Below are 228,520 nucleotides of genomic sequence, written 5' to 3'. Positions count from 1 at the left end.
GGATCGCCGGCCTCGCCAGCTCGTGCACGACCACCTTGCACGAAGGGAACATCTGCACCGGTGCCTTCGCGATCTGCACGAGACGAACTGTCTTGTCGGGGTGGATCGGGAGGCGGGTGCCGTGCTCCCGATCCACCCGGCGGACCGGCCGACGGCCCGGTTCGCGGCGGGTCAGCCCCGTCCGATCAGCTCCAGCAGGCGACCGGTGAGGTCGAGGTGCTCGTCCACGCTGCCGGTCAGGTAGCCGAGGTCCACGAAGGTGTGGTCCGGTTCGAGGACCGGGACGATCTTCGCCACCGCCTCGGCGATGGCCTCCGGCTTCGTGCCCGCGGCCACGTTGACCCGCAGCGCCACGCCGAGCGCACCCGGATCGCGACCGGCCTCCTCGGCGCCGGACCGGATCTTGGCCAGCGTCGAGGTGAGCACGTCCGCCGGGACCTGTTCGGGCACCGAATAGACCGGCAGCCAGCCGTCCGCCCGCCGGGCGACCCGCTGCAGGGCCTTCTCGCCGAACCCGGCCAGGTGCACCGGCGGTTTGCGCACCGGCTTGAGCCGGACGTGGCTCTCCGCGATCGTGTAGCCGACGCCGGTGTGGGACACCACGTCGTCGGTCCACCACTGCTCGAGCAGGTCGAGCACGTCGTCCAGCCGCTTGCCGCGCTCGGCCATCGGAACGCCGACGGCCGCGTACTCGTCGGGTGACCAGCCGATGCCGAGGCCGGGCAGCAGCCTGCCGCCGGAGGCCACGTCGAGCGTGGTCAGCATGCGGGCGAAATTCGCGGGCTGGTACTGGGTGGCGTTGATCGTGCTGGACCCGAGGATCGCGGTCTCGGTCACCGCCGCGGCCACGGCCAGTGCGGCGAACGGGTCCTGGGCGAGCGCGAACTCCTCCGGCATCGTGTCGGTGCCCGGATAGGACACCACCGGGTCCACCGGCGACAGCAGCCGGTCACCCACCCAAAGACCGGCCGCCCCTTCCTTCTCGGCCGCGCGCGCGTACCGCGCGATCCCACCAGGCTCGGCCGCCGCTTTGCCGAACAACGGAAGGCTGAAACCTATGCGCATGAAGACTCCCCGGAGCAGTGAACGGGCCGGGCCGACCCTGCTGCCACTAGTACTCGCTTTTGATTGTCCGTTCAACCATCCTGGGACGGTGACACTGCCCGGATCCCCGCCGAAGGCGGACACGTTGCGGCGCACCCGGACCATCGCGGCCCGCTGGTCGCTCGGTCCGAACGCCGCCGGCCCGGGACGGCCGAAGAAACCGAACACCCCGAGCCGGTAGCCGACCGTCACCACGACCACGTCGCCACGCGCCGTATTCGCCGCACCGGGGAGCTGTCGGCTTCGGCCGCTGCCGGACCGGGCCGGAACTCATCCCCAGCTCCGGAACCCGTTCAGTGCGGTGACCAGGTACTGCGCGGCCAGCAAGACCACCGAAGCGACACCGCCCCACCACACCTTGCGGGACACGGGTTCGGCGCGCCGCCACAGGCTGACGCCGAGGGGGACGAACACGGCGGCGAGGAGCACCGCGCCGCTGAAGGTACTGAAGTCCGTGCCCTTCAACACTCCGCTGTAGTGGGTCAGCATGAACGCCACGCCGAGTGCGGGCACCCAGCCGAGCACCCTGGCCCGGTACGCGCCGATCGCGAGCACCGCCCACGCGAGGTTGTCGCTGCCGTCGAGCGTCTGCAGTACGTACCAGGACTGGTAGGTCTTGCTCACCGCCGCCGTCGCGGTCTCCAGCCCTTGCACGTGTACCAGCTGCAGGGACAGGAAGCTGATGCCGTCCTGGAAGATGCGCACCGTACTGCCCACGACGGCGACGGTCGCTCCCCAGAAGGCCCAGCCGGGTCGCTCCCGGCCGATCAGTCCGGTCAGCGCGAGGAAAGCGGGAATCAGCAGGACCAGGCCGGCGGTGTAGAGGGCGTAGGAGGTGAGGATGATTCCCGGCGCGCCGGCCATGGCCGCGAGTTGCGCGGGGTAGAAGTAGTCGTATCCCGACCGGACGGCCTCCCCGGCCAGCAACAGCAGGGGCGCCAGGATGAGCGCGGCCGCACCGAAACGGGATCCCGGCCAGCCGGTGACGGGCCCCGGCGCGTGCACCCTCATCGCCGGACCGGTACCACCCAGCAGCACCCGGCCGGCGACCAGCCCCACCGCCAGCGAGCCGACGGTCGAGGCGATGGCCGAGAGTTCGGTTTCGCCCCAGCGCAGTTCACCGACTCCGAGCAGTTCGGTGAGGGCGAAGCCACCCACTCCGCCCAGCACCACGGCCACGGCGAAGACGGCGACCGCCCGAAGATCGGATGCGGGGTGCCTCGATGGCCTCTCCGGCCCATGCACTGTCGTCATCGCCACACGGTCCCGCGCAGGGGTACCTTCCCGAGTCTGACCGGGGTCGGATCTTCGATGTCTGACCTGAGGAGGACGCGGTGCGCCGGAGCCGGCGGTAGCGTGCCGGTGTGCCGCAGTTCGCCGGCCTGGACCGGCTCCCGGAGCCCCGGCGTCATCGCGCGGTGGTTCTCGACGTCGTGCTGGCGCTGGCGTTGACGTGTCTGGTGCCCTACACCCTGCTCGACCCGCCCGGTCCGGCGTACCCGGGCCCGGTGTGGGTCGCCTGGGCAGTCGGCGCAGCCGTGGGGTTGCCGTTGCTGCTGCGTCGCCGTTGGAGCATCCCGGTGCTGGCCTGGATCGTGCTCGTCGCCGCGTCGGCGACCTTCCTCGGCATCGGCGGCGCAGGGGCGCTGTGGGTGACCTACGCGCCTGTCTCCGTGGCCGCGTACACGGTGGCGAAGCTGACCGACCGGACCACCAGCGCTGTCGCGGCGCTGGTCGTCTGCCTCGGTGCCGCTGCGGTGACCGTACCCAAGTTCTACCGCATCCACGTGCCGGTGGATCCGGGCGCGCCGCGCAGCGAGGTGCCGCTGTGGTGGCAGTTCGAGCTCGGGTTCGTGGCTGTCTCGCTCACCGTGGCCTGGGTCGCCGGGCGAGTGGTGCACTCGCGACGCGCGGCCAGAGCCGAGTTCGCGCGTCGCTCGGCGGTGGAGGCGGTCGCCGACGAGCGGCTCCGGATCGCCCGCGAGTTGCACGACATCCTCGGCCACACGATGAGCCTGATCGCGATCAAGGCGTCCGTGGCCGGCCGCCTGGCCGAGGAGAACCCCGAGCACGCGAAGGCCGCGCTGAGCACCATCGAGCAGACCAGCCGGGCCGCCATGGTCGAGATCCGCCGGCTGCTCGGGGTGCTGCGCCCGGCATCCGACGACGCAGCCGAGCACGCAACCGAGGACGGGCCCGCATTGAGCCCGTTACCCGGTAGCGCGGACCTGCCCGCCCTGGTCGATCGTCTCTGCGGCCCGGAGCTGGAGGCCGACCTCACGCTGACCGGAACGGCGGGGCTCCCGCCGAGTGTCGATCTGGCAGTGTTCCGGATCGTGCAGGAAGCCCTCACCAACGTCGTCGAGCACTCCGAGGCCCGGCGCTGCCGGATCGTCGTGCGCGGGCGGAGCGATGCGGTCCACGTCGAGGTCGCCGACGACGGCCCGGCTCGCACGATCCCGCGCCGCCGTCCGGGCGGTGGGCAGGGCCTGATCGGGATGCGGGAACGGATCGCCGCCTACGGCGGCACCCTGGCGGTCGGCCCGGTCTCCCGCGGCGGATTCCGGGTCGTGGCCGAGATCCCGCACACCGAGCCGGAGACCGCCTCGTGACGGCCCCGGCTCCGGACACCCGTGTGCTGCTCGCCGACGACCACGCGCTCATCCGGGAGAGTTTCTGCGCGCTGCTCGAGGCCGAACCCGGTCTCCGGCCGGTCGGTGCGGTCGGGACCGGCACCGAGGCCGTCCGGCTGGCCCGCCGCCACCGGCCGGACGTCGTGCTGATGGACGTCCGGATGCCGGACATGGACGGGATCGAAGCCACCCGGCACATCTGCACCGACCCCGAGACGGCGTCGGTGCACGTCCTCATCCTCACCACCTTCGACCTCGACGAGTACGTCTACGCCGCACTGCGTGCCGGGGCCAGCGGATTCCTGGTCAAGGACTCGACCGCGGCCGAGCTGATCACCGCGATCCGGGTGGTCGCCGCAGGCGAGGCACTGCTGGCGCCGCGGATCACGCGCCGCCTCATCGCCACGTTCGCCCGCCAGGGACACCCCGCCGGGCCCACCAGCACAGCGTTGCCGGGCCTCACCGAGCGTGAACGAGAAGTCCTCACCTTGATCGCACGCGGCCTGTCCAACACCGAGATCGCCGAGCACCTGTACGTCGCGCTCGGCACGGTGAAGACACATGTCGGGCGCCTGCTGGCCAAGCTGAACGCGCGCGATCGCGCGCAGCTGGTCATCAGCGCCTACGAGGCCGGAGTGGTCACTCCCGGCACATAGCCGCGCCCCGGCCGGCAGTTCACGAACCTTCTCCGCGCCCCTCGTCACCGCGCCAGACCGGCGGCCGCCGGTTCTTCGGCACGCGCAGGCCGTCCAGCACCACGCGGGTCAGGTGGTCGTCGGCGCGGGCGCCGCAGCGGCAGACCGCCACGTTGAGCACCCGCACCGCTTCGGCAGGCGGCACGTCGGCGCGCAGATCGCCTTCCCGCTGCGCATCCGCCACGATCCCGGCGATCAGCGAGGTGACCTCGACCTCCAGCTCGGGCAGCTCAGCGCGTTCCGGTTCGTCGGTGAGCAGGGATTTGGTCAACGACAGCGGCAGGGCCACGCAGTGGTCCACGATCCGCAGCAACGCCTCCCACGCCGGCGCTCGGCCTGCCTCCGCGCGGGTGGCGTCCCGCAGCTCCCGCAGCGCGTCGACGGCGATGTCCTCCAGCAGGGCCCGCCGGTCCGGGAAGTGCCGGTACAGCGTGCCGACGCCCACCCCGGCCTCGCGGGCGATGTCCTCCATCGACACCGCCTCACCCCGCTCGCCTGCCAGCCGCAGCGCCGCATCCGCGATCGCCGACCGGTTGCGCAGTGCGTCCGCTCGCACCCCTGCCTCCCAATAACCGGAACTTCCGATTCAGCTTATGCTACCGTCGCAGAAGCGGAATTCCGAATTCACCTTGGAGGAAGCATGCGGATCGGGCTGTACATCGGAGACCAGTCGGGCCTCCAATCCCAGATCGACCAGGCACGCGCAGCGGCCGAGCACGGGCTGGCCAGCGCGTTCTTCAATCAGGTACTGGCCTGGGATCCGCTCACCGTCGCGGCGCTCGCCGGCGCGGCCGTGCCGGGGATCGAGCTGGGCACGGCCATCGTGCAGACCTACCCGCGCCACCCGATCTCACTGGCCGGACAGGCACTCACGGTCGGGGTCGCCACCGGCAACCGGTTCACCCTCGGCGTCGGGCCGAGCCACAAGCAGTTCATCGAGGACGTGTACGGCCTGTCCTACGACCGGCCCGCACAGCACACCCGCGAATACCTGACCACGCTGCGCACCGAGCTCTCCGGCACCGGACACATCCAGGTGCCCGGCTCGCAGCCACCGCCGGTGCTGCTCTCCGCACTCGGCCCGGCGATGCTGCGCATCGCCGGCGAACTCGCCGACGGCACGGTCACGGTGTGGGCGACCCCGGGAACCATCGCCGAGCACATCCGGCCGAAGATCGACGCGGTGGCCAAGGACCCGCGTGTCGTGACCGCAGTGATGCTGAGCGTGACCTCGAGGCCGGACACGGTGCGCGACGAGGTCGCCGGTGCGCTCGGCTTCGCGTCGGACCTCCCCGCCTACCGGACACTCCTCGACCGGCAGGGACAGCGCAATGTCGCAGAGACGGTCGTCGCCGGGGACGAGGACACTGTCGCATCCGCAGTCCGCGCGTACGCGGACGCCGGCGCGACCGAGGTGGTGGTCAGTCTCGTCGGTGACGACGAGGAGAAGGCCAGGACGCTGAAACTCGCCGGCGAGCTGGCTCGCTCCCTTTAGGACACTCGCACGGACCGGTGCCGCCGGCCGTCCGGGTTGCGGCACCGCGTGCGGTGGGGCCGATCGAGCAGCCGCGCGAGCGACATCGCCGGGCACCCGGTGGTGACTGCGGGCGCAGCCGAATCGCGGCGACGTCCAGCGGGTCACCGCCAGCGTGTGCGGCAGGTTCGGCCACGTCGCAGTCCTCGGTGAGGGCAACGAACGTCCCCGTCACCGGCCGCTCGCGATCGGCCGTCGCCACCGCACCTCGCCGGACGCGCCCGTGGTGAGCAGGCCGGGCTCCCGGAGCCGCCCGCGTGCCGGTGACTTACCGGCGCAGCTTCTCCGGCGCCTCGTCGATGAGGTGCAACAGCCGTACCGCCAGTGCCCGGGACGCGCTGCCGGTCAAGCCGGTGTCCTGCTCGAGCAGGTCCTGCACCTGGGTGACTCGCCGGTCGTAGCGTGACACGTAGCTGATCTCGGTGGTCATGGTCAGACCTCTTTCCTGGTTTCCCGGGTTCCGGAGGCGCAGGCGCATCCCCGGGGCAGTTCGCCCGCCGCGGTCGCCGCGCAGAAGCGGCTCGCGATCGGGTCGTGTGCGTCCCTCGCATGTGGACAGACCGGGCACCCGTCCTCGGCGTGGGTCTCGCCGGTGCTCGACGGTTCGGTGCGCATCGCGATCATCGTGCTCCTCGGTGCTCAGGTGGGCGGCGGGAGCTTCGCGGCCGCGTTCCGCGACCGGCCAACAACGCCAAGGGGTACTGCCGGCTGGGCCGGGCAAGGCCATCCGTCCGGCGGCAATGGCGTTCCGGAGTGGCTCAGCGCCACTCCGGAACGCCGTTGCCGGCCAGGATTTCCGCAACGGTGGCGGTGGTGGCGTCCGCGGCGCCCAGCAGTACCGCGCGGGCAGTGCTCTCGGAGACCTCCGGTGGCACGACCAGCAGGCTGACCCGCCGGGAGTCCGCGCCGAGCACCATGATCGTGTGCGGATCCGTGGCGCGGAAGCCTTCCAGCCGCACCGTCCGGTCTCCTTCACGCACCTTGCGCTCGGCCGGTGCCCAGGTGTCCAGGTGGTAGGTCACGCGGCTCACCGGCCCGAGCCGGTGCTCGAGCGCCGCCGCCAGTGCGGGCAGCTCCGCCACCAGATCGGTCGAATGCGGCCACCAGCCGCCGTCCACGTGCCCGGGTTCGGCACCGGTCCGCTTCATCTCCAGCCGCGCCGCGGAACGGTCTCCCGCTTCCGCCGTGGCGCCCCGCTGCTGCGCGGTCGTCATCCTCCGGCGCCCTTCGGTGCGGTACGCAGCGGAGACCCGACCTCGTGCAGGTGCCGCAGCACGTCTGCATAGGTGCGCACCAGCCCGCCCTGGCTGTAACTGATCCCGCGATCCCGGCAGAAGTCCCGGACCAGCGGCTGGGCCCGGTGCAGGGTCGCCATCGGGATGCTCGGGAACAGGTGGTGCTCGATCTGGTAGTTCAGCCCGCCGAGGGTGAAGGTCATCCAGCGGCCGCCGCTGACGTTGTGCGAGGTCAGCACCTGACGGCGGAGGAAGTCCAGCCGGTGCCCCGGCTCCAGGTGCGGCATCGCCTTGTGGTTGGGCGCGAACGAGCATCCCATGTAGACACCCCACACCGCGTGGTGCACCGCGATGAACGCGACCGCGATCCCGGGTGGCAGCAACAGGAACACCGCGGCCAGGTACCCGACGAGGTGCGCGGTGAGCAGCACCGCCTCCAGCCGCCGGGCCTTCAGCTCGCCGTGCCAGACCGCTTTGATCCCGGACCAGTGCAGGTCGAGACCTTCCAGCAGCAGTAACGGGAAGAACAGGAACGCCTGGTATTTCGCCATCCAGCGCAGGAAACCGACCCGGGTACGGCTCTGCCCGGTGCTGAACGCCAGCGCGGGCATGTCGATGTCCGGATCGGAGTCCTCCAGATTCGGGTTCGCGTGGTGGCGGGTGTGTTTGCCCACCCACCAGCCGTAGCTCATCCCGACCAGCCCGGCCAGCGCGGTGCCGACCGCGTCGTTGGCCTTGCGGCCGCGGAAGATCTGCTTGTGCCCGGCGTCGTGGCCGAGGAACGCCAGCTGGGTGTAGGCGATGGCCAGCAGCACCGCCGTGCCCAGCTGCCACCAGGTTCCGCCGAACAGCGCGAGCAGGACCCACACACCGGCGTAGGCCAGCAAAGCCAGCGCACCGCGCATCGCGTACTGCAGCGGACGGCGCCGGAACAGCCCGGCCTCCTTCACCATCGCGGTGAGTTCGGCGAATTCGCTTCCCCCGGATGTGGCCTGCCCGCGTGGGGCGGTCGACCTCACTGTGTCCATTGTGGATCTCCTCGTCGAATGACTGTGGCGAGTAGCGGGAACGGTGGGGTCAGGCCGGGATGCCGGGAACGGCTCCCGGCTCTGGTCGTGCGGGCGGCACCGGACGGCCGGATCGGTCTTCCGGGGCCGGTATGCACACGGTGCTCGGGCAGGCGGCCCGCCACGTCCGGCGAGCGCGCGCGGCACCAAGTCACGTACTGGATTTTCGCCATGCCCGGGTCCTCTCGGTCGTCGGCAGCCGTGATGCGGCTCGATCGGCACGACCGAGGTCTGGGGTCCTACCGTGCAGGCTACACCAGCCGGGTTCCCCGTGGGCGCGCCCGCGAATCCCCTCCGACCGTCCCGAACGGGGAATGCGCGCCGTCGAGCTGCCCACTTCCGGCGGTCGGGCCAGCGTGTCGCGCTCGTGCGGGTCCCGCCGAGGCCGCCGGGACGGACGCTCGGCTCGCGCAGTGTTCACCGGATGTACACCGGTCCGGCCGACCGGCCCGAAGCGGGTCCGGCGCGCCGGTACACCGGCGGGAACGGTGCGTTGCGGTCCGAGGGTGTATCGTCGGTGGTGTCCGAGAGCATTCCGCGTGGCGGCTGCCGAGCCACCACCGTCCTCGGTTCTCCTTCGCCTCACGCGACCGGAGACAAAGCACGGCATGCAGCCGGGCCCACGACACACCATCGTCACCTCGCGGCATCGAGCCGCTCCGGCACCGACCGTACTCGCGGTACCCGCCGGTAGCGCGCACCCGGCAGCCGACGGTAGCGCGGCGTGACCCGCTCCCCCGCAGGGCACAGACCCGTTGCGGTGAAAGGAAACCTCATCAGTACCGCACCAGAAGCGACGTTCAGCCACCCGATCGAGGAAGAACCACGGCCCGGCGCGCTGATCCGCCCGCAGGACGACCGTTACGGCGGCCTGTTCCGGCCGCCACCCGTCCCGGCCGGCGAAGGGTCGGGCACCCGGCCGGCCCCGCATTCCTCACGCACCGGCCCCAAGCGCCGACGCCGCTGACGTGACACCGGCCGACCCCCGGCGGCGCCACCGTTGCGGTACTCGTGCAGCGGCAGCCAGGGACGACGCCGTCGAACTCGCCGCACCAGTGACGACACCGCTGCGGTCCCGCAGCGGCAACCAGGGCCGCCACCCCGGAATTCACGCAGCAGCGCCAGTAACCACACCGCTGCCACCACAACGCCAACCGGGAACGACGCCATTGAACTCGCCGCACCAGTGACGACACCCTTGCCGCCCCGCAGCGGCAACCCGCAATGCCACCCCGGAACTCACCCAGCAGCACCAGAAACCACACCGCTGCCACCACAACGCCAACCGGGAACGACGCCATTGAACTCGCCGCACCAGTGACGACACCCTTGCCGCCCCGCAGCGGCAACCCGCAATGCCACCCCGGAACTCACCCAGCAGCACCAGTAACCACACCGCTGCCGCCACGCAGCAGCAACCAGCAATGCCACCCTTGATGTTCATCGGTCCGGTATGCCCTCCGGCGTAGGCTGGCCGTATCGGCCCCACTTCTCCGCGGGGCAACCGCCCCGGAAGGATTCCCGCGCCGGCCGGACAGGAGTGCCGCGATGAAACCGCAAGACCGTGCCGCGGGCACCGTGATCGACTCACTCGCCGTCGGCCGCCGGTTGCGATTCAAGGAACCGCATGCGGCGAAAGGCTGTTTCGACGCTGCGTGGTGGCCGCGCTCGCGGGAGCCGGTCACCGAGTTCAGCGCACTCGTCGCCGCGCTCACCGAGCGTTTCGGACGAGTGGACCGGATCGGGTTCAATCCCACCGCGTGGGACCTCGCACCCGACCGGCTGGCACACGGACCGGATCTGGTGCGGCTGGCCGGTTTCTTCGGCCTCCAGCAGCACACCGTCGTGGTGATCGGCCCGCGTATCCAGCACATCACCGTCCTGGTGATCCCGCCCGAAGCCGGTCCGGACGCGGCAGAACGCGCGCTGAGCGCGGCCACTGCCCCGGAGTGCACCGACGCGGCACACGTGATCCTCACCGGCACCGGCGCACTCGAATCGGCGTGATCCCGCGCAGGCGCAAGGAAAACCGGGGCAGGTGCGGGCAACCGGGCTGCGGTCCCGTCCGGCGTTCGCCGTGACCGGCGGTCAGCGGACCGCGGGGCCGGCGGTGAGCGTGCCTGCGTCCGCGTCCAGTTCGGCGACCGGACCCAGCGGCAGGGACAGCGGATCGTCACCGTGGCCGGCGTCGAGGCCGCCGAGCACGGGATGCCCAGCGGTTCCAGCCGGTCGCGCAGTACGTCGAGCACGGTCCAGCCGCGGTCGGTGTATCCCTCGGACCCGGGGAACCGGCCGAGCGCGACCCCGTGCAGCCCACGGAGCGAACCGGCCCGGATGAGCTGCGTCAGCTGCCGGTCGAGCTGTCCCAGCCGATGGCCCGCGGCGACTCGAGAAACAGGATCGCACCGTCCAGACAGGGCAATCCGGCGCCGACGAACCCGGCCACGGCGCCGAGATGGCCGCCGACCAGGTGACCGGCGGCCCGGCCGGAGGTCGCCACGGCCGCGGTGAGCGCTTCCGGATCCCGGTGCAGCGTGGTGGGTTCGCTCTCCTGCACCAGCTTTCGCCTCGACTCCGCGGAGCGCGCCGGACAGGAAACCGTGAATTCCGGCGACCCGGCAGTGCCGCCACAGTGCGAGATGCAGGTTGGTGATGTCGCTGAATCCGATCAACGGCTTGGGATCGGCCCGCACCGCCGCGAAATCGAGGTCGTCGGCGATGTGGTACGCGCCCGCGCCGCCTCGCGTGGCGAACACCGCCCGCACCCCGGGATCACGATAGGCGTCGTCGAGATCGGCCAGCCGGTCCTCGTCCCGTCCGGCCAGATAGCCGCGACGGTCGAGTGCGTGCTCCCCGATCTCGACGATGAGACCCCAGCCTTCCAGCGTCCGCACGGAATCCGCGAGCAGCTCTCCGGCCGGCCGGAGACACGAGGCGGACCCGATCGCCGGCACGGATTCGCGGCGGCAGCAGCACCGTCTGATCGACACCGGACATGCACCCACTCTCGCAGCCGCCGATCTCGTGTGCCCTAGTACTTTCGGCTGATGTCCGCACGGTGTGGACCCGCCGAAAGACGTGGGCCATCCCGGGGGTCTTGTCGTGGCCGGGGTTCGGCACCTGACCATCGTCCTACTGTGACGGTGCCTTGTGATCTTGACTCGCACCGAAGAGGGGAACCACCATGCGCACCGGCACCGGACAACTCGGCAGAGCCCTCGCGGCGGCGGGCGCCCTGGCGGCGCTCGCAGTCGCCACCGCGGTCCCCGCGGCCGCGGCCCCGGCCGATCCGTCGACCGTCGAGCAGGACGTCGCGAAGCTCAACCAGTACGTCACCGACCTCTACAACGGGCTCCCCCCGACCGCGCTGCGCGACGTCGACCCGCTGTTCGAGTCGCCGATCCCGCAGATCGGCCGCCAGAACCGGACCACCAAGGGGCCGATCCCCGGCTGCACCGAGGGTTCGCTGCTGACCTACGCGAACAAGCTGGCCGCGCAGCTCACACCGCTCGAAAGCCAGGCGCTCGGCGCGGTGTCCGGGCTCAGCCAGCTCTACACCCAGGCCGTCGCGACCGACAAGACGCCGCAGGTCTTCGGCACCGACGGGCAGTACACCCCGCGTGCCACCGCGACGATCGACAAGCTGCGCGGTTTCTGGGACATCGAGAGCTGGGACGTCCAGCTGGTGCCGTGGAAGGGCACCGACCTGGGCAGCGTGGAGAAGATGAAGCAGACCTTCGGCCTCGGCCTCGCGCCCGCGCAGGTCGCAGACGCCGCCGCACTCGCCACGAAGGTGCTCTACGAGGTGCCGGTGCTGCAGGGCGGCCGCAACCCGCTGCTCACGCTCAACGCGTTCTCCGCACCTGCCGACAGTCTCGGCGGCAAGCGCGTGATGCTCGGGGACGGCCTGCTCGACACGGTCAACCTCCTCGGCTACGACGACGTCTCGGTGGAGGCCGTGGTCGGCCACGAGTACGGCCACCAGGTTGACTTCGCGCACGACAACCACCCGCTCAACGAGTCGAGCGAGATGGGCCCGGACGCCTACGGCGGCTACTTCGTCGCGCACGCCAAGGGTGACGCGTGGGATGCCCGCCTGCAGCAGGAAACCACCTACCTCGACGCCTCCATCGGCGACTGCCAGCACAGCCACGGCACCCCGGACCAGCGCAAGGCCGCAGGCGCGTGGGGTGAGCAGCAGGCGACCGGCCAGGACAACCCGAACGAGATCGTCCCGTCCGCCACGATGATCAAGAATTTCCAGGAGGAGTACCCGATCCTGGTGCCGCCCGCCGGCGATCCGTCCACGGTCGCCGCAGCTCGCGGCTGAGGCCCCGGTGGGCCGCCTCCCGTCGGGAGACGGCCCACCGCCGCGTTCCGGTCAGTCCGAAGCAGACAGCCGGCGCGTGGCGGACCGGTCGTGGTCCGTGCCGTTCCCGCCGAGCAGCAGCGCCCGCCGGGCGGAGCCGACATGGTGGCGCATGGTGGCGGCCGCCGCCTCCGGATTGCGGGTCGCGATGGCCAGGTAGACCGCTCGGTGTTCGGTCAGAGAACCCGATCGCGGATGGCGGGCCGAGAGATTCCGGTACTGGCGCATCACCAGCGGGTACAGCAGGGTGTCATAGGTGCGCGCCAGCGTGGACTGGTGGGCGGCGTCCTTCACCTGCTGGTGGAACGCCCGGTTGCCCCGGGAGTACGAGGTCTGCGCACCGGCCGCCTGCGCCTGTTCCATCGCCTCCAGCGTCCGGCCCAGCCCGGCGATCTCCGCATCGGTCGCCCGCTCCGCCGCCTTGGCCGCGAGTGCGGCCTCCAGGGTTTCGCGGGCCTCCAGGATGTCCGCCGCTTCCTCGATGGTGAAGCTCCGCGCGCGGACTCCCCGGTTGACCTCGCTGGTCACGTACCCTTCCTGGACGAGCCGGACCAGGACCGAGCGGAGCGTCCCGCGCGAGACGGCGAACCGCTTCGTCAGATCCGCTTCGGTGAGCCGGGTGTTCGGTTCGTAGCCGCCGGAAAGCAGCACCGTGCGCAGTTCCTCGTACACCTGGCCGTAGCGGGTGGTCGTGGCCTTGCCGTCGCTGTCGTCCACGTACTCCCCCGTTCCGGCGGCCAGGGCTTGTCCGGTAAGTGATTGAGCCGTTGTTGCCGCCGCAGCAAGGCGGTGACGGGATGTGCCCGGCCGTCGATGGGCGTGGCTACCGGGCCGAACTCACCATCGTGCTCCGGCTTCGATGACGTACCGGACACTGCCTAACCGGTCAATCCCGGATACAGCCTGCGCGCCGTGCCCGCGAAGATCTCGCGCTGCTCGGCCTCCGGAACCCCGGACAGCACGCCCCGGGCGAGCGCGACCAGTTCGGGCAGCGACTGTTCGGCCGCGGGCAGGTTCGACCCCCAGGCGATCCGGTTCGCGCCGAAGGCGCCCAGCACCGGATCGAGGAAGGCTGCGGCCTCCTTTCCGGCCTCGTGCAACGGTTCCAGGTTGCGGTGGGTCAGCTTCAAGTGCAGACCCGGGTGCACGGCCAGCTTCGCCACCTCGGCGCCGGCCTCGCCGGGCGACTCGGCGATGCCGGGATAGCCGAGGTGGTCGAGCAGCACCCGGACGGACGGGAACCGGGCGAGCAGTTCGACGAGCCGGGCGGTCGCCGGGCCGAGCCGCATCTGCAGGCAGACCGGCACCCCCAGTTCCGCGGCTTTCGCCCAGAACGGATGGGTTTCCGGGGCCGCAAACCACTCTCCCTGGGTGGGCACGGTGCTGCCGCTGGTGAACAGCCGCACGCCGGACAGGCCGCCCGCACCGGTCACCGCCGCCAGGTGTTCGGCCGCGTCGGGGCGCAACGGGTCCACAGTCCCCACCGCGAGGAACCGGCCGGGCCGCTGCGCCCGGCTGTCGAGCACATACGAATTGTCGTAGCCATAGGCGGTGGTCGCCTGGACCAGCACCGCCTGTCCGACGCCCGCCTCGGTCATCCGCTCGGCCATCCCCTCCGCGGTGACCGGCCTGCCGGAGACCCAGCCGGACTGCTTGCCACCCAGCGGCGACCGGGGATACCGGTCGAGGTCGGCGGAGACGACGTGGCAGTGGGTGTCGACGATGTCCATACACTGCACCTTTCGGGAGAAGATCAGGCGTCCGGGTAGTCGCCGTCGGCGAACAGCTGCCGCGGTTCGGCCGGGAAGTCCGCGTCCAGCAGGCCCTGCTCGCGGGAGAACCGCACGAGCGCTCGCACGCTCCGGTCGTTCGCGCCGAGGCCGTAGGGGATCGGGTCGGTGCCGAGCCCACGGGCCTGCCTGCCGAGCCGGGGCAGTGCCGACCACTCCGGATCCGCCTCGACCTGGCGGCGCTTGCTCTCGGCGAACGCGGCGTACAACGCGCCAGGCAGCCCGGGATCGCGCTCGACGAGCTCGCGGCGGATCGCGATCACCGAGTGCAGCGGGTAGATCCCGGTGCGCAGGTACCAGTCGGCGGCGAGCACCTCGTGGTCGGGGAACAGCGGGTAGGGCCCCTCGTCACCGGAGGGCTGCTCTGCGGCCGACCATCCCGCCCGCGGCGCGCCGGCACGTCCGGTGCCGGCGTTGCCGCTCAACGCTGCGTCGAGTTCGCCGGCACGCAGCAGCGCACCGAGCGAGCGGCCGTCGGTGACGCGTTCGACGTTCGCCGGGGCACGGCCCTCGATGTGGTCCTCGTCGTCCACGACCCACTTGACCGTGTCGAGGTCCACGCCGTACTCGTCGTGCAGGATGCCGCGCACCCACACGCCGGTCGTGACCGTGTAGGCACGCACCCCGATCCGCTTGCCCGCGAGGTCGCCGGGGAAGCGGATCCCGGACGACGCACCGCACTGCACGTCGGCGTGGTGGAACCGGCGGTTGAGGAACACCGGGATCGCGGTCAGCGCCACCCCCGCCTGCAACGCCATCAGGTAGGAGGTCGGCGCGAGCTCGCACACGTCGAACTCGAGGTCGCGGATCATCCGCCGGTAGGCGCCGATGACCGGCGAGACCTCCACCGGCTCCACCGCGTGTCCCGCTACTTCGACGTCACCGTTGAGCAGGGCGCGTCCGTGCGCGTACTCCCCCAGTACCACCGTGAGCTTTGCCATGTCATGCCTTTCTTTCCGGGAGGGGTCGCGGGTTCAGCCGCCGAGGCGGGACGCGCGCACCCCGAGCGCGGCGCAGGTGCGGTCGACCAGCTCGTCGAAGGAGACGGCGCGCGGCAGCACCTCCTGCTCCCTGGCGTAGCGGGCGACCTCGGTCACCGGTCCGCGCAGGGCTTCGAATCCGACGGGGTTCAGGTTCACCGGGCCCTGCGTCGGCTCGACGGCCGCGGCCAGTGCGTCGTACACCGCGAGCGCCGCCTTGGCGTCCACCGCCGGGTTGATCGCGACCACGTGGTTGATCGGGGCAAACCCCTTGCCTGCGGCCCATTCCGAGGCGACCGTGAGTGCATCCGGGACGGCCGTGCGGATCCGTTCGTCGGCGGGCAGCTCGTTGCCCATGATCCCGTAGTCGACCCTGCCGTCGAGGAAATCGGCGGGCAGCTTGGCGCCTTCGGGCGCCCGCTTCACCCACGCCGGATCGGCGTACTCCGGCACGTGCCCGTCCTCGTACCCGATCCAGTCCACTTCGGACAGTTCGACGCCGTACTGCTCGGTGAGGAATCCGCGCAGCCACACCCCGGTGGTCTGGCTCCAGGAACGCACGCCGACGGTCCGGCCGCGCACCGCGCCGACCCCGGGTTCGCCGAGGGTCACCAGGGTCTGGTGCTGGTGCCTGCCGAGCGCGGTGATCGGCAGCAGGGCCACCGGCTTGTCGTAGGCGACCGCCTGCAGCAGGGTCACCACAGCGAGTTCGCACACGTCGGCAGTGCCCTCCTGGAGGAAACCGCGGGACGCCTTGTGCACCGGGCGCACGTCCAGTCGCTCCGCTGCGGCCCCGGCGCTCGCGGCCGCTTCGACCGCCGCGGCCGCGAGGTCGTCCCTGCCCAGCACGATCTTCATCCCCTGGTTCCTCTCCTCGCCGGGCGCGCTCACACGTCCTCGCCGTACTGGATCCGCCGGTAGGGCACGCTCAGCACGTCGCGGGTGATCCGGACGTCGATCACGGTCGGACGAGGCGCGCGGACATACTCGGCCAGCGCGGCGCGCAGTTCGTCGGTGGTGCGCACCGTCGCACCGCCACCGCCCAGCGCGCGGGCCACCGCACCCAGCTCCGGTGTCGGGATCACCGCGAGCGCGGGGTCGAGCCCCTTGGCACTCGCCTTGTGGTACTCCGCACCGAGTCCCTCGTCGTTCATGACCACGACCAGCACCGGCAGCCGGTAACGGCAGGCGGTCTCGAACTCGGAAAGGTGCATCAGGAAGCTCGCGTCGCCCTCGACCACGAACATCGGCTCGCCGCCCCTGGCCACCACGGCGCCGATGGTCAGCAACGGGGCCTGTCCGATCGCGCCGAACATCCCGTAGTTCGAAGTGACCTCGCGGGAACGCTGGAACAGCATCGTGCCGAAGTCGGTCTGGTGCCCGCTGCCGAGCACCAGCCCGATCTCGCCGGGCAGTTCGGCGTCGACCACCGCGATCGCCTCGCGCGGGTCGAGCAGCCCCGGTTCGCGGTGGTAGTCGGCCGGGTCGACCAGCGGCGCGGTGAGCCTGCGGTGCACATCTTCGGTGTGGAAGCCCTCGAGCTGCACGCCGCGGCGTTCCAGTGCACCGGTGAGAGCTTCGAGCCCGGTCACCGCGTCCGCCTGCACGTAGGAGTCGGCCACCCGGCCGTTGCCCATCACGACGTGCGGTGCGGTGTCGATCTGCACGAACTTCGCGTCCGGGAAGAGGTAGCCGCTCTCGATGGTGTAGTGGTTGAGGCTCGCCCCCACCGCCACCACGCAATCGGCCTCCTGCAACAGTTCCATCGCGACCTTGCTGCCGAACAGCCCGGCGATCCCGACGTGGTAGTCGGTCTGCCCGTACAGCCAGTTCTTCGCCTGCAGTGTGGTCGCGAGCAGCGCGCCGGTCCGCCGCTGCAGCGCCAGCAGCTGCTCCGCCGCCCCTGCGTTGCGCGCCCCGCGCCCGGCGATGATCACCGGTCGCTTGCTCGCCGCGATCAGCTCGCCCGCCTGCTCGATCCGATCCGGATGCGGCAGCAGGGCCGGGGCGTTGAGCAGTTCGGTGGACGGTGCGTACGGCAGTACGTCCTCGAATTCCTGCAGCTGCACATCGGTCGGCGCGCTGATCAGCACCGGCCGGGATTCGGTGCGGGCGAGGTAGAAGGCGCGCCGCACCACCTCCTCGGCCGAATCCGCCTTGGTCACGCGCAGGAACTCGCATTCGATCGCCGCGGCGAAGCGGCGCTGGTCCAGGTATTGCACCGCGCTCTCGTCGCCGAGCGGGGTCTCGCCGCAGAAGGCGACGAGCGGGATCCGCGCGCGGCTCGCCACGAGCATGGAGGTGGCCAGCTGCGCGGTCCCCGGCCCGCTCGTGGTCGTCACGACCCCCGGCCGGCCCGAGGCACGGGCGAACCCGTGTGCCATGCTCAGCCCCGCGCCCTCGTGGCGCACCTCGTAGAGCCGGGTGCCGTGCCCGGACAGCGCGTTCATCCAGTGCATGTTGGCGTCGCCCATCATGCCGAACACGTCCGTGGTGCCCTCCGCGGCGAACGCCGCGGCCAGTGCTTCGTAGACCTTCACCGCGTGGCCTCCTGCTCTTCGTGGTGGTGGACGCGGCCGGACAGCCGGGGGAACACCCGCAACGCGTTGCCGCCGTAGATGGCGCGCCGGTCCGCCGGGGTCAGGGAATCGAGGGATTCCAGCAGTGCCAAGGTGTCGTCGAAGCGGTTCCCGGTCTCCGGATCGACCGCGCGGACGGCGCCGATCATCTCCGAGGCGAACAGCACATTCGCGGCTGGAAGGACGTCGGTGAGCAGTTCGAGACCCCGCTTGTGGTATACGCAGGTGTCGAAGAAGACGTTGCCCAGCAACGATTCCTCCAGCGGTGGCAGACCGCGGTCGAGGCGCACCCCGCGGTAGCGGCCCCAGTGATACGGCACCGCACCACCGCCGTGCGGCAGGATCAGCCGCAGCGTCGGGAAATCGGTGAACAGATCGGAAAGGCACAACTGCATGAACGCCGTGGTGTCCCCGTTGAGGTAGTGCGCGCAGGTGCCTTGCACGGCCGGGTTGCGCGACATCGCGACGTGCACCATCGCCGGCACGTCCAGCTCCACCATCTTCTCGTAGAGCGGGTAGTAGACCCGGTCGGTCAGCGGCGGCGCCTGCCAGTACCCGTCGGACGGGTCCGGGTTGAGCAGGCATCCGACGAACCCGAGTTCGGTCACGCAGCGTTCCAGCTCGGCGGCCGAGGCGCGGACGGAGGCGGCGAGCGCGTCGCCCGGCGACTGGGGCAGCTGGCACACCCCGGCGAACCGGTCCGGGAACAGGCCGCAGACACGGGCGATCAGGTCGTTGCTCACCCGCGACCAGACCAGGCTGGTCTCCGCGTCGCCGTAGTGGTGCGCCATCTTCCCCGCGCCCGGCGAGAACAACGTCAGGTCGGTGCCGCGTTCGCGCTGCAGCTTCAGCTGGCCGTTTTCGATCGCGGCGCGGATCTCGTCGTCGCCGATGCGCAGCTCGTCGGGCGAGACGCGCGCACCGGAGTCCTCGAAGGCCCTGATCTGACGCTCGCGCCACCGGCCGAGCGCGGCAGGCGCGGTGGTGAAGTGACCGTGACAGTCGATGATCATGGCAGTTCCTCCCGAAGGGTCAGCCGCGGCCGGTCAGCTTGCGGCCCAGCTCCAGGCCGGGGTAGCTGCGCACCGGTGCGGTCATCAGAAAGCGGTAGCCCTCGTCAAGGACCTGTTCGACGTTGGCGGCAGTGACGTGCGGGTGCCCCGCCACGACGCCGCGTTCCCGGCAGATCGCGACGATCCGGCTCCGTGCCTCGACCATCAGCGGGTGCTCCAGCTGCCGCGGCACGCCCAGCTCCTGGCTCAGGTCCCCCTCGCCGATCAGCACCAGCCCGATGCCCGGCACCTCGTCGAGGATGGCGGGCAGGTTCTCGATGCCGAGCCGGTCCTCGATCTGGATCACGGCGAGGATCTCGCCGTCCGGATCGAGCGGCCACACATCGGCCTTCGCGTAGTAGTCCTGAGTGGACAGCCCCCAGTAGCGCGCGGCCGCCGCGGGCGCATCGCCACGCAGTCCGGCGGGTTCGAAGCGGTCGACGCCGGGCAACCGGGGGTACCGGCACGCCGCGACCGCGTTGCGCGCCTCTTCGACGCGGGAGATGTGCGGCCACACGATCCCGTACGCCCCGAGGTCGAGGGCCTGTTTTGCGTGCCACTGGCCGTGTTCGGCACCGTTGACCGGCACCCGGACCAACGGGGTCGGCGACGGGGCGAGAGTGCCTGCTTCGAAGATGCGCCTGCGGTCGAGCAGGTACTGCAGGCAATCGCGCAAGGTCGCGGCGTCCCACGGCTTGTGCTCGGCCTCGAAGACCAGGCCGTCGTAGGCCGCGGCCGCGAAGTCGAGCGCCACCGCAGGCTCGGGCGCGGCGAACGCCGCGAACGCGGGCTGCCCCGATTCCAGGGCACCGATCACGCTATTGAGCCTTGCCACTGCGCACCTCACTCCGCTTGGTCTGTCGGTTGTGGACGATCCGCAGCCACCAGGCCCGCAGCCGGGCCCACCGGGACGGTCGCTCGGGCACCGGGGCGGCACCCTGCTCACCCGCGCACTTGCGCACCAGTTCACCGGAGAACTCCTTGGTCATCCGGGAAACCACTGCACCGGCACCGGCCTCGATCAGCGAGGCCAGCTTGCCCGCGAGGTGCACCTCGCCGGTCACCCGGACCCGGGAGCCGCCGGTGGCCGGGTCCGCGGTCACCAGGAACGTGGCGTGCGCGGAGAACCGGGTGGCGCCCTGGCCGTCCCTGCCCTTCGCCGACAGCCGGCCTTCCCGCCCGGGTTCGTCCAGGTCCAGTGACACGCGGGCACCGAACCGGACCCGCACCGCACCGAACTTCACGACCAGCGTGCCGTCGAACGAACCGTCCTCGTGCGAGTCGCCGAGCTCGGCACCGCTGATGCACGAGACCACCTCGCCAGGGTCGGAAACGACCTCCCACACCCGTTCCGGCGGTGCCGGAACGGGGATCTCCTCATCGATCTCGATCAAAGCTGTGACCTCGCTTGGCGGTTCGCCGGCGGTCTCCGCCCGGCGCGCACCGGGCGGCACGCGGACGGCGAACCCCGGCGGGTGCGGACTGGCCGGAACCCGGACGGTTCAGAGCCGATGGCTGGATTGTTTAACAACTTCGCCGAGCACCGTAGCAGCGGCGGGCAGGATCCGGCAAGAAGCCCCGTATTTATAAAGACTTCCTCGGGCAGCCACACCCTGACCACTTAATTTTGTAGAACAAGAGCGCGCACCACGCACCAAGAGCGTGAATCTCCCCGCCGCCCGCCGTGAGCACCCGGCCACTGTCGGCACACCTCCGCGACGCCGACCGGTGTTCACACGGGTTCTGCGCAAGATTGTTGGACGATGTGCCGCCATAACCCTTGAAAAGCCTACTCTGTCCGCGTACGGTCGCTGATACTGTTCAACACTTTCGGTGTTCGCCTCGCGGTTGCGTGCCCCGCACCAGCGCCGCGGCACCCCGCTCTCGCCTCCAGCGCAACAGAGGAGTTGTCCATGGCCAGGACCCTGTCCGTCGCGGTGAAGTCCTACCCGCACACAGCGTTCCTCACCGACCCCGGGTTCACCGCCGGGGGACATCCGGTCGCCGTCGAAGCGGCCGACCCGATCTACCGGGCATTCGCCCCGATGGTGCGGGAACTCCGTTACGACGCCAGCGAACTCGCACTCGCCACCTTCCTGCAGGCGCGCGAGGCAGGCGTCGCGATCTCCCTGCTGCCGGTGGTGCTCAGCGGCGACTTCCACCATCACTCGCTGACCCGCTGGCCCGGCTCGGCCGAACTCGAACCGGCCGACCTCGCCGGGCGCAAGGTCGGCGTGCGGGCCTACAGCCAGACGTCGGGCCTGTGGGTCCGCGGCATCCTGCACGAGGAGTTCGGCATCGACGCCAAGGACGTCACCTGGGTGACCACCGAGGGCCCGCACGTGGCCGAGTACGTCGAGCCGCCGAACGTCGAGCGCACCCACGGAAAGCTGCTCGAAGTACTGGAGCGCGGCGAGGTCGGCGCCGCCGTGCTCGGCCCGCCCGCACTCGACGGCGCACAGGGACCGCTGGTCCCGATCATCCCGCGGTGGCGGGAGGCCGAGGAGGCCTGGGGCGTCCGGCACGCGACGGTGCCGATCAACCACATGCTCACCGTCCGCCGGGATCTTCTCGAGGCCGAACCGGACACGGTGGCCGAGCTCTACCGGGCGTTCGGCGCCCGGATCGAGCAGCGCACAGCCACTGCGCCCGACCCCGGTCCCCGGGTTCGCGCCCTCCGGTTCGGCATCACCGACGAGCTGGTCGCCGGTCTGCAGGTGGCGATCGACTACGCGCTGCAGCAGAACGTGATCCGCACCCCGGTGACGGTGGCCGAACTCCTCGGTGATTTCACCCGCCACCTCGGCGGCTCCGCCTGATCCCCGCCGACCGCCCGTCCCCCAGCCCGGAGGTGCCCATGTTCAGCGTCGACACGCACACGCACATCATTTCCCCGGACACCACCCGCTATCCCGCCGCCCCGCTCGGCGGGCACCGTTCCGACTGGTCGCGCGAACGCCCGGCCGACCTCGACGGCCTGCTGCGCGCGGCGGACACCGCGGGCGTGGATCACCTCGTGGTGGTCCAGGCCTCGACGGTGTACGGATTCGACAACAGCTACGTCGCCGACCAGCTGGCCCGCCATCCCGACCGGCTCCGCGGTGTCTGCTCGGTCGATTTCCTCTCGCCGAAGGCGGTCGACGATCTGAGCCACTGGATCGACGAACGCGGCTTCTCCGGCGTCCGCATCCGCGCCGCGGACGGGACGACCGCCGTGCCGACCCCCGGCCGCGGCCTCGACGACGAACGCATGGCGCCGGTCTGGCAGTTCCTTTCCGACCGCGGGATCCCGGTCTGCATCCAGATGCACGCCAAGCACGCCCCGCTGCTGGCCGGCATCCTCCGGCAGTACCAGGGACTGACCGTGGTCCTCGACCACGCGGCCCGCCCGCAGCTGGACGGGCCTGCCTACCCGAGCGACGCGGGGCTCCCCCGGCTCAGCGAGACCGGACGGGTGTTCGTGAAGCTCACCCCGCCCGCCGTACTGCGAGCCCAGCGCGAGGCGGGATCGGCCGCGCCGGTCGTCGGTGCGCTGGTCGAGGAATTCGGCGCGGACCACGTGCTGTGGGGTTCGAACTTCCCCGCCTCGGCCGGGTCGCTGTCCGAGCTGGCCGACCTCGTCCTGGCTCAGCTGCCCGCACTCGAGGGCACCGGCCTCGGTCTCGTCACCGGCGCTACCGCCGCCCGGCTGTATGGCATCACGCCGAACGCGGGGGGACAGTGAGGGCCGTGCGCAGAACTCGGGAAGAAGCACGCCGGACCGCCACGGCGAGCCGGGTGCGGCGGCTGGCCGCGATGGCGATCCTGTGCGCGCTCGTCGGCGCCGCCTGCAGCAAACCGCCCCCGGCGCCGGACGCCCGGAACCTGGCCGAGCTCTACCGGGCCGCCAAGGCGGAGGGGCAGGTCATCTGGTTCGCGCCGAAACCGGAGGCACAGATGCGGCCGGCGATCCAGGCGTTCGAGAAGAAGTACCCCGGGATCTCGGTGAAGTACACCAACAAGAAGGCGCCGGACCTGGTCACCCAGCTCAACGTGGAACAGGCCGCCGGCCGCGTCAGCTTCGACGTCTCGAATGCGGGCGGGCTCACCGTGCTGCCTTCGCTGGACATGGCGGCGAAGGTGGACTGGGCGGGCTTCCGGGTACCCGGTGACCAGATCTTCGACGGGAACTTCGTCTACGTCTGGGCGGTGCCGAAGGTCTGGGCGTACAACACCGACGCGGTGCCCGCGTCGGTGGTGCCCCGGAACTGGAACGGCTTGCTGTCCCCGAGGTGGAACGGCGGCAAGCTCACCGTCGAATCACGCGGGTCGTTCATGACGGTGTGGGCACAGGACCGCGCGCTGGGCACCGATGCCGGGCTCGACTTCGCCGCCAGGCTGGGCCGGCTGCACCCGCACTACACCGACAACACCACGCAGGCGCACACCAACATCTCCTCCGGGCAGACCCCGATCGGCACCGACCTGATCAACCTCGTGCTGGAGGACCGTGCCAAGGGCGCGCCGATCGCGGTCGCCCCGGTCGGCCCGACCAACGCCAACAAGGCTTATCTGTTCGTGCCCGAGGGCTCCCCGCATCCGGCGGCGGGCAGGCTGCTGACCGCGTTCCTCGCCTCACCGGAGGGCCAGGCCGCGCTGGTCGGCAGCTACAACTCGATCATCCCGAACGACACCGACTGTTCGCAGGCCGCCACCAACCGCGTCATCGGCGCACTGTGCGACGCGGGCGTCCGGTGGTTCAGCGAGACCGATATCCGGCAGTACCAGCAGTTCGCCGATTTCTTCCCCCAGGTCGAGCAGGCTTTGGGCACCGACGTGAACTGACGCCACCGTGCGCACCGCGGTCGCCCGCCGCGGCAGCCCCTCCGCCCACTTGGAGACTCCAACGATGCAGTCCGGCACCCGGGTCGCCACCGCCGCACCCCCCAGCCCGCCCGACGCCGATCGCCCGCACCGCCGCGACCGCGTCCGCACCGGCGTCAACATCGCCATCGGCGTGCTGCTCGCCTACCTCGTGCTGTTCCCGCTCGGCATGCTGATCTACAGCAGCCTCAAGGACAGCGAGCTGAAACTGCCCTTCCAGATCCCCGGCTTCACCCTCGGCAACTTCACGAAGATCTTCTCCTCCCCGCGGGTGCTCGAGGTCGCCCTCAACTCGCTGATCTTCGTGACCGGCACGGTGGTGGTGGCGCTGGTCATCAGCGTCGGGCTGGCCTACCTGTTCGAACGGACCGACCTGCCCGGCCGCCGGTTCCTCGCGCCGAGCACGCTGGCACCGATGGCGGTGCCGGCCACCGTGATGGCGGTGGCCTGGGTACTGGCGGCCAATCCGGCCAACGGCCCGCTCGCGATCCTCATCCGGCGGGTTTCCGGGCTCTCCGTCGACATCTACTCGCTGCCCGGGATGATCCTGGTGGCGGGCATCTTCGGCGTCCCGAGCATGTACCTCATGCTCGCGCCCACCTTCGCCCGGCTCAACCTCGAATTCGAGGAGGCCGCCGCGACCTCGGGCGCGGGCTGGCTGACCCGTACCCGCAAGGTCGTGCTGCCACTCACCCTGCCGGGGATGAGCGCCGCGGCGATGCTGCTGGCGGTCATCGCGCTGGAGGAATTCGCCATCCCGTCGATCCTCGGCACCCCGGACCAGATCTTCGTGTTCAGCAGCCTCGTCCAGGCCGCGCTGCAGCCGCCGTCGGGCCTGTCGGACTACGGGCGGGCCAGCGCCTACGGCGTGCTGCTGGTCCTGCTGTCGCTGGTGATGATCGCCGTCTACCGGCGCCAGACGCGGGAATCGCACCGGTTCCGCGTCGTCGGCGGCAAGGGGTACCGCTCGAGCCCGGTACGGCTGGGCCGGTGGCGCTACCCGGTGATGACGATCGTGCTGCTGTACGTGCTCGTCGCGATCGTCATCCCGATCCTGACCCTGGTGTGGACCAGCCTGACCCCGTACCTGCAGCCGATCAGCCTGGACAGCCTGAGCGGGCTCAGCTTCGCCAACTACGGTGCGATCTTCGCCAACCCCAGCCTGACCCACGCGATCGTCAACACGCTGGTGATCAGCCTGGTGACCGCGACGCTCACCGCGGGCCTGGGCCTGTGGCTCGCGCTGGCCTCGGCGCGGGGCGGCCGGGCCGGCCGGGCGTTGTTCGACCTGTCCTTCCTGGTCTTCGCCGTGCCCAGCGTCGTGCTCGGGGTGGCGGTGCTGTTCCTGTATCTGTTCCTGCCCATCCCGGTCTACGGCACCATCTGGATCATCGTCATCGCACTCACCACGCGCTACGTGCCCCGTGCGTCGCGGATGATCCAGACCTCCCTGCTGCAGCTCGACGGCGGACTCGAAGAGGTCGGCCGGGTCTCCGGCGCCCGGCGGGGCACCGTGCTCCGCCGGGTGGTCCTCCCGCTCGCCGCGCCCGCGGTGACCCGCACCTGGTTGTGGGTCTTCGCGAACGCGCTCGGCGAACTGCCCATCGCGCTGCTGCTGTCCAGCTCCGACAACCGCACGGTCGTGGTGCTGCTGTGGGACATGATCGGGGAAAGCGCGAACTACCCCGAGGCCAGCGCACTCGCGGTGCTCCTGCTCGCCCTTTCCGCAGGCTCGGTGTGGTGGGTCAACCGTCGTGGCTTCCAACAACACATGTGAGGTGTCGTGATCATGCAGAACCTCGTCGCGCCTGACCACGCGGTGACCATTTCCGGGCTGGAGAAGCGGTTCACCCGGCGGCAGAGCAGTGAAGTCAGCCTCGCCGTCGACGACGTCGGCTTCACCGTGCCGCGCGGGAGCTTCTTCACGCTGCTGGGGCCCAGCGGCTGCGGCAAGACGACCACACTGCGCTGTCTCGCCGGGCTGGAGAGCGCCGACCGCGGCGAGATCTCGATGAACGGCAAGTCGGTCTTCTCCGCGCAGGCCCGCCGGGACGTGGCCCCGGAAGACCGGCCGATCGCGATGGTTCCGCAGTCCTACGGGATCTGGCCGCACATGAAGGTTTACGACAACGCGGCCTTCCCGCTGCGCTACGGGCGCAAGACCTGTTCCCGCGCCGAGGCCAGGACCAGGGTGCACGCGATGCTCGACCAGGTGGGCCTTGCCGAGTACGCGGATCGCTGGTCCACCCAGCTCAGCGGCGGCCAGCAACAGCGGCTCGCGCTGGCGCGCGCCCTGCTGTGCGAGCCCGAAGTGCTGCTGCTGGACGAGCCACTGTCCAATCTGGACGCCAAACTCCGTGCGCAGCTGCGTGCCGAACTGCGGTCCTTCCAGCAGAAGTTCGGCGTCACAACGCTTTACGTGACGCACGACCAGGGGGAGGCACTCGCCATGTCGGACACCATCGTGGTGATGAACCGGGGCCGCATCGAGCAGATCGGCTCGCCCGCGGAGATCTACGATTCGCCGGCGTCCCGGTTCGTCGCCGATTTCGTCGGCAGCGCGAACCTGGTCCCCGGTGTGGTGGACGGGGTGCGCGGCGCGGACAACGTGGTCGAGGTCAAGACCTCCGTCGGGATACTCCGATGTGGACGCAGTGCCACCCCGCCCGCGCCGCCGACGGCAGGCCGGGAGGTGCACGTGTGCATCCGGCCCGAACACGTCCGCGTCGTCACCGAAGTACCGGCCGCAGGCGAGCCCAACCGCTTCCCGGCACGCATCACCTCCACCGAGTACCTCGGCGACCGCCGGGAAGTGGTCGTCGCGGTGGACGACGTGTCGCTGCGCGCACACGCCGACGCGCACCTGCGGGCAGGCCCCGGCGACGAGGTCGGCGTACTGCTGGATCCCGAGTGGACGGTGGCGCTCTGGTCCTAGCTTCCGGCGTCAGGCCCCGGACGAAGCGGAGAACCCCAGCTGGAGCGCGCGCCGGACGGCCGAGAGGTGGTGACGCATCGCGGCCGCGGCGGCTTCCGGGTTGTGTGTGGCGAGGGCGGACAGGATCGCCTCGTGCTCGCGGACCACGGTGGCCCGCGGCCGCGAGCGCTCCATGTCCCGGTACTGCCGCAGCACCAGCGGGTAGAGCAGGCTGTCGACGAACCTGGTGAGCGTGGCCTGCCGCGCCGCCTGGCGGACCTGTTCGTGGAACCGGCGGTTGAGCGCCGAGTACTCGTCGCGCCCGTTCGACTCGCGGCCTGCCCACATGCGCTCGCAGGTCCCGGTCATCGCCGCGATGTCGTCCTCGGTGGCCCGCTCCGCGGCCTTGGCCGCCAGCGCCGCCTCCAGCACCTCGCGGGTCTCCAGGATCTCGATCGCCTCGTCCTCGGAAAACGACCGGGTACGGGCACTGCGGTTCGCCTCCGCGGTGACGTACCCCTCCTGCGCGAGCCGCGCGAGCACCGAACGGATGGTGCCGCGGGAAACCTCCAGCCGTGCGGTGAGCTCCGATTCGGTGAGCCGGGAATCGGGCGCGTAGTGCCCGGACAGGATCAGCCCGCGGAGATCGTGGTAGGCCTGCGACGTGCGGCTGGCGCTCGGATCCGGGCCGCCGTGGCTGGCCGCACCCTCCCCCGTGTCTACCGCCATGACCCGTCTGCCTCCCACACCGTCCCGGTCGCGCACGCACTGCCGTCGGCAAGATCCTACGACCTCGGGAGCCGGCCGTCGTTCCCCCTCGCCCGGACGGCCACGGCGCGGTGCGACCCGGCGGAATCGCCCCCGGACCGGGTACGTTCTCCGCTGTCCGTGCCGCCGAGGAAGGGAACCGACGACGTGTACCGCGTCCTGGCGCTGCTGTCGAAGCATCCGGATCTCACCGCCGAGGAGTTCGCCGACCACTACGAAAACCGGCACGTCCCGCTGGTGCTGAGCCTGCCGCTGCAGCCGGAGCACTACCTCCGGCACTACGTGCAGCCCGGTGATAGCGGCGCGGCCCCCGACTTCGACGTGGTCACCCAGCTCGAATTCGAGGACCGCGCCGCGTACCTGGCCTGGGCACGCATGGCCTACGCGCCCGGCTCCGGAATCGAGGAGGACGAAAAGCGGTTCCTGGACCGGGCCAGTACGCGCTCGTTCACCGTGCGGACCGAGTCCTAGCCGGAGTGCGTCTTCGCCGGTGAACCGAGTTCGGTGGCGAATCCGGCCGGGACGACGAGGTCCTCCCGGCCGAGTTCGTGCACGCTGCGCTTGCCGAGGGCGAGCAGGGCCGAGTCGATACCGCCGCGCAGGACGTCCAGCACGTTCTCCACGCCGGCCTGGCCGTTGGCGCCGAGGCCCCACAGGTAGGCGCGGCCGATCAGCACCGCCCTTGCCCCGAGGGCGAGTGCTTTCACCACGTCGCTGCCGCGGCGGATACCGCCGTCGAGCAGGACCTCCACCTGGTCGCCGACCGCTTCGGCGATCGCGGGCAGCGCACGGATGGTGGCCGGCGTGCCGTCCAGGTTGTTGCCGCCGTGGTTGGACACCGAGAGCGCGCTGACGCCCGCGTCCACCGCCCGGCGTGCCTCGTCGACCCGGATCACGCCCTTGACCAGGAACGGGCCGTCCCACTGCTCGCGCAGCCAGCGCACGTCGTCCCAGGACGGCGGCCGGGTCTGCATCCACTGGCCGTAAGCGCCGAAGAACGTCGGCGCCTCGTCGCCGGGGGAGGCCATGTTCGGCACGCTCAGGTCGGGCAACCGGCCGGTCTTGGCGTATTCGAGCAGCCAGCGCGGTTTGCGCAGGCTTTCCGGTGCGAAGCGGAGCAGTTCCCGGAAGTTCAGCCGCTCCGGGATGTGCGGGCTGCCCCAGTCCCGGCTGTGCGAGAACGACCAGTCCAGGGTGAGGATGATCCCGATCGCGCCTGCCGCCCGCGCCCGTTCGAGCCGGCGCAGGATGTCGTCTCGGCTGCCGGTCCAGTAGACCTGGAAGTAGAGGTTCGGATTCGCGGCGATGACCTCCTCGATCGGCTTGCTGCCGAACGAACTCAGGCCCATCGACGTGCCCCGTGCGGCCGCGGCCCTCGCCACCGCGACCTCGCCCTCGGGATGCACGGCCTGCACCCCGGTCGGGGAGATCAGCACCGGCAGCGCGACGTCGCGGTCGAGGACCCGGGTGCCGAGCTCACGTTCGCCGGACTGGCCCGCGGTGCGCGGCGCGAACCGCAGCTCGTCGAAAGCGGCGACGTTGTCGGCCAGCGTCAGGCCCCGCTCCGAACCGGCGTGCAGTGCGGAAAACACCGAGCCGGGCAGTCGTTTCTTCGCCAGCCGCTGTGCTTCGGCGACGGATTCGAACCAGGAGGTGCTCATCGTTTTCCCTTCGGATCGACCCGCAGCGCCCTGGTGGCGACCGCGGGGCGAATCGGCGTGGTGGTGCGATGTTTCAGGCAGCCGGCCCATACCCCGGCGCCATAGGCGATGTCGTCGGCCACCGCGGCGGCGGTGTACCGGACGGGGTCGAGTTTCGGGCGTCTCCGCGCCCAAGCGACCAGCGGCGGACCGAACAGGAGCGAAGCGAGAGCCACACGACGGCCCCGCCGTCGCGGTCCGCCCGCCACCATCAGCGCGGCGACCAACGGAGCGGCGAATTGGGTGCTGTAGCGCCCACATCCGAGCCAGGTCTGTTCGACCGCGGTCGCCGTCGCGCGCACGACGTTGGCTGTCGGGACGTCGTTCGCCCGAAGCAGCCGGAGTGTGCTCGCCACCGCGCCACCGAACGCCGCGGTGGCGAGCACCGGGCGACGGGCGAGCAGCGCAGCGACGGTCAGGGTGGGCCACGGGTGCAGGACCAGCGGTGCCAGCGCATCCGGATGCCGCCGCGCCAACGGGGCCGCGGATGTGCCGTACCGCGCCCGGCGCCCGAGAAGCCCGCGCCACGTCGCGGGTTCGTGGTGATCGACCTGGACGTCCGGTGCGTAGCGGATCCGGTGACCGGCAGCGTGCAGGCGCCACACGAGGTCGACGTCCTCACCGACCCGCAGCTGCGGGTCGAAGACCGCGCCGTCGACCGCAACACTCGTCAATGCGGCTCGCCGGACGAGCAGCGCCGCGGTCGGCACGTAGGACATCCGGGTGCCCGGTGCGACCCGTGCCGGCCGGTCGCCGAGGTCGAGACTGCCCGCCGCCCGCGTGTACCGGCCGGCCAAGGTGTCCGGAGCCAGCGGGCGCACGCGCGGTGCGATCGCGGCCAGCAACGGGTCGGCGAAGTGCGCCGCGAGCCGATCGACCCAGCCGTCGGTCGGCACGCAGTCGCTGTCCAGGAACGCGACCAGATCCGTGGTGACGTGTGCCAGCGCCGTGTTGCGGGCAGCACCGGGACCGCCGTTGACGTCCCGGCGCACGAGCCGCGCGCCGTATCGGGCGGCCACCGCGGCGACCGCAGCCGCGTCGCCGGAGGCGTCATCGACCACGAGCACCGGATGTTTGCCGTCGAGCGCGGCCAGATGGCGGTTCACCAGGTCGAGCCGGTCGTGGACGGGCACCACCACCGTGACGTCCGGCGGACCGGCCGGGGCAGGCGGCACCGGACGGGCGAATCCGGCGTCGGTCAGCCGCCGGGCGAGCACCCCGGCCGCCGGTGAGGCGACCGGTCCGGCGTGGAGTGCGTCGAACGCGGCCCGTCCGGCCGGGGTCAGCCGCAGCACGCGGGCGGGAGAACCGCCGAACCACAGTTCGCCGGACAGCTGCCGGGCGTCCGGTTCGAGCTCGATGCGGAACCCGGTGGGCAGCGGAATGCCGGTCACAACGCGAGCCCCCCGTCCACCGGTACCACCGCGCCGGTCATCGCGCTGCTTCCGGGCCCGGCGAGGAAAGCCAGCACCGACGCGACTTCCGCCGGTTCGAGCAGACGCCGAACCGGCTGCTGTGCGGCGAACGCGGCCGCTTCGGGCAGGTCGTACAGCCGCGCGCTCTCGGCGAGGATCGGGGTGTCGGTCGAGCCGGGACTGACCGCGTTCGCGGTCACCCCGGACTCCCCCAGCTCGACACCGAGTGCGCGGATCAGCCCGGCGACCCCCGCCTTCGCCGCGCAGTACGCGGCGAGCATCGGCAGCCCCCGGGTGGCCGCGGCCGAGGCGAGCGCCAGGAAACGCCCGGAACGCGGCCGGGGCCGGCGCAGCAGCGCAGGCACCGCGGCGCGGGCAAGGTGCAGGACGCCGTTCAGATTCACCTCGAGCACCGCCTGTTCCTGCTCCGGCGGCACCTCCCACAACGGCACCCCACCGGCGATCACACCCGCGGCCGCGATGGCGACATCCAGGCCACCCCAACGGTTTTCCCCTTCGGCGACCGCACCGGCGACGGCATCGGGATCACGGACGTCGGCGACGTGGGCCTCGACCTCCGCGGAGTGTTCCCGAGCCGCCTTCACCACCGCGGCCAGCTCGTCCGCACCGCCCATCGGGTAAGGGAGGTCGGGATCGTCGGCCGCCCGATCGACCGCGAGCACCGCGTATCCCTCACGAGCCAGCCGCAGCACGGTCGCGGCTCCGATCCCCCGCGCCGCTCCGGTGACCAGCGCGACCCGCCTGCTCATCGGAGCACCGCCGGACACCAGGTGTCCATCAAGGACTCGAGCGCCGAGGTGAGTTCCACCAGCAGCTGCTCGCCTTCCGCCGCGGTCGCACCGGTCGGATCGCCGAGCACACCGTTGTCGCTCACCAGCCGCACGCCCCCCTGACGCAACAGCGGCAGCACCTCACCGAGCGGGCGGCGGTCCCCCGCCGTCGCCCGGTCCATGCGGACGTTTTCCGGCCGCAGCACCAGTTGCAGTGCGGTCTCCGGACGACCCGCGTGCGGATCGCCCGGCCAGCGCGGCTGGAAGACCTCGACGTCCCGCGACTCCGCGCGCAATGTGGCGACCGCGCGGGCGACCGGGCCGGTGTTGCCGCCGTGCGCGGAGACGAACAGCAGCCGCCGGAACGTCTCCCCGGCCGAGCGACCGAGCTCCACCAGCAGCAGCTCGGTCGCGGCCTGCCCGATCGACAACGTGCCCGCGAATCCGGCGTGTTCACCGCTCGAGCCGTAGGGCACGGGCGGCGCCACGAGGACGTCCGGCCGCCGCGCGGCGAGCCGGTCGCAGAGCGCGAGCGCGATGTCGGAGTCCGTGGACAGCGGCAGGTGCGGGCCGTGCTGCTCGGTCGCGCCGACCGGCACGGCCAGCACCGCGCCGGCACTCGCGCGCTCGGCCACCTCCGGCCACGCGAGGTCGGCCAACCTCATCCCGGCCGCCCCGGCGGGGTGAAGCCGGCCAGCGGGTTCTCGTCACACGCCCGGTCCGGCGGACGGCGCATCCCGATGGTGACCGGCACCGGCGCCCGCTTGCGATGCGAGTGGTCCAGCGACGGTTTCGGCGCGCTGCCCGCGGAAACCCCGGCCAGCGCGAGTTCGCCGTGTCCCCGCACGCACTCCGGATCCGGTCCGTCCAGCGGCAGGCCGGTGAAGAACTTGGCGGCCATGCAGCCGCCACGGCAGGCGTCGTAGGCGGAGCAGGACGTGCACGCACCACCGCCCTGCGGGTTGCGCAGCTCGGTGAACAGTGCCGATTCGCGCCACACCCCGGTGAAACCGCCTTCGGCACGGATGTTCCCGGCAAGGAAGGTGTCGTGGATGGCGAACGGGCAGGCGTAGACGTCGCCCACCGGATCGACCAGGCACACCACCCGTCCGGCACCGCACAGGTTGAGGCCGGGCAGCCCGCCGTCGCCGTAGCCGGCGAGGTGGAAGAACGAATCCCCGGTGAGAACCTGCTCCCCGTTGGCCACCAGCCAGTCGTAGAGTTCGCGCTGCTGGCCCGAGGTCGGGTGCAGCTCGTCCCAGACGTCCGCGCCCCGGCCGGACGGGCGCAGCCGGGTGATCCGCAGCTGGGCGCGGTAGCGGTCGGCGATGGCCTTGAACTCGTCGAGCTGGCCCGCGTTCTGCCGCGTGACCACCACGGAGATCTTGAAGTTCTCGAATCCGGCCGCGTACAGCCGTTCCATCGCGCGGATCGCGGTGTCGTAGGAACCGGGACCGCGCACGTGGTCGTTGACCTCGGCGGTGGCCCCGTCGAGGGAGATCTGCACGTCCACGTAGTCGCTGGCAGCCAGCCGCGCCGCCACGTCCTCGGTGATCTTGATGCCGTTGGTGGAGAACTTGACCCCGACGTGGTGCTCGGTGGCGTAGTCGACGAGCTCCCAGAAATCCGGGCGGACGGTCGGCTCGCCCCCGCCGATGTTGACGTAGAAGACCTGCATGCGCTCGAACTCGTCGATCAGCGCCTTGCACTCGGCGGTGCTCAGTTCGCGCGGATCCCGCCTGCCCGAAGAGGAAAGGCAGTGCACGCACGAGAGATTGCAGGCGTAGGTCAGTTCCCAGGTGAGGCAGATCGGCGCGTCGAGCCCGTACTGGAACTCGTCCACAAGGGACATCACACACTCCTTCGCTGGATCATCCGCGACGCCGCGAGCGCGGCCAGTGCAGCCCGGTAGGTCGGCAGCTGCGGGGAGCCGACCCCGGCGCCCGCGCAGGCGGCGCGGGCGCTGGGGTGCTCGGAAAGCGACCGGACGACGGTCAGCAGCTCGGGGCTCTTCAGGAACGAAAGGCGACGCGTCCCGAAGTGGTACAGCAGTGCCCCGAACCGCTCGGGCCGGATGGCGACCCGCTCGTCCAGCCGCCACGGGGCGTCCAGATCGAACGGGCGCGCCTGCGCCTCAGTAGACACCGCACATTCCGTCGATGGAGACCTCTTCGACCAGCAGATCCTCGGCGACCACCGGATCATCGGCGGCGGAAGCGGCGGTGTCGGTACGATCGGACAGCTCGGTGATCTTCTCCGTCATCGTGACTCCTCTGGCACGTGGGAAGGTTTCGACACTGTGTGACGAATTTCGCCGATATTAACGTCACACAGTGCCAGAAGCAACACCCGGAACGGAACGGCACTCGTATGACCGAACGCAGCTCCTCCGCCGGCCGACGCGGGCGCCCGCCCGGTACCAGCGCACGCGAACTCGAAGTCATCGCGCTCCGGCTGTTCACCGAGCGCGGCTTCCACGAGACGACGGTCGACGACATCGCTTCGACGGCCGGGGTCAGCCGCCGGACGTTCTTCCGCTACTACGAGTCCAAAGCGGACGTTCTGTGGAACGAGTTCGACGCGGAGGTCGAGACGATCCGGAAACTGCTCGCGGACGCCTCCGCCGCCCTCCCGGTACTGGCCGCGGTCCGCGAGGCCGTGCTGGCCGCCAACCACTACCGCGCCGAGGACGTGCCGGAGCTCCGGATGCGGATGCACCTGCTCAGCACGGTGACCGAACTCGGCGCGAGTTCGGCAGTGCACTACGACGCGTGGGAACGCGCGATCAGCGCCTACGTCGGCGAGCGAATCGGACAGCCCGCCGACTCGCTCTACCCGCTGGCCGTGGGCCGCGTCGTGCTCGCGGCCTGCCGCGCGGCCTACGAACGCTGGTCCGCCCGCGCCGACGCCGACCTCACCGTCTACCTGGACGCCGCACTGCAGGCGGTGGCCGACGGCTTCGCCGACTCGTCGCTCACGACCGAGCCCGAACCCTCCGGAACCTGATCCCACGGTCGGCCGATCCCGCTGATCTGCGCATGGTAAAATTGATTCGTCCAGATAAAACAGCAGGTGGATGGGCATGGAACGGACTTACACCAATGAGGCTCGGCGGGCGCAGATCGTCCGGGCGGCGATCGAGACGATCGCCGAGATCGGGTACCCCAAGGCGTCCTTCGCCAGGATCACCCGGCATGCGGGGCTGCGCAGCCCGCGGATGATCTCCTACCACTTCGCCGACAAGGACGACCTCATCCACCAGATCCTCGTCGATGTCCTGGCCGAGGCGGCCCGGTTCATCGGTGAGCGCACCGCGGCGGCCGGCACCGCGACCGAGCGGCTGCGCGCGTACCTGGAAGCCAATCTGCACTTCCTGCGCGATCATCCCGCCGAGATCGCGGCGCTCACCGAGATCGGCCCGCACCTGCGGAACACCGACGGCGAGCCCTACACCTCGAGCAGCGCACAGGAAGTCAGCGTGCAGGATCTCGCGACCCTGCTGCGCGGCGGGCAGGCCTCCGGCGAGTTCCGCGACTTCGATGTCCGCTCGATGGCGGTGCTCCTGCGCGGCGCGGTCGAGGCCGCGGCAGTGCGGTTGCGCGACGACGAAAGCTTCGACTTCGAGACCTACGTCCGTGAGGTCGTCACCACGTCCGCCCTCGCCGTACGGCGCGGCTGAATCCGTTTCGAAACAGGGGGTTTCCTCGTGCCTGCAGCACAATCCGGCCGGGTCGTGAGCCGCGCGCTCGCGGTGCACGTGATCGTCCCGCTGGTGCTGTTCTACGGCTTGCGCTGGCTGGACGTGCAGCAGTTCGTCGCGTTGCTGGCCGGCGCGGCCATCCCGGTGGTTGCCGCGGTGCGCGAGATCGCGGTGGATCGGCGGGTCAGCGGGGTCCGCGTGTTCGTGCTCGGCACGATGCTGGCGACCGTGCTGATCTCGTTCGTCACCGGCAGCCCGCGGGTCCTGCTGATCCGCAACGCGTGGGGCACGGCGGCGCTCGGATTGTTCCTGCTGGGCAGCGTGCTCATCCGGAAACCGTTCCTCTACGAGGCGGGTTCGTTCGTCTTCGACGACGAGAAACGGCGGACGTGGACGGGAAACTGGGAGCGGTTTCCGGAGTTTCGCGGGCTGCTGCTGCGGTGCAGCGTGATCTGGGGTGTCGCCTGCCTCGCCGACGCGAGTCTCCGGGTGGTCGCGGCGATGGTGCTGCCGGTCGACGTCGTCCCGGTGCTCGACGACGTGCTGCTGGTGGTCACGCTCGCGGTGCTGTTACTGGTGCAGCGCGTCTACGGCCGGGCTTACCTGCGCGGCAAGGGATTGTGCCTGAACGGCGTCGAGATCCGGCCGCTGGGCGCGGCCCGATGACGGCCGAGGTCGCACTGGTCGTCGGCGGCGCGGGCGGAATCGGCGAGGCGATCGTCCGCAGGCTCGCCGCCGGCGCGGGGAAAGTGGTCGTCGCGGACCGCGACCGCGATCGCGGGGCAGCCGTGGCGGACGCGGCCGGCGGGCTCTTCGTACCGGTGGACGCCGGGATCCCCGAGCACAGCGAGCGCGCAGTTTCGGTGGCACTGCAGGAGTTCGGACGGGTGGACACCCTGGTGTTCGCCGCGGGCGCGGCCGGCCGGTGCGGTCTGGACGGCTTCACCGCGTGGCAGTACCGCGAAACGATGCGCACCAATCTCGACGGGGCCGTCTACGCCATCCAGGCCGTGCTGGCACCGATGCGTCGCCAAGGCGGCGGATCCGTCCTCGTCACCTCGAGCCTGGCCGGCCTGACCGGCTCTCCCGATGTGTTCTACGCCGCCGCCAAACACGCGCTGGTCGGCCTGGTCCGCTCGGCGGCCAGCCTGCTGGCAGCCGACCACATCCGGATCAACGCACTGTGCCCCGGACTGGTCGACACCCCGCTCCTCGCCGGACTGCGCCGGAGCCTCCTCGACCACGGCCTCCGCCTGGCGGACCCGGACGAGATCGCCACCGCCGCCGAGACCGTCCTCGCCGATCCGGGCAGCGGCCGGGCCTGGCTGGTCCAAGCCGGCCGGCCGGCCGAGCCCGTGCCCCCGCCGGACATCCCGCTCGCACCGGAGCCGTGAACGGGATCGCGTGCTGTCCCGGCACGGACTCGCCGGAACCACCGACCGACCCCGGACCACACTGCCGCCGGCACCGGACCCCGCAAAGAGAAACCCTTACGCGGCACCGCAACGACCGGTGCAACCGGCGTCACCGCCGGAACAGACCCGGCACCGGCACCACCAACCGCGCACCCGAACCCCACCCGATCCGCGGTCACACCTCCGGCCACCACGAACCCCAGCACCGCCCCACCGAACCCACCACGGCCCGGTCGCCGGTCGCCGGTCGCCGGTCGCCGGTCGCCGGACCAGCATGCACCATGTCCGTCCCGGACCGGTCTCCTCCCCTGTCAGCCCGCTTTCCGAGCCAAGTCGCCTCCCCCCAGCCCGGGGAACCCTCCCCTCCCAACTCGCCTCCCCCGAGCCAAGTCGCCTCCCCCCAGCCCGGGGAACCCTCCCCTCCCAACTCGCCTCCCCCGAGCCAAGCCGCCTCCCCCCAGCCCGGGGAACCCTCCCCTCCCAACTCGCCTTCCCCGGGCCAGGCGGCCTTCCCTGTCGACTCACCCCGCTCATCTTCCGCGGTCCGGGGTGGCTCAGCCGGTCGCTTCGAATTCCCGGACCGTGTTCAGTGCGGTGCCCATCGCGGCGTTCGCCTCGCGTTCGATCATGATCTCGACCAGTACCGGGCGGCGGGTGCGCTCCGCCTCCTTGCGGGCCCAGTCCAGCGATCCGCGGATTTCCCCCGGTTCGACCACCCTGGTGCCGGAGCAGCCGTAGGCCTGCATGATCTTCACGTTGTCCGTGCCGTGCTCGTCGTAGTGGATGTCGACCTGGTAGTTCATCGCGTAACCGGTCTCCGCCTGGCGGATCAGGCCGAGGTACTCGTTGTTGAGCATCACCAGCACGAAGCCCACGTCGTACTGCGCGGCCACGGCCAGTTCCTCCACCAGGAACTGGAACGAGTAGTCGCCGACCACCCCCACCACCTCGGCGTCCGGGCGGGCCTTCTTCACCCCGATCGCGGCCGGGATTTCCCAGCCGAGCGGACCGGCCTGCCCGCACACCTGGTAGTGCCGCGGCAGGTGCGCACGCTGGAACTGCCCGGACCAGATCTGGTACAGCCCGATCGCGGTGACGAAGTAGGTCTCCGGGCCGAAGCACTCGTTGAGCTCCTTGAACACCCGCGGCGCCTTGATCGGCCGGTCGTCGAAGTCCTCCCGGCGCGGCAGCTCCGCCTTCAGCTCACCGAGACGCTTCACCCACGTGCGGTCCCCGGTGATTTCGCGCCCGTCCAGCGCATCCAGCAGTGCCCCCAGGAACTCCCGGGTACCGGACACCACACCGAGGTCCGGGCCGAACACCTTGCCCAGCTGGGTCGGTTCGATGTCCACCTGGATGAACTTCCGGTCCCCGCGGTACACCGACAGTTCGCCGGTGTGCCGGTCGCCGAACCGCGCACCGAGCGCGAGCACCAGATCGGACTCCAGCAACGCCGCGTTCGCCCACCGCTGCGAGGTCTGGATGCCCGCCATACCGGCGAACAGCTCGTGGTCCTCCGGGAAACTTCCCTTGCCCATCAACGTGATGCCGACCGGGATGCCGAGCCGCTCGGCCACCTCGCGCAACCGGTCACTCGCCTCGCCGAGCACCACGCCGCCGCCGGCGAGGATCAGCGGACGTTCCGCCGCGAGCAGCAGGTCCAGTGCCCGTTCGACCCTGGCCGGGGCCGGTGTCACGGTGGCGACCGGCAGTGCGGAATCGATCGCCGGATCCCATTCGATTTCCTGCTTCTGCACGTCGATCGGCAGGTCGATGAGCACCGGCCCGGGACGGCCGGAGCGGGCCACCCGGAACGCTTCGCGGAAGATCCACGGCAGCTGCGCGGCCTCCTTCACCTGTACCGCCCACTTCGTGACCGGTTTCGCGATCTCCACGATGTCGACCGCCTGGAACGCCTCCTGGTGCAGCTTCGCCGACGCGGCCTGCCCGGTGATGCACAGGATCGGGACGGAGTCGGCGTGCGCGGTGTACAGGCCGGTGATCATGTTGGTACCGGCCGGACCGGACGTGCCGATCGCGACGCCGACGTTGCCGGTGGTGCGGGCCCAGCCGTCGGCCATGTGCGTGGCGCCTTCCTCGTGGCGCACCACCAGGTGTTCGACACCGCTGCCCTGCAGGGCGTCGTACAGCGGCAGGATCGCCGCACCAGGACAGCCGAAGGCGACGTCCACGCCCTCGTCGGCCAGCACGTCGACCACCGCTCGCATCGCCGGGACTCTGGCCATGGTCATGCCTCCTGCAGGGATCGGCCGGACAGTTCTTCGACGACTTTCAGCAGCGCCGAGTGGTCGAGCGAGCCGTGCCCCCTCGCCCGCGCCGCCGCGACGAGCTGCGCCACCAGCCCGGTCATCGGCAGTGCCACGCCGGACTGCCGGGCCGCGGCGAGCGCGATGCCCATGTCCTTGTGGTGCAGGTCGATCCGGAAGCCGGGCCGGAATTCCCGCGCCACCATCGAGGTCCGCTTGAGTTCGAGGATCCGGCTGCCGGCGAGCCCGCCCGCCAGCACGTCGAGCCCGGTTGCTGCGTCCACTCCGGACGCCTCCAGCAGTACGATCGCCTCCGCGACCAGCCCGTAGATCCCGCCGACCACCAGCTGGTTCGCCGCCTTCACGACCTGGCCCGCGCCGTGCGGGCCGACGTGCACGACCGTCGTGCCCAGTACGTCGAAGACCGGTTTCGCGGCCAGGAAATCCGCCGCGTCCCCACCGGCCATGATGGACAGTGCCGCCTGCTCGGCACCGGCCTGGCCACCGGAGACCGGCGCGTCCAGCACCCGGATCCCCTTGTCCGCACCGGCTTTCGCGACCTCGATGGAGGTCTCCGGCCGGATGGTGCTCATGTCCACGAGCAGCGTGGCGGGCCGGACGTGGTCGAGGATGCCGCCAGGGGCGAGCACCACCTGCGCCACCTGCGGGTGGTCCGGCAGCATGGTGATCACCACTTCTGCGTCGCCGACCGCGTCGGCCACGTCCGCGGCCGCCTGCCCGCCTGCCGCGGTCAGCTTCGCGAGCGCTTCGGCGTTCAGGTCGAACCCGCTCACCTCGTGTCCCGCGCCTGCCAGGTGCGCGGCCATCGGCGTGCCCATCACGCCAAGGCCGATGAAGCCGATCCTGCTCATCAGTTTCCCCTTCGCTCGAACGGAAGCCAGCCCAATGAGTCCACTGTGGAACCGTCCGGCCGGTATTCGATGCCCACGTGTCCGCGGTAGCCTGCCGCCTGCAGCTTCTCCAGATATCCGGTCAGCTCCAGCTTTCCGGTACCCGGCTGGTGCCTGCCCGGTGCGTCGGCGATCTGCACGTGCCCGATGCGCGGGGTGTGCCCGGCGATCACGGCATCGAGGTCGTCGCCGTTGACCGCGAGGTGGTAGAGGTCGGCAAGCAGCAGCACGTTGTCCAGCCCGAGCTCGTCCAGCACGGCCAGCGCGTCGGCGGCCGTCTTGAGCGGGTAGTCCGGCGTGCCGGACAGCGGTTCGAGCACCAGCTGCGCACCGATCCCCGCGGCCGCCTCCGCCGCGGTACGCAGCTGCGCTCTCGCGAGTTCGTCCTGTTCGGACGGTTCCACCCCGTCGATCCGGTTGCCGTACAACGCGTTGAAGCTGCGGCACCCGAGCTTCTCCGCGATGTCAAGTGCAATGGTGAGGCTCACCGCGAATTCTTCCTCCCGGCCGACCCAGGAGACCAGGCCACGCTCCCCTGCCGCCATGTCTCCGGCGTAGAAGTTGAGCCCGGTCAGCTGCACGCCGGCCTGTTCGATCGACCGGACGAACTGGCCGACCTCGTCCCGCCCCGGATCCGCGACCGCGAACGGCCACCAGTACTCGACAGCGGTGAAACCCGCCGCCCGAGCGGCCTGCGCACGCTCGAGCAGCGGGAGCTCGGTGAACAGGATCGACAGGTTGGCGGTGTAGCGCAGCTCGCGGCGCGCCCCGGCGGGATCGGTCATCGGATACCTCGGCTCCTCGGATCTCTGACCTAAAATTTCGTAGTGCGGAATTTTTCTTCCGTATATCGAGAATAGCTGGACAGCGGGTGCTCAGTCAACGGCGAGCTGCCGGCACGAGTCCACTGTGGACTTCTAGGGCTGCGGGGTGACGGGCTGTGCGCACAGTGCGGCGTGACGTGACCGCGGCAGCCGAGCCGGCCGACGGCGGTGCCCTGCCGCGGCGCCGGCTGCCGGTGTGTGAGCTGTCCCACTTGGTCCGGGCCGGAGGTTTGAGGGGCTGCGTCCGCGGCGGGCGCATGGCATCGTCGCGGGATGACCTTCGATCAGGCGCTGTACGAGCAGATCGTCCGGAGGAATCCGGCCGAACCGGAGTTCCACCAGGCGGTGGCCGAGGTGCTCGAAGCGATCCAGCCCGCCCTGCACCGTGATCCCGGCCTGCGCGATGCGGCCATGCTGGAACGGCTGTGCGAGCCGGAACGGCACCTGATGTTCCGGGTCGTCTGGACCGGGGACGACGGCCGCGTGCACGTGAACCGCGGTTACCGGGTCGAGTTCAGCTCCGCACTCGGGCCGTACAAGGGCGGTCTGCGGTTCCACCGCGACGTCACCCTCGGCACGGTGAAGTTCCTCGCCTTCGAGCAGATCTTCAAGAACGCGCTGACCGGGCTCGGGCTCGGGGCGGGGAAGGGCGGGTCCGATTTCGATCCGGCCGGCCGCAGCGACGCCGAGATCATGCGGTTCTGCCAGTCGTTCATGACCGAACTGCACCGGCACATCGGCCCGGAAACCGATGTACCGGCAGGCGACATCGGCGTCGGCTCGCGCGAGATCGGCTACCTGTTCGGGCAGTACAAGCGGCTCACCAACCGCTACGCGGCCGGCACGCTCACCGGCAAGGACCCGTTGCTCGGCGGGATTCCCGCGCGGCCGGAGGCGACCGGCTACGGCACGGTGTACTTCCTCGACGCGATGCTCACCGCCGGTGGGAAGGACCTCGACGGGCGCACCGCGATCGTCTCCGGCTCGGGCAACGTCGCCTTCCACGCGATCGCGAAACTCCGCGCACTGGGCGCGAATCCCGTGACCTGCTCGGATTCCGGCGGCTTCCTGCACGATCCGCGCGGCATCGACCTCGACGTGCTGCACGAGCTGAAGGTCGCCCGTCGTGGCCGGCTCTCCGAGTACCCGGACCACGTGCCCTCGGCCCGGTACGTGCCCGGCGGAACGCCGTGGGAAGTACCCGGAACCGTCGCGCTGCCCTGTGCCACCCAGAACGAGCTCGGCGAACAGGACGCGCGCACGCTCGTGAAGAACGACCTGCTCGCGGTCGCCGAAGGGGCCAATATGCCCTGCACGCCCGCGGCGCTGCAGGTGTTCCGCGAGGCGGGCGTGGCGCTCGGCCCCGGCAAAGCCGCCAATGCCGGCGGAGTGGCCACCTCGGGGTTGGAAATGCGCCAGAACGCGGCGCGTGAGCGGTGGAGCTTCGAGCGCACGGACCAGGCTTTGCAGGAGATCATGGCGGACATCCACACCACCTGCCTGGCCACCGCCGAGGACCACGGCGCACCCGGCGACTACGTCACCGGCGCCGCGATCGCCGGCTTCCGCACCGTGGTGGCCGCAATGGACGCCGGCGGCTACATCTGACCGGCCGGGCGGTCGGTGCCGGGTCCGGGCCACACCGGGTGGCCGCGCCGGTCCGCACGTCGACCAGGGGTCCGGACCGTGCGGATTGCGCGAGGCGGACGCCGGGCGCCGGCCCTGCGGCAGCCCGTACCGCGATCAGCCGGACGGAGAGTCGCAGGAGTCCCGCATCGGGATCCCGCAGCCCAGCCGCGCCCACACCGTCTTCCCTTCGGGGTTCTCGTGCACGCCCCAGATGTCGGCGAGCCGGTCGACGAGCTGCATTCCGCGGCCGCGCAGGCTCGTCACGTCCGGTTGGCGGACCACCGGACGGGCACGCTGCGGGTCGTCCACCTCGATCACCACCAGGCACGGTCGCGCGAGCGCGGTCAGTCGCGCGCAATGGGGGCCGTCGGTGTGCTCATAGGCGTTCGCGGTGAGTTCCTCGACGACCATCAGGACGTCCGAGAGGTGCTCGGGGGCCAGGCTGACCAGCAAACCCCTGGCCCAGCCGCGGACCTGGGCGAGAGCCGAGGGACCGGTTCCCCGCAAGTCCATCACCCAGGGCGCCTCTTCCGCCCCGGGGCCGGGATCTGGCACCTTCGCCCCTTTCCGCACTCGCCCCTCCACCGAGCCCACATACCCACCGCCACACGACCTCACACCTCACGAGTCCGACGAATGCGAACTGGGGCTACCGTCAGCCCATGACGCACCCGGCGCCGGAGCCCGAATCCCGCACCCTGCTCAACGAGATCACCGGAGCCGGGGCGGGCGACGGCGGGCTGGACGAGCAGCTCACCGAGGCGCTCGCGCGGGCCTGCACCGTCCTCGAGGTCGACACGGCCACGGTGCTGCGGCACGAACCCCGCTGGCAGCACCTCGTCGCGGTCGCCGCGGTGGGCATCGAAGAGGAGGTCTACCAGGGGGTGCGGGTGCCGGTCGGCGAGGGCTTCGCCGGCACGGTGGCCGCGCGCCGCGAACCGTTCGTGATCGACCGGGTCGACGAGACCACGGTACGCAACTCCTTGCTGTGGCAGCGCGGCCTGCACACCATGCTCGGCGTGCCGATGCTCGACGGCCCCGACCTGATCGGGGTGCTGCACGTCGGATCCGTGCGGCCGCGCCGGTTCACCACCACCGACATCGAGACACTCCGGCTGCTCGCCGACCGCCTGGCGGCCACCATCCGGTCCGAGGTGCTGCGGCAGGACCAAGCGGCCACCATCGCACTGCAGCGCAGCCTGCTGCCCGGCACACTGCCGGAGTTCGAGGGGCTCGGCCTGGCGGCGCGTTACGTACCGGGCGCGGACGCGCGGCTCGGCGGGGACTGGTACGACCTCTTCCAGCTGCCGGGAAACCGGATCGGGATCGTCATGGGCGACGTGTCCGGGCACGGACTGGACGCGGCCGTGGTGATGGGCAGGCTGCGCAGCGCACTGCGCGCCTACGCGCTCGACTGCGACGATCCGGCCGAGGTCCTCGGCAAACTGAACCGCAAGGCCAACCATTTCGAACACGGCGTAATGGCGACGGTCGCCTACGGTGTGCTCGACGCCGGGTACGAGCGCCTCTCGCTGTCACTCGCCGGGCACCTGCCACCGGTCGTGGTCTCGCCCGGCGGGCCTGCGCAGCTCGTGCCCGCTCCGCCCGACCCGCCGATCGGCCTGACCACCGAGGCTGCTCGGCGGCGCAGCACCGTGGTGGAGCTGCCGCCGGGCACCGTCGCCGTCTTCTACACCGACGGACTGGTCGAGCGCCGCGACCGGCCGGTCGACGACGGGATGCGGCAGCTCGCCGGACTCGTCCGGGCCGAGGACCCCGAACGCGCCTGTGCCCGCATCATGGCCGAGATGGTGGGTTTCCGGCCCGCGCAGGACGACGTCGCGCTGGTGGTGCTCCATCGCAGGGCCGCGGCGGACCCGCGGTGATCACGGCCCGGCCAGTGCCGCCCCGAGCGTCGGATACAGCGGCAGGCTCTGCTGCAGCCCGGTGAGCTGAATCGGCCGCAACGTCGCCCGCCCGGCGGCGACGATGCGCAACGCAGTCCCGGCAGGCAGGTCCCGGCGGATGATCAGCAACGCGGTCAGCCCAGGAGACGCCAGGAACTCCACCTCGGTCAGGTCGAGCACCAGCACCGGCGGTCCGTCGGCCGCGGCGTCGGCAACCGCCGCGGTCACCTGGGGAGCGGTGACCGTGTCGATGTCGCCGCGCACGGTCAGCACCACTGCCGGGGGCCGGTCGTCCCGGCCGATGCGAAGCATCCCCGGCGGATCCGCCCCGGGCCTGGTCAGCTCGCTCATCGCAGTGTTCCCCTCATCAGCCACCCCGGCACGCGCCGGAGGGCACCGAACGATCGAGGGCTGGCTGCTCAACCCGGACCATCATCCATGCCGGAGGACGAAAGCGCACGAGGACCTGCCGGAACCACCGGGCCCGATCCGCTCCGCCGGGGAAGCTCCGCTCACGAAGCCTCCTCCGGCCAGGCCCGATCGAGGCGCTGCCGGAACTCCCCGGCGGTGGTGACCGCGATCTGCGGGCGGTCGACCAGCGCCTCGTCGATCACCTGCGCCAGCCGGCGCGGAACGGCCCGGTTGCGCCGCCGCAGGGATACCGCGGATTTGTTCAGCAGGACCACGATCGGGTCCACGCCTGCCGGGAAGTTCCGCGGTGTGGTGCCGGTCAGCATCCGGTACAGGGTGGCCGCCGCGGCCCACACGTCCACCTCCGGCTTGGCGTACTTGTAGTCGACCAGCTGGCTGCGCGGCATGTAGGCGAGCGTCCCCGCCACGTCCCCGGTCCGCGTCAGGCCCGAAAGGCCCGCGTTGTCGAACGCCTTCGCCAGTCCGAAATCGCTGATCCGCACCACCGGAGCACGACCGGGACCGGGAAGCCCGGCGAGCAGGATGTTGGCCGGTTTGACGTCCCGGTGCACCAGTCCCCCGCCGGAGCCGCCGTGCTCGTGCGCATGATCCAGCCCGTCCAGGATCTGCCGGGTCACCGCGACCGCCTCGTCCGGCGGCAGCGTGCCGCCCCTGCGCTCGAGCAGGTGGTCGAGACTGCCGTGCCGGCAGTAGTCGCACACGAGGTAGAAGGCCGCGCCGCACTCCCCGGTCTCCCGGAACCGCACGATGTTCGGATGCCGCAGATCCCGGATCGCGGTGATCTCCCGCAGGAACTGCTCGCGCGCACGGGCGGTGGCGGCCACGACCGGATGCAGGATCTTGAGCGCGACCAGGTCACCGGTCGCATGTTCCCGGGCCAGGTGGACCACGCCCTGGCCACCCCTGCCCAGCTCGCTCAGCACCTCGTACCCGGGCACCCCGGCCACCGGATCCACCGACCGGGCCGGGGCGGGCCGCATCCGCGGTACCGCGGGGACGATGGTGACCCGCACCGTCGTGCGCCCGATCCGGAGTTCGTCGCCGTCGTGCAGGTCCCGCTCCGGGAACGCCGTCCGGGCCGCCTGCTCCGGGGTCTGTCCCGGCGCGCGCCTGCCGATCTCCGCACCGTTGACGAAGGTCCCGTTGAGGCTGCCGAAATCCCGCACCCGCACGTCCGGCGGGTTGATGTCGAGCAGGCAGTGGTGCCGCGACACCCGATCGTCCTCGGCAGGCAGCCGCGGATCGCAGTCACGGGAACGCCCGAGCAGGCAGGTCGCGCGGCCGCCGAACTCGTGCACGGTGCCCTGTGCCGGACCGTCCGACACGGTCAGCCGGACCACCCCGCCCGCGTACTCCGGCACCTCGCCCCCAGTCCCCGAATGGTCGGTCCACCGGCTGCGCCAGCCTATCCCCGCCCGCCCGGGACAGGTCCCGGAACCCGGCTTGACCTCCACCGAGGTAGAGGTGCTTTGGTGGATACATGATCACGAAAGCACAGCGGAGCGAAAACCGCCGACGACGGGCCGGACGGGCACTGATCGGCCTGGTCGGCGCGGTGACCGCCGGCAGCGCACTGGCCGCGGACTTCCTCATCCCGGCGAGCGCCCGCCAGCACCTGCGCAACCCCCGGTGGCCGGAACACGCCAAGTTCCACGACGCCCAGTACATCGTCATGAGCGGCCTGCTCGGCGGCATCGGGATCGCGCTGCTCAGGTCCCGCCGAGGTGACGCGGACCGCAACCTGCGCGTCGCCGCCGCACTCCTGTCGACACCGTGGCTCGGCATGTACGGCGCCACGCTGTTCCCCGGTACCGCAGTCGTCGACGAGGAATTCGCCGACCAGTCGCCAAAGGTGCTCGGCATGCACGCCAACGTTTTCGTCGGCACCGCCTGCCTCGCGCTGCTGGCCGCGGGAACCGGCCTGGCCAAGCGTCCCGCGGCCTGAGGCGCACGACGGCGGCCGGGTCACTTCGTGAAGTACCACTCCTCCGGGGCGCGCGCGGTCTGGACCGCCGGGAAGGAAACGCCGCCGAGATCCTTCGCCACGACCTCGATCGCCGAGCGCATCGGCATGTTGATCTGGCCGGGCAGGGTGCGGACGGCGTAGTCCTCGTACTCCGCGAACGCGTTCTTGTCGTCGCTGTGCAGGGTGGCGTCGATCAGCTTGTTCAGCTGCGGATCGTTGTAGTTGCCGACGTTGCCCGTCGAGCCGGGGAGCAACAGCTGGTCACCGGTGGGCACGGCGTTGTACTCCTGGTACCCGAAGTCCGCCATCTGCCAGTCGCACGCCGGACCGGAGCCGTGGCAGTCGCTGATGTCGCCGAGCAGTGCGTTGAACTCTTCGCCCTTGAGGTTCAGCACAATGCCCGCCTCGGCGGCGTCGGTCTTCCACTGCTGCACGATCCGGCCGTACGCCGGGTTGCCCGTCGAATACAGCAGCGTGAACTCCAGCCGGGTGCCCGCCGCGACGCCGGGGCCGCACTGGTTCGGCTCGGTGCCCGGCCGGGTGCACGTCATGGCGCCGTTCTGCAGTGCCCAGCCGTGCGCGGTCAGCAGGGACCGGGCCTTGGCCTTGTCGAACGGGTACGGGCCGTCACCGCGCTCGGTGGCGGTCACGTACGCGTTGTCCGGATGGGTCGGGACCGGGCCGGTCGTCTGGGTGGCGTAGCCGCGGTAGGCGACATCCACGTCCGTCTTCTGGTCCAGGGTCTGCTGCAGCGCCTGGCGCACGGAGAGCTGGTTGAACGCGCCGCCTGCTGCCGGATTGGCCATGTTCAGCAACGTCGAAGCCCAGCCCCAGCCGTAGGCGGGCACCAGGTTGTAGTTGGCCTGCAACGGGTTCGTGGACGGCAGGTTCTCGTTGGCCTGCTTCTGCGGCAGGTTCGCACCCTGCACCGAGCCCACCGAGATGGTCTTGCCCGCGCGCAGTGCGTTGAACTCCGCGGTGGTGCTGGTGAACGGCTGCATCTTGTAGTGCGCCAGGTGCGGCTTGTCCGGACCGCTGTACTTCGGGTTCGGGTCGAAGCTGATGTTGCCCTCGGCGTCGAAGCTCGTCAGATGCCACGGCCCGTCCACGACCTGCCACAGCGGATCGGTGGCGTAGGTCGAGAGGTTCTTGCTCTTGGCGTACAAGTACTTGTACACCGCGTCGCACTTGGCACGATCGGTCGTGCAGCCGCCGCTGCCGGGGGCACCGGCGTCGGAGGTCTTGTCCCACGCCTGCGGGATCGGCGCGATCTGCGCCAGCTCCTGCCCGGTGAACCAGGTCGGCGAGTACGAACCGTTGAGCCGGAAGGTGACCTGCTGCGGGCCGGTCTGGGTGACCGACTTGACGTTGTCCGGGAACTGCCCCGGCACGTACTGGTACCAGTTGGCCTTTTCCGCGAACATCAGGTTCATCCAGAACACGACGTCCTTGGCCGACACGGTGGAACCGTCGGACCACCGGTAGGGCTTGATGTTCACGACGACCTCGCTGTTGGCCTCGCGGTACACCGGCGGATCGGCGAGGCTCTTGCGGGTGTTCACGCCGGTGCTGCCGTTGGCATCGCCGAACCAGTACAGCTGGCGGTACATCAGCTGCTGCAGATCGGCGGTGGCGTAACCGCTGTTGTGCGCGGAATCCTGGAACGGGAAGATCCAGTTCGGCTGGGCTCCGGGCGATTCGGCGAAGACCGCCGTGCCGCCCTCGACGGGTTTCCCGCCGCTGTCGCCGCTGCCTCCGCCGCACGCCGTGGCCAGTGCCGCGATCAGCACCGCCGGGATCGCCAGCGCCCTGCGCAGTCTCATCGGGTTCCTCCTTGGTGGATCTTCGCCGGCGGCACGGCCGCTGCGGCGTCGAGCGGGAAGTGGCAGGCGGCCTCGTGACCGTCGCCGAAGGAGCGGGGCAGCGGTTCCTCGACCGCGCAGATCTCCTGCGCGAACGGGCATCGCGTGCGGAAACGGCAGCCGGAAGGCGGGTCCAGCGCGGACGGCAGCTCCCCCGCCACACCGCGCGACGGCGTGCGGGCGGCCCACGGATCGGCCACCGGCACGGTGTCGACCAGACCACGCGTGTACGGATGCCGCGGCGAGCGCCAGACCCGCTCGGCCGGACCGGATTCGACCAGCTTGCCCAGGTACATCACGCCGATCCGCTGCGCGAGGTAGCGCACCACGGAAAGGTCGTGCGAGATCAGTACATAGGTGAGGCCGTGCCGTTCGCGCAGTTCGTTCATCAGGTTCAGGATCTGCGCCTGTACCGAAACGTCCAATGCGGACACCGGTTCGTCCGCCACGATCAGCTTCGGTTCCAGCGCCAGCGCACGGGCAAGACCGACACGTTGCCGTTGACCGCCGGAGAACTCGTGCGGGTACCGCTGCGCCGCGCCGGCCGGCAGGCCCACCTCGGCCAGCAGCTCACGCGCGCGCTCGCGACGCTGCACCCGGCTGCCGGAACCGTGGATCGCCAGCGGTTCGGCCACCACCTCACCGACCCGCATCCGCGGATCGAGTGCGGCGTACGGGTCCTGGAACACCAGATGCGTGTCCCGGCCCGGCCGCGGCGCACCATCGCCGTCGAAGCGGATCTGCCCCGAGGTCGGCGTGTCGAGCCCGACCACAGCGCGGCCCACTGTCGTCTTCCCGCACCCGGATTCGCCGACCAGACCGAAGGTCTCCCCCGCCGCGACGGTGAAACTCACGCCCGCGACCGCCGACACCGTGCCTGCCCGCCGCCGCAGTACCGCACCCGAGGTGACCGGGAAATCCTTGACCAGGTCTTGCACCTGCAGCAGCGGCCGCGTGCCCGCCTCGGCGGTGCCGGGGACCGGACCCGGCTCGGACACCCGGGTCACCGCGGTCGGCGTCACCTCGCCCGGCTCGCCGACCGGGTGGAAGCACGCGAACTCGTGTCCCGGTGCTTCGGCGGCCAGTTCCGGTTCGGTGGCCCGGCATTCGTCGGTCGCGTACCGGCAGCGCGGCGCGAACCGGCAGCCGGACAACGGTTCCCGCAGATCCGGCGGAAGGCCGGGAATGCTGTAGAGCCTGCCGGTCGCGTTTTCCGGCAGTGCCTCGAACAGCGCCTCGGTGTACGGGTGGCGCGGGTTGCCGAACAACGCCCTGGTGCCGGTCAGCTCGGCGATCTTCCCGGCGTACAGCACGGCCACCCGGTCCGCCCTGCCCGCGACCACGCCGAGGTCGTGCGTCACCAGGATCACCGCCATGCCCAGCCGGGCCCGCAGCTCGTCGATCAGTTCGAGGATCTGGTGCTGCACGGTCACGTCGAGTGCGGTCGTCGGCTCGTCCGCGATCAGCAGCTCCGGCTCGCAGATCAGTGCGCGGGCGATCATCACGCGCTGCCGCATGCCACCGGAAAGCTGGTGCGGATAGGCCTTCACCCGCCGGGCCGCGTCCGGCAGGCCCACCAGCTCCAGCATCTCCACCGCGCGCCGGGCCAGCTCACCCGGCGAAAGCCCGGAGTGCAGTGCCAGTGGCTCGCTCACCTGGCGGCCGATCGGAACAGCCGGGTTGAGCGAGGTCATCGGGTCCTGGAACACCGTCCCGATCCGGCCGCCGCGGACCTGGCGAAGCTGCGGTTCCGGCAGCGTCGCGAGGTCGAGGTCCCCGCCGAGCAGCACCCGGCCGGAGGCGATGCGCCCGCCGGGCGGCAGCAGCCGCAGGATCGACAGTGCGGTCATCGTCTTGCCGGAGCCGGACTCGCCGACGAGGCCGAGCAGCTCTCCACGGCCGACCTCCAGCGTCACGCCGTCGACCGGCCGCACCACGCCGTCCCGTACGTCGATCGTGGTGCGCAGGTCGGAGATCCGGAGCACCGGAGCCGGTCCGGCAACCGTTTCAGCCGTCCTGTCGACAGTCATGTCAGCGCCTCCGCAGCCGCACTTCGAGCGCGTCGCGCAGGGCGTCGCCGAGCAGGTTGAACGCGACGACCACGAGCATGATCGCGAATCCCGGCGGCAGGATGAGCCACCAGTAGCCGTTCTGCACGGCGTCCGCGCCGCCGGCGAGCATGTTGCCCCAGTCCGCGTGCGGTGGCGCGATGCCCAGTCCGAGGTAGCTGAGCGAGGCCACCAGCAGGATCGCGTCGGCGACCTGGAACGTCGCGTTCACCACGATCGTGCCGACCGCGTTGGGCAGCACGTGCCGCAGCACCGCACGGCGGCCGCCACCACCCATCATCCGCACCGCCTGCACGTACTCGCGGGTGCGCAGCGACAACGTCTCGCCACGCACCAGCCGGGCCGGGCTCAGCCACGCACCGAACGACACCACCACGATGAGCAGGCTGACCGTCGGGGTGAAGATGGCGGCGAGGATCAGCAGGAAGAACAGCGTCGGGATGGCCAGGAAGGTGTCCACGATCCGCATCATCACCGCGTCCGCGAAACCGCCGACGTAGCCCGCGATCGCGCCCCACAGCGTACCGAAGACGGTGGCCAGCAGCGCGGCGGCGACGCCGATCTCCAGCGAAGTCCGCCCGCCCGCCATGAGCCTGCCCAGCTCGTCGTAACCCACGTCGTCGGTGCCGAGCGGATGTCCTGGGCCCGGCGGCAGATCGGCACCCGCGAGATTCGTGGCCACCTGCTCGGTGTGGTACACGAGCGGGCCGAGGAAGCAGAAGGCGACGAACAACAGCAGCAGCACCGCACCGCCGACGGCGAGCCGGTGCTCCAGGAAAATCCGCGCGGCAGCGCGGAAACCGGGACGGCGGGCGGGAAGCGCGGCAGTTGTCATGCGGATCAGTACTTCACTCTCGGGTCGAGCACTGCGTAGCCGAGATCGGCGAGCAGCGAACCGGCGACCGTGGCCACTGCGACGACGAGACCGATCCCCAGCAGCAGCGGATAGTCGTGCACCTGTGCCCCCTGGATGAACGTGAAACCCATGCCCGGGTAGTTGAAGACCGATTCGGTGATCAGGGCACCGGCGAACAGCGACGGCAGCGAAAGGCCGAGCAACGTGACGATCGGGACCAGCGAATTGCGCAGGACGTGCCGGGTCAATACCTGCCGTCCGCTCGCGCCGCCCGCGAGCGCCGTGCGGACGTAGTCCTGGCTCAGGTTCTCCATCACCGAGGACCGGGCGTAGCGGCTGAACGACGCGACCGTCACCAGTGCCAGGGTGAGCACCGGCAGCACGAGTGAGGGCGCCTGCGCGAGGATCTCGCCGATCGAGTCGCCGTTCGGCGCGACCGGCGGCAGCCACTGCAGCTGCACGGCGAACACCAGCACGAGCACTTCGCCGAGGAAGAAACTCGGCATCGCGTAGAACGCGAACGAGACGCCGGTGGCGAGGTGGTCACCGGCCCGGCCGCGGTTGCGCGCCTGGTACACGCCCAGCGGCAACGCGACCAGCAGCGCAACTGCTGTCGAAAGCGCCATCAGCAGGATAGTTTTCGGCAGGTGCTCCGCGATCACTTCGGTCACCGGCTGGTTGAGCTTGTAGGAGTAGCCGAGATCGCCGTGCAGCACCCGGCCCGCCCAAGCGAGAAACCGGGCAGGCAACGGCCGGTCGTACCCGTTGTCGTGCAGGTATGTCCGGATCTGCAGCGCGGTCGCCTTCGGCCCGAGGATCGCCCGTGCCGGCCCGCCGGGCAGCAGTTGCAGGAGCACGAAGGTGAGCACGGCGACGAGCACCACGACGACGAGTGCCTGCATGGCCCGCCGTACCAGGAAACCCGTCATCCACTACCCCAGACCCGCTCCCGAAATCCGCCGGAGCCAGAAGTACACCGGTGTCGCCCACCTGTCTACGCGATCCGGGAGAATGCCGGGCCGCTGTCCCGCCATCTGAGGAACCGACGTTCGGAGGTTGCGGCACAACGGTTTCCGTGAATCGACGCGAAGAGGTCCAAACCAGTTAATTCGGGCACCCCCACGATCCGGGGAGGAATGCGGGCCGGTTCAGGAGGCGAGACCGGTCGGATGCGGATCGGACGTGATCGAGAGTTCGGCCACCGCCCGGCCGACCGCGGGCAGCAGCGCGAACTGGTCCCCGGAGAAACCGGCCGCGGCCACCACCGGACCCGAGCGGGCGAACACCGGCTTGCGCGCGAAGGTGTAACCACGGCCGGCGGACGGCTCCGGGGCCGCGTCGAGCCCCGGCAGATGGTCCCGGACGTAGCGGCACAGCGCGCGGTCCCGCGCCGACCGGCCCGCGTCGTCCGGATCGGCCGTCTCGAACCGCGCCGCCACCCCGCCACGCGCCGCCGGTGCGCCACGAACGGCCGCCGGGAATCCTCCGATGGCACATTCGGTCTCGCCGAGCACGTGCCGGACGACCGGCCACGGCAGGCCCTCCCGCACCGGGGCGAAAAACACCGATTCCTCGCGTGCCGAGAACAACGGCGGCAGCGACAGGAACCCGTCGGCAAGGCGGGCGGACGCCACGCCTGCCGCGACCACGACCCGGCGCGCGCAATAGCCGCGGCTCTCGCTGCGGACCTCGACCCCGTCTTCGCCCCGTGCGCTGATCGCAGTCACCTGTTCCCCGGCTCGCAGCACCACCCCGTCCGCACGGCGGCTCAGCCGCTGCAGCGCCGCCGCCGCGGCCGCGGTGTCCAGCCGTCCGCCCAGCGGGTGGAAGAAGATCCGCGAGCCGTACCGGATTCCCGGCCACCGCTCGACGGCCTCCTCCGGCGGGAGCCACCGACCCGGGCTGCCCGCGGCGTCCGCGACCCAGGCCAGCAGGTCCAGCTCGGCGGAATCGCCGTGGACGATCCCGCCGGTGCGGGTGAGCACCTCGATGCCGGCGGTGGCCTCCAGCTCCCGCCAGAGCCGCAGCGAGCGCAGTGCGCCCCGGTGCGGGGCCAGGTCGCCGTCGGCCACGAGGAACCCGATCGTGCCCTGCTCTGCCTCCGGTTCCGGCTGCCGGTCGAGTACCAGTACCTCGACCCCGCGAGCCGCGAGGTGCCAGGCGACGGACAGACCCGTGCAGCCCGCTCCCACCACAATCACATCGGCGTCCCGCCGCACCTCTCCGCCTCCCATCCACAGTGGACACGAACACCGCCCCGGCCGGGACCGCCGAACCAGCATGAATCCGGCCACCGATCCGGCACCAGGGATTCCACGGAGTGGGCCGGCACAGCGGCCACCGAGTAACAACCCGCGGAATCCCCGGGCCGCGCGGCCCGGGGATTCCGCCCGGGATTCCGCGGCAGGACGTTGCCGTGGATCGTCCGCTGTGGACCCCGGATCCGTCTTCGGCACATGCGCGCCGCCCCGCTCAGCGCTTGAGCGTCCAGGTGAAATCGCCGGAGAGCTTGCCCTCCAGCCGTTCGGCCGAAACGAGATTCCCTTCGGCGAGCAGCCTTTCGACCTCGGCCCGCGAAAGACCGCACCCTTCGGCGATCAGCCGCACCGGCCGGACCGGAATCCGCGCCGCGAAGCGGACCGACACGTCGAGCACCTCGCAGTCGCGCTGCTCGGATCCGCCGGTGTCGAGGCGCCAGGCGCCGGTCCAGTCGAGGCCGACGCGATTCCGGCGCTGTACGACCGGATCCTGGAGCACCTCCGCGATCAGGCCGAGATCGTTGGCGTGCAGCCGGTCCAGCAGCTCGGGCCGGACGGCGCGCACCTTCTTCCGTTCCAGGACGGTGAGCTTCGCGGTGTCCCCGCACCCGGTACAGAGCGCGAGCAGCCAGGCGTCGACGAGCTTGTGGTGTGCGTTGACCCGGAATTTGCCGCTGGCCCGGAAACGTCCGGACCCGCACGCAGGGCAACGACGGCGAACGAGCGGCAGGCAGAGGGGTACGACCACCCAGTTTTCGAACACAGAAATACACCCGTTTCAGTGAAAAGTCCGCAGCAGGAAACAGCGCGGCGCAGTTGCGCGACGCGCGGCGAATCAGCGCTCGGGAAATCTCACCGGATGTACAACGGCACGTCCTCAAGCCGACGACTTGGTTCAGCAGCACAGTAACGGCAGGCAGCGGCGCCGCTCCACCGATTTTTCGAGCACGGCACCGCCGGCGGATCCGGGCCGGCACACCGGGGCGGACGTGCGGGCAGCTGCGGCAAGGAGGTGGTGCCCGGCCACGACCCCGTCCGTCATCGGGGCGGGGCGACCGGTGGCGGGCACACCAAGGAAGCGGAGCACGACGATGTCGAGCAGGCCGTCGAACCAGGAGCAGCCGTCCGCGGTGGTACGACGGTCCCGGACGTTCCTGACACCGGCGTTGTTGATCAGCAGGTTGATTGTCGCCGTCCCCGCGAGCCCCGCGCTCACCTGCGTGATCGAGGCCGGCGAGCCGAGGTCCGGCAGTGCGCCGGGTTCCCCGGACCGCAGACCGCGCGGTCGAGCTGGTCCTGACCACGGCCGGCCGGCAGGACCCGGGTGCCGTGGCCGGCCGGCAGGACCCGGGTGCCGTGGCCGGCCGGCAGGACCCGGGAGGTTTCCCGGCCGATGCCACTGCTGCCGCCGGTGGCGAGCGCGGTCCGATCGTGCAGGTCGCCGATCCGGGCAGGGGTCCAGTGCGCTGGGGCGGTGGTGCGGGTCAGCGACCACCCGACGGGTCGGTCGATGCCCCCACCACCGCACAGTCGTTCAGCCCGCGGGCGCCGCCGGTCGACGTCGTCCCGGTGCTCCACTGACCGGGCGTGCCACCCAGGTTGCGGATGAGCCAGCTCCCAGCGACTGACGCGCGGCGAGGCTCCGCAGGACGTGGAGCATGCGTCGCGGACAAGGGCAGGACGTGGAGCAGGCTGAGCACCGCGCCCGGCCCGGTCGTCACAGCTTCTGGATCGCCTCGCTGATCTTTGCTGTGGTGGACAGTGCCTGTTTTCCGTACACCGCGGCGTTTTCGCGGGCGAAGCGGCTCGACGGGACGGAAATCGCCACCGCGGCCACCGGCCGTCCGGAGGACGCGGTGACCGCGGCGGCGACCGCGCTGACATCGGGCCGCCACCAGGACGACTCGTTCACGGCGTAGCCCTGTTCGCGGGTGCGGGTCACCTCGGCCAGCACCTCCGGCCGCTGCACCATCGTGGTGGCGGTGTGCCGGTCGAGGTCGGTTCCCAGCACCCGGTCCAGTTCCTCCTCGCCGAGGTGCGCGAGGATCGCGATGCCGGACGCGGTCGCGTGGATCGGGGCACGGGTACCGATCTCCACGAAGGTCCGCACCGCCTGCGGACTGTCCCGGCGGGCGATGATGACCAGCGAACCGCCGTCGCACACGCTCAGGTGGACGGTTTCGGTGGTCAGATCGCGCAGTTCTTCCAGATAGGGCTGCGCCACCTCGCGCAGCCCCTCCTCGCCCGCCGCGCGCAGGCCGATGCCCAGCGGTTTCGTGGTCACGCCCCAGCGGGCGCGGTCCGCGTCGACCATCCGCAGCCAGCCGGCGTGCTGCAGCGTGACCAGGCACCGCTGGACGCTGCTCTTCGGCATCCCGGTGGCCCTCGCCAGTTCCGAGACGCCGACCGGCTGGCGCCTTGCCACCTCCTCGAGGACCCGGAACGTGCTCAGCACGGCGGCCACCGGCTTGTTCGACTCCGACTGGGTCACGCGATCCCCTCCTGCGACGACACGACCGCAGCCATTGTTCCACACCGCGAAACGACGTCCCGCGGGATCAGCCCCCGATCGACAGCACGACCTTGCCGAACCGTTCCGGAGCGTCGAGCCGTAGCTGGGCGTCGGCGGCCTTTTCGAGCGGGAACACCGAATCGACGACCGGATGCAGTGCACCGGAGGCGAGCAGCGGCAGGAACTCGGCGATCTCGCCCCGGTTCGAGGTGTGGCAGCCGATCAGCGTGATCTCCCGCCGGTAGATGCTCCACAGGTCCACTTCGGCCACCGATCCGGTGTGCGAACCCATGCCGACCAGCCTGCCGCCGTGCCGGGCGGATCGGATGGACTGCTGCACGGTGGCACGCCCGACCGTCTCGTGCACGACATCCACGCCGGTTCCGCCGGTCAGCCGCCGGACCGCCTCGGAGAAGTCCGGTTCGGCGCGGTAGTTGATCACCTCGTCGGCACCGAGCGCGCGGACCTGCTCCTCCTTCCGCTCGGTGCCGGTCGTGGCGAGCACGGTCGCACCCAGCGCTTTCGCCACCTGTACGGCGGCGCTCGCGACACCACTGCCCGCGCCGACCACCAGCACCGTTTCGCCGGCTTGCAGCTGTGCCTTGGTCTTCAGCATGTGCCAGGCGGTCATGTACGCGACGATCCCCGCGGCGAGTACGTCGTGGCCGAGTCCTTCGGGCGCCGCAATGATGTTGCGTGCCGGGAGGGCGATGTACTCGGCGTACGTGCCGTCGAAGTGTTCGCCGACCACCTGCAGCCGCGGGCATTCGCTGTCCCGGCCCGAGGTACAGGCTTCGCATTCGTCGCAGACCACCATCGGGTTGATGACCACCCGGTCCCCCACCGTGAACCCGCTCACGCCGTCGCCGAGCGCCGCGACCTCACCGGCACCTTCCACGCCCAGCACGATCGGCGTCGGCGCCTCCGCGAACCGGCCCTCGCGGATGGTGATGTCCGCCCGGTTGAGACCTGCGGCGCGCAGCCGCACCAGTACCTCACCAACACGCGGTTCGGGCGTGCGCACCTCGACGATCTCGACCCGCTCGGGCCCGCCGTGCACGCTTACTCGTCCTGCCTTCATCGTTCTGCTCCGTTCCGCCCGGCCCACGCGAATGCGCCGGATTCGGTCAGCCGCCGACGGATCTGCGTGTCCCGCGCCGCGTCGGCGGTGGTCAAGGCGAGCGCCAGACCGCCGTCCCGCACCGCCCGGTCGCCCTCCGGCCCGCACGCGGCGGCGGCGAATCCGGCGGTGTGGTTGCCCTCCTCCGGCGGACGGTCGAACGACAGCACCGGGTGGATCGCGGGCAGCTGCACCGAAACCTCGGCCATGTCGGTCGAGCCGAGGGAACGGTCCGGGTAGTCCGGGAAGACCCGCCCCAGATCTTGCGCGTTGGACCGGAAGAGCCCGGCGAGCACGTGATCGTGCCGGAACCCGTTGACGGACATGAGTGGTTCGCCGATCTCCAGCCGCACCCCGGCCCCGAGTGCACCCGCCTCGAAGCAGGCCCGCACCCGCGTCCACAGTGCATCGACCTCGTCGAGCGTGTCGGCACGCACCATGCACTCCACCACCGCGTGCCCGGGGATCACGTTGACCGCGGAACCCGCTTGCCTGATCACGGTGTGGATCCGGTCGGAATCGCGGATCTGCTGACGCAGCAACCCGATCGCGACCTGGGCGATGGTGACCGCGTCACCGGCGTTGAGTGCGTCGAACGGCCGCGAAGCGTGTCCGGTGCGCCCGTGGTAGGTGATCGGCCAATGCCGCATCGCACGGATGTGCGGGGCGGCCATGTCCTTCAGCGTCGGGTGCATCATCATCGCCGCGTGGAGCCCGTCGAACGCGCCTTCCCGCAGCATGATCGCCTTCCCGGCACCCCGTTCCTCGGCAGGCGTGCCCAGGAGCCGCACGGTCAGGTCGAGTTCGTCGGCGACCGGCGCGAGCGCGAGTGCGGCACCGACCGAGGAAGCGGCGATCACGTTGTGCCCGCAGCCGTGCCCGATCTCCGGCAAGGCATCGAGTTCCGCGCACAATCCGACCGCCAGCGAGCCGTTGCCCACGGTGGCACTGAACGCAGTCGCCAGACCGGCGATGCCCTCCTCGACGGTGAAGCCGCCGTGTGTGCGCAGGAGATCGACGATCGCCGCCGCGGTCCGGTGCTCCTCGAAAGCCAGCTCGGGATCCGCACCGATCCGGTGCGACAGGTCGAGGACGTCAGCCTCGTGCTTGCGGAACTCGGCCGCGATCCGGTCCTTCACGGTGTCCGGCATGCCAGGTTTCCTCCTTGTGCGGATCGTCCGACGAGTGTCGGGTCTCCGGCAACGCGAAGATCACGACGATCAGCGCGAGCGCGGCGACGACGGTGAGGTACGTGCCGGGTGCGAGCCGGCCGAACTGCGCGGTCAGCAAGGCACCGACCAGCGGTGCGGTCCCGCCGAACACCGCGTAGCCGAGGTTGTAGGTCAGCGCGGTGCTGGTGGCCCTGATCCGCGGCGGCACCAGTTCCACCGCGATGACGGTCGCGGTCATGCCGACCAGCGCCGCCGGCAGGACCAGCAGGACCTCCGCGAGCACGGTGGTCACCAGCGAACCACCGGTGGCGATGACGTAGGCAGGCACCGAGCCCAGCACCGCCACCACCACCCCGGCCACCAGCACCGGTTTGCGGCCGAACCGGTCGGCGAGCACCCCGGTCAGCAGGGACAGGCCGGTGCACAGGACCAGCGCGATACCGCTCGCGACGAGCACCGTGACCGGGGTAAGCCCGGCGGTGACGGTGAGGTAGGTCGGCAGGTACCCGAGGAAGTTCTGCACGACGACCGCCAGCAGCGAGAAAACCGCGAGCAGCAGCAGGAAGACACGCCAGTTCCGGACCGAGTCCCGCACCGGCGTGGTGGTGGTCTCCCCGCGTTCGGCGAGCGCGGTGAAGGTGCGGCTCTCCTCGAGGCGCAGCCGCAGGTAGAGGCCGATCAGCGCCATCACCCCGCCGACCAGGAAAGGCACCCGCCAGGTCCAGCTCTCATACGCCGCCGAGGAGGACAGCTGGAGACCGAGCAGGAGGAAAACCGCGAGCGCCGACCCGATGAAGGTCGCACTGCCGACCGCGCTGATCCACCGGGCCCGGCGCTGCGGCGGGGCCTGTTCCATGACGTAGGAGGCCGCGCTGGTGTATTCCGCCCCGATCGACATCCCCTGCGCCAGCCGGCACAGCAACAGCAGCACCGGCGCGGCGATGCCGAGGGAACCGTAGGTGGGCAGGATGCCGATCGCCGCGGTCGACACGGCCATGATCAGCACGACGGTGCAGAGCGCGGCCCGGCGGCCGGCCCGATCGCCCATGCTGCCGAACACCGCGGCACCCAGCGGGCGCACGACGAACGCGATGCCGTAGATCGCCAGGGTGGAGAGGATTCCGACGGCGGGATCCGCGCCGGGAAAGAAGTTCCTGGCGAGGATGGTCGCCGAATAACCGTAGATGACGAAGTCGAAGGACTCCACGATGTGCCCGGCCATGGCCGCGCCGAGAACTTTCTTCTGCATGACGACACTCCGTTGTGGACAGCAGGGAACGCGGCTCGTTACCAGATCTTTTCCAGCACGCGCAGGGCATTGCCGCCGAGCACGGCGGCGATGTCGGTGTCCCGGTAGCCGTGGGCGACCAGCCACCTGGTGATGTTCGGGAAGCATTCGCCCGGGTTTTCCAGTCCGGCCACGTGCTCGACCGGCTCGTAGGCAGGCCCGGACGTGATCGCGTCGGCCACGCCGAGCTTCTCGCTCATCGCGTGGTGCAGTCCCAGGTGGTCACCGAAGAAGGTGTCCGGCCCGAAGCCGACGTGCTCGATCCCGACGAGGTCAACGCAGTAGCGGAAGTGGTCCATCACCGATTCGATGGTGTGCCTGCGGTGCTCGGGACTGACCGTGGTGAGCGGGGCGGCTTCGATCCCGATCATCCCGCCCGACTCGGCACAGGCGCGGATGACCTCGTCCGGCTTCATCCGGGGCGTGTCCCACAGCCCGCGCGCACCGGCATGCGTGATGAGCACCGGTTTGTCACTCGCCTCGAGCACGTCCAGCGCGGTGCGGTCCCCGGCGTGGGACAGGTCGATGGCCATCCCGAGCCGGTTCATCCGCCGGACCGCGCGACGGCCGAACGCGGTCAGCCCGCCGTCGCGCTTCTCCCGCAGCCCGCTGCCGAGCGAGTTCGCGTCACTGTAGGCGATGCCCATCTGCCGCACCCCGAGTCCATAAAGGACGTCGATGCGGTCGACCTCGTTCTCGATCAGCGCGGCACCTTCCAGCCCCGCGACCACGGCGAGCCGGCCTTCCGTGTGCGCACGCCGGATGTCCTCGACCGACTCGGCGCGCAGCACGTAGTCCTGGTGCGCGAAATCGCAGAACCGCATGCCGAGGTCGGTGATCACGTCGTCCCACTTCCAGCCGGAGCGGGATTCGCAGGCACCCCAGCCGAGGTTGTCGAAGACGGCGTCCATTCCGGACCGGCTCAAACCTTCGTATCCGTAGGCGAGCCGGGCTTCCCGGTTCCACGCGAGCAGCTCGGCGTCCGCCTTCTCCGGCAGCCGGACCGGATGATCGTGCAGGGACACCACGACGTTCTCGGCCAGCAGCCGGCTCGCCCGCTCCTCCTGCTCGGCGGTGAGCCGCAGATCGTGCTCCGGCAGCCGTCCGACGTCCGCGGCCAGCCGGAACTCCCGGAAGTCCGTTCCCGGTTCCAGGTACGCGAAGGACTGATATCCCGAGTAACGGGTCACCGGCATGGCCTTTCCTCACTCTTCGGGGGTTCGTCCGCGGGATAGGCCGCGGCCAGGATGCGGGCCGCGTCCGGCCATCCGGCGGACGAGATCTCCGCCGCTCGCCCGGTTCCCACACAGCCGGCGACCTTTGCGGCCAGTTCGCCCGTTCCGGCCGGGATGTCGGTGCGCGTGCGGCGTTCGCTTGTCCCGTCCGCGAACCGGACCTCGACGGTGGTTTCTCCGGCGAGTACGCCGGATCCACCGGGCAGGGCGTGGACCGTCGTCCGGTCCAGCAGCTTCGCGACTTCGGGCCGTGCGACGGCCTCGTCGGTGAAGCTCGCGACGGTCGGGAAACCGTCGACGAGCGCCGCCACTACCGCGTAAGGCAGGGAGAACTTGGCCTCCAGACCGGTCCGCGGGCGCCCGTCCACCAGCGGCTGCAGAACCGGCTCCGCGACGGTGATCTGGACGGAAGCCACCTTCTCCGGCGGAACCGTCCCGAACAACCGCGCGGTCGCGATCGGCCGCTGGAGTGCGTAGCAGCAGGGAAACAGCTTGATGGCCAGTCCGCCGGGCACTACCGGCCCGGACAGCTCGACCTCGCGCTCGCCACCGACCAGCTCGAACCACTCCGCGAGCGCATCCGGATCCGCCGTGGCGCCCGCCGCGGCCAGCCGGGCCGCCCGGACCCCGGCGTCCACCGCGAATCCGACCTGCAACGGTTTGGCCTCGGTGCCGAACGCGCGCTGTCCGCCGCCCGCCGAAGGCACGGCCAGCGCCATCGCCCGGGTGACCCCGGCGGCGTCGAGACCGAGACTCAACGCGGCCGCCACCGCGGCCGCGGGCGCCCCGGCGGTGCACGACGCGTGCCAGCCGCGACGGTAGTGCGCCCACCCCAGCGCGGTGCCGAGGCGGGCCATCACGCCCGCGGCCGCCAGGAATTCCCGGTCCCCGCCGCCTGCCGCCAGCGTCGCGCTCGCGCAGACGACGCTGACGTGCGAGGTGGACGGCAGGTGGACGTCGTCGAAATCCAGTGCGTGGCCGATCGCGGCCCAGCGCAGCGCGGGCGGCAGTCCCGCGGTGCGGGCCACGATGGGCTCCCCCGCCGCGGCAAGGGTGACCGCGAGAGTGTCCACAAGGGACCGCCGGGCCAGTTCGCGGTCGGCTTCGACCGGCGTGAAGTCCACCGCCCATGCGGGCAGGTCTTCGAGGGTGCTTCCCATGATCGTCTCCCGTGCGGCGTCAGAACGAGCGGGGCATGCCGAGGACGTGTTCGCCGATGTAGGACAGGATCAGGTTCGACGAGATCGGCGCGATCCGGTAGAGCCGCGTCTCGCGGAACTTCCGCTCGATGTCGTACTCGGCCGCCATTCCGTAGCCGCCGTGGGTCTGCAACGCGACATCGGCCGCTTCCCAGGACGCGTTGGAGGCCAGCAGTTTCGCCATGTTCGCCTCGGCGCCGCAGTGCTTTCCGGCGTCGAACAGGTCCGCGGCCTTCCAGCGCATCAGATCGGCTGCTTCCAGGTGCACATGTGCCTGGGCGATCGGGAACTGGACACCCTGGTTCCGTCCGATCGGCCGGTCGAACACCTCGCGGTCGGAGGCGTACCGTGCCGCGCGGCGCACGAACCACCGGCCGTCGCCGACGCATTCCGCGGCGATCAGGATGCGCTCGGCGTTCATCCCGTCGAGGACGTACCGGAAACCCCGTCCCTCCTCGCCGATCAGCGCATCCGCAGGAAGCCGGACGTCGTTGAAGAAGACCTCGTTGGTCTCGTGGTTGACCATCGTGCGCAGCGGCCGCAGCTGCACTCCCTCGACCTCGCGCAGGTCGACCAGGAACAGCGACAGCCCGTCGGACTTCCGTTCGACGTGCTCCTGTCGCGTGGTCCTGGCGAGCAGCAACATCAGGTCCGAATGCTGGACGCGGGAGATGAACACCTTCTGGCCGTTGACGATGTAGCCGTCTTCGGTGCGCTTCGCGGTGGTCCGGATCTTGGTCGTGTCGCTGCCCGCAGTCGGTTCGGTGATCCCGAACGCCTGCAGCCGCACCTTGCCCGCGGCGATGTCCGGCAGATAACGCTCCTTCTGCTCCCTGCTGCCGTGCCGCAGCAGGGAACCCATGGTGTACAGCTGGGCGTGCACCGGGCCGGCGTTGCCACCGTTGGCGTTGATCCCTTCGAGCAGCACCGAGGCGTCGCCCAGGCCGAGACCGAGGCCGCCGAACTCCTCGGGCACGAGGGCGCCGAGGCATCCGGTGCCGGTCAGCGCGTCGACGAATTCCTCCGGATAGCGGCGGGCCTCGTCGACCTCCCGCCAGTAGGAGTCGGGATAGTCGGCACAGATGGTGTCGATCAGCCGGCGCAGGTCGCTGCGCAGCTCGGTGCGGTCCTCGGTCACGCTGTCTCCTCGGCTCGCGGGCCGTGCCCGCGCTTGTAGACCAACAAGGTCCGGCTGAACTCGATCACGGTTTCACCGGTCTGCTTGGTGCCCTCGGTGCGCACCGTCACCACGCCGACCGCCGGGCGGGAGCGGGATTCCCGCACGGCCAGCACGGTGGAGCGGGAATGGATCGTGTCGCCCTCGAACACCGGTGCCGGCAGCACGATGTCGGTCCAGCCGAGGTTGGCGAAGACGTTCTGCGACACGTCGGTGACGCTCTGCCCGGCCACCAGCGCGAGGGTGAACGTGGAGTTCACCAGCGGACGGCCGAATTCGGTGCGCCGCGCGTACTCGTGGTCGAAGTGCAGCGGCGCGGTGTTCTGGGTGAGCAGGCTGAACCAGATGTTGTCCGTGGTGGTGACGGTGCGCCCGAGCGGATGCCGGTACTCGTCGCCGCACACGAAATCCTCGAAGAACCGGCCCTGCCAGCCGGAATGTGTGGTCATGCGCTTCCCTTCCGCCGGGCCGCCAGTTCGGCGAGCACCGGCTCGGTGTGCTGGCCGGGGGCGGGGACGGCGCCGCCGCCCGCGAGCCGCCCGCCGGGGGTGGCGACCGGGGCCAGGGTGGCAACCTCACCACCGGGGATGGCCGTGGTGAGCCACCGCGGCGCGGGCGCCAGTTCGGGGTGGCCGGCCAGGCCGGCGACGTCGTTGAGCCGGGCCCAGGCGATCTCCGCAGCGTCGAGCCGGGCGATCAGCTTCGCCTCCGGCAGCTGCCGGCCCGCACCGTCGAGCAGCTCGTCGAGATGCGCGCGATGGGCCACCCGCGACGAGTTCGTGCGCAGCCGCGGATCCTCGAACAGATCCGGCCGGTGCAGCACGTCGAGGCAGAGCCGGCGCCATTCCCGGTCGTTCTGCACGGCGATCATCAGCAGCCGGCCTTCGGCGGTCGCCACCGGGCCGTACGGGGCGATGGTCGGATGCGCGGCACCCATCGGCACCGGAGCCCGGCCGCTGTGCACGGTGTAGTAGAGCGGATAGGCCATCCATTCGGCGAGTGCGCCGAAAAGCGGTACGTGGACCGGTAACGCTTCCCCGGTCCGGTCCCGGTGCCGCAACGCCGCGAGGACACCGCTGAACGCGAACGAACCCGCCGCGATGTCGGCGACCGAGATCCCGGTTTTCGCCGGCGAACCCGGCAGGCCGGTGACCGACATCAGCCCGGTTTCGGCCTGGATCAGCGCGTCGTAGGCCTTCTTGCCCGGCTGCGGCCCGTCCGCGGCGTATCCGGAGATCGTGCACGCGACGAGGTTCGGATGCCGCGCCTGCAGCGCGTCCGCGGTGAGCCGGAGATCGCCGAGCACACGGGGCGACAGATTCGCGACGAGCACGTCCGCGTACCCGAGGATCTCCTCCAGCACTTGACGTCCGGCGCTGCTCTTCAGATCGAGCTGGACGGATTCCTTGCCGCGGTTGAGCCAGACGAACACACTCGACTGCCCGCCGACCACATCGTCGTACGCCCGCGCGAAATCCCCGCCGCCGGGCCGCTCGATCTTGACCACGCGGGCACCGAGGTCGGCCAGCTGCCGGGTGGCCAGCGGCGCGGCGACCGCCTGTTCGAGACCGACCACGGTGATGTCCTCAAGCGGAAGCGTGCCCATCCGCGGCCACCTCCCCGGCCTCGGCGAGCACGGCGTGCGCACGTGCCACCACCGGTCTGTCCACAAAGGTCCCGTCCGGCAGGCGAAGGCTGCCGGCGCCGGTGGCCTCGACGACCTTCCGCGCGTGCCGGATCTCCTCCGGCGCCGGTGCGTAGGCGCGGTCCACCGGGTCGAGCTGCCGGGGGTGGAGCACGACCCGGCCCCGGAATCCCAGCGCACGCGAGGCGAGGCTGGTCCGGGTGAGGCCCTCGTCGTCGTCCAGCGCGGGGTGCGGGCCGTCGATCGGGCCGGGGAGCCCGGCGGCGCGGGCGGCAATCGCCAGGTGCGCGCGGGCGTGGTCCAATCCGGCCGCCGGGGACACCCGCAGTTCCGCCGCGAGGTCCAGCACTCCGAGGATCAGCGCGGCGACCCGGTCCGCGGCGGCGATCTCCGCGGCGGCAAGCAGACCCGCGCACGTTTCGACCACCGGCACGATCCGCAACGCCCCGGCCGTGTGCTCGATCCCGGCCAGCCGTTCCGCCACCGCGGTGATCTCCGCGCCGGACCCGGCCTTCGGCAGCACGACCCCGGCGCCGTGGCCGAGGACCGGGGCCAGTGCGGCGAAATCCGCGGACTGCTCGGCCGTCCCGCTCGCGTTGACCCGCACGAAGAGCCGCGGACGGTGAGCGGCGGCCAGCGCGCGGACGACCGTCGCGCGGGCTTGCACCCTGGCTTCGGGGGCGACGCCGTCCTCGAGATCGAGGACGACCGTCGCCGCCGGCGCGGCCAGTGCCCGCTCGACACGTCGCGGGTGGTCCCCGGGGCAGAACAGCACGGTCCGGCCGAGATCCATCAGGATGGCTCCTAGTTGTTCATGTAGTCGGAACGTTGTGCTACACAATAGAACGAAGGCTGACTGGTGCCAGGGGTCTTTGTCAAGGGACGTTCAGGAGGGCAACGGAGATGAAACTCGTCGTAGTGGGCGACACAGTGCCGACACGGAAACCGGGCAGCGGGGCCCGTGCGCTGCTCGCGGAGGGTGCGCCGGACACGGAGAACACGGTCACCCTCGCCAATCTGGAGACCCCGTTGACCGATTCGGACGAACCCGCCGAGAAGGAGATGACCATCCGGGCCCCGGCCGCCGCCGCCCGGCACCTGCGTGACCTCGGCATCGACGTCGTCTCGGTGGCCACCAATCACGCACTGGACCACGGCGCACCGGGCCTGCTCGACACCGTCGCCGCGCTCGACCGGTCCGGCGTCCGGCACGCCGGAGGCGGCCCGACCCTGGCCGCCGCGGACGCCGGCGCCGTACTGGAAACCGCGGACGGGACCCGGCTCGCCGTGCTGAGCTTCTGCTCGACCCTGCCGCCCGGGGCGAATGCCACTTCGACCCGGCCCGGGATCGCACCCATCCGGATCGACCAGAGCTTCGCCTTCGACGGCACGACGATGCAGGAACAGCCCGGCACGCCACCCTACGTCCGGACCGCGGCGCACGAGCCGGACCTCCGGCGGGCCGAAGAGCGGATCCGGGCCACGAAGGCCATCTGCGACCGGGTCGTGGTGTGCCTGCACTGGGGAGTGCCGTGGTGCTACCTCCCGGAAAACCAGGGCCCGCTCGCCGAATACCAGCGGCCGCTGGCCCACCGGCTGGTGGACGCGGGCGCAGACGTCGTGGCAGGCACCCATCCGCACTGCCTGCACCCGGTGGAACGGCGCGGCAACGGGCTGATCCTCTATTCAGCCGGCAACTTCCTGTTCCAGTCGGCGGAAATCGGCGAGCCGGAGCAGTACTACGCGCTGCCGTACCGCAATTCCCGGCTGTTCACCGGCCGGTGGTTCGAGAGCGCGGTGTTCACGATCGACCTCGGCGACCGTCCCGGACTCCGGCTGACCCCGATCACCCTGGACGAGGACGGCGACCCGTCCGCCGCCGACGAGGTCACCGGAGCGCGGATTCTCCGGTCGGTCGAACGCCAGTCGAGGGAACTGGACCCGGAGATCCGGATCGGCCCGGACGGGGTGGTGCACTTCGGCCGGGGGTTCCCGAGCGGACCGGAGTACCCGCGCACGGCAGACGCCGACCCTCGGTAACCACCGCCACCGGCGGAAGATCGGCCGCTGGTCACCGGACGGCACTTCGACGCCGACCGTGATCGTGCCGGTGGACCGGTGCCGTTTCCTCCCGCGTGCAGGGCAGGCACCTGTCCGGTTCGAGACAGATCGGCGTCGTTTCGTTGACCCGGCGGTGCCTTCGTTGCCACGATCCGCGGTGCCAAGTCCATCCGGAGGGGAGGCAGGAATGGGCAACGGGATTTCCCGTCGCGCGTTCGTCGCAAGCGGTGCCGCACTGGGGCTCGCCGGGCTCGCCGCGCCGGCCCGTGCCGCCACCGCGGGAACGGCCGGCGCGCAGACGGCCAAGGCGGGAACGGCCGGTTTCGGTGCCGGATTCCCGGTCGGGCCGTGGACCCGCAACCCCGGCAATCCCGTACTGACCGCCGATCCCGGCCACTCCTGGGAATCCAGCTACGTCTACAACCCGGCCGCGATCGTCCACAACGGACAGATCAACGTGCTCTACCGCGCGCAGGGCAGTGATCTGGTTTCCAGCATCGGGCTGGCGGTCAGCGACGACGGCGTCACCTTCCAGCGCTTCGCCGATCCGGTGCTGGCGCCGAGTTCCGCTGTGGACAGTCACGGCTGCGAGGACCCGCGGGTGGTGCAGGTCGGCGACACCTTCTACCTCACCTACACCTCCTACGACGGCACCACCCCGCTGCTGAGCCTCGCCACCTCCACCGATCTGCGCAACTGGACCAAACACGGTCCGCTCTTCCCGGACTTCATCACCCCTGGCGCGAAAAAACCGAGATCGAAGTCCGGCGCCATCCTCACCGAGCCGATCGACGGCACGTACTACATGTACTTCGGCGACAACGGCATCTTCTACGCCACCTCGACCGACCTGCTCACCTGGAAACCGTTCAGCACCCCGGTGGTGCCGAAGGCATCCGACGATTTCACCGCCCACCTCGTCGAGGCGGGGCCACAGCCGGTCATCAACGACGCCGGGCTGATCGTGCTGGTGCACAACGCCGCGCAGAGCACCGATTCCGGGCTCGTCTACGCGGTGGGCCAGGCGCTGATCGACCCGGCGCACCCGACCGCCTGCCTGGCCCGGATGACCCAGCCCTTCCTCCGGCCGGAGGAAGCCTACGAAACCGACGGCCAGGTCCCGAACGTCCTGTTCGCCGAGGGACTCGTGCAGTTCAAGGGCACCTGGTACCTCTACTACGGCGGCGCGGACACGGTCGTCGGGCTCGCGACGTACCGGGCAGAGTAGCCCCCGCGGGCAACCGGGGCACCAGCACACGCAGTCCCAGCGCCGCGGTCACCGAACAAGCCACCACCACCGCGAAGGGCAGCCACACCGACACCGCGAACAACCCGGCGACTGCCGGCGCGACGACTTGTGCGCCGGTGAAGGCGTACTGGAACGCGGCGAGGTACCGGCCCCGGCTCTCCGCGGGTGCGGAGGCTTCGGCCAGCGCGTCGGCCCGCGGGCCGAAAACCAGGCTCGCGAGGGCGAGAACCACCACCCCGGCAGGCAAATTCCCGGGCAGCCAGCCGTGCGGCACCGCGATCGCGGCAAGGGTGATCGCGCACCACAGCACGTGCCCGGCCGCGCCGAGCGCCATCCCGCGCGGCCGGTCCCAGCGCCGGGTGCACCGCAGCGCGAACGTGCCCAGCGAGCTGGTCAGCGCGGTGTGCAGAGCCGGCATCGCACCGGGCAGCCAGGCCGGGCCGGGCAACCGGTCCAGCACGAACACCGGGGTGCCGACCAGGAAGAAGTCCACCACCAGCACGAACAGCCCGGACACGCCGATGAGCCCGAGGAACGGCCGGTCCCGCAGCACGGAAACCGGCCGCGCCGACGGCGCCGGGCGGTGCGGCACACGCAGCAGGGTCGCCAGCACGATTGCGGCAACGAGCAGGCAGCAGCCGTAGCCGACGACCGCGACCCGGTACCCGGGCGGTCCGGCGCCGCCGAGCAGCACGCCCACGGTCAGGGTGCCGAGCCCGAAACCGGCCGACCGCACCATCATCACCACCGCGAACGGCCGGTCTTTCGGCCCCTCGCCCGCAGCGTCGGCGACGAGCCCGACCAACGCGCAGAAGAACAGCTGCCTGCCGCCCGCGAGCAGCACGGTCGCGATCAGCACACCACCCGCCCCGTGTGCCGCGAGGTACCCGAACGCCCCCACTGCCTGCACGAGCTGCGCGCTGATCACCACCGGCTTCGGCCCGATCCGGTCGACCAGCCGGCCCGCCGGCGGGGGCACCAGCAGTCCGGCGACCGTGCCTGCGGTGACCACGGCACCGGCCAGCCCGAGCGACAGCCCCGCCACGGTCGTCGCGTAAACCACGGACAGCGGCAGGAACAATCCCGCATCGAAGTCGTCGATCCCCAGACCGACCGGCAGCGCGGGCCGCCCCCGATCCGCCACGCGCCCATCCTGGCACAGCCGCATTACCCGGTGCGGTCACCGAAATCGCCACCCCGCACGCGGACGTGGGTGCACAGCGCGGCCACCGCGACCATCGCCAGCAGCGCGAACGACCAGATCACCGATCCGCGGGCACCCACGCCCAGTGACGTCGCCGTCGAGAAGACGCCGCCGCTGACCAGCGCCCCGACGGCGGTCCCGGCGGTCTCCGCGAAGGCGATCGCGGTCGCGACCTGGGCGGTGCGGCCGGTGTCCACTCCGTCGAACACCGAGGAGGAGACCGGGGCGTAACTCAATCCCATGCCCAATCCGGCCAGTGCCCATGCCGCGACGAGGATCAGCAGCGCCGGCACCCGACCGATCGCAGGCACCTGCGCCAGCACTTCCAGCACCAGCCCGACGGCCACGAACAGCAGGCCCGGCACCGTCCCGCCGCCGGAACGGCGTAGGCCGGTCAATGCCCAGGCGACCAGCCCCGCGCCGACCACCACACTGCTCGCGACCACACCGCGGCCCAGTCCGTTGACCGCCGCGAGCGGCACCGTCCCGCTGCCGCCGAAGAAGGCGAGGCAGAGCCAGAACATCGTGGCGGTGACGAGGTACTGGGTGCGCTGACCGTCCACTTGGGAGCGAAGCGTGCGCAGGGCGGCCCATCCTGCGCCGAGCACACCGAGGACCAGCAGTGCGGTCCCGGTGATGCGCTCGTGCGCGGCCGGCGCGGCGGTCGCCACGGCCAGCCCGCCGAGCAGGACCACGGCGTTGCCCGGTCCGAGCCGCGTTCCCCTGCTCCGTTTCCACGGGATCAGCTGCGCGTCCCTGCCGATGAGCAGCCGGCCCAGCACGACCAGGACCGCGGGCCACGCCATCGCAGCACGCCAGCCGGCGGCAATCGTCACCATGGCGTTCACCGCGGGCCCGGCGAGTGCGGGAAGCAGCCACATCAACGCGAACAGACCCATCACCCGGGTACGCGCGGAACCCTGGTAAAGCGCGCCGAGCGCGGTCATCCCGAATCCGGCGAGCAGGCCGCCGGACAGTCCGCGCACGATCGTGCCCGCCAGGACGAACCCCATCGCCGGGGCGGTGACGCACAACGCTGCGCCCACGACGTAGAGGAGCGTGGCGAACGCCAGCACCCGTCCGGGTGCCATCCGCGCGAACGGGCCGGGACCGGCTGCCAGTACCAGGATGGTGGTGAACGAGCCCGCGGCCAGCGTCGCGCCGTAGAGCCCGGCACCGGCCAGTTCGTTCGACGCGATCGGCAAGACCGAGGAGTAGGCGATGCTCTGCACCGCACCGCCGAATTCGGCGAACAGCAGCGCAGCGAGCAGCCGTCCGCGCCGTCCGGCGAAGACGGCGCGCAGCGAACTGCCGGGCGTCATTCGACGAACGGGCCCGCGGGCACCGAGCTCGTCACCGTCATCGGGGCAGGATATTTCGCGCGGCCACCGCAACGCAGGAGAAAACTCAGGATTCCCCGTCCGGATCTCCGGGGTACCCGTCCGCGGAAAGCAGTTCTGCGGCGCCGCCCTCGAGCGCGGTGGCCATCTCGATCGAACGGGGCAGCATCGTCTTCTCATACGTGCGGATGGCGTCCTCGACCGTGGCCCCGTCCACGAGGGCGAGAGCGAGATCGCTCGCGTCGAGCATCGCCAGGTTGACGCCCACCCCGAGCGGCGGCATCAGGTGCGCGGCGTCGCCGAGGAGCGTCACGGTCGGATTGTGGTCCCAGGTGTGCGGCACCGGGAGTGCGAAGATCGGGCGGTCGACGTACGGTCCGTCGTTCTCGGTGATCACCCGCAGCAGCGCCGGCGACCAGCGCGCGTACTCGCGCAGCAGCACCGAGCGGATGCCTTCGGTGTCTTCGGGGCGTAGGTCGTTCCGGCCGATCCAGTCGACCGGGACCTGCTGGATGAGGTAGACGCGGATGTGGTCGCCACTGTTGCGCTGGGCGAACATGCCGCGTTCGCCGTCCGCAGCGACGGCGCTGCCCTGGCCGACCAGCTCGGCGAGCTCGGGGTGCCGGTTCCCGGAGTCGAAGAACCACGCCTCCAGAACGCTTACCCCGGAGTACTCGGGGACGGCGGCCGAAATCGCCCGGCGGACCGGGGAGTACGCGCCGTCGGCGCCGATCACCAGATCGGCGGTGGCGGTCGTGCCGTCGGCGAAGTGCAGCCGGCGCGGTCCGTCGGCGGGTCCGGCGACCCGCTCGAGTGCGTGCCCCCACCGCACGGTTCCGGGTTCGACCGAACGCAGCAATAGGTCGCGCAGCTGACCGCGGTCGATTTCCGGTTTGAAGAGATCGCCTGCCTCGGGGACGTGGTGGTACCTGATCTCGCCGGTCAGATCGAGTCCGCGCATCTCCTGCCCCTCCGGACGGGACAGCTCGAAGAACTCGGCGAGCAGGCCTGCCGCACGCAGGGCGAGCTGGCCGTTGTCCGCGTGCAGGTCGAGCGTGCCGCCCTGGTTGCGCACTTCCGGACCCGGATCGCGGTCGTGCACGGTCACCGCGATGCCGTTCCGCTGCAGGATGCGGGCGCAGGTCAGGCCTCCGGGGCCGGCGCCGATGATGCTGATCCGGGCCTGCGTGGGTGCCGGTGAAGTCATGGCCCGCTCCTTCCGTCTCGGATGTGCTGCGACCAGAAAAGCAGACTCGGTTCAAAAGTGCAACGAGTAAACTTTTCAACTGATGCCACCATCGGGTAGGCTCGGGCCATGACCCAGCCCCCCGTCGGCCGTCGTGCCCGCAAGAAGGCGGCCACCCGGCAAGCCATCGCCGACGCCGCACTGGAGCTCTTCGTGGAACGCGGTTACGACCAGGTGAGCATCCGGGACATCGCCGATGCGGCCGATGTGTCGACCACGACCGTGTTCAAGCACTTCAGCGGCAAGGAAGCGCTGGTGTTCGACGAGGACGAGGACCAGGAGTCCGCGCTCGTCGCCGCGGTGCGGGAACGCCCCGCCGGGCAGAGCGTGCCGGATGCCCTCCGGCAGCACGTCTTCGCCGCCTGGCTGCCGGTCGTGGACCATCCGCAGACCGCGGCGTTCATCGGGCTGATCGAGGCCACCCCGGCACTGCGCTCGTACGCCGACCGCATGTGGACCCGGCACGGCACCGCGCTCGGCGCCGCCATCGCCGGCGAGATCGGCGTGCCCGAGGACGATCCCGCCTGCCAGGCACTGGCCCGGTTCGTCCTGGAGGTCCCTTCGCTGGCCCGCGGGCGAGCGGACCGCGAATCCACCTTCGACGCGATCTTCGACCTGCTCGCACACGGCTGGGACGCGATCGGGAAGTAAGTCCGGGCGCACTGCCCGGCCCGCCCGGCCCGCAACGGGATTCACCGGCCACGGCCCGCGGGTCAGTCCGCCGGGGTCAGGACCGCCCGCAGGGCCGCCGCTTCGGCGTTGACCAGGTCGCGGATCTTGCCCGCGCCGAGTACGCCGAGGACCGCACCGACCGGGCCGGTCATGGCGAAACTCAGCGCGACCGTGCACGAGCCGGCCCCGGCCGGCGCCACGACGTGGTCGGCGGCCTGCCGGACACCGCCACGGTCGCTGACCCAGCGGAAGCGCCGGCCCGGTTCGACGAGGTCGACCAGGTAGCGGACGCGGGACCGGCCGGGCTGCTTGATCAGCACCACGGCGCCCGGAAACGGCCGGTCCGACTCGGTCTCGATCGATTCGACCGTCGGCGTCCACGCCGGCCACGACGGCAGCGCCGAGAGCACCTCCCACGCACGGCCCGCCTCGACCGGCAGCGGTATCTCGACCCGGTACTCCATCGCACCCCTCCCGTCTCCGATCCGGCCAGTATGCAACGGATCCCGCGGCCGGCACGCTCTCTTCCCGGACCTCACGGGCAGCCGTGTCCGCCGAGCAGTTCCTGGCCCCGCTGGTCAGTGACACTGGTAGCGAGCCGGGAGTGATCTCCGACGTTCCGAGAACGGTTTGTTGCCGACTGACCACTATCGGCGCAAGGCCAGATGACCACGGTGTGTCAGGGGAGGCTCACCGTGGCACGGCAGGAGCACGCGTCGAACGCCGTCACCCTCGACCGGCACGCCATGACCACCGAACTCGGGAACCTTCGAAACCTGGAGCGGCGCATCCAGGAGTCGTGTTCCTGCGGCGATAACACTCGGAGCTCGCCGGTCGGTATTCAGTTTGTGCACCGATGGAAACGCGGGCTGGACAGTGTGTGCGCCACGCAGGGACGCGGCTTCTTCGCGGACAACGCGGCGCTCGAAGCCGACATGCGCAGACAATGCCCACCGAGTATGGCCAGATGCCCGACGCGCAGGGTGATTTCTCCGTCGGAAATCCTGCTACCGCAACAGATCGACCCGGATCAAGTGCCGGGCACGGCACATTCCGGCCGCACTCTTCCGGCCCGGGGAGTTCGGGGCGGGGCGGGCGCGACCGGCGCCGCGGCTCGAACAGCATGCCGATGGGTGCCGCGGGCGGGAAGGACAACAATGAGCAGGACAAGGAGAAGAAGTCCGCCCCTCACTTGCCGGAACCGGACCCGAAGGGCCTGTTCGGGTCTGTTGGGCATCTCCATGGCCGGCGAGGAGTGTTACCGCATCTCCAGTCGGCGCGACGGACACCGGTCGGCTTCGCTGGCTACCGGGACCGGACGTTCCGGGTTTCTGATCACAGTGGACGGTGACCAGGTGACGCCGGCGCGGATTCCGGCCGGCCGCTTGTGCCGGGCGGCGGCGGGAACCCTCCCTGACGGCCAGCCGGTATCGGCGAGACCCGGTCCTCCGGTCGGAGCATCGGGCAGGATCGGCATCCGGGTCCTAGCACCTGGACATGACCACCGACTACACCGTGCCGGATGCGGCGGAGCAGGTACGCACGTTGATGGCTGCGCCACGCAGTGCGGTCCACCAATTCTACGTGGCCAGTCGCGCGAATGGCATGCGCTCGTCCAGCCATCCACTGTCCGTCGTGGACACGGTCGGCCGCGGGCGATTGCTGACGTTGCGGCAAAACGGCCGGTGAAGACACCATCTCGTGTGGTCCGGGAAGCCGTCGGCACGATCAGCCCCAGCTTCGGGCCGGGCCATCGCGACTGCCGTCATGGTGCAGCGGCAGGGCGGCTGAGTCCCCGCCGAAGCCGGCCGTCGGTAAGGTTCACACGGCGGGATCGGGCGGGGACGTCGTCGCGAAGACCTCGGCCACCGTGGCGACGATCGCGCGGACCTGGGGTTGGCAGGCCAGCCAGGTCGGCAGGGCGAAACCGGGGTCGGTGAGCGGCAGCCAGGGCCAGCCGGGAAGCAGCCGCTGCGCGCTCGGGCGGGTCAGCAGTGCGGCCACGGCGTCGCTCGCCGTGACGCACGCGAGCGCGTTCTCGACGAACCGCGCGAACACCCACTCCGGGTGCACGCCGAGTGCCTCCGCAGCGCTGAGGACCCGATCGTGTTCCGCGGTCACCTGCTCACGGCTGTGCGCGAGGATCCGCAGCCCGTCGAGGTCGGCGAGCCGGCATCGACGTCGGCGGGCCAATGGCCGGCCGGGCCGTACCGCGATGCCGAACGGCTGCTCGTAGAGCAATCGCGCGGTCACCGGCGCCGCCGGTCGCTGGTGGGTGAGGGCGAGGTCGAGATGGCCCTCGCGCAGCATCCGCACCTGGTCGGTGCTGCTGGCATCGGTCAACGTGGCCGCCGCTTCGGGCACCCGGACGCGCAGCGCGTCGAGTACCTGGTCCAGCCACGGTGCGGGGGCACCCGGCGGCAGGCCGATGCGGACGACCTCCCTGGCCGGGCCGGCCGAGCGGGCGACCTCCCCGGTGGCGTCGGCCAACCTGAGCACGAGCACGGCGTGCTCGTGCAGTGCCAGCGCGGCCGGCGTCGGGCTGACCCCGCTGGGCACGCGTTCGAACAGGGGCACCTTCACGTGGCGCTCGAGCTGATGGAGCTGGCGGGTGAGAGCCGGCTGCGAGATGCGCAAGTGTTCGGCCGCGCGGGAGATCGAGCGGTGTTCGAAGATCGCGACGAAGTAGCGCAGCTGCCGTAGCTCCATGAGGCCATACCTTTGCGTTATGTCCTGGTTGCCCAGATGATATTGGCATTGTCCGCGGTCCCCGTCGTGTACTGGCTGCACGCGAGGAAGGGCGGGCGATGGGCAAGTCGTACGACGTCGTAGTCATCGGCGGTGGCGCGGGTGGTATCGGTGCGGCGGTCGGCGCCGTACAGAGCGGGGCCCGCGCACTTCTGGTGGAGCAGTACCCGTTTCTCGGCGGGGCGGCCACGATCAGTTCGGTGCTGACCTACTGCGGCTTCTTCGATCAGCGAGGCGAACGAGTGGTCTCCGGGGTCGGCGAACAGGTGCTGCGGCAGGTGCGCAACCTCGGTGGGTACGAGGAAAAGACGATGAGCTGGACGGGCAACCGCATCGTCCTGCTCGACACCGAGGCGACCAAGCTGGCGTGCGATACGGTCACTGCGGCCGCGGGGGTCGACGTCCTCCTGCACACCACGCTGATCGGCGCACGTCGCGAAGACGGCCGGGTGACCGAAGTCGAACTGCACCACCGCGGCGGTCGCGAGAACGTGACCGCGCCGGCTTTCGTGGACGCCAGCGGCGACGGCGCGCTCCTGGCGGCGGCAGGTGCCGGTGTGCGCGTGGATCCGGTCGAACGGCGGCAGACCAGCACACTGGTCTGCCGATTCGGCGGAGTCGGCCGGGACGCCGACCTCTCCCGCGACGGATTGCGGACGGCGATCGCCGCCTACCACCACAGCACCGGAGTGGCACTCGCCCGTGACTACGGCATCGCGGTGCATCTGCCGCTCACCGGAGAGGTCATCGCGCTGCTGGTGGACGAACAGGCCGACGTGCTCGACGCCGCCGCGTTCAGCCGCGACGAGGCCAGTGCCCGCCGCCAGGCCTGGCGCTATCTGGACGCGCTGCGCAAGCACCTGCCCGGCTGGTCCGGCGCTTACCTGATCGAGACCGGCCCCCAGCTGGGCATCCGGGAAAGCCGGCATCTCCTCGGCAGGCAGCCGCTCACCGCGTCCGACGTACTCGACGCACGCAAGCGGCCGGCGGATTCGATCGCCCGGTGTGGCTGGCCGATCGAGGATCACGCGGGTCCCGGCGTCACCCGCTACACCGAACTGGCCGGGCGCGGCTGGTACGACGTGCCCTACGACGCGATCTGCTCGGCCGACACCGGCAATCTCTGGGGAGTGGGCCGTCTCACCAGCGCCGACGCCCAGGCCTACGCCTCCGTACGGGTCATGGGCCCGGCCTTCGCCACCGGGCACGCAGCCGGCGTCGCGGCCGCGCAGTACGCCGACGGGACGCCGCACCAGGTGGCCACCGTGCGCGCGGAGCTCCTGCGCCAGGACGCGATCGTCTGACCCCTTCTCCTCGCGATCGGAGCCTCAACGATGAGTTCCACAGCACCCACTCCCTACCGCTGGGTCGTCCTGCTGTTGTGCTGGGCCGGCTTCACGATGACCTCGGTGGACCGTTCGACCTGGGGACCGGCCTCCGCCGCGGTGCGCGATTCCCTGCAGGTTCCCCTTGCCGCGCTCGGAATCTTCGCGACCTGCTACTACATCGGCTACGTCGTGTCGAACGCGGCAGGCGGGTTCCTGACGGACTGGCTCGGCAGCCGGGTGGTGCTCGGTACCAGCATGCTCGCGGCCGGCGCGCTGATGATCGTGTTCGGCTCGACCACCTCGATCCCGCTCGGCCTGACCGTGCAGGGCCTGGTCGGTCTCTTCGCCGGCGTCGAGTTCTCCGCCGGGATGAAGCTCATCACGACCTGGCTCCCGGAACGGGAACTCGGCAGGGCGAGCGGGATCTTCATGACGGCGACCTCACTGGGCACCGTCATCGCCAACGCGGTCGTGCCGGCCCTGATCGAGCACGCCGACTGGCACACCTCCTACCGCCTGTTCGGCGGCGTAACGGTGGTTCTCGGTGTCCTGTGCGCGATCTTCCTTCGCAACGGCGCGGTCCGGACGGACCACACGAGACGTGCACTGCCCGACATCCGGCCGCTGCTGCGCAACCGGGATCTGCTGCTGCTCGGTCTCGCCGGCTTCGGCGGGCTCTGGGGGACCTACGGCTTCGTCACCTGGTCCAACACCCTGATGATCAAAGGTAGCCACATCTCCCCGGTCGACGCCGGAATCGTGGTCGTGATCTTCGCCGGCGTCGCGGTCGCCGTGAAGCCGGTGGTCGGCTGGCTCACCGACCGGCTCCGGCTCGGCATGCGGCTGCCGATCATGGTGGTCCTGGTCCTGTTCACCGCCACCCTGCTGGTGTTCGGCGCGCTGCGCAGCTACGGCGCCTTCCTCGCGGTCGCACCGGTACTCGGGATCGCCGCCTACGCCTACAGTCCGCTCACCGCGGCGATGATTCCCCAGCTCGTCGGCGGCAGGCTCGCCGGCTCGGCGGCAGGAGCGGTCAACGCCGTCTGGCAGCTGGGCAGCGTCCTGGTACCGGTCGCGGTCGGCCCGGTCTTCCGCGCTTCGGGCTCTTTCTACGCCGCTTTCGCCATGCTCGCCATCGGTCCGCTGCTCGGCGCCGTCGCACTCCTCGGCGTACCGGATGATCGTCCACATCGGACTTCCGGCGCCCGGGACACCGATGGCCGTCTCGCCGCAGCGGCCACTTCGAGGGGTGGGCCGCCCACCGCCTGACCGCCGTACCACGACCAGGACCGGACCTCAGTGCGGCGTTTTGCGGCCCACGAGGTGGAAGATGCGGCTGAGCCTGCGGTAGGGATCCCGCCGTCCGGCCTCGAGCTCGACCGCGGCGATCTTGGCGGCGTCCCCCGGGTCCAGTGCCACGCCACCGAGGTCGAGCCAGTCGACGAAATGCCAGACGCCGTACCAATCCAGTGGCTCGACACCCCGCTTCCGCAGCTGCTCGCCGAGTTCTTCCACGGTGTCCGCGCGAGTCGGCAAGCCCAGCACGCCGATCTCGCTCCGGGCGTCGAAGGCGGCGAGCGCGTCCTCCCACCGCTGCTGCAGTGCCGGACGCACTGCTGCCGCAGTGGCGTTGCCCGCCATGATCGAGACCACGCCGCCGTCCGCGGCACACCGGCACAGCTGGTCGAGCACCGGCTCCGGCTCGTCCAGATAGCCGAGCACACCGTGGCACAGCACCGCGGCGAACCGCCGTCCGCCCACCGCCTCGTCGGCGTGCGCACCGTCGGCCGCGACGAAACCGACCCGCTGCCGGACCTCCGCGGGAAGCCGCGCCAGCCGTTGTTTCGCCTTGTCCAGCATGCCCTGCGACGGATCGAGCAGGGTCACGTCGTAACCGGCCTCAGCGAGCGGAAACGACTGGTGCCCGGCTCCGCCGCCGACGTCGAGCACCCCCGCCGGCGGAGCAGGCAGGTGCGCGAGCAACTGGTGGTGGATCACGTGGGTACGCACGTACCCCTTGGCCGAGGCATACGCCCCATCGGCAAACTGGTCAGCCAGCCCGGCCCAGGTGTCCTGCCCCATCCGGCCACGCTAGCAGCACTCCGGCGCCGGTTCAGGCGTCCGGGGAACGCCTCCCACGCGCACCTGCGTACCGCTGGGCCCACTCGTCGAGTACGGCGAAGTCCGGTTCGGCAACACCGGTCCGGGAGTCGACGTGGTAGAGGAGTGCCGGTCCCCGATGATGCGCTGACACCCATGCCCGATCGAGTTCGGTGATCTCGTCATCGACCCAGATGAACGGGCGCCCGGCCGCCGTCTCGACCAGGGCTTGCGTCTTCCAATGCAGCACGCCTGCCTCGTCCTGCTGCGGGGCGTCCGGAAGGCAGGCCACCGGCAACTCCGGCAGTCCGAGCAACGGGGCGATCACCTCGTTGGCGTCCTGCATCCACGCGGTGGCCCACATGAGGTCACAGCCCAGCTCCGACAACAGCTGACCGTGCCCGAGGACGAGCTGTGCCAGCTGTGGATTCGCCGGGTTCTGCCAGTCGTCCCACTCTTGAGCGGTTGACGGGCGCTGCGCTGCGCCGTACGGCAGAAGCGTGCCGTCTACATCGAGGAACAGCAGAGGTCGTTCGGCCCGATCCGGCACGGCCGCACCCTATCGGCTTCCGCCGGTGCCTGCGTGCCTGCGGACGAACCACGGTTTCGGTCTCCCCCACGGCGGACGAGCACCGTCTTTGCCGCCAGCGGAATGATTACCTGCCGATTCGTGCATTGTTCGCCCCTGCCCTGCCGGTGCAGGCTCGGCGGGTCCGCACGCAGCGGGCATTCCGAATCGAGAGGGAGTCATGAGCGAAACGAACCGGGCCGCGCGGGCGGGCGATCTGCTTGCCGTGGTCAGCCAGAGCGGGCCCACGGTGTCGTTCTTCGACGCTGCGTCCGACCGGCTCCTCGGCACCGTCGAAACCCTGGCCGAACCGCACGAACTCTGCTTCGATCCGGTGCACCGCCTGCTGTGGTGCACGAACGCCTACTACTCCGGCTATTACCACGCGAACTCCGGCCGGCGGAGCGAACTGACCGTGCTCGACCCGGACACCCGGCAGATCGTGGCAGTCGTCGACCTCGCTCCCGAGCACGGCCCGCACGGCCTCTCGCTCGACGCACAGCGGGGCCGGATGTACGTGAGCGTCGAGGGTTCCGCCGAGCGCACCGGCGGTGTGGTGGTCCTCGACACCGCCACGCGACGGCCGATCGGGCGGATCGACACCGGCGCAGACGGGCCGCACTGGTTCGTCGCCGCACCGGACGGCACGATCGGGTACGCGAGCAACAAGGAAGCGCCGTTCGTGTCCGTTGTGGACCTGCTCGACGGCACGCTCCTCGACCGCGTCGAAGTGCCCGGCAGCGAAGGACTTGCCGTGTCCGAGGACGGTTCGCGGGTCTACGTCGCGGGCCCGTACGCCTCGATCGGCGGCGCGAAACCGTCGGCCGCCTCGGGCATCCGGGTGATCGACACGAAGCTCCGGTCCGTCGTCGAGGTGCTGCCGACGGAGAACGTGGTGGTGCCGGTGCACCTGACCAGCACCGGGAAGCTGCTGGCAGGCCAGGTGCGCACCGGACCCGGCGACGGGCTGGGACGCCAGGATCCGGGGCTGCTCACCGTCTTCTCGGCCGCGGACCACACCGAGCTGGGCCGGGTCGAGGTCGGCCGGTGCCCGCTCACCATCACCTCCTCCGCCGACGGACGGCTCGGCTACGTGTCCGGCGTGCTCGATTCCACAGTGGACGTCATCGAGCTGGATTCGCTGACCAGGCTGGCCCGGCTGGAGATCCCGCGGCGCGGCGAGCCCGGTGCGCACGGCCTCGCCTACCTCCCGAGGGCCCGCTCCTGACCGAAGCTGCCGGGCCCGGACCGCCCCGTCCGGGTCAGGCGCTGACCGGGCTCACCGCCTCCCCCATCCAGCGCGCGTACGAGGTGGTCCTGGCGTCGGTGCCCGGTTGCCCCATCACCTGGAAGCCGAACGGCAGGCCGCCGACCGCCATCAGCGGGACGTTGACCGCCGGTGCCCCCAGCAGCGAGCTCGGGAAGTTGAAGGCCGGGTCCCCGGTCGGCCAGCGTTGCGGCGTCCGACCGGGCTGATCGCCCCGCCATTCCGGCGCCGGACCGGTCGAGGTCGGGGCGATGACCGCGTCCACCCGCGGTCCCAGCAGGGCGTAGGCGGCCTTCACCGCGGCACGGCTGCGCAGAGCTTCCTCGTAGGCCTCCGCACCCAGTTTCTCCGCGGCTTCGATGAAGAACCGCTTGCCGCGGGCGCTGACCCGGCCGGGATTGTCGGCGACGATGTCGCGGAAGGCCCAGTAGTGTTCCCAGGCCAGAATCGCGCTGCCGAGATCGGCCGAGCCCACCAGCGACCGTTCGAATCGTTCCAGCACGGCGTCGTCACTCCGCCGCAGCACCGTCACCCCGCTCGCTTCGAGCTGTCCGAGGACCTGCTCGAACACGCCACGGCTGAGCTCGTCCAGCCGGCCCCAGCCTTCGGTCTCCAGCACCGCCACCGTGCCCGGCTGGCGGGGCGAAGGCGGGGTGGCCGGGCCGGACAACGCGGGGTGACCGGGGTCCCCGCCCGCACGCGAGGCGATCGCCATCGCGATCAGCCACATGTCCTCGGGGCAGCCGGCCAGCACGCCGTGCGCGGTCATGCTCGCGGTCTGGCGTTCCCCGCGGTTGATCGCGCCCTGTGACGGTTTGAGACCCCAGTTGCCGTTGAAGCTGGCCGGCCGCATGAGGGAGCCGCCGGTCTGGGTGGCGATCGCGGCGGGCACCATCCGTGCCCCGACCGCGGCGCCGGAGCCGGACGAGGAACCGCCGGGCGTGCGCGCGGGATCGAACGGGTTCGTCGTCGGGCCGGGTTCCGGACCGCCCAGTTCCGTGGTCGTCGTTTTGCCGAGGACGACCGCACCCGCCTGGCGCAGCGCCCAGACCGCGGCGTTGTCCCGCCGGGGGAAGTTGTCCGCGAAGGCCGCGCAGCCCATCCGGGTCGGCATGTCCCTGGTTTCGAGCAGGTCCTTGATGCCGATCGGGAGACCGTCCACAGGGGACAGCGGTGCACCCCGTCGCCACCGGCGGGTGCTGGCATCGGCCTGCTCGCGTGCCCCGGCCTCGTTGAGCACGACCCACGCCCGCACGACGGGCTCTCGTTCGGCGATCGTGGCCAGGCACCGTTCGAGGTAGTCGCGCGGGGAATCACCGCCGTCCCGGAAATTCCGGGCCGCGGTGTGGAAGCGCAGCCCCTCGAAGGTCGCCGGATCGTACTCGGTCGCGTTGACGGCAGTCACGGGATTCTCCTTGTCGATAAGCAGTTTTCCGGTCCGGGCGAGCGGAAGGGCGGCCGCCGGGCACGAGCGGAACCGGCATCCGCGGGTCGTTCGGGCGCCCGCGGATCCACCCGGGACGGCGTGCGCCACCGTACTATAATCCGGAACGGCGTGCTGTAAACTGGCACATGAGGAACGATGGCCGCCGCCGTTTGACGGCCCCCGGTTGGCAGCCTATCGTTCCGAAGGTTGATACACCGTTCTCTACTATGGAACGAGGAACAATGTCCACACCGAGCGACACGGAAACCGAGCGCACCGTGGACCGTGCCGGGGGAACGTCGGTCCGCTACACGGTGCGCGGTCCCGCGACCGGCCGGACCTGGGTCTTCGTGCACGGCTGGGGCGGCAGGCGCACCGACTTCGCCGAGCTGGCGTCCTTCCTGCCCGGCGAACACCGGGTGATCGCGGTGGACCTGGCCGGGCACGGCGACTCCCGTTCGGCCCGCGAGTCCTGGACCATGGCGGAGTTCGCCCGCGACGTCGCGGCGGTGACCGATGCGGAGGACGTCGGCGAGTGCGTGGTGGCCGGGCATTCACTGGGCGGCGCGGTGGCCGTCGAATTCGCCCGGCTGCGGCCCGGCGCCGTCACGCAGGTGATCGGGATCGACTCGTACCACTACCTTTCGATCTACCCGGCGATCGAGGAGAGCGCGGCTCGGCAGCTGCTCGAGGGGTTCGAGACCGACTTCCCCTCCGCGGTGCGGGGGCTGGTCGAGATGGGCTCGGTCCCCGGCACGGATCCCCGCGTCGGGGAGCAGGTCTTCGAGAAGATGTCGAGCATCCCCCCGTCCGTGGGGGTCAAGGCGCTCGAGGGGTTGCTGCGCTGGGACATGGACGAGGCGCTCGCCGCCGTGGCCCAGCCGGTCACGACGCTCGCCGTGCGCAGTCTGCTCGACCCGGCCGCAGTGCAGCGCTACCGCGATCGGATCACCTTCGTCACGCACGACCTGGGCAGTCACAACTTCCTGATCGAGCGGCCCGAGGAGACCGCCGGGCTCCTGCTGGACGCGTTGCTCACCTGACCGAGTCCTTTTCCGGACGGAGACACCACTGATGACGACGGGCACCACCCCCTGGACCGCACTCCGGCTCCGGGAGGTGCCGATACCCAACCGCGTCTGGCTTTCCCCGATGTGCCAGTACTCCGCCGACGAATCCGGCGCACCGACCGACTGGCATCTCGCGCACTACGGCGCCCGCGCGGCCGGTGGCGTCGGGATGGTGCTGGTCGAGTGCACCGCGGTCGCCGCCGACCTGCGCACCACGACCGCGGATCTCGGGCTCTACACCGAGGACCAGGTGCGCGGCCACCGTCGGCTCGCGGCGGCGATCAAGTCGATCGGATCGATACCGGCAGTTCAGCTGGGCGCCGCGGGGCGCAAGAGCTCGCACGGTATTCCGTGGGACAACGCGGGGACGCGGCACGCCGTGCCACCGCACGAAGGCGGGTGGCAGCCGCTCGCCCCCTCGCCGATTCCCTTCGCCGGTCTCACCGTCCCGACCGAGATGTCCACTGAGGACGGCACGCGGGTACTGGAGGATCTCCGGCGAGCCGCCCGCAACGCCCATCGCGCGGGATACGAGGTCATCGAACTGCACGGGGCGAACGGGTATCTGCTCCACGAGTTCCTTTCCCCGCTCACCAATCACCGTACCGACGAATGGGGCGGAGACCGGCAGCGGCGCATGCGGTTCCCGCTGCAGATGGTGCAGGCACTGCGGGAGGGCTGGCCGCAGGACCGGCCGCTGCTGCTGCGGCTGCCTGCCGAAGACCTGATCGAAGGCGGGCTCACCACGGAGGACATGACCGCCGTGGCGGCCAGGATGGGGGCCGCGGGAGTCGATCTGATCGATCTGTCCTCCGGCGCGCTTTCCCCGGACGCCCGCCGCGTCGCCGAGCCGCTGCACAACGCCCGCTACGGCCCGGCGTTTCGCGCGGCAGGGGTCCTCGTGGCCGCGTCCGGCCTGGTCTCCGAGGCCGGCCGGCTCGACGAGGCGGTCCCGGGACTGGTCGACGCGGTGCTGGTCGGCCGGGCGCTGCTGCGCGACCCGTACTGGGCGCTGCGCGCACGGAATGCCGAGCCGCTCGAATCGTGGCCGAAGCAGTACCACCGCGCATTCTGAGCCGCGCCAGTCAGGCGGCCGAAACGAGCCTGCCGATCTCCGCCGCGGACTCGACGACGAGCCGCGCCAGCTCGCCCTCCTGCGCGGGGTCGAAGCGCATTTCCGGGATGGACAACGTGATCGCGGCGACGGGCCGTCCCGCCGAGGTGGTGACGGCCGCGCCGATCGAGGTGACGTGCGGGCGGTACCACGCGGACATGTTCAGCGCGTACCCGCGCTCGGCGGTCCTGGCGATCGCGGTCCGCAGTTCCGCGGCGCTCGGCAGCGGCTCCGGGAAATCCCGGACGTCCCGCTTGAGCACCTCACGGACCTCGTCCTCGCCGAGCGCCGCCATGATCGCGACCCCCGCCGAAGTGCCCCGCAGCGGCAGCCGCGAACCGACCTCGACGAACACCCGGACCGTGTGCTTGCTGTCCTCCCGCAGGATGATGATGACGTTGTCGCCGTCGCGCAGCCCGAAGTGCACCGTCTCGCCGGTTTCGGCGGACAAGCGCCGGATGACCGGCCGGGCGAGCTCGCGGAGGTCTTCCTCACCCGAACCGCGCAGCCCGATCGCCAGCGCCTTCATCGTCACGCCCCAGCGGCTGCGTTCGGTGTCCACGATGCGCAGCCAGCCCGCCTGCTGGAGCGTGACCAGGCAACGCTGCACCGAGCTCTTCGGAGTGCCCATCGACCGCGCGAGTTCCGACACGCCGATCGGCTGACGAGCCGCGACCTCCTCCAGGACCCGGAGGGTGCTCAGCACGCTGTTCATCGCGCTGCTGTTCGACTTGTCCGTCACGGTCACCTTGGCGCCTTCGCTTGCCGGTCGGACCAGGAGCCTACCAACCGGCGCGGGAAACCGTCCCGTATCGCGGCACGACCGGCCCGCCGTCGGCGCACCGGCACGGCCCCCTTCAGATGGTCCGTAATGGGAAACACCGTGCCATTATAAGGAACGTTCCTCGAGGACGCGGTGGACCCCGCGAATCATCCGGCCGGCTGGTCAGACCCGAGCCAGGATCGCCTGTGCGCGTGCCACGACCGGCCGATCGATCATCTCGCCGTGGAGAGTGGTCACCGAACCGTCTTCGGCGGCCGCGAGGACTGCGTGCGCCCACGCGATCTGCTCGTCGGCCGGGGTGAAGGCGGCGTTGCCGGGGGCGATCTGCCGGGGGTGCACGCAGAGCTTGCCGGTGAACCCGAGCCCGGCGGCGTGCCGGAGGTCGTCCGCGAGCACTGCCGGATCGTCGACCGCGGTGGTCACCCCGTCGATGGGCGCGCCGCAGCCGGCCGCCGCCGCGGCCAGCACGAGCGCGGATCGCGCATGGCACAACGCCTCGCGGGCACGGTGGTCGACGCCGAGCTGCAGGGCGAGGTCGACGCTGCCGAACGCCGGGCGCACCACCGCTTCGGCCGCGCAGACCTGCCGTGCCTGCGCGATTCCGACCGCGGTCTCGATCAGCGGGAGCACGGCCGTCCCGGCAGGCAGCGAACTCGCGAGTTCGGCGAGCGCCGCGGGATCTTCGGCCTTGGGCACCATGACCGCACGAGCACGGCCGGCCACGGCTTCGAGATCGGCCTCGTGCCACGGGGTGCCGGCGGCGTTGATCCGCACCACCGCCTCGTGCCCGGCCTCCAGCCAAGCGCGGACGTGCTCCCTGGCCACGGCCTTGTCGGCCGCGCCGACCGCATCTTCGAGATCGACGATGACCGCGTCGGCACCCGCCGCCAGTGCCTTGGCGAACCGGTCGGGCCGGTTGCCCGGCACGAAGAGGAACGTCCGCGCGCCCTCGAGAGTGGTCGTCATCGCGTCGCCTTCCGCAGTGCAAGGTCGAGGGTGCTCGTCATCGCGTCGCCCTCCGGAGGGTGCCGGTCGCGGTCTGGCGTCCATGGACGTCCCGGACCGCGGTCACCGTCTCCCCCTGCTCGCCGGTCGCCGAGCCGACCACCATGCCCTGGTGGTCGAACAGCGGGGCGACCAACCGGTAATCGAACGACGTGTGTTCGGAAACGCCGCCGCCGCGGGCCTTCTCGGCCATCACGATCGCCTGCAGCGGGCCGTGGGTGAGCAGTCCCGGATAGCCTTCCACGTCGCGGCAGTAGTCGCGGTCGTAGTGGATGCGGTGCGCGTTGTAGGTGAGTGCCGAGAACCGGAACAGCAGGACCGGCGAAACGTCCACGGCCCACTCCCCCGGCGCCACCGGAACCTGTTCCGCCGGGTCCGCGGGCTCCGGCTGCCGCGCCGGCATCGGCCGGTACACGATGTCCTGCTCCTCCTCGACGACCACCTGACGGCGCTGCTCGATCCGGTGCCCGACCACCACGAACGTCAGCGGACCGGACCGGCCGTGTTTTTCCTGCACGGACCGGACGCTGGTGCGCCGGATCGCCTCCTCGCCACAACGCAGCGTGCCCGCCAGCCGGACACGGCCGCCCGCCCACATGCGCCGTCGCCCCGGCTCCGGCGGCGCGGGCACGGTACCGCGGATCGGGTGCCCGTCACGGCCGAGATCCGCCTGGGCCGGGCGGTCCAGCAGGTACAGCCAGTGCCACAGCAACGGCAGCCCGGCACCGCCGTCCAGGTCCGGCACCGGCACCCCGAGCAGCGCGCCGAGGCCCTGCGCCGGGCCGGGAAGGAGGACTTCCCTGCGTTCCACGGTCTCGGTCACCGCCGGGCCTCCTCGTCGTCTTCTCCGCCGAACTCCCCGCGCAGCGCGGCGGTGTGCTCGCCGAGCGCGGGAACCGCACGCATCGGCGGTGCCCCGCGGTCCGCCTCGACCGGCGGGAGCAACGCCTGGATCGGCCCTCCCGGGGTTTCCACGGCACGCCAGCGATTCCGTGCCCGCAGCTGCGGATGGTCCACGAGTTCGCCGGGGGTGCGCAACTCGGCGTTGGCGATCCCGGCGCGTTCGAGCAGATCAACGGTGTGCCGGACGGTCGAGGCGGCGAAGGCCGACTCGAGCACCGCGGTGAGTTCCGCATCGTTCGCGACTCTGTCCACATTGGTCCGAAAGCGCGGATCGCCGGCCAGCTCCGGCCGGGCGAGCACGATCCGGCACAGCGCGGACCATTCGCGGTCGTTCTGCACACCGAGGAACACGGTCCCGTCACCGGCGCGAAAGGGACCGTACGGGGAGATCGAAGGGTGCTGCGCACCGGTTCGCCGGGCAGGTTCGCCTCCGTAGTGGGAGAAGATCGCCGGCTGGCTCATCCATTCGCCGAGCGCGTCGAGCATGGCCACGCTCAGCGTGGCCCCGCGCCCGGTGCGCTCGCGTTCGTACAGCGCGGTCAGGATGCCGCTGTAGGCGTACATGCCGGTGGCGATGTCGGCGACGGAAAACCCCGCCTTGGCCGGCGAATCGGGGGTGCCGGTGGCCAGGACGAGCCCGGCTTCGCATTGGACGAGCAGATCGTAGGCCTTCTTGGTCCGATAAGGACCGTCCGGGCCGTAGCCCGACACCGAGCAGTGGATCAGCTCCGGACGTACCGCACGAAGAGTGCCGGCGTCGAGACCGAGGCGCTCCGCGGCTCCCGGCGCGAGGTTCTGCACGAAGACGTCCGCGCGGGCGAGGAGTGCGTCGAGCAGCACGCGGTCCTCCGGGTCCTTGACGTCGAGCTCGGCGCTCTCCTTGCCGCGGTTGAGCCACACGAAGTAGCTGGACTGTCCGTGCACGGTGCGGTCGTAACCGCGGGCGAAGTCGCCGCTGCCCCGCCGTTCCACCTTGATCACGCGCGCACCGAGATCCGCGAGCTGGCGGGTGGCCAGCGGTGCGGCCACCGCCTGTTCGAGCGCGACAACCGTGATGCCTTCGAGCGGATGAGACATGCAGCCGTCCTCTTCAGATGCGGTGGCGCTTGATCAGCTGGCGGGCGATGACGTTGCGCTGGATTTCGTTGGTGCCTTCGCCGACGATCATCAGCGGCGCGTCGCGGAAGTAGCGTTCGACGTCGAACTCGGTCGAATAGCCGTAGCCACCGTGGATGCGAACTGCGTTGAGCGCGACCTCCATCGCCGTCTCCGAGGCGAACAGCTTCGCCATCCCCGCTTCCAGATCGGCGCGCTCGCCGGAGTCGTAGCGCCGCGCCGCGTGGTGCACGAGCTGCCGCGCCGCCTCCAGTTTGGTGGCCATGTCCGCCAGGTAGTTCCCGACCGACTGGTGCTGCCAGATCGGCCGTCCGAAACTTTCCCGCTCCTGCGCATAGCGCAGCGCGTCCTCCAGCGCCGCGCGGCCGACGCCGAGCGCCCGGCACGCGACCTGGATCCGGCCGATCTCCAGGCCCCGCATCATCTGCGCGAACCCGGCGCCCTCCTCGTCGCCGAGCAATGCCTCCGCCGGCACCCGGAAGTCGTCGAAGGACAGCTCACAGCTCTCGACGCCCTTGTAGCCGAGCTTCGGCAGATCACGGGAAACGTGGAAGCCTGGCCCCTTCTCGACCAGCAGGATGCTGACCCCGTGGTGCGCGGGAGTGGCGGCGGGATCGGTTTTGCACAGCAAGGCGACCAGCTGGGAACGACGGGCGTTGGTGATCCAGGTCTTCGAGCCGTTCACCACGAAGCCGTCACCGTCCCTGCGCGCCACCGTGCGCATCGCCTGCAGGTCGGAGCCGCCACCGGGTTCGGTCAGCGCCATGGTCGCCCGGATCTCGCCGGTCGCCATCCGGGGCAGGTACTCGTCCTTCTGCTGCTGCGTGCCGAACCCGACGAGCAGCTTCGCCACGACGGTGTGCCCGCCCATCGCACCGGCGAGGCTCATCCAGCCACGGGCGAGCTCCTCGGTCACCGCCGCGTAGCACTGCGCGGAGACCGCCGCCCCGCCCCACTGCTCCGGGACGGCGAGGCCGAAGATGCCCATTTCCTTCATCTGGCCGATGAGCTTCCCGGGATAGGTGTCGGTGTGGTCCAGCTCCCGCGCAACCGGCTTCACCTCGCGGTCGACGAACTCGCCCACCAGCGCGACGATCGCGTCCTCTTCTTCGGTGAGCCCGTCCATCGCGTGTTCTCCGATCCGCTGGGGATGATCCGGTCCGGTCATCATGAACCACCATGACCTATGCTGAGAAATACTGTTTTGGCATGGAGGTATGCGCGGTCGCGATGGATCTGAAACAGCTCAAGGCACTGGTGACCGTCTCCGAGGTGGGCAGCGTGACCCGCGCCGCGGAGCTGCTGCACCTGGTCCAGCCCGCGGTCACCCGGCAGATCAAGGCGCTCGAGGACGAGCTCGGCGTCGCGCTGTTCGAGCGCACCCGCACCGGTATGCGGGCCACCGAGGCGGGCAACGCCCTCGTCGAGCGGGCCCGGCGGGCCCTCACCGAGCTGGACCGCGCTCGCGCCGAACTCACTCCGGCACCGGGAGCGGTGACCGGGATCGTCACGCTCGGGCTGCTGGAGAGCACCGCGGAGCTGCTCGCCGAACCCCTGGTCGAGCGGCTCCTGCAGGAGCACCCCGGAATCGAGCTCCGGCTGCAGACCGGCTACTCCGGGCATCTGCAGCGCTGGCTCGACGAAGGCGATCTCGAACTGAGCCTGCTGTACAACATCACCAGCTCGCCCTCGCTGAACGTGGCACCGCTGGTCCGCGAGCGGCTCTGGGTCGCCGCGCCGCCCTCGGCCGGACTGCGCCCGGACAGGCCCGTCCGGTTCGCCGACGCGGCCGCGCGACGGCTGGTTCTCCCCACGACCGGGCACGGTCTGCGCACCCTCATCGAGAGCGGCGCGCAGCGCGGCGAAATCTCCCTCGACAGTTCGGTCAGCACCAATTCGATGGCACTGCAGAAGAAACTCACCCGCGCCGGCCACGGCTGGACCATTCTCCCGGCGGTCGGGCTCACCGACGAAATCGCCACCGGACTGCTGTCTGCCGCCCCGCTGTGCGAACCGGAGGTGTGGCGCACCGTCGTGCTGGCCGGACCGCGCAGCCGGCGCACTCCGGCGGCCGTCGACGTCGTCGCGCGTCAGCTCACCCGGCAGATCGGGATCGCAGTCGCCGAAGGCCGGTGGCCGTCGGCCGAATTGCAGCGGTGACCACTCCCCGGCTCGGCCGCGCCCGCCCGGTCATCGAGTGGCGGCGGCCAGCGCGTGCTGGGCGATCTGCAGGTGCGTACCGAACCAGACCCCCTCGTGCCCGGCGATGTAGTCGAGCAGTTCGGCGAGGATCGTGATGCGCGAGCGGTGGCCGATGATGTGCGGGTGCATCGTGAGCTGGAAGATGCCGCCTTCCGCGTAGGCCACGTCGAATTCGTCGCGCCAGATCGACAGCACCCCGCGCGGCGGGGTGTAGGGCCGTTGCGCGGCGAACCGTTCCATCATGAAGTACGGCATGTCGTCACGGATCCACTCGACGGGCACCTCGACGATGCCGGTGGGTTCGCCGTCGGCGACGATCTCGTAGCAGTCGTCGTCGGCCATCAGCGACGAATCGTAGGTGAGCCCGAGCTCGCGGATGATCGACAGGGTGTCCGGCGAGAAGTCCCAGGACGGGGTGCGAACGCCGGCCGGTCGGGTACCGGAGAGCGATTCCAGCGTGTCCGCCGCCCGCAACGCCAGCGCACGTTCCGTTCCCGGCGGCAGCCGGGTGTTGCGTTCGTGGATCCAGCCGTGCACCGCGATTTCGTGTCCGCCGTCCACATAGGACTTGAGCTCACCGTCGTGCAGCAGCGCGGACACCGCAGGCACGAAGAACGTCGACGGTGCGTGCACCCGGTCGAGCAGCCTGAGGATCCTCGGCACGCCGACGCGAGCGCCGTACTCCCCCTGCGACAGCTTGCCGGGCAACACGTCGCCGTCGCGCAACGCGGGCGTCTCGTGATCGGAGTCGAAGGACAGGGCGACGGCGACCTTCGCACCACCGGGCCAGGAACCCGGCCGCAGCGGCCGTCCGGCGCGGACTCGTTCGACGTGCCCGCGCCAGGTCGGCTCGTCCCACTGCCACGGCTGCTGCTCGGTCATGCTTCCTCCGTCGCTCGTTCCACTATCCGGTACGACGTGCCGTATCATAGACCGACCCGGAGGCACCGGTAAAGCTCACCGCGAGGTTCGGAGCACTTCCGGCTACGCCAGCGGCGGGTAGGGCACCACGCCGCTGGCGTGCTCGTCCACCCGCAGCGGACGGCCGATCGCCGGGAACGCCCGCTGCGGGCACGCCGGGCGCTCGCACACCTTGCAGCCCATGCCGATCGGCGTCACCGCGGCACCCTTGCCCAGTTCCAGACCGTCGGAATAGACCAGCCTGCCGGCGTGGCGCAGTTCGCAGCCGAGCCCGATCGCGAAGGTCTTGCCCGGGTCACCGTGCCCGCCCGCGGCCTGGGTGACCGTGCGGGCGAGCCAGAAGTACTTCTTGCCGTCCGGTAGTTCGGCGATCTGGGTGAGGATCCGGCCCGGTGCGCCGAACGCCTCGTACACGATCCACAGTGGACACGAACCGCCCACCCTGGAGAAGTGGAATCCGGTGGCCGACTGGCGTTTCGAGATGTTTCCCGCACGGTCCACCCGCACGAACGAGAACGGCACCCCGTGCGCCCCGCGCCGCTGCAGGGTGGACAGCCGGTGGCAGACCGTCTCGAATCCCACGCCGAACTCGCCGGACAGCAGCGTCACGTCGTAGCGGAGTCGCTCGGCGGCGCCGAGGAAAACCCGGTACGGCAACACCAGCGCGCCTGCGTAGTAGTTCGCCAGTCCGATCCGCAGCAGCCGCCGGGCGGTCTCGTCGCCGAATCCGGCGCGGTCCACGAGCCGGTCGATTGCCTCCCCTGCCTCCAGCATCGCCAGCTCGGACGCGAGCCGGAAGGCCGCCTGGCCGGGCCGCAGCGTGGGGGCGAGGCGCAGCAGCCTGCCGCGGCGGTCGAACTCGTGCCGTCCGGTGCCGAGCGGTTCACCGACCACCCGCACGCCGTGCCGATCGCGGAGCGCCGCAACCAGTCCGGAGCGCACCTCACCCGGCCGCAGCCGCAACCGTACGGACAGCTCTTCGGCATCCTCGTCGAGCGCCGGAACGTGGTTGTTGCGGGCGTAGAACCAATCCCGGACCTGCTCGTGCGGCTGCCGGGCGGACGTGCGGTCCATGCCCTGCTCCGCGGTGAGCGCGGCGATGTTCTCCACCGATTTGCGGTACCGCCGGTGCAGCGCGACCACGACCCGGGCGACACCGGGCAGTTTCGTGGTCAGTTCGTCGACCTCCCCCGGCGAAATCGAATCGTCGAGGGTGTCGTCGGCGAACACTTCCCGCACATCGGCGACCAGCCGGGCGGTGTCGTGCGCGGCGAAGAACTCCGCGTCCACGCCGAAGTGCTCGGTGAGCTTGAGCAGTACCGCCAAGCTCAGCGGACGGCCGTCATGCTCCAGCTGGTTGACGTAGCTGGCCGAGATGCCCAGCATCCGGGCGAGGTCGGACTGGGACAGCGACCGGTCCTCGCGCAGCTGCCGCAGCCGGGCACCGGCGTACATCTTCTCCACTCGCCGACTTTAACAACTGTTACAGCGTGCGGGGCGACGTTCACAACTTTTCACAGTCGTTTGGCATAGCCGCTCGACTCCGTCGGTGACAGGCTGAAGCCCAAGCCCGCACAACATTCACAAGAAAGCGTGTACAGGGAAGCCGATGATCGACCACACCGTCTGCAGTCACCGCTCCGCCGAGCCGCTCCCACGCGAGCAGCAGCTGGCCTGGAAACTCGCCGCCGTGGCCACCGACCCGGTCGGCGTCCCGCCGGAGACCGCCGAAATGGTGGTCAACCGGCTGATCGACAACGCCGCGGTGGCAGCCGCCGCACTGCACCGGCGGCCGGTGCGCGCGGCCCGTGACCAGGCGCTGGCGCATCCGGCCGCGCCGGGGGCCACCGTGTTCGGCGTCGCGGGCCGCTACGCGCCGGAATGGGCGGCCTGGGCCAACGGGGTCGCGGTGCGCGAACTGGACTACCACGACACCTTCCTCGCCGCGGACTACTCGCACCCCGGCGACACCATCCCGCCACTCCTCGCCGTCGCCCAGCACACCGGCCGCACCGGCGCGGACCTCGTCCGTGGCATCGCGACCGGCTACGAGCTGCAGGTCGACCTCGTCCGCGGGATCTGCCTGCACGAGCACAAGATCGACCACATCGCACACCTCGGCCCCGCGGTCGCGGGCGGGCTCGGCGCACTGCTGCGGCTGGACACCGAAATCGTCTACCAGGCCATCGGACAGGCACTGCACACCACCACGACCACCCGCCAGTCGCGCAAGGGCGAGATCTCGTCGTGGAAGGCCTACGCCCCCGCCTTCGCCGGCAAGGCCGCGATCGAAGCCGTGGACCGGGCGCTGCGCGGGGAAGGCTCCCCCAGCCCCGCCTACGAGGGCGAAGACGGCTTCATCGCCTGGCTGCTCAGCGGTCCCGAGGCGAGCTACACCGTGCCGTTGCCCGCGCCGGGCGAACCGAAACGGTCCATCTCGGACACTTACCCCAAGAAGCACTCGGCGGAATACCAGAGCCAGGCGCTGATCGACCTGGCCCGGCGGCTGGGCCCGCGGATCGGCGAACTCGCCGAGGTGGCGCGGATCGTGATCCACACCAGTCACCACACGCACTTCGTGATCGGTTCCGGGGCGGGCGATCCGCAGAAGTACGACCCACAGGCCAGCCGCGAAACCCTGGACCACTCGCTCCCCTACATCTTCGCGGTCGCGTTGCAGGACGGCAGCTGGCACCACGAAAGCTCCTACGCACGGGAGCGGGCGACCCGGCCGGACACCGTGCAGCTCTGGCAGAAGATCACCACCGTCGAGGATCCGAAGTGGACTCGCCGTTATCACGAACCGGAGCCCGCCTTCGGCGGTCGCGTCGAGGTCACCCGGTCCGACGGGACTGTGGTGACCGACGAGATCGACGTCGCCGACGCGCATCCGGCCGGGGCACGGCCGTTCGCGCGCGAGCAGTACGTGGCGAAATTCCGCACCCTCGCCGAGGATGTGCTGACGGTGGGCGAGCAGGATCGGTTCCTCGACACCGTCGCCCGGCTTCCGGAGCTGGACGCCGCCGAGGTCCGCGCACTCGCGCTGCCCGCAGGCCTCGACACCGCCCCCGGGACGAAAGGAATCTTCTGATGCTGCACGCCACTCCCACCGCCGCCGACAAGCGAGCCGCGTTCCGCACCGCGTTGTCCTCCGGCAAGCTGCAACGCTTTCCCGGTGCATTCAACCCGCTCACCGCGAAACTGATCGAACGGCACGGCTTCGACGGCGTCTACATTTCCGGTGCCGTGCTTTCCGCCGAGCTGGGGTTGCCGGACATCGGGCTCACCACGGCCACCGAGGTCGCCGGCCGCTCGCAGCAGATCGCCCGGGTCACCGCGCTGCCCGCGCTGGTGGACGCCGACACCGGTTTCGGCGAGCCGATGAACGCCGCGCGCACGGTCCAGCTGCTGGAAGACGCGGGCGTCGCGGGAATGCACTTGGAAGACCAGGTCAATCCGAAACGGTGCGGCCACCTCGACGGCAAGGACGTCGTGGACCGTGCCACCGCGGTACGGCGGATCAAGGCCGCGGTGCAAGCCCGGCGCGACCCGAACTTCGTGATCGCCGCGCGCACCGACGCCAAAGCCGTGCACGGTATCGAGGAGACCATCGACCGTGCCAAGGAATTCGCCGACGCCGGAGCCGACCTCCTTTTCCCGGAGGCGATGACCGACGCGGCCGACTTCGCCCGCCTCCGCGCCGCGGTGGACATCCCGATCCTGGCCAACATGACCGAGTTCGGCAAAAGCGAACTGCTCGACACCGGCACCCTGGAATCGGCCGGGGTGAACCTGGTCATCTACCCGGTCACCCTGCTGCGGCTGGCCCTGCACGCCGCCGAGGAGGGCCTGCGCACGATTTCCGGGCAGGGCACCCAGTCGTCGCTGCTGGACCGGATGCAACACCGGCGGGACCTCTACGAACTGCTCGACTACTCCGCCTACAGTGTGTTCGACCAGAACGTATTCAATTTCCGCGGTTAAGAAGAATCGCGCACCGAATTCCGACAAGGGGACCACTATGTCCGCACCTACCATCCACAAGGGACTCGCTGGGGTCGTCGTCGACACCACCGCGGTCTCGATGGTCAATCCCGACACCAACTCGCTGACTTACCGCGGCTATCCGGCGCAGGAGCTCGCGACGGGCTGCAGTTTCGAAGAGGTGGCATACCTGCTCTGGCACGGCGAGTTGCCCACCCCGGCACAGCTGACCGCGCAGAACGCCTTCGAGCGCGCCAACCGCGCGTTGCCGCACGACCTCGTCCTTACCCTGCTGGCGCTGCCGGAGGGCGCGCATCCGATGGATACGTTGCGCACCGCGGTAAGCATCCTCGGTGCCAACGACCCGGACGAAGACGACACCAGTCCCGAAGCCAACCAGGCCAAGGCGCTGCGGCTGTTCGCTGCTCTGCCGTCGATCGTGGCACTCACCCAGCGCCGGCGTCGCGGACTGCTGCCACTGGCGCCCCGCGAAGACCTGGGCTACGCGGAGAACTTCCTCTACCTGGCCCTAGGTTCCATTCCGGAGCCGGAAATGGTGCGTGCGTTCGAAACCTCACTCGTGCTCTACGCCGAGCACAGTTTCAACGCTTCCACCTTCACCTCCCGAGTGGTGACCTCCACGCTGTCGGATCTCTACAGCGCGGTCACCGCCGCCATCGGCGCGCTGAAGGGACCGCTGCACGGTGGCGCGAACGAAGCGGTGATGGCCACTTTCGAGGAGATCGGCGAGGCGGAAAGGGCGGAGTCCTGGCTGAAGACCGCGCTCACCGAGAAGCGCAAGATCATGGGTTTCGGCCACCGGGTGTACAAGAAGGGCGATTCGCGGGTTCCGACCATGCGCCGGGCCCTGCAGACCGTGGCCGAACTCCGCGACGGCCACCGGCTGCTGGATCTCTACGAGGCACTGGCCCGTGCGATGTACGCGGCGAAGGGACTGCACCCCAACCTCGATTACCCGGCCGGTCCCGCCTATCACCTGATGGGCTTCGACACCCCGGTGTTCACGCCGATTTTCGTCGCGGCACGGATCACCGGCTGGACCGCGCACATCACCGAACAGCTCGCGGCGAACAGCCTGATCCGGCCGTCGAGCAGCTACACCGGCCCGCCGCAGCGCGCGATCAGCCGCTGAGCCGTCCGGCTTCGACGGTCACGACCCGATCCGCGCGTCCGGCCAGCACCTGCCGATCGTGACTGATCGAGAGCACCGCAGCGCCGGTCCGCCGCTGGTAGCCGTCGAGGTGGTCCAGGATGCGGGTCGCCAGGTGCGCGTCCAGGCCGGTGGTCACCTCGTCGCAGATCAGCACCCGCGGATGCGCGAGCAGCGCACGGGCGAGCGCGGCGCGCTGCAGCTGGCCACCGGAAAGCCCCGGCGGGTACCGGCCGGCCTGCGCCCCGGTGAAACCGAGTTCGGCGAGCAGTTCCCGGGCTTCCTGCAGTGCCTCCGCCGGGCTCCGGCCCCGCAGCCGGGTTGCGGTGGCCGCCACCTGGTCGGCCACGGTGCGTCGCGGGTCGAACGACGACGCTGCCTCCTGCCACACGTACTGCCAGGACGCGAGCTGCTGCCTGGTCCGCTTCCGCAGCGGGGGCAGCACCGCACCCTCGGCCAGTACCGTGCCCCGGCTCGGCCGTTCGAGACCGGCCAGGCAACGGGCCACTGTGGACTTGCCTGCCCCGGACGCACCCACCAGCCCCACGGTCTCTCCGGGGTAGAGCGTCAAGTCGATGCCGGCCAGCACCGTGGTCGGTCCATAACGGACGGACACATCACGCAACTCGGCCGCCGGGGCGGGCGAACGGGGGACCGGAGTGCGCACCGCAAGCACCGGCCGGGCCGGCAGGCCCGCCGAAGGGGTCACCGTTCCGTCGTGCACGCTCAGCACGCGCGTGTCCAGGCCGGCCACGACGTCCGGATCGTGGGTGACGAGCAGCATCGCCACCCCGCTGCGGACCAGCACGCCGAGCTGCCGCACCAGACCCGCTTTGCTCGCCTCGTCGAGGCCGGTGGTCGGCTCGTCGAGCACGATCGCCTCCGGCCGGGTCGCGAGCACCTGCGCAAGGGCCAGCCGGGTCCGCTGCCCGCCGGAGAACGCGAACGGGTACCGCCGCAGCAGGCCGTCGAGGTCGCCCTCGAACGCGACTGCACGCAGCACCTGGATCACCCGGGCGCGTCGCTGTGCCCTGCTCGTCCGGGGCGCGCGCAGGCCGGCCAGCTCGCCAAGGGCACGCCCGACGCGGCGCGCCGGGTTCAGCGTCTCGGCGGCCTGCTGCGGCAGGTACCCGGTCCGGGCCGGGGAACCGACGTCCCCGTGCACGATCACCCCCGGCCGGACGAGGCCCGCGACGGCCATCGCCACCGTCGTCTTGCCGGAACCGGAAGGACCGAACAGCGTGACCGCTTCACCCGCGTGGACGGTGAAGGACACGTTCCGCAGGATCGGCACCTCGCCGGCGTGGGCGGAGAGCCGCTCGACCGTGATCACCGGCTCAGCCACGACGTGCCGCCCGTGCCGCCCGTGCCGCGTCGCGAACCGCGAGCGTGCGCGGGTCCGCCAGCAGATCGTCCCACAGCAGGTTGATCCCGACCACGAGGAGCACGATCAGCCCGGCAGGCAGGAACACCGACCAGGGTGCCTCGGTGAGCCCGTCCCGGTTGGCAGCCACCGAAACCGCCCAGTCCGGTGAGGTCGGATCGAAGCCGAGCCCGAGGAAGTTCGCCGACGACAGGAAGTAGATCGCCGCGGCGATCCGCACTCCGAGATCGGCGGCGACCGGGCGGGCGAGTTCCCGCACCGCGTAACGGCCGTAACGGTGCCGGCGGGACGCACCCTGCATGCGCAACGCGTCCATCACCGGACCCTGCACGACCGCACGCGCCGCCATCCGCACGAAGCGCGCGATCGGCGCGATCAACGCAAGCCCCACCGCGGCCGCGATCGCGACCGTGGATCCGTTGGTACGCACCGCCGCCACCACGATGATCAGCAGCGAAGGCAGGCACAGCAGCACATCCAGCGGCCGCATCAGCAGATCCTCCAGCCACGCCCGCGGAGCCGCCGCCGCGAGCATGCCCACGGCGAACCCGATGAGGTAGGCACACAGCACCGTGGCCACGGTCACCACCAGCAGGGTGCGCCCGCCCTCGAGCGCCGCCGCCAGCACGTCGCGGCCGAGCCGGTCGGTGCCGAACGGCGACCAGGTCGAGGGACCGAACGGGAGCTGCCTGCCCACCGGCGCGAGCTCCGCGACGAACGGCCCGGCAAACGCGACCAGCACCGGGATCGCGACCAGTACCGAGCACAGCACCCGTCTGATCACGAGCTGCCCCGCTGCGGCACCATGCGCCTGCCGGCGAGGTCGATCAGCGTGTTCACCGCGATCGCGACCACCCCGGTGATCAGCACGATGGCGAGGATGACCGGCTGATCGCGGTCGCCGATCGCCTGGATGAGCGCAGACGCGACGCCGGGGAGCACGAACACCGCCTCCACGATCAGCACCCCGGACAGCAGACCGTCCCCGGTGCGGCCGAGTTCCTGCAGGGCCGGGCCGAGCGCGTTGGGCGCGACATGCCGCAGCAGCAACGAGACACCGCCGACCCCGAGCCGTCTCGCCTGGCAGATGTAGGGCTGCGCGAGTACGTCGATCACCCCGGCCCGGACGAGCCGCACGAGCGGAGCGGCCACCCTGGCGACCATCACGATCAACGGCAGCACGAGATACCCCGGTTCGGCCAGCATGGTCGCCACGTCGACGCCGAGGAAGGTCGCCGGGAACAGCCGCAGGCGCACCGCCAGATACGCGACGAGCAGCACCGAAAGCACGAAATCCGGGATCGAGTCGAAGACCACGCTCACCGTGGTGATCACCCGGTCCCGCACCGAACCGGGCTGCAGTCCCGCGGCGAACCCCGCCGACACAGCCACCGGCAGCAGCACGACGGTGGTCAGCGCGGCCATCAGACCGGTGACCGCAAACGGTTCGGCGAGCACCGTTGCGACCGGTTCGCCGCTCGCGTAGGAGGTGCCCAGGTCCCCGGTGACCACATGGCCGAGCCAGCCGAGGAACCGGGTGACCGGAGCGAGGTCGAGCCCGAGCACATGCCGTCTCGCCGCCCGTTGCTCTTCGCCGAACAGGTCGCCGCCGCGGGCGTCCGCGGCGTCGCCGGGCAGCAGCAGTGCCAGTCCGAACACCAGCACGACCAGGACCAGCACCTGCCCGGCACCGAGCACCAGCCTGCGCAGCACGAACCGGGCGAGCACGGCGGGATCAGCGGATCCCGGCGAGGATGCGGTCGTCGCCGACCTGCCACACCGGAGCGGCCTCGGCGAACCCGGCCTCGCGCAGGAAAGCCAGGTAGTCGTGCACCGACGGGCGATCCGTGACCTCGTGCGCGAATCCGCCTGCCCGTGCGGCCACCAGCTCGGCCAGCTCGGGCGCCGCCTCGACGGCCGCCCACCACGCCGCCCAGTCCTCGGCACGCCGCACCCCGGCCCGCGTGGCACGCCGCCTGGTCAGCGCCCTGGCCAGGGTGTCGAGCCGGGGACCGGCGGCACCCTCGTACAGGTGGTCCGCGTCGACGAACACCCCACCGGAGGCCAGCTCCTGTCCGCAGACCGCGATCAGGGCACGCAACGGTTCCCGGTTCATCCAGTGCAGTGCCGTGGTGCTGACGAACGCGTCCGGAGCGCGGGACAGGCCGAGTTCGGCAAACCAGCCGGGCTCGCGCAGATCGGCGGACACGGTGCGGAACCGCTCGCCGCCGTAGGCCAGTCCGGCCAGGCCCAGCAGCAGCGGGTCGGCGTCCACGCCCACCACGGTCGCGCCGGGGAACCGGGTCAGCAGCCGCTCGGCCAGCGAACCGGGACCGACGCCGAGGTCGACGATCAGCGGATCCGGCCGGTCGATCAGCTCCTCGAGGACGTCGCCGAGTACCGCGAACCGTTCTTCCCGGTCGGGCAGGTAGTACTCCTGCTGGCGATCCCAGCGGTCGAGCCAGTACCGGGCCTGCCCTGCGGTCAGTTTCGTCGGCGGGGTCATCGGGACACCTTGTCGAATCGGGCCCAGTTCAGCGCGTTGGGCACTCCGGCGGGGATCGCCCGGTAGTCCGCGGGCGCGGCGTTGTTCCAGGAGGAGATGCCCCAGAACACGAAGCCGCCCCGGTCGTACAGGATTTCGTGCATCCGGTGGTAGAGCGCGGCCCGCCGCGCTTCGGAGGCAGTGGCCAGCGCCGTGGCGTACAGCTCGTCGAACTCCGGATCGCTCCAGTTGGTGCGGTTCTGCGGGGAACCGGTCAGCAGGCGGGAGGCGAAGTGGTTGGGGACGGGCAACGGTCCGGACTGGCCCATGGTCAGCTGCCCGGTTTTCAGCGCTTCGGAGTAGTAGGTGTCCCCGGATCCGACGCGCACCCGCACCGTGACACCGCTCTGCTTCGCCTGCTCCGCGAACAGGTTCGCCGCCTCCACGAACCCGGTTGCCGCGGGTGCGGTGAACAGGTCGATGGTCAGGTTGGGCACACCTGCCTTGCGCAGCAAGGCTTTCGCCGCATCCGGATCGAAGGTGTGCTGCGGCAGGTCGTCGGCGTGGTACTGGAATCCCTTGCCGAACACGTCGTTGGAGATCTGGCCGTCGCCCTGCAGTGCCACGGTGACCAGTTCCTGGCGGTCCACCATCCGCATCAGCGCACGCCGCACGTCGGCGTTGTCGAACGGGGGCCGGTCGGTTTTCATGGCGAAGTAGTAGATCCCGCTGTTCGGCGTCGCCTGGACGCGCAGGTTCCCCGCGCCGCGCGCCGTTTTCGCCGCGGTGGGGGTCAGCTCGTCCGCGAAATCGGCCTGCCCGCTGCGCACCGCGGACAGCCGGGCGTCGTTCTCCGCGCCGAGGATGCGCAACGTGGCGATCTTCGGCGCACCGTCCCAGTAACCGTCGTAGGAAGTGGCCACCATCTCCCGGCCCGGCCGGAACGACTCGAACCGGAACGGCCCGGTGCCGACCGGACGGCTCAGATCCTTGGTGCCGTTGCGGATGATCCGGGTGCCGTAAGCCGCGAGCGCGGTGCGGAACTCGAACGACGGCCGTTTCAACGCGATCTCCGCAGTCCGCTCGCCGATCTCACGGGACTGCCCGAGATCGACGAGGTCCAGCGTCGAGGCGGCGATGAACGGCTGCCGCCCGGCCGGACCGAGCACCCGGGACAGCGTGAAGAGCACGTCCGCGGCGGTGGCCTTGGTTCCGTCGTGCCACCGCGCGTCGCGCAGGGTGACCCGCCAGCGGGTGCCCTCGGCGTTCGGCTCGGCGGAGGCGGCGAGCCGAGGCACCGGCCGCATCGTGTCGTCGACCTCGAACAGCCCGTCGTACAAGGCTTTCAGCCGCACCTCGTCGATGAACAGGTGACTGGTGCCCGGGTCCAGGCTTTCGTCCGCGCCGGAGCCCTTGAACACCGCGGAGAAGGAGTCGATGCCGCTGCCGGCGGCCTGCGGACCGGCACAGGCACCCGTCAGCGTGCCCGCCGCCAGTCCGGTGCCCAGCAGGAAGCCGCGCCTGCTCAGCGCCCGTGTGCCGCCGGGGTTCGATGCCATCGCCGGACTCCCTCGCGCCGGGCCCGCACCAGGCACGAGAGCACAGGAGAAGCACCGCCCGCGGGCGGTACTCCGGCCCGTGCGCCACCCGCGTGGCACTGACCGATTATCCGATCCCGTGGAGGTATCTGGCTCCGGCCCGTGCAGCGGACCTCACAGTTGCGGGGCAGCCCCGGAATTCCACCGGTCTTCCCTCCACGTTCCCCGGTGATCCTAACCGGTGAGCACGCAGTCGCCGCACTTCGGGCCCGCGTGATCCGGTGCGGCGCGGTAGATCAGGCAGCAGCTGCGCCGGCGGAACCGGCCACCGGTGCGGGTCGCGGTGCCGGCCAGCGCCGGAAGTCGTTCCAGACCACCGAGAAGCTCCGTGATCGCGGCTGTCCACTCCGGACGCTGCGAGCGCAGCACGGTGGCCGCCCCGTTGAGCGCGGACGCGACGTTCCCGCGCCGGACGTTCTCGGCCAGTGAGAAACCGGCCACCGCGCGATCGAGCCGCGCCACCGGGCCCTGCAGGATCCGCTCGTCGAACGCGGCCACCACGGCCGGCGGACGGCCGATGGCGTTTTCCCGCAGGGACAACGGAACCGCACCACCCACGGTGGGCTGCCACCAGGCACCGGCGAAATCCGGGACGCGGCCGTGCCCCGCCGCGAGTGCGAGTGCGGGAGAGCAAAGCCGGGCCACCATCCCGAGATGCGCGACCGACGCGGCAACCCGCAGCTCCACCCGGCCGCCGCCGGCCGCGAGCACCTCCTGCACCCCGGCGACCCGCTGCCGCAGCACCGGACCGTCGTCGAGCACTTCCGCCAGCGGCCGCCACGGTTGCGCGGGCTCCGCACCCGGTGGATGCGAGTCGAGTGCGAAGAACGGCCCCAGCCCGGAAAGCAGGTTCACGCCGGTGCAGCGGCCTTCGCCGGGCGGCCGCCGTACAGCACCCGCTCGGCGAGCGGACCGAACACGAGCCCGATCGTGGCCCACAGGATCACCTGTGCCAGCACCGAATACAGCCGGAACTCGAAGAGCGTGTCCGCGGGGAACCCGGGATAGACTATCCGGCCCGCCGGATCCTTCAGCGGCAGCGGCGTTTCGGTGGCTTGTGCGCCGTACTCCGCGACATTGCCGGAAAGTTCGCCCAGCGCGGGCAGCAGTGCCAGCAGGATCGCCGACAGCACCACGAATCCGGCCCCGGCGGCGAGCGTCGCGTTCCAGTTGCCCAGTTTCCGCGCGAGCCGTCTGCCCGCCAGTACCGCGGCCACCAGGAACAGCACCGACGCGGCGACCACGAGGAGGTACAGCCCGGTGCGCGCACCGATCGTGCCGGGGTGGCCGATCGCGGGCGGATTGGCCGGATACTTCAGGAACGGCACCAGGTACAGGCTCAGGAATCCGGCGCCCGCCACCAGCAGCGCGAGCACGCGGGCGCGGACCCGGCCCACCCGGCCGAGCAGCACCGTGTACACCACGGTGCACAGTGCGCCCATCGCGACACCGAACAGCACCAGGCCGACGCCGATGCCGAGATTGCCCTGGACCGCCCGGCTGAACACCTCCGGGCCCTCGGAGTCGATCGGCAGCCCGGCGGCCTTGTCCAGCGCGGCCTGCGCTTCGTCGCGGCCGGCTTCGTAGTCGATGGCCGCCTGGATCTGCGGTTCGGCGAAGATCCGCGCGAAGACGAACGCGAGCAGCCCGCCGAGTGCGCCGGCGAGCAGCCCGCGCAGGATGAGTTTCTTCTCCATGTGCCGCGTCAGTGGCAGGGGAAGCCGAGGAAGTGCCTGGCGTCGTGCACGAACTCGTGCACGTGGGTGTCACTGCCGAACAGTGACACCGCGCCCTGGTCCACCCCGATGAAGTAGTAGAGCAGCAGCGCCGCCAGCACGGTCAGGCCGAGCCACAGCACGGCCTTCGAGACAGGCAGGACGACCGGGGTCGAGCGGTCGGCCGGAATACTGGTCATCGTGTTCTCCTTCGGGATGACGCGTCCCCTGCGGGTGGAACAAGCGACGGCCCCTCGACCTGACTCGCCCTCCGGGAAGGGCTCACAGTGGCGCGACCGTGCCGGTTTCCCACCGGCTTCGGGAAGCCGCCGCGCGTGCTGAACGCTACGACCGGCCACGTCGGCAGTCAATCGCCCGGCAGGTGGCCGACATCACCGGCCGCCGGCCCGACACCCGGCACGGCGAGACCCGGCGACCGCGCCCCGCACCGACCCGGCGACCGCCACGTCTCGACCCGGCGGCCACTGCGGTGACCGGACCGCACCACCGGCTCTGGCACCGGCCTGCCGGATCGCCCTGGTGCCGGCCCGCCGACTTGCCCGGGAGACCGGCACGGTGCGCGGTACGGGCATCGGCGCGGGGCCGTTCGGGCAAGGCGTCGCGGCGCCCGGCCCAGCACGTTGACACCGCCTTCGTCCGCGGTGCTACGCTCAATCCACTTTCACTAGTTAAGTAGGTAAATAGGGAGGTGCCGTTCATGGCCGAACCGACCGATCGCCGGATCGTCCGCCGGGTCACCGCCGGGGCCGCGCTCACCGCCACTGCGGCCATCGCGCTGGCGGGCACCGCTTTCGCCGCCGCGGATCCGGCAGCGGGCCGGGCACAGGATCCGAACCCGGTGCAGGTGCGCACCGCCGGCTATCCGCTGGAGGTCCGGCTGACCACGCCCGCGGGCGACGGCTACTCCACCGTCCAGGCTCCCGGCACCAGCCACGGCTACCCGGGCCCGTCGCACACCTGGAGCACGGTCTCCTTCGGCAGCAACGAAAAACCGGTCGTCGGCTATGCACCGCTCCAGCCCGGGAAGACCTTCACCTGCACCGCCGGCGGGAGCGCCGCCCGGCCGCGGGTGACCTGCGGGTACTGAGCGCGGCCGGAGCCCTATCGTGACGAAGGAAACGGGGACAGGGGACATGACCATGACCGACGGGCAGCCGGTGGTGCTGGCCGAGCGGCTCGGCAAGCGCTACCGCCGGGGCTGGGCACTGCGCGACTGTTCGCTGCGCGTGCCCGCCGGACGGATGGTCGGCCTCGTCGGGCCCAACGGCGCGGGCAAGAGCACCTTTCTCGGACTGCTCACCGGGCTGCTGCGGCCGGGGGCCGGGCGGGTCGAGGTGTGCGGCACCGAACCGTCGGGCCGCCACCCCGATCCCCGGATCTCCTTCCTGTCCCAGGGGAAACCGCTCTACCCGCAGTTCACCGTGGAGGATCAGCTGCGGTTCGGCCGGTCCGCGAACCCCACCTGGGACCAGGCGCACGCGGAGGAGTTCCTCGCCCGCGGGCACGTGCCGGCGGGTGCCCGGATCGGCACGCTCTCCGGCGGGCAGCGCATCTGGGTGGCGCTCGCCGTGGCGCTCGGCACCCGCCCGCGGCTGGTGCTGCTGGACGAACCGCTCGCCGATCTCGATCCGGTGGCCCGCCGGTCGGTGCTCGCCGCGCTCGCGCAGCAGCGGCAGCGGCACGGCACGACCGTCGTGCTGTCCTCGCACGTACTGGCCGAACTGGAAGAGGTGTGCGACCACCTGCTGTTGTTCGCCGCGGGCCGGGTCCGGCTCGCCGGGGACGTCCGGGAGCTGCTCGCCGGGCACTCCGTGCTGTCCGGGCCGCGCACCGGCCCGATCCCGGTCCCGGCCCGGTGCGTGGTCGACGCGGCGAAGACCGGCCACGGCACGCAGCTGCTCGTCTCCCCCGGGCCTGCCGCGCTCGCGGATCCGGCGTGGCGGCACCGTCCGCCCACGCTCACCCAGCTCGCGCTCGGGTATCTCCGTTCCGCACACCAGGAGGTGGCCGCATGATCTGGGTGGCCTGGCGCCAGCAGCGCGCCCAGCTGATCTTCCTGCTCGTCCTGCTCGTCGCCGGGTACGCGGCGATGCTGCTGCTGCGCGGGTCGATGCAGACCGACCTCGCCGGGCTCGGCGGCTGTGCCACCGAATCCGCCGTGTCCGGCCCGTGCGTCACCCGCGTGTCGAGCTTCAAGGACAGCTGGTACGACCTGCTCAAGGCAGCGGAGGCGTTCGTGCTCGTGCTGCCGGTGCTGCTCGGCATGTTCTGCGCTGCCCCGCTGATCGCCAAAGAGCTGGAGCACGGCACGCATCTGCTGGCCTTCACGCAATCCGTCGGCCGCACGCGGTGGATGCTGTCGAAGTTCGCGGTCGCCGCGGTGCCCGCACTCGTCGTGCTGCTGGCGTTACAGCAGGGCGCGGTCTCCTGGGTGGACGCCGCGGGCCGGCTCGGCCCGCTCGACTCCGGGCCGTTCGAGTGGACCACCTTCGGTTCCTCCGGCGTCGCGCCGGTGTCGTACCTGCTGTTCTGCCTCGCCTTCGGGATGACTGCCGGTGCGCTCGCCCGGCGCAGTCTCGTCGCCATGTTCACCACACTGGTCACGTTCGTGGTGCTCCGGGTGCTGCTGGGCAGCGCGCACGGCATGCTCGCGGGCACCCAGCGGCTGGTGTCCGACGATCCGGCGAAATCCCCGGGCTCCGAGACCGCCGCGCAGTACGTCGAGAGCGGATACCTGAACGCGCAAGGGCAGGAAATCACCGTCGAAGCGGCACAACCGCAGATCTCCGCATGCGGTTCGCGGGGCGGCGCCCCGCTCGCCGGCGATCTCACCGCCTGCTACCGCGACCACGGGCTGGTGAAGTCCTACCTGGACGTGGTGCCCTCGTCGGCCGCCGCTTCCGTGCACTGGGCCGAAGCCGCGGTCTTCGCCGTGCTGGCGGTGCTGTCCCTGCCGGTGTGCCGGTGGGCCCTGCACCGGCGGCCGTGACGTCGCGCCGTGCCCGGATCCGGGCCCCGGAACGGCTATGCTCCCCCGGGTGATCGAGTTCCGGATCGACCGGCGATCTGGGGTCTCCACCTACCTGCAGATCGTGCAGCAGGTGAAACAGGCGCTGCGGCTGGGCCTGCTGACACCGGGCGACCGGCTCCCCACCACGCGTGAGGTGGTCGAGGCGATCGCGGTCAATCCGAACACGGTCAACAAGGCCTACCGGGAACTCGAGCACGAAGGACTGGCCGAGGGACGCCGTGGCGTCGGCACGTTCATCACCGCCAGCCTCGGCAGCGAGGCGGGCGGACGGGAGACCCCGCTGCGCGGGGAACTCGCCGAGTGGATGGACCGCGCACTGGGCGCGGGGCTCGGCATCGAGGACATCGACGCGCTGTACCAGGACGTCCGGCGCGACCGGCAGTCCTGAACGGGGCAGGCGAGGAGGACACCGCGGCATGCTGACCGCGAGCGGACTGGGCCGGCGGTTCGGCCAGGTGTGGGCACTGCGCGACTGTTCGTTCACCCTGCCCGAAGGCCGGGTGAGCGCGCTGGTCGGGCCGAACGGCGCCGGCAAGAGCACGCTGCTCTGGGTCGCCGCCGGACTGCTGTCCCCCAGCGAGGGCAGCCTCCGTGTGTCGGGCGAACCGGTGCCCGGCCGGATCCACCCGGACGTCGCCTTCCTGGCACAGAGCCGCCCGCTCTACTCCGACTTCACGGTCGCGGAAACGCTGCGGGCCGGGGAAAAACTCAACGACCGCTGGTCGGCCGAGTACGCGCGCGAGACGCTGAGCCTGCTTTCCGGCGTGGCCCCGGAGCGCAAGGTGCGCCACCTCTCCGCGGGGGAACGCACGCAGGTCGCACTCGCCGTCGCGCTCGGCCGGCTGCCGAAACTCCTGCTGCTCGACGAACCGTTGTCCGACCTCGACCCGCTCGCCCGCGACGAAACGCTGCGCATCCTGATGACCGACGTCGCGGAACGGGGCACCACCGTGCTGGTGTCCTCGCATCTGCTGACCGATCTCGCCCCGGTGTGCGATCACCTGATCCTGCTCGACCGCGGACGGCTGCAGCTGGCGGGCGAGGTCGAGGAAACCCTGCAGGCGCACCGGGTGCTGGTCGGCCCGGCGGCCACCGCGGAGCCGGCGACCGAGCGGCTGATCGAGAGCACCCGGACCGGCCGGCAGGCCGTGCTGCTGGCCCGCGGAGTGGACGCGGTGCCGGACGGCTGGACCGCGACAGTGCCGGAACTCGAACAGCTGGTGCTCTCCTACCTCCGTGCGGCCAGGGCGTCCGCGCGGCAGTGAACGGCCTGGCTCAGTCCGCGCTCGCGTGGATCGTGGCGCGCAGGTTGGCCACGAGCGCATCGGCGAAAGCCTCGTCCAGCACGCCCTCGGGAAGCAGCAGGCGTGCATAGCAGGCACCCCACAGCTGGTCGACGAGAACCTCGACGTCGATCGACGCCGGGAGCTGCCCGCGGGTACGGCCGGCGTGCAGCAGTTCCACCGCGCCTTCGCGCCGGGGCCGGGTGAAGGTCGCCGAGATCTCCTCCGCGAGCACCGGATCGGACTGGGCGGAGCCGAGCAGGCCGGCAATCATCGGGCCGGTGCGGGGCTCGGACAGGTTCGCCACGAACTCCCGCAAGTGGGTCCGCAGGTCTGCCCACACGTCACCGGAGGACGGTGGCCGCAGCGTGTGCGCGTAGGTGTCCTCGAACGCGGCCAATGCCAGCGAACCGGGCGAGCGGAACCACTTGTACAGCGTCATCCGGCTCACCCCGGCCCGGCGCGCGACCTTGTCGAAGGTGACTTCGGAGACGCCGTTCTCGAGCAGCACGACCGCCGCAGTCTCCAGGATGCGGCGGCGGACCTCCACCGACGGCGGGCGGCCACGGCCGCGCTTCGCCGGTTCGGCGTCGTTGCGCTCCATGGGACCGGAGCCTAACATCGAATTAGTGGACAAATTGTCTATGAAATTCGCGAGGAGCGCCTGATGCGGATCGTCACGCTGGAAGAGCACTTTTCCGATCCGGACCTGACCGCGGCGAGCGGTCCGGCACTGGCCGAGCTCGGCCCGGACTTCGTGCGGGCCTACTCGCCGTCGCACACCGCCGGCGCGCCCTCGCCGGAGCGGCTGCAGGACCTCGGTGCGGCCCGGATCGCCGACATGGACCGGCACGGCATCGACACCCAAGTCCTGTCGTGCCTGTGGGGACAGCAGGCACCGGCCGAAGTGGCACCCGCACTGACCGGCAAGGCCAACGACGCCGCCGCCGCGGCCGTGGCCGCGTACCCCGGCCGGTTCGCTGCCTTCGCCGTACTGCCGACAGCAGCCCCGGCGGCCGCGGCACGGGAGCTGCAGCGCTGCGTCTCCGAACTCGGCTTCGTCGGCACCCTGATCACCGGACGCACCGAAGGCGATTTCCTCGACGCACCACGGTTCGCCCCGGTACTTGCCGCGGCGGCCCGGCTGCAGGTGCCGATCTACCTCCACCCGGGCCTGCCGCCGCGCGCGACCACCGACTCGAACTACGGCGGCCTCGACCCGGTCGTCACCGCACGGTTCCAGGCCTCCGCATGGGGCTGGCACGTGGAGACCGCCACGCATTTCGTGCACCTGGTCCTGTCCGGGGTGTTCGACCGGCATCCGGACCTGCAGGTGATTCTCGGTCACTGGGGCGAGATGATCCCGTTCTACCTCGACCGGCTCGACGGCGAACTGCCGCCGCGGGTCACCGGGCTGGAGCGCTCGTTCGCCGAGTACTTCCGGCAGAACGCCCACCTCACCCCCAGCGGGATGTTCAGCCAGGCACAGCTGCGGTTCTGTGTGGAGGCGGTCGGCGCGGACCGGATCCTGCACTCCGTCGACTACCCGTTCCTCGGCAACGAAGGCGCGGTGCCGTTCCTGACCGAGGCCGACCTGAGCACCGAGGACAAACACCGCATCGCGCACGGCAACGCGGAAAAGCTGCTGGGTGTGTGATCCTGCCCCGCACGCGGTCCGCCGGACACATGCTCGGCAGGCGCCCCCGGGTGCGCGATCGCCCGGCACCGGTCCATCAAGCGTGCCCCGGGGTTTGCGATCGCCCGGCACCGGTCCGTCAAGCGTGCCCCCGGGGTTTGCGATCGCCCGGCACCGGTCCATCAAGCGTGCCCCGGGGTTTGCGATCGCCCGGCACCGGTCTGTCAGGCGTGCCCTGGGTGCGCGGTGGCGGCCCGCCGAGCGCGCCTGCCGCCGGAGTGCGCGGTCGACCGGTGTGATTTGCCGACCGTGCGGTCCCGCCGCGGCGCGCGGATCCCGGCCGCCGGTTCAGGATTCGGCCGGGCGCAGGCTCGTCGCGTACCGCCACGCCAGCAGGCAGGCCTGTTCCTCCGGGAGCCGCCGGTGCTGCTCCACGGTTCCGTTGCGCCAGAGGATCACCGCGATCGCGCCCCCGGCCACCGGGGTGAGCCCGACCAGTACCTCGTCCTCGCCGTCCCGGCCGGGGTATTCGGCCAGCTGCCAGCGCCTGCTGGTGGCGTGCACCGCGACCGACCACCCCGGCAGCCGGGCCAGATCGGGCACGCTCCGCGGGACGCCGGTGCCCGCCGGATTCGGCTCCGGAACACTCATACCGGGGTTCCGGTCCGCAGGTGGGCACCCAGCCGGATACGCAGCCCGCGCAGGTCGGCCAGTGCGACCGGCAGGTGGTAGACCGGCCGGTAGCCTGCCGAGCCGTCGATCCGTCCGCACGGACCGGGCACGTACACGAAGTCGTCGTCCGGATCCGCTCTGGCCGGCTCCCACGGCTGCGCATCCCAGGCGCCGGACACCTCGCGGCGGGCGATCCAGTAGCACGGCGTCTTCATCACCTCGGCGATCGAGGCAAGCAGCCCGGACAGCTCGGTGCCGGTGACGCCGAGCCCGCGGCCGGGCCACATCCGGGGCAGCACGCGGGCCGCCGTGTGGTCCTCGATCGAAGGCGCGCAGCCGAAAACCGCCACCCCGGTCTCGATCGAGACCGACCAGCGACGCATCGCCGCCGTCGCCGGAATCACGTACATGAACGCCACTACCCTGATCGACAGCTGAACCCGGGCGGAAGCATAGCTGAACACCACCCGGCCTCAAGGTAGCCGATCGGGGTGCCGCGGTCAGTCCGGCGCTTGGCCGCGGAAGGACCGCAGCCGCAGGCTGTTCGAAACCACCAGCACCGAGGAGAGCGACATCGCCGCGCCCGCGATCAGCGGGTTGAGCAGGCCGAGCGCGGCCAGCGGCAGTGCCGCGACGTTGTATCCGAACGCCCAGGCCAGGTTGCCGCGGAGCACGCCGAGCGTGCGGTTCGCGAGCCGGATCGCGTCCGGCACCACGCTCAGGTCCTCCCGTACCAGCACGACCTCGGCCGAGCGCAGCGCGATGTCGCTGCCGTGCGCCATCGCCATCCCGAGGTCGGCGGCGGCGAGTGCGGGACCGTCGTTGATCCCGTCGCCGACCATCGCGACCCTGGCGCCGCCGGCCCGCAGCCGGTCCACCACCTCGGCCTTCTCCGCGGGCAGCACTTCCGCGAGGACCTCGTCCGTGCCGATCTCCGCGCCGGCCGCTTCGGCTGCGCTGCGGTGATCGCCGGTCAGCAGCACGGTGCGCAGTCCCAGCTCCCGCAGCGCGGTGACCGCCCGCCGGGCCGACGGCTTGACCACGTCGCGCACCACCAGCACACCGGCCGGCACGTCGTCCACCGCGACCACGACCGGGACCGCGCCCTGCGCCTGTGCCGCGGCGACCCGGTCCGCACTCTCCTCCGGCAGGCCGATGCCCCGGTCGGCGAACAACCGCAGGCTGCCGACGAGCACCCGGTGCCCGTCCACCGTCCCCTGCGCGCCGAGCCCCGGCAGCGCCTCGAAGCCGGTCACCTCCGGCAGTCCGGCGACCTCCGCCGTCGCCGCGGTCACCACCGCGGCGGCGATCGCGTGTTCCGACCCCGCTTCGACCGCACCGGCGAACCACAGCAGCTCGCCGGCGGTCCGGCCGGCAACCGGGTGCCCGGCGGTCAGCGTCATCCGCCCGGTCGTGACGGTGCCGGTTTTGTCCAGCACCACGGTGTCCACCCGGCGGCTCGCCTCGAGCGCATCCGGGCCCTTGATCAGGATGCCCAGCTGCGCACCGCGGCCGACCCCCGCGGCCAGCGCGGTCGGGGTGGCCAGGCCGAGCGCGCACGGGCAGGCGATGATCAGCACCGAAATCGCCGCGCCGACCGCGTCCCGCACCGGCTGTCCGGTCCAGCACCAGCAGCCGAAGGTCAGCGCGGCCAGCACGAGCACCGCGGGCACGAACACCGCGCAGATCCGGTCCACCAGCCGTTGCACGGACGCCTTGCGCGCCTGTGCCCGCTCGGCGAGCGCGGTCATCTGCGCGAGCTGGGTGTGCGCGCCCACCGCACTCGCCCGCACGACCAGCCTGCCCTCGCGGTTGACCGCGGCGCCGATCACCCGGTCCCCGGCGGAGCATTCGACGGGCACCGGCTCACCGGTCAGCGCGCTCATGTCCACGGTGGACTGTCCACTTTCGACAATTCCGTCGGCGGCCAGCGCCTCCCCCGGCCGGACCACGAACCGGTCCCCCACGGTCAGCTCGCCGACCGGGACCAGCCGCTCGGCGCCCTCGCGCAGCACGCGGACCTCCTTGACGGCCAATGCGTCCAGCGCCTCCAGCAGCCCGGCCGCACTGCGCCGGGACCGGCTCTCGAAGTACCGCCCGGCGAGCAGGAAGGTGGTCACCCCGGCCGCGACGTCGAGGTAGACCGCGTCCGCGCCGGGGGCGGTGGCGCCGAAACCCACCCAGTACCCGGATTCCGTCCCGCCGGTCAGGGTCGCCCACGCCGACCAGGCGAACGAGGCCAGCACGCCGAGCGAGACGAGGGTGTCCATACTGGACGAACGGTGCCGCAGGTTCCGCAGCGCGGCCCGGTGGAACGGCAGCGCGGCCCAGCACACGACCGGTGCCGCCAGCGCCAGGCACAGCAACTGCCAGCCGGGAAACCGCAGCGACGGCACGAGCGCCAACGTGATCGACACATCTCCGACCGGAACAGCGAGCACCGCAGCCACGATGAGCCGCCGCCGCAGATCGCGTACCCGCACCGTGGTCAGGTCCGGCGAGTCCGCGCCTCGGAGCTGAGCGCGGTAACCGGCCTTGCGGACGCGTTCGAACAGCACGTCGTCGCCGACGTCGCCGGCCGCGTGCACGGTGGCGCGTTCGGTCGCGTAGTTCACCGAGGCGCGGACGCCCTCGATCTTGTTCAGGGCACGTTCGACGCGCGCGGAACAGGCGGCACAGGTCATACCCGTGACGTTCAGCTCGACGGTGCGTACTGCCGGCGCCGCCGAAGTGGTGGTGGTCATGTCCGTTCTCCGTGCGCGGTCGGGGTTTTCGTCATCGCCGGCGCTCCGCGAGCTGGGCCAGCATGGCGTTGTAGGCGTCGAATTCGGCTTCCCCGCTGCGGTCGCTGCGCCTGGCGCGGCGCTCGTCGTCGCGGGACCACTGCACCAGCAGCGCGACCACGATCACCACCAGCGGGATTTCCCCGCTCGCCCAGGCGATCCCGCCGCCGAGCCGTTGATCGGCCAGCAGGTCGCCCGCCCACGGCAGCGCGAGGTAGTGGTAGTAGGTCGCGGCGAGCACGGTCTGTTTGCTCATCACGATCACGCCGAAGAACGCGTGGAACGGCATCACCGCGAACAGCACCCCGAGCCGGGCCAGGTGCGGGATCCGGCGCGGGGTGCGGTCCGTGCCGACCACCACCCAGGCGAAGAGGTAACCGGTGGCCAGGAAGTGCACCCGCATCAGCTCGTGCGACCAGTGGAAGAGCATCGCCTCGCCGAACAGGTCCGAGAAGTACAGCGCGTAGAACGACCCGGCGAACAGGATCGCCGCCACGGCCGGATGCGCGAGGAACCGCGTCACCGGCGCGTGCAGAAGTGCCACGATCCATTCGCGCGCGCCCGGCACCCCGGAGCGTGCGGGCAGCACACGCAGTGCAAGCGTCACCGGCCCGCCGAGGACCAGCAGTACCGGGGCGAACATGTTGAGCGCCATGTGCGTGACCATGTGCAGGCTGAACGTGCCCGGCGAGTACTCGGCGAGCCCGGACGACGTCGCCGCCAGCACGAGCAGCCAGCCCAGCAGCCACGCGATCGCCCGTCCGACGGGCCAGGCGTCCCCGCGACGGCGCAGCCGCCGCACGCCAAGCAGGTAGAGCACGCACGCGAGCACCGCGACCGGCCCGAGCACCAGGTCGGGCCGCCATTCGAAAAGCAGCCGCTGCCACGACGGCGGGGTGTCCAGCCGGTAGCCGAGGATCGTCTCCTGGACGGTCGCCGGATGGTTCGCGAACGACGGCGGCACGAGAACGGTGAGCGCGACCGAACCGCCGGTCGCGAGCATCAGCAGCAGCACCTCGACCACCGCGACCCGCCGCGGCGACGACCCCCGTGCGGCGGCCAGCACCGTACCGGCCGCACCCAGCAGCACCACCTCGACCGCGAGCAGCAGGCCGTAGCGGCTGAGCAGACCGTCCGGTCGGGCGGCGACGAGGCCGCCCACCGCACCGGAGGACAGGACGACCACGAAGCAGATCCAGGAAAGCCGGTGGTACCGGCGCACCACGAGCTCGTCCGGGCGACGGGTGCGGCGGAGGTATCCGAGGAACGCGAGCAGCGCGCCCAGCCAGATACTGGCGGCGGGCACGTGCCAGAAGAGCGCATCGGTGGCGAAGTCGTGTCCGGCGCCGACCGATGCGTGCCCGACCATCGCGGGGGCAAGCAGCCCGAGGACGCCGAGGACGAGCGCGAGCACCACCGTGCGCCAAGCCATCGTCGGCCAGGCCAGTGCAGTCACGATCGCCGCCACGACCACCACGCAGAGCCAGGCCTTGGGCTCCTCGGCCGCGCCGATCGTCGACAGCAACGGCTCCGGCCGCAGCACTGTGCCGAGCGGCAGCCCGGCGGCGACGGCCGCGGAGAACGGGACGGCGGCGATCGCAGCGGCCAGCCAGCAGGCCCCGCACCCGGCCGCGAACCGTGCCGCGGCGAAGGAATCGGCAGACAGCTTCCCGTCCCGCCTGCCTGGTGCGACGAAGGCCGCGAACGCCAGCCCGCCGACACCGCCCGCACCCGCGGCCACCGCGGCGAACCGGACGACCGCGAACCCGAACGTGACCAACGCGCCGGGATCCGCCGTGCCCAGCGGGGTGTAGACGGCACCCGCGGTGGCGACCACCGCCAGCAGCAACGCCAGCCCCGCCACCACCGCGGCCACGACCGCTCCGCGGAGCCTGCTTCCGTTCACCCCACACCGGTCGGCTCGTCCACCGTCCCGGTTCCCGGTCACCCGGGGTGATCCCCGCCACTCCCCGGTCGTGCTGCCGAGCCGTGGTCCACAATGGCCGGTCAGCCCACCGCTTCCAGCGCCGCCGCCGCGGCCGGGGCGCCCCCGGCGGTGCGGAAGGAGTCCGCCACCCGCCGGGCCGCGGTGCGGTACTGCGGATCGTCCAGGACCTGGTCCACCGCGGCACCGATGTGCGACGCGCGGGCGCGGGCGAAGCGCAGCCGGACCCCCGCTCCCGCCGTGACGACCTGCTCGGCGATCACCGGCTGGTCGTCGCGGATCGGGGCAACCACCAGGGGCAGGCCGTGGTAGAGCGCTTCACAGACGGTGTTGTGGCCGCCGTGGCAGACCACCGCCGACGCACGGGCCAGCAGGGCCAGCTGCGGCAGCGAACGCCGGACCAGCGCGCCCGGTGCCTCCAGCGTGCCGGCGGGATCCGCGATCACCGCCTGCACGCGGCCCGCCCGTTCCCGCAGCGCGGTGGCACATTCGGCGAGGAAGCCCGCGCCCGCGTTGACCGTGCCCAGCGTCACCGGCACCAGCGCCCGCGACGGATCCAGTTCCGGCCACGGGAAATCGACCTCGGGACGCGGGCCGAGCGCAGGGCCGACGAAGGTGACCTCCGGATGGTCCGGTCCGGCCAGCTCCGCGGTGCTGAACGCCAGCACCAGCCGCGGTGAGAACCGCGGATCCGGCACCGAGGCACCGAGCCGTTCACCCAGATCCGCGAGCAGGTCCGCCCGCCATCGGACGAGCTTCGGCAGGCCGGCGAGTGGATCGGCCAGCTCCGAGGACGTACTCGCCGAGGTCGCCCACGCCACACCCAGCCGTTCGGCCACGAGAGCACCGGCGAACGCCTGCTGATCGGCCACGACCACATCCGGCCCGAACTCCCGCACGGCCGCGGCCACACCCGGCGCCATCGCCTCCGCGAGCGGCACCAGGACCTGTTCCCACAAGAACTTCAGCGCGGCGAAGCCCTGCAGTCCGTCCGGCCGGGCAGGCACCGGCGGCACCGCGGCGCGCAGCACCGGCTCCCCGGCGAGCGGCTCCACCACCTCCGGCGCACCCGACCAGGCCACCGCGTGCCCGGCGGAGCGCAGTTCGGCGGCGACCGCGACCAGCGGATTCACGTGCCCGGGAAAGGGCGGGACGACGAACAGGAACCTCACGTGCGCACCAGATCGTGCCCGCCCACCCAGTCCAGCAGCATCCCGCGCACCGTGTGATGGGCCTCGACGAGCACCGAATGTCCCTGCCCCGGCAGGATTTCCGTGCGGCAGTCCGGCAACGCCGCACCGACCGCGAGCGGATCGTCCTTCTGGAAGCCTTCACTGCCCACAATGGACAGCACCGGACAGCGGATGGTGGCCAGCCCGGCACGGTCGAGCAGCGGGCCGAGCGGCACCTCGGTGGCCATCGTGGTGGCACCCAGCCGCTTCCCGGCCGCCCTGGCGAGCCGGGCGTGGTGCTTGCCGAACGTCGAGGTGACCCACTCGAAGTACTCCTCGCGCGCCAGCTCCTTCACGGTGTTGGCCAGCGTGCGGCCCATCTTGTCCGCCCACACCTCGGTGGCCGGCTCCGCTTCGATCGAGACGACCGTGGCCACCCGGTCCGGATGCGCCGCGGCGAAGCTGAGCGCGACGGTGCCGCCGAAGCTGTTGCCGACCAGATGCACCGGACGGGACACCTCCAGTCCGTCCAGCAGCGCGCGCAGGTCGGCGACGAAATCGCGGACCCGGTAACCGGTCGCGGGCTGCTCGGTGCGGCCGTGCCCGCGCAGATCGTAGGCGAGCACGTCGATCCCGGCACCGGCGACCGGTGCGGCCAGCGTGAGATAGAAGCTGGCGAGGCTGTCGGTACCCAGCCCGTGCACGAACACCACCAGCGGCGGCTGCCCGGCCGGGTTCTCCGCAGGCATCCACTCGTAGTGCACGCGGATGCCGTTCGCGACGAGCGTGCTCACCGGCAGCTCTCGACGTAGCTCACCAGCTGCCCGACAGTCAGCGCGATCACGTCGTCGAGGTCCTTCTCCGCCAGCCATTCGGCGAGGTTGACCCGCTCGCCGTACTGCTCGCGCAGCCGTCCGGCGAGCGCGACCAGGTCGATGCTCTCCAGCTGCAGGTCCTCGTGGAAGGACGAGTCCGGGGTGATCTCGACGTCGTCGGCCTCGTACTCGCCGAGGATGTCACGCAGGTGCACGCTCACCGCTTCGAACACCGGGCCCTCCGCCGTTGCCTTGCCGGCCGGTTCACTGCTCACGGTTCTCCCTCCAGGTCACCACGTACTGCCGGGGCGGCAGCTCGGGCGGGTTGACGAGCGTCGCCGGGCTGCCCCCGGAGATGCTGATCGACGGATCGGTGCCGGCGATGGCGGCACCCAGCTCGCCGTGGCAGGCCACCGCGACCCGGACATCCGGCAGCGCGAAACCGTAGCAGCCGGTCACCGTGCCGTCCTCGCGGACGAGGATCTCCGCCGGGAAGACCGGGCCCGCGCCGCGGTCCCACAGCCAGCCGCGCACCGCGTCCTTGATCGCGATCCGGCCGAGCACCCAGTGCCGGCGGGCCCGCACCGGCAGCCGCTCGTACTGGTCGCGTTCGGCGGAGCTGAGGTACTTGCGCAGGTACAGATCGCGGGACGCCAGTCCGGGCCACTGTTCGAAGACCGCGTACCAGCCACCGGGCTGCCGCTTCGCGAGCAGGTTGCGTTCCGGCACCCGGTACGCGCGTTCGGTGTCCGGGTCGCTGTCGAAGCGCTGGTCCCGCCAGCCGGTGACCTCCGCCAGCACCCGGCCGTCGAGCACCAGCTGCGCGTCGAAGTCCACCGCGGTGTCCGACACCGTGCGCACACGCACCAGGCAGCGCAGCCGGGTGCCCGGCGCCGGTTCGTCGCCGAAGAACCGGAATTCCCGCATGGCAACGGGAAACACGACCCGGCGCCGCTGCTGGGTCTCCACGATCCACAAGCCGAACAGCTGGCCGATGTTGTCCAGCAGCGCGCCGGGCGCGGCCGGCGCGGTGATGGTGCCGAGCACATGCCGTTCGCCGACCGCGGTCAGTTCGGTGAGGCCTTGGAACCGCGGCCCGTGGAACATCCAGCGCTCACCGTAGAAGCGCTCCGCGGTGAGCGTCGGTGTACGGCCGGGCGGCACCGCCCACGGCGCCGGTGGCGACGGGTACCGCTCCGCCAGCTCGACGCGAGCACCGGCGTAGTCGCCGAGCGCGATGTCGAGCTGCCGGCGCCCGGCTGGGCGCACGGCCAGGTCGACGTCGGTGGCCGGAGCCGCGACGAGCCAGCGGTGCAGCCGGACGTCGCGGACCGCGATCGCACGTGCGCCCGGGGCGGCTTTCTCCGCGGCGTCGGTCAGGTGCCGGACGACCGTCGTCGCAGGCACGACCGGCCTGCGGTCGGTGTCGTCGGGCCAGCCTTCCCGCTGCGGGGCGAAAGCGTGGTCCAGCAGGTACGGCATGGTCTCCAGGGACACCCGCAACCGCTCCGGGCGAGTCGCCGCGAGCACCGCGGACGCGGCGTCGGCGGTCTCCCGCAACAGGTCGTTCAGCTCGGCGGCCAGCGGATGCTGCCCGGCCGCCCCGGCCAGCGGATCCGGCGCCGCTACCGGCGGGTGTTCCGCTGCACCGCGGCGCGGCGGCAGCAGACCGGCCGCGGCCGGTCCGAGGCTCACCAGCCCGGCGGACAGGTCGACCGGCACGCCACCGGGCCGTCGCGTGAGTGCGGCGAAGTCCGGATCGCCGCCCTCGGCCCACACCGCGGTCGCGACCCGCCGCAGCTGGTCGAGGCCGCCGCGGTGGACCGAGCTGGCCGCGACGGTGAGGTGGTCCTGCCGATCCAGGATGCTGTCCACGAGCGAGCCGAGCTGCCCGTGCCCGGCCTGCACGAACACCCGCACCCCATCCGCGTACAGGGCACGGATCAGCGCGGTGAACCGCACCGGTTCCAGCAGATGCCGCAAGTACACGTCGCGTACCGCGGCCTCGTCCGGCGGGAACGGCGCGGCGAGCGTTGCCGACCACAGCGGCACGGCGGGCTCGTGCACGGTCAGCGTCTCGGCGAAGGCGCGGAACGGGGCAAGGTAGGGCTCGAGCATCGGCGTGTGGAACCCGGACCGGAACGGCAGCACCTGGCACAGCACGCCCTGCGCGCGGAACTCCCGGACGAACTCGGCGACCGGCTCGGCCGGACCGCACACGATGGTCTGCATCGGCGAGTTCTCGTGCGACACCACCAGTTCCGGCGGCAACGCGGCCCGCACCCGGTCGGCCGCACAGCCGAGCACCGCGAACTCCACCCCGGGTACCTGCAGCGAGGCCGGGTCGAACCGGTCGAGCAGACCGTCCACTTCGGACGGTGCGTGCACACCGGCGGACACCATCGCGGCCCACTCCCCCGCACTGTGCCCGGCGACCGCGTCCGGCAGCACACGCAGCCGCCGCAACGCGGTATCCAGCAGCCGGTCCACTTGCAGTACCGCCAGTCCGTGCCTGCCGACCCCGTTCGTGGACACCACCGGCTTGGCCAGTCCGAAGTGGTCGGCGACGTCGTCCACCCTCGGCGTGAAATCGGCCTCCAGCCCCGGGAAGACGAACGCCACCTTCGCGCCCGGATCGGCCAGCAGCGGCTCCGGGCTGAACCACAGGTCCTGGCGCCCCCGCCACGGCCGGCCCTTGGCCACGGCTTTCCGGGCCAGCGCAAGACGTTTCGCGGTCGGTGCGACCAGTCCGAGGCGGGCCCGGCCGCGGCCGGGCCCGGCCGCGCGCAGGTCGCTGTCCGCGGCGTCGAGCAGCGCGGCCAGCTCGTCGGTGGTGTCCGCGGCGAACCGCAGCACCCGGTCGGGCTCGGTCACCACCGGCGGCGCGACGGGCGCGGCACCGGGTACCTGCTCCAGCACGACGTGGGCGTTGATCCCGCCGAAGCCGAACGCGTTCACCCCGGCCCGGCGCGCACCGGTCCATTCGCGGGCCTCCCGCAGCGGGGCGAACCGGGTGCCCGCGAGCGCGGGGTGCGGATCGTCGCAGTGCAGGGTCGGCAGCAGCACGCCGTGGTGCACCGCGAGGGCGGCCTTCACCAGTGCGGCGACCCCGGCGGCGGGCATGGTGTGCCCGATCATCGACTTGACCGACCCGAGCACCGCACCGTCCCCGTCGCCGAAAACCCGGCGCAGCGTGGTGAGTTCGGCCGCGTCACCGGCCGGGGTCGCGGTGCCGTGCGCTTCCAGCAGGCCGATCGAGTCCGCCGCGGACGGGTCGAGACCGGCCGCGCGCCAGGCCGTTTCGACCGCGCGGACCTGTCCTGCCGGTTCGGGGCTGACCAGGCTCGCGCCCTTGCCGTCGCCGGCGACCCCGCAACCGCGCACGACCGCGTAGATCCGGTCACCGTCGCGGTGCGCGTCGGCCAGCCGCTTGAGTACCACGACGCCGGTGCCCTCGCCGATCAGGATGCCGTCCGCACCGCGGTCGAACGGCCGGATCTGCTTGCTCGGCGAAAGCGCGCGCAGCCGCTCGAACACGCTCCAGAGCGTGACATCGTGACAGTGGTGCACACCGCCGGCGAGGACGGTGTCGCACCGGCCGCTGCTCAGCTCGTGCACCGCCTGGTCGACGGCGACCAGCGACGAGGCGCAGGCGGCGTCCACGGTGTAGGCCGGTCCACCCAGATCAAGGCGGTTGGCGATGCGGGAGGCCGCGAGGTTGGGCACCAGTCCGATGGCCGCGTCCGCCTGGTCCGGGCCGAGCGCGTCGGTGAATGCGGAATGCACTGCGGACAGCTGGTCCTCGGCGAGATCGGGCACCAGTTCGGCGAGCGTGTGCACGAGCTGCCGGGCGGTCCGCACCCGCTGGTCGAGGCGGGCGATACCGGGGGTGAGGTAGCCGCCGCGACCGAGGATCACCCCGGCCCGCGACCGGTCGCCGAGCCGCCGCTCACCGCCCGCGTCGTCCACCGCCGCGGCCGCCACCTGCAGGGCGATCAGCTGGTCCGGTTCGGTCCCGGCGACCGAGTTCGGCATGATGCCGAACCGCGCCGCCTCGACGTCCGCGTCCACGAACCCGCCGCGGCCGCCGGGCAGGCCGCGCCCGGCGGGCACGTCGGTCACCGCGTCGACCCCGGTGACGAGGTTGTGCCAGTAGCCCGCGAGGTCGGGCGCGCCGGGCAGGCGCACCGCCATGCCGACGATCGCGACCGGGGTCATCGGGGCCACCGTCACCAGCCGGACGCGGTGTGCACGACCGCGGTCAGCCGCGGGTCGCCCCAGGCGAGCTCGCGCAGCAGCGCGGCGGTGCCCTCGTCCGGGTCGATCAGCTCGATCCCGCGCCCGGCGTAGCTGCGGGCCAGTTCGGGCGAGACCATGCCGCCGTGCGTGCCGTCCGGCGCCCAGGGTCCCCAGTGGACGGTGAGCGCACGCTGTCCGCTGCGCGCCGCCCAAGCGGCACCGAGGGTTTCCAGTGCGTCGTTCGCCGCGGCGTAGTCGGTCTGGCCGCGGTTGCCCAGCGCACCGGCGATGCTGCCGAACAGGACGACGAACCCGGGCTGCTGCGGCAGCGTGTCGAGTGCGGCCAGCAATGCCCGCGCCCCGTCGACCTTCGTACCGTAGACCCGGCGGAACGACTCGGGATCCTTCTCCGCGAACAGCCGGTCGTCGAGCACCCCGGCCGCGTAGACGACTCCGTCGAGCCTGCCGTGTTCGGCGTGGATCTCCTTGACGATGTGGTGCAGCGCATCGTCCTCGCGCACGTCCGCGGTGTGGTAGCGGACGCTGGATGCCTTGGCACGCAACGCGTCCAGCGTCGCCGAGACCTCACGCTGGGCCAGCACGAGCCGGGCTGCGCGCTCGATCTCGGCCGGCCCGCCCACGCCCTGCCCTGCCAGGACGCGCCGGAGCGCGGGCAGGTCGGCGGCGCCGGCCACCGCCGGTTCCGGTTGCACCGACGGCAGCGGCGTACGTCCGACGAGCTCGATCGCGCAGCCGGTCGCGGCGAACGCGCGGGCGGCCCTCGCGGTGATCCCCCGGCCCCCGCCGACGAACAACAGCACCGAATCAGGACCGAGCCCGAGTGCGGCCGCCTCCGCAGCACCGTCGCCGGCCGGACCCGCGCCGGTGGCCGCGAGCGCACCGAACGGCGCAGCGGTGAGCTGCAGTTCACTGCGTGCGGTGGCGGTGGCCTGCACCACCGCGGCACCGGGCGCCGCCAGCTCGCGGACGACGAGATCGGCAGGCCCGTCGAGCTCGATCGCGCGGAGGTCGACGCCGGGGTATTCGCGGGCCAGCGATCGGAACAGCCCGCGCAGCCCGGCGAACGCGTCGCTGCCGGGCGGGGTGAGCACGAACAGCCGGCGTGGCCCGCGTGCCAGCTCCTCCCGCAACCCGGGGATCAGGTCCGGCAGCGTGGCGTCGGTGCCGGAGAGCGGTTCGAGGTGCACGATGGTGTCCGCGGTGCCGGGCTCGAGCGCCGCACCGCTGCGCGCCAGCGCCGCACCGAGAGTTTCGGTGAGCGCCGCGGTCCCGCCGACGAGCTCGACGGACTGCCCGGCCAGCACCTGGTCCCCGGAGCGGATCTCGCCGTCCGGCAACGGAACCGGCTCGAGCACGAACCGCCGGGGAGCGATACCGGAGGGGGCTGCGTCGATCCCGGTGCCGGCGCTGCCGTCCGGCACCGAACCGGCGAACGCGTCGGCCGCACCGGCCGATCCGGCCGGGGATCCGGCGACCGCGTCGGTCCCGGCCACCGCTGTTCCGCCCTCGGCACTGCCGCCGCCCGGGGAACCGGCCACTGCGCGGGACGCCACATCGTCCACGCCTGCGGAAACCGCGGGTGCGGCGAAGGCCGCTGCACCCTGGCCGGGTTCCGCGCCGCCGGTCGTCGTGGCGGCTTGATCACCCGACGGCGCGTCCGCAGCGGAGAACCACTCCGCGATCGCCGACGTCGTGCGGAGGCGGGCCAGGTCTTCGAGATCCGCACCGGCGGGCAACGGCAGCCGCTGGGCGAGTTCGCCGGCGATTTCGGTGCGCTTGATCGAGTCGACGCTCAGATCCGCTTCCAGATCGAGGCCCGGTTCGATCATCTCCGCGGGGTAGCCGGTCCGGTCGGCGATCACCGAGACCACCGTGCCCAGCACATCCCCCGCCGGTTGCGGGGCGGCCGGGACGAAGTCCGCGGCCGGTTCCGGCGACGGCGACGACCACACCGGTTCCGGCGAGGCCAACCGCGCGGGCTCCGGCGCAGCGACCACCGGCGGTGCGGCGGGCACTGTGCCGGCCGTGGCACCGAGGTAGGTCAGCAGCACGTCCCGCTGTGCCGCGACCTGGTCCCGGCTCGTGCGCAGGAACTCGCGGATCAGCTCTTCCCGTTCGCTCATCGGCGTTCCCTGTCCTCCAGCCGTCGTCAACGCTTCGATCCGGCGGGCCGGGACGAGCCCGCCTGCCAGGTAGTCTCCGTCCGCGGTGCGCACCGCCTGACCGTCCACGGTCCACTTCGGACGCTTCGGCAGCCCCTTGCCGACGTCGGCGGCGTCCCGGCCGCGGAAGAGCCATCCGGCGTCCACCGCAACCCCCGACACGGCCAAGGTCGCCAGTGCACCGAGAAAACCACGCAACCCGCCGTCACAGCCGACCGTCGTGTGTGGACGGTCCCCCAGGATCGCCTCAATCAGCCGGGACAGTACCTTCCCCGGGCCGGCCTCGCAGAACACCCGGGCACCGGCGGCATACATGGCTTCGATCTCCGCCGCGAACCCGACCGGTGCCTCGATCTGCGCCGCCAGCTCGTCCCGCACCGCGTCGCCGTAGACCCCGGCCGTCCGGTTCGCGAACACCGGCAGCTCGGGCGTGCGTACGTCCGCCGCGGCCAGCACTTCGGCGAACCGCGCGCCGGCACCGTGCAGCACCGGGCTGTGGAACGCACACGCCACCGGAATCCGCTTCACGGACAAGCCGGCCTCGCGCAGCACCGCACAGGCACGGTCCACCGGGGCCACCGGCCCGGAAAGCACCACCTGCCGGGGCGCGTTGTGGTTGGCGATCACCACCTCCCGGAGATCGCCGAGCGCCGCGCGCACCTGCTCGACCGTCGCGCTGACCGCCGCCATCGTGCCGGGATCCTCTCCCGCAGCATCGAGAATGGCGTCGGCACGCGCACCGGAAAGGTGCAGCAAGGTCGCCGCGTCGAAGGAACCCGCGGCGCACAACGCCACCAGCTCGCCGTAGCTGTGCCCGGCCAGCAGATCCGGCCGGACCCCGAGCCGCGACAGCAAGTGGTGCACCGCAAGACCGGTCACGCCCAGCGCGGGCTGCGCCACTCGCGTGTCCCGCAGCCGCTGCTCATGCGCAGCCTCGCTGCCGAACGCGGCAGGCGGGAAGATCTCGTCCGCGGGCGCTCCGGGCAACCGCAGGTAGTGCTGCAGTTCCGGGAACGCGACGAACAGGTCGGCGAGCATCCCCGGCCGTTGGCTGCCCTGCCCGGGGAACACCATGGCCAGCTTGCCTGCTGCCACCTCGCCTGCCTGGAACAGGCCCGCACCTGGATCGTGTTCCCCCGCCGCCAGCCGCGGCAACAGCTCGGCCAGTTCCTGCACAGTGGACGCGACCACCGCGGCCTGCACCGGCCCGCCGCGACGGGCCGCCCGCCGTGCGGCGGTCGCGGCCAGGTCCCGCAGCCGCGCCGGGCCGGAGCGGACGAGGTCGAGCAGCCAGTCCACCCGGTTGTCACCGAACAGGAACAGCTCGGCCGGCCACTCGTCGGCCGCGTGCCGCGGCGCCGCACCGGCCGGTCCCGCGGTGAGCACCACGTGGAAGTTCGTGCCCCCGAAACCGAACGCGCTCACGCCGGCGACGCGATCCTCCGGCGGGACCGCCCACGGCCGGGCCGCACCGCGGAAGGCGAACGGGCTCGCTTCGCGGTCCCAGCCCGGATTCGGCTCCCGCACGTGCAGGGTCGGCGGCAGCGTCCCGGTGTGCAGGGCGAGCGCGGTCTTGATCACCCCGGCCAGGCCTGCCGCGCACTTCGTGTGCCCGATCTGCGATTTGACCGACCCGATCGCGCAGCTGCCCGGCACCGCGCCCGCCTCGGTGAAGACCGAGCTGAGCGTGGTCAGCTCGGTGCGGTCGCCGACCACGGTGCCGGTGCCGTGCGCTTCGACCAGCCCGACCGACGCCGGGGAAAGCCGCGCGTTGCGGTAGGCACGTTCCAGCGCGGCGCGCTGGCCTTCCGGCCGCGGAGCGGTGAGGCCGAGCGAACGGCCGTCACTCGCACTGCCCACGCCCTTGACCACCGCGTAGATCCGGTCGCCGTCCCGTTCGGCGTCCGCGAGCCGCTTGAGCACGACGCACGCCACGCCCTCGCCGAGTGCGATGCCGTCCGCCGAACTGTCGAACGTGTGACAGCGCCCGGTCGGCGAAAGCGCCTGCACCGACGAGAACATCAGGTAGTCGTTGATGCCGTTGTGCAGGTCCGCGCCGCCGCACAGGACGACGTCGCTGGTGCCGTTGACGAGTTCCTTGCACGCCACGTCGACCGCGGCCAGCGACGACGCACAGGCCGCGTCCACCGTGTAGTTCGCGCCGCCGAGGTCGAGCCGGTTGGCGATCCGCCCGGCGATCACGTTGGCGAGCATGCCGGGGAAGGAATCCTCGGTGATCCGCGGCAGCTGCCGGTCGAGCTCGTCCGGGATCTGCCCGAGGTAGCTCGGCAGCACGGTGCGCAGCACGGTCGCGTTGGACAGGTCACTGCCCGCTTCGGCGCCGAACACGACGCTGGTCCGGGTCCGGTCGAACCCGCCGTCGGTGAGCCCGGCATCGGCGAGTGCACGGTCGGCCGCGGCGAGCGCCAGCAGCTGCACCGGTTCGATCGCGGCCAGCGAGGACGGCGGAATGCCGTACGCCAGCGGGTCGAACGGGACAGCGGGCAGGAAACCGCCCCATTTGGACGGGGTCCGCCCGTCGCCCTCACCGTGGTAGATCTCCGGCGACCAGCGGTGCGCGGGCACCTCGGTGACCGCGTCCGCGCCGCCGAGCACATTCGCCCAGAACGTGGCGAGGTCCGGCGCCTGCGGGAACATCGCGGACATCCCGACGATCGCTACGTCCAGCGGTGCCGGCGGCTCGGTACCGGACGGCTCGGCGATGCCGAAACGGGTCCGCAGGTCCGCGGCCCGCTGTTCGTGGAACTCACGTGCGCCCTCGGTCACCGCGCGATGCAGTGCACCGACGGTGGTGACCTCCGCGCGCAGCACGGCCACCTGCCCGGCCATGTACAGCCCGGCCTCGACCTGTCCCGGCTCGTCCACCGAGAGCAGTTCCGCACCGTCGCGGCGGATGCCCTTGCTGGCGATCCGCAGCCTGCCGACGTTGGCCTGCTCCAGTTCTTCCCACACCTCGCGATCGGGCAGGCCGCGGGCCCGCAGCGTCTCGCGCAGCTCGCGGAACTCGCTGACGAACGGGCTGTGCACGCACCGGGTGGCGTGTCCTGGCGCGGTCTCCAGCAGCTCGGTGCGTTCGGCGGCGAGCACCTGACGCTGGAAGGCGGGCAGCACCGCACCGTCGTCGACCGCCTCCTGGGTGAACAAGTAGGCACTGCCCATCAGCACGCCGACCCCGGCGCCACGGGCGGCCAGCGGCGCGGCAGCCACCGCGACCGCTGCCGCGGAGCGCGCGTCGTGCACTCCCCCGGCGAAGTAGACGTGCAGCTCGTCGCCGGGATGCGCGTCGAGGTGCTCGATCAGCACGTCGATCTGCGCTTCCCACAACGGGAAACTCGCGGCCGGGCCGACGTGCCCACCACATTCGGCCCCCTCGAAGACGAACTTGCGCGCACCGGCATCGAGGAACTGGCGCAGCAGACCCGGTGAGGGCACGTGCAGGAACGCCTGGATGCCTTCCGCCTCCAGTGCCGCGGCCTGCGCCGGGCGGCCGCCCGCGACGATCACGCACGAGGGCTTCACCGCACGGATCGCCGCGAGCTGCGCGGCACGCAGCTCCTCCGGTGCGAAACCGAGAATGCCTGCACCCCAAGGACGGTCCGGGATCGCGTCCCGGGTCTCCGCCAGCAACGTCCGGGTCTGCTCGGCATTCGACAGCGCGAGCGCCACGAACGGCAGCGCGCCCTCTTCCGCGACGGAGGCGGCAAAGGCGGCGCGGTCGCTCACCCGGGTCATCGGGCCCTGCGCAATCGGCAGCTCGGCCCCGGTCACCTGGGCCAGCGGCGAATCCGGGCCCAGCGATGCGGGTGCCGTCCCCGGCACGGCGAGGATCGCTTCGCGCACCGCACGGACGGCGCGATCGACCTGACCGAACCGCTCGGCGAACATCGGCGCCAGCAATTCGTCGGGTGTGCCCGATGTGTCCACTTCGGACAACAGCGTGAACTGGCGGTCCAGCACGACCCCGCTCGCGCCGGCCGCGACGGCCGCCGCCGCGGTCCGCGGGCCGAGCCCGCCGCCGAGCCACACCGGTCCGGCGTGGTGCTCGACCAGCTGTTGCAGCAGCACGAACGAGCTCAGCTCGGACGCTCCCGGCCCGGCCTCGTGCCCGCGCGCCAGCACGCCGTCGCAGCCTGCCGCCTGCCGGGCCTGCGCGAGATCGGTCACCTCGGCGAGCACGCGGTAGCCGGTGAGCCCGGACCACTCCGCGCCGCGGGCGAGCACCACGGTGTCCACCGCCGCGGGCAGATCGGCCGGGCTGAGCCGGCAACCGGGACCGACCCGGACGCCGAACGCGCCGGGCGTCCACTCCGCCGCCAGCTCGAGCGCCCTGCGCGCCCGCGCGTCGCCGGTGCCGAGGTCGAGTACGCCGAGCCCGCCACCGCGGGCCACCGCCGCGACCAGCCGGGCGTCCGGTTCGCCGACCGGGCTGAATCCCAGCACGAGCGCAGGCTGTGTCCCCGCGGTCAACGCCGACGTCCCCACCGACCCCTCCGTTCCATTCAGGCTGCATTCACCGGGGATGCCCCCGATCGGGTTAACAGGCTCCGCAAGTTAGCCCAGTGTGCGAACAGGATCAACGGGGTCTCAGGTCCCGGAAGTGAATATCCGCCCAGCAGGGTGAGAACGGGAAATGTTCCCGTAACCGAGGGCACCGGCATCCTCGCTGGTCACCCGTCCGGTCCTCGGCGGTGCGAGGATTCGGGTGCGTTCCCGGTCACTCCGCCGATACACAAACATCACGAAGCCTTCGAGGCCCCCTTGAGGAGCGCCTCGAGATTGCCACCGCATCGTCGCGGCGATCCGGCTTTACCGCAACCCATTCGTGAGGGAAAGATTGAACGAATACCGGGACGCCCGGTAAACGTGCCTGCCGTACTCCACGACGCGGCCGGTCTCGTCGTAGGTGGTGCGTTGCATGGTCAGCAACGCGGCGCCGGGCTGTTCGTGCAGCAGTGCGGCGTCCTCGGCGGTCGCCAGGCGCGCACCGATCTCCTGCTGAGCCGAATGCAGCCGGAGGCCCGCCGAGCGCAGCAGCTGGTAGAGCCCGTGGTCGCGGAGGTCCTCGTCGGCCGGGTCGACGAGGCCGTCCGGAAGGTAGTTGTTCATCACCGCCAGTGGTTCGCCACCTGCGGAGCGGATCCGCCGGAGCCGGCGGACGCGGGCGAGCCCGGGTGCCTCCAGCAGCGCGGCGGTGTCCGCGTCGGCCGGCTCGACCTGGTTGACCAGCACTTGCGAGCGCGGCGAGGCACCGAGTCCGGCCAGATCGTCGAACAGGCTGCTCAGCCGCAGCGGGCGGGCGACCTTGGTACGCACGACCTGGGTGCCGACCCCGCGCTTGCGCACCAGCAGTCCCTGGTTCACCAGGAACTGGATGGCCTGCCGGATGGTCGGGCGCGACAGCCGCAGGCTCGCCGCGAGGTCGAGTTCGGTGGCCAGCCTCGTCCCGGCAGGCAGCCTGCCGCCCTCGATCGCCGCGTGCAGCTGCCGCGCGACCTGGAAGTACCGCGGCTCGGGACTGTCCGGGTCCACCACGATCTCGCGGGCGGGATCCCAGACCGGGCTGGTGTTCACCGTCCGGAGCCTACCGGTGCACCACCTTGGTTGCGATGACGTCATGTCCGTATGTCTTGACAAATAGCCGAATCCGCTGGCAGGGTCGCTGCGCAGTGCCCGCGGAAGGCCGAACCGAAGCCCGGAGGGATCAGTGACCGACACGGTGGCGCGCATCGTCGCCAAACGGGTGCACGATCCGGAGGCGATCGCCGAGGCGGCGGCCGCACGGGTCCGCGCGAAGTCGCCGTTCAACGCCAAGGGCCGGACGATGATCATCGCCGCGGACCACCCGGCGCGCGGTGCGAACGCGGTCGGCGGCGATCGGCAGGCCATGGCCGATCGCGGGGCACTGCTGGAGCGGCTGTGCCTGGCACTGGAACGCCCGGGGGTCACCGGTGTGCTGGCCACCGCCGACGTGCTCGACGACCTGTTGCTGCTCGGCGTACTCGACGGCAAGACCGTGTTCGGCTCGATGAACCGCACCGGGCTGGCCGGTTCGAGCTTCGAGATCGACGACCGGTTCGCCGGCTACGACGCCGAGGCGATCGCCGGGATGCGATTCGACGGCGGCAAGATGCTGACCCGGATCTGCCTCGATGACCCGGCCACCCCCGGCGCACTGGAGAACACCGCGCGGGCGATCGACGCACTCGCCGGGCGCAGGCTTCTCGCACTGGTCGAGCCGTTCCTGTCGGTGTGGTCCGACGGACGGCTCGGCAACGACCTCTCCCCGGACGCGGTGATCCGCTCGATCACGATCGCCTCCGGTCTCGGTCGCTCGTCGGCCTACACCTGGCTCAAGCTCCCGGTGGTCGAGGACATGGAGCGCGTACTGGCGGCGTCGACCCTGCCGGCCGTGCTGCTCGGCGGAGAGGTCACGGACGCGGACGCGGCGTTCGCCGCGTGGCAGCAGGCACTCGCGTTGCCGACCGTGCAGGGCCTGGTGGTCGGCAGGGCGCTGCTCTACCCGCCCGACGGCGACGTGGCCAAGGCGGTCGACACGGCGGTGGGGCTGCTGTGAACCACTACCGGAAAGCAGGCAGCACCGCGGACCCGCCGTTCAGCCTGGTCGTCACGCCGGAGTCGGCCGGCTGGGGGTACTCCGGCCTGCGCGTGCTCGAACTCGACGGCACGCACACGCTGTCCACAGCGGACTCCGAGGCGCTGGTGCTCCCGCTGTCCGGCGGCTGCACGGTCCGCGTCGACGGGGAGACCTTCACCCTGGCCGGCCGGTCCGGCGTATTCGACGCGGTGACCGATTTCGCTTATCTGCCCAGGGATTCCGAGGTGGAGATCACCGGGCGCGGCCGGTTCGCACTGCCCTCGGCGAAGACCGCGAACCGGCTGCCTGCCCGTTACGGACCGGCCGAGGCAGTGCCGAGCGAACTGCGCGGAGCAGGCACCTGCAGCCGTCAGGTCAACAACTACTGCCTGCCGCACACCTTCGAGGCCGACCGGCTGCTCGTGTGCGAAGTGCTGACGCCGGGCGGCAACTGGTCCTCCTACCCGCCGCACAAGCACGACGAAGCCCGCGAGGGCGAGAGCGAGCTGGAGGAGATCTACTACTTCGAGGTCGGCGGAGACGGGATCGGGTACCAGCGCGTCTACGGCACCGCCGAACGGCCGATCGAAGTGCTCGCCGAGGTGCGCACCGGCGACGTGGTGCTGATCCCGCACGGCTGGCACGGACCGTCCATGGCCGCACCCGGCTACGACCTGTACTACCTCAACGTGATGGCCGGCCCCGGACCGGACCGCGCCTGGCTCATCCGCGACGACCCGGCGCACGCCTGGGTACGCGGCACCTGGGAATCCCAGGACGTCGACCCGCGCCTGCCGTTCGGGAACCGGCACACCCCCGGGCGACCCCGGTAGCGACCACGACGGTCAGGCGGCCGCACTGCTCGCCGATCAGTCCGATGTGGACTCCCCGGGCGGCTCGGCGAAGAGCGGGCCGATCTTCGCCGCACAGCCCCGGCAAGAGCACCGGTGCCGGCGCCGTCCTCGCACCGCATGGCGGCCGTTCGGGGCTTCTCAAACGCGCCGCGGGGTGACAAGCTTCTCCCCGGCCGGACGACCGGTTCGACCGGTGACAACGTTGTCAGTTTCCTGGAGGTGCGTCCATGCGGTCGCAGAGCAGACGGATGGCCGCGGTGGCGGCCGCGGCGCTGGTCGTCGCCGGCACGGGGGTCGCCGGGATGACCACCGCGCAGGCCGCGCACGCCGCGCCGGCCGCGGATCCGGTGTCCCTGGTCAATCCCTTCGTCGGCACGCAGAACTTCGGCAACACCTTCCCCGGTGCCAGCGCCCCGTTCGGCATGGTCCAGGTCAGTCCGGACACCGGCGGGCAGGGTGGTTACGACTACCAGCAGAACGCCATCTACGGCTTCAGCCAGACCCACCTCTCCGGCGTCGGCTGCGGTGTGATGGGCGAGCTGCCGATCATGCCCACCACCGGCGCGGTCGACTCGGTCGACAAAGACGCCTACAAATCCGCCTACCGCCACGACGACGAGCACGCCGAACCCGGTTACTACCGCGTCGGGCTGCAGAAGTACGGCATCAACGCCGAGCTCACCGCGACCCAGCGCACCGGCTGGCAGCGCTACACCTTCCCCTCGACCGGTGCGGCCAACGTGCTGTTCAACACCGGGCAGGCCAACCAGTCCGTGAAGGACTCCGAAATCCACGTGGTCGGCGACCGGACCGTCGAAGGCCGGGTACGCGCGGGCGGGTTCTGCGCCGGGCACGACGAGCACACCGTCTACTTCACCGCGACGTTCGACCGGCCGTTCGGTTCCTTCGGCACCTGGCGCGGTTCGACGCCGACCGCCGGCAGCCGCGACGCCGCGGGCACCGGCGGCAACGGCGCCTGGGCCAGCTTCGACGCCACGCAGGACAAGGACGTCGTGGCCAAGGTCGGGCTGTCCTACACCGGCCTCGACGGGGCACGGAAGAACCTCGCCGCGGAAACCGGGGACGGCTACGACTTCGACGCCACCCGCGCCGCGCTGAACCGGCAGTGGGCGGACAAACTCGGGGGGATCAAGATCGGCGGTGGCACCGAGGAGCGGCAGTCGGCGTTCTACACCTCGCTCTACCACGCCCAGCTGCACCCGAACCTGGCCGGCGACACCGACGGCAGCTACACCGGGTTCGACGGCAAAGTGCACCCGGCGAACGGGTACACGCCGTACCAGAACTTCTCGCTGTGGGACACCTATCGTCCGCAGAACCAGTTGCTCGAAATGCTGGAACCCCAAGTGGCGCGAGATGTCGCGCTGTCCGTCCTCGCGATCGGACGGGACGGCGGATGGCTGCCGCGGTGGGCTCTCGCGGAGAGCGAAACCAACATCATGACCGGAGACCCGGTGACCCCGTTCCTCGTCGAGGCGTGGTCGAAGGGCCTGCTCGCCGGCCACGAGGACGAGGCCTACGCGCTGCTCAAGAAGAACGCGACCGAAACTCCCCCGGCCGACTCGCCCTACAACGGACGTTCCGGCGTGCCCCACTACAACGACCGCGGCTACGTCCCGAGTGGACTCACCCTCGGCAAGGACTGCGCGGACAAGGGCGGCGACAACGACTGCGAGCACCCGGCGTCGGCGACCATGGAGTACTCCGCGGCCGACGCGGCACTGTCGCTGATGGCCAAGGGCCTCGGCCACCAGGGCGACGCACGGATGTTCGCCGATCGCGGCCAGTGGTACCGGAACCTGTGGGATTCCTCGATCCAGCAGTTCCGGCCGCGGACCACCGACGGCACCTGGCTCACCCCGTACAACCCGGTCGACGCCGATCAGCAGTTCCACGAGGGCGGTGCCTACCAGTACCAGTGGCTCGTGCCGCAGGATCCGGCCGGGCTCGTCTCGCTGATGGGCGGCAAACCGGCAACCGAACAGCGGCTCGACGACTTCTTCGCCTACGACAACCTGCTCAAGGATCCCGCCGGCACCGCGCGCAAGGACTGGATCGCCAGCCCGTACGACTACTACGCCAAGCCGACCTACAACCCCAACAACGAACCGGATCTGCTCGCGCCGTACCTGTACAACTGGGTCGGCGACCCGGCGAAGACCGCGACCGTCGTCCGGGCCGCGATGACGCTGTTCACCACCGGACCGGACGGTATGACCGGCAACGACGACCTCGGCACCATGTCGGCGTGGTACGTGTTCTCCTCGCTCGGGCTGTATCCGACGATGAGCGGCGCGAACTTCCTCGCGGTGTCCAGTCCGCAGTTCGAGTCCGCGACCGTCCGGATCGGACAGTACGGTGCCCGGCAGGGCGGCACGCTCACGGTGTCCGCGCCGGGTGCCAGTGACACCAACCGGTACGTGCAGAGTGTGTCGCTCGACGGCCGGGACGTCGGCAAGACCTGGCTGGACTGGTCTGCCGTCGCCCGCGGCGGCACGCTCACCCACCGGCTCGGCTCGGAACCGTCGAAGTGGGGCACGTCGCCGGGCGACGAACCGCCGTCGGTCAACACCTCCCCCGGCGATGCGCGCCGGCACGTCGACGCAACACTGCGCCCGGCGTCGGTGACGATCCCGGCACAGCCCGGCGAGCAGCAGGTGCACCTGAACCTGGACGTGCTCGGGCAGAGCCCGGCCGTGCAGCCGACGGTGGTGGCCGCCACCGCACCGAAGGGCTGGCAGGTGCGCAACCAGCCGGTGCAGCTGCTGCGCTCCGGACGGCTGCCGACGCAGCAGACGGTGCCGATCACCGTGACCGTACCCGCCGGCACGCCGGCCGGGAAATATCCGTTACAGGTCAAGGCAATCGGCCTGGGCGCGAACACCGTGACCCGTTCGGTGCCGGTCGAGGTCACCGCACCGGCCCGGTGACCGACCGACGCGCTGCCCGCGTCCTCACCGCGCGGGCAGCGCCGTCCTCACCGCGCGGGCAGCGCGGTCGTCCAGGTCAGCGGCAGCCGCACCGGGCCGCGCTGGCGGCGGCCGCTCTGCCAGGTCACCTCGGCCGGGTCGACCGCCAGCGCCAGGTCCGGGAAGCGGCCGAGCAGCGCGGCCAGTGCGGTCTGCAGTTCCAGCCTGGCCATCTGCGCGCCGAGGCAGTGGTGCGGGCCGTGGCCGAAGCCGACGTGGTGGTTGGGCCTGCGGGCGAGGTCGAGCTCCTCGGGCCGGTCGAACACCGCGGCGTCCCGGTTGGCCGCGTCCGGATCGGCGAAGACGGCCTCGCCCTTGCGCACGAGCTGCCCGGCGATCTCGACGTCCTCGGCGGCGATGTGCGCGAAGCTGGCGCTTGCGCCCAGCGGGACGAACCTGAGCAGTTCCTCGACCGCCGAGGGCATCAGCTCCGGCTCCGCACGCAGCCGGGCGAGCTGGTCCGGGTTGGTCAGCAGGGTGTAGAGCAGGTTGGAAATGTGGTTGGCGGTCGTCTCGTGGCCGACCGCCAGTATCCCGCCGGACAGGTCGATCAGCTCGCCCTCGGTGAGCCTGCCTTCGTCGTCACGGGCGCGGACCAGAGCGCCGATCAGGTCGTCGGTGGGGGTCTGCCGGCGCTGCGCGACCAGCCCGGCGATGTAGCCCCACAGTTCTCGTTGCGCGGTCATGATCTCGGTGTGGCCGGCGGCGTCGCCGCTGAGCATCAGCATGGTGTCGGTCCAGGTGTGCACCTGGTCGTGGTCGGCCCGCGGGACGCCGAGCAGTTCGCACAACGCGGTGATCGGCAGCGGGATGGAGAACGCGGGCACCAGGTCCACCGGTGGTCCCTGTTCGATCATCCGGTCGATCAGGCGGTCGGCGAGTTCCTGGATGCGCGGCCGCAGCAATTCCACCCGTTTCGGGGTGAACGCGGCCGCGACGAGACGGCGCAGCCGCGAATGTTCGGGCGGATCCATGGTGATGATCGAGTTCTCGCTCTCGATCGCCTCGGTACCGCGCGGCGCGTCCTTCCCGACGGTCAGGCTGCGCATCAGCCGTCGGTCGCACAGCACCGATCGCACGTCCTCGTAGCGGGTCGCGACCCAGGCCTCACCCCCGAACGGCAGCCGCACGCGGGTGAGCCCCTCCTCGCGCATCTCGACGTACTTCGGATCGACGGCGAGTGCCGACGGCTCGAACGGGTACGGGCACACTCCACTGGTCACGACGAACTCCCCACCACGGTAACGGTTTCCACAGTCGGTTCGGGCGCGGCTGCCTCGGTGTCCAGCCAGCAGGCGAGGGCTGCCGCGGTGCTTGCGGCATCCTCCGAGACCAGGCTGAAGTGGTCTCCGGGCACGGTTTCCACCTGGTCCGCCCGTGACCACGTCGTCTGCCACGCTTCGCCGGCGGCGGCCCCGAAGCTGCGCGCGGCCCGCAGCAGCACGGTGGGGGCGCGAACCGTTCGCGGTGCAGCGCCGGCGAGCAACCTGAGGTAGCGACCCATCGCGGTCAGCTGCGCGCGGTCGAACCCGGCACCGTCCTGACGGATCAGGATTTCCGCGGCCATGGCCTGCACCGCCGCGTCGGCCGGCCCGCCGGTCTCGTAGGTGTCGAGCAGGCACAGCCCGGCCGGACGGTGGCCGGTGCGCTCCAGCTCTGCCGCCAGCGCCTCGGCCAGCAGCCCGCCTGCCGAATACCCGAGCACCGCAAACGGTTCGTCCCCGGCCGCTTCCCGTGCCCGGTCCGCAAGCAGCGCGAGGAGCGTCTCGAAGTCCGCGGGAAGCGGCTCGTCGGCGGAGAAACCGGGCAGCGGAAGCACGGCGAAGCGGCGGTTCCCGCGGAACGGGCCGGCGAGTCGTCCATATTGGACGGCGCCGGTCATCGCGGCGGGCGAGGGCACGCACAGCAGCGCGGGGCGCCGTGGTCCGTCGGCGAGCCGCACCGGCCGGTGCCCGGCGGGCAGCGCCGAGCGGGAGAACGACGGGCGCAGATTCGCGGCGGCGCCGAGCAGGACGATCCCTTCCGGAACCCGGCCCGCGGCCACCGCCTCCGCGAACAGCTTCGCCACCGGTTCCTCCGTGCGTCCCTCCGGCGCCGTTCGCGGCGGCTCCGGCCGGGCGTCCGACAACGATTCGTTCAGGAATTCGGCCAGTTCCGCGACCGTGGGGTGGTCGAACACCAGCGTCGCACCCAGGGTCAGGCCGGTCAGCTCGGCGAGCCGGTTGCGCAGCTGGACCGCGGTGAGCGAGTCGAAGCCGAGACCGGGCAACGCATCGTCGGGCTCGAGGTCTTCGCGGTGCCCCAGTACCGCGGCGACCTGCGCGCCGACCAGTTCGCGCAGCCGGTCCCGGCGTTCGTCCGGCGGGGTGCGGCGCAATCGGCGGGCCGGGGAACCGCCGGCCCGCCGCGGCACCCGCACGTGCCCGCGGAGCAGGGCGGGGATTTCGTCCTGGGAACCCCAGGCGCCGAGCCGCAACGGCGCGAGGACCGGCGCGGGATCGGCGAGTGCCGCGTCGAAGAGGGCAAGGCCGGCTTCCGCGGTGAGGCCATCGGTGCGTTCGCCGGAATTCCAGAACCCCCAGGCCAGCGACTGGGCCGGCAGTCCGAGGCCACGCCGGTGCCGGGCGAGCGCGTCGAGGAACGCGTTCGCGGCAGCGTAGTTTGCCTGACCCGGTGCGCCGAGCAGCCCTGCGGCGGAGGAGAACAGGACGAACGCCCGCACGTCACCGGCCAGCTCGTGCAAGTTCCAGGCAGCGGTGGCCTTGGCGGTGAACACCGCGTCGACCTGGTCCGGGGTCAGCGAGGTCAGCATTCCGTCGGACAGCAGGCCCGCCGCGTGCACGACTGCGCTCACCGGGTGCGCGGCCAGCAGCGCCGCGACCGCGGCCCGGTCGGCGAGATCGCAGGCGGCCACGTCGACCCGCGCACCGAGCGAACCCAGCTCGGCGACCAGGTCGCCGGCACCGCGCCCGCGCCGGCTCGCCAGCACCAGGCGGCGCACGCCGTGCCGGCGGACCAGGTGCTGCGCCACCAGCCGGCCGAGCTGTCCGGTGCCGCCGGTGATCAGCACCGCGCCGTCTCCCCACTCCGCGCCTGCCGCGGGACCGAGGGCGACCTCGGTGAGCCGGGGGAGCAAGGTTTCCTTGCCACGCACGACAATCGCCGGTTCGTCCGCGCCTGCCACCGCGGCGAGCAGTGCACCGTCCGGGGTTTCGTCGGTGTCCAGGTGCACGATCCGGCCCGGGTGCTCGCTCTGCGCGGAGCGGACCATCCCGGCGACCGCTGCACCCGCGAGGTCCACCGGCTCACCCGGGCGTCCGGCCGCGTGGCGCGTGAGCACCACGATCCGGCGCTCCTGCGCGAGTCCGGTGCGCAGGGCGGAAAGGGCCCGGTGAATCTGACGCTGTGCTGCGACGGCATCACCACCCGGCACGACCGGCACCGTGCAGACGTCGTCCGCACTCGCGCCGGACAGTGTGGCCTTGGTCCATTCAGGACGTAACAGTGCTCCGGTCCGCGGCGCGACCCCCGGTGCACGGTCGACCGGGCGCAGCACGAGGGAACCGACCGTCGCCACCGGAGTGCCCTCGTGGTCGAAAAAAGACAGCGAGACAGTGTTCTCCGCCAGCGGTTTCACCCGCACGCGAAGTTCGGAAGCGCCCGTCGTCCACAGATCCACTTCGGACCAGGCGGACGGCAGAAGTGCCACCGTACTCGTCGTCCGGCCGAGGCCGATGGCCGGCAAAGCCGACTCGGCGAGCGCCGGGTGCAGGGCGAACGCGGCAGCTTCCAGCCCGGCGGACTCCGGAAGTGCGACGTCGGCGAACATCTCGGCACCGCTTCGCCACACCGCTTTCATCCCCTGAAACAGCCGCCCGTACTCGACACCCTGCTCGGCGAGCAGCTCGTACAGCCCGTCGAGGTCGATCTCCTCCGCGCCGGCGGGTGGCCAGCCGGCCGAGCCGTCGACGGGTGGCGAGCCGGTGGGTGCCAGCACGCCGTCGGCGTGGCGGGTCCACGAAGTGTCGCCGGCCTGGGCGTGGATGCTCAGCGGGCGCGCACCGGCCTCGTCCGGCGCGCCGACACGTACCTGGACCCGGACCCCGTCCTCATCCAGCACCAGGGAGGTGTGCACGGTCAGCTCCCGGACCTGTGCGCCACCGGCCTCCTCGCTCGCACGCAGGGCGAGTTCGAGGAAACCGCTGCCGGGAAACCGGGCCGAGCCGTCGACGGTGTGTCCGGACAGCCACGGGTGTGTCGCCGTCGAAAGGCGACCGTGCAGCAGGAAACCGTCCTCGTCGGCGAGCGGCACTGCGGCGCCCAGCAGCGGGTGCCCGGCGGGGTCGAGGCCGGTGGCCGACAAGTCGCCCGGCTCGTCCGAGGCGGACAGCCAGTACCGCTCGCGGTGGAACGGGTAGGTCGGCAGGTCGACGATCCGGGCGCCGCGTGGTTCGAAGACCGCCGGCCAGTGCGCGGAAACGCCGTGGACGTGCAGCTCCCCGATCGCCTGGGCCAGGGCAACGTCCTCCGGTACGGCACGGCGCAATGCGGCCACGGCCACCGGGACGTCGGGCAGCATCGCGGTCAGCGGCCCGTCTGCACCGAGCTCGAAGAACCGGTTGACACCCAGGCTTTCCAGCGTGCGGACTGCATCGGAGAACCGGACCGGCCGGCGGATGTTGCGCACCCAGTGCTCCGCATCGAAGGACTCGATCAGCGCACCGGTCACGGTGGAGACGACCGGCACCGCGGGCTTGGCCTGTGGGATCCGAGCCGCCACCGCCCGAAACGGCGCCAGCACCGGTTCCATCAGCCGGGAGTGCAAGGCGACCCGGACGCGCAACCGCTTCGTCCGCCGTCCGGCTGCGGTGAACCGCGCCGCGACGGCCAGCACCGCCGGCTCCTGCCCGCTCACGACGACCGCGCGCGGACCGTTGACGACCGCGACCTCCACCGGATCCTCGGTGAATTCCTCCGGTTCCGCCTCGATCGCCATCATCGCGCCGTCCGGCTGCGCCTGCATCAGCGTGGCCCGCGTGACGACCAGCTCCGCTGCGTCCGCGAGGGAGAGGACCCCCGCGCAGTGCGCGGCCGCCAGCTCGCCACCCGAGTGTCCACACAGGACATCGGGAACCAGCCGCCACGATTCGGCCAGCCGGAAAAGCGCGACCTCGATCGCGAACAACGCGGCCTGGCTGTAACGGAACTCGTCCAGTGCGGCCGGATCGGCGATCACCTCGCGCAGCGGACGGTCCAGGTGCCGGTCCAGCTCCGCACAAGCAGCGGCGTAGGCGGTGGCGAACGCCGGGTACGCGGCGGCCAGTCCCTCGCCCATCCCGGGCCGATGCGAACCGGCACCGGAGAAGAGGAATGCCAGGGTCGCCTCACCCCGGGCCACCCGCGCCGGGAGGCCGGCGAGCCCGGCGAGCAATTCCTCCCGGTCCCGTGCCACGACCACCGCCCGGTGCGCCAAGTGCGTGCGGCCGTTCGCCAGCGTGCAGGCCACGTCCGCCGGACGGAGTCCCGGTTCCTCCCGCAGCCGCACGGCCAGCCGTTCCGCTTGCGCCTGCAGGGCCGCCGGATCGTGCCCGCTGAGCGGAACCGGCACCGCCACGCGATCGCCGGCTGCCGAAGTCTCCTCGACGGCAGCCGCTTCCTCCAGCACGACGTGGGCGTTCGTCCCGCTCAGCCCGAAGCTGGAGACCGCACCGCGGCGCGGGCGCTCCCCGCGCGGCCACGGGGCCGGCTCGGTGAGCAGTTCGACCTCACCCGCGGACCAGTCGATCCGGGTGCTCGGCTCGTCCACGTGCAGGGTTTTCGGCAGGAGTTCGTGCCGCATCGCCAGCACGAGCTTGAGCAGGCCGGCGGCGCCGGACGCGGCCTGGGTGTGCCCGAGGTTGGATTTCAGCGAGCCCAAGCGCAGCGGCGCCGCACCGGCCCGGTCCGCACCGTAGGTGGCCAGCAGCGCCTGCGCCTCGATGGGATCGCCGAGCGGGGTCGCCGTACCGTGCGCCTCCACGACGTCGACCTGCGCGGCGGACAACCGGGCGTCGGCAAGTGCCTGCCGGATCACGCGGCGCTGGGCCGGGCCGTTCGGTGCGGTCATGCCGTTGGACGCACCGTCGGAATTCACCGCGCTGCCGCGAATCACCGCGAGCACCGGACGTCCGCTCCGCCGGGCGTCGGAGAGCCGTTGCAGTACCAGCGTCACACATCCCTCGGACCATGCCGGACCGTCGGCGGACTCGGCGAAGCTCCGGCAGCGCGCGCCGCGGGAGAGCGTGCCGTCCCGGCTGAACTCGACGAAGGTGCGCGGCGTGGACATCACCGTCGCCCCGCCGGCCAGCGCGAGTTCGCACTCCCCCGCGCGCAGCGCCTGTGCCGCCAGGTGAACGGTGACCAGAGAGGAGGAACAAGCCGTGTCGACGGTGATCGCCGGCCCCTGGAGCCCGAACGTGTAGGCCACCCGGCCGGACACCATGCCGGACGCGCCGAAACTGCCCGGGTAGTCGTGGTACATCACCCCGGCGAACACCCCGGTGCGGCTGCCGCTCAGCGAGCGCGGCGGGATCGCGGCCCGTTCCAGTGACTCCCAGCCGGTCTCCAGCAGCAGCCGCAGCTGCGGATCCAGCAGCATCGCCTCCCGCGGGCTGATCCCGAACAACCCGGCGTCGAACTCCGCCGCACCGTGGAGGAATCCCCCTTCCCGCACCGCGATCGACCCCGGCCGGGCACCGGAGGGGTCGTAACGCCGGGCGAGGTCCCAGCCGCGGTCCTGCGGGAATCCGCCGATCGCATCACCCTCGTCGGCGAGCAGCCGCCACAGCTGTTCGGGGGTGGCGATCCCGCCGGGCAGCCGGCAGGCCGCCCCGACGATCGCGATCGGCTCCGCGACCGGCGCCTGACGCGAACCGGCGAGCCTGCGGTTCTCGTCCTTCAGCCGATGGTTCTCCTTCAACGACGCGCGCAGCGCAGCCACCAGGCTGCGATCGGACTCGCTCAACGGCCCCCCAGGGCTAGCAGTGCGGCGTGACCGGCTCGACGTTATGTGCGGGCCTCCTCCTTGCCACCCCCTAACCCACCCCACAATGAGGATGCCTCGAGCCGTGCTGAATAGAACGTTATACACTGCTCGCAGACACTCCATTGTGGACTGCTGTTCGTCCACAATGGATGCACAGGGCGAGCGAACCCGTCCGAGCTCCCTCAACCGGGTGGATATCCGTCCTGGTACGGCCACGCCGCAGGTCCGCCCAAGATCCGCCGGCCCCCTGTTCGAGGCCGCATTCGGTGACTCCTTCACCGGACGAGCACGCAGTCCGGTGCGAGTTGCCGCCCGGCCGGGCCCGTGGTCCGATCCCGGGTGCACACCCCCGAAGCACAGCCAAAGGGAGCGCGAACTGTTATGCACAAGACACTGGTTCAGGCAGTGACGGGTGCGGCACTGGTGGCCGCGCTGGTGACCGCCTGCGGGTCGGGGGGATCGGATTCTTCGGATTCCTCCGGATCCTCCGGGCAGAACACGGCCGCCCCCTCCTCCAGCGGAGCCGGTGCATCCGGCGACAACGCACAGGGCGGGGCGGACGACCAAGCCGTCCAGCAGGCCAACACGGCCATCCAGCAGGCGACCCAGCAGGCGCCGATCACGTTCACCACGGAGAAGACCGAGCTCACCGCCGAGAGCAAGCAGACCCTCGCCGCGATCGCGAAAGCCCTGCAGGGCAACGCGGTCAAGCTGAAGGTCGAAACCCACGCCGGTTACTCGGATGCGCAGCAGTCGAAGGAGCTCTCCGAAAAGCGCGCCCAGGCCATCTCGTCCGAACTCGAACAAGCCGGTCTGGGCAAGGACCGCATCCAGACCGAGGCGACCGGCAACGAGAAGGCACAAGGCGCACAGGCACTGGAAACGCAGTTCAGCGCCACTTCGTGAGGGAGCGCGCAGGCAGCGCTGCCCGGCTCCGGCGCGCGGACCACGAGGACGGAACGGGACAGCGCTCCGGGCAGCTCCGGTATCGCATCGAAACCGGCGACCGGTCCGGGGAAACTCGGCAGTTCCTCGCGAACCGCGAGGCCGAGGCGGGTGACCGGTCCGGCGTGCCGCAGCGGCACGCCGTGCCTGCCGAGGCGGGTGGCCGGCCGGATCCGGCCGGTCACCCGCCGGCGCGTCCGCGGCGGCACTACCTCATCGGACCGGCCGGCTTCCCCAATTTCGGCGACGAGCTGATCGCCGCGAACTGGCTGCGCTACCTCGCCCGCACCGAGCCCGGCGCCGAGGTCTGGCTCGACACGCACTCCCCCGGTCCGGCCCAGGTACTGCTCGAGGGCCTGCACCCCGGTCTGCGCTGCACCGACACCCTGTGGCGGCTGTGCGGCGAAGCGCCGTCGGACGATCCGCGGGAGGTCACGGCCTGGGTGGGTGCGGCCGTCCACGACCCCGGGCTCGCCCCGCGCTGGGACGCGGGTATCGGCCTGCTCGGCCGGATCGACGTGCTGCACCTGATCGGCGGCGGCTACCTCAACGCGCTCTGGCCCCGGCACCTCGGCCTGCTCGCGGGCGCGCTCGCGGCCGCCGAACGGTCCGGGGCACGGACCGCGATGACCGGGCAGGGGCTGGTGCCGTGCCCGCCCGGCAGCACCGATCTGCTGCGGTCGCTGGCCGAACGCTTCGACGTGGTGGATGTGCGCGACGAACCGTCCGCCGAACTGCTCGGCGAGGCGGACTGTTCGGCGGACGACGCCTTCCTCGAACCGTATCCGGCGGCCACCGGCGAGGTCCGGGAGTTCGTGCTGTGCCTGCAGTCCGACATCGGCGGCGAGGCACCGGCCGTGCTCGCCGCGCAGGCGCTCGAGCTGCTGCGGACCTGGCAGGTGTCCTCCGGCGAACTCGCGATCGTGGAAGGAATCCCGCGGGTCGACCGGGTGGTGCCGGCGCTGCTGGACGACGAACTGCCGGGCGCGCAGTTCCACCCGTTCCGCGATGTCTGGGCACACGGGCTCCCGGTGGCCGCCGGACAGACCTGGATCTCCAGCCGCTACCACCCGCACCTGGTGGCGGCCGCAGCAGGCGCGACCGGTGTGGCAGTGGACGTCTCCCCCGGCTACTACACGACGAAACACCGCAGCCTGATCGAACTCGGGTCCGGCTGGTCGATGGTGGACGCCGGTGCGCGGACCCCGCCGAAACGCCCGTCCGGCACCGGTTTCCCGGACGATGTCCGGCGCGGACGCAGGGAAGCGAAACGCACGGTCGCCGAGAAGGTGTACGGCACACCTGCCCCTCCACCGGCCGCAGCACGCCGCTCCCGCTGGTCCCGCGCACTGCGCTGACTTCCGACCGACCACCGAATTCCCGCCCCGCCCACGCACCACGCCGAGTCAGCCCAGCCGATCCCGCCCACGCACCACGCCGAGTTCCCAGCCGACCCGCCCACACACCACGCCGAGTTCCCAGCCGACCCGCGCGCGCACTGCGCTGAGTCGGCCCAGCCGACCGGCCAGCTTGCTGTGCTCAGCCGGTCCAGCTGTCGGGACGTCGGCCGTCCACGTCGGTGAATCCGTACTCCCGCGCCAGGTCCGCCGAGGTGACCGACTGCTGGTTCCACCGGGCCCGGTCCGGGTCCGAGGCCAGCGCGGTGATCCCGCGGCCGACGTAGCGGGGCGACTCGGACTGCGCGAACCCGGGCGCGGCGGTCGGCAGCCCGTCGGCGCGGTCCTCGACGAGTGCGGTACGCCAGTTTTCTTCGGTGACGCCGTAGTTGTCGAGCATCATCTCCGACCGCAGCCACCCCGGCGTGACCGCGACCGCGGTCGCCCCGCGCGGCGCGAGTTCGTGCCCTTGCGAAAAGGCCAGCCGGTTCACCGCTGCCTTCGCGAGGTCGTAAAACACCGAAATGCGGTACAGCTGCGCGTTGTGCGCGGCGGTGCCGTCGGTGACCTCGACGAGCAGACCACCGGGTTCGGCGATCAGCAGTGGCAACAGGTGGTGCGAAGTGATCAGGTGCGTCTCGACGCCGAGCCGCAGGATGCGCAGGCCGGCGTCGAGATCGTGCTGCCAGACCGGGGTGTTCCAGTCCGCAGGGCCGCCCTTCAGCCGTTCCGCACCCCAGATGTCGTTGACGAGCACGTGGAGCCTGCCGTATTCGGCCCGCAGGTACGCGGCCAGCCGCTGTACCTCGTCCGGCTCGAGGTGATCGGCCGGATACGCGATCCCGGTCCCACCGGCGCGAGTGACCAGTTCCGCGGTCTCCTCGACGGTCTCCGGACGGGCGTAGTCCGAACGCGACGGACCGGTCCGGCTGCTGCGCCCGGTACAGAGCACCGTCGCGCCCGCTTCCCCCAGTGCAACGGCGATCCCGCGCCCGGCACCCCGGGTGGCACCCGCGACGAGCGCCACCCGGTCCCGAAGATCCGGCGGCCACCGCATGTGCCCAGTATGGTGCACGACCGCACCCCGGGCCACCGCCGCACAACCCCGCCCGGACCGGCAAACCCGGCACGGCCTCTGCACGACCCACGGCCGGCTCCGGCCACGGCCGGTACCACCCCACCCGCGGGCACGTGAGCGCTTCGGCGACCCGTCAATTCCCGGGCAGGGCGAGTTTCAGCCGCACCGCCGCACCGTCCAGCAGCATCGCCAGGCCCTGCCGGAATCGGTCGCGTTCGGACAGTCCACTGAGGATCTCCGGGAGCACCTCCGTGCCGTCCCGGCCGCCGAACAAGGCTTCGCTGTGCGGAAATTCGCCGGTTTCGAACTGCGAACGCGCGAACTGCGCCGCCTCCTCGTTGGCGGCGGCCTCGCGCGCCGCGTGAACCTCGGCAGCCCGGAAGGCGTTGCCGTGTACGTAGTCGTCGACCACGCCGAGCAAGGTGACCTTGGCCGCCGCGTCGAGACCGGTGGTGGCCAGCGCGGCCAAGGACTGTTCGGCGTGCCGCATGGCGTTCGGCCCCGGCGAGACCCCCCGGAGCGCCTGCATCGCCCACGGATGGCGCTTCAGCACTTCCCAGGTGCGCTCGGCGACCGCGGTCAGCGCGTCGTACCAGAAGTCCGGGAACTCCGCGGCCGGGATCAGCACCTCGCCCATGATCGCGTCGTCCATCAGCGCCACCAGTTCGTCCTTGGTGCGCACGTAGTAGTACAGCGTCATGGTGCCCGCGCCGAGCTCGGCGGCGACCCGGCGCATCGAGACCGCCGCGAACCCCTCCCGGTCGGCGATCGCCAGCGCGGCCGAGGCGATCCCGTCGCGGGTGAACTTCGGCCGCCGCGTGCCCGGCTCCGGACGGGTCCAGAGCAGGGCAGGTTCCTCCGTGCTTGCCATTCGTACACTGTACCGCTAGCTTTGTTAGTACAACGTACGAAGGGGACGTACATGTTACGAACAACTGCCTCGGCCGACGTCGGCGTGCTCATCGCGGGAGCCGGTCCGACCGGCCTCACGCTGGCCTGCGAACTCGCCGTCCGCGGCGTGCGGTTCCGCCTCGTGGACCGCTCGGCCGCGTTCTTCGGCGGCTCGCGCGCGGACGGCATCCAGCCGCGCACCCTGGAAGTCTTCGCCGGCCTCGGCGTCCTCGACCGGATACTCGCGGCAGGTGACTTCGGCATCGAGATGCGTGCCTACCGCGGCGGCGAGGTCGTCTGGACCGGCCGGATGAGCGAGCCGACCGAGCCGGCCCCGTCCGTGCCGTACCCGAACCCCTGGTTCGTACCCCAGTTCCGCACCGAGGAGATCCTGCGCGAACGGCTGGCCGAACTCGGCGGGCGCGTGGAGCAGCCGACCGGGCTCTCCGATTTCGGGCAGGACGCCGAAGGCGTCACCGCGACGTTGTCCACCGGCGAAACCGTGCGCGCCCGATATCTGGTCGGCGCGGACGGCGGACCCAGCACGGTGCGCAGACGCCTCGGTATCGACTTCCCCGGGGAGACCGACGAGAGCACCACCATGCTGTTCGCCGACGCACGGGTGGACGGAATCGGCCGCGACCACGGCCGGATCTGGCCCGGCGAGGACCGGCCGGTCTCGATCGTGCCGCTGGCCGGCACCGACCTGTTCGTCGTGGCGGCCCGGCCGCCGGTGCACGACGAGCCGATCCGCGAATACCTGCAGCGGCAGATCACCACGGCGTCCGGCCGCGCGGACATCGTGCTGCGGGAGATCACCTGGCACACCACCTGGCGGTCGAACACCCGGCTGGCCACGCGGTTCCGCGACGGCCGGGTCCTGCTGGCCGGCGACGCCGCGCATGTGCACCCGCCGACCGGCGGCCAGGGCATGAACACCGGCATCCAGGACGGGCACAACCTCGGCTGGAAGCTGGCCGCCGCACTGACCGGCGCCGCGCCGGTGGTGCTGGACAGCTACGAGCCGGAGCGGATGTCGACCGCGCGCACCGCACTCGACATCAGCACCGCTCTGCTGCGGAAACACCAGCGAGGCGACGACGATGCGCACGTCCGCGGTCCGGAAGTGCACGGCCTCGCGCTGAACTACCGTGGCGGCCCGCTCTCCCGCGACGAGCGCGCCGCCCCCGGATCGCTGCAGGCAGGCGACCGCGCCCCGGACGCCCCCGTCAGCACGGCAGCGGGCCGGGTGATCCGGCTGTTCGACCTGTCCCAGGGTCCACACTGGACACTTCTGTCGTTCGGCGCGGCGGCGGAGTGCCCGGTGGATCCGGCCGTGCACACTTACCGCGTTGCCGAAGCGGCCGGCGAGCGCACCCTGGTCGACCACGACGGGCACCTCCGGGCCGCCTACGACGTTCCCGACGGCTCCCTCGTCCTGATCCGCCCGGACGGCTACCTCGGACTGATCACCGGCAGTGCCCAGGGTGTGACCGACTACTGGGCAGACCTCCACGGCACTGCGGAACCACCCCTGCTCAGGTCTTCGCCGCAAGCTGTTCGATGATCCGCCGCGGCACCCGGATCAGCACAGCGCTGGTCACGACCGCCGCGCCGAGCATCACCAAGAAGACCACATTGGACACATCCACCGCGTGCGCGATGCCGGAATCCCGCGCGCTGAAAAGGATTCCGGCCCGCACGAATGAGGAGACCACCAGGAGCAGGCCGAGTATCGCGGTGAGCATCCGTTGCCACCGGCGGTACTTCGGCACCGCCCGCCACGCGTGCTCGAACGCCTGCTCCCTTGCCGGATCGCCGAAGGTCGCCACCGACGCCGCGCTCACGTGCGTGACCGGCGCACGCAAGAGCGTCACCAGGAAGAACACCCCGACCACGAGGACGTAGGCCACCTCGCGCAGTGCCGCGACGCGGGGGCTCTGCGTCACCAGGGAGAGCGTGCTCGTGGTGACCAGCTCGACCAGTACCAGCAGCCCGATCAGATCGATCCGGCGACGCCGCACCGTGGCAGCCACGGCGACCAGCCCCACCACGATCGCGGGACCGGTGAGCGCCCAGAACACCGCCACCCCGAACGCACGCAGCAGGTAGTACCCGCCGATGGAGACCGCCACCTCCAGCAGGGCAGTCCGGAAACCCGGCTTCGTCATCACGTCCCCTCCGCTCGACCTGTTAGTCCGTTACAGACTAATCCATCATAGACTATTACACTGACCGCATGGCACCTCGCGGACATCTCTCCCCCGTCGTGATCGCGGTACTGGCGCTGCTGGCCGAGGAACCGATGCACGCCTACCGGATGCAGCAGCTGATCCGGGAACGCGGCGTGGACCTGGTGGTGAACGTCCGCACCCGCTCCGGTCTGCACGCGGCACTCGACCGTCTTGTCCGCGACGGGCTGATCCGGGTGCAGACCGTCGAGCGGGCCGCGCGGCGGCCCGAGCGCACCGTCTACGAGCTGACCGAACCGGGCCGGGAAGCGCTGCTGGCCGCCGTCCGGTCCGGGATCGGCACGCCGGCCCGCGAATTCCCGCTGTTCCCCGCCGCGGTGTCGTTCCTGCACCTGCTCGATTCGGCCGACGCCCTCCGCTACCTCCGGCAGCGGGCCGGGGAGCTGCGCACCCGCGTGGCCGCCACCGAAGCGGTGCTCACGAGTTCGGCCGAGTCCTCGGTACCCCGGCTGCACCTGCTGGAGCAGGAGTACCTGAAGGCGGTCCGCACCGCGGAGCTGAGCTGGCTCGACGAGGTGTGCGCGGATCTGGAGAGCGGTTCACTCAGCTGGAAACGCTACTTCTGACCCGGCGGTGGTGGTTCGCAAGCGCGAGCCGGGCCAGCAGCGGGACCGTCCGCGGCCAGCCGAGGCAGGCGTCCGTGCGGCTGAGTGCCGGGTCCGCGGGCAGGACGGCCGGGTCCTGGCGGCCGTCGGCGAGGTAGGACTCGAGCATCACCCCGGCGAGCGCGTCCGTGCCCGCCTCCAGTTGCGCGGCGAGGTCGGCGACCACCGCGGGCTGGCGGTTGTGGTCCTTGCCGCTGTTGCCGTGCGAAGCGTCGACCACGATCCGGCGCGGCAGGCCCGCCGCGGTCAGCCCGGCGAGCGCGGCGGCGACCGAGCCTGCGTCGTGGTTCGGCGCCGGACCCCCGCGCAGTACCAGGTGGGCGTCCGGGTTTCCGGTGCTGCGCAAGGTTTTCATCCGGCCGTCCGCACCGAGTCCCGGGAACGCGTGCGGCCGGCCCGCCGCGCGGATCCCGTCCACCGCCGGGGAAATCCGCCCGGACACACAGTTCTTCATGCCCACCGGCATCGGCAGCCACGACGCCAGCTGCCGGTGCGGCTGGCTCGCCACGGTCCGCGCGCCGATCGCGGCCCAGCTGACCGTGTCCGCGACGTACGGGGCGAGCACCGGGTCCACGAACTCGTACGCCAGCGGCAGTCCGGTGGCCGCAGCCTCGACCAGGAATTGCCGGCCCAGCCGCAATCCGGCCGCCAGATCGCCCTTGCCGTCCAGTGTCGGGTCGGGCAGCAGCCCGGTCCAGCCGGTCACCGTGCGCGGCTTCTCCAGGTAGGCGCGCAGCACCAGCACGAGGTCGTCGGCGAACCGGGCGGCGGCGTCCGCGAGCAGCCCGGCGTACTCCAGCGCGGCACCCGGATCGTGCACCGAACACGGGCCGGCCACGACCAGCAGCCGCGGATCACGCCGGGCGAGCACGGCGGCGACCGTCTCCCGGTGCCGGCCCAGGTCCGGGGAACGGCCGCCGGTCACCTCCGCCGGACTCGGCAGCGCGTCCTGGTCCGGCATCCGCGGTCCCCCTCCGTGCCGACGGTCAGTGCTCGTGGTCGTGCTCGTCCTCGAAATCGGCGACGCCCCGCTTCCAGTAGCCCGTGACATCGAAGTCCTCCCGGGCCAGGCCGAGGTCGCTGCGCAGCCACCGGCGCAACGGCTTGATCTCACCGGCCTCCCCCGCGATCCACGCGTAGAGCCGTTCCCCTTGCCGGACCCGGATTTCCTGCACCGCACGAGCGAGCAGACCGGACGTGCCGGGGGCGGCGGCACCGCGGTGCAACCAGTGCACCTCGAACCCGTCCGGCGCGGCCAGCTCGATTTCCTCGCTCGCGTCCGCGACCTCGGCGAACGCCCAGCCGACGGCGGTGCGCGGCAGCTCCTCCAGCCACCGGGCCACCGCGGGCACCGCGCTCAGATCACCCGCCACCAGGTAACGGTCGTAGCCGCGCGGCACGATCAGCCCGCTCGGCGGCCCGGCCACGTGCACGGTCTCCCCCGGCCGCACGGCGCGGGCCCAGTCCGCACCGAGACCACCGTTGTGCAGGGCAATGTCCAGGTCCAGCTCGCCGGAGGCCGGGTCGTAGCGGCGCACGGTGTACTCGCGCGTCCGGGGGAAGGGCTTCGGCCAGCGAAGCAGATCTCCGTTCGGTTCCGGCAGCCGCAGCGTGCCGTCCGGGTCCGGGAACAGGATCTTCACGTGCTCGTCCGGCGCGTGCGATTCGAAGCCCGCGGTGCCGGGACCGCCGAGGGTGACCCGCACCAGCCCGGAGCCTGCCGGTTCGGTGCGCACGACCTCGGTGCGCCGGATCCGGATCGGGTACGGCACCGTCTCCGCATGCGCGCCCGCGCGGACCTCGGCGATCCGCGCGAGGTGCCGGTGCCGGTGGTCCGCCCGGCTCACGCCGTGCCGCCGGCCAGCAGTTCCATCCAGCGGCGTAAGCGCGGATCCTCGGCGAGATCGGCGAATTCGAGCCGTTCCGCACCCGCCGCGCGCCACTTCTCGACCAGACCCATGATGCGCATCGAGTCAAGGCCGAGGTCGGTCAGGTCGGTGTCCGGGGTCAGCTCGGCGGTCTCGCAGCCGAGCAGTTCGGCGAGGTCCGCGCGGACCTGCTCGACGGACAGTCCGGTGGTGTTCATCGTGCTCCCACGGGGATCGGCGCCAGCGCGGCGAGCGCGGCGGCGGTGGTGGTGACGACGCCGCAGCGTTGCGCAACGTACTCACACGCCTGATCGTGCCGGGCGCGGTCGAAGTCCGCGACCGCGTCGGCGACGAAGAACGGGCGGATGTCCCGCATGAACGCCTCGACCGCGGTGCTCTGGCAGCCGATGTGCGCGTACACGCCGGTGATCAGCAGCTGGTCCCGGCCCGCCGAGGCCAGCTGTTCGGTGAACGTACTGCGCTGGAATGCGCTGTAGCGCCACTTCGTGAGCACGGTGTCGCCCGGCCGCGGCGCCAGTTCGGGGACGACGTCGGCAGCCTGCGGATCGTCGTCGATCACCGCGCCGATGCCGGCACCCCAGAATTCGGTGAGCAGCCCACGGTCGGCGACTGCCTGACGGCCGGGTTGCGCGGTGTAGAACACCGGGACGCCCGCGGCCCGCGCCGCGTCGGCGAGCGCGACGACGTTGGCCACCATCTCCGGGATCGGGCTGCCCTCATACGGCGCGAGGAAGTACCGCTGGACGTCGTGCACGAGCAGCGCTGCGCGTGCCGGGTCGGGCCGCCAGTCCACCCGGCCCGCGGGCAGTTCCGCGGCACTCGGCAGCGGGTACGGCCGGATCTTCGGCAGGGACACGCTTCACCTCTCCTTCGCGAGGGCGGCCAGTGCCACCCGCAGTTCACGTTTGCTGGTCTTGCCGACTCCGGTGACCGGGAAGCGCTCGACCACCTGGACCAGATCGGGCACCTTGAACGTGGCCACCCCGCGGCCGCGCACGAACCGGCGCAGCTGCGCGGCGGTCGGCGTCGTGCCCTCGGCGGGCACCACGTAGGCGCAGGTGCGCTCGCCGAGGTATTCGTCGGGCACCGCGACCACCGCCGCGTCGAGCACCTCGGGATGCGCCATCAGGTGGTTCTCCACCTCTTCCGCGGCGACCTTCTCGCCACCGCGGTTGATCTGCTCCTTCGCCCGGCCGACGATCTCCAGGTGCCCGGACGGCCGCCGGCGCACCAGGTCCCCGGTGCGGTAGAAGCCATCCGCGGTGAACGCCGTCGCGTTGTGCTCGTCCGCGCGGTAGTAGCCGCGGATCGTGTAGGGGCCACGGGTGAGCAGCGCACCGACCTCGCCCGCCGGCACTTCGTCGGACGAGGCGGCCAGCGGATCGTCCGGATGCACAACGCGGACTTCGTCGTCCGGCGAGATCGGCCTGCCCTGGGTGCCGAGCACGAGTTCGTCCGGATCGTCCAGCCGGGTGTAGCAGACCAGGCCCTCGGCCATGCCGAACACCTGCTGCAGCCGGCAGCCCAGTGCCGGGCCGATGCGTTCGGCCAGTTCCCGGCCGCATTTCGCACCGCCGACCAGCAGGACGTCCAAAGAGGACAGATCGTGCGTGGTGCGCGCGGCCGCCTGCACCCAGGCCGCGGCCAGCGGCGGCACCACCCCGCTGATCGTCACGCGCTCGGCCTCGATCAGCCGGAACGCGGTGTCCGCATCCGGCCGCGGCGCCAGCACCGTGGCCGCGCCGGCGTGCAGTGCACCGAGCACACCCGGCGAGCTGAGCGGGAAGTTGTGCGCCACCGGCAGCGCAGCGAGGTGGACGCTGTCCGGTCGCAGGCCACAGATCCGCGCGCTTTCCCGGACGCTGTAGAGGTAATCGTCGTGGGTGCGCGGGATCAGCTTCGGCAGTCCGGTGCTTCCGCCGGACAGCTGCAGGAAAGCGACCCCGGCCGGGTCCGGGTCCGGCAGGTCCCGCGGCTTCGCGGCGGCAAGGTCGGCGAAACCGGGCGTGCCCACCACGAACACCTCTCGCACCGACGGCACGTCCTGCGCCACCGCGCGGGCGACCGCGGCGTAATCGTGCCCGGCGTGCGCACCGGTCGTGATGATCGCGGCAGCCCCGCTCTGGCCGGCGAAGTGCCGCAGCTCGCTGTCCCGGTGTGCGGGCAACGCGAAGACCGGGAGTGCACCGGCCCGCCACAGTCCGAACACGACGGACACGAACTCCGGGATGTTCGGCAGCTGCACCACCACCCGTTCCCCTGCCCGGATCCCGGATTCGGCGAGCCCGGCGGCGATCCGGTGTGCCCGCTCGTCGAGTCCGGCGAACGTCCACCGCTCGTGCTCACCCACCACCGCGGTGCGCCCGGGATAGGCCTCGGCGACCGAAGTGAGCAACGCGCCGAAGGTCTGGCCTCGCCAGTATCCCCAAGCGCGGTAGCGTGCGGCCGTCTCGGTCGGCCAGGGCGTGTGGTCTCTCACGCCGTTTCCTCGGCGTCGAGAGCACGAAGCAGCGTCCGGAACTTCGCGCTCGTTTCGGCCAGTTCCGCGTCCGGGTCGGAGCCTTCGACCAGTCCGGCACCGGCGAACAGCCGTGCCACCCGGCCGGCCACCTCCGCGCAGCGGATGGTCACCACCCACTCCCCGTCGCCGTCCGCACCGGACCAGCCGACAAGACCCGAGTAATAGCCCCGATCCTCGGGTTCGAGCCGCGCGATCGCCGCGCGCGCCGGTTCGAGCGGCACCCCGCACACGGCGGGTGTCGGGTGCAGGGCCTCGGCCAGCGCGAGCGCGGACGGTCCGCCGGGACCGACCCGGCCGGTGATCCGCGTGGACAGGTGCCACATCGCCGGAGTGCCGATCACCTCCGGTTCGGCCGGGACTTCGAGGTCCCCGCAGAACCGGCCGAGCACCTCGGCGACCTGCGCGACGACGTGCTGGTGCTCGGCACGGTCCTTTTCGGACGCCAGCAGCCCGGCGATCCGCCGTTCGTCCTCGGCCGGTTCGCCTGCCCGCGGACGCGACCCGGCCAGCGGGTTGGCCACGACCACCGGACCACGACGGGACACCAGCAGCTCCGGGCTCGCACCGACCAGCGTGCGCGGTACGGGGTCGCCGTCCGCGGTGACGTCCGCGGCGAACGCGTGCGCGGCCGGATCCGCGTGCACGAGCCGGGTCAGCAGCCGTGGCACGGAAACCGCTTCCGCCGCGGTCAGTTCGAGCGACCGCGCGAGCACGACCTTGCGCAGCCCGCCCTGCCGGATCAACTCCAGCGCACGGCGGACGCCCTCGGTGTAGACCTCCGGCGCCGGACGCGGCACGACCGACCAGCCGTACCCGGCGGACCCGACCGCGGGCGGGCCGGGGTGGGCCGGATTGCCCAAGGCCGGGCCGGGGTGGACCGGGTTGCCCGGGACCGGGCCGCGCCGAGCCTGGCCGCCCGGAGCCGGGCTGTCCGGGGGCGGGCCGCCCGAGGCCGGTCCGCCGAAAGCCGGGCCGTCCGGGACCGGGCCGCCCGGGGCGCCGGCCCACCGCACCACCTCCGGGACGACGAGGCTGCTCGCCGCGTCCGGGCGGAACCCGATCGCCCCGACCACGACCGGGTTCCCGGCCCCGGCGAGCAGTGCCTCGTCGAGCGCTTCCGCCACCGCCTCGGCCCGGTTCGCGGCATCGGCACGGACCCGCGTGCGCACCCCGTCCGCGAGGAGACAGCCGCGGGCCGAGGAGTAGTAGAACGACCCCGGCAGGTAGGCGGCCAGCAGATCAGCCGCGCCGTGGACCGTCCGCGAACGAACCGGAGCAGGTGGGGGCACGAGTGGTTCCCTTTCCCGAACGCGCCGGCGACCGGGTCACCCGCCCCGGCGGCAGCTGTGGACTCTTCCGCCAACCTATTCGGTTAGCCTAACCTAAGGCACCCTAACGTGACCGGACGAAAAGGAAAACCCGCCGAACGCGTCACCGATCTCACGCCACACCCCCTTGCCCCGAACGAAACCCCACCCACCACACGCACGAGGAAGAGCCACCCGACGGCCCACCGCCAGGAGACGCACCAGCCGCAGCTTGACCGGCCGCGGACCCGTACCCGCCAATCCGGCCCACACAGAACCCACTCCCGCCAACCCAGCCCACGCACAACCCACTCCCGCCAACCCAGCCCACACACAACCCACTCCCGCCAACCCAGCCCGCGGGTGAATCACGCCCGCCCGCCAGGTCGCCGGACAACTCACACCCAGCAGCCCCAGCCCGCAGTGGACTCACACCCACCAACCCGTGGCGGGTCGGCGCAGGCAAACCAAGCCCGCGACGGACCCGTACCCACCAATCCAGCCGGCAGAGGACTCGTCCACACCAGCCCGGCCGCGCGGGCCGACCCGCCCCGCAACGAACTCACCATCGCCTGCTCGGTCCGCACCCGACCCACACCGGCCGACCCGGCCCGCGCGTGACCCGCGTTCGCCAGCCTGGCGCGCGACGGACTCGCGGGCGGCGGGCTTGCGCCCCGAGGCCCGCGCGGTGATGTTTCGTCCGGGCGCGTCCCCCGCATGCACCGTCCGCTCGCGCATCTCTCGTATCCCCGTCACCGTGCCACGCACCAACGCACTCCCCGCGGTCCCGTCCGCCGAGCCCGGTCGCCGGCTCAGTGGCTTGCCGTCCGTGGCGGTCACGCGCGCAGGGTGGCGCCGCCGTCGACGTAGAGGTTCTGCATGGTGATGTGCCGGGCCCGGTCGGAGGCCAGGAACAGCACGGCGTCGGCGATGTCGGCGGGGTCGGCGATCCGGCCCAGCGGGATGCCGACCCGGAATTCCTCCGGATTGCCCGCGATCACCCGTGCCGGACCCTCGTCGTCCGTCCACAGCAGACGCTGCATCGCGGTGTCGGTCGAGCCGGGGGACACGACGTTGCACCGGATTCCGGAACCGGCCAGTTCCAGTCCGAGGCACCGGGTCAGCATCGTCGCGGCTGCCTTCGACGCGGCGTAGGCGGCCATGCCCGATCGCGGGACGCCGGCCGCGTTCGAACCGACCGTGACGAGTGTGCCGCTCCCCCGCGGCCGCATCCGGCGGGCGATCTCGCGCAGCACGGTGAAGACCCCGGTGGCGTTGGTCGCGAAGGTCTCGGCCCAGTCCGCGTCGCTCGTGTCGCACACCGAACCCGGCCGCAGGATCCCGGCCACCGGCACCCCGATCCCGATCGGCCCGAGCCGCTGTTCGACGTCCCCGACCACAGCGGCCACCGCCGCCGGGTCACCGACGTCCGCCACGAACGGCGTGATCCGCTCGTGCACCGCGACGGCCTGCAAGCCCGCCTCGTCGACGTCCACCGCCGCCACCACCGCACCGGCCTGCGCGAGCGCCTCGGCCACGGCCGCGCCGATCCCGCGCGCACCCCCGGTGACCAGCGCGATCCGGCCCTCGATCCCCGCGTCCGCCGCCACGCCGCACCTCATCCTTCACTCAGCGATTTAGGGCAGCCTAACCTTGCAGCGGGGTCGCTGGCTCCGTGATCCCGGCCACCGGACCACGATCACCGCATCGGCGGAGTCCGGAACCCATCCGGGTCTGCATGCAGTGACCGGCGGACGACCAGGAGTCACCGCGCGAGGAGATCCCGGTACCGGTTCGACGGCGAGCCGGGCACCGCTCACATCGCGCTGTCGGTTTCTTCCTGTGCGCGCAACAGATCCTCACGGGCACGGGACACGCGGGAGCGGACCGTGCCGACCGGACAACCACACACCTCGGCGGCCTCGGCGTAGGACAGACCGAGGAATTGCGTCAGCACCAGCGCTTCACGCCGGTCGTCGTCGAGTGCGCCCAGCAGCAGGCCGAGTTCGATCATGTCCTCGAAACCGGCCGCACTGCTGCGGGCGGACTGTTCCTCGGCGGCGTGCTGCCAGTCGGCGGTGGCCGATTCGCGCGGCCGCGCCGAACGGGCCCGGATCCGGTCCACGACGACCCGGCGGGCGATCGAGAGCAGCCAGGTGCGCGACGACGAACGGCCGGCGAACCGGGGCAGCGAGCCGAACGCACGCAGGTACGTCTCCTGGGTCAGGTCGTCCGCGTCCGCGGGGCTGGTGCGGTGGGCGAGGAACCGCCAGACATCCGCCTGGGTCTCGCGGACCCAGCGTTCCAGCGCGACCCGATCCCCGCGGCCGCCGGCGAGGGCGAGCGCGGTGATCCGCTCGTCGTCATCGCCGCGGCCGCTGGACACAGCTCGCACGCTAGTACACCCCGGGCGACCGGCCATGCGCGGGCGGGAACTTCCGGGGTGGCGGGAACTCCCGCAGGCTCGGCGGCGACTATGGAACCGTGAGCTGTGAAATCTTCCGCGAAGCACTGTCGGCGCGGCTCGACGGCGAGGCAGGGCCGCTGCCCGAGGACCAGGTCGACGCGCACCTCACGACCTGCGCCGCGTGCCGGACCTGGTACGAGCGCAGTGCCGCGCTGCGCCGTTCGATGCTGGTGCGCGCCGCGCCCGCGATACCGGACCTGACCGCGCGGATCATGGCGGAGACACCGGCCCCGCCCCGGGAGAAGTGGGGCCTGCGGGTCGCACTCGCGCTGGTCGGTCTGGTGCAGTGCGGGCTGGCGTTCGCGCAACTGCTGGGCATGGACACCGGAATGCACGGCGCACACAGCGGTTTCCTGGAAGGACATCTGCTGAACGAGAGCGCCGCATGGAACCTCGCGGTCGGTGTGGGCCTGCTGTGGGCGGCACTGCGGACCCGCGCCGCGGCCGGACTGCTGCCGATGATCACCGGATTCGTGGTCGTGCTGGCGGTACTCACGACCGGCGACCTGATCGGCGACCGGGTCACCGCCCCACGGGTGCTGTCGCACACTTTCCTGGTGGTCGGCCTGGCTCTGCTCTTCGCCGTGCACCGCCGCCACCGCGCGCGGCACCACCCCGGCCCCGACCTGGCGAACGCGGCAGGCCCCGACGAGGAAACCACCGTGCAGACCCACGGCGCGCTCGCACTGGCCCGCCCGCACAGCAAGCGCACCCGCGACGCCGACCGCCCCACCGGCCGCCACCACGCCGCCTGATCAGCCACCACCACACCGCCCGGCCAGCCGCACCGAACAGGCGGGCCACCCCACCCAACCGGCCGGTGCGCACAATTTCCTTACGCCGCACCAAGACCCCACCCGACGGCGGGCCGCGCGTGGGTCCAGACGATGCCGGGCACCGCACCCGATTGCGGGAGCTGCGCACCGGCCGCCGGTACGCCGATGCCGGGTCTCGGCGGCTCACCCGAAAACCGCGCCAGGTCTGCAGGATCGGTTCGAGCTCGCGCCACCGCTCCGCGCTGACCGCAACCGCGCCCACGCGGCCGGCACCGGCGCGCAGCGGGGCACGGCGCCGCTGCGGTAGCGGTCAGACCAACGCCACCGTCATGACCGCCATGCCCAGGCTCATCGCGCCTTCCATGGCCAGTCCCCAGGTGTGTTTGCCGGGGCGTTGTTCGCCGCGGGCCCGGTCGATGGCGCGGGCGAGCCACACCAGCCCCGCGACCAGGAACAGCACCGTCAGCGCCACCGCGACGGCCGCCACCGGGACCGGGGCGTGGCCGGTCATCGTCATCCCGGAGCCCATGTCCATGCCCGCGTGTTCGGGGCCGGTCATCGGCGCGGTCATCGTCATGCCCGCCATGGCCAGTGGCATCGCGAAGACCATCCACGCCATGGCGGCCATCATCAGCGTGTGGTGGGCCGCGGCGAACCAGCCGTGTCCGCGGGCGGTCACCGCGAACCAGACTGCCGCGGCGGTGAACAGGACGATCTGCGGCGTCCGCGCAAAACTCATCGTGGCAGGCCACGCCATCGTGACCATGCCGGCGCACATCAGCGCGTGCAGTCCCTCCGATACCCGTCCGGTGAACCGCGGCCGGTACACGCAGCGGTACAGGCAGAACACCGCGGACGCGGCGAACACGAGCGTGAGGATCCAGCGCAGCGAGAGATCCGAGATCACCGCGGCACCTCCCGGCGGCGCAGTCCCAGCACCACGTCGACGGCCAGGAACGCGAGCAGCGAAACCCCGAACACCGGCAGGAACCACGCCAGCACCGCCCCGGTGACGAGCACCGGCGCGAGCACCCGGCCGGGCACCCGCCGCCACGCACCCCGCCCCGGCGGGCGGCCGAACCGCGCCCCGCCCCTTGCCGGCCTGCGCAGCCACCACATCCGGTAGCCCCAGCAGACCAGGCACACCACCGCGATCCCGACCACGGTGAGCACGATCTGGTTGGCCACACCGAACAACAGGCCCATGTGCGCGTCGATCCCCCACCGGCTCAGCTTGGCCGCGAGCGGGTAGTCGGCGAACCGCAGGGTGCCGGTGACCCGGCCGGTGCCGGGGTCGACGGTCATCGCATCCTGTTTTTCCGGCCAGGTTCGCCCGACCTGCTGCACGACGTAGCTCTCCCCCGCGCCGGACGGCGGGCGGATCTCCACCGGATCCGCCAATCCGGCACGCGCGGTCGCCTCCCGCGCCGTCTGCCATCCGACGTCACCGGCCGTCGCGGGCGCGGCCGCGGTGACCGACGGGGTCGTCCAGTTCCAGGAAGAACGCAGATCGGTGATGTTCGCGCCGGCGTGCAGCGACCAGGTGAGACCGGTGGCGGACAAGAAGAGCAGTGCTGCCGCGACCGACAACCCGACCGTGCCGTGCCGGTTCAGCAGCCGCCGCCTGCCCTGCGCGCGCCGTGCGGAACGGCGGCGGCCCAGCCACAGCACCACTCCGGCCAGCGTCACCACCCACAGCCAGCTCGCCGCCAGTTCGCTGTACAGCCGGCCGAAATCGCCCAGATGAAGGCTGCGGTGCAGGGTGTCGATCCATCCGCGCAACGGCAGCGCCTGCCCGGAACCGTAGGTTTCGAGCGCTCCGCGGACCGCACCGGTGTGCGGGTCCACGAACACCGTGTAGTAGTAGCTGGGTGCCAGCCCCGGCCGGGTGAACACGACCTGGGTGGTGTCCGTTGCGGTCGGTCCCGGGCGCACGCCGGTCACCGCACCGTCCGGCACCTCGGCCCGCGCGATCGCGACCTGCCGGTCCAGCGCCAGCGCACCCGCGGCGGCGGGCACGTGCAGTTCGTCGGCGTAAACGGCCTGTTCCAGCTGCGGCGTCCAGACGTAGGCGATCCCGGTGAGCGCCGCGATCAGCAGGAACGGGCCGACGAACACGCCTGCGTAGAAGTGCAGCCGCAGCAGCAACGGCCGGATCGCACCCCACCCCGTCCCGGCCACCGGGCGCGGTGCTGCCGGCTCCGCGAGCGCAGCGGGCAGCCCGGACTCCGCCGCGGCCCCCGGCCCGGATCCGGGCACCGGTTTGAGTACCGTCGTGGACTCTGGTCCTGGCATTGGCCTGGGCACTGACATCGGCTCCTCCCGCGGACTCCGCCTCCTCAGCAGTCGGTCCACGGCGGCAACCGGTTCCCCGCCCCACCGTGACGACGGTCACTGTGTCCACTGTGGAGCCCGCAACGGATCCCGCACCGGCGGCTGCTCCGTCGCTGCAGGCGACCGGTTCAGCCTGCCCGGTCCGCGGTGCCGGTAGCGGATGGTCGGTTTTCCGGCGCCGTTCCCGCCGACCGGCGCCGCAGTGGCTCGCCGTCCGCGTGCGGAAACCGGCCGGCGCATCCACATCGGACACTCGTGTGTCCACAACAGACGTTCGCGTCGGCGAAGATATCCGGGCCGGTACCGAAAAAACCGGGCGGGCACTGCGTCGGCAGTGCCCGCCCGGATCGCGGTCGTGGTCGGCCGGGGTTCAGCCGCGCCAACGGTTGTTCATGAAGGCGTCGTCCTCGTCGTCCATCTCTTCGGTGCTCATCCGGGTCCGCCTGCCGGGCACCGGCCGCTCCGCGCGGGACGGCGCGACCGGGGTCGGCGGGGCCGGCGGAGCGGGCGCGGGCGGCGGAACCGGCGGGGCAGGCTCGACCCGCCGTCCGGTCGACGGCGTCGGGGTGAACTCCAGCCCCTGCGAACCGTTCTCGGCCTGGTGCGCTTCGGGTTCGAAGTCGAACTCCCGCACCGATTCCTGCTGCGGACGACCCTTTTCGTCGGCACGCTTGCCGAGTTCACGACGGTGCATGACGTAGCGTTCGGCCGCCTTCGCCTGCTTCGTCATGTACTCCTGTGCACGGGCCTTCAGCTCGTCGCCGCGCTGTTCGTGCAGGGTCTGGCGGTCGGCCTGCTCCCGGACGAGCGCGGCCAGCCGCGTCCTCATCCCCTCGAGGTCGTCCATGGTGTCCTCACTTCCTCGCCCGGCGCACCGGCGACAGATCGTCATCGTCGTCGAGCGATCCGGTGATCCGCTGAGCCGGCTCGGTGTCGGAGTCGAACAGGCCGCTGCCCTCCACACGATACGCGCGGGCGCCGCGATCGGCGTCCGCGCCGCCGCCTCCGCCTTGGCCGCCACCGCCCATCCCGCCCATCGGCATCCCGCCGCCTCCGGACTGGCCCGACGACGAACCCGCCGGGCTGCCCTGCCCCTGAGCAGGTACCGAGTCCGCGCCGCTGTGCTCCGGGGCCGAGTGCACCCCGCCGGTCATCGCGGGCGCGTTCACCGGGTGTGCCTCGGTCAGCGGAGCGCCGGGAGCGCCCGGGACCGACCCGTCTGCGGGCTGACCGTGCATCGGCGCGGAGGCCCCGTCCGGCAGGGACGAATCCGTGGGAACGCCCCCTGCCGGAACGCCCGAGGGCCGCGCGTCCGCGGGTACTCCGAGGTCGTGGTCCGCTCCGGTGCCGTCCGAGTCCGGCATGACGGTGCCCTCGTGGGGCTGCGGCATCTCCGGCCCCGGCGCCATGGACAACGGCTCCGGGGTGTGCTTCCCGCCGTCTTTCGGGTCGTCGTCCTTCGGGCCGCCGTCTGTTGCCCCGTCGTCCTTTGCGTCGTGGTCCTTCGAGCCGTGGTCCTTCGGGTCGTCGTTCGGGTCGCCGCCGCCGTCGGGGCCGCCGTCCGGATGCGAGCCGTGCGTGCTGTGCACCGGGGTGTCCGCGTCGCCGAGGGTGTAGGTGCTCGGCTTGCCACTGCCGTCGTCGACGGTGACCTTGGTCGGCCCGTCGGGTCCGTCCGGCCGTTCGGCGGTGATCTCGAGGTCGCCGTCCTTGATGTGGATCTTGCCGTCCGGACCGGGGTGGTAGGTGTGTTCCCCGTCCGTCCCGTGGCCGGACCCGTCGCCCGGACCGTCGTCGCCGTGGCCGCCTGCGGACTTGCCGTCGTCGGCGGACCAGTCGAGCTTGAAGTCCTTCGGGTCGCCGTGGCCGTCCTCGCCGACCTTGATGTCCATGTGCCCGTCCTTGTCGGGCTCGGTCATCTCGAAGGTCTTGCCGTTCTGCTCGACCTTCAGCTTCTCCTGCTCGTGATCGCCGTCCTTGCCGTCATCCTTGCCGTCGTCACCCTTGCCGTCGGGGTCGCCGCCGGGGCTGGACCCCCCGCCACCGTGCTCGCCGTCTTTCCCGTCGCCGTCCTTGCCGTCGCCGTCTTTCCCGTCGCCGTCGGCGCCGTCCCCGCCGGTGTCGCCGCCGGGCAGGTCGGTCTCCGGGATCGGTGGTGGCGTGCCTCCGCCACCACCGGTGCCCGAACCGCCACCGGAACCACCACCGGTCTCCGAACCGTCGCCGCCACCCGCACCGCCACCGGACTCACCCGAAGGCAGATCAACGTCCGGAACCGGCGGCGGCGTACCACCACCACTGCCGGAACCCGAACCCCCACCGCTACCCGAACCTCCGCCGGTACCACCACCAGTGCCACCACCGGTGCCACCGCCGACGTCGGAACCACCGTCCGACCCGTCGCCGGAACCACCGCCGGACTCGCCCGAAGGCAGATCGACATCCGGAACCGGCGGCGGCGTACCACCACCACTACCGGAACCCGAACCCCCACCAGTACCACCGCCCGTACCGCCACCGGTGCCACCACCGACGTCGGAACCACCACCCGACCCATCGCCGGAACCACCGCCGGTGTCCGAGCCGCCACCAGCACCGCCACCGGACTCACCCGAAGGCAGATCAACGTCCGGAACCGGCGGCGGCGTACCACCACCACTACCGGAACCCGAACCCCCACCACTACCGCCACCGGTACCACCACCAGTGCCGCCACCGGTACCACCGCCCGTGCCACCACCAGTGCTGCCGCCGGAGCCACCGGTGCCGTCGCCCGAACCACCGGTGCCATCGCCGCCGCCGGAACCACCAGTGCCGTCGCCCGAACCGCCAGTGCCATCACCACCACCGGAGCCGCCACCGGTCCCGTCACCACCGCCGCCGCCGGAACCACCGGTCCCGTCACCACCACCGGAACCACCACCGGTCCCGTCACCACCACCGCCGCCGGAGCCGTCGCCCGCCTTTTCGAACTCGTTGCGGAGGTGGCCCATCACCTTGTCCAGCTCGTCATAGGCCTTGTCGACGAGATCCTTGGTGTTCTTGCAGTTCTCCTGGAACCCCGTGTAGATGTGGTCCCACATCTCCGGGTTGAAGTAGTTCTGGATCCACTGCTTGGCGAGCTTCTCGCCTTCCTTCTTCATGTCCGTCTTGTCGCAGCAGCCGCGGTCGTTCAGCGTCTGCACGAGGTTCGTGCCGAAGTTCGTGTCCATCCAGCCTGCGATGGCGGCAAGATCGTCGTCACTGGCCGCTTCGCCGGTCGCGACCTTCACCACCCGCTGCGCCATGGCGAAGTCCGCCTTGGCCACGTACTCGGTGTAGCCGTCCGCGACTGCCTTCGCCTTTTGCTTGCACAGATCGAAAATCGTGGTGGTCGCGGTCTTGGTGGCCTCGGACGCGCCGGCGAGCGACTGCTGCAGTTTGGTCGCCTTCGGCGTGATGTCGTCGTTGTACCGATCCCACGCCGCATCCGCGGCCGCGCCCTTCCAGGTCTGCATCAGGGTGCTCAGCGTGGATCCGCTGTCCTGGATGGTCTGGTCCATGGTGTCCGCGCCGGTCTTGAAGTGAGCGGCGTCGGTCATGAAGTTCTCGAAGGAGATGCCCCGCTGCTGGTTGTAGGGCTTGTTGATGTCCTTGTCCATGTCGAGGGCCTTGGTGTTGCCCTTGCAGTCGTCCGGCAGCTGCCCGAGCAGCGAGCCGAACGTCTCGAACACCTTGAGCCCCGCCTTGGCCGCGTCGAAGATCTCGTCCGACGTCTTCGTGCCGCCGCCCTCGAGCTCCGGCGGTTTCGTGTCGTCCAGCTTCTTCTTGCCGTCGTCGACGGCCTTCTTCTGCTGATCGTCGTTGTACGAGGCCTGATCGCCCTCGGTCTTGGCGTCCTTGAGGGCGTCGTCGACCTTCTTGATCTGGCTCAGCAGCGAACCCGGGGTGACGTAGGCCTTGGTGTACTTGCTCTTGTCCTCGTCCGGGATCGTGATGCTGCCGTCCGAGACGACGCTGCTCATCAGCGCCTGTTTCTTGTCCTCGGGGACCGCCGGATCGTCGAGGACCTTCTTGATTTCTTCCCACGAGGCCATTACAGCGTCCCTGCTTGGTTGATCGACCCGCTCTGGCCGGCTTCGTTCTCGTCGTAGCTCTGCGCACCCGAGGAGAGGTTCGTGCCGAGTGTGGTCAGGGTGGTGCTGTACCCGTTCACCGCGTCCGACAAGGTCTTGACGCCTTCGGTGTACTGCTTCGCGTGCTCACCGTGCGCTTCGCCGAACCCCTTGTCGTCGACCTTGGTGGCCGACAGGTCCGGATTGTTGTCGACGAGATCCTGCGCCAGCTGGCCGATCTTCTTCGACGCCGAGCTCATCGCCTCGGTGGACGCGGTGTAGCCCCCGCTCCCGCTCATCTGCGCTTCTCTCCTAGCTGGCCCGGCCGGTGCCGGTCCGTTCGTCCAGTGCCTCGGCGAGTACCCCGGCCACGGCAGCGACGTCGGTGAACCGGTCGAGCTGCGCCAGGTCGATCGTGACTCCGTAGTAGACCTCCAGCGCGGCGAGCAGCCGGACCCGGCCTTTGGAGTCGATGCCCAGCTCCTCGAGCGGGCTGTCCGCCGCGACGGTCGCGGGGTCGAGGAAGAAGGTGTCGCTCACGACCTTCGCCACCTCGGCGCAGAGATCAACCACGGCCGTCACCGTACCGCGCCCTCGCTGCGGCCCGCGCGACCTTGCCACTCGAAGTGCGCGGGAGGGCACCCGGATCGACCAAACGGACATCACGCAGCGTCAGGCCGTACTCCCCGGACACCGCGCGGAGCACCGCCCTGCGCACTTCGGTGGTGTCCGCTTCGCCGCTCCACTCGGCGGCGACCACCGCGCCCTCGCCGTCCCCTCCGGTGACCGCGAACGCGGCGACCCTGCCCCGGCGGACGGCCGGATGGGCTTGCTCCGCGGTCACTTCCAGATCCTGCGGGTGGTAATTGCGGCCGTCGACCACGATCAGGTCCTTCAGCCGTCCGGTGAGGTACAGATCGCCGCGGTGCCACACCCCGAGATCGCCGGTGCGCAGCCAGCCGCCGTGGCCTTCCAGCCACGCCCCGAAAGTGTCGTCCTCGCGCGCCCAGTACCCGGTACCGAGGTGCGGGCCGTGGATCCAGACCTCGCCGACCGTGCCGTCCGGGACGATCCGGCCGTCCACCACGGTCCGCACCAGCTGTCCGACCGGACGGCCGACGGACACGAGTTCCTGGCCGCCCTCGGTTTCCACCGCCTCGCCCGCGGCCAGCCTCTCGCGGTCGAAGACGGCGCTCGTCGGTCCCTCCGGCCCGGCGCTCGTGACGTAGACGGTCGCCTCGGCCAGCCCGTACGAGGGCCGGTGCGCCTCGCGCCGGAAACCCAGCGGGCCGAACACTTCCTGGAACCGGGCGACGGTCGCCGGGCGCACCGGCTCGCTCCCGTTCAGCGCGACGCGCACGCCGGAGAGGTCGAGCCCGTCCGGCGGGGGTGTCGCGGCGGCGAGGTCGAACGCGAAGTTCGGCGCCGCAGTGAACACTTCCGGGTAATCGGCCAGCTGCCGCAGCCAGCGCTGCGGGCGGTGCACGAACTCGAGCGGGGCCATGAACACCGACCGGCAGCCCGCGTAGGCAGGCAGGCACAGCAGCTGGATCAGGCCCATGTCGTGGAAAAACGGGATCCAGCCCGCACACGTGGTGGCCGGGCCGACCGCGTAGGCCACGCTCGCCTGCCAGCACGCGGCGGCCACCGCCCGGTGCGGGATCACCACGCCTGCCGGATCGCGGGTCGAACCGGACGTGTATTGCAGGTACGCGGGCGTCTCCGGCGCGGGAAGCACCGGTGCGGCGGGCGGGCCGGACAGCTCGTCGACGACCACGAGCCGGTCCGCGGGCACGAACCCGCGCACCCGCTCCACCGCGCGCCGCGAGGTCAGCACGAGCGAGGCGGCGCAGTCGTCCAGAATCCCGGCGAGCCGCCGGCCGAGCCCGGGGCTGGCCGGATCCATCAGCGGCACCGCGGTCATCCCCGCGGCGAGCACCCCGAAGAACGCGACCGGATAGGCCAGCTCCTGCGCGGCGACGATCGCGATCCGGTCCCCTGCCGCGGCTTTCCCGCGCAGGTGCGCGGCCACCACCCCGGCACGGGTGACCAGCTCGTCCCAGGTCACGGTCTCCTCGGCCCCGGCGAGGTGGTCCTGGTGGGTGTAGGCGGGCCGCTGATCACCGGCACGGCCGAACAGCCGCTCGACGAGGGAAACCCGCAGCACCTCGCCGGGCACGGAAAACGACACCCGATCGGAGGGACCCGGGCCGGGCGGCGCCGGATCGGACCGGGCGGGGCCGGACGGCACCGGGCCGGGCTTACCGGTACCGGTACCGGGCTCAGCCGGAGCGGACAGCGCCGGAGCGGACAGCGCCGGATCGAGCTGGGCCGGATCGGACCGGACCGGGGCGGGGCGGGGCGGATCGGCCGGGGCCGGGCCGGGGCCGGAAACGGGAGACGACAACGGCTTCACCACGCACCGGGAGCGCCGGCGAGCGTGCACCGGCCGACACTCCCGCACCCGACCGGCCACGACATGCCGGCAACCTTACCGTCCGGCGGCGCGGCGCAGCCACATACGGCGTCCCGGAGGCGGATGCCGGCCCCGCGGTTGTCCACTTCGGACTCGCCGCGGTCCGCTGAGCACGGACTCAGCATCCGCGGTTAACCCTGCCGCCGCGGGACGTCGCGGCCGAAGAACTCCAGGACCGCTTCGCGGAATTCCGGGGCGGACGCCGAAGGGTAGTGCTCGCCCGGCACCTGGTTGAAGGTCGCGTCGGGCAGCAGCCCGGCCAGCTGTCCGGCGGAGGCGTGATCGGTGTCCGCGCTGCCCACGGCGACGAGCGTCGGCGTGCTGATCCGGGCGAGTTCGGCGTCGGTCGTCGGGACGAGCGAGCTCTCGACTCCCAGCAGTGCGCGCGGATCGTTGCCCAGCCGGGTGATCCAGTACGCGATTTCCGCGTCCGGCGTACCGGCTTCCGGGCGGTGGCCCGCCGCCAGCGTGGTCAGCACCCGGCGAATCCGTGCTCCCCCGCCGCCGCGGCGCACCGCGTCCAGCCCCTGTCCCCCGATGAACGCCCGCACCGGCCGGGCCCCGCGGGCGAGCATCCGCAGCACGATCCGCCCGCCGAGGGAGAACCCGCCGAGGAAGTACCGCCCGAGCGCCAGGTGTTCGGCCAGCGCGAGGCCGTCATCGGCCAGTACGTCCGGCGGGTACCGGGCCGGATCGTGCGGACGCGGACTGTCCCGGTGCCCGCGCAGATCCGGCATCAGCACCCGGAACCCGCGCGCGGCCAGTGCTTCGGCCAGTCCACACCGGACCCACAGGTCCGCGCTGCCGAGCAGCCCGTGCACCAGCAGTACCGGGTGACCCGAGCCGAGCTCCCGGTAGGCCAGTTCGAGTCCGTCGCGGGCGGGGTACCGGCGTACCGGAGCATCGGTCGGCACCGCGCCCCCTTTCGTCACCGTCCGAGCCACTATCGCATGCCGACGTCACCCGAACGGGTGGGTTCCGGGGGATCGCCGTCACGCCGGCGGTCGGGCCCGGTTTCGCTCGCGGGAGCCGCGGTCCCCTCGTTCGTCGGGGGATGAGGGGGCCACCGGGTGGCGGGTCGGCGCAGGGGGCCGGCCCGCCACCCGGCCCGCTCCGCTGCGGGCGCCCCGCAGCAGCACCGCGGCCACGATCCCGGCCGCGACGATGCCGGCCAGCGCGAGCAGGCTGTTCCACATCCCGTCCGCGAACGCAGTGCGTGCCGCGTCGGCCAGCGCCGGTCCGGTCCGCCCGGACACGGCGAGAGCGCCGGCCAGCGAACCGTCCGCGACCTCCCGAGCCGGCGCCGGCAGCGCCGCAGTGGCCGGCTGCACGGACGCGGTGTAGGTGGCCGACAGCACCGTGCCGGTCAGCGCGATGCCCAGCGCGGCACCGATTTCCCGGGTCGCATCGTTGACCGCGGACGCCACGCCGTACTTGTCCGGCGGCACGTTGTCGAGGATCGCGCTGGTCGCCGCCGGCGCGGTCAGCCCCAGCCCGCCGCCGAGCACGCACACCGCGATCGCCAGCGCCGGGTACCCGCTGTCCGGTCCGAGCCGTCCGAGCAGCACGACCCCGGCCACGACCACCACGAGCCCGACCGCGGTGAGCGCCGGCAACCCGAACCGTTTCGCCAGCGGCGCGGACGCCATCGACAACGGCAGCAGCGAAACCGCGATCGGCCACAGCACCAGACCGGATTCCAGCGCCGAGTAGCCCTGCACGAGCTGGAGGTACTGCGCCAACGCGTAGAGCGAGCCGAACGCGGCGGTGAACTGCACCGTCACCGAGATCGCGCCGAGGCTGAAGGCGCGGTTGAGAAACAGCCGTACGTCGAGCAGCGGCGCCGCGCTGCGGACCTCCACACGGCCGAACGCCACGGCCAGCGCCACCCCGGCGACCAGCGCGACGAGCACCACCGGATCTCCCCAGCCGCCGTCGGCCGCACGCAGGATGCCGAAGACCAGCGCCCCCACCGCCACTGCGCCGAGCACCGCACCGGCGGTGTCGAACGGTGAGGGTGCGCGTTCACGGGAGGTCGGCACCGTCGCGCACGCCAGCGCCAGCACCACCGCGAGCACGGCCGGGCCGATGAACACCGAATGCCAGGAGAAGTAGCGCAACAGCAGCCCGGCGAGGATCAGCCCGCCGAGCCCGCCGATCCCGGCCACCGCGGCCCAGATGCCGATCGCCCGGCCCCGCCGCTCCGGCGGGAAACTGGCGTTGATGATCGACAGCGTCGCGGGCATGATCATCGCCGCGCCGAGACCGGTCACCGCCCGTGCCGCGATGAGCCAGGTCGAGGAACCGGTGACCAACGGCGCCGCACAGCCCACCGCGAACACGCAGAGCCCGGCCACGAGCACCCCGCGCCTGCCGTACCGGTCGCCGAGCGCGCCCGCGGGCAGCACCAGCGCGGCGAGCACGAGCGTGTAACCGTCGACGATCCAGGTCTGCTCGGCCTGGGTCGCCCCGGTGTCGGCGGCCAGCGAGGGCAGCGCGGTGTTCGCGATGGTGACCATCGCGATGACGAGGCCGACCGCGGAGCACATCACGCCGACAGTCCAGGCCCGGCGCGCAGTGGACGCCGGGCGGTCCTCGGCCATGGTCACCTCGCAAGGTCACGACACACTGAAACGAGACTGCCAGTATCGTACTAGAACTAGCAGTATCGTTTCCGCTGCGTCAATACCCGGCCGACCCGAACTGGGGAGAATCCGGCAATGTCCGACCACCGCACGCCCGACCACCACACGCCCGACCGCACCATGTCCGACCACCGCACGCCCGACCACCACACGCGGCAGCGGCGGGACCCCCGCCTGGACCGTTCCCGCTCGGCGATCCTCACCGCCGCGGTCGCGCTGTTGTCCGAGGGCGGGGTCCGCGCGGTCACCATCGAGGCGGTGACCGCGCGCAGCGGCGTGGCCCGTTCGACGCTCTACCGGCATTTCGCCACCGGCACCGAACTGCTCGCCGCCGCCTTCCGCGAGCTGCTCCCGCCACTGCGCCCGGCACTCGACGGCGGCTCGCCGCGGGACCGGCTGCTGCATCTGGTCCGATCGCACGCCGATCAGTTCGAGCACGCGCCGGCACTGGCCGCGGTGGTGTGGATGACTGCGATCGGCAAATCCTCCGACAGCCCGCCCGACGCCGAGGAACGCACCCGGCTCGCCGCACTGCGCGAGCACGTGATCGAGCACTACCGCGCCCCGTTCGAAACGGTCCTCGGCGCCTGTCTGCCGGGACAAGCGCCGACCGGCGGGGAAGTCGAGCTGGCCGCCGCCCAGCTGACCGGGCCGCTGCTGTTCAACGCACTGGTCACCGGGCGGACCAACGACGCAAGCTTCTGTGCCCGGCTGGTCGACGACTTCCTCGCCGGCCGGGCCGGGACCGGCGAGGAAGTCCGCGGGACGGCTCAGACCCCGGCGACCTGACCGATCCAGTCCCGGCCCGCGGCGACACTGCCGTAGGTGGTGACACTGGAGCGGTCGCTGGTGGAGCAGACACCGACCTGGACGTCGCCGTCGACCATCGGGCCGCCGGAATCGCCGCCGGCGACGGCACCGTCCGGGGTGCCGGCGGTGATTGCGGGTCCGCCTGCGTTGTCGGTGTCGTTCGTGTCGGAGATGGTCACCTCGGCTTTCTTGAGCACCGGCGACTGGTGGTTGCCCTCGTCGGTGGACTGCGTTGCGCCCCAGCCGTACACCGTGGCGTGATCGCCCTCGGCAGCGTCGGAGCCGCTCGACGCCAGCTTCGCGAAGGTGCTGCCGCCGTCGGTGTCCAGCTCGATCAGCGCGAGGTCGCCGTCGTCGTAGAGGTAGGTGGAGCCGGCCTTCGCGTGCACGCCGCCGTTGGACTGGTTCGAGCCGACGTAGAGGTCGATGTCGGTGAGCTGGGCACCGTTGTTGTCGTACATGCAGTGCTTGGCGGTCAGCACCCAGCGCGCGGAGATCAGGCTGCTGGTGCAGAAGAACGTGTAACCGTTGGCATGGCCGTTGAAGCGGGTGAGGTAGCCGGGGTTCTGCGCGGTGCTGCCGCCGATGATGTCCGGGGACGAGGGGGCGGCCAGCGCCGGGGTGACGGTGCAGGCACCGAGCGCGGTGGCGGCACCGGCGAGAATACCGAGGGCACGGACGGGAACACGCATTTTTTCGCTCCTTCACCAGGGGGACCGGGGAGATGTTCAAAAAGGTAGGCAGCCGGTGCCGGTGCGGGCACCCGCTGAACGTCCGGCGCCGATCAACGGAACAACACCCGACGTTCGGCGGATGCGGCGGCCGCGGACGGGTGGGTTGGATACGGGTGGGATCCCGACCATCCGGACCCGTCCGGCGGACCCGAGGAGGGACGACGGTGTTCGCGACACCCCCGGCACCGGCGCCGGACCGCCGGGACCAGCTGGCCGCCGCGCTCGCGGAAGGCCCGTTCCGGTATGCGCTGTCGCTGGCGATCGACCTCAGCGGACTCGGCCTCGACCGGCTGCGCGACCGGCTCGCCGCGGCAGGCGCGGCGGTCAGCACCACGACGCTGAGCTACTGGCGGACCGGCCGGACGGTGCCCGCGCGGGCCCGGTCACGGGAGGCGGTGCGGATCCTGGAGGACGTGCTCGAGCTGCCCGCGGGTGCGCTGACCGGCCTGCTGGACCGGGATCCCGGGCGCGCTCCGGAGCCGCCGGTCCCGATCGTGGCCTGGGAACGGCTGTGGGGCAGGCGGAACCGGGTGTTACCGGTGCTCACGTCCTTCGAGGCGGAGTACGGCCCCGCGCCGGTCGTGGTCAGCTTGCACGAACAGGTGCACATCGGCGCGGACCGGCTGCTGCACCGGCTGCGGGCGCGCGAGGTGGTGCGGGCGACCGAGGACGGCACGCAGCTGCGGATGGTGACCGTGCGCGGGTTCAGCCCCGGCTGCCCGCCCCGGCTGACCGGCACCCGATACTGCACCCCCGGGCACTCGGAAACCTTGCCGGACCAGGGTTTCACCGTCAACGAGCTGATCCTGCACCGCTGTCTCGACCGGGGCGAGACCGCACTCGTGGAATACGAGTTCACCTTCACCGACCGGGCGCCGGACACCTCCTACGACCGCCGGTTCCGTACCGGCGTGCACGAGCACCTGCTCGAACTGCACTTCGCTGCCGGCGCCGAACCCGCCTCCTGCCACGCCTACCGGCGGGGATCGCCTGCCGGGCCGGAGACCGAGGTGACCGAGGTGGCGCGCACACCCGGTCTGCCGGTGCACGTGATGTCGGCCGGGGTCTCCCCCGGGATCGTCGGGCTGCGCTGGTGCTGGGAGTGAGCGGGCCCGGCCGGGCAGCGCCGGGCCGCCTCGGCGGGCCATGATGGAGGGTATGGAATCCACCCGAGTCGACCGCTGGCTGTGGGCGGTCCGCCTGGCGAAGACCCGCGCGGACGCGGCGGCCGCCTGCCGCGGCGGGCACGTCCGGGTCAACGACCGCCCTGCCAAACCCGCCACCCAGGTCGTGCCCGGAGACCGGGTCCGTGCCCGGATCGGCTCGGGCACGCGGGTGGTCGAGGTCGTGCAGGTGATCCAGAAACGGGTCGGCGCCGCGATCGCGGCCACCTGCCTGATCGACCGCACCCCCGCCCCGCCCCCGGAGGCGGCGATCCCGGTGGCCCGCCGCGAACGCGGCGCGGGCCGCCCGACCAAGCGCGAACGCCGGGTCCTCGACGAGTTCCGGCAGCGCCGCACCTGAGCGGAGGCGTGGGCCCGCCCCTCGCGTCGCGGACCGTGGCGCGGCAGGTCAGCCGGAATGCACCTCGCCCCGGGAACGGCGCCGGGAACGGACGTGCTGTTCCTCGCGCATCCGCTGGACCGCGCCCGGGTAGTGCAGTTCGAAGGCCGGCCGTTCGGAGCGGATGCGGGGCAGTTCGAGGAAGTTGTGCCGCGGCGGCGGGCTCGTGGTGGCCCACTCCAGCGAATTGCCGTAGCCCCAGGGATCGTCCACCTCGACCTGTTCGCCGTAGCGGTAGCTCTTCACCACGTTCCAGATGAACGGCAGCACGGACGCGCCGAGCAGGAACGAGCCGATCGTGGAGACGGTGTTGAGCAGGGTGAACCCGTCGGTGGACAGATAGTCCGCGTAGCGGCGCGGCATCCCCTCGGCGCCGAGCCAGTGCTGCACCAGAAACGTGGCGTGGAACCCGAGGAACGTCGTCCAGAAGTGCCATTTCGCCAGGCCCTCGTCGAGCATCCGGCCGGTCATCTTGGGGAACCAGAAGTAGATCCCGGCGAAGGTGGCGAACACGATCGTGCCGAACAGCACGTAGTGGAAGTGCGCCACCACGAAGTAGGTGTCGTGCACCTGGAAGTCCAGCGCGGGTGCGGCCAGGATCACCCCGGTCAGCCCGCCGAGCAGGAAGGTCACCAGGAAGCCGACCGACCACAGCATCGGCGATTCGAACGACACCTGGCCCTTCCACATGGTGCCGATCCAGTTGAAGAACTTGATCCCGGTGGGCACCGCGATGAGGAAGGTCAGGAAGGAGAAGAACGGCAGCAGCACCGCGCCGGTGGCGAACATGTGGTGTGCCCACACGGTCGCGGAAAGCCCGGTGATGCCGATCGTCGCGAAGATCATCAGCCGGTAGCCGTAGAGCGGTTTGCGGCTGAACACCGGGATGATCTCGGTGACGATGCCGAAGTAGGGCAGCGCGACGATGTACACCTCGGGATGGCCGAAGAACCAGAACAGGTGCTGCCACAGGATCGCGCCGCCGTTGGCGGGGTCGAACACGTGCGCGCCGAGCCGCCGGTCGGCCTCCAGCGCGAACAGCGCCGCGGTGAGGATCGGGAACGCCAGCAGCACCAGTATCCCGGTGAACAGGATGTTCCAGGTGAACAGCGGCATCCGGAACATGGTCATACCCGGCGCACGCAGGCACACGATGGTGGTGGTCATGTTGACCGCGCCGAGGATCGTGCCGAGCCCGGACACGATCAGCCCCATGATCCACAGGTCCCCGCCGACGCCGGGGGAATGCATCGCGCCGGACAACGGCGTGTAGGCGGTCCAGCCGAAGTCCGGGGCGCCGCCGGGAGTCAGGAACGCCGAGAGCACGATCAGCCCGCCGAACAGGTACAGCCAGTAGGAGAACGCGTTGAGCCGCGGGAACGCCACGTCCGGTGAGCCGATCTGCAGCGGCAGCACGAAGTTCGCGAAGCCGAACACGTTCGGTGTCGCGTAGAGCAGCAGCATGATCGTGCCGTGCATGGTGAACAGCTGGTTGTACTGCTCGGACGACAGGAACTGGAGACCGGGCCGGGCCAGTTCGGTGCGCATCAGCAGCGCCATCGCGCCGCCGGCGAGGAAGAACGCGAACGACGTGCCGAGGTAGAGCAGTCCGATCTGCTTGTGGTCGGTGGTGCGGGCCAGCCGCAGCAGCAACGCACCCTTCTTCCCGCGCCGCGGAGCGGCAGCCACCGCCACCGGCCGGGCCTTCAGGTCGGTCATCGACGTCCTCCCGCGCGCGAAATGCACCCGCCGGCTGCCCGGCAGGCTCGCGCCGGGGATAACCGGCCACCGGCGACGTCAAACGCGGGTGGGCGCGCAGAATCCGGCCGGTTCCCGGACCGGGCGGCGGGCCGTGGGGCAGCCCGTCACCCGGCCCGGCGCGGGCTCGCGTCCCCTCGGGGCAGGAAAGAACGGAGCCAGGACCTCGGTGCCGCCGGACACCCCGGTTACCCGGTGCGGGACACGGGTAACCGCCGCCGGGCACGGGTAACCGCATCGGGCGAAGCGAAGGAGGTACCACATGGCGCCGGCACGACCGCCCCAGCAGCAGGATCCGCCTGGTGGCACCAAGGCGATGGACCCCCGGCCACGCGACACCGTGGACGACTACGAGGGACGAGGATTGCTGGACGGTCGCCGCGCGCTGATCACCGGCGCCGATTCCGGGATCGGCCGCGCGGTGGCGATCGCGTTCGCCAAGGAAGGTGCCGACCTCGCGATCGCCTACCTGGACGAGCACCAGGACGCCGCCCCGCAGTGGCCGGTCGACAAGCCGGAGGAGCTGACCGACGAGCAGTGGCTGCACACGTTCGACGTGAACGTGCACAGCTGCTTCCGCGTCACCGCCACCGCACTCCCCCACCTCGGCGACAGTGCGGCGATCATCAACACCGGTTCGGTGAACGGCTTGCGGGGCAACAAGTGTTCCTCGCCTCGAATCGGCTCTCCTCGTATTGCAGCAACGAAGTCATCGCGGCCCTCGGCGGCGAAACGATCCCGGGCTGAGCGCGGCGCGGCAAAGCCGGAGGAGGTGCAATGATCACGCCGAGTGCCTGCCGTCCGCCCGGCCACGGCGACCACGGCTATGACGGTGATGACGGCGCGAATCTGCTCGACGCGATGAGCCCGGCGGGCCCCCTCGTTTCACCGGGCCGCCGATGAACCTGACTTTCGACCGGACGCCCGTGGGCTGGGTGGCCCGCGCGATCCGGATCCCCGGGAGCGAACGGCGGACGCTGTTCCAGGCTGCGAAGGCGACGGCCGCCGCGGTGGGCGCCTGGCTGCTCGCCACGCTCGTACTCGGGCTGCCGCAACCGTTCCTGGCGCCGTACGCCGCGGTGTTCCTGGTGGAGTCGACGGTGTACCGCAGCCTGCGCGGGTGGGTGCAGCAGGTCGGCTCGGTCGCGACCGGGGTGCTGCTCGCCGCGGTCGCGACGCGGCTCGTGCCGGAACCGACCGCCGCGCTGGCCGTGGTGGTGTTCGCCGGGCTGCTGCTGGGTTCGTGGTGGCGTTTCGGTGGTTCCGGGGTGTGGGTCGGCGTGACCGGCATGCTGCTGGTCGTCTACGGCACCGCGGGCGATCCGGAACTGCTCGGCGACCGGTTGCTGGAGACGGCCCTTGGCGCGGCGATCGGGCTGCTGATCAACGTGTTCGTGTACCCGCCCCTGTACGGCGAACGACTCGAAGCGGCCGCCGACCGGCTGGCGGCCGCGCTGGCCGGACTGCTGGAAACCACCGCCGACGTGGTCCGCGCGGACGAACCCCCCGGGGAGATCGAAGAATGGCTCGGCCAGATCCGCGACGTGGGCAGCCTCGCTCGCGACGCCGAGGAGACCGCTGTGCTGACGAGGGAGGGCCGGTTCCTCAACCTGCGCCGGCGAAGCCGGTACCTCGGCACGCGCCACGACCGTCCACTCCGGACGCTCGTGACGCTGTGGCACCCGATCGAACAGCTGGTGGATTCGGTGCGCACCGCCTCGGAGGGGCGGGAGCCGTTCGTCTACCCGTGGCCGGAAGCCCGCGCCACCGTCGCCGATCTGCTGCTCGAACTCGCCTCGGCGGTGCGCGACACGGTCGTGCCGGAGCGGCAGCCGGATCTGGACCGCTGCCGCGAACTGCTCACCCGGGTGGAGGACCGGCTGGTCTCCTCCAACGACGGGGTGACCGCCACCCTCGGACTGGGTGCGATGGCGTTGCCGGTCCGCCGGTTCCTCCGGCAACTGGACGAAATCGACCCGCGCGGCGGCAAGTAGCCGGGGAGCCGGACGGAAAGGCTTGCGCCGTCCTGCTCCCCGGCCACCGCGGCGAGGCAGAGCTCGCCGCACACCGCCGAGCGCCTGCACTGTCCGTTTCGGACAGTTCGGCGGCGAGCCGTTCCGGTGCCCGTTGTGCTGCCGGAGCCCGCGGGTGCAGGCTCCCGGGTGCACGCGAGCGCGAGAACCGCATCAGGACCTCCCGGTGGCCGTGCCCACACCGATCCGGTCCCGGCGAGGGACTTCCGGTCGAGCGGTTTCCCGGACCGCGTCCCCGGCCCGCGAAAGGTTTACTCCCTGCCGTGGCGGGTAAGCGCAGCAGAGGGCCCGCGTGGCCCCGTTCCCCGACTTCGACCGCTCAGGACGGTGTTGCGACCATGACCGGTTTCCTCCCGCACGGATCGGGAGACAGCCCGTTCGACCAGTTCCTCGCGCAGTTCCTCGGCCAGGCGGCACCCGGACGCCGGGCCTATTCGATCGACGTCACGCGGTTGCTCAGCGACCAGGCCCGTGCGCTGGTGGCCGAGGCCGCCGGACGGGCAGGCGAATGGGGCCGTCCGCACGTCGACACCGAGCACCTGCTGTGGGCGGCCGCGCACCTGCCCGGGACCGCGCAGGCGCTGGAGCGTGCCGGCACCGATCCCACGGTGCTGGCCGAGCGCATCGAGCACGACCACGCGGTGCGCGACGGCGTCACCACGCCGGTGGGGCTCGCCCCCGGCGCGAAACGGGCGCTGCTCGACGCCCATCAGCTCGCCCGCGGCCTCGGCTCGTCCTACATCGGGCCGGAACACCTGTTGCTGGCGCTCGCCGCCAACGAGGAGTCCGAGGCAGGCAGGCTGCTGCGGGAACAGGGCAGCACCCCGGAACGGTTGCGGAACACCACGAACGGCCCGCAGGCACCTCCCGCGCGCAGCACGCCCACGTTGGACAGCTACGGCGAGGACCTGACCCAGCGTGCCCGAGACGGCGGCCTCGACCCGGTGATCGGCAGGGACGCGGAAATCGAGCAGACCGTCGAGGTACTGGCGCGGCGGCGCAAGAACAACCCGGTGCTGATCGGCGAGGCCGGGGTCGGCAAGACCGCGATCGTCGAGGGCCTCGCGCAGCGGCTGGCCGACGACGAGGTGCCGGACGTGCTCAGCGGACGGCACGTGATCCAGCTCGACCTCACCGCGATGGTGGCGGGCACCCGCTACCGCGGCGATTTCGAGGAGCGGATGTCGGCGCTGCTCGACGAGGTCCGCGAGCACCAGGACCGGCTGATCGTCTTCATCGACGAGGTGCACACGATCGTCGGCGCCGGAGCGAGCGAGAGCAGCGGCAGCCAGGGCGCGGGATCCATGCTGAAACCCGCGCTGGCCCGCGGTGAGCTGCACATCGTCGGCGCGACCACGTCGGCGGAGTACCGCACCGGGATCGAACGCGATCCCGCACTGGAACGGCGGTTCCAGCCGATCCTGGTGGCCGAACCCGCCGCGGCCGACGCACTGGCGATCCTGTGCGGCCTGCGCGACCGGTACGAGGCGCACCACCAGCTCCGCTACACCGACGAGGCACTGCAGGCCGCGGTGGAGCTGTCCGACCGCTACCTCACCGAGCGATACCTGCCGGACAAGGCGATCGACCTGGTGGACCAGGCGGGCGCCCGGGTCCGGCTGCGCTCGCGCACCCGTCCGGACAGCGTGCGCGAAAGCCGGGCGCAGCTGGAGCAGCTGCGGCGGGACAAGGACCAGGCCGTCGGCGAGGAGGACTTCGAACGCGCGTCCGCGCTGCGTGACGAGATCGCCGAGGTCGAGGCGGCGCTGCGGCCCGGGTCCGGGCGCCCCGCGGTCGCCGAGGTCACCGAAGCCGATATCGCCGAGGTCGTCTCGCGGCTCACCGGCGTGCCCGCGGCCCGCCTGACCGAAAGCGAACGCGACCGGCTGATGAAACTGGAAACCCAGCTGCACGAGCGGGTGGTGGGCCAGGACGACGCGGTGCGCGTGGTCTCCGAGGCGGTCCGGCGCTCGCGGGCGGGACTGGCCGAGCCGGGGCGGCCGTTCGGCAGTTTCCTGTTCCTCGGCCCGACCGGCGTCGGCAAGACGGAACTGGCCAGGGCACTGGCCGAAGCGCTGTTCGACGACCAGGACGCCATGGTGCGCCTGGACATGAGTGAATACGCCGAGAAGCACACCGTGAGCAGGCTGATCGGCGCGCCGCCCGGTTACGTCGGCTACGACGACGCCGGCCAGCTGACCGAGGCAGTGCGGCGACGGCCGTACTCGGTGGTGCTGCTCGACGAGATCGAGAAAGCCCATCCGGACGTGTTCAACATCCTGCTCCAGGTGCTCGACGACGGCCGGCTCACCGACGGCCGCGGACGCACCGTGCGCTTCGCCGACACGGTGCTCATCATGACCAGCAACCTCGGTTCCGATCTGGTCGGCAGCAGCACCCAGGGCGCGCTGGGTTTCGTGCATCCGGCCGAGGAGGACTCCGGTGACCGGCTGCGCGACCGGCTGCTGCGCAGGCTGCGTGAATCGTTCCGGCCGGAATTCCTCAACCGGATCGACGAGATCATCGTCTTCCGCAGGCTGGAAAGCGATCAGCTGGACCGCATCACCGAACTGCTGCTCGACCGGACGCGGCGCCGGGCGCACGCACAGGGCCTCAGCGTCGAATTCACGCCGGGGGCAGTCCGGCGGCTGGGCGAACTCGGCTACGAACCGGAGTTCGGCGCCCGGCCACTGCGCAGGGCGATCCAGCGGTACGTGGACAACCCGCTGTCGGAGATGGTGCTCTCCGGTGAACTGGCGTCCGGGCGCACCGTCCGCGTCGACGTCGGGCAGGACACGCTCCGCTTCGATCCCGTGGTCCCGGCCTGAGCCGCCCGCGTGGAGACGTTACCGGTCCTGCTCGGCATCGGCGGGCTGCTCTCGCTCGCCGCGGCGGTGCTGCCGAAGCTGGTCGCGGACCGGCCGTTTTCGACCCCGCTGGTGATGCTCGTCGCCGGGACCGGGCTCGGACTGCTGCCGCTGCCCGAGCCCTACGGCGGTGACTGGGGTGATCCGACCGGGCACCTCGGTGCCGTGGAATCGTTCGCCCAGCTGGGCATCCTGGTCGCGCTGGCCGGTGCGGGACTGTCCGTGGACCGGCCGTTCGGGCTCCGCACCTGGAGCTCCACCTGGCGGTTGCTGGGGCTGGCGATGCCGGTGTCGATCGTCGCGGTGGCCCTGCTCGGCTGGTGGTGGCTCGGCCTGGGGGCGGCCGCGGCACTGCTGCTGGGTGCGGCGCTGGCCCCCACCGACCCGGTGCTGGCCGGGGACGTCGGGGTGCCGTCCCCGGACGTCGAGCCGGACCTGGCGCGGGACAACGAGATCCGGTTCACGCTGACGACCGAGGCCGGCCTGAACGACGGCCTCGCGATGCCGTTCGTGCTGCTCGCCCTCGCACTCGCCGGCGCACGGGCGCAGATCGACGCGGGCTGGGTGGCGACCGGGCTGGTGCTGCCGCTGCTGATCGGGGTGGCCGTCGGACTGCTCGTCGGCAGGGCGCTGGGCTGGGCGATGTTCCGGATGCCCTCGTCCCGCTTCCGGCTCGCCGAGTACTCCGACGGACTCATGCTGCTGGCACTGGCGTTCCTGCCCTACGCGCTCGCGGAACTGGTGCACGGCACCGGTTTCCTCGCCGTGTTCGTCGCCGCCGTTTCGGTGCGCACGCAGGAGCGTTCGCACGACTACCACGAGGTGCTGCACGCCTTCGGCCGCCAGCTGGAGCGGCTCTTCGTCGCGGTCGCGCTGCTCGGTCTCGGGCTGGCGATCGGCGACGGCCTGCTGCACGGGCTCACCTTCACCGAAGTGCTGCTCGCGCTCGTCGCGGTCTTCGTGGTGCGTCCGGTGGTGGGCCTGCTTTCGCTGATCCGGTCCACCGCGGGCAAACGCGCGGCGGTGGCCATCTCGTTCTTCGGCGTCCGCGGCATCGGCACGATCTACTACCTCGCCTACGCCCTGCACACGCATCCACCTGGTGACGAGGCCCCGCTGTGGCGGATCGGCGCGCTGGCGGTCGCGCTTTCCGTGCTGGTGCACGGAATCCTCGCCGAACCGGTGATGCGCCGCATCGAGGAACGCGGCGCGCACGTGCCGCGTGGCTGACCGTCCGGTGCGGTCCGGGCCCGCTGGCGCCGGCGCCCGCCGGTTCGCCGCCGGGATCGCCGTGGACTGCTGCGAGTACCCCGGCACGTCCCACAACTGGGTCAGGCAAGGGATCCCGGCGGTCAGGCCGGCGGGAGGGACACCCCGCGGCGGCTCTCGTGGTAATCGTGCCGGTGGACGACCGTGCCGTCCTCGTCGCGCACCACATGCACGACGCGACGTGCCTGTGCCATGTGCCGTCCGGTCTTCACCGCGTCGTCACGTCTCTTGGCGGTGTTCGAAGCCCGGACGTGGCCGTGCACCCGGTTCTTCCACAGTCCGTTCTCGTACCGCGTCTCGACGTCGCCGTCCATGGGGGTCCTCCTCCGTCGGTCGGTACGTCAGCGGGGCGGCTGGTACGGCGTGCGACGCCCGTCCGCGCCGCGGTCGGTGAGCGCGGCACCGAACACCACCGCCGCCGCGATCACCAGCAGCACCGATCCCGCCGACGGCGACGAGGCCCACCACACCACGCCCGCCGCGGCGACCAGCCAGGCACCGCCCATGATCTCCCGCCGAATCGGCGACGCCGCCCGAAGCGCGCGCACCCCCGCGACGCCGAGGGCGAGCACCCCGGCCGCGAGAACAGCCAGCACCGGCCAGTACACGGTTTCCTCCCGGTGAGTCGGACGCGGGACCGCATTCGGTCATCAGTCCCGGTTACCCCACCACGAGCGGCGGAAAACCGACACCCGGCGCATCCCGGCCGGCGAGCACCCGCGCCGGTCTGCGCAGTACCGGTGCTTCTTCTCGAGCTGTTCCTCGTCCTGCACACCGATCCCGTCCGGCTGCGATCACCCGCTGAGCCCTCCCGATGCGTCGGGCGCCGGAACGGGTACCCGGATTGCAGGCGAAAGGAGGCGCTGATGACGAACCGCTTCCGAGGGCGGGCCGACGCGGGCGCCCGGCTGGCGGCCGCGCTCGTCCCGGCGCAGTGGCACGATCCGGTCGTATTCGGGCTGGCCCGCGGCGGTCTGCCGGTCGCGGCCCCGGTGGCCCTGCGGCTGCGGGCACCGCTGGAGCCGGCGGTGGCACGCAAGGTCGAGGCTCCGGGGCGGCCGGAGCTCGGCGTCGGCGCGGTGGCCCCGGACGGGCCGCCCTACCTCGACCGCGCCGGGCTCGCCGCAGTCGGGATCACCGAGGACGAGCTGGTGGCCGCGCTCGGCAGAGCTCGCGCGGAAGCCAGGGACCGGGTGCACCGGTACCTCGGCGACCGGCCGGCCGCGGAGGTGACCGGCCGGGATGTGCTGCTGATCGACGACGGAGTGGCCACCGGGAGCACCGCGATCGCCGCGTTGCGGGCGCTGCGCGAACAAGAGCCGGACCGGATCGTGTTCGCGGCCCCGGTCGGCGCGCCGGAGGCACTGGAGAAACTGGCCGGCGAAGCCGACGAGGTCGTCTGCCTCCTGCGCCCGTCCCGGTTCCGCGCGGTCGGCGAATGGTATGCCGATTTCGAGCAGACGACCGACGCCGAGGTCAGCTCGCTGCTCGGCGCCCGGCGGTGACCGCACGCGGCGGCAGGGCACCGTCGAGCTGCTCCATCCGGCGGCCCACGGTGAGCAGTACCACCAGCCCGGCGACCATGATCACCGCGATCGCCAGCAGTGCGTAGGTGAAGCTGCCGGTCGCGGTCTTGATCGCGCCGGTGAAGTAGGGGCCGACGAACCCGCTGAGATTGCTCACCGAGTTGATCAGCGCGATCCCGGACGCGGCGGCGGTCCCGGTCAGCCCGATCGCCGGGATGCGCCAGAACTGCGGCATCGCCGTGTAGATCCCGGCCACGCTCAGGCAGACCGCCACCAGGAACACCGGCCCGCTGCCGGCGAAGGTGGCCAGCAGCAATCCCGCCGCACCGAACGCCATCGGCACCGCGGTGGCGGTCACCGCGGTCCGGCGGCCGGCGAACCGCACCCAGGCGAGCATCACCAGCGCCGCCGCCAGGTACGGGATCGCGGACAGCAGCACGCTGCCCACCTCCGCCGTGCCGCCGGCGCGGTGCGTGATCGTGGTGATCATGGTGGGCAGGAAGAACGCCAGCGGGTACAGGCCGAACACGATCCCGAAGAACGCCACCGCGAGCGCCCACACCCGGCCGCTGGTCAGTGTCTGGCGCAGCCCGGTGAGCGCGCCGCTGCCCCGCTGCTCCTCGGTTTCGGCGGCCAAAGTCGTTTCCAGCGCGGCCTTTTCGGCGTCGCCGAGCCAGCGCGCTTCGGAGGGCCGGTCGGGCAGGAAGACGAAGATCAGGATCCCGATCACGACCGTCAGCACGCCCTCGACCAGGAACAGCGAACGCCAGCCCGCGATGCCGAACAGGTTCCGGCCCCAGGTGAGCAGCGCGGCCGCCAGCGGCGAGCCGAAGATCGACGACACCGGGATCATCAGGAAGAAACCGGTGAGCGCCCAGGACCGCTGGCGGCGCGGGAACCAGTAGGTCAGGTAGAGCAGGATCCCCGCGGCCAGCCCGGCCTCGGCGAACCCGAGCAGCAGCCGGGCGAGGTACAGCGTGGCCGCCGAGTTCACCGCGGCCGTCGCACCGGTGACCAGGCCCCAGCTGAGCATGATCCGGGTGATCCACTTGCGTGCGCCGAACCGCCGCAGCGCGAGGTTGCTCGGCACCTCGACCACGATGTAGCCGAGGAAGAACAGTCCGGCGGCCAGTCCCACCTGCCCGCTGTCGAGGTGCAGATCGCGCGACATCGGCGCGGCGAGGTAACCGAGGTTGGCCCGGTCGACGTAGCTCATCACGTAGGCGACGCCGATCAACGGGATGATCCGGATGCCGACCTTGCGCCAGGTGCGCCCGGACACGTCCTCGGGGGCGGCGCTCGCGGGCAGGCTCATGGGTGTTGTCCTTTCTGGACACCGACGGTAGTGGTCAGCGGGCGTGCCCGCGCAGCGCGGCGGTGGCGTCGTGGTCGATCGCGCCGTCGCCGGTGAGCACGACGCCGTAGTCCCCGGCCGCCCCCTCGGCGGTCACTTTGCCGTCGAGCACGTCCGCGCGGACCCGCTCGGGGTCGCGGGTGAAGGGATCGCCGTGGCCGCCGCCGCCTGCGGTCACGTGCCGGTGCCTGCTGCCTGCGGGGAGTACGAGATGGGGCTTGGATTCGAGCAGCCGTTCGCCGGGACCACCGGGATCGAGCACGTTCTGCGACGGCGTGCCTGCTGCTCCCCCGGCGAGCCCGTAGGGCAGGAACCGGCGCCGGTCGGACCGGATCTGCACGCTCGCCTCGCCGGCGAGGATCGTCATGTCCCGGAACGTGCCCAGCCCGCCGCGGAACCGTCCGGCGCCACCGGTGTCCGGCAGGTACCCGTAACCGTCCACGCGGACGTGCCCGGTGCGTTCCAGCTCCTCGACCGGGGTGTTCGCGAGGTTGGCGCCGAGCGGGCTGATCCCGTCCACCCCGTCGCGGTCGGGCCGGGCGCCCCAGGCACCGCACAGCACGTCCCACAGCACCGCCGAACCGCCGTCCTCGCCGGTGACCCCGATCGCGACGGAGTCCGGACCGCCGTCGCCTGCCGCGGGCACGCGCTCCGGGAACACCGGGGCGAGCGCACCCAGCACGGTGTCGATGATCCGGTAGGCGACCAGGCCGCGCGCGCCACGGGCGGACGGCCGCCGTCCGTCCAGAATGGACCCTTCCGGGATGACGAAGGTGAACGGCCGGTAGAAGCCGCTGTTGGCCGGGATGTCCCCGGCGAGCGCACCCTGCACCGCGGCGTAGGAGGCGGACCGGGTGAACGACGCCGTCGCGTTCAGCGCGGAGGCGACCTGCGGCGAGGATCCGGTGAAGTCGAGTTCGATCCCGGTGCCGGACAGCGTGACCTTGACGTGGAACGGGATCGGGCCCGAACCGAGGCCGTCGTCGTCGATGTGGTCGGTGCACTCGTAGCTGCCGGGGACCGCCTCGGCGAGCGCGGCCCGCAGGAGTGTCTCGGAATAGTCCAGCAGTTCCTCGGACAGCGCGTGCAGCCCGTCGACGCCGTGCCGCGCGGCGAGTGCGAGCAGTCCCGCCGCGCCTGCGTGACAAGCCGCGAGCTGGGCGTCGAGATCCCCGCGCACCAGCTCCGGCTCGCGGACGTTGCGCAGGATCAGCCGCAGGAACGTCTCGTTGAGAGTCCCGGCGTCGACCAGCCGTGACGGCGGGATCTGCACGCCCTCGGCGAAGATGCTCGTGGACTGCACGGCCATCGAGCCGGCGACCCAGCCGCCGACGTCCGCGTGGTTCACCACGGTCACCGCGAAACCCAGCAGCTCCGCCTCGGCGAACACCGGGGCGAGGACGAACAGATCGGGCAGGTGCATACCGCCGAGCGACGGGTCGTTGAGCAGGTAGACGTCGCCGGGCCGGACGTCCTCGCCGAACCCGGCGAGGATCGCGGCCATCGCGTCCGGAACGGACCCGAGATGCACCGGGCAGGTGTTGGCCTGGGCGAGCACCCGGCCGTGCGCATCGCACAGCGCGGCCGAGAAGTCCATACTGGACGCCACGATCTGGGAATGCGCGGTGCGCATGATGGTGATCGCCATCTCGTCGGCGACCCCGGTGATGGCGTTGCGGAAGACCTCGAAGGTCACGGCGTCGCGGATCATGCGGCACTCCAGTGGATGACGATGTTGTGGAACCGGTCGCGACGGGCACTGGCGCCGGGCGGGACGAGCGTGGTCGCGTCCATGTCCTCCACGATCAGCGGTCCGGCAACGGGTTCGGCGCCGAGGTCGGCCCGCCGGAGCACCGGCGTGGACACGGTCGCGGCGAACCGGCACACCCGGGAGCCGGGCGCACCGGCCGGATCGCCGGGCAGCCGCAGGACGTCCTGGAGGGACACCCCGCCGGGCAGCACGCCGCGGACGCGGAGGTTGACCAGCTCGACGAGATCGTCGCCGCCGGCACGACCGTAGGTGCGCTCGTGCTCGGCGTGGAACCGGGCACGGGCCGCCGCGAGCAGCTGTTCGGTCAGCTCGCCGTCGTCCAGCCGGACGCGCAGCTCGAACCGCTGGCCGCGGTAGCGCAGGTCCAGCATCCGCTCGACGAGCGCGGCCGGACCGAGTTCCGCGGTGACCCTGGCGGTGAGCGTGGCGAACTCCTCGGCCAGTGCGGGAATTCCGGCGAGTTCCGTGCGGTACGGGGCCACCTCGTTGCGTTCGGTGTCCGCGACGAGCAGGCCGAGGCTGCTGAACAGTCCCGGGTGGACGGGCACCACGACGGTCGAGATGCCCAGTTCCCGTGCCAGCGCGGCGGCGTAGAGCGGACCGGCTCCGCCGAACGCGACCATCGTGGCCTCCCGCGGATCCCTGCCCCGCTCGCTGGTGACGGCCTTGACCGCGGTCGTCATGCTCGACACCGCGACTTCGTAGGCGCCACGGGCGGTGTCGGGCACGTCGCGGCCGAGGCGTTCGGCGACCGGCGCGAGGGCCTTGGCCGCGAGCTCGGGATGGATCGCGACGTGCCCGCCGGCCAGGGTTTCCGGACTGAGGTAGCCGAGTGTCACGTTCGCGTCGGTCAGGGTCGGCAGCTCGCCGCCACCGCCGTAGCACGCCGGGCCGGGACGCGATCCGGCGCTGTCCGGCCCGACGTGCAGCGCGCCGGCCGCGTCGACCGAGATGACGCTGCCGCCCCCTGATCCGACCTCGGCGATGTCGATCGACGGCGTGCGCACCGGGTACCCGGCACCGGAGCCCAGCCCGCGCGCGACGTTCATCCCGCCGCCGACCTCGTAGTCGGCCGACACGAACGGCTCACCGTGTTCGATCAGCGACGCCTTGGCGGTGGTACCGCCCATGTCGAAGGCGACGACCGCGGGCAGCTCCAGCAGGCCGGCGAGTTTCTGCACCGCGGTGACGCCTGCGGCAGGCCCGGACTCGATGATCTGCACCGGCCGCCGCGTCACCGAACCCGCGTCCAGCAGACCTCCGCTGGACTGCATCACCAGCAGCGGCGCGTCGATCCCTTCCGTGCGCAGCCCGGATTCCAGCCGGGTGAGGTAACCGTGCACGGCCGGGCCGACGTAGGCGTTGACCGTCGCGGTACTGGTGCGCTCGAACTCTTGCGGCTGCGGGGAAATGTCCACCGACGCCGTGACGTAGACCGCCGGCAGCCGCGTTCGCAGCACCTCGGCCACGCGGCGTTCCTCGTCCGGGCGGAGGTGGGAGTTGAGCAGGCACACCGCGACGGCTTCGATCCCCTCGCCGGCCAGCCGCTCGGCGAGCGCGCGCACCTCGTCCTCGTCGACGGCCGGGTCCAGGTGCCCCTGGGAGGTGATGCGCTGGGCCAGCTCGTAGCGGTGCCTGCGCCGGGCCAGCGGAACCGGCTTCACCCAGGACAGGTCGTAGAGCACCGGACGGCGCAACCGGCCCAGCTCCAGCACGTCGCGGAAGCCGCGGGTGGTGACGACCGCGGTGCGGGCACCGTTCATCTCGAGGATCGCGTTGGTCGCGACCGTGGTGCCGTGGAGCATCGCGGCCACCCCGGACGGCTCGGCACCGGCGGCTTCGAGCACGCCGGTGGTGGCCGTGACGACACCGGTGCCGTAATCCGGCGGAGTCGAAAGCACCTTCGCGGGCACGACCTCGCCGTCCGGGCCGAGCGCGATCACGTCGGTGAACGTGCCCCCGATGTCGGCACCGACGCGCCAGCCGGGGCGGGACTCGGCACCGGGCTCGGAACCGGGGAGCGGACTGGGGTGCACTGCAACCTCCTACGCCGTGTTCAGCAGCTGGGAAGCACAGTAAGAACCTGTTGAGATATTAGCAATACTAAGTTGAGATCTTTTTTGATGGCTTCCGGTACGCTCAGACGTCGGCGGCGGGTGTACCGTGGCAGCGATGAACCGGCCCGAGGGAGCACCGTTGCGCTACGAGCCCGACCTGATCCGCGCGCATCCGCCTGCCGGCAGCCTGATGGAGAACACCTATCGGCGGCTCAAGCGGGAGATCATCGAACTGGTCCGCGCACCGGGCACGAGCTTCAGCGAGCAGGAGGTCGCGAAGGTCTTCGGGCTGAGCAAGACCCCGGTCCGCGAGGCGCTCGCCCGGCTGCACCGCGACGGACTGGTGCGCCCGCTGGCCAGGGCCGGATACGTGGTTTCCACGGTCACTCTCGGGGACGCGACCGATCTGTCGGACCTGCGTTCGCTGCTGCAGTCGCAGGCGGCCGCGTTGTGCGCGGAGCGGGGACTGTCCGAACCGGACGGACGACGGCTGGCCGAGCTGGGCGTCGACACCGAGGAGGACCAGCTGGGCGGCCCCGGTTTCGAGGACCGGTTCCGGGCCAACTACGAGTTCGAGTCGATCATCGCGAACGGCAGCGGCAACCGCAGGCTGGCCGCCGCGTCGATCGGCGTGTTCGACGAACTCGAGCGGATCGCCCGGCTGAGCATCCTGCTCGACCCGTCGATGCCGGCCGAGCGGATCCGCGAACGCCAGGCGATCGTGGAGGCAATCGCCGAACGCAACCCCGCCGCGGCCCGCGAGGCCATGCAACGCCGGACGGCAAGCGCCCGCAGGGAAATCATCGGCGCACTGGCCGCGAGCCGCTCGGTCACCCACGCCGAGATCGCGGTGCCCTGACCCCCTCGTCTCGACGACCAGCAGCCCGACTCCCCGGACACCCGGCTCGAGCACGCACCCCTATCGCGGCCCAACCCACCCAGCCGGTCACACACCCAGCTCGCAGGCCACCCCACCAGGACGGCCACACACCCAGCCCCAAACCAACCCACCAGGACGAACACACACCCAGGCCGCACCGCCCAACCCGCCAGGACGAACACCCGTCCATCTCGCAGGCCGACCGCGTGCGGATGGCCTGCCTCAAGACCGCGACCCAGATCCACCCGCGCGGCCACACTCCAAGACCACAACGCCCACCCGCGTCCGAGTGGCCACCCCACGGCCGCACCCCGAGCCCACCCGATCGGCCACACTCCAAGGCCGCATCGCCCAACCCCCGCGGCCTTCCCCTCGCGGCCCTGCCGGGCCGTGTTTCACTGCCCTCGCTCGTGCACCAGCGTGACCAGGCGGCGGCCTGCCTCGGCCAGGTCGGGTTCGGTGCCGCCGTAGAGCAGCCGGGCGTGGGTGCCCTCGCCGTGGAACGCGTCGCCCGCGATGCCCGGGATTCCGTACTGCAGCAGGAGGTCCTCGAGTTCCCGTCCGCGCACGCCGAGCCGCGAGAAGTCCGGGAACGCGAAGATCCCCGCGGCCGGGCGGACGACGGGCAGTCCGGCCGTCTCGAGTGCGGAGCACAGCAGGTCACGTCGGCGCGGGAAGGTCGCGTACACCTCGTCGAGCCATTCCTGCGGCCCGGAAACCACCGCACACGCGGCTGCCTGCGGTACGTCGCCGACGGTGATCGCGTCCCATTCGAACGCCCGGTGCACCCGTTCGAGCAAGGGCGCCGGCGCGTGCACGTACCCCACCCGCCACGGGGTGAACGCGTAGTTCTTGCTCAGGCTCGTCACGGTCACCAGCTCCGGCCAGTGCTCCCGCAACGTCTGCAGCGGGGTGTATCCCGCTCCGCTGTGCACGTAACGGGCGTAGGACTCGTCCGACAGCACCAGCAGGCCGTGTTCGGCGGCCAGTGACAGGATGGCCGCCAGCTCGCCGGCCGCCGGGGTGTACCCGGTCGGGTTGGCGGGGTTGCACAGCAGGATCGCGCGCGTCTCGGGGGTCACCGCGGCCCGCAGCGCGTCCAGGTCGGTCGCCCAGCCATCCGCCGCACGGGACGGCAGGTACACCGGACGTGCACCGGCCATCCGCACCATTCCGTCGAAGAAGTACGTCGGAGCGGGGACGAGAATCTCGTCGCCCGGTGAAACCAGTGCCCGCAGCGCGACGCTCATCCCGTGCTGCGCGCCATGGGTCACCAGCAGCTCGCGTTCCGGATCGACGGCCAGGCCGAAAGCTTCGCGCAAGTGGTCCGCCAGCACGCCGCGCAGTTCGGGCCGTCCCCGGGTCTGCCGGGGCAGTACCTGTCCCGCCGCCCGCCGGACGGCCTCCACCACGTGCTCGGCCATCGGCAGCGACGGCACCCCCGGCATCGGCAGCACACCCTGCTGCCGCGCTCGTTCGGCGAGTTCCAGAGCCATCAGCCGCTCCATCGAGCCTCCTCAAGATCTCAACATTAATACGTTGAGATCTCAGGCTACCGCAGCCGACATCCGGAACGCGACGGTCAGCCGGTTCAGGTGAGTGCGGACGTCACCGCGTAGACGACCGCCGAGACCGCGGCGGCGGCCGGGAACGTGAGCACCCAGCCGAGCACGATGTCCCTGGCGATCCCCCATCGCACGGCGGAAAGCCGCCGGGTCGCGCCGACCCCCATGATCGCCGCGGTGATCACGTGCGTGGTCGAGATCGGCGCCTTCACCGCGAACGCCGTCACGTACAGCACCGTGGACGCGACCGATTCGGCGACGAAGCCGTGCGGCGGATCGAGCGGGAACACCCGCCGCCCGAGGGTCCGCATGATGCGCAGCCCGCCGGAGTAGGTGCCCAGCGACAACGCGGCCGCGCACACGAGCGTGACCCACAGCGGCACCGCGAACGTGTGCTGCTGGCCCGCCGCGACCAGCGCCAGCACGATCACGCCCATGCCCTTCTGGGCGTCCTGCAACCCGTGCCCGAGCGCGAGCGCGGACGCGGAGAGCACCTGGAACCGCCGGAACACCCGGCCGCTGCGGTGCGGGTTCCGCCGTCGCAGCAACCACAACGCGCCCACCATCGCCAGGTAGCCGAGACCGAGCCCGAGCAGCGGCGAGGCGACCATCGGGATCAGCACCTTCTCCACGATGCCCGTCCAGTGCACCGTGCTCGCCGCGGTGAGCGCGGCACCGACCATGCCGCCGATCAGTGAATGCGACGACGAGGACGGCAACCCGAAGTACCAGGTCACGAGGTTCCACACGATGGCGCCGAAGAGCGCCGCGAACACCACGGTGAGCGCGTTCGGCCCGTCCGGCACGTCGATGATGCCCTTGGCCACGGTCGCCGCGATCCCGGTGGACAGCAGTGCCCCCGCGAGGTTCATCACGGCCGCGAGCACCAGTGCGGTGCGCAGGGTGAGCGCGCGCGTGGACACCGCGCTGGCGATCGCGTTCGCCGCGTCGTGGAACCCGTTGGTGTAGTCGAAGACGACGGTGAGCACCACGACGGCGACCAGGGCCGCGGTACCGGTCACTAGGACTCCTTGACCGCGATCGTCTGCACCACGTCCGCGACGTGCTCGAAGGCGTCCGCGGCCAGTTCGAACTGCTCCATGACCTCCTTGGTCTTGAGCACCTCCAGCGCGTCCGCGCCGGGCTGGAACAGATGCGCCAGCACCCGGCGGTAGACCCGGTCCGCCTCGTTCTCCAGCTCGTTGACCTCGATCCAGTACGGCGCGAGCTCACCGACCTTCGCCAGCCCCGGCATCGATTCCGCGGTGATCTCCGCGGCCCGGCACAGCACCCGCAGCAGCAGCTCGGTGCCAGGGGGGAAGGTGTCGAGCCGGTAGAGCACCGCGAGGTCGGCCGCGGTGTCGAGGTAGTCGAGGACGTCGTCGACCCGCGCCGCGAGGGTCTGGATGTCCTCGCGGTCGAACGGTGTGACGAAGGAGCTGTTCAGCTCGACCATGATGGTGTGGGTGAGGTCGTCGCCGGCATGTTCGACCTCGTGCAGCCTGCCCGCGATCGCCTCCCGCTCCTGCGGTGCGGCCTCGGTCAGCTCGCGCAGCAGCCCGGTGGCCGTCACCAGGTTCGCAGCGGCATCGGTGAGCAGCCGGAAGAACTGGCTCCCCCGTGGCGTGATCCGCATCCGCCGGCGTCCTCTCCTGTCCGTCGGGACGGTTGGCCCGCGAGACTCTGCCAGGTTCCCGCGGGCCCGCAACACGCGGGGACGGCTTGCCGGGTCCGGATGCCGGGCGGTGCGGACCCGGCTGTGCCAGGGTGTGGCCATGGCCGCCGTGCGCTCCGCCCTGACGTCGTGGACCACGTTGCTTCCGCTGATCGCCGTGGTGCTGCTGGTGATCACCTGGGGACGGGACCTCGGACCGGTGCCGGTCGCAATCGTGGCGCTCGGGCTGGCCGGCACCGTGCTGGCCGCGGTGCACCACGCGGAAGTGGTCGCGCACCGGGTCGGGGAACCGTTCGGGTCGCTGGTGCTCGCGGTCGCGGTCACCGTCATCGAAGTCGCGCTGATCGTCACGATGATGGCCTCCGGCGGGGACAACGCGGCCACGCTCGCCCGTGACACGGTCTTCGCGGCAGTCATGATCACCACCAACGGCATCGTCGGCATCGCACTGCTCGTCGGCGCCCGCCGTTACGGCGAAACCCGGTTCCACCCGGAAGGCAGCGGGGCGGCGCTGGCGACCGTCGCGACGCTCGCCACGCTGAGCCTGGTACTGCCGACGTTCACCACGAGCCGCCCCGGCCCGGTCTTCTCCGGGCCGCAGCTGACCTTCGCCGCGATCGCGTCACTGGTGCTGTACGCGACGTTCGTGCTGACCCAGACGGTGCGGCACCGCGACTTCTTCCTCCCGGTCGGCACGGACGGGCAGGCGCGCGAAGAGGAGCACGCGGAGCCACCGAGCACCCGGGCCACCCTGGTGAGCCTGGCACTGCTGCTGGTCGCACTGGTCGCGGTGGTCGGGCTGGCGAAGGTGGAATCGCCTGCGATCGAGGCGGGGGTCCGCGCGGCCGGGCTGCCGCAGTCGTTCGTCGGCGTGGTGATCGCCCTGTTGATCCTGGCGCCGGAGACGCTGGCCGCGGTGCGCGCAGCCCGGCGCGACCGGATGCAGATCAGCCTGAACCTCGCCTACGGCTCCGCCATCGCGAGCATCGGGCTGACCATCCCGGTGATCGCGCTCGCCTCGGTGTGGCTGTCCGGCCCGCTGCAGCTCGGCCTCGGCCCGACGCACATCGTGCTGCTGGCGCTGACCGTGGTGGTGAGCGTGCTGACCGTGGTGCCCGGACGCGCGACCCGCCTGCAGGGCGGGGTGCACCTGGTCCTGCTGGCCGGCTTCCTGGTACTCGCGATGAATCCTTGACCAATCCCGGATCGCGGTTTTTGTCGGCGGGTTTCCGTATCCTGGCCGGGTGAGATTCCTGCCGTCTTTTTTCCACCGCTCCGCGGTCGCACCGACCGCCCCCGCCGGCCTTCCGGAGTGCCGCGGATGACCGGCTTCGCCGCCGAGACCCCGGTGCGCCCGCAGCGGGCGGCTGCCCGGCCGGGGCTGCTGATCGGCGTCCTCGTGCTGTCCGCGTTCGTGATGATCCTCAACGAGACGATCCTGAGCGTCGCCTTGCGCGACCTCACCGTCGACCTCGGCGTGCCCACCACCACGATCCAATGGCTGACCAGTGGTTTCCTGCTGACCATGGCGGTCGTCATCCCGATCACCGGATTCCTGCTCGAACGGTTCACGCCGCGGCAGGTGTTCGTGGTTTCGCTCACCGCGTTCAGCGTGGGCACCCTGCTGTGCGCGATCGCGCCGGGCTTCGGGCTGCTGATGGCCGGGCGGGTCGTGCAGGCCTGTGGCACCGCGGTGATGCTGCCGCTGCTGATGACCACCGTGATGCGGCTGGTCCCGCCGCAACGGCGCGGCGCCACGATGGGCACGATCAGCATCGTGATCGCGGTCGCGCCCGCCATCGGGCCCACGATCGGCGGCGCGGTGCTTTCGTCGCTCGGCTGGCGGTGGATGTTCTTCATCGTGCTGCCGTTGTCGGTGGCCGCGTTGCTCACCGGGCTGCTGCAGCTGCGGGTCGACAGTGAAACCCGCAAGGTGCCCCTCGACGTGCTGTCCGTCGTGCTGTCCGCGATCGGGTTCGGCGGCGTGCTGTACGGGCTGTCCGCCGCGGGCGAATCGGCAGGGGGCAGCCCGGTGCCGCCGTGGCTGCCGGTGGTCGTCGGGGTGGTGTCGCTGGTGGTGTTCGGCTGGCGGCAGCTCCGGCTGCAACACCGGGACCGCGCGCTGCTGGACCTGCGGCCGTTCACCTACCGCAGCTTCGTGGTCGCGCTGGTGCTCACCGCGCTGCTGTTCATGTGCCTGATCGGCGCGGGCGCCATCCTGCTGCCGCTGTACCTGCAGACCGTGCTGCACACGTCGACGTTCGTCAGCGGCCTGGTGGTGCTGCCCGGCGGTCTCGTGCTGGGGCTGCTCGGCCGTCCGGTCGGCGCGCTGTTCGACCGGGTCGGCGCGCGTCCGCTGGTGCTGCCCGGCGCGCTCGCGATGACCGTGGCGCTGTGGCTGTTCACCATGCTCGGCGAGGGGTCGCCGCTGATCGCGGTGATCGGCATCCACGTGCTGCTGATGGCCGGGCTGGGGCTGATGATGACACCGCTGATGACGGAATCCCTCGGCGTGCTGCCCGACCACCTGTACTCGCACGGCAGCGCGATCCTGTCCACGCTCCAGCAGGTCGCCGGGGCACTGGGCACCGCGGTGTTCGTCACGGTCGCCACCGTGGGCAGCGCGAACAACGCGGCAGGCAGCCCGGACTCCGGCGGCCTGCAGCTGTCGTTCGTCGTCGCCGGCTGCATCGGCGTGGCCGCACTGGTCGGCGCATGGTTCGTCCGCTCCAGCCGGCCGACGGCGAGCGAACAGAAGGCCTGACCCGACGTCACCGGCCTGCTCCGGAGGCCCTGCCCGGAACTGACACCGCAGCACCGGAACCCGCGCCGCGGCATCGCGAAGGCACCTCGGCGGGGGCCGCAATGCCGCGGGCGGGGTTGCGCGCAGCACCCTGCCCGGGTGCGGTCAGGCGGTGACCAGGCCGACTCCGTAGGTCTGCAGGATCTCGTTCACCGGCTGGAACCACGTTTCGCCACCGGAGCTGCAGTCGCCCCAGCCGCCGGAGGTGACGCCCTGTGCCTGGTCACCGGTGATGAACGAGCCACCGGAATCGCCCGGTTCTGCGCAGGCGTCGGTGTGCGTCATCCCGCTGACCGCACCCTGTTCGTAGTTGATCGTCTCGTTCTGGCCGACGACGGTGCCGCAGTGCCAGTGCGAGGTCGAGCCGGAACGGCAGACCGACGACCCCACCGGGGCCACCGCCGAACCGTGCACCAGCGCGTCGCTGACCGTGCCCCAGCCGAGCACGACCGGGGTGGTCCACCAGCCGTTGCCGATCCGGATGAACGAATAGTCGTTGCCGGGGAAGGAAGAACCGGCGAACGAGCCCATCGCGGAGCCGTCCCATCCGGTCACCGTGCTGCCGGTGCCACCGCAGTGCCCGGCGCTCACGAAGCCGCCCTGCACGGAGAATCCGATCGAGCAGCGCACGTTCCCGTTGATGTAGTACGGATCCCCGCCGACGGTGCCCGCGGAGAACGTCTGTGGCCTGGGTGCGGTCGCGACCGTCACCGGCCCGGCCGCGCGCGCCCGTGCCAGGAAGGCATCGACGTCCGCGCCGTGTGCTCCGGGCACGAGCGAAACCACGACGCTGCCGGTGCGCGGGTCGGTGTGCCAACCGCTGACGGACGCGGGAGCGGGATCCGTCTCGACAGAGGCGTCGAGCTTCTGCTTGGCCGCGTCGAGCGCGGCCGCGGTGGCGCGCACCGGAACCGTCTGCGCACCGGTCGCGCGCACCGCGCCACCGACCGCGGGATCGGTCACGCCGACCACGAGTTTGCCCAGCTCCGGGTCGAACCAGGCACCTCCGTAGGCGGCCCCTGCCGCGCGTTCGGCGACCGGCAGCACCTTCGCCGCGATCTGCTCCTGCGCGAGCCGGGTCTGCACCTGACCGTCGGTCAGGCCGAGATCGCGGTGCATGGCCGCGAGCAGTCCGGGCGAGGCCTGCGCGGCCGCCGGGGTGAGCACAACAGTGGCGAAACCGGCCGCGAGCAACGCGGTACCGCCGAGGGACAGGACGATTCTTCGACGCATGGCAATTCCTCCGGGGACCGGGAAGAAAGAAACACACACTGCCCGCAGAAGTGTGCGTCCCCGGCCGGGAGTGGTCCAGACCTGAAACGGTTTTTTGTCCGTTTTCTGTCGCCTGCACCCAAATGCCTCAACCGGGACAGCTCCGGCCACCGCCGCACGCGTGCCGCACCGAGAAACCCGTTGCCACCGCGGGGTGCTCAGTCACCGCCGGGGGTGCTCAGCCACCCACCGCGGGACCTCACCCACCGCCGAGAAAGCCGGACCGCTACCGGACCGCCCACGCACCACAAGCCGGCGCCGCTACCGGACCGCCCGCCCACCACCAGAAAAAGCCGACACCACCACCAGACCGCCCACCCACCTCCGCAAAGCCGGGCCCACCGCCCGGGGGCCTCAGCGATCGCCGAGAAAGCCGGGCCCTGCCGATGCACTCACCCACCGCCGGAAAGCCCATCCGCCGCCAAGAAAGGCTGCCGCCGGACCGTTCACGGTGCGGCGAGGGTGAGGCGTATCTCGTGCGAGCCGGTCAGGTTCGGGTGCAGCGTGGCGGCTGCCGGGAGGCCGTCGACGGTGCAGCTGACGACTCGCGACCCCGAACCCCGCAGGGTGATGTCCAGGGTCGCGGCGCGGTAGCGGAGTCCCCGCAGCGTCACCGGGCCCCAGCCGGGTGGCAGGCACGGGGCGAGGCGCAGGCCGTCGGCGGTGAAGGTGAGCCCGAACAGGCCGGCGAACACCATCCGCAGGTAGCCGCTCGCCGACCAGGCCTGGTCCGGCTGCGACGTGAACTGTTCCGGTTCCCCCGAACCGCCGGTCTGCCAGCCGCCCTGGACCGCGCCGGTCTTCGAATCGTAGATCTCGTAGAAGCCGCCGTCGGTCGCGGCCACCAGCTCGGCCAGGTTCGTCAACGCGCGGCCGAACAGCTCGGCCCGGCCCGCGCGGGCGAGCGCCTCGCCGAAGAACGAGTGCACCATCGGCCACACGACCACGTTGTGCCGTCCGGGTTTCGCGTCGTCGAAGCGCGCGAAGTGCGGCCAGCTGTTCACGATTCCGTGCGGCTCCCAGTGCACCGTGCTCAGCAGCCGGGTGATCTGCGCAGGCCCGGCCACGCCGGACAGGATCGCGAACGCAAGCCCGGCGCCCTCCTGTGAAACGTCGAGACTGCCGTCTCCGTGCAGGAAGTAGCCGTACGTGCCCGCGTCCGGACGCCACAGGGAGCGGTTGATCGCGGTGCGCAGCCGGGCAGCGTCGGCAAGGTGAGCCCGTCCGTCCTTGCCCAGTGCGTCGGCCATTTCGGCGAGCGCGGTGTACGCGCCGTGGTAAAGACAGTTGGTGGACAAGCACATCAGCTCGTGCGTCAGCGGATAGTCGAGCACGAACGACGATTTGACACCCGGCTGCCACGGTGGCTCGGGGTAGCCGGCGATACCGTCGTTCATGAAGCTCGGTCCGGTGAACAGGCCGTGCGCGGCGGAAAAGTTCTGCGCCTTCCGCGCGGCGAGTGTCGCAACCCCGATTTCGTGGGCGCGGGCAAGGAACTCCGCATCTCCGGTGACCAGCCAGTGGTGGTGCGCGCCGAGCACCCACACGATCTGGTCCCACCACTGGTTGTCCTGCTGCACCACGAGCCCGCCGTCGGTGCGGTCCACCACGGACAGCAGCGTGTTCCGGCCGACCGGAGGCCCGAGCAGGCTGACCGCGTTCCAGGCGTTGACCGCGGCGTCGCGCGTCCATCGCTGTGGTGCCGGATAGCCGCCGCCCGCCCGCACGAACGTGCCCGGCGGGTAGCTCAGCAGCCGGGCGGGGTCGTAAGTGGCCCGTTCGGCGTAGACGGTGTTCATGCCGACCACGTCGGTCAGCGCGCTCTCGTACTGGTCCCCGAACAGCCGTTGCCGGGCCGGGTCCGCGAATTCGAGCGCCGGCAGGGTGTAGACCACACGGTCCGGAGTGGACGGACGGGAACCGGGACCCGGTTCCGCAGGCTGCGGGTCCGCGGCTGCGGGCACCGCGCCCGCCCCGGCGACCCCGGCAGCTCCGGCCAGGGTGAGGAACCCCCGCCTGCCGATCCGTCCAGCATCAGTCATCGCGGTCTCCGTTCGCCGGCGGATCTCGCGGATGATGCTAGGCACCCCGGATCCGCACGGACAACGCCACGCACCGATCCTGTCCGGCCACTGTCCACCGGCATGCCCGCGCCACGCACCGGACATCCGGATACCGGGCCGGCCCGGATCACCGCGGGACAGCGTTGCGGGCCGGTACTCGAACGGGGCCTGGACACTCCACCCAGCGGCCCTCCCCACGTCCACCGGGCCGACCACCGACGGTCCTGGCCGAATACCCCTAGTGCGTCCGGGCACCCCGGGCGGTGCTGAAGCGGAATTCGATGGTCGCCGGGAGATCGTCGAGGTCGAGGGCTTGGCGCAGCCGGGGCAGCGACTCCTCGGTCAGCCGCTCGCGGATCCGGCGTGGGTCGCCGTCCTGGTCGACCGTCACGACGAGAGCCAGGGCCGGCGAGGTCCGCGGACCGGCCAGTGTCGCGTGGGCGGCGTGCACTCCCTCGGTGGCCCGCAGCTCCTCGGTGAACGGGGCCACCGCCGCGTCCGCCGCCAGCTCGGTGTGGCCGAGCGCCGGATCGGTTTCGTAGTGCCAGGTCTGCGTCTTCGGCCGGCGGGCGAACTGGGCGAGCAACCAGCGCAGGCACAGCAACCCGAGGACGACCGCCACGACGGCGACCACGTACAGCACCCACGTCGGCGGGAGCGCGGTTCCCGGTACCAGCGGCGAAGCCGGGTCCAGCAGGGTCAGCCACCGGGAGTGCGTGGCGAACGCGAGTACCCCGGCGGCCACGAGAAGCACGCCGAGCACGGCCAGCAGCCCGCGGTTGAGCCGGGCCGGACGGTTCAGGCTGGTCATCAGGTACTCCTCATCGCCGAAACCGCGACCCGGACCGCAGGCGGCGCAACCGGGCCGATCTCGTCCAGCCGGTGGGTGACCGCGGCGCGCACGGCCTCGGTCAGCCCGTCTTCCCGGCTGCGGTGCGTCTGGACGCGGACCCGCACCCGCCGGCGCCCGAGCCGCACCTTCGCCGCGGAGACGCCGTCGACGCTCGTGGCGGCAGCTCGCAAGGTACTGCGGTAACTGGCCCGGGACGCGCCCGAATCCGGGGCTCCGTGCAACGGCAGCACCGTGCGCTTTCCGGGCAGGATCGCGGCAAGCAGCAGGCAGAGCCCGAGCACGACGGCGGCGATGGCACCGAACGCGGTCCACCAATTGGTCCACTGTGTACGGTTCAGCGCGCCGGCCACCGCGGGGTAGCTCACCCACGGGCGTTCGCCGATGATCAGCTGCACCGCCACCACGGTGACCAGCACGCAGCCGGCAAGCACGACCAGTGCGGTGAGAGTGGCCGCGGTGGAGCGGCGCGGACGTCGTTTCACTGCACCCTCCGTCCATTCGCGTGCGTGGTGTGCAGAGCTCCGACGGTGATGTCCACACGGGACACCGAAAGCCCGGTCAGCTCCCCGACGCGGCGGATCAGGTGTTCGCGGGCGCGCTCGCTCACCTTGGTCACCGACGCCGGATAGGCAATGGAAAGCCGCACGTCGAGCGTCACGCGGTCGCCGTCGGTGCGGGCGGTCACCTTGGCCGGGCGTTCCGGGTCCGAGGAGCCGATCCCGAGCATGCGGCCGGCTGCACCCCCGACGTCACCGGCCTCCCGCACCGCACGCGCGGCGATGGCCGCCACGACGGAGTCTTCGATGGTCAGTTCGCCACGCTCGGCGGCCTCGGCACGATCTGTGGTCGCAGTGGTCATGACAGTCCCCGCCGCCTCAGCCGCGGTCGCGCCCGGTCAGCTGCGACAGGTCGAGCTTGCCGTCGAGCACCCGCCCGACCAGCAGTCCCAGCGCGGCGAGCACGAGCACCACCACAAACGCGCCGAAGCCGCCGAACGCCGCGGCCAGCCCGAGCGCGAGACCGGTGAGCAGTCCCAATTGTGTCGCGTTCATGATTCCTTCTCCTCTTCAGCGGATTCGTCCGGCAGCAGCAGATCGGCTACCACCACGTGCACCGGGCAGCCAGTGACCCCGGTGGCCGCGCGCACGGCGTGGGCGAGATCGCTTGCCACGAGCGGGAATCGAGCGGTGACCGCGACGGTGACCTCCTCGTCGCGCACCCGCACGCCGAGTACCCGGCGGCCCGGCGCGAGCGTCGCGATCTCCCCGAACCGCCCGCCGTACAGCCCGGCCACCTGGGGCAGGGCCGTGACAGCGGCGGCGATCCGGTCCGCGGAGGCCTCGGGAGTCACTGCACCCGGCCGGAGTCGGCAGGCGCGTCCTCGTCGTCCTCCGGCAGGTGCAGATCGGACACCCCGATGTTGACCTCGACCACCTCGAGGCCGGTCATGTGCTCCACCCCGGTGATCACGCCACGGCGGATCGAGCGGGAGACGTCGGCGATCGAGGCGCCGTACTCGACCACGACCTGCAGGTCGACTGCCGCCTGCTTCTCCCCCACTTCGACCGAGACGCCCTGTCCGGCCGATGCGCTCGCACCCGGGATCCGCTCCCGCAGCGCCGAGAACGCCCGTGCGGCGCCACCGCCGAGTGCGTGCACGCCGGGCACCTCGCGGGCGGCGAGCCCGGCGATCTTCTGCACCACGACGTCCGCGATGGTGGTCAGGCCCTCGTTCGTGGCGAGCGTGCCCTTCTTGGTCTGCTCCACCTCCGCCTGGGCGGGGCGGCTCTTGGTCTCGGTCGACTCGGCCATGGTCTCTCCTCCGTGCTGGGTCCCGGTCCGCGGCGGTCGGACGATCGCCGCTACCTGGAGGACACCCGTTCTGACCGAACCGCACGCAACCCGATCGTGTGAACCGGATCTCGGGCCACCGAGCGTGAGGTTTCCGGCCCCGGCGGGTCGGGTAATCGGCGGACAGAGCGTCCGCGCAACCGGAAGGAGCGAACTCATGTCCTTGGGTGACAAGTTCGGCCACAAGGCCGACGAACTGGGTGGCAAGGCGAAAGAGGCCGCAGGTCGCGCGACCGGTGACGAGGAGCTGACCGGCGAGGGCCAGAACGACCAGGCGAAAGCCGGGGTCAAGAAGGCGGCCGAGGACATCAAGGACTCGGTCGGCGAAGCAGGCGACAAGCTGAAGAACGCGTTCAAGAAGGACTGACACTGTCCACACTGGATCGTGGCGGGTGCGCACCGGCCGTCGGCGCTGCGCACCCGCGCCTCCTGCATGAAGGACGCACCACCGGGCGCTGAGGTTGCCCGGACGTGGCCATCCTCTCCGGCGCGCATCCTTTACCCGTGGCGGGGCATCTTTCCTTCGTACGGCATCGAGCCGGCAGACGGAGGTGGCAGATCATGAGCACCCGAACCACGTTGACGCGCAGCGCGCTGGCAGGCGGCGCCGCACTGGCCGCAATTGCCCTCGCCGGATGCGGTTCCGCGCTGGACGCCGCGGGCGCGGGCTCCAGCGCACCGAACCCGCCGGCCACGAGCGCCGCGCCGACCGCGACGACCGACACTTCGACCGACCACGCGACACCGCCGCCGAGCAGCACCACCACCTCGGCGGACAAGCCCACGACCACGACCGGCAACGGCGGCACGGGCGGGACCAGCGGATCGATGTGCCGCACGGCGAACCTGCGGATCACCCTGAACAAGTCCGCAGGCGACGCCGACATGCAGGGTTCACATCTGCCGCTGGTGTTCACCAACACCGGTTCCCGTTCGTGCACCCTGCAATCCGCTCCCGGAGTGTCCTATGTGACCGGTGATAGTGGACAGCAGGCGGGTACCCCGGCGACGCGGCACACCGGCGGCCCGACCGTGACCATCGCCCCGGGTGCGAGCGCGTCGGCGGGCCTGTTCCTGTCCAGCGCCCCGCAGAAGAGCGACTGCCACCAGGTCCCGGCACGCGGCCTGCGGATCTACCCGCCGGGCAACACCGAAGCCGCGTTCATCGCCGAGCAGGACACCACCTGCAGCGACGGCGGCCCGTACCTGACCGTCGGCTCGGTCCACCCCGGCTCGCACACCACGTCCTGACCTCCACGGCAGGCACGCCAGGTGGCCGCCGGGCGCGGACGGGCTGAGACGCGGCCGGCCCCGCCACCACCTGGCGGCCGGGGAATCGCCGAACTACCGCGCCCCCACCACCTCCCGGCCGCAGCCGCTCAGCCCTCAGCCGAAGGTCATCGGCTGCCCGGCCGGCGACGCATGCGCCGGAGGAACGCGGTGCGGTCGTTCTCCACTCGCGCGGCCGCGCCGTCCGGGTACACGTCGAACACCGCCGCCATGCCGGCTTCGGCGAGCCTGCGGTCCGCCGGGCAGGCGGCGGGGGCCACCAGGCGCAGAACGACACCCTCGGTGGCAGCGCGGTCCTGTGCCGCGCGCAGCACGTGCACCCCGGCGCCGGTGAGCGCGGTCAGGCCCGCGAGGTCGATCACCAGCGCCTGCGGACGTTTGTCGAGTGCGAACGTCACCGCGCGCACGACCACCAGCGCGGTTTCCTCGTCCAGCTCGCCCGACAGCAGCACCGTGAGCACGTCCAGGTCGTCGTAGCGGTAGGACGACCTGAGCCGTGCCGATCCTGCTGAGCCGGCTGTCATCCCTCCATCATGACGCCCGGCTCGCAGTGAGCACGCTCACACTCCGCATCCGGCTCTTTCCCTCGGGTGATCGACCGGACTCTGGTGGGACCACGACGAAAGTCGGGTGTTGGGGTGACCGACCTTCGGCGGGTTCCGCAATTCACCGCCAGTCGCGACGGTGGGTTCGTCCCTTACCGGCCCTCGTGTCCCGCGGATCCCGCCGCGGTTGGAGCTGATCTCGAAGTGCGAATTGCCCGTACCGCCGCCCTCCTGTCCGGCCTCGCTTTCACCGGCCTCGCCGCCGCCATGCCCGCGACGGCGGCCACCGCCTCGGCCCCCGCCCAGCCCGCAATCATCGACGGCAGCAATGCCGACTCCCTGCACGCCGCAGCCAGGATGTTCGCCGGTGGCGAGGAAATCTGTTCGGCGACGATCATCGCGCCGGACTGGATCCTCACCGCCCGGCACTGCACCCAGGGCGCGGAGGGCAAGGACATCACCTTCCACGTCGGCGATCTGGACCAGACCAAGGGCACCGAGGTCAAGGCCACCGCGGTGCACGAGTCCGAGGAAGCGGACATCTCGCTGGTGCAGATCGACCAGCAGGTGGAGACCGACTACGCACCGCTCGGCAGTGAAGGCGACGTCAAGGTCGGCGACGAGGCCGAGGTCTACGGCTGGGGCGCCACCTGCACCGACAAGCCCGAAATCGAGTGCCAGTCGCAACAGCTGAAGGTGGCGAAGGTCAACGTCAACTCGATCGACTGCCCGGACGGCGCCGCGGGCACCTCGGTGTGCGCGGACCGCGGCGACGGCATCACCGCCGGCGGCGACTCCGGCGGCCCGATGTACGCCAACGGCAAGCAGGTCGGCGTCGCCTCGACCAGCGACCGGCAGTCCTACACCGCCTACATCAACGTGACCCTCTACCGCGACTGGATCAAGTCGGTCGCGGGCGTCTGAGCCCCGTGCCCCGGCCCGGCGGCGAACCGCCGGGCCGGGGTGCGGTATCATCCCGGCCGCCCGCTGCGCGTACCGGAGCGCCGGGTCACCGCACTTCGTGCGCCTCGAGCGGCGCGGGTGGCGGAAGCGGTTCCGGGTCACCACTCCGGAAGGCGCTCAGCAGATAGCCCGCCAGCCTGCGGGAGGCGGCTCTGGCCGCGGCCGGCTGCGCGGCGATGATGCCGTTGTTCGCCATCAGCAGCAGGATCAGGTCGTCCGGGACGAAGTCCTGGCGCAGCTTGCCTGCGGCCTTCGCTCGTTCGATCAGCGCGCCGAACCGGCGCAGGGCGTGTTCGCGTCCGGCATGCACGTCCGGCGGATGCGGGAACGCGGCGAGAAACGCGGCACTGAACCCGCGGTCGGTGGCCTGCAGTTCGGACAACCTCTCCACCACCGAACGGAAGCCCCGCCACGGATCGGGATCGTCGACGGCCTCGTCCAGTACCGCGCCACAGGCCTCGAACTGCTCGGTGAACACCTCGGTCACCAGCGCTTCCTTGGTGGGGAACCGCCGGTACAGGGTGGCCACACCGATACCGGCGCGGCGGGCCACGGTGGCCATGCCGACGTCGAGGCCGCGCACCGCGAACAGCTCACGCGCCGCGTCCAGGATCCGGTCCCGGTTCCGCCTGGCATCACGGCGCAGGGTCCGTTGCGCGACCGGAGAACTGCCATCCGCCATTCGATCCACTTTACGGCGCGCCGGGCGCTGCGCCACGGGCACGCAGGTGGTCCCGCAGTGCACGGGCGACCCGGGCCATCAGGATCTCCGCCTCCGGCTGGATCGCGGCAGGCACCCGGGATTCGGTGAGCGCGGCGACGGCGAAGGCCTGTCCGTCGGCGTGTTCCACCACGCCGATCTCGTGCCGCAGGTTCAGCACGGTGCCGGTCTTCGAGGACCACCGCGCGGCATCCGCGGCGAAATCCGGCGTCAGCCGTTGCCGGAGCAGGTTCTGCCCCATCAGCTCCCGCACTCGCGTGGCGACTCCGGGGTCGATTTTCGACGGCGTCCACAGCGCGGTGAGCAGATCGGTGCAGGCACGCGCGGATCCCGAGCTCGCCCGGCTGATGTCCAGCTGGGGCACCGGATGTCCCTGTCCGGCGGTGGCCGCCCCGATCGCCAGCGAGTGCGCCAGGTGCACCTCGCCCGCGGTGAACCGTTCGGCGGGGGTTTCGGCCAGTTCGGCGATCCCGTGCCGCACGGTGAGCCCGGTGATGCCCCAGTCCCGGACGGTACCGGCGACCTCGGCGGGCGGAGTCAGCGCGAACAGCTCGTCCGCGGCGGTGCTGTCGCTGATCGCGATGGCCAGGTACAGCAGATCGGCCACGGCCACCCGCGCCGGATGCCGGAACCGGGCCAGCCCGGTCAGCCCGGTGACGTCGCCGCGGCCGGGCCGGACCTCGACCGGTCGCGCGCCGTCCAGTTCACCGCGCCGGATCCGGTCCTGGGTGACCGCCACGAGCGGGACCTTCACCAGTGACGCGGTGGGCAACACCCGGTCCGGGTCGATGCCGAGTTCGTCGCCGGTCCGCAGATCGCGGACCAGGAACGACCCGCACAGCCCGCCCTCGTCCAGTTCGTCACGCAGCCGCCGCAGCAGCCCTTCGGTGCTCACCGGGCCACTATCCCTTCCGCAGTTCCGACCGATCGGTTCCGGTAGGTGCACGGCCGGTGCCGCGAGCTGCCGGACGGCCAGGACCACCAAGGCGGAGGAGCTCACCGGGGAAGCTCATCGGGCCTGCTCCGGCTCCACCGCGCCGAGGCACCGGGCGATCCCCGCCCGCAGCCCGGCGCGCAGTTTCCCCGCGTCGTCGCCGAGGCCCGCCACCACGTCGAACCCGCGGGCCAGCCGGAGACCACCTGCCGGTCGCCAGGCGAGGCCGAGTTCCCGAGCCTGCCGTGGTGAGCAGAGCAGCAGATCCGCGGAGCCGAACACGCTCGCCGCGGCCGCGGTGAGCGCGGTGGCGACCGCGACCTGCGCCGGCTGCAGCCCGGCCGCGTCCCGAGCCCGCACCAGCGGATCACGCAGATGCGGCACGTCGTCCTCCGGCTGGATCCACACCCGGCGGCGCGGACCGCCGGACCGGCCTGCCCGCAGCGTCTCCAGGTGGATCACCCGGCCGGCCGGTTCGGCCTCCCCGGCCAGCCCGAGCGGCACGGTCCACGCCCCGTCCTGCGCGGGTACCGCGGCGAGCGCGGCCCGCACCTCCTGGGTGCGCACCAGTTCGGCGCGACGGGCCGGACCCGCCACGCAGAATTCGAGGAACATCTCCTTCCGGCGCGCCTCGGCATCGAGTTCGGCCAGGTCACGGGTGCTGCAGGTGTCCGGGACCGCGAGCCGCAGCGGACGGCGCCGGGCGCGCCCCGCGTCGTCCTCCATCGCGTCGGCCAGCGCCACCAGCCGCTGCGCGGAGGGCAGCAGGTCGCGGCCGAACGGGGTGAGCCGCGCCCGCCGGGTCGAACGGTCGAACAGCCGCCCGCCCAGATGCCGTTCCAGCGCGGCGATCCGGCGGCTCGCCACCGGCTGCGGGATGCGCGCGACCGCCGCGCCCGCGGTGAAGCTCCCCGCCTCGCTCACGCTCACGAAGGCCCGGCAGCTGCCGATCAGGTCCACGACCACGCACTATGTCAGATGTGCATCAACTGGAACAGTTGCGTCTTGGACAGCATGACCGGCCGCTGGCCAGACTGCGCGGAGCTGATCGACTTCCCGAAGGAGCCCCCGTGTCCCGCAGGCTGATCGTGGCCGCCTTGGTCCTCATCCCGCTCACCGCGTGTGCCGCACCGGCCCCCGCCGACGCGGTGGCCACCGCAACGCGCCCGGATTTCGCGCAGCTGGAGCACGCCTTCGGTGCCCGGCTGGGGGTCTACGCCGTCGACACCGGCAACGGCCACGATCTCGCCTACCGTGCCGACGAACGGTTCGCATACGCCTCGACGCACAAGGTGTTCAGCGCCTCGGCCATCCTGCGCCGCGACGACGATCTGAACCAGACGATCAACTACCGGGCGAGCGACCTCGTCTCGTACTCGCCGATCACCGAAAAGCACGTCGGCACCGGCATGTCGCTGCGCGACGTGCTCGACGCGGCATTGCGCTACAGCGACAACACCGCGGCGAACCTGATGTTCCGTCAGCTCGGCGGTCCGGCCGGGCTGGCCGCGTCGCTGCGCGGCACGGGCGACACCACCTCGCACGTCGATCGCACCGAGCCCACGCTCAACGAAGCCACCCCCGGCGACATCCGCGACACCACCACGCCCCGTGCCTGGGCCGCGGATCTGCGCACGGATGCGCTCGGCACCGGGCTGACCGCGGACGACCGGAAGGTCCTCACCGCCATGATGCGCGCCAACACGACCGGCGACACGCTGATCCGCGCGGGTGTGCCGGCCGGATGGCAGGTCGCCGACAAGACCGGCAGCGCGGATTACGGCACGCGCAACGACATCGCGGTGCTCATGCCCCCGCATCGCGCGCCGATCGTGCTGGTACTGCTCAGCAGTATGCCGGACAAGGACGCGAAATACGACGACAAACTGCTCGCCGAGGCGACCGCCGAAGTCGTGAAGGCGTTGCCGTGACCGGACTCCGCCGGGCAATCGCCCTCGCCTGCCGCGGCGTCCGGCCATCGCGGGGCCGCGCTTAGGGTGGGGTGATCCGGCCCGCACGACAAGGAGACCACATGCCGCTTCGGGTGCTGTTCTGCATTGGCATCAACCAGAACTTCTTCGACCTTCCGCGCGACGGTGTCACGCCCGCGGACGTCTGGCAGGCGTTCGTCTCGATGACCGATCAGCTGAAGGCGCTGCCCGGCGTCGGCTACCTCGGCGACCTCGACGACGACGCGCACATGGTGGGCCCATCCGAGGGCTGGCCGTGGACCTGCTACCTCCTCGCCGACGTCGACACCCAGGAGACCGTGAAGGCCGCGTGCAACCTGTTCCGCACCACCCCGGTGGGCGAAGACGGCGCGAAGCTGTGGAAGTTCGCGAAGGTGGAGGCGCGCATCGGACGCGCCCTGACGATCCGCGACGACGTCTGATGATCGGTCTGCTCTACCCGACCAGAGACTGCGGCGAGGACGACTTCACGCTGCTGGCCGCACAGCTGGACGCGCGGCCCGGCGTGGATTTCGCCTATGTGCCATGGGGCCACCGGCCGGACGCGGTCGACCGGGCGAGTCTTCGCGCCGCCGTGGCGGAGCTGGGCGAGCCGGACCGCCTCGTCCGGGCGGCCGCCGGATTCGACCCGAAGCCTGCGGTGGTGAGCTGGGCGTGTTCGAGCTGCAGTTTCCTCGGCGGGACCGGGAGAGCACGGGAGCAGGCCGCCGCATTGGAGGCCGCGCTCGGCGTTCCGGCGAGCAGCACGTCGCTGGCGTTCCTCGCGGCCGCTCGGCACCTGCGCCTGGCACGGATCGCGCTGGCCTCGGTGTACCGGTCGGACATCACCGCGGCCTTCGTCGAGTTCCTTGCCGAGGAAGGGATCCGGACCGTCCGGGACGTCTCGTACGACGCCGGCTCCGACCGTGAACTCGCGACCTGGGGTCCCGGCCGGATCGCCGACCTGGTCGAAGCGGCCGACACCACCGGCGCCGACGCCGTGCTGGTCCCGGAGACCGCCCTGCACACCGCACCGTTGCTCGCCGAACTCGAACGGACGGCGGGAAAGCCCGTGCTCACCGCCACCCAGGTCACGCTGTGGCACGCACTCACCCTGCTCGGGCAACCGGCCACCGGACACGAGCTCGGGACGCTGCTGACGTAGTCCGCGGTGTCGGCGCGCCGGCCTGCGGGTATCCCGCGGCATGAGCACAGCGGAGCCGCCGGACACCCGTGACCTGCGTCGGCTGCGGAAAGCCGCCGGGTCGTGCGAGGGTTGCGATCTGTACCGCGACGCAACGCAGACCGTGTTCGGCGCGGGCCGGAAGCAGGCGAAGGTCATGCTCGTCGGCGAGCAGCCGGGCGATCGCGAGGACCGCGCGGGCGAACCGTTCGTCGGGCCGGCCGGGCGGCTGCTGGACCGGGCATTGACCGAAGCCGGTTTCGAACGCGAGGCGGTGTACCTGACCAACGCGGTCAAGCACTTCAAGTTCACCGAACGTGGCAAACGCCGGATCCACCGGAAGCCGTCCCGGACCGAAGCCCTCGCCTGCCGGCCGTGGCTGATCGCCGAACTGCACGCGATCCGCCCGCGGCTGCTCGTGCTGCTGGGCGCGACTGCCGCGCAATCGTTGCTTGGACCGTCCTTCCGGCTGACCCGGCACCGCGGCGAACCGGCCCCGGTGCCACCTGAGCTGTCCGAAGTGGTCACCATCGTGTCGGCGACCGTGCATCCGTCCGCAGTGCTGCGAGCCCCGGATCGCGGCGAGGCCTACGCCGGGTTCGTCGGGGACCTTCGCGCCGCGCACGGGATCGGCAGGCGGTGAGGAGCGTCCGGTTCACGGACGCAGCAGGACCTTCGTCCAGCCTTCGTCGCGACGGTCGAAGCTCTCGTATCCCGCGGCGGCCTCAGTCAGCGGCATTTCGTGTGACACCAGGAACGAGGGCCGCGCGCGGCCTTCGATGATCAGGTCGCGCAGCTGCCGGTTGTACCGCTTCACCGGTGCCTGACCGTTGCCTATGTGCTGGCCCTTCATGAAGCAGCTGCCGTAGTCGAAGCCGATCCGGCCCTGTTTGGCCGCCTCGGTGGCGGCGCCGGGGTCCTCGGGCAGGTACACACCGACCACGCCGATGCCGCCGGTCGAGCGCACCGTCTTCACCAGGTTGTCCAGTACCAGTTCGGGATGCTCGGTCCCGGACGGATCGTGGGCCTGGTAGCCCACCGCTTCGACGCCGCAGTCGGTACCCACACCACCGGTCGCGGCGAGGATCTGGTCGACCGGGTCCGCTTCGGACAGATCGATCGGCACCGCACCGATCTTCTCCGCCATGGCGAGCCGGTCGCGTTCCTTGTCGACCACGTACACCTCGGACGCACCGCGCAGAACGGCGCTGTGCGCGGCCATCAGTCCCACCGGGCCCGCGCCGAACACCGCGACCCGGTCGCCCGGCTCCATACCGGCCAGTTCGGTGCCGTGCCAGCCGGTCGGGAAGATGTCCGACAGCATGGTGAAGTCGTTCTCGTGCTCTTCACCTGGCGGCAGTTCGAGCAGGTTGAAGTCGGCCCACGGCACGCGCAGGTACTCCGCCTGCCCGCCGTCGTAGGGACCCATGCCCGCGTACCCGTATGCGGCGCCGTCCATCCCGTCCATCGGATTGGCGCGCAAGCAGAACGAGGTCCAGCCGGTTTCGCACGAACGGCAGGCGCCGCACGCGATGTTGAACGGCACCGACACCCGGTCGCCGACGCCGATCCGGGTCACCCCCGGCCCGGTCTCCACGACCACGCCCATGTTCTCGTGGCCGAGGATCTTGCCTTCCTCGACGTTCGTGCGGCCCTCGTACATGTGCAGGTCGGACCCGCAGATGTTGGTCGTGGTGATCCGCACGATCGCGTCACCCGGCGCCTCGATCGGCGGTTCCGGCACGTCCTTGACCGCCACCTGCCGCGGGCCCTGGTAGACAACTGCCTTCATGACGGCTCCCCTTCTGTCCGTGGTCTCCCCCGGCTACCCGCTCGCGCCACGCGTAATCCCGCACCGGCACGGGTAGCCCGCCGGTATGAGCAGCCGCCTGATCGCGATCGCCGTGGACTGCCGGGACGCCGACGCCCTTGCCGAGTTCTGGCGGGAAGTCCTCGGCTACCCACCGCCGGACCGGTGGGCCGACAGCCACGGCACCACCTACGTCGAGCTGAAGGCACCGGACCGCCCGTCGGTGTTGTTCCAGCCGGTGCCAGAGGGAAAAGCGGGCAAGAACCGGCTGCACCTGGACGTGGCCCCGGAAACCGTCGAACAGCGCGACGAGGTGGCCCGCCTGGTCACCCTGGGCGCCACCCTGGTGGACGACCCGGAGGACGACCGCTGGGTGGTGCTGCAGGACCCGGAGGGGAACGAATTCTGCGTACTGCCCCGCCGGCCGTGACCACGTACCTGGGGGTCCACTATGGACACCGGGACTGCCGATCGGGACTGCCGGCGGGAAGACCTCGGCGAAGGGCGATCTCCGCCCGGTGTCGACCCTGCCGGGTGCACCGGGTATCGCCACCGCGAATTGCAGCAGCGACCACGGAAGCCGGGCGTGCGCTGTGCGAACCCGCCCCTGGCCGGCGCTGGTGACCGGGGCCGGTGTCCCGATCGGCAGATGCCGGTACGGGACCCGGCCCTCCGTCCACTGTGGAAGACCGACCCGGGCGCCCGGTGCCGATGGCGGGGCCTCTACGATTCCGCAGGTGAGTGCCTACGACGACATCTTCGACCAGCTCGACGCCTCGGGGCTGCCCGCTCGGCAGCAGCACATCCTCGCCACCATCCGGGACTGGGTCGGGCGGCACGGGTACTCGCCGAGCACCAGGGAGATCGGCGAGGCGGTCGGGCTGCGGTCCACCTCGTCGGTGTCGAAGCACCTCGCCGCGCTGGAGGACAAGGGGTTCCTGCGCCGCAGTGCCGCGATGTCGCGGCCGATCGACGTGCGGGCGTTCCTCGGCGACCGCCCCGAGCGCGAGAACGGCGACTCGGTGCGCGTGCCGGTGGTCGGCGACATCGCCGCGGGCACGCCGATCTCCGCGCAGGAACACGTGGACGACACCCTTGAGCTGCCGCGCGGGCTCACCGGCCGGGGCACCGTGTTCGGGCTGCGGGTGCGCGGGGACTCGATGGTCGACGCGGCGATCTGCGACGGCGACATCGTGGTGGTGAAACAGCAGTCCGAAGCGCATTCGGGCCAGATCGTCGCCGCGATGATCGACGAGGAGGCCACGGTCAAGGTCTACCGCCGCCGCGACGGGCACGTCTACCTGGAGCCGCGCAACCCGGCCTACGACGTGCTCGACGGCGACCGGGCGGTGGTGCTCGGCGCCGTCGTCTCCGTGCTGCGCAGCGTCTGACCCGGCGCTACCAGCGCACCGGCAGCTCGTACACGCCGTAGACCGAGCCGTCGTGCTTGAACGGGATGTCCTCGACGTCCGCGGCGAGCGCGAGCGTGGGGATCCGCCGGTACAGCGTGCGGTACACCACCTGCAGTTCCAGCCGGGCCAGCGGCTGGCCGAGGCACTGGTGCACGCCGAAACCGAACGCCACGTGCCGGCGCGGGTTGCGGGTCAGGTCGAGCCGGTCCGGATCGGGGAAGACCGACGCATCCCGGTTCGCGATGTCGTTGGCCATGATCAGGCCCTCGCCCGCGCGGATGGTCTGCCCGGCGATCTCGATGTCCTCGAGCGCAACCCGGCGGCGGCCGCTGTGCGTGATGGTGAGATAGCGCAGCAGCTCCTCGACCGCCGACGCGACCACCGCCGGCTCGTCCCCGGATTCGCGCAGCAACGCCAGCTGGTCCGGATCGCGCAGCAACGCGAGCGTGCCGAGTGCGATCATGTTGGCCGTCGTCTCGTGCCCGGCGATCAGCAGCAGCACGCCCATCTGGGCGGCCTCGGACCGGGTCAGCTCCCCCGCTTCGACGCGGTCGGCGAGCCCGGACAGCAGATCGTCGCCACGGCGTTCGAGCTTCGTCCCTATCAGCTCGTCCAGGTACCCGGACAGGGCCCGCTGCGCGGCGTGCCGGTCCGCCGGCTCGGCGGAGCGGCGGATCAGGATCTTGCTGTTGTCCTGGAAGAAGTCGTGGTCGGCATACGGCACGCCGAGCAGCTCGCAGATCACCAGGGACGGCACCGGCAGCGCGAACGCCTGCACCAGGTCGGCCGGGTTCGGCCCGGCCAGCATCGCGTCGATCTGCTCGTCCACGATCCGTTGCACGGCCGGGCGCAGGATCTCGGTGCGCTTGACGGTGAACGCACCGGTGACCATGCGCCGCAGCCTGCCGTGTTCCGGATCGTCCATCAGGATGAAGCTGATCCCGGTGCCGCCCGGCGGGATCGGCACCTGGCTCGGGTAGCCGGGCCGGGTGACGTCCGCGCTCACCCGCGGGTCGGCCATCAGCGCACGCTGCTCGGCGTACCGGGTGACCAGCCACGGGGTGCTGCCGTCCCACAGCCGCACGCGCGCGAGCGGCGCCTCCTCCTGCAGCCCGCGCGCGGCGGGCGGCGGGTCGAACGGGCAGCGATCCGCCCGCGGCATGGGGAAGTCCGGCGCACCTGCCGGGTCGAGCGTGCTGGTCATCAGGTCCTCCTGGGTGCCGACGGCGATCTCCCACCCGGCGCCCGCCCTGTCCCGCATCCCGCCCCGGGTTCGTGATCAGTCAACCGGAACGGGCCAAGTTAAGTCAAGTGCTTGAGTTAGCGGACAGGTGCCGCCGGAACCACCCGGTCAGGCCGTCGTCCACCGCACCGGCCGGCTGCGACTGGGGTGCCGGCTCGATCCCGGGTTCCTCGGCCAGCGGATGCGCGAGGCCGGGGACGGTCAGCAGTTCGGCCCGCTCTCCCATGGCCTCGGCGAGGTGCACCGCATCGGCCCGCAGGCCGGGATGATCCAGCTCACCGCTGACGACCAGCAGCGGGGCGCGGCTCGCGAGCACGTCCGCCTTGGCCAGGAAATCCAGGCTGTCCACGGCTTTCTCGGACTCGGCGGTGTACGGGTAGTCGCCGGAGAACAGGTCGACGACCGACCGCATCCGGATGGCCGCGTTCACCAGCGCACCGGCGAAGACCGGGGTGCCGGTGTCCGCGAGGATCCGCAGTGCGACGGCCCCGCCCGCGGACGCGCCGAGCACGCCGATCGGGCCGTCGTCGACCGGCAGCTGCGCGCGGATCGACGCGAGCGCGGCCGGGAACTCCTCGCTCGCCTGCCGGATGACCGGATCCAGGAAGAGCATCAGCGGATCCTCGCGGAGCAGCTCGACGGCGGCGTCGAGCTTGCCATCGACCATCCGGGCCCCGCACATCGGCATGCCCAGATGCACCCGCCACGCGGGCAGCCCGTGCATCGGCAGCGCCGCCGCGAACGCCGGGTCGGACCTCGGCGCGTCCAGCATGTGCCAGGTGAGGACCAGCTGGCTGGCGGCATCGTCGGACGGCGGCAGCGCGGTGAACGGTACGCCGGCCGCCGTGCCGGTGATCGGTGCGTGCATGGCGGCCACGGTAGGCCCGGGACCGCCTGCCGGAAACCGGTTATGCCACCGGCGAACGGCATCCGGATACCGGCACGGTCCGATTCGGCCGGATACGTCGACTGTCGCAAGAGGACAGTGGCGGGACGCGGGCCGCCGATTTCCGCCGGACGCGGTCCGATCGAGCCGAAGTGTGCTTGGATCGGGGTACGACTTTTTCGGGGGTGACGGCATGACGGCAGGAAAGTTCCGGTTCGGCGTGGTCGCGGCGGCGCGCCAGGGCGCCGCGCAGTGGCGGGAGACGGCCCGCCGCGCGGAGGATCTCGGCTATTCGACGCTGCTTTCGCCGGACAGCCTGGACGCACCCACTCCCACCGCGGCGCTGGCCGTGGCGGCGACCGCGACGAGTGAGCTGCGGGTCGGCTCGTTCGTGCTGGCCAGTCCGCTGCGCACGCCGCGCGCGGCCGCGTGGGAAGCGCACAGCCTGAGCGTGCTCACCGACCGCCGGTTCGAACTCGGCATCGGCACCGGGATCCCGGCGATGCGCGAGGCCGCCGCCGAACTCGGCCTGCCCTACGGCACCGGGAAGGAACGCCTCGCCCAGGTCGCGGACACGATCTCGCACGTACGCCGCCTCGACGGCGAGGAGCACACCCCGGTGATGGTCGCCGCGGGCGGGCCGCGGGCACGCCGCCTCGCCGGGGAGCGCGCGGACATCGTGACCCTCGCCGACGGGGTACTCACCAGCCGCGCCGACTTCGCCGAGCACGCCGCGGAGGTCCGTGCCGCGGCAGGCGAGCGGGAGGTGGAACTGGCGATGAACATCTTCGTGGTCGGCGATCAGGTCCCGCCGCAGGTCCGCAGCTTCATCGCCGTGGACGCCGACACCCTGCGTGCGCACGAATCGCTGACCATCGTGCCTGCCGATCCGTCCGCGCTGGCCGACGAACTCGAACGGCGGCGCGAGGAGTACGGGATTTCCTACGTCAGCGTGAACGGCGCGTTCATCGAGGCCTTCGCCCCCGCGGTGGCCCGGCTCCGGGGGCACTGACCCGCAGCGCGGCAAGCAACTCCGCGACGGTCACGTCCTCGTCGTCACGGTGCTCTCGCCACCGGGCGAACAACGCACCGACCGCGGTGAGCAGATCCGGGGACAGCTCGGCGGCCTCGATCGCGGCGGCGATCTCGGCCATCTCGCCCTCCCAGCGCCAGGCTTTCTGCCCGGCCGAGCGCAGCTGCGCGGGCTGTCCCAGCGGGGTGTCCGGCAGGGTTTCCCCGGCCAGTTCACGCAATTCGGCCTCGACGCCGTGCTGTGCGGCGAGCGCGTACGACTGGGCGGCCAGTGCGAACGTCAGCTTGTTGTACGAGGCGAATCCCAGTTTCAGTGCGGACGCTCGACCGACCGGTCCGTCGAGCACGATGGTGCGCAGCGGACCGCCTTCGAAGAGCTCGGCGACCGTGGCCGCCGCGGAGCCGGACAGGTAGAGCCGGGTGGTGCCTGCCGAACGGGGCGGTGGTCCGACGATTCCGCCGTCCACGACGCGGACCTCCGGCCGGAACAGCGCACCGAGGCCCGCCGCGTGTTCCGGGCTGATCGCGTTGGCGTCGACGTAGATTCCCCCGAAACCGGTGGCCGCGACCTGTGCCGCGACCGCCGTCGCGGCCGTCGGCGGGCAGATGCTCAGCACGATCCGGCACCCGGCCAGCGCGTCGAAGTCCGACGTTTCGACGAAGCCCGCTTCGGCCGCCCGCTGCCGGGACGCCGGACCGCGCCCGGCGGACACCCACCGGACCGGCACCCCGCGCGCGACCAGCGCGGCACCGACTGCCGTGCCCATCGTACCGGGGTGCAGCAGTCCCACCGTGAACTCGCCAACGGAATGCTCGGTATCACCCACGGACGGCACTGTAGCCCGGCCGGATCCGATGGGCGGATCGGGCGAAACTGACTTTCGCAGGTATCGCCCGAACCGGCCGCCCGGTATACCTGAAACCCTTCAGAAGGTCTGGACCATTTGCGGGCGGGACCCGGACCCGCCCGCCGGAGACGCCCCCTGTGGAGGCACCATGCACCGGCTGGACGCGACCCGGGACCACGCGCTCGGACTGTTCCGCATCGTCATCGGCTTCCTTTTCGCCTGCCACGGCGTGAAAAGCCTGTTCGGGCTGCTCGGCGCGCATACCGCTGCCGAGGTGGGCACCTGGCCGGGCTGGTGGGCCGCGCTGATCCAGTTCGGCGCAGGCTCGCTGGTGTGCCTCGGCGTCGGCACGAGGGTCGCCGCACTGCTCGGATCCGGTTCGATGGCGTTCGCCTACTTCACCGTGCACGCGTCGCGCGGGCTGTTCCCCATCGAGAACGGTGGCGAGGCGTCCGTGCTGTTCTGCTGGGCGCTGCTGGTGCTCGCGTTCACCGGGCCGGGCCGGTTCGCCCTCGGCAGTGCGTTCGCCGCGTTGCGCCCGCGTGCCGGAAAAGCGGTGCCCCAGCGGGGCTGACCCGGGCGGGTCAGCCCCGTTGCGTACCGGTCTCCGCGAGGTCGTCGATCGCGCCGACGAGTTCGGCGAGCGCGGGGATCGCGGCGGCAATGAGGTGCCGCCACGCGGGGTGCACGCGATCCAGCGCCGCGGCGAGGATCGCGGCGTTGTGCCCCTGCCAGCGCCCGACCGCCGCCTGACCGGCGGGGGTCAGCTCGAGCGCGACGGTGCGCCGGTCGTCACCGCCGCTGGTCCGGGTGACCAGGTCACGCGTCCGCAACCCGGTGACCATGGTGGTGACCGAGTTCGGCGCGAGCTTCAGCAGCTGCGCCAGCCTGCTCGGCCGGGCGCCGGGATTCTCCGCAAGGCAGGACAGCAGCTCCAGCTGCGCCACGGAAAGCGTGTTGTCCGGATCAGCAGTCCGCGCGGCGCGGCGCATCGCCCGCCGAAGCCGAGCAACCACATCGGCGAGCGCGGGCTCCGGCGGCACCGGCCCGGCCCCCGACGACCCCGCCCCGCCTTGCGGCGCCTGCGCCCCGGACGCCGGGGAAGCCGAGTCCGGTTGCGCCACCGCCGACGCCGCCCCTTCGGCAGCAGATCCCGACGAGACCAAGCCCGGTCGCGACCTCGTCCCCACGCCGGATTCCGACGAGACCGAGCCCGGGTGCGACCTCCCCACGCCGGATTCCGACGAGACCGAGCCCGGGTGCGACCTCCCCACGCCGGGTTCCGACGAGACCGAGCCCGGGTGCGGCCTCCCCACGCCGGGTTCCGACGAGACCGAGCCCGGGTGCGACCTCCCCACGCCGGACCCCAGTGAGGTCGCCCCGGCTGGCGGCTCTTCCGCGCTGGATTCCGGCGGGGCCGGCTCGGGCTTCGTCGTCGTGGGCTCTGCCGTCTCCGCAGCAGGTTCCGAGCCGCGTCGGGCCACCGACGCGGACTTTGCGGTCTCCTGACCGGGCTCCGGCGGGACCGACCCGGGTTGCGCCCCCGCCGCGGACGGGGCCGTCTCGGCGGCGGATTCCGGTGTCCCGGGGGCGGTCGGCGGTGTCCTCGGGGCGGGTTTCTCCGTCACCGGGCCACCTTGGCGCGGACGGACCGGCCGGGCGCCGTCGTGCGGCCGGTCGCGGTGGCCGGGAGGGCGGCGCCGGTCCGTGCTGTGCGGGTGCCCGGTTCGCCGCCGGTGTGCAGGCACCTCGTCCCCGGTGTCCCGCTCAGTGCGGTACCCAGTCCGCGTGCCATCTTCATCAGTCCACCTCCGGTGGCCGCGTCCGCGCCCAGCACGGCCGAATTGTCCGCCAGCGTGCACACTCCCAGACCGGGACCGGCCACCACCAGCGACACGCCCACCTCCCACGCTGCGGACACCGGCCGAAGACCGGGGTGACCCACCGCACCGCACGGAGTACTGCCGCCGCTGTCCGGGTGTGCGGATGCACCTGGCGGGTAACCGGGTGCCACCAGGAGAGGAGGCCGGAGATGCCGGAGATCCACGAGTACCTCACCGAAGTCCGCTACCCGTGCGACCGCGCGGAGATCCTGCGCCGCGCAACCGCCCGCGGCGCCGACGACGCGGTCCTCGGCCGGCTGGGCACCCTGCCCGAACAGGAGTACGACAGCCTCGACACGGTGCACGACCTGCTCGGCCGAGCCGAGGACCCGCACCACTAGCACCCGCCTCTTCGGGCACGAACGGCACCGGCCGGCGCCGGGGAAGGGGTACCACCGCCTGCCGTGGCGGAGGTACGCCGGCGCCGGTCCCGTCGAGCGGCGGGATCCCCGCCCGAGACGATCAGATGCCTGCCGCGATCCGGTCGGCCACCGTGCGCGGTTCGCGCTGCAGGAGTTCGGCCAGCAGCGGGTCGACTCCGGCGAAACGGCCCTCGCGGGCGGCCCGGAACGTGGTGAGCGTCATCCGTGCCATCGCTTCCGGGGTACCGGCAGCGACCTTCCCCGCGATCCACTCCTCGTCGTCGACCACGATGCGCTTGACCTCATGGCCGCTGATCCCGGAGGCCATGGCAGCGATGTCGGCGAAGGTCACGGCGTGGCTCGCGGTGAGCGTGACCGGGCCTTCGAACGTCCGGTCGCCGGCCAGGATGACCGCTGCCGCGGTGGCGGCGTCGGCGCGGTCGGTCCAGGAGACCGGCCCGTCGGCCGGGGCCGTGATCGTGCCGGTCTGCTGCCAGGGTCCGAGCAACCAGCCCAGGCTGTGGGCGTAGAAGCCGTTGCGCAGCGAGGTCCACGCGACGCCGGAGCCGGCGAGGAGCTCTTCGGTGGCAGCGTGGTCGCGTGCCGGGCGGAAGGGACTCTCGGCGCCGGCGCCCTGGTGACTGGTGTAGAGGATGCGCCGGGCGCCTGCTTCGACGGCGGCCTCGATGCCGTTGCGGTGCAGCGAGACCGCGTCCGCGTGCGGATCGCTGGAGGAGACGAGCAGGACCTGTTCGGCACCCTCGAAGGAGTGGCGCAAGGCTGCCGGGTCCTCGTAAGAGCCCTGGCGTACCCGCACCCCGCGGTCGGCGAAGTGCTGTGCGCTGGCGACGTCACGGACGCTGACGCCGATCTGCTCCGCAGGGATGCGGTTGAGAAGCTGCTCGACGGTGGCACCGTTCAGCGCGCCGGTCGCACCGGTGACAACGATCATGGTGGCGTTCCTTCCTGCCCGCCGGCACGGACGGGCGCGTTTCGTCAGCCGCGCAGAAGCGGCAGGAGTATGTCGTCGACGAGGTGCTCGACGAAGCGTTCGTCGCATCGCCCGCCGGCCACGACGACGCGGTGCACGATCACTGCCGGGGCGAGCTCGGCGAACAGCTCGGCAGCGTGCGGCGCCACCTGCTCACCGCGCCCGACCGCCTCGCCGAACGGGTGCTCGGTCATCGCGACCTCGTCGCGGCGCAGAATGCGGCGCATCTCCTCGGCCAGCCTCGGATCACTGCGCATCCCGGCGAACAATGCCCCGAGCAGCCCGACTTCCTGTTCGGCGATCTGGTGCGCCAGCCACCCGACCAGCGCGAGCAGGTTTTCGCGGAGGCCTGCCGCGGCAGGCTCGGGCGGAGTGCCCGCAGAGCGGTACTCGGCCGCGGCGGCGACGAGTGCAGCCTTGTCCGGATAACGGCGATAGATCGTCGTCTTCGCCACCCCGCTGCGGCTTGCGACCGCCTCCATGGACAGCTGCTCGTAACCGGTTTCGGTCAGCAGCGCCAGCGTCGCCCGGAGAATGGCCCTGTCACGGCCGGTGTCGCGCGGCCTGCCGACGGTGGAAGGCCGGCCCGCACCGGCCGCTCGCGGGCCATCCGATGCGCTCGCCACGAGGGACCCCTTTCGATACGCTACCGTTTCGTATCGAAATTAACCCACCCTTGTGCGCACGTCAAACCGGCGTTGCCGAGGTCACTGCCGGTACGGGGCGGCCGCGGCCTGGGCCGCGGTGATGAACGCGCCCTTGTTCTCCGGCCAGAAGGTGCTGTCCACACACGAGTACTGCGGCAGGAAGCCACCGCAGGTGCCGCTGTCCGGGCCGACCTCGAAGGTGAAGCTCGCCACGCCCAGTGCGCCGTAGGTGAAATCGTCGGTGGTGCCGCTCGTGGAGTAGCCGACCGTCTCGCCGTTGGTGCCCACCAGATACCCGTTCGAGGCCTTGAACTTCGCACCCAGCGCACGGTATTGCGCGTCATTGGGCGAGTTCGCGTCGGTGAAGCCCCACGGGATCACGATGTCGTTGCCGTAGCTGTGCAGGGTGATCATGGTGCCGCGGGCGGTCTCCGGCGCCGGATCGTCGACGCCGCTGCCGCGTTGCTGCGGGTAGATCGCCCGGAAGAACTTCTCCAGCGCCTGCGTCTCCGGTTCCGAACCGGCGGCGGAACCCTGGTAGGTCTCGTCGCACGGCGAGGAGGACTCGCCGCCCCAGTGGAAGGTGGAGTTGCGGTTGAGGTCGATGCCGAGGTCGGTACCGGTGCACCCGCCCCTGCTGTCGTCCGCATTCTTGCGGTGCAACACGGGTGAATCGCCGCCGGCGGCCACGATGTCCACCCCGTCCGGATTGGCGATCGGCACCACCCAGACCTCCGTCGTGTCCAGAATGGACTTCGCGACGGAGTCGGTCGAATAGCCGTCGGCCAGGTAGTCGATCCAGCGCCAGGCCAGTTCGCCGGTGGCGATCTCGCGCGCGTGGATCTGTGCCATCAGCACGAATTTCGGCTTCGGTGACGTGCTGGACAGCGCGCAGTCGCCGGACTGCTTCTTGGTCAGGCAGATCGCCTGCAGATCGTGCCCGCCGTCGCCCTGCGCCTTCTTCCACGACCGGCCGATCGAGGTCACCGCGGCGAGGTCCGGATGCGTCTCGGCGACCTGCGCCAGATGCGCCTCGTGCGCGGCGACCGTGCGGTAACCGCCGTAGAAGGTGTCCGCCGCGACGTTCGCGGTAGCTCCTTTGTAGACAGTGTCGGAGAACTCCGGCGCGTAGCCGAGCGATCGCAGCCGCGCGGCCACCGACCGATCCCCCACGACGTAGGCCACGCCGGGACCGGACCGGCTCACGTCGAACCCGGCCCGGACCAGCTCGCCCGCCTGCGCGGCGGACACCGGAACCCGCCACGAGACCGGGCCCGCGGACTCGGCGTTCGCCGTACCCCCGGCAAGACCGGCCACGAGCACGGCGGCGGCGAGCACGGCACGGAACGAAGACCGGACGGCCATCGGGGACTCCTCACGAACGCACAGTGACCGGGCAACCGCGTTCAGTGTGCCGTTCCGGGCGAAGCGGGCACACCCCCGAAAGTCGGGACCACAGTGGACGGACTCCGCAGTCCGGACGCGGTTGACCGGGCGGGCGGGCAGATCCACACTCACCGGGTTCCGGCCCATCAGCCACGGGAGGCGGCCTTGGCGTTCTCGTACCTCACCCACCTGGAGTGTTCGCGCACCGGGGAGACCTCCGCCGCGGACCGGGTGGCCGGCACGTCGGCGGCAGGCGCTCCGCTGCTCGCGCGCTACGACCTGGAGCGGGTCCGGGACACCGTGCGCCCGGCCGAGCTGGCCGGACGCGCACCCGATCTGTGGCGCTACCACGAGGTGCTGCCGGTGCAGGCGCCCGAGCACGTGGTGAGCCTCGGCGAGGGCATGACCCCCCTGCTGCCGCTGCCCGAACAGGGCCGCAAATCCGGGCTGCGGCGGCTGCTGATGAAAGACGAGGGCCTCGTGCCGACCGGGTCGTTCAAGGCCCGCGGCGCCGCGGTCGGGGTGTCCAGGGCGGCCGAGCTCGGAGTGCACGGGGTGGCGATGCCGACCAACGGCAACGCGGGCGCGGCCTGGGCGCTCTACGCCGCACGGGCCGGTATGGCGAGCCTGATCGCGATGCCCGCGGACGCGCCCGCGATCACCATGGCCGAATGCCTTGCCGCGGGCGCCGAGCTGTACCGGGTGGACGGCCTGATCGGCGACGCGGGCAAGCTGGTGGCCGCGGCGGTCGCCGGACGCGAGGGCTACCAGGAGGTGTCCACGCTCAAGGAGCCCTACCGGCTCGAGGGCAAGAAGACCATGGGCTACGAGATCGCCGAGCAGCTCGGCTGGCGGACGCCGGACGTGCTGCTGTACCCGACCGGCGGCGGGGTCGGCATCATCGGCATCTACAAGGCGCTGCTGGAAATGCGCGAGCTCGGCTGGCTGCACGGCGAACTTCCCCGGCTGGTCGCGGTGCAGGCCACCGGCTGCGCGCCGATCGTCGAAGCGTTCGAGGCCGGGGCCAAGGAGAGCAAGCCGTTCCCGGACGCGCACACCGTCGCGTTCGGTATCACCGTGCCCAAGGCGCTGGGGGACTTCCTGGTGCTGGAAGCGCTTTACGCCACCGAAGGCACCGCGGTGGCGGTCACCGACGAGCAACTGCTGGCCGCCCAGCGCCGGCTCGCCGAACTGGAGGGCACGTTCGTCTGCCCGGAGGGCGCGGCCTGTTTCGCCGCGATCGACCGGCTCCGCGAGTCCGGCTGGCTCGGCGAGGACGACGAGACCGTGGTGCTCAACACCGGCGCCGGCATCAAGTACCCCGGAACGGTGCCGCTCGACGTGCCGCTGCTGGCCAGGAACGGGGTCATCCCTGCGGGATCTCCGCCGAATCGGTGAGCCGCAGTTTGCGCCGGGCCCGCTGGTAGAACGTGGTCATGCCGAGCCGGACCACCCGCGCGGCACCGGGGCGGGCCCGCAGTTCGATGGTCTCGCCCGGTCCGACGTAACCGGCCACCCGCCCGTCGATCTCCACCGCGAGCCTGCCGCTGGCCGGCAGCACCTCCAGTGCGACGACGTCGTGCACGGAAAGCACCACGCCGCGGCTGTAGGCCGAATGCGGTGCGGCCGGGGTCACCAGCACCGCCTCCACGGCCGGGCTGGTGATCGGCCCGCCCGCGGAGAAGCTGTACGCGGTGGACCCGGTCGGCGTGGCCACCACGACCGCGTCCGCGGCGTAGCTCACGAACTGCTCGCCGTTCACCCGCACCGCGACGACCGCGCTGCCGTCACCGGGCACGCGGACCACGGCGACGTCGTTGAACGCGGTCGCGGTGCGCTCGCCGAGCCGCGCGTCGACCGCGAGCCGGGGCTCCACGGTGAAGTCCCGGCCGTCGATCGCCGAAAGCGCGTGCGGCAGGTCCGGGACGTCGACCTCGGCGAGGAAGCCCAGCTTGCCGAGGTTCACCCCGAGCACCGGCGCGCGCCTGCCGTCGGTCAGCCGCATCGCGCGCAGCATGGTGCCGTCGCCGCCGAGGCTGACCACGAGGTCCGACCGGCGGCCCAGTTCGGCGGGGGTGACCCCGACCGCCGCACAATCGAGCCGTTCGAGTTCGTCGGCGATGCCCAGTATTTCGATGCCGCGCTCGGCCGCCCAGCCGAGCACGGCGGCGACCGCGTCCGCGGAGTCCCGGCGCGGATGCAGTACCAGCCCGGCGGAATGCATGTCGGTCCCCTCGCCTCGGTCCTGCGGTGTGCTCAGTCTGCCCCGCCTCGCGCAGCGCGGCGAGCCGCGACCCGTCCGGTCGGCGGCCGGCAGCGCAGTAAGCTCGGCGGCCGTGACCGAAACTGCGCCGGTGACCCGGACGAACTGGGCCGGAAACCTCGCCTACCGGGCCCGCGAGGTCCGCACCCCGCGCACACTCGACGAAGCCCGGGAGCTGGTCGCGCAGGCGTCCCGGGTCAAGGCACTCGGCAGCAGGCACAGCTTCAACCCGGTGGCCGACAGCCCCGGCGGATTGCAGCTCGACCTGAGTGCACTCGAGCTGCCCACGGAAATCACTCCGGCCACGGCCGGCGCCCCGGCCACCGTCACACTCGGCGGCGGGGCCCGGTACGGCGAGGTGGTGCCCCGGATCCACGAGGCAGGCTTCGCGCTGGCGAACCTCGCCTCGCTGCCGCACATCACGGTCGCCGGCAGCGTCGCGACCGGCACGCACGGCTCCGGACAGCGGCAGCGCGGGCTCGCATCGGCGGTGTCCGCGGTCGAGCTGCTCACCGCGGACGGCGAGCTGCGTACTTTCACCCGTACCGGCGACCCGGACGTCTTCTCCGGGGTGGTGGTGAACGTCGGCGCGCTCGGCGTGCTGACCCGGTTGACGCTCGACCTCGAGCCGGCATTCGAGGTGCGGCAGGACGCGTTCGACGGACTGCCGTGGCCGACGGCGATCGAGCACTTCGACGAGATCCAGGCAGCCGGGTACAGCGTCTCGCTGTTCACGAACTGGGCGCGCGACGTGGTCGATCAGGTGCTGCTGAAGAACCGGGTGCCTGCCGAGGTGCCCGGCACACTGTTCGGCGCCGTCCCGGCCGACGGGCCCCGGCACCCCGCGCACGCGGCCGGGGTGTCCGCGGAGAACACCACGGTCCAGGGCGGAGTGCCCGGACCGTGGTACGACCGGCTGCCGCACTTCCGCGTCGGCTTCGCTCCGAGCGTCGGTGCCGAACTGCAGAGCGAGTACTTCGTGCCACGGGCGCACGCCGCGGCCGCGTTCCAGGCACTGCGCGGCATCGGTACCCGGATCGCGGAGCTGGTGCTGGTCTCGGAGATCCGCACGATCGCGGGCGACGACCTGTGGCTGAGCCCCGCCTACGGCGGCGACCGGGTGGCGTTCCACTTCACCTGGCAGCACCGCCAGCCGGAGATCGAGGCGCTGCTGCCGGTGCTGGAGCAACGCCTGGCGCCGTTCGGCGTCCGCGCGCACTGGGGCAAGCTGTTCCACGGCGCCCCGCTCGAACCCGGCCACACCGGACTGCCGCGGTTCCGCGCACTCGCCGGGCAGCTCGATCCCCGGGGCACGTTCGGCAACCCGTTCCTGGACCGGACGCTGTCCGGCTGAGCGCGGTCCACAAAGGATCGGTTTACCCCCGGGACACGGCCCGCACTTCCCGTCCACAGTAGACCTACCTGTAACAAAACAGGTACAAAACCCGGTTCCGCGCACGCAGGCTCAGCATGTGGAAGTCCCAACGGGACACTCGACATCCGCAAGCCCGGCGGCCACAGTGGCTCCTGGCCCTCTCCGCGATCCCCAGGAGCCACCGTGACTTCTCCCCCGGCGACCCGCGCCTCGGCGCCACCCGATCCGGCACCGCCGGACGAGGACCGGCTCCGTGAGCTGGCCGCGAAGCGGGTGGCCCGGCAGCGGCGGCCCGGCCGGTGGATCGCCGCGGTGGTGGTCCTCGTGCTGCTGGCCCAGCTCGTCCACGCCCTGGTCACCAATCCGGTGTTCCAGTGGGACGTCTTCGGTTACTGGTTCTTCCGGCCGGTGATCCTCGAAGGACTGCTGCTGACCCTCGAGCTGACCGGGCTCGCCGCGGTGTTCGGGCTGATCGGCGGAATCGTGCTGGCGTTGCTGCGGCTGTCGAAGAATCCGCTGCTGCAGGCGGTTTCCTGGGCGTATGTGTGGATTTTCCGCGCCATCCCGCTGATCGTGCTGCTGCTGTTCCTCGCGAACGTCACCGCGCTCTACAGCACGCTCAGCATCGGCATCCCGTTCGGTCCGTCGTTCCTCCACTTCAGCGCCACCGACGTGCTGAGCTTCTTCGTGGTCGCGGTACTCGGGCTGAGCCTCAACGAAGCCGCCTACGCCGCGGAGATCGTGCGGGCCGGGGTGCTCTCGGTGGACCAGGGCCAGCTCGAGGCGGCCGCCGCGCTCGGGCTGCCACGCACCCGGCAGTACCGGCGGATCATCCTGCCGCAGGCCACCCGCGCCATCGTGCCCGCCTACGCCAACCAGCTGATCGGCCTGCTCAAGGGCACCTCGGTCGTCTACATCACGTCGCTGCTGGAGCTGTTCGGTGTGGTCGAGACCCAGGCCAGCACCAACAGCGGCCAGATCATCCCGCTGCTGCTGGTCGGCACGGTCTGGTACGTCATCCTCACCAGCATCCTCTCGGTGGTCCAGTACTACGTGGAACGCCGCTTCTCCCGCGGTGCACTGCGCACCACGGCACCGACGCCGTTCCAGCGGTTCCGCGGACGGCTCCGCGCGCTGGGGGTGGCCCGATGACGGCCGCGGTCCACGTGCGCAACGCGGTGAAGTCCTTCGACGGTGTCCGCGTCCTCGACGACATCGACCTCACCGCCCCCGGCGGGCAGGTCACCGCGGTGCTCGGCCCGTCCGGATCCGGCAAATCGACGCTGCTGCGCACGATCAACCACCTGGAACGCCTCGACAGCGGCTACGTGAGCATCGACGGCGAACTGGTCGGGGTGCGGGTGCACGGCGACCGGTTCAAGGAGCTCGGCGAGCGCGCCATCCTTCGCCAGCGGGCCCGGATCGGGTTCGTGTTCCAGGACTTCAACCTGTTCCCGCACCTCACCGTCCTCGACAACGTGGTGGAGGCGCCGATCGTCACACAGCAGGTGCCCCGGGCCGAAGCGGAAAGCCGGGCGCGGGCACTGCTCGCCCGGGTCGGGCTGGCCGGGCGCGAGCACGCGTATCCGCGGCAGCTGTCCGGCGGTCAGCAGCAGCGGGTGGCGATCGCCCGCGCGCTCGCGCTCGAACCGCGGCTGATCCTGCTCGACGAGCCGACCTCGGCGCTGGACCCGGAACTCGTCGGCGAGGTGCTGGCGGTGGTCAGGGAACTCGCCGGGTCCGGCACCACGATGATCGTGGTGACCCACGAAATCGCCTTCGCCAGGGAGATCGCCGACCACGTCGTGTTCCTCGACGCCGGGCGCGTCGTGGAACAGGGCCCGCCCTCGGCCGTCCTCGACCACCCGCAGCACGACCGCACCCGGGAGTTCCTCGGGAAGGTCACCCGCACCCAGGAGAACGCATGAGAACCCGCACCGTCCTGCCCGTCCTCGCCGCGGTCGCGCTGCTCGCCGGCGCCTGCGGCAGCGCAACCGAGGCCACGACCAATCCGGACGGCTCGCAGAACGTCACCGTCGCGGCGAACACCGCCGAGGGAAAGCCGGTGCAGCTGACCGTGCCCGCGGTCGCGGAAATCCGGGCCAAGCTGCCGAAGGACATCCTGGACCGCGGCAAGCTCGTGATCGGGGTCGGCGCGCTGCCCGCCGGTGCCCCGCCGCTGTCCTACGTCGGCACCGACCAGCGCACCCTGACCGGGTCCGAGCCCGACCTCGGCAGGCTCGTCGCGGCGGTGCTCGGCCTGACCCCGGACGTGCAGAACGCGTCGTGGCAGAACCTGTTCGTGCGCCTGCAGAGCGGACAATTCGACGCGGGATTCTCGAACATCACGGTGACCGAAGAGCGCAAACAGCAGGGGTTCGACTTCGCCGCCTACCGCGAGGACAACCTCGGGTTCGAGGTGAACCGCACGAGCACCTGGCAGTTCGGCGGGAACTACGAGAACCTCGCCGGGAAGGCCGTCGCCGTGGATTCGGGCACGAACCAGGAGAAGATCCTGCTGCAGTGGCGGGACAAGCTCAAGGCCGAGGGCAAGAAACTCGACGTGCGCACCTTTTCCGGGGACAAGAACGGGATCTACCTCGGACTGGCGTCCCACCGGATCGACGCGTATTTCGCACCCAACCCCGGTATCGCCTACCACGTGTCGCAGACCGCGAAGACGCCGAATCCGACGCGCAACGCGGGCGACTACTCCGGTGCCGGCGCCGGCCTGCAGGGCCTGATCGCCGCGACCACCAAGAAGGGCAACGGCCTGATCGCCGCACTCGGCAGTGCGATCGACTACCTCATCCAGCACGGCCAGTACGCCAAGTGGCTTGCCGCGTACGGGCTGGACAGCGAAGCCGTGAAGAAGGCGGAGATCAATCCGCCGGGGTTGCCGTTGAGCAATTCCTGAGCGGTCGCACGAAGAAACCGCCGTGCCGCACGATCGGGACGGCGGTTTCTGCTCGGGCGCTCAGGCCACCGCGGCGTCCACCGGTACCCGGGCCTGGCCGAAGACCGTGCGACGGCGGAGGCGGAAACCGAGCGACTCGTACAGCCGGATCGCCGACACGTTGGCGGCCGAGGTGTGCAGGAACGGCGTTTCCTCCCGCTCTCGGATACCGGCAGCCACCGCACGGACCAGCCGGGAGGCCAGGCCCTGACCGCGGAAGGACGGATCGGTGCACACCGCACTGATCTCGGTCCAGCCGGGCGGGTGCAGCCGCTCGCCCGCCATCGCGATCAGCGCACCGCCGCGGCGGATGCCGAGATACGTGCCGAGGGTGATGGTGCGCGGCAGGAACGGACCCGGGCGGGTGCGTGCCACCAGGTCCAGCATCTCGGGTACGTCGGCCTCGGTGAGCCGGATCGCCTCGGCGTCCGGCTCGGCCGCCACGCCGTCGTCCACGAGCTGGACCCCGGCCACGTGCCGCAGCACCTCCCAGCCCGCCGGCGGCGGACCTGCCTGCGGCGCCAGCGGCACGACCGTGCCCGGACCGGCGAGCGCGGCGATCTCGTCCCACACTCCCTCGCCGGGCTGGTCCGGGACGGCGAGGAAGGTCGCCACGTCCACCGGATAGCGCAGCACCTGGCCGCGACGTTCGGCAAAACCCGCGTGCGGACCGGTCAACGCGGCCAGGGCGGCGTTGTCCAGCACGGACTCGGTCATCGGCACTCCTGATCTCACAAGGGCTGGATTTCACGGCGGCGGGGTTTCACCGCGGCGCGCGTCCCGCCGCGATTCGCGTACCGCAAGGACCGGGGCTCACCCGGATGAGCCGCGGTGCCCGGCGGCGCGGGCGATCATCCTGGCCAGATCGGACACCAGCGCCGGATCGTCGGGCAGCTGCCCGGTGGCCACCCGCAGATGCGCCGAGGACGGCGTCCCGGCATGACAGCGGCCTCCGCCACCCACGCTGATCCCCTTGGCAGCCAAGGCGATCAGCGTGCGCGATTCCTCCGCCACCGGCACCCACAGCGCCAGCCCTTCCCGTGCGGGCGCGTCGATCCCCTGTTCTCGCAAGGCTTCCGACAGCGCCACGCGGCGTTGTTCGTAACGCTGGCCGGCCCGGCGGAGCAGTTCGCCGGTGGCCGCGTCGGTGAGCAGGAACGCCTGCGCGTCCTGCAGAATGCGGCTCGACCACCCGGCGCCGGGACCGCGCTGCCGCCGGACCCGGTCCACCAGCGCGGCCGGTCCGCCGAGCACGCAACTGCGCAGTTCGAGCCCGAATGCCGTGCAGTACGAGCGAACGTGCAGGACCCGGCCGGGCAGCTGCGCACCGAGGCTCACCGAAGGCGCGGACGCGAGCGGGCCGAGGTCGTCGTCCTCGATCACCACGATGTCCCGATCGGAGAGCACCGCGGCGAGTTCGCCGATCCGTTCGGCAGGCACCGAATGACCCAGCGGGATCTGCGCCCTGGTCTGGTACACGAACGCGACCGGACGGTGCGCGAGGGCGGCGGCCAGCGCAGCGGGCCGCGGGCCGTGCTCGTCACAGGACACCGGTGCGACGTGGATCCGCGAACGGCGGAGGATGTCCAGCAGCCACGGCGCGGTCGGCTCCTCCAGCGCGACGACGTCGCCCGGCCGGGCCACCGCCTGGCACGCCAGCAGGATCCCGTCGTGCCCGCCCGCGGCGATCGTCCACGCCTCGGCCGGCTGCGGCCAGGTCGGTTTCACCGCGGCACGCAGCCGGGTGGTGATCGCATCGTGTCCGGCGAGCCGTTCGGTGTGCACCCCGGCGGCGACCGCGTCCTCCAGCGGCGGCAGCAGCGTCGGATCGGGCAGGCCGTGCTCCAGATCCACGGTCTGCCAGCCGGAGAACGCGCGGCCGGACGACGGGCCCGCGGGTGGTTCGAGCACGATCGTGCCGCGCCGCCTGCCGGTGCCGATCAGTCCGGCGGCACGCAGCTGGGACCACGCTTCGGCAATCGTCGTGGGACTCACCGAAAGCTCCGCGGCGAGCGCGCGCACCGTCGGCAGCCGGGTACCCGGCGGCACCTGCCCGTCCCGGATCAGACCGGACACCGATCCCGCGACGCCCCGCGCAGTGCGTTCACCGATGCGGGAAACGAGCCATCCCAGCCCGACCGGCGCGGTCGTCGCGAGTTCGCCCGTGGCCACGCACCGGCTCCCCTCGTCCCGCCAATTCCTGTCCTGATCAGAAGCTAGAGCGCGAACCGGACACGGCAAAGGCGTTTCACATCCTGGTTGGCCCGCCTGCCGCGGCCGGTACAAACGGTCGCTCGTGAGCTCCGCCACCGACGGCCGGGCGGTCTGCGGAAATTCCACCGATCAGGTTAGGCTAACCTTTATGAGTTCCCCCTGGCCGGACGCACCGGCGCTCACCGGCACCGGTCTCACCCTCGGTTACGGCGGCGAACCGGTGGTCCGGGAGGCGGAGGTCACGCTGCGCCGCGGGGCGGTCACCGCGCTCATCGGCCCCAACGGGTCCGGCAAGTCCACCCTGCTGCGCGCACTGGCCCGGTTGCACCGGCCGGACGACGGCGCGGTCACCGTGTCCAGCGGGCAGGGCCCGCCGGACGACGCACTC

210 protein-coding genes, 5 pseudogenes and 2 riboswitches (1 of these 217 running past the window's edge) are annotated in these 228,520 nt (G+C 71.5%); of the genes and pseudogenes, 75 read left to right on the top strand and 140 right to left on the bottom strand.

Annotated elements, in window-relative coordinates; translation table 11 throughout:
* Positions 1-171: 171 nt before the first annotated feature.
* From ABD793_RS02765 to ABD793_RS02760, 3 genes and pseudogenes are all read right to left on the bottom strand, one after another.
* On the bottom strand, positions 172-1,065 hold the full coding sequence (locus tag ABD793_RS02765; RefSeq protein ID WP_344854897.1) for a TIGR03619 family F420-dependent LLM class oxidoreductase: 894 nt from the start codon (positions 1,063-1,065) through the stop codon (positions 172-174).
* 78 nt (positions 1,066-1,143) lie between these two features.
* A pseudogene (locus ABD793_RS42590) lies at positions 1,144-1,326 on the bottom strand (carboxylesterase family protein); the annotation flags it as partial.
* A gap of 48 nt (positions 1,327-1,374) precedes the next feature.
* Positions 1,375-2,358, bottom strand: coding sequence for a hypothetical protein (locus ABD793_RS02760; RefSeq protein ID WP_344854895.1), 984 nt, complete (start codon positions 2,356-2,358; stop codon positions 1,375-1,377).
* Between the two features lie 110 nt (positions 2,359-2,468).
* Here ABD793_RS02760 and ABD793_RS02755 point away from each other — a divergent pair, with 110 nt between their 5' ends.
* Complete coding sequence (locus ABD793_RS02755) at positions 2,469-3,716, top strand: sensor histidine kinase (RefSeq protein ID WP_344854893.1); 1,248 nt, start codon at positions 2,469-2,471, stop codon at positions 3,714-3,716.
* Positions 3,713-4,393 carry a response regulator gene (locus ABD793_RS02750; RefSeq protein WP_344854890.1) on the top strand — a complete coding sequence of 227 codons (681 nt, stop codon included), beginning with the start codon at positions 3,713-3,715 and terminating at the stop codon, positions 4,391-4,393. Before ABD793_RS02755 ends, ABD793_RS02750 begins: the two co-directional genes overlap by 4 nt.
* A 19-nt stretch (positions 4,394-4,412) precedes the next feature.
* Here ABD793_RS02750 and ABD793_RS02745 read toward each other — a convergent pair whose 3' ends face one another.
* Positions 4,413-4,988, bottom strand: coding sequence for a TetR/AcrR family transcriptional regulator (locus tag ABD793_RS02745; protein WP_344854888.1), 576 nt, complete (start codon positions 4,986-4,988; stop codon positions 4,413-4,415).
* An 84-nt stretch (positions 4,989-5,072) separates the two neighbouring features.
* Here ABD793_RS02745 and ABD793_RS02740 point away from each other — a divergent pair, with 84 nt between their 5' ends.
* Positions 5,073-5,927 (top strand): TIGR03564 family F420-dependent LLM class oxidoreductase, encoded by an 855-nt coding sequence (locus ABD793_RS02740; protein WP_344854886.1) that lies wholly within the window; start codon positions 5,073-5,075, stop codon positions 5,925-5,927.
* 307 nt (positions 5,928-6,234) lie between these two features.
* On the opposite strand, the gene ABD793_RS02735 is transcribed toward ABD793_RS02740, so the two are convergent.
* From ABD793_RS02735 to ABD793_RS02720, 4 genes are all read right to left on the bottom strand, one after another.
* Complete coding sequence (locus ABD793_RS02735; RefSeq protein ID WP_344854884.1) at positions 6,235-6,396, bottom strand: DUF6307 family protein; 162 nt, start codon at positions 6,394-6,396, stop codon at positions 6,235-6,237.
* Between the two features lie 2 nt (positions 6,397-6,398).
* Entirely contained in the window at positions 6,399-6,590 is a 192-nt protein-coding gene (locus ABD793_RS02730; protein WP_344854882.1) for an RGCVC family protein, read from the bottom strand.
* 134 nt (positions 6,591-6,724) lie between these two features.
* Positions 6,725-7,180: a DUF5994 family protein gene (locus tag ABD793_RS02725; protein ID WP_344854880.1), complete on the bottom strand. Its 456-nt coding sequence runs from the start codon at positions 7,178-7,180 to the stop codon at positions 6,725-6,727.
* On the bottom strand, positions 7,177-8,229 hold the full coding sequence (locus ABD793_RS02720; RefSeq protein ID WP_344854878.1) for a fatty acid desaturase family protein: 1,053 nt from the start codon (positions 8,227-8,229) through the stop codon (positions 7,177-7,179). The genes ABD793_RS02725 and ABD793_RS02720 overlap by 4 nt, the downstream gene beginning before the upstream one ends.
* 1,587 nt (positions 8,230-9,816) lie before the next feature.
* Here ABD793_RS02720 and ABD793_RS02715 point away from each other — a divergent pair.
* The gene (locus ABD793_RS02715; RefSeq protein WP_344854876.1) at positions 9,817-10,275 is read left to right on the top strand and encodes a DUF5994 family protein; all 459 of its coding nucleotides are present in this window, start codon (positions 9,817-9,819) and stop codon (positions 10,273-10,275) included.
* A gap of 254 nt (positions 10,276-10,529) precedes the next feature.
* Here the strand turns inward: ABD793_RS02715 and ABD793_RS02710 are convergent.
* The 3 genes and pseudogenes from ABD793_RS02710 to ABD793_RS02700 all read right to left on the bottom strand — a co-directional run.
* A pseudogene (locus ABD793_RS02710) lies at positions 10,530-10,580 on the bottom strand (hypothetical protein); the annotation flags it as partial.
* A gap of 32 nt (positions 10,581-10,612) precedes the next feature.
* Positions 10,613-10,825 (bottom strand): hypothetical protein, encoded by a 213-nt coding sequence (locus tag ABD793_RS02705; protein WP_344854874.1) that lies wholly within the window; start codon positions 10,823-10,825, stop codon positions 10,613-10,615.
* Positions 10,826-10,925: 100 nt separating this feature from the next.
* Positions 10,926-11,396: pseudogene (locus ABD793_RS02700) on the bottom strand (LD-carboxypeptidase); the annotation flags it as partial.
* Between the two features lie 56 nt (positions 11,397-11,452).
* Here ABD793_RS02700 and ABD793_RS02695 point away from each other — a divergent pair.
* The gene (locus ABD793_RS02695; protein WP_344854871.1) at positions 11,453-12,598 is read left to right on the top strand and encodes a M48 family metalloprotease; all 1,146 of its coding nucleotides are present in this window, start codon (positions 11,453-11,455) and stop codon (positions 12,596-12,598) included.
* Positions 12,599-12,649: 51 nt separating this feature from the next.
* On the opposite strand, the gene ABD793_RS02690 is transcribed toward ABD793_RS02695, so the two are convergent.
* The 8 genes from ABD793_RS02690 to ABD793_RS02655 all read right to left on the bottom strand — a co-directional run bounded on the left by ABD793_RS02690 (position 12,650) and on the right by ABD793_RS02655 (position 20,432).
* On the bottom strand, positions 12,650-13,354 hold the full coding sequence (locus ABD793_RS02690) for a GntR family transcriptional regulator (protein WP_344854868.1): 705 nt from the start codon (positions 13,352-13,354) through the stop codon (positions 12,650-12,652).
* Between the two features lie 161 nt (positions 13,355-13,515).
* Positions 13,516-14,367, bottom strand: a complete 852-nt coding sequence (locus ABD793_RS02685; protein WP_344854865.1) for an amidohydrolase family protein — start codon at positions 14,365-14,367, stop codon at positions 13,516-13,518.
* A 23-nt stretch (positions 14,368-14,390) separates the two neighbouring features.
* On the bottom strand, positions 14,391-15,368 hold the full coding sequence (locus ABD793_RS02680; RefSeq protein ID WP_344854863.1) for a type 2 periplasmic-binding domain-containing protein: 978 nt from the start codon (positions 15,366-15,368) through the stop codon (positions 14,391-14,393).
* A 33-nt stretch (positions 15,369-15,401) separates the two neighbouring features.
* The gene (locus ABD793_RS02675) at positions 15,402-16,265 is read right to left on the bottom strand and encodes a hypothetical protein (RefSeq protein ID WP_344854861.1); all 864 of its coding nucleotides are present in this window, start codon (positions 16,263-16,265) and stop codon (positions 15,402-15,404) included.
* Between the two features lie 29 nt (positions 16,266-16,294).
* Positions 16,295-17,947, bottom strand: a complete 1,653-nt coding sequence (locus ABD793_RS02670; RefSeq protein ID WP_344854859.1) for a thiamine pyrophosphate-binding protein — start codon at positions 17,945-17,947, stop codon at positions 16,295-16,297.
* The gene (locus tag ABD793_RS02665) at positions 17,944-18,999 is read right to left on the bottom strand and encodes an amidohydrolase family protein (RefSeq protein ID WP_344854857.1); all 1,056 of its coding nucleotides are present in this window, start codon (positions 18,997-18,999) and stop codon (positions 17,944-17,946) included. Before ABD793_RS02665 ends, ABD793_RS02670 begins: the two co-directional genes overlap by 4 nt.
* A 19-nt stretch (positions 19,000-19,018) precedes the next feature.
* A complete protein-coding gene (locus tag ABD793_RS02660; RefSeq protein ID WP_344854855.1) occupies positions 19,019-19,873 on the bottom strand; it encodes an HpcH/HpaI aldolase family protein in 855 nt (284 codons plus the stop codon).
* On the bottom strand, positions 19,857-20,432 hold the full coding sequence (locus tag ABD793_RS02655) for an SRPBCC family protein (protein ID WP_344854853.1): 576 nt from the start codon (positions 20,430-20,432) through the stop codon (positions 19,857-19,859). Before ABD793_RS02655 ends, ABD793_RS02660 begins: the two co-directional genes overlap by 17 nt.
* Positions 20,433-20,951: 519 nt before the next feature.
* On the opposite strand from ABD793_RS02655, the gene ABD793_RS02650 reads away from it, so the two are divergent.
* From ABD793_RS02650 to ABD793_RS02630, 5 genes are all read left to right on the top strand, one after another.
* On the top strand, positions 20,952-21,857 hold the full coding sequence (locus ABD793_RS02650; RefSeq protein ID WP_344854851.1) for a substrate-binding domain-containing protein: 906 nt from the start codon (positions 20,952-20,954) through the stop codon (positions 21,855-21,857).
* 38 nt (positions 21,858-21,895) lie between these two features.
* Positions 21,896-22,762, top strand: coding sequence for an amidohydrolase family protein (locus ABD793_RS02645; protein ID WP_344854849.1), 867 nt, complete (start codon positions 21,896-21,898; stop codon positions 22,760-22,762).
* Positions 22,763-22,767: 5 nt separating this feature from the next.
* Positions 22,768-23,862: an ABC transporter substrate-binding protein gene (locus ABD793_RS02640; RefSeq protein ID WP_344854847.1), complete on the top strand. Its 1,095-nt coding sequence runs from the start codon at positions 22,768-22,770 to the stop codon at positions 23,860-23,862.
* Positions 23,863-23,926: 64 nt separating this feature from the next.
* Positions 23,927-25,678 carry an ABC transporter permease gene (locus ABD793_RS02635; protein WP_344854845.1) on the top strand — a complete coding sequence of 584 codons (1,752 nt, stop codon included), beginning with the start codon at positions 23,927-23,929 and terminating at the stop codon, positions 25,676-25,678.
* Positions 25,679-25,690: 12 nt separating this feature from the next.
* Entirely contained in the window at positions 25,691-26,836 is a 1,146-nt protein-coding gene (locus ABD793_RS02630) for an ABC transporter ATP-binding protein (protein WP_344854843.1), read from the top strand.
* Positions 26,837-26,845: 9 nt separating this feature from the next.
* Here ABD793_RS02630 and ABD793_RS02625 read toward each other — a convergent pair whose 3' ends face one another.
* Positions 26,846-27,544, bottom strand: coding sequence for a GntR family transcriptional regulator (locus ABD793_RS02625; RefSeq protein WP_344854841.1), 699 nt, complete (start codon positions 27,542-27,544; stop codon positions 26,846-26,848).
* A gap of 186 nt (positions 27,545-27,730) precedes the next feature.
* Here ABD793_RS02625 and ABD793_RS02620 point away from each other — a divergent pair, with 186 nt between their 5' ends.
* Positions 27,731-28,054: an EthD domain-containing protein gene (locus ABD793_RS02620; protein WP_344854839.1), complete on the top strand. Its 324-nt coding sequence runs from the start codon at positions 27,731-27,733 to the stop codon at positions 28,052-28,054.
* Here the strand turns inward: ABD793_RS02620 and mftD are convergent.
* The 7 genes from mftD to mftA are packed head-to-tail and all read right to left on the bottom strand — an operon-like array spanning position 28,051 to position 33,752.
* The gene (mftD, locus tag ABD793_RS02615; protein WP_344854836.1) at positions 28,051-29,244 is read right to left on the bottom strand and encodes a pre-mycofactocin synthase MftD; all 1,194 of its coding nucleotides are present in this window, start codon (positions 29,242-29,244) and stop codon (positions 28,051-28,053) included. The two genes, ABD793_RS02620 and mftD, sit on opposite strands and share 4 nt — an antisense overlap.
* Complete coding sequence (gene mftF / locus ABD793_RS02610; protein WP_344854834.1) at positions 29,241-30,677, bottom strand: mycofactocin biosynthesis glycosyltransferase MftF; 1,437 nt, start codon at positions 30,675-30,677, stop codon at positions 29,241-29,243. Before mftF ends, mftD begins: the two co-directional genes overlap by 4 nt.
* Positions 30,674-31,468, bottom strand: coding sequence for a mycofactocin-coupled SDR family oxidoreductase (locus ABD793_RS02605; protein ID WP_344854832.1), 795 nt, complete (start codon positions 31,466-31,468; stop codon positions 30,674-30,676). Before ABD793_RS02605 ends, mftF begins: the two co-directional genes overlap by 4 nt.
* Positions 31,465-32,154, bottom strand: coding sequence for a mycofactocin biosynthesis peptidyl-dipeptidase MftE (gene mftE, locus ABD793_RS02600; protein WP_344854830.1), 690 nt, complete (start codon positions 32,152-32,154; stop codon positions 31,465-31,467). The genes ABD793_RS02605 and mftE overlap by 4 nt, the downstream gene beginning before the upstream one ends.
* Complete coding sequence (mftC, locus tag ABD793_RS02595) at positions 32,151-33,341, bottom strand: mycofactocin radical SAM maturase (protein ID WP_344854829.1); 1,191 nt, start codon at positions 33,339-33,341, stop codon at positions 32,151-32,153. Before mftC ends, mftE begins: the two co-directional genes overlap by 4 nt.
* Positions 33,341-33,634, bottom strand: coding sequence for a mycofactocin biosynthesis chaperone MftB (mftB, locus tag ABD793_RS02590; protein WP_344854828.1), 294 nt, complete (start codon positions 33,632-33,634; stop codon positions 33,341-33,343). Before mftB ends, mftC begins: the two co-directional genes overlap by 1 nt.
* Positions 33,624-33,752: a mycofactocin precursor MftA gene (gene mftA, locus ABD793_RS02585; RefSeq protein WP_344854827.1), complete on the bottom strand. Its 129-nt coding sequence runs from the start codon at positions 33,750-33,752 to the stop codon at positions 33,624-33,626. The genes mftB and mftA overlap by 11 nt, the downstream gene beginning before the upstream one ends.
* A gap of 107 nt (positions 33,753-33,859) precedes the next feature.
* On the opposite strand from mftA, the gene mftR reads away from it, so the two are divergent.
* From mftR to ABD793_RS02565, 4 genes are all read left to right on the top strand, one after another.
* A complete protein-coding gene (mftR, locus tag ABD793_RS02580; protein WP_344854826.1) occupies positions 33,860-34,495 on the top strand; it encodes a mycofactocin system transcriptional regulator in 636 nt (211 codons plus the stop codon).
* A 76-nt stretch (positions 34,496-34,571) separates the two neighbouring features.
* On the top strand, positions 34,572-35,168 hold the full coding sequence (locus ABD793_RS02575) for a TetR/AcrR family transcriptional regulator (RefSeq protein WP_344854824.1): 597 nt from the start codon (positions 34,572-34,574) through the stop codon (positions 35,166-35,168).
* A 27-nt stretch (positions 35,169-35,195) separates the two neighbouring features.
* The gene (locus tag ABD793_RS02570; RefSeq protein WP_344854822.1) at positions 35,196-35,855 is read left to right on the top strand and encodes a VC0807 family protein; all 660 of its coding nucleotides are present in this window, start codon (positions 35,196-35,198) and stop codon (positions 35,853-35,855) included.
* Positions 35,852-36,583 carry an SDR family NAD(P)-dependent oxidoreductase gene (locus tag ABD793_RS02565; protein ID WP_344854820.1) on the top strand — a complete coding sequence of 244 codons (732 nt, stop codon included), beginning with the start codon at positions 35,852-35,854 and terminating at the stop codon, positions 36,581-36,583. The genes ABD793_RS02570 and ABD793_RS02565 overlap by 4 nt, the downstream gene beginning before the upstream one ends.
* A 575-nt stretch (positions 36,584-37,158) precedes the next feature.
* On the opposite strand, the gene gcl is transcribed toward ABD793_RS02565, so the two are convergent.
* Genes gcl through ABD793_RS02550 form a run of 3 tightly spaced genes read right to left on the bottom strand, consistent with a single transcriptional unit; the run spans position 37,159 to position 40,567 of the window.
* Positions 37,159-38,850, bottom strand: a complete 1,692-nt coding sequence (gcl, locus tag ABD793_RS02560; protein WP_344854818.1) for a glyoxylate carboligase — start codon at positions 38,848-38,850, stop codon at positions 37,159-37,161.
* 2 nt (positions 38,851-38,852) lie between these two features.
* Complete coding sequence (locus ABD793_RS02555; RefSeq protein WP_344854816.1) at positions 38,853-39,743, bottom strand: 2-hydroxy-3-oxopropionate reductase; 891 nt, start codon at positions 39,741-39,743, stop codon at positions 38,853-38,855.
* Positions 39,743-40,567 (bottom strand): hydroxypyruvate isomerase family protein, encoded by an 825-nt coding sequence (locus tag ABD793_RS02550; protein ID WP_344854814.1) that lies wholly within the window; start codon positions 40,565-40,567, stop codon positions 39,743-39,745. The genes ABD793_RS02555 and ABD793_RS02550 overlap by 1 nt, the downstream gene beginning before the upstream one ends.
* Before the next feature lie 312 nt (positions 40,568-40,879).
* Here ABD793_RS02550 and gdhA point away from each other — a divergent pair, with 312 nt between their 5' ends.
* Complete coding sequence (gene gdhA / locus ABD793_RS02545; protein WP_344854812.1) at positions 40,880-42,214, top strand: NADP-specific glutamate dehydrogenase; 1,335 nt, start codon at positions 40,880-40,882, stop codon at positions 42,212-42,214.
* 135 nt (positions 42,215-42,349) lie between these two features.
* On the opposite strand, the gene ABD793_RS02540 is transcribed toward gdhA, so the two are convergent.
* Positions 42,350-42,790 (bottom strand): ATP-binding protein, encoded by a 441-nt coding sequence (locus ABD793_RS02540; RefSeq protein WP_344854810.1) that lies wholly within the window; start codon positions 42,788-42,790, stop codon positions 42,350-42,352.
* A 107-nt stretch (positions 42,791-42,897) separates the two neighbouring features.
* Between ABD793_RS02540 and ABD793_RS02535 the strand changes: the two genes are divergently transcribed.
* Entirely contained in the window at positions 42,898-44,121 is a 1,224-nt protein-coding gene (locus ABD793_RS02535) for a PP2C family protein-serine/threonine phosphatase (protein ID WP_344854808.1), read from the top strand.
* Here the strand turns inward: ABD793_RS02535 and ABD793_RS02530 are convergent, their stop codons facing one another.
* Together ABD793_RS02530 and ABD793_RS02525 are read right to left on the bottom strand one after the other, a co-directional pair.
* A complete protein-coding gene (locus ABD793_RS02530; RefSeq protein WP_344854806.1) occupies positions 44,122-44,493 on the bottom strand; it encodes an STAS domain-containing protein in 372 nt (123 codons plus the stop codon).
* A gap of 161 nt (positions 44,494-44,654) precedes the next feature.
* Positions 44,655-45,935 (bottom strand): protein kinase domain-containing protein, encoded by a 1,281-nt coding sequence (locus ABD793_RS02525; RefSeq protein ID WP_344854804.1) that lies wholly within the window; start codon positions 45,933-45,935, stop codon positions 44,655-44,657.
* 119 nt (positions 45,936-46,054) lie between these two features.
* On the opposite strand from ABD793_RS02525, the gene ABD793_RS02520 reads away from it, so the two are divergent.
* A complete protein-coding gene (locus tag ABD793_RS02520; protein ID WP_344854802.1) occupies positions 46,055-46,519 on the top strand; it encodes a DUF6640 family protein in 465 nt (154 codons plus the stop codon).
* 20 nt (positions 46,520-46,539) lie between these two features.
* Here ABD793_RS02520 and ABD793_RS02515 read toward each other — a convergent pair whose 3' ends face one another.
* From ABD793_RS02515 to ABD793_RS02435, 17 genes are all read right to left on the bottom strand, one after another.
* A complete protein-coding gene (locus tag ABD793_RS02515; protein WP_344854800.1) occupies positions 46,540-48,363 on the bottom strand; it encodes an ABC transporter substrate-binding protein in 1,824 nt (607 codons plus the stop codon).
* Positions 48,360-50,432 (bottom strand): ABC transporter ATP-binding protein, encoded by a 2,073-nt coding sequence (locus tag ABD793_RS02510; protein WP_344854798.1) that lies wholly within the window; start codon positions 50,430-50,432, stop codon positions 48,360-48,362. The genes ABD793_RS02515 and ABD793_RS02510 overlap by 4 nt, the downstream gene beginning before the upstream one ends.
* Before the next feature lies 1 nt (position 50,433).
* The gene (locus ABD793_RS02505) at positions 50,434-51,306 is read right to left on the bottom strand and encodes an ABC transporter permease (protein WP_344854796.1); all 873 of its coding nucleotides are present in this window, start codon (positions 51,304-51,306) and stop codon (positions 50,434-50,436) included.
* Positions 51,307-51,311: 5 nt separating this feature from the next.
* A complete protein-coding gene (locus ABD793_RS02500) occupies positions 51,312-52,256 on the bottom strand; it encodes an ABC transporter permease (RefSeq protein ID WP_344854794.1) in 945 nt (314 codons plus the stop codon).
* Between the two features lie 219 nt (positions 52,257-52,475).
* A complete protein-coding gene (locus tag ABD793_RS02495; protein ID WP_344854792.1) occupies positions 52,476-53,561 on the bottom strand; it encodes an NAD(P)/FAD-dependent oxidoreductase in 1,086 nt (361 codons plus the stop codon).
* Positions 53,562-53,799: 238 nt separating this feature from the next.
* Positions 53,800-54,348, bottom strand: a complete 549-nt coding sequence (locus tag ABD793_RS02490; protein WP_344854790.1) for a DUF1062 domain-containing protein — start codon at positions 54,346-54,348, stop codon at positions 53,800-53,802.
* Between the two features lie 132 nt (positions 54,349-54,480).
* Complete coding sequence (locus ABD793_RS02485; RefSeq protein WP_344854788.1) at positions 54,481-54,801, bottom strand: hypothetical protein; 321 nt, start codon at positions 54,799-54,801, stop codon at positions 54,481-54,483.
* 501 nt (positions 54,802-55,302) lie between these two features.
* Positions 55,303-56,076, bottom strand: coding sequence for an IclR family transcriptional regulator (locus ABD793_RS02480; protein ID WP_344854786.1), 774 nt, complete (start codon positions 56,074-56,076; stop codon positions 55,303-55,305).
* Between the two features lie 67 nt (positions 56,077-56,143).
* Positions 56,144-57,178, bottom strand: coding sequence for a zinc-binding dehydrogenase (locus ABD793_RS02475; RefSeq protein ID WP_344854784.1), 1,035 nt, complete (start codon positions 57,176-57,178; stop codon positions 56,144-56,146).
* Positions 57,175-58,368 carry an amidohydrolase gene (locus tag ABD793_RS02470; RefSeq protein ID WP_344854782.1) on the bottom strand — a complete coding sequence of 398 codons (1,194 nt, stop codon included), beginning with the start codon at positions 58,366-58,368 and terminating at the stop codon, positions 57,175-57,177. The genes ABD793_RS02475 and ABD793_RS02470 overlap by 4 nt, the downstream gene beginning before the upstream one ends.
* Positions 58,313-59,638, bottom strand: a complete 1,326-nt coding sequence (locus ABD793_RS02465) for an MFS transporter (RefSeq protein WP_344854780.1) — start codon at positions 59,636-59,638, stop codon at positions 58,313-58,315. Before ABD793_RS02465 ends, ABD793_RS02470 begins: the two co-directional genes overlap by 56 nt.
* A gap of 38 nt (positions 59,639-59,676) precedes the next feature.
* Positions 59,677-60,873 carry a dipeptidase gene (locus ABD793_RS02460; RefSeq protein WP_344854778.1) on the bottom strand — a complete coding sequence of 399 codons (1,197 nt, stop codon included), beginning with the start codon at positions 60,871-60,873 and terminating at the stop codon, positions 59,677-59,679.
* A complete protein-coding gene (locus ABD793_RS02455) occupies positions 60,864-62,072 on the bottom strand; it encodes an MmgE/PrpD family protein (RefSeq protein WP_344854776.1) in 1,209 nt (402 codons plus the stop codon). The genes ABD793_RS02460 and ABD793_RS02455 overlap by 10 nt, the downstream gene beginning before the upstream one ends.
* Before the next feature lie 19 nt (positions 62,073-62,091).
* Positions 62,092-63,249 (bottom strand): acyl-CoA dehydrogenase family protein, encoded by a 1,158-nt coding sequence (locus ABD793_RS02450; protein WP_344854774.1) that lies wholly within the window; start codon positions 63,247-63,249, stop codon positions 62,092-62,094.
* Entirely contained in the window at positions 63,246-63,737 is a 492-nt protein-coding gene (locus ABD793_RS02445) for a MaoC family dehydratase (protein WP_344854772.1), read from the bottom strand. Before ABD793_RS02445 ends, ABD793_RS02450 begins: the two co-directional genes overlap by 4 nt.
* Positions 63,734-64,894 (bottom strand): CaiB/BaiF CoA transferase family protein, encoded by a 1,161-nt coding sequence (locus ABD793_RS02440; RefSeq protein WP_344854770.1) that lies wholly within the window; start codon positions 64,892-64,894, stop codon positions 63,734-63,736. The genes ABD793_RS02445 and ABD793_RS02440 overlap by 4 nt, the downstream gene beginning before the upstream one ends.
* Positions 64,875-65,726 (bottom strand): HpcH/HpaI aldolase/citrate lyase family protein, encoded by an 852-nt coding sequence (locus ABD793_RS02435; RefSeq protein WP_344854768.1) that lies wholly within the window; start codon positions 65,724-65,726, stop codon positions 64,875-64,877. The genes ABD793_RS02440 and ABD793_RS02435 overlap by 20 nt, the downstream gene beginning before the upstream one ends.
* A gap of 110 nt (positions 65,727-65,836) precedes the next feature.
* On the opposite strand from ABD793_RS02435, the gene ABD793_RS02430 reads away from it, so the two are divergent.
* Both ABD793_RS02430 and ABD793_RS02425 read left to right on the top strand, forming a co-directional pair.
* On the top strand, positions 65,837-66,973 hold the full coding sequence (locus tag ABD793_RS02430; protein WP_344854766.1) for a CapA family protein: 1,137 nt from the start codon (positions 65,837-65,839) through the stop codon (positions 66,971-66,973).
* A 208-nt stretch (positions 66,974-67,181) separates the two neighbouring features.
* A complete protein-coding gene (locus tag ABD793_RS02425; protein ID WP_344854764.1) occupies positions 67,182-68,222 on the top strand; it encodes a glycoside hydrolase family 130 protein in 1,041 nt (346 codons plus the stop codon).
* Here ABD793_RS02425 and ABD793_RS02420 read toward each other — a convergent pair.
* The 3 genes from ABD793_RS02420 to ABD793_RS02410 form a co-directional block, all read right to left on the bottom strand.
* A complete protein-coding gene (locus ABD793_RS02420) occupies positions 68,149-69,387 on the bottom strand; it encodes an MFS transporter (RefSeq protein WP_344854762.1) in 1,239 nt (412 codons plus the stop codon). The two genes, ABD793_RS02425 and ABD793_RS02420, sit on opposite strands and share 74 nt — an antisense overlap.
* A 23-nt stretch (positions 69,388-69,410) precedes the next feature.
* Positions 69,411-70,769 (bottom strand): MFS transporter, encoded by a 1,359-nt coding sequence (locus ABD793_RS02415; RefSeq protein WP_344854760.1) that lies wholly within the window; start codon positions 70,767-70,769, stop codon positions 69,411-69,413.
* Between the two features lie 85 nt (positions 70,770-70,854).
* Positions 70,855-71,994, bottom strand: a complete 1,140-nt coding sequence (locus ABD793_RS02410) for an FAD-dependent oxidoreductase (protein ID WP_344854758.1) — start codon at positions 71,992-71,994, stop codon at positions 70,855-70,857.
* 108 nt (positions 71,995-72,102) lie between these two features.
* On the opposite strand from ABD793_RS02410, the gene ABD793_RS02405 reads away from it, so the two are divergent.
* On the top strand, positions 72,103-72,684 hold the full coding sequence (locus ABD793_RS02405; RefSeq protein WP_344854756.1) for a TetR/AcrR family transcriptional regulator: 582 nt from the start codon (positions 72,103-72,105) through the stop codon (positions 72,682-72,684).
* A gap of 62 nt (positions 72,685-72,746) precedes the next feature.
* On the opposite strand, the gene ABD793_RS02400 is transcribed toward ABD793_RS02405, so the two are convergent.
* The gene (locus ABD793_RS02400; RefSeq protein WP_344854754.1) at positions 72,747-73,169 is read right to left on the bottom strand and encodes an SRPBCC family protein; all 423 of its coding nucleotides are present in this window, start codon (positions 73,167-73,169) and stop codon (positions 72,747-72,749) included.
* Positions 73,170-74,202: 1,033 nt separating this feature from the next.
* Between ABD793_RS02400 and ABD793_RS02395 the strand changes: the two genes are divergently transcribed.
* A complete protein-coding gene (locus ABD793_RS02395) occupies positions 74,203-74,394 on the top strand; it encodes an ESX secretion-associated protein EspG (RefSeq protein WP_344854752.1) in 192 nt (63 codons plus the stop codon).
* A 132-nt stretch (positions 74,395-74,526) separates the two neighbouring features.
* Here the strand turns inward: ABD793_RS02395 and ABD793_RS02390 are convergent, their stop codons facing one another.
* Complete coding sequence (locus tag ABD793_RS02390) at positions 74,527-75,414, bottom strand: LysR family transcriptional regulator (protein ID WP_344854750.1); 888 nt, start codon at positions 75,412-75,414, stop codon at positions 74,527-74,529.
* A 98-nt stretch (positions 75,415-75,512) separates the two neighbouring features.
* Between ABD793_RS02390 and ABD793_RS02385 the strand changes: the two genes are divergently transcribed.
* Positions 75,513-76,757 (top strand): FAD-dependent oxidoreductase, encoded by a 1,245-nt coding sequence (locus ABD793_RS02385; protein ID WP_344854748.1) that lies wholly within the window; start codon positions 75,513-75,515, stop codon positions 76,755-76,757.
* Positions 76,758-76,787: 30 nt separating this feature from the next.
* Positions 76,788-78,050, top strand: coding sequence for an MFS transporter (locus tag ABD793_RS02380; protein ID WP_344854746.1), 1,263 nt, complete (start codon positions 76,788-76,790; stop codon positions 78,048-78,050).
* Between the two features lie 27 nt (positions 78,051-78,077).
* Here ABD793_RS02380 and ABD793_RS02375 read toward each other — a convergent pair whose 3' ends face one another.
* Both ABD793_RS02375 and ABD793_RS02370 read right to left on the bottom strand, forming a co-directional pair.
* On the bottom strand, positions 78,078-78,863 hold the full coding sequence (locus ABD793_RS02375; protein WP_344854744.1) for a methyltransferase: 786 nt from the start codon (positions 78,861-78,863) through the stop codon (positions 78,078-78,080).
* 31 nt (positions 78,864-78,894) lie between these two features.
* On the bottom strand, positions 78,895-79,431 hold the full coding sequence (locus tag ABD793_RS02370; RefSeq protein WP_344854742.1) for an HAD domain-containing protein: 537 nt from the start codon (positions 79,429-79,431) through the stop codon (positions 78,895-78,897).
* A 199-nt stretch (positions 79,432-79,630) separates the two neighbouring features.
* On the opposite strand from ABD793_RS02370, the gene ABD793_RS02365 reads away from it, so the two are divergent.
* Positions 79,631-80,677, top strand: a complete 1,047-nt coding sequence (locus tag ABD793_RS02365) for a YncE family protein (RefSeq protein WP_344854740.1) — start codon at positions 79,631-79,633, stop codon at positions 80,675-80,677.
* Positions 80,678-80,711: 34 nt separating this feature from the next.
* On the opposite strand, the gene ABD793_RS02360 is transcribed toward ABD793_RS02365, so the two are convergent.
* Entirely contained in the window at positions 80,712-82,121 is a 1,410-nt protein-coding gene (locus ABD793_RS02360) for an amidase (protein ID WP_344854738.1), read from the bottom strand.
* Positions 82,122-82,384: 263 nt separating this feature from the next.
* Between ABD793_RS02360 and ABD793_RS02355 the strand changes: the two genes are divergently transcribed.
* Both ABD793_RS02355 and ABD793_RS02350 read left to right on the top strand, forming a co-directional pair.
* Positions 82,385-83,185: an alpha/beta fold hydrolase gene (locus ABD793_RS02355; protein WP_344854736.1), complete on the top strand. Its 801-nt coding sequence runs from the start codon at positions 82,385-82,387 to the stop codon at positions 83,183-83,185.
* A gap of 31 nt (positions 83,186-83,216) precedes the next feature.
* On the top strand, positions 83,217-84,287 hold the full coding sequence (locus ABD793_RS02350; protein WP_344854734.1) for an oxidoreductase: 1,071 nt from the start codon (positions 83,217-83,219) through the stop codon (positions 84,285-84,287).
* Between the two features lie 10 nt (positions 84,288-84,297).
* Here the strand turns inward: ABD793_RS02350 and ABD793_RS02345 are convergent, their stop codons facing one another.
* The 5 genes from ABD793_RS02345 to ABD793_RS02325 all read right to left on the bottom strand — a co-directional run bounded on the left by ABD793_RS02345 (position 84,298) and on the right by ABD793_RS02325 (position 89,260).
* The gene (locus tag ABD793_RS02345; RefSeq protein WP_344854732.1) at positions 84,298-85,074 is read right to left on the bottom strand and encodes an IclR family transcriptional regulator; all 777 of its coding nucleotides are present in this window, start codon (positions 85,072-85,074) and stop codon (positions 84,298-84,300) included.
* A 198-nt stretch (positions 85,075-85,272) separates the two neighbouring features.
* The gene (locus tag ABD793_RS02340; protein WP_344854730.1) at positions 85,273-86,076 is read right to left on the bottom strand and encodes an HpcH/HpaI aldolase/citrate lyase family protein; all 804 of its coding nucleotides are present in this window, start codon (positions 86,074-86,076) and stop codon (positions 85,273-85,275) included.
* A gap of 37 nt (positions 86,077-86,113) precedes the next feature.
* Complete coding sequence (locus ABD793_RS02335) at positions 86,114-86,938, bottom strand: HTD2 family dehydratase (RefSeq protein ID WP_344854728.1); 825 nt, start codon at positions 86,936-86,938, stop codon at positions 86,114-86,116.
* Positions 86,935-88,095: a CaiB/BaiF CoA transferase family protein gene (locus ABD793_RS02330; protein WP_344854726.1), complete on the bottom strand. Its 1,161-nt coding sequence runs from the start codon at positions 88,093-88,095 to the stop codon at positions 86,935-86,937. The genes ABD793_RS02335 and ABD793_RS02330 overlap by 4 nt, the downstream gene beginning before the upstream one ends.
* Before the next feature lie 13 nt (positions 88,096-88,108).
* Positions 88,109-89,260: an acyl-CoA dehydrogenase family protein gene (locus ABD793_RS02325; RefSeq protein WP_344855760.1), complete on the bottom strand. Its 1,152-nt coding sequence runs from the start codon at positions 89,258-89,260 to the stop codon at positions 88,109-88,111.
* Between the two features lie 83 nt (positions 89,261-89,343).
* Between ABD793_RS02325 and ABD793_RS02320 the strand changes: the two genes are divergently transcribed.
* Positions 89,344-90,294: a LysR family transcriptional regulator gene (locus ABD793_RS02320; RefSeq protein WP_344854724.1), complete on the top strand. Its 951-nt coding sequence runs from the start codon at positions 89,344-89,346 to the stop codon at positions 90,292-90,294.
* Positions 90,295-90,324: 30 nt separating this feature from the next.
* Here ABD793_RS02320 and ABD793_RS02315 read toward each other — a convergent pair whose 3' ends face one another.
* A complete protein-coding gene (locus tag ABD793_RS02315) occupies positions 90,325-91,218 on the bottom strand; it encodes a polysaccharide deacetylase family protein (protein ID WP_344854722.1) in 894 nt (297 codons plus the stop codon).
* Positions 91,219-91,320: 102 nt separating this feature from the next.
* Positions 91,321-92,721: a short-chain fatty acyl-CoA regulator family protein gene (locus tag ABD793_RS02310; protein ID WP_344854720.1), complete on the bottom strand. Its 1,401-nt coding sequence runs from the start codon at positions 92,719-92,721 to the stop codon at positions 91,321-91,323.
* A gap of 145 nt (positions 92,722-92,866) precedes the next feature.
* Here ABD793_RS02310 and ABD793_RS02305 point away from each other — a divergent pair, with 145 nt between their 5' ends.
* From ABD793_RS02305 to ABD793_RS02295, 3 genes are read left to right on the top strand one after another with little or no spacing between them, the layout of a single operon-like run.
* Positions 92,867-94,348 carry an MmgE/PrpD family protein gene (locus ABD793_RS02305; protein ID WP_344854718.1) on the top strand — a complete coding sequence of 494 codons (1,482 nt, stop codon included), beginning with the start codon at positions 92,867-92,869 and terminating at the stop codon, positions 94,346-94,348.
* Positions 94,348-95,241, top strand: coding sequence for a methylisocitrate lyase (gene prpB, locus ABD793_RS02300; RefSeq protein WP_344854716.1), 894 nt, complete (start codon positions 94,348-94,350; stop codon positions 95,239-95,241). Before ABD793_RS02305 ends, prpB begins: the two co-directional genes overlap by 1 nt.
* A 37-nt stretch (positions 95,242-95,278) precedes the next feature.
* Complete coding sequence (locus tag ABD793_RS02295) at positions 95,279-96,394, top strand: bifunctional 2-methylcitrate synthase/citrate synthase (protein ID WP_344854714.1); 1,116 nt, start codon at positions 95,279-95,281, stop codon at positions 96,392-96,394.
* On the opposite strand, the gene ABD793_RS02290 is transcribed toward ABD793_RS02295, so the two are convergent.
* From ABD793_RS02290 to ABD793_RS02255, 8 genes are all read right to left on the bottom strand, one after another.
* Positions 96,384-97,757 (bottom strand): ABC transporter ATP-binding protein, encoded by a 1,374-nt coding sequence (locus ABD793_RS02290; RefSeq protein WP_344854712.1) that lies wholly within the window; start codon positions 97,755-97,757, stop codon positions 96,384-96,386. The two genes, ABD793_RS02295 and ABD793_RS02290, sit on opposite strands and share 11 nt — an antisense overlap.
* Positions 97,750-98,580, bottom strand: coding sequence for an ABC transporter permease (locus tag ABD793_RS02285; protein ID WP_344854710.1), 831 nt, complete (start codon positions 98,578-98,580; stop codon positions 97,750-97,752). Before ABD793_RS02285 ends, ABD793_RS02290 begins: the two co-directional genes overlap by 8 nt.
* A complete protein-coding gene (locus ABD793_RS02280) occupies positions 98,577-99,524 on the bottom strand; it encodes an ABC transporter permease (protein ID WP_344854708.1) in 948 nt (315 codons plus the stop codon). The genes ABD793_RS02285 and ABD793_RS02280 overlap by 4 nt, the downstream gene beginning before the upstream one ends.
* Positions 99,525-99,531: 7 nt before the next feature.
* Complete coding sequence (locus tag ABD793_RS02275; protein WP_344854706.1) at positions 99,532-100,302, bottom strand: class I SAM-dependent methyltransferase; 771 nt, start codon at positions 100,300-100,302, stop codon at positions 99,532-99,534.
* Entirely contained in the window at positions 100,299-101,840 is a 1,542-nt protein-coding gene (locus ABD793_RS02270) for an ABC transporter substrate-binding protein (RefSeq protein WP_344854704.1), read from the bottom strand. The genes ABD793_RS02275 and ABD793_RS02270 overlap by 4 nt, the downstream gene beginning before the upstream one ends.
* A gap of 103 nt (positions 101,841-101,943) precedes the next feature.
* Positions 101,944-102,084: riboswitch (cobalamin riboswitch) on the bottom strand.
* Entirely contained in the window at positions 102,054-102,734 is a 681-nt protein-coding gene (locus ABD793_RS02265) for a (2Fe-2S)-binding protein (RefSeq protein ID WP_344854702.1), read from the bottom strand. It overlaps the preceding riboswitch by 31 nt.
* The gene (locus ABD793_RS02260) at positions 102,731-103,576 is read right to left on the bottom strand and encodes a CbtA family protein (RefSeq protein ID WP_344854700.1); all 846 of its coding nucleotides are present in this window, start codon (positions 103,574-103,576) and stop codon (positions 102,731-102,733) included. Before ABD793_RS02260 ends, ABD793_RS02265 begins: the two co-directional genes overlap by 4 nt.
* Before the next feature lie 8 nt (positions 103,577-103,584).
* A complete protein-coding gene (locus tag ABD793_RS02255; RefSeq protein WP_344854698.1) occupies positions 103,585-103,794 on the bottom strand; it encodes a CbtB domain-containing protein in 210 nt (69 codons plus the stop codon).
* Between the two features lie 31 nt (positions 103,795-103,825).
* Positions 103,826-103,940: riboswitch (cobalamin riboswitch) on the bottom strand.
* Between the two features lie 372 nt (positions 103,941-104,312).
* Between ABD793_RS02255 and ABD793_RS02250 the strand changes: the two genes are divergently transcribed.
* The 5 genes from ABD793_RS02250 to ABD793_RS02230 are packed head-to-tail and all read left to right on the top strand — an operon-like array spanning position 104,313 to position 107,911.
* Entirely contained in the window at positions 104,313-104,702 is a 390-nt protein-coding gene (locus ABD793_RS02250) for a hypothetical protein (RefSeq protein WP_344854696.1), read from the top strand.
* 19 nt (positions 104,703-104,721) lie between these two features.
* On the top strand, positions 104,722-105,630 hold the full coding sequence (locus tag ABD793_RS02245; RefSeq protein WP_344854694.1) for an ABC transporter ATP-binding protein: 909 nt from the start codon (positions 104,722-104,724) through the stop codon (positions 105,628-105,630).
* Positions 105,627-106,604, top strand: a complete 978-nt coding sequence (locus tag ABD793_RS02240; protein ID WP_344854692.1) for a hypothetical protein — start codon at positions 105,627-105,629, stop codon at positions 106,602-106,604. Before ABD793_RS02245 ends, ABD793_RS02240 begins: the two co-directional genes overlap by 4 nt.
* 49 nt (positions 106,605-106,653) lie before the next feature.
* Positions 106,654-107,034, top strand: coding sequence for a GntR family transcriptional regulator (locus tag ABD793_RS02235; RefSeq protein ID WP_344854690.1), 381 nt, complete (start codon positions 106,654-106,656; stop codon positions 107,032-107,034).
* 28 nt (positions 107,035-107,062) lie between these two features.
* Positions 107,063-107,911 (top strand): ATP-binding cassette domain-containing protein, encoded by an 849-nt coding sequence (locus ABD793_RS02230; RefSeq protein ID WP_344854688.1) that lies wholly within the window; start codon positions 107,063-107,065, stop codon positions 107,909-107,911.
* Between the two features lie 10 nt (positions 107,912-107,921).
* On the opposite strand, the gene ABD793_RS02225 is transcribed toward ABD793_RS02230, so the two are convergent.
* Positions 107,922-108,533, bottom strand: a complete 612-nt coding sequence (locus ABD793_RS02225) for a TetR/AcrR family transcriptional regulator (RefSeq protein ID WP_344854686.1) — start codon at positions 108,531-108,533, stop codon at positions 107,922-107,924.
* Positions 108,534-108,596: 63 nt separating this feature from the next.
* Here ABD793_RS02225 and ABD793_RS02220 point away from each other — a divergent pair, with 63 nt between their 5' ends.
* Positions 108,597-109,586 (top strand): amidohydrolase family protein, encoded by a 990-nt coding sequence (locus ABD793_RS02220; protein ID WP_344854684.1) that lies wholly within the window; start codon positions 108,597-108,599, stop codon positions 109,584-109,586.
* Positions 109,587-109,913: 327 nt separating this feature from the next.
* Here ABD793_RS02220 and ABD793_RS02215 read toward each other — a convergent pair whose 3' ends face one another.
* From ABD793_RS02215 to ABD793_RS02170, 10 genes are all read right to left on the bottom strand, one after another.
* Positions 109,914-110,216 carry a hypothetical protein gene (locus ABD793_RS02215; RefSeq protein ID WP_344854682.1) on the bottom strand — a complete coding sequence of 101 codons (303 nt, stop codon included), beginning with the start codon at positions 110,214-110,216 and terminating at the stop codon, positions 109,914-109,916.
* Positions 110,213-110,647 carry a hypothetical protein gene (locus ABD793_RS02210; RefSeq protein WP_344854680.1) on the bottom strand — a complete coding sequence of 145 codons (435 nt, stop codon included), beginning with the start codon at positions 110,645-110,647 and terminating at the stop codon, positions 110,213-110,215. Before ABD793_RS02210 ends, ABD793_RS02215 begins: the two co-directional genes overlap by 4 nt.
* A gap of 90 nt (positions 110,648-110,737) precedes the next feature.
* Positions 110,738-112,981, bottom strand: a complete 2,244-nt coding sequence (locus ABD793_RS02205) for a heavy metal translocating P-type ATPase (protein WP_344854678.1) — start codon at positions 112,979-112,981, stop codon at positions 110,738-110,740.
* A 31-nt stretch (positions 112,982-113,012) separates the two neighbouring features.
* Positions 113,013-114,896, bottom strand: a complete 1,884-nt coding sequence (locus ABD793_RS02200; protein WP_344854676.1) for a cytochrome c oxidase assembly protein — start codon at positions 114,894-114,896, stop codon at positions 113,013-113,015.
* Positions 114,897-115,027: 131 nt separating this feature from the next.
* Positions 115,028-116,137, bottom strand: coding sequence for a glycosyltransferase (locus ABD793_RS02195; RefSeq protein WP_344854674.1), 1,110 nt, complete (start codon positions 116,135-116,137; stop codon positions 115,028-115,030).
* Positions 116,134-116,931, bottom strand: coding sequence for an alpha/beta fold hydrolase (locus ABD793_RS02190; RefSeq protein ID WP_344854673.1), 798 nt, complete (start codon positions 116,929-116,931; stop codon positions 116,134-116,136). The genes ABD793_RS02195 and ABD793_RS02190 overlap by 4 nt, the downstream gene beginning before the upstream one ends.
* A complete protein-coding gene (locus tag ABD793_RS02185; protein WP_344854671.1) occupies positions 116,928-117,227 on the bottom strand; it encodes a phosphopantetheine-binding protein in 300 nt (99 codons plus the stop codon). Before ABD793_RS02185 ends, ABD793_RS02190 begins: the two co-directional genes overlap by 4 nt.
* Positions 117,217-121,170, bottom strand: coding sequence for a beta-ketoacyl synthase N-terminal-like domain-containing protein (locus ABD793_RS02180; RefSeq protein WP_344854669.1), 3,954 nt, complete (start codon positions 121,168-121,170; stop codon positions 117,217-117,219). The genes ABD793_RS02185 and ABD793_RS02180 overlap by 11 nt, the downstream gene beginning before the upstream one ends.
* Before the next feature lie 11 nt (positions 121,171-121,181).
* Positions 121,182-127,877: an SDR family NAD(P)-dependent oxidoreductase gene (locus ABD793_RS02175; protein WP_344854667.1), complete on the bottom strand. Its 6,696-nt coding sequence runs from the start codon at positions 127,875-127,877 to the stop codon at positions 121,182-121,184.
* Between the two features lie 324 nt (positions 127,878-128,201).
* Positions 128,202-129,011 (bottom strand): GntR family transcriptional regulator, encoded by an 810-nt coding sequence (locus tag ABD793_RS02170; RefSeq protein WP_425548643.1) that lies wholly within the window; start codon positions 129,009-129,011, stop codon positions 128,202-128,204.
* An 88-nt stretch (positions 129,012-129,099) separates the two neighbouring features.
* Between ABD793_RS02170 and ABD793_RS02165 the strand changes: the two genes are divergently transcribed.
* The 3 genes from ABD793_RS02165 (at position 129,100) to ABD793_RS02155 (ending at position 133,795) form a co-directional block, all read left to right on the top strand.
* Positions 129,100-129,969, top strand: a complete 870-nt coding sequence (locus ABD793_RS02165; RefSeq protein WP_344854663.1) for a Cgl0159 family (beta/alpha)8-fold protein — start codon at positions 129,100-129,102, stop codon at positions 129,967-129,969.
* Positions 129,966-130,823, top strand: coding sequence for a 5-deoxy-glucuronate isomerase (gene iolB, locus ABD793_RS02160; protein ID WP_344854661.1), 858 nt, complete (start codon positions 129,966-129,968; stop codon positions 130,821-130,823). Before ABD793_RS02165 ends, iolB begins: the two co-directional genes overlap by 4 nt.
* A 248-nt stretch (positions 130,824-131,071) precedes the next feature.
* The gene (locus tag ABD793_RS02155; RefSeq protein WP_344854659.1) at positions 131,072-133,795 is read left to right on the top strand and encodes a GH92 family glycosyl hydrolase; all 2,724 of its coding nucleotides are present in this window, start codon (positions 131,072-131,074) and stop codon (positions 133,793-133,795) included.
* A gap of 47 nt (positions 133,796-133,842) precedes the next feature.
* On the opposite strand, the gene ABD793_RS02150 is transcribed toward ABD793_RS02155, so the two are convergent.
* Together ABD793_RS02150 and ABD793_RS02145 are read right to left on the bottom strand one after the other, a co-directional pair.
* Entirely contained in the window at positions 133,843-135,057 is a 1,215-nt protein-coding gene (locus ABD793_RS02150) for a cytochrome P450 (RefSeq protein ID WP_344854657.1), read from the bottom strand.
* Positions 135,054-140,837, bottom strand: a pseudogene (locus tag ABD793_RS02145) (SDR family NAD(P)-dependent oxidoreductase); the annotation flags it as partial. The gene ABD793_RS02150 and the pseudogene ABD793_RS02145, both read right to left, overlap by 4 nt.
* A gap of 402 nt (positions 140,838-141,239) precedes the next feature.
* Between ABD793_RS02145 and ABD793_RS02140 the strand changes: the two are divergent.
* On the top strand, positions 141,240-141,764 hold the full coding sequence (locus tag ABD793_RS02140) for an OmpA family protein (protein WP_344854653.1): 525 nt from the start codon (positions 141,240-141,242) through the stop codon (positions 141,762-141,764).
* Complete coding sequence (locus ABD793_RS02135) at positions 141,761-143,161, top strand: polysaccharide pyruvyl transferase family protein (RefSeq protein WP_344854651.1); 1,401 nt, start codon at positions 141,761-141,763, stop codon at positions 143,159-143,161. The genes ABD793_RS02140 and ABD793_RS02135 overlap by 4 nt, the downstream gene beginning before the upstream one ends.
* Before the next feature lie 181 nt (positions 143,162-143,342).
* Here the strand turns inward: ABD793_RS02135 and ABD793_RS02130 are convergent, their stop codons facing one another.
* Together ABD793_RS02130 and ABD793_RS02125 are read right to left on the bottom strand one after the other, a co-directional pair.
* Positions 143,343-144,257 (bottom strand): SDR family oxidoreductase, encoded by a 915-nt coding sequence (locus tag ABD793_RS02130; RefSeq protein ID WP_344854649.1) that lies wholly within the window; start codon positions 144,255-144,257, stop codon positions 143,343-143,345.
* Positions 144,258-144,411: 154 nt separating this feature from the next.
* Positions 144,412-145,149 carry a TetR/AcrR family transcriptional regulator gene (locus ABD793_RS02125; protein ID WP_344854646.1) on the bottom strand — a complete coding sequence of 246 codons (738 nt, stop codon included), beginning with the start codon at positions 145,147-145,149 and terminating at the stop codon, positions 144,412-144,414.
* Between the two features lie 51 nt (positions 145,150-145,200).
* Between ABD793_RS02125 and ABD793_RS02120 the strand changes: the two genes are divergently transcribed.
* Positions 145,201-146,736, top strand: a complete 1,536-nt coding sequence (locus tag ABD793_RS02120; protein ID WP_344854644.1) for an FAD-dependent monooxygenase — start codon at positions 145,201-145,203, stop codon at positions 146,734-146,736.
* Here ABD793_RS02120 and ABD793_RS02115 read toward each other — a convergent pair.
* Complete coding sequence (locus ABD793_RS02115; RefSeq protein ID WP_344854641.1) at positions 146,708-147,340, bottom strand: VC0807 family protein; 633 nt, start codon at positions 147,338-147,340, stop codon at positions 146,708-146,710. The genes ABD793_RS02120 and ABD793_RS02115 overlap by 29 nt on opposite strands.
* A gap of 68 nt (positions 147,341-147,408) precedes the next feature.
* Here ABD793_RS02115 and ABD793_RS02110 point away from each other — a divergent pair, with 68 nt between their 5' ends.
* Positions 147,409-147,987, top strand: coding sequence for a PadR family transcriptional regulator (locus tag ABD793_RS02110; protein WP_344854637.1), 579 nt, complete (start codon positions 147,409-147,411; stop codon positions 147,985-147,987).
* On the opposite strand, the gene ABD793_RS02105 is transcribed toward ABD793_RS02110, so the two are convergent.
* The 8 genes from ABD793_RS02105 to ABD793_RS02070 form a co-directional block, all read right to left on the bottom strand.
* On the bottom strand, positions 147,965-148,987 hold the full coding sequence (locus ABD793_RS02105; protein WP_344854634.1) for a 3-deoxy-7-phosphoheptulonate synthase: 1,023 nt from the start codon (positions 148,985-148,987) through the stop codon (positions 147,965-147,967). The two genes, ABD793_RS02110 and ABD793_RS02105, sit on opposite strands and share 23 nt — an antisense overlap.
* A 25-nt stretch (positions 148,988-149,012) precedes the next feature.
* Positions 149,013-149,873, bottom strand: coding sequence for a siderophore-interacting protein (locus ABD793_RS02100; RefSeq protein ID WP_344854631.1), 861 nt, complete (start codon positions 149,871-149,873; stop codon positions 149,013-149,015).
* Entirely contained in the window at positions 149,870-150,112 is a 243-nt protein-coding gene (locus tag ABD793_RS02095) for a phosphopantetheine-binding protein (RefSeq protein WP_344854629.1), read from the bottom strand. Before ABD793_RS02095 ends, ABD793_RS02100 begins: the two co-directional genes overlap by 4 nt.
* Positions 150,109-150,771 (bottom strand): isochorismatase family protein, encoded by a 663-nt coding sequence (locus ABD793_RS02090; protein WP_344854626.1) that lies wholly within the window; start codon positions 150,769-150,771, stop codon positions 150,109-150,111. Before ABD793_RS02090 ends, ABD793_RS02095 begins: the two co-directional genes overlap by 4 nt.
* A 3-nt stretch (positions 150,772-150,774) precedes the next feature.
* Complete coding sequence (locus tag ABD793_RS02085; RefSeq protein ID WP_344854624.1) at positions 150,775-152,394, bottom strand: (2,3-dihydroxybenzoyl)adenylate synthase; 1,620 nt, start codon at positions 152,392-152,394, stop codon at positions 150,775-150,777.
* Positions 152,391-153,725: an isochorismate synthase gene (locus ABD793_RS02080; RefSeq protein WP_344854621.1), complete on the bottom strand. Its 1,335-nt coding sequence runs from the start codon at positions 153,723-153,725 to the stop codon at positions 152,391-152,393. Before ABD793_RS02080 ends, ABD793_RS02085 begins: the two co-directional genes overlap by 4 nt.
* 854 nt (positions 153,726-154,579) lie before the next feature.
* Positions 154,580-155,365 (bottom strand): 2,3-dihydro-2,3-dihydroxybenzoate dehydrogenase, encoded by a 786-nt coding sequence (locus ABD793_RS02075; protein WP_344854618.1) that lies wholly within the window; start codon positions 155,363-155,365, stop codon positions 154,580-154,582.
* A gap of 194 nt (positions 155,366-155,559) precedes the next feature.
* Positions 155,560-156,129, bottom strand: a complete 570-nt coding sequence (locus ABD793_RS02070) for a sigma-70 family RNA polymerase sigma factor (protein WP_425548642.1) — start codon at positions 156,127-156,129, stop codon at positions 155,560-155,562.
* 98 nt (positions 156,130-156,227) lie between these two features.
* Here ABD793_RS02070 and ABD793_RS02065 point away from each other — a divergent pair, with 98 nt between their 5' ends.
* On the top strand, positions 156,228-156,965 hold the full coding sequence (locus ABD793_RS02065) for a zf-HC2 domain-containing protein (protein ID WP_344854613.1): 738 nt from the start codon (positions 156,228-156,230) through the stop codon (positions 156,963-156,965).
* A 331-nt stretch (positions 156,966-157,296) separates the two neighbouring features.
* Here ABD793_RS02065 and ABD793_RS02060 read toward each other — a convergent pair whose 3' ends face one another.
* From ABD793_RS02060 to ABD793_RS02020, 9 genes are all read right to left on the bottom strand, one after another.
* Positions 157,297-157,893: a DUF5134 domain-containing protein gene (locus ABD793_RS02060; RefSeq protein ID WP_344854610.1), complete on the bottom strand. Its 597-nt coding sequence runs from the start codon at positions 157,891-157,893 to the stop codon at positions 157,297-157,299.
* Positions 157,890-159,206 carry a PepSY-associated TM helix domain-containing protein gene (locus ABD793_RS02055; protein WP_344855758.1) on the bottom strand — a complete coding sequence of 439 codons (1,317 nt, stop codon included), beginning with the start codon at positions 159,204-159,206 and terminating at the stop codon, positions 157,890-157,892. The genes ABD793_RS02060 and ABD793_RS02055 overlap by 4 nt, the downstream gene beginning before the upstream one ends.
* A gap of 484 nt (positions 159,207-159,690) precedes the next feature.
* Entirely contained in the window at positions 159,691-160,167 is a 477-nt protein-coding gene (locus ABD793_RS02050) for a hypothetical protein (protein ID WP_344854607.1), read from the bottom strand.
* Positions 160,168-160,174: 7 nt separating this feature from the next.
* The gene (locus ABD793_RS02045) at positions 160,175-163,396 is read right to left on the bottom strand and encodes a WXG100 family type VII secretion target (protein ID WP_344854604.1); all 3,222 of its coding nucleotides are present in this window, start codon (positions 163,394-163,396) and stop codon (positions 160,175-160,177) included.
* The gene (locus ABD793_RS02040) at positions 163,396-163,713 is read right to left on the bottom strand and encodes a hypothetical protein (protein ID WP_344854602.1); all 318 of its coding nucleotides are present in this window, start codon (positions 163,711-163,713) and stop codon (positions 163,396-163,398) included. The genes ABD793_RS02045 and ABD793_RS02040 overlap by 1 nt, the downstream gene beginning before the upstream one ends.
* Positions 163,714-163,726: 13 nt before the next feature.
* Complete coding sequence (locus ABD793_RS02035; RefSeq protein WP_344854599.1) at positions 163,727-163,987, bottom strand: acyl carrier protein; 261 nt, start codon at positions 163,985-163,987, stop codon at positions 163,727-163,729.
* Positions 163,980-165,605, bottom strand: a complete 1,626-nt coding sequence (locus tag ABD793_RS02030; RefSeq protein WP_344855756.1) for a fatty acyl-AMP ligase — start codon at positions 165,603-165,605, stop codon at positions 163,980-163,982. The genes ABD793_RS02035 and ABD793_RS02030 overlap by 8 nt, the downstream gene beginning before the upstream one ends.
* A gap of 416 nt (positions 165,606-166,021) precedes the next feature.
* Complete coding sequence (locus tag ABD793_RS02025; protein WP_344854597.1) at positions 166,022-166,804, bottom strand: alpha/beta fold hydrolase; 783 nt, start codon at positions 166,802-166,804, stop codon at positions 166,022-166,024.
* Between the two features lie 78 nt (positions 166,805-166,882).
* A complete protein-coding gene (locus ABD793_RS02020; RefSeq protein ID WP_344854595.1) occupies positions 166,883-168,493 on the bottom strand; it encodes an MFS transporter in 1,611 nt (536 codons plus the stop codon).
* A gap of 117 nt (positions 168,494-168,610) precedes the next feature.
* On the opposite strand from ABD793_RS02020, the gene ABD793_RS02015 reads away from it, so the two are divergent.
* The gene (locus ABD793_RS02015) at positions 168,611-169,324 is read left to right on the top strand and encodes a TetR/AcrR family transcriptional regulator (RefSeq protein WP_344854593.1); all 714 of its coding nucleotides are present in this window, start codon (positions 168,611-168,613) and stop codon (positions 169,322-169,324) included.
* Here the strand turns inward: ABD793_RS02015 and ABD793_RS02010 are convergent.
* Positions 169,306-170,037: a S1 family peptidase gene (locus tag ABD793_RS02010; protein WP_344854591.1), complete on the bottom strand. Its 732-nt coding sequence runs from the start codon at positions 170,035-170,037 to the stop codon at positions 169,306-169,308. The two genes, ABD793_RS02015 and ABD793_RS02010, sit on opposite strands and share 19 nt — an antisense overlap.
* A 206-nt stretch (positions 170,038-170,243) precedes the next feature.
* Here ABD793_RS02010 and ABD793_RS02005 point away from each other — a divergent pair, with 206 nt between their 5' ends.
* Positions 170,244-171,185 (top strand): hypothetical protein, encoded by a 942-nt coding sequence (locus ABD793_RS02005; RefSeq protein WP_344854589.1) that lies wholly within the window; start codon positions 170,244-170,246, stop codon positions 171,183-171,185.
* A 52-nt stretch (positions 171,186-171,237) separates the two neighbouring features.
* A complete protein-coding gene (locus ABD793_RS02000; protein WP_344854587.1) occupies positions 171,238-171,603 on the top strand; it encodes an RNA-binding S4 domain-containing protein in 366 nt (121 codons plus the stop codon).
* A gap of 48 nt (positions 171,604-171,651) precedes the next feature.
* Here ABD793_RS02000 and ctaD read toward each other — a convergent pair whose 3' ends face one another.
* The gene (ctaD, locus tag ABD793_RS01995) at positions 171,652-173,361 is read right to left on the bottom strand and encodes an aa3-type cytochrome oxidase subunit I (protein ID WP_344854585.1); all 1,710 of its coding nucleotides are present in this window, start codon (positions 173,359-173,361) and stop codon (positions 171,652-171,654) included.
* A 301-nt stretch (positions 173,362-173,662) separates the two neighbouring features.
* On the opposite strand from ctaD, the pseudogene ABD793_RS01990 reads away from it, so the two are divergent.
* From ABD793_RS01990 to ABD793_RS01970, 5 genes and pseudogenes are all read left to right on the top strand, one after another.
* A pseudogene (locus tag ABD793_RS01990) lies at positions 173,663-174,064 on the top strand (SDR family NAD(P)-dependent oxidoreductase); the annotation flags it as partial.
* Between the two features lie 113 nt (positions 174,065-174,177).
* Complete coding sequence (locus tag ABD793_RS01985; RefSeq protein WP_344854583.1) at positions 174,178-174,303, top strand: hypothetical protein; 126 nt, start codon at positions 174,178-174,180, stop codon at positions 174,301-174,303.
* Positions 174,300-175,394, top strand: a complete 1,095-nt coding sequence (locus ABD793_RS01980; protein WP_344854581.1) for an FUSC family protein — start codon at positions 174,300-174,302, stop codon at positions 175,392-175,394. Before ABD793_RS01985 ends, ABD793_RS01980 begins: the two co-directional genes overlap by 4 nt.
* 377 nt (positions 175,395-175,771) lie before the next feature.
* Positions 175,772-178,261: an ATP-dependent Clp protease ATP-binding subunit gene (locus ABD793_RS01975; protein ID WP_344854579.1), complete on the top strand. Its 2,490-nt coding sequence runs from the start codon at positions 175,772-175,774 to the stop codon at positions 178,259-178,261.
* 9 nt (positions 178,262-178,270) lie between these two features.
* Positions 178,271-179,530, top strand: a complete 1,260-nt coding sequence (locus ABD793_RS01970; protein ID WP_344854577.1) for a cation:proton antiporter domain-containing protein — start codon at positions 178,271-178,273, stop codon at positions 179,528-179,530.
* Between the two features lie 122 nt (positions 179,531-179,652).
* Here ABD793_RS01970 and ABD793_RS01965 read toward each other — a convergent pair whose 3' ends face one another.
* The gene (locus ABD793_RS01965) at positions 179,653-179,883 is read right to left on the bottom strand and encodes a DUF2188 domain-containing protein (RefSeq protein WP_344854575.1); all 231 of its coding nucleotides are present in this window, start codon (positions 179,881-179,883) and stop codon (positions 179,653-179,655) included.
* A 27-nt stretch (positions 179,884-179,910) separates the two neighbouring features.
* Positions 179,911-180,177, bottom strand: a complete 267-nt coding sequence (locus ABD793_RS01960; protein ID WP_344854573.1) for a hypothetical protein — start codon at positions 180,175-180,177, stop codon at positions 179,911-179,913.
* 258 nt (positions 180,178-180,435) lie between these two features.
* Here ABD793_RS01960 and ABD793_RS01955 point away from each other — a divergent pair, with 258 nt between their 5' ends.
* Entirely contained in the window at positions 180,436-181,074 is a 639-nt protein-coding gene (locus ABD793_RS01955) for a phosphoribosyltransferase (RefSeq protein ID WP_344854571.1), read from the top strand.
* Here ABD793_RS01955 and ABD793_RS01950 read toward each other — a convergent pair.
* The 3 genes from ABD793_RS01950 to ABD793_RS01940 are packed head-to-tail and all read right to left on the bottom strand — an operon-like array spanning position 181,046 to position 186,256.
* A complete protein-coding gene (locus ABD793_RS01950; RefSeq protein ID WP_344854569.1) occupies positions 181,046-182,410 on the bottom strand; it encodes an MFS transporter in 1,365 nt (454 codons plus the stop codon). The genes ABD793_RS01955 and ABD793_RS01950 overlap by 29 nt on opposite strands.
* 34 nt (positions 182,411-182,444) lie before the next feature.
* Positions 182,445-184,160, bottom strand: coding sequence for a hydantoinase B/oxoprolinase family protein (locus ABD793_RS01945; RefSeq protein ID WP_344854567.1), 1,716 nt, complete (start codon positions 184,158-184,160; stop codon positions 182,445-182,447).
* Positions 184,157-186,256 carry a hydantoinase/oxoprolinase family protein gene (locus ABD793_RS01940; RefSeq protein ID WP_344854565.1) on the bottom strand — a complete coding sequence of 700 codons (2,100 nt, stop codon included), beginning with the start codon at positions 186,254-186,256 and terminating at the stop codon, positions 184,157-184,159. Before ABD793_RS01940 ends, ABD793_RS01945 begins: the two co-directional genes overlap by 4 nt.
* Before the next feature lie 136 nt (positions 186,257-186,392).
* Here ABD793_RS01940 and ABD793_RS01935 point away from each other — a divergent pair, with 136 nt between their 5' ends.
* Positions 186,393-187,136 carry a GntR family transcriptional regulator gene (locus tag ABD793_RS01935; RefSeq protein ID WP_344854563.1) on the top strand — a complete coding sequence of 248 codons (744 nt, stop codon included), beginning with the start codon at positions 186,393-186,395 and terminating at the stop codon, positions 187,134-187,136.
* Between the two features lie 416 nt (positions 187,137-187,552).
* On the opposite strand, the gene ABD793_RS01930 is transcribed toward ABD793_RS01935, so the two are convergent.
* The 3 genes from ABD793_RS01930 to ABD793_RS01920 all read right to left on the bottom strand — a co-directional run bounded on the left by ABD793_RS01930 (position 187,553) and on the right by ABD793_RS01920 (position 190,358).
* Positions 187,553-188,665 (bottom strand): pyridoxal phosphate-dependent aminotransferase, encoded by a 1,113-nt coding sequence (locus ABD793_RS01930; protein ID WP_344854561.1) that lies wholly within the window; start codon positions 188,663-188,665, stop codon positions 187,553-187,555.
* Between the two features lie 83 nt (positions 188,666-188,748).
* Complete coding sequence (locus ABD793_RS01925; protein ID WP_344854559.1) at positions 188,749-189,744, bottom strand: inorganic phosphate transporter; 996 nt, start codon at positions 189,742-189,744, stop codon at positions 188,749-188,751.
* Positions 189,744-190,358, bottom strand: coding sequence for a DUF47 domain-containing protein (locus tag ABD793_RS01920; RefSeq protein WP_344854557.1), 615 nt, complete (start codon positions 190,356-190,358; stop codon positions 189,744-189,746). The genes ABD793_RS01925 and ABD793_RS01920 overlap by 1 nt, the downstream gene beginning before the upstream one ends.
* A gap of 139 nt (positions 190,359-190,497) precedes the next feature.
* Here ABD793_RS01920 and ABD793_RS01915 point away from each other — a divergent pair, with 139 nt between their 5' ends.
* Positions 190,498-191,592, top strand: a complete 1,095-nt coding sequence (locus ABD793_RS01915) for a calcium:cation antiporter (RefSeq protein ID WP_344854555.1) — start codon at positions 190,498-190,500, stop codon at positions 191,590-191,592.
* Positions 191,593-191,718: 126 nt separating this feature from the next.
* Entirely contained in the window at positions 191,719-193,161 is a 1,443-nt protein-coding gene (locus ABD793_RS01910; protein WP_344854553.1) for an MDR family MFS transporter, read from the top strand.
* Between the two features lie 144 nt (positions 193,162-193,305).
* On the opposite strand, the gene ABD793_RS01905 is transcribed toward ABD793_RS01910, so the two are convergent.
* From ABD793_RS01905 to ABD793_RS01870, 8 genes are all read right to left on the bottom strand, one after another.
* On the bottom strand, positions 193,306-194,433 hold the full coding sequence (locus ABD793_RS01905) for a S1 family peptidase (RefSeq protein WP_344854551.1): 1,128 nt from the start codon (positions 194,431-194,433) through the stop codon (positions 193,306-193,308).
* A 485-nt stretch (positions 194,434-194,918) separates the two neighbouring features.
* On the bottom strand, positions 194,919-196,514 hold the full coding sequence (locus ABD793_RS01900) for an MGH1-like glycoside hydrolase domain-containing protein (RefSeq protein WP_344854549.1): 1,596 nt from the start codon (positions 196,512-196,514) through the stop codon (positions 194,919-194,921).
* 259 nt (positions 196,515-196,773) lie between these two features.
* Complete coding sequence (locus tag ABD793_RS01895; protein WP_344854547.1) at positions 196,774-197,346, bottom strand: alkaline shock response membrane anchor protein AmaP; 573 nt, start codon at positions 197,344-197,346, stop codon at positions 196,774-196,776.
* Positions 197,346-197,870, bottom strand: a complete 525-nt coding sequence (locus tag ABD793_RS01890; RefSeq protein ID WP_344854545.1) for a DUF6286 domain-containing protein — start codon at positions 197,868-197,870, stop codon at positions 197,346-197,348. Before ABD793_RS01890 ends, ABD793_RS01895 begins: the two co-directional genes overlap by 1 nt.
* Entirely contained in the window at positions 197,867-198,247 is a 381-nt protein-coding gene (locus ABD793_RS01885) for an Asp23/Gls24 family envelope stress response protein (RefSeq protein ID WP_344854543.1), read from the bottom strand. Before ABD793_RS01885 ends, ABD793_RS01890 begins: the two co-directional genes overlap by 4 nt.
* Positions 198,248-198,263: 16 nt before the next feature.
* A complete protein-coding gene (locus tag ABD793_RS01880; protein WP_184779063.1) occupies positions 198,264-198,440 on the bottom strand; it encodes a hypothetical protein in 177 nt (58 codons plus the stop codon).
* On the bottom strand, positions 198,437-198,739 hold the full coding sequence (locus ABD793_RS01875; protein ID WP_344854538.1) for a hypothetical protein: 303 nt from the start codon (positions 198,737-198,739) through the stop codon (positions 198,437-198,439). The genes ABD793_RS01880 and ABD793_RS01875 overlap by 4 nt, the downstream gene beginning before the upstream one ends.
* Entirely contained in the window at positions 198,736-199,200 is a 465-nt protein-coding gene (locus tag ABD793_RS01870) for an Asp23/Gls24 family envelope stress response protein (RefSeq protein WP_344854536.1), read from the bottom strand. Before ABD793_RS01870 ends, ABD793_RS01875 begins: the two co-directional genes overlap by 4 nt.
* Positions 199,201-199,396: 196 nt before the next feature.
* Between ABD793_RS01870 and ABD793_RS01865 the strand changes: the two genes are divergently transcribed.
* Both ABD793_RS01865 and ABD793_RS01860 read left to right on the top strand, forming a co-directional pair.
* On the top strand, positions 199,397-199,606 hold the full coding sequence (locus ABD793_RS01865) for a CsbD family protein (RefSeq protein WP_344854534.1): 210 nt from the start codon (positions 199,397-199,399) through the stop codon (positions 199,604-199,606).
* Positions 199,607-199,800: 194 nt separating this feature from the next.
* Positions 199,801-200,490 carry a DUF4232 domain-containing protein gene (locus ABD793_RS01860; protein WP_344854532.1) on the top strand — a complete coding sequence of 230 codons (690 nt, stop codon included), beginning with the start codon at positions 199,801-199,803 and terminating at the stop codon, positions 200,488-200,490.
* Positions 200,491-200,636: 146 nt separating this feature from the next.
* Here the strand turns inward: ABD793_RS01860 and ABD793_RS01855 are convergent, their stop codons facing one another.
* Entirely contained in the window at positions 200,637-201,053 is a 417-nt protein-coding gene (locus tag ABD793_RS01855) for an STAS domain-containing protein (protein ID WP_344854530.1), read from the bottom strand.
* Positions 201,054-201,278: 225 nt separating this feature from the next.
* Between ABD793_RS01855 and ABD793_RS01850 the strand changes: the two genes are divergently transcribed.
* Positions 201,279-201,998, top strand: coding sequence for a S1 family peptidase (locus ABD793_RS01850; protein WP_344854528.1), 720 nt, complete (start codon positions 201,279-201,281; stop codon positions 201,996-201,998).
* An 85-nt stretch (positions 201,999-202,083) separates the two neighbouring features.
* Here the strand turns inward: ABD793_RS01850 and ABD793_RS01845 are convergent, their stop codons facing one another.
* From ABD793_RS01845 to ABD793_RS01835, 3 genes are all read right to left on the bottom strand, one after another.
* Complete coding sequence (locus ABD793_RS01845) at positions 202,084-202,719, bottom strand: TetR/AcrR family transcriptional regulator (protein ID WP_344854526.1); 636 nt, start codon at positions 202,717-202,719, stop codon at positions 202,084-202,086.
* A gap of 10 nt (positions 202,720-202,729) precedes the next feature.
* On the bottom strand, positions 202,730-203,653 hold the full coding sequence (locus tag ABD793_RS01840; protein ID WP_344854524.1) for a serine hydrolase: 924 nt from the start codon (positions 203,651-203,653) through the stop codon (positions 202,730-202,732).
* 114 nt (positions 203,654-203,767) lie between these two features.
* Positions 203,768-204,658 (bottom strand): LysR family transcriptional regulator, encoded by an 891-nt coding sequence (locus tag ABD793_RS01835; RefSeq protein ID WP_344854521.1) that lies wholly within the window; start codon positions 204,656-204,658, stop codon positions 203,768-203,770.
* Between the two features lie 104 nt (positions 204,659-204,762).
* Between ABD793_RS01835 and bla the strand changes: the two genes are divergently transcribed.
* The 4 genes from bla (at position 204,763) to ABD793_RS01815 (ending at position 207,467) form a co-directional block, all read left to right on the top strand.
* On the top strand, positions 204,763-205,623 hold the full coding sequence (gene bla, locus ABD793_RS01830) for a class A beta-lactamase (RefSeq protein WP_344854520.1): 861 nt from the start codon (positions 204,763-204,765) through the stop codon (positions 205,621-205,623).
* A gap of 101 nt (positions 205,624-205,724) precedes the next feature.
* Positions 205,725-206,084 carry a hypothetical protein gene (locus ABD793_RS01825; RefSeq protein WP_344854518.1) on the top strand — a complete coding sequence of 120 codons (360 nt, stop codon included), beginning with the start codon at positions 205,725-205,727 and terminating at the stop codon, positions 206,082-206,084.
* Positions 206,084-206,806, top strand: a complete 723-nt coding sequence (locus ABD793_RS01820) for a maleate cis-trans isomerase family protein (protein WP_344854516.1) — start codon at positions 206,084-206,086, stop codon at positions 206,804-206,806. Before ABD793_RS01825 ends, ABD793_RS01820 begins: the two co-directional genes overlap by 1 nt.
* A 40-nt stretch (positions 206,807-206,846) precedes the next feature.
* Positions 206,847-207,467: a UdgX family uracil-DNA binding protein gene (locus ABD793_RS01815; protein WP_344854514.1), complete on the top strand. Its 621-nt coding sequence runs from the start codon at positions 206,847-206,849 to the stop codon at positions 207,465-207,467.
* A gap of 12 nt (positions 207,468-207,479) precedes the next feature.
* Here the strand turns inward: ABD793_RS01815 and ABD793_RS01810 are convergent, their stop codons facing one another.
* Complete coding sequence (locus ABD793_RS01810; protein ID WP_344854512.1) at positions 207,480-208,616, bottom strand: glutathione-independent formaldehyde dehydrogenase; 1,137 nt, start codon at positions 208,614-208,616, stop codon at positions 207,480-207,482.
* An 85-nt stretch (positions 208,617-208,701) separates the two neighbouring features.
* On the opposite strand from ABD793_RS01810, the gene ABD793_RS01805 reads away from it, so the two are divergent.
* On the top strand, positions 208,702-209,064 hold the full coding sequence (locus tag ABD793_RS01805) for a VOC family protein (protein WP_344854509.1): 363 nt from the start codon (positions 208,702-208,704) through the stop codon (positions 209,062-209,064).
* 307 nt (positions 209,065-209,371) lie between these two features.
* Positions 209,372-210,025, top strand: coding sequence for a transcriptional repressor LexA (gene lexA / locus ABD793_RS01800; protein WP_344854507.1), 654 nt, complete (start codon positions 209,372-209,374; stop codon positions 210,023-210,025).
* Positions 210,026-210,032: 7 nt separating this feature from the next.
* Here the strand turns inward: lexA and ABD793_RS01795 are convergent, their stop codons facing one another.
* Positions 210,033-211,250, bottom strand: a complete 1,218-nt coding sequence (locus ABD793_RS01795; protein WP_344855754.1) for a cytochrome P450 — start codon at positions 211,248-211,250, stop codon at positions 210,033-210,035.
* Positions 211,251-211,353: 103 nt separating this feature from the next.
* A complete protein-coding gene (locus tag ABD793_RS01790) occupies positions 211,354-212,157 on the bottom strand; it encodes an alpha/beta hydrolase family protein (protein WP_344854505.1) in 804 nt (267 codons plus the stop codon).
* Between the two features lie 211 nt (positions 212,158-212,368).
* On the opposite strand from ABD793_RS01790, the gene ABD793_RS01785 reads away from it, so the two are divergent.
* The gene (locus ABD793_RS01785; protein WP_344854503.1) at positions 212,369-213,187 is read left to right on the top strand and encodes an LLM class flavin-dependent oxidoreductase; all 819 of its coding nucleotides are present in this window, start codon (positions 212,369-212,371) and stop codon (positions 213,185-213,187) included.
* Here ABD793_RS01785 and ABD793_RS01780 read toward each other — a convergent pair.
* Positions 213,141-214,034: an NAD(P)-dependent oxidoreductase gene (locus ABD793_RS01780; protein WP_344854501.1), complete on the bottom strand. Its 894-nt coding sequence runs from the start codon at positions 214,032-214,034 to the stop codon at positions 213,141-213,143. The two genes, ABD793_RS01785 and ABD793_RS01780, sit on opposite strands and share 47 nt — an antisense overlap.
* Positions 214,035-214,203: 169 nt before the next feature.
* On the opposite strand from ABD793_RS01780, the gene ABD793_RS01775 reads away from it, so the two are divergent.
* Positions 214,204-214,629: a DoxX family protein gene (locus ABD793_RS01775; protein ID WP_344854498.1), complete on the top strand. Its 426-nt coding sequence runs from the start codon at positions 214,204-214,206 to the stop codon at positions 214,627-214,629.
* Positions 214,630-214,639: 10 nt separating this feature from the next.
* On the opposite strand, the gene ABD793_RS01770 is transcribed toward ABD793_RS01775, so the two are convergent.
* Both ABD793_RS01770 and ABD793_RS01765 read right to left on the bottom strand, forming a co-directional pair.
* Positions 214,640-215,179: a MarR family winged helix-turn-helix transcriptional regulator gene (locus ABD793_RS01770; RefSeq protein WP_344854496.1), complete on the bottom strand. Its 540-nt coding sequence runs from the start codon at positions 215,177-215,179 to the stop codon at positions 214,640-214,642.
* A 500-nt stretch (positions 215,180-215,679) separates the two neighbouring features.
* Complete coding sequence (locus tag ABD793_RS01765; protein WP_344854493.1) at positions 215,680-215,976, bottom strand: hypothetical protein; 297 nt, start codon at positions 215,974-215,976, stop codon at positions 215,680-215,682.
* 111 nt (positions 215,977-216,087) lie between these two features.
* Between ABD793_RS01765 and ABD793_RS01760 the strand changes: the two genes are divergently transcribed.
* Positions 216,088-216,279 (top strand): DUF2795 domain-containing protein, encoded by a 192-nt coding sequence (locus ABD793_RS01760; protein WP_344854490.1) that lies wholly within the window; start codon positions 216,088-216,090, stop codon positions 216,277-216,279.
* A gap of 121 nt (positions 216,280-216,400) precedes the next feature.
* Here the strand turns inward: ABD793_RS01760 and ABD793_RS01755 are convergent, their stop codons facing one another.
* The 3 genes from ABD793_RS01755 to ABD793_RS01745 all read right to left on the bottom strand — a co-directional run bounded on the left by ABD793_RS01755 (position 216,401) and on the right by ABD793_RS01745 (position 219,303).
* Positions 216,401-217,252: an NmrA family NAD(P)-binding protein gene (locus tag ABD793_RS01755; RefSeq protein WP_344854488.1), complete on the bottom strand. Its 852-nt coding sequence runs from the start codon at positions 217,250-217,252 to the stop codon at positions 216,401-216,403.
* Positions 217,253-217,296: 44 nt separating this feature from the next.
* Positions 217,297-217,917 carry a TetR/AcrR family transcriptional regulator gene (locus ABD793_RS01750; protein ID WP_344854487.1) on the bottom strand — a complete coding sequence of 207 codons (621 nt, stop codon included), beginning with the start codon at positions 217,915-217,917 and terminating at the stop codon, positions 217,297-217,299.
* Positions 217,918-217,998: 81 nt separating this feature from the next.
* Complete coding sequence (locus tag ABD793_RS01745) at positions 217,999-219,303, bottom strand: M14 family zinc carboxypeptidase (protein WP_344854485.1); 1,305 nt, start codon at positions 219,301-219,303, stop codon at positions 217,999-218,001.
* A 186-nt stretch (positions 219,304-219,489) separates the two neighbouring features.
* On the opposite strand from ABD793_RS01745, the gene ABD793_RS01740 reads away from it, so the two are divergent.
* Positions 219,490-220,722, top strand: coding sequence for a threonine synthase (locus ABD793_RS01740; RefSeq protein ID WP_344854482.1), 1,233 nt, complete (start codon positions 219,490-219,492; stop codon positions 220,720-220,722).
* On the opposite strand, the gene ABD793_RS01735 is transcribed toward ABD793_RS01740, so the two are convergent.
* Positions 220,691-221,548, bottom strand: a complete 858-nt coding sequence (locus ABD793_RS01735) for an NAD(+)/NADH kinase (protein ID WP_344854480.1) — start codon at positions 221,546-221,548, stop codon at positions 220,691-220,693. The genes ABD793_RS01740 and ABD793_RS01735 overlap by 32 nt on opposite strands.
* A 130-nt stretch (positions 221,549-221,678) precedes the next feature.
* Between ABD793_RS01735 and ABD793_RS01730 the strand changes: the two genes are divergently transcribed.
* The 4 genes from ABD793_RS01730 to ABD793_RS01715 all read left to right on the top strand — a co-directional run bounded on the left by ABD793_RS01730 (position 221,679) and on the right by ABD793_RS01715 (position 225,879).
* Positions 221,679-222,941 carry an FAD-binding protein gene (locus tag ABD793_RS01730; RefSeq protein WP_344855751.1) on the top strand — a complete coding sequence of 421 codons (1,263 nt, stop codon included), beginning with the start codon at positions 221,679-221,681 and terminating at the stop codon, positions 222,939-222,941.
* Between the two features lie 204 nt (positions 222,942-223,145).
* Entirely contained in the window at positions 223,146-224,114 is a 969-nt protein-coding gene (locus ABD793_RS01725) for an amino acid ABC transporter permease (protein WP_344854478.1), read from the top strand.
* A complete protein-coding gene (locus ABD793_RS01720; RefSeq protein WP_344854476.1) occupies positions 224,111-224,890 on the top strand; it encodes an amino acid ABC transporter ATP-binding protein in 780 nt (259 codons plus the stop codon). Before ABD793_RS01725 ends, ABD793_RS01720 begins: the two co-directional genes overlap by 4 nt.
* Positions 224,887-225,879, top strand: coding sequence for a transporter substrate-binding domain-containing protein (locus ABD793_RS01715; RefSeq protein ID WP_344854474.1), 993 nt, complete (start codon positions 224,887-224,889; stop codon positions 225,877-225,879). The genes ABD793_RS01720 and ABD793_RS01715 overlap by 4 nt, the downstream gene beginning before the upstream one ends.
* A 60-nt stretch (positions 225,880-225,939) precedes the next feature.
* Here ABD793_RS01715 and ABD793_RS01710 read toward each other — a convergent pair whose 3' ends face one another.
* Both ABD793_RS01710 and ABD793_RS01705 read right to left on the bottom strand, forming a co-directional pair.
* Complete coding sequence (locus ABD793_RS01710; RefSeq protein WP_344854472.1) at positions 225,940-226,635, bottom strand: GNAT family N-acetyltransferase; 696 nt, start codon at positions 226,633-226,635, stop codon at positions 225,940-225,942.
* 96 nt (positions 226,636-226,731) lie between these two features.
* Positions 226,732-228,090, bottom strand: coding sequence for an aminotransferase class I/II-fold pyridoxal phosphate-dependent enzyme (locus ABD793_RS01705; RefSeq protein WP_344854470.1), 1,359 nt, complete (start codon positions 228,088-228,090; stop codon positions 226,732-226,734).
* A gap of 190 nt (positions 228,091-228,280) precedes the next feature.
* Here ABD793_RS01705 and ABD793_RS01700 point away from each other — a divergent pair, with 190 nt between their 5' ends.
* Positions 228,281-228,520 carry the beginning of an ABC transporter ATP-binding protein gene (locus tag ABD793_RS01700; protein WP_344854468.1) on the top strand. 606 nt of this gene lie beyond the right edge of the window, so 240 of the gene's 846 nt are visible here — the first part of the coding sequence; it begins with the start codon at positions 228,281-228,283; the stop codon falls past the right edge of the window.

It is taken from the genome of Amycolatopsis ultiminotia (assembly GCF_039536925.1).
GTDB lineage: Bacteria > Actinomycetota > Actinomycetes > Mycobacteriales > Pseudonocardiaceae > Amycolatopsis > Amycolatopsis ultiminotia.
Note: the sequence above shows the minus strand (reverse complement) of the source record. Positions and strands in the feature narration are given on the sequence as shown.

Excerpts from the sequence above, each read along its gene's own strand:
- ABD793_RS02740 (WP_344854886.1), top strand. The coding sequence starts at position 5,073 with ATGCGGATCGGGCTGTACATCGGAGACCAGTCGGGCCTCCAATCCCAG.
- ABD793_RS02230 (WP_344854688.1), top strand. The coding sequence starts at position 107,063 with ATGCTGACCGCGAGCGGACTGGGCCGGCGGTTCGGCCAGGTGTGGGCA.
- ABD793_RS01785 (WP_344854503.1), top strand. The coding sequence starts at position 212,369 with ATGACGGCAGGAAAGTTCCGGTTCGGCGTGGTCGCGGCGGCGCGCCAG.
- ABD793_RS02095 (WP_344854629.1), bottom strand. The coding sequence starts at position 150,112 with ATGAACACCACCGGACTGTCCGTCGAGCAGGTCCGCGCGGACCTCGCC.
- ABD793_RS01865 (WP_344854534.1), top strand. The coding sequence starts at position 199,397 with ATGTCCTTGGGTGACAAGTTCGGCCACAAGGCCGACGAACTGGGTGGC.
- ABD793_RS02500 (WP_344854794.1), bottom strand. The coding sequence starts at position 52,256 with ATGACGGGTTTCCTGGTACGGCGGGCCATGCAGGCACTCGTCGTCGTG.
- ABD793_RS02565 (WP_344854820.1), top strand. The coding sequence starts at position 35,852 with ATGACGGCCGAGGTCGCACTGGTCGTCGGCGGCGCGGGCGGAATCGGC.
- ABD793_RS01935 (WP_344854563.1), top strand. The coding sequence starts at position 186,393 with ATGAACCGGCCCGAGGGAGCACCGTTGCGCTACGAGCCCGACCTGATC.
- ABD793_RS02765 (WP_344854897.1), bottom strand. The coding sequence starts at position 1,065 with ATGCGCATAGGTTTCAGCCTTCCGTTGTTCGGCAAAGCGGCGGCCGAG.
- ABD793_RS02425 (WP_344854764.1), top strand. The coding sequence starts at position 67,182 with ATGGGCAACGGGATTTCCCGTCGCGCGTTCGTCGCAAGCGGTGCCGCA.
- ABD793_RS02020 (WP_344854595.1), bottom strand. The coding sequence starts at position 168,493 with ATGGCCGAGGACCGCCCGGCGTCCACTGCGCGCCGGGCCTGGACTGTC.
- ABD793_RS02050 (WP_344854607.1), bottom strand. The coding sequence starts at position 160,167 with ATGGACGACCTCGAGGGGATGAGGACGCGGCTGGCCGCGCTCGTCCGG.
- mftR (WP_344854826.1), top strand. The coding sequence starts at position 33,860 with ATGACCGAACGCAGCTCCTCCGCCGGCCGACGCGGGCGCCCGCCCGGT.
- ABD793_RS02435 (WP_344854768.1), bottom strand. The coding sequence starts at position 65,726 with ATGGATCTCGGCCGGACCGTGCTGTTCTGCCCCGGGGACCACCCGCGA.
- ABD793_RS02155 (WP_344854659.1), top strand. The coding sequence starts at position 131,072 with ATGCGGTCGCAGAGCAGACGGATGGCCGCGGTGGCGGCCGCGGCGCTG.
- ABD793_RS02605 (WP_344854832.1), bottom strand. The coding sequence starts at position 31,468 with ATGAGCAGGCGGGTCGCGCTGGTCACCGGAGCGGCGCGGGGGATCGGA.
- ABD793_RS01795 (WP_344855754.1), bottom strand. The coding sequence starts at position 211,250 with ATGACCAGCACGCTCGACCCGGCAGGTGCGCCGGACTTCCCCATGCCG.
- ABD793_RS02315 (WP_344854722.1), bottom strand. The coding sequence starts at position 91,218 with ATGACCGAGCAGCAGCCGTGGCAGTGGGACGAGCCGACCTGGCGCGGG.
- ABD793_RS02470 (WP_344854782.1), bottom strand. The coding sequence starts at position 58,368 with ATGCCGGACACCGTGAAGGACCGGATCGCGGCCGAGTTCCGCAAGCAC.
- ABD793_RS02505 (WP_344854796.1), bottom strand. The coding sequence starts at position 51,306 with ATGACAACTGCCGCGCTTCCCGCCCGCCGTCCCGGTTTCCGCGCTGCC.
- ABD793_RS02180 (WP_344854669.1), bottom strand. The coding sequence starts at position 121,170 with ATGACCCCGGTCGCGATCGTCGGCATGGCGGTGCGCCTGCCCGGCGCG.
- ABD793_RS01845 (WP_344854526.1), bottom strand. The coding sequence starts at position 202,719 with ATGGCGGATGGCAGTTCTCCGGTCGCGCAACGGACCCTGCGCCGTGAT.
- ABD793_RS01790 (WP_344854505.1), bottom strand. The coding sequence starts at position 212,157 with ATGCACGCACCGATCACCGGCACGGCGGCCGGCGTACCGTTCACCGCG.
- ABD793_RS01870 (WP_344854536.1), bottom strand. The coding sequence starts at position 199,200 with ATGGCCGAGTCGACCGAGACCAAGAGCCGCCCCGCCCAGGCGGAGGTG.
- ABD793_RS01710 (WP_344854472.1), bottom strand. The coding sequence starts at position 226,635 with ATGACCGAGTCCGTGCTGGACAACGCCGCCCTGGCCGCGTTGACCGGT.
- ABD793_RS02555 (WP_344854816.1), bottom strand. The coding sequence starts at position 39,743 with ATGAGCAGGATCGGCTTCATCGGCCTTGGCGTGATGGGCACGCCGATG.
- ABD793_RS02275 (WP_344854706.1), bottom strand. The coding sequence starts at position 100,302 with ATGACCCCGCCGACGAAACTGACCGCAGGGCAGGCCCGGTACTGGCTC.
- ABD793_RS01955 (WP_344854571.1), top strand. The coding sequence starts at position 180,436 with ATGACGAACCGCTTCCGAGGGCGGGCCGACGCGGGCGCCCGGCTGGCG.
- ABD793_RS02410 (WP_344854758.1), bottom strand. The coding sequence starts at position 71,994 with ATGACTTCACCGGCACCCACGCAGGCCCGGATCAGCATCATCGGCGCC.
- ABD793_RS02365 (WP_344854740.1), top strand. The coding sequence starts at position 79,631 with ATGAGCGAAACGAACCGGGCCGCGCGGGCGGGCGATCTGCTTGCCGTG.
- ABD793_RS02430 (WP_344854766.1), top strand. The coding sequence starts at position 65,837 with ATGAAACTCGTCGTAGTGGGCGACACAGTGCCGACACGGAAACCGGGC.
- ABD793_RS02355 (WP_344854736.1), top strand. The coding sequence starts at position 82,385 with ATGTCCACACCGAGCGACACGGAAACCGAGCGCACCGTGGACCGTGCC.
- ABD793_RS02405 (WP_344854756.1), top strand. The coding sequence starts at position 72,103 with ATGACCCAGCCCCCCGTCGGCCGTCGTGCCCGCAAGAAGGCGGCCACC.
- ABD793_RS02665 (WP_344854857.1), bottom strand. The coding sequence starts at position 18,999 with ATGATCATCGACTGTCACGGTCACTTCACCACCGCGCCTGCCGCGCTC.
- ABD793_RS02375 (WP_344854744.1), bottom strand. The coding sequence starts at position 78,863 with ATGGGGCAGGACACCTGGGCCGGGCTGGCTGACCAGTTTGCCGATGGG.
- ABD793_RS02385 (WP_344854748.1), top strand. The coding sequence starts at position 75,513 with ATGGGCAAGTCGTACGACGTCGTAGTCATCGGCGGTGGCGCGGGTGGT.
- ABD793_RS02120 (WP_344854644.1), top strand. The coding sequence starts at position 145,201 with ATGTTACGAACAACTGCCTCGGCCGACGTCGGCGTGCTCATCGCGGGA.
- ABD793_RS01945 (WP_344854567.1), bottom strand. The coding sequence starts at position 184,160 with ATGATCCGCGACGCCGTGACCTTCGAGGTCTTCCGCAACGCCATCACC.
- ABD793_RS01860 (WP_344854532.1), top strand. The coding sequence starts at position 199,801 with ATGAGCACCCGAACCACGTTGACGCGCAGCGCGCTGGCAGGCGGCGCC.
- ABD793_RS01895 (WP_344854547.1), bottom strand. The coding sequence starts at position 197,346 with ATGACCAGCCTGAACCGTCCGGCCCGGCTCAACCGCGGGCTGCTGGCC.
- ABD793_RS02680 (WP_344854863.1), bottom strand. The coding sequence starts at position 15,368 with ATGGCAAAGCTCACGGTGGTACTGGGGGAGTACGCGCACGGACGCGCC.
- ABD793_RS02220 (WP_344854684.1), top strand. The coding sequence starts at position 108,597 with ATGCGGATCGTCACGCTGGAAGAGCACTTTTCCGATCCGGACCTGACC.
- ABD793_RS02465 (WP_344854780.1), bottom strand. The coding sequence starts at position 59,638 with ATGCAGAAGAAAGTTCTCGGCGCGGCCATGGCCGGGCACATCGTGGAG.
- ABD793_RS01775 (WP_344854498.1), top strand. The coding sequence starts at position 214,204 with ATGCACCGGCTGGACGCGACCCGGGACCACGCGCTCGGACTGTTCCGC.
- ABD793_RS01900 (WP_344854549.1), bottom strand. The coding sequence starts at position 196,514 with ATGACTGATGCTGGACGGATCGGCAGGCGGGGGTTCCTCACCCTGGCC.
- ABD793_RS02045 (WP_344854604.1), bottom strand. The coding sequence starts at position 163,396 with ATGGCCTCGTGGGAAGAAATCAAGAAGGTCCTCGACGATCCGGCGGTC.
- ABD793_RS02495 (WP_344854792.1), bottom strand. The coding sequence starts at position 53,561 with ATGGGAGGCGGAGAGGTGCGGCGGGACGCCGATGTGATTGTGGTGGGA.
- ABD793_RS02455 (WP_344854776.1), bottom strand. The coding sequence starts at position 62,072 with ATGGGAAGCACCCTCGAAGACCTGCCCGCATGGGCGGTGGACTTCACG.
- ABD793_RS01915 (WP_344854555.1), top strand. The coding sequence starts at position 190,498 with ATGGCCGCCGTGCGCTCCGCCCTGACGTCGTGGACCACGTTGCTTCCG.
- ABD793_RS02400 (WP_344854754.1), bottom strand. The coding sequence starts at position 73,169 with ATGGAGTACCGGGTCGAGATACCGCTGCCGGTCGAGGCGGGCCGTGCG.
- ABD793_RS02725 (WP_344854880.1), bottom strand. The coding sequence starts at position 7,180 with ATGACGACCGCGCAGCAGCGGGGCGCCACGGCGGAAGCGGGAGACCGT.
- ABD793_RS01880 (WP_184779063.1), bottom strand. The coding sequence starts at position 198,440 with ATGAACGCGACACAATTGGGACTGCTCACCGGTCTCGCGCTCGGGCTG.
- ABD793_RS02215 (WP_344854682.1), bottom strand. The coding sequence starts at position 110,216 with ATGAGTGTTCCGGAGCCGAATCCGGCGGGCACCGGCGTCCCGCGGAGC.
- ABD793_RS02715 (WP_344854876.1), top strand. The coding sequence starts at position 9,817 with ATGAAACCGCAAGACCGTGCCGCGGGCACCGTGATCGACTCACTCGCC.
- ABD793_RS02685 (WP_344854865.1), bottom strand. The coding sequence starts at position 14,367 with ATGGACATCGTCGACACCCACTGCCACGTCGTCTCCGCCGACCTCGAC.
- ABD793_RS02380 (WP_344854746.1), top strand. The coding sequence starts at position 76,788 with ATGAGTTCCACAGCACCCACTCCCTACCGCTGGGTCGTCCTGCTGTTG.
- ABD793_RS01985 (WP_344854583.1), top strand. The coding sequence starts at position 174,178 with ATGATCACGCCGAGTGCCTGCCGTCCGCCCGGCCACGGCGACCACGGC.
- ABD793_RS02650 (WP_344854851.1), top strand. The coding sequence starts at position 20,952 with ATGGCCAGGACCCTGTCCGTCGCGGTGAAGTCCTACCCGCACACAGCG.
- ABD793_RS01755 (WP_344854488.1), bottom strand. The coding sequence starts at position 217,252 with ATGATCGTTGTCACCGGTGCGACCGGCGCGCTGAACGGTGCCACCGTC.
- ABD793_RS02390 (WP_344854750.1), bottom strand. The coding sequence starts at position 75,414 with ATGGAGCTACGGCAGCTGCGCTACTTCGTCGCGATCTTCGAACACCGC.
- ABD793_RS01975 (WP_344854579.1), top strand. The coding sequence starts at position 175,772 with ATGACCGGTTTCCTCCCGCACGGATCGGGAGACAGCCCGTTCGACCAG.
- ABD793_RS02460 (WP_344854778.1), bottom strand. The coding sequence starts at position 60,873 with ATGCCGGTGACCCGTTACTCGGGATATCAGTCCTTCGCGTACCTGGAA.
- mftA (WP_344854827.1), bottom strand. The coding sequence starts at position 33,752 with ATGACGGAGAAGATCACCGAGCTGTCCGATCGTACCGACACCGCCGCT.
- ABD793_RS01885 (WP_344854543.1), bottom strand. The coding sequence starts at position 198,247 with ATGACCACTGCGACCACAGATCGTGCCGAGGCCGCCGAGCGTGGCGAA.
- ABD793_RS02550 (WP_344854814.1), bottom strand. The coding sequence starts at position 40,567 with ATGACCGATCCCGCCGGGGCGCGCCGCGAGCTGCGCTACACCGCCAAC.
- ABD793_RS02720 (WP_344854878.1), bottom strand. The coding sequence starts at position 8,229 with ATGGACACAGTGAGGTCGACCGCCCCACGCGGGCAGGCCACATCCGGG.
- ABD793_RS02270 (WP_344854704.1), bottom strand. The coding sequence starts at position 101,840 with ATGGCATCGAACCCCGGCGGCACACGGGCGCTGAGCAGGCGCGGCTTC.
- ABD793_RS02250 (WP_344854696.1), top strand. The coding sequence starts at position 104,313 with ATGGCCGAACCGACCGATCGCCGGATCGTCCGCCGGGTCACCGCCGGG.
- ABD793_RS02305 (WP_344854718.1), top strand. The coding sequence starts at position 92,867 with ATGATCGACCACACCGTCTGCAGTCACCGCTCCGCCGAGCCGCTCCCA.
- ABD793_RS02730 (WP_344854882.1), bottom strand. The coding sequence starts at position 6,590 with ATGATCGCGATGCGCACCGAACCGTCGAGCACCGGCGAGACCCACGCC.
- ABD793_RS02635 (WP_344854845.1), top strand. The coding sequence starts at position 23,927 with ATGCAGTCCGGCACCCGGGTCGCCACCGCCGCACCCCCCAGCCCGCCC.
- ABD793_RS01825 (WP_344854518.1), top strand. The coding sequence starts at position 205,725 with ATGCCGCTTCGGGTGCTGTTCTGCATTGGCATCAACCAGAACTTCTTC.
- ABD793_RS02325 (WP_344855760.1), bottom strand. The coding sequence starts at position 89,260 with ATGGACGGGCTCACCGAAGAAGAGGACGCGATCGTCGCGCTGGTGGGC.
- ABD793_RS01965 (WP_344854575.1), bottom strand. The coding sequence starts at position 179,883 with ATGGACGGCGACGTCGAGACGCGGTACGAGAACGGACTGTGGAAGAAC.
- ABD793_RS01810 (WP_344854512.1), bottom strand. The coding sequence starts at position 208,616 with ATGAAGGCAGTTGTCTACCAGGGCCCGCGGCAGGTGGCGGTCAAGGAC.
- ABD793_RS02130 (WP_344854649.1), bottom strand. The coding sequence starts at position 144,257 with ATGCGGTGGCCGCCGGATCTTCGGGACCGGGTGGCGCTCGTCGCGGGT.
- ABD793_RS01930 (WP_344854561.1), bottom strand. The coding sequence starts at position 188,665 with ATGGAGCGGCTGATGGCTCTGGAACTCGCCGAACGAGCGCGGCAGCAG.
- ABD793_RS02010 (WP_344854591.1), bottom strand. The coding sequence starts at position 170,037 with ATGCGTGTTCCCGTCCGTGCCCTCGGTATTCTCGCCGGTGCCGCCACC.
- ABD793_RS01720 (WP_344854476.1), top strand. The coding sequence starts at position 224,111 with ATGACGGCCGCGGTCCACGTGCGCAACGCGGTGAAGTCCTTCGACGGT.
- gdhA (WP_344854812.1), top strand. The coding sequence starts at position 40,880 with ATGACCTTCGATCAGGCGCTGTACGAGCAGATCGTCCGGAGGAATCCG.
- ABD793_RS01820 (WP_344854516.1), top strand. The coding sequence starts at position 206,084 with ATGATCGGTCTGCTCTACCCGACCAGAGACTGCGGCGAGGACGACTTC.
- ABD793_RS02625 (WP_344854841.1), bottom strand. The coding sequence starts at position 27,544 with ATGGCGGTAGACACGGGGGAGGGTGCGGCCAGCCACGGCGGCCCGGAT.
- ABD793_RS01980 (WP_344854581.1), top strand. The coding sequence starts at position 174,300 with ATGAACCTGACTTTCGACCGGACGCCCGTGGGCTGGGTGGCCCGCGCG.
- ABD793_RS01950 (WP_344854569.1), bottom strand. The coding sequence starts at position 182,410 with ATGAGCCTGCCCGCGAGCGCCGCCCCCGAGGACGTGTCCGGGCGCACC.
- ABD793_RS02440 (WP_344854770.1), bottom strand. The coding sequence starts at position 64,894 with ATGGGCACGCTTCCGCTTGAGGACATCACCGTGGTCGGTCTCGAACAG.
- ABD793_RS01920 (WP_344854557.1), bottom strand. The coding sequence starts at position 190,358 with ATGCGGATCACGCCACGGGGGAGCCAGTTCTTCCGGCTGCTCACCGAT.
- ABD793_RS02695 (WP_344854871.1), top strand. The coding sequence starts at position 11,453 with ATGCGCACCGGCACCGGACAACTCGGCAGAGCCCTCGCGGCGGCGGGC.
- ABD793_RS02630 (WP_344854843.1), top strand. The coding sequence starts at position 25,691 with ATGCAGAACCTCGTCGCGCCTGACCACGCGGTGACCATTTCCGGGCTG.
- mftD (WP_344854836.1), bottom strand. The coding sequence starts at position 29,244 with ATGAGCACCTCCTGGTTCGAATCCGTCGCCGAAGCACAGCGGCTGGCG.
- mftE (WP_344854830.1), bottom strand. The coding sequence starts at position 32,154 with ATGAGGTTGGCCGACCTCGCGTGGCCGGAGGTGGCCGAGCGCGCGAGT.
- ABD793_RS01805 (WP_344854509.1), top strand. The coding sequence starts at position 208,702 with ATGAGCAGCCGCCTGATCGCGATCGCCGTGGACTGCCGGGACGCCGAC.
- ABD793_RS02040 (WP_344854602.1), bottom strand. The coding sequence starts at position 163,713 with ATGAGCGGGAGCGGGGGCTACACCGCGTCCACCGAGGCGATGAGCTCG.
- ABD793_RS02105 (WP_344854634.1), bottom strand. The coding sequence starts at position 148,987 with ATGCCGGACCAGGACGCGCTGCCGAGTCCGGCGGAGGTGACCGGCGGC.
- ABD793_RS02110 (WP_344854637.1), top strand. The coding sequence starts at position 147,409 with ATGGCACCTCGCGGACATCTCTCCCCCGTCGTGATCGCGGTACTGGCG.
- ABD793_RS02125 (WP_344854646.1), bottom strand. The coding sequence starts at position 145,149 with ATGGCAAGCACGGAGGAACCTGCCCTGCTCTGGACCCGTCCGGAGCCG.
- ABD793_RS02240 (WP_344854692.1), top strand. The coding sequence starts at position 105,627 with ATGATCTGGGTGGCCTGGCGCCAGCAGCGCGCCCAGCTGATCTTCCTG.
- ABD793_RS02170 (WP_425548643.1), bottom strand. The coding sequence starts at position 129,011 with ATGACGTCATCGCAACCAAGGTGGTGCACCGGTAGGCTCCGGACGGTG.
- ABD793_RS02260 (WP_344854700.1), bottom strand. The coding sequence starts at position 103,576 with ATGGAGAAGAAACTCATCCTGCGCGGGCTGCTCGCCGGCGCACTCGGC.
- ABD793_RS02140 (WP_344854653.1), top strand. The coding sequence starts at position 141,240 with ATGCACAAGACACTGGTTCAGGCAGTGACGGGTGCGGCACTGGTGGCC.
- ABD793_RS02415 (WP_344854760.1), bottom strand. The coding sequence starts at position 70,769 with ATGACGCCCGGCAGTTCGCTGCGCGCCGTCTTCGCCGGACGGCGCGGA.
- ABD793_RS02735 (WP_344854884.1), bottom strand. The coding sequence starts at position 6,396 with ATGACCACCGAGATCAGCTACGTGTCACGCTACGACCGGCGAGTCACC.
- ABD793_RS02535 (WP_344854808.1), top strand. The coding sequence starts at position 42,898 with ATGACGCACCCGGCGCCGGAGCCCGAATCCCGCACCCTGCTCAACGAG.
- ABD793_RS02015 (WP_344854593.1), top strand. The coding sequence starts at position 168,611 with ATGTCCGACCACCGCACGCCCGACCACCACACGCCCGACCGCACCATG.
- ABD793_RS02255 (WP_344854698.1), bottom strand. The coding sequence starts at position 103,794 with ATGACCAGTATTCCGGCCGACCGCTCGACCCCGGTCGTCCTGCCTGTC.
- ABD793_RS01745 (WP_344854485.1), bottom strand. The coding sequence starts at position 219,303 with ATGGCCGTCCGGTCTTCGTTCCGTGCCGTGCTCGCCGCCGCCGTGCTC.
- ABD793_RS02210 (WP_344854680.1), bottom strand. The coding sequence starts at position 110,647 with ATGTACGTGATTCCGGCGACGGCGGCGATGCGTCGCTGGTCGGTCTCG.
- prpB (WP_344854716.1), top strand. The coding sequence starts at position 94,348 with ATGCTGCACGCCACTCCCACCGCCGCCGACAAGCGAGCCGCGTTCCGC.
- ABD793_RS02520 (WP_344854802.1), top strand. The coding sequence starts at position 46,055 with ATGATCACGAAAGCACAGCGGAGCGAAAACCGCCGACGACGGGCCGGA.
- ABD793_RS02330 (WP_344854726.1), bottom strand. The coding sequence starts at position 88,095 with ATGTCTCATCCGCTCGAAGGCATCACGGTTGTCGCGCTCGAACAGGCG.
- gcl (WP_344854818.1), bottom strand. The coding sequence starts at position 38,850 with ATGGCCAGAGTCCCGGCGATGCGAGCGGTGGTCGACGTGCTGGCCGAC.
- ABD793_RS01715 (WP_344854474.1), top strand. The coding sequence starts at position 224,887 with ATGAGAACCCGCACCGTCCTGCCCGTCCTCGCCGCGGTCGCGCTGCTC.
- ABD793_RS02115 (WP_344854641.1), bottom strand. The coding sequence starts at position 147,340 with ATGACGAAGCCGGGTTTCCGGACTGCCCTGCTGGAGGTGGCGGTCTCC.
- ABD793_RS02475 (WP_344854784.1), bottom strand. The coding sequence starts at position 57,178 with ATGAAGGCAGGACGAGTAAGCGTGCACGGCGGGCCCGAGCGGGTCGAG.
- ABD793_RS02575 (WP_344854824.1), top strand. The coding sequence starts at position 34,572 with ATGGAACGGACTTACACCAATGAGGCTCGGCGGGCGCAGATCGTCCGG.
- ABD793_RS01815 (WP_344854514.1), top strand. The coding sequence starts at position 206,847 with ATGAGCACAGCGGAGCCGCCGGACACCCGTGACCTGCGTCGGCTGCGG.
- ABD793_RS02295 (WP_344854714.1), top strand. The coding sequence starts at position 95,279 with ATGTCCGCACCTACCATCCACAAGGGACTCGCTGGGGTCGTCGTCGAC.
- ABD793_RS02225 (WP_344854686.1), bottom strand. The coding sequence starts at position 108,533 with ATGGAGCGCAACGACGCCGAACCGGCGAAGCGCGGCCGTGGCCGCCCG.
- ABD793_RS02645 (WP_344854849.1), top strand. The coding sequence starts at position 21,896 with ATGTTCAGCGTCGACACGCACACGCACATCATTTCCCCGGACACCACC.
- ABD793_RS02510 (WP_344854798.1), bottom strand. The coding sequence starts at position 50,432 with ATGACTGTCGACAGGACGGCTGAAACGGTTGCCGGACCGGCTCCGGTG.
- ctaD (WP_344854585.1), bottom strand. The coding sequence starts at position 173,361 with ATGACCGACCTGAAGGCCCGGCCGGTGGCGGTGGCTGCCGCTCCGCGG.
- ABD793_RS01910 (WP_344854553.1), top strand. The coding sequence starts at position 191,719 with ATGACCGGCTTCGCCGCCGAGACCCCGGTGCGCCCGCAGCGGGCGGCT.
- ABD793_RS01905 (WP_344854551.1), bottom strand. The coding sequence starts at position 194,433 with ATGCGTCGAAGAATCGTCCTGTCCCTCGGCGGTACCGCGTTGCTCGCG.
- ABD793_RS02530 (WP_344854806.1), bottom strand. The coding sequence starts at position 44,493 with ATGAGCGAGCTGACCAGGCCCGGGGCGGATCCGCCGGGGATGCTTCGC.
- ABD793_RS01855 (WP_344854530.1), bottom strand. The coding sequence starts at position 201,053 with ATGACAGCCGGCTCAGCAGGATCGGCACGGCTCAGGTCGTCCTACCGC.
- mftC (WP_344854829.1), bottom strand. The coding sequence starts at position 33,341 with ATGTCCCTTGTGGACGAGTTCCAGTACGGGCTCGACGCGCCGATCTGC.
- ABD793_RS02205 (WP_344854678.1), bottom strand. The coding sequence starts at position 112,981 with ATGACCACCACCACTTCGGCGGCGCCGGCAGTACGCACCGTCGAGCTG.
- ABD793_RS02340 (WP_344854730.1), bottom strand. The coding sequence starts at position 86,076 with ATGACGACCACTCTCGAGGGCGCGCGGACGTTCCTCTTCGTGCCGGGC.
- ABD793_RS02675 (WP_344854861.1), bottom strand. The coding sequence starts at position 16,265 with ATGAAGATCGTGCTGGGCAGGGACGACCTCGCGGCCGCGGCGGTCGAA.
- ABD793_RS02515 (WP_344854800.1), bottom strand. The coding sequence starts at position 48,363 with ATGAGACTGCGCAGGGCGCTGGCGATCCCGGCGGTGCTGATCGCGGCA.
- ABD793_RS01760 (WP_344854490.1), top strand. The coding sequence starts at position 216,088 with ATGCCGGAGATCCACGAGTACCTCACCGAAGTCCGCTACCCGTGCGAC.
- ABD793_RS02075 (WP_344854618.1), bottom strand. The coding sequence starts at position 155,365 with ATGAGGTGCGGCGTGGCGGCGGACGCGGGGATCGAGGGCCGGATCGCG.
- ABD793_RS01735 (WP_344854480.1), bottom strand. The coding sequence starts at position 221,548 with ATGCATTCCGCCGGGCTGGTACTGCATCCGCGCCGGGACTCCGCGGAC.
- ABD793_RS02760 (WP_344854895.1), bottom strand. The coding sequence starts at position 2,358 with ATGACGACAGTGCATGGGCCGGAGAGGCCATCGAGGCACCCCGCATCC.
- ABD793_RS02000 (WP_344854587.1), top strand. The coding sequence starts at position 171,238 with ATGGAATCCACCCGAGTCGACCGCTGGCTGTGGGCGGTCCGCCTGGCG.
- ABD793_RS02395 (WP_344854752.1), top strand. The coding sequence starts at position 74,203 with ATGACCACCGACTACACCGTGCCGGATGCGGCGGAGCAGGTACGCACG.
- ABD793_RS02320 (WP_344854724.1), top strand. The coding sequence starts at position 89,344 with ATGGAGGTATGCGCGGTCGCGATGGATCTGAAACAGCTCAAGGCACTG.
- ABD793_RS02445 (WP_344854772.1), bottom strand. The coding sequence starts at position 63,737 with ATGACCACACATTCCGGCTGGCAGGGCCGGTTCTTCGAGGATTTCGTG.
- ABD793_RS02350 (WP_344854734.1), top strand. The coding sequence starts at position 83,217 with ATGACGACGGGCACCACCCCCTGGACCGCACTCCGGCTCCGGGAGGTG.